A 225,434-nucleotide genomic window follows, 5' to 3' on the forward strand; every position below is an offset into this window, starting at 1 on the left:
CGCCAGCTCGTACGTCACCGGTGGCTCCGGCTGCCCGGTCAGTGTCACCGCCAGCGCGTCCGCCTGCTCGACGGCCCGAGTCGCCGCCGGCCGGTCGTCCGCCCAGAACCAGGCGTACGCCTCCCGCCGGCGCGCCCGCAACTCGTCCAGCGGCAGGTCGCCGAGCCGGTACGCCTCGGCGGCCGCGGCGAACCGCTCCGCGCCGGCCGCGTCCCGGTCCGCGTCGTAGAGGATGTCCCCGGCCTCCTCCAGCACCTGCGCCCGGTACGGGAGGTTGTCCGGACCATCGAGGTTGTCGGCCAACTGCTCCAGCAGGGCGAGGGCCGGTTTGATCTCGCCGAGCCCGGCGTACACGCCAGCCAGCAGGTGCCGGCACCGGTCCGCCTCGGCCTGGGCGCCGAGCCGGTCGAGACCCAGGACCGCCTCCTCGGCGACCTCGGCCGCCTCGCCGAGCCGACCCACCATCCGGTACGCGTTCGCCAACTCCCACCGCAGGAACGCGTCCCCCTCGTCGCCCCGCTCCACGCAGAGCGTCACCGCCTCGACGAAGTCGTCCACCGCGTCGGCGGCCCGGCCGGCCGCGAGCAACGCGCGGGCACGGGCAACGCGAACCGCCAACTCCGCTTCCGTCGGGGCCGACGCGAGCGCCTCGTCGCAGGCGGCCACCGCCTCGGCCGGGTCGTCCACCGTCCGGGCGTACGCCAGGGAGGCCGCGGTGACCAGCTCATCGACGCCGACGTCCCGGCCGATGCGGCGGGCCTCGGCGGCGGCGGCTCGCGCCTCGTCGAGACGTTCCGACTGCTCCAGCACGTGCGCCCGGTGCAGCGCGGCCCGGGCCGCCAGGTACGGGTCGCCACCCGCGTCGGCCGGCATCCGGTCCAGCGCCGCGAGCGCCTCGGCCCAGCGTTCCTGCTGGAGCAGCGCCAACGCCACCCGGTGGTGGGCGGCGGCCCGCTGCCGGGCGTCGCCGTCCCGGTCCAGCACCTCCGCTGCCTTCCGGACCAACGCCAACCCCTCGTCGGCGTCGTCGGAGCGGGCCAGCAGCACGCCGAGTCGCCCCGCGACCACCTGGGCAGACAGCTCGTCGCCCTCCGTCAGGTAGAGGTCCAGAGCCGCTCGGTTCGACTCGATCGCACCCGGCAGATCCTCCTCGTCGCCGCGCTCGGCCGCCCGCAACGCCATCCGCTGCGCGACGGTACGCGGGGGCAGGTCGGCTGCGCCGAACCGCTCGTCGTAGGCGGTCAACGCCGCCCGGAACATGGCCGGGTCGTGCCGACCCCAGCTCTGCTCGGCGAGGGCCAGAAGCTCGTCCGGCCCGGCGTCGGCAGGCACCGTCGGTGCGGGTGCCTCGGGCTTGCCGGGGCGCGTCGCGTTGCCGGCCGCTACCGGGCGCCCCTCGTGGTGGGACGTGGTCGGCTCGTCCCCGCCCCTCAGTGGCGGGCGACGACGGACGCTCGCGGACAGCGGCAGGTGCTCACCGCTCGGTCGTACGGCGAGCCGGCGGGCGATCCACTCCGACTGGTGGGTGGTGCCGTTGCGGGCGTCGAAACGCTCCGCCAACTCGGTGGCGGTCCGCGTCAGCTCGTCGGCGAGCACCGACGCCGACACCTCGCCGGCCGGTCGGCCCTCGGCGGCGCGGCGGTACACGGTCGCCACTCCGCCCTGACCGGCCTGGCGCATCGCGGCGGCGGCCGTGGCCGCGAAGTGCATCGCGGCGGCCGGCGACGGTGCCCGGTCCAGCCAGTCCAGGTGCCGCTCGACCAACTCCACCGCCCGCGCCTTGTTGCCGGTCACCGTGCAGAACTCGACGTGGTCGCCGATGTCCCACAGGTCGGCGAGGTTGCCGCGCAACCGGCGGTACGCCTCCCGGTGCGCGTCCCGCGCCGACTCGGCCCGCCCGGTCCGCAGGTACGGCAGGAGCAGCGCGGTGAGGATCGCCTGCGGCTGCTCGTTGCAGGTGAGCCGGCCGGCGAGCACCGGCTCGGCCAGCGCCACCGCCTCCGCGTCCCGCCCGGTGTCGGCGAGGTAGTTGACCTGGCTCGTCGGGTCACAGCCGGCGCAATCGGAGAGATCGTCGCGCGGCGTGGTCTGCCAGAGCCGGTACCAGTGCGCGGCCGCCTCGGCGTCACCCACGTGGTCGGCGACCCGGAACCGGTGCTTGTGGACGGTCTGCAGGCTGTGCCCACCGGCCCGGTAGCGGCGCTCCATGTCGTCCAGCACCGCGTACGTGCGGTCGAGGGGCACCTCCGGGAAGTTCAGCAACCCGGTGATCATGTATTTGAAGTGCCACAGCAGGTTGTGCGCGTGGCGTTGGTGATAGGGCTGCGGGTCACTGTCGAACTCGGACAGACACCAGGAGAAGGTCACGAAGGACTTCGCCGGCTCACCGCCGTAGACGTAACCGGTGGTGGCCTGCATCCGGGTGACGAAGGCCAGGTGCCGGTCGTCGGCGGCATCCACCCGGCGCAGCAACTGCTCGAACGCGGCGATCTGCCCCGCCCCGTACGGCATGTCGGAGATGCCGCGCAGCGCCCGCCAGAGATCCTCGTCGCTCATGCTCGCCCCTGTCCCGGTACGGCCCGGCCGAGCAGGCCGAGGAAGGAATCGTTCAGCAGCGCCGCATCGGCAGCGCGGATCGGATGGTGGCCGAGCAGCAGCGCCTGGCCGTACAGCGCCTCGACGGCGAGCCCCACCAGCTCCGGGTCGGCCAGCGCGGTGACCCGGCGGACCAACGGGTTGCGGTGGTTGAGCACCAGCTGCGGGCGGTCCGGCGGCGCGGTGGCGGCCAGCGCGTCGAGGACACCGCCCCACAGTTCGTCCGCTCGCTCCCGACTGGCCGCCAACTGGTCGTTGAACGCCGCCGACCTGCTCACCAGGTAGAGCGCGGGCAGCGACACCGGTTCGTACGCCCGGATCACCACCTCGCAGCCGGACCGTTCGACGGCCCGCTGCGCGGCGGCGAGGAACGGCCGCAGCGCCATCTCCACCTGCGGGTCGAGCGCGTCGAAGCGGGTGGTCAGGTCGCTCGGTTCCAGCCGTTCGATCAGCACCGAGCGGTCCACCGCCGGCAACCGCTCGATCAGCTCGGTGTCGTACGTGTAGCCGCCGTTGACCACCGCCAGGTCCTGCGCGGCGGCCACCGCGGCGAGCTGCCGGAACTCGTCCAGGCTCGCCGCGTACCGGAGCACGCCGTAGCGCTCCCGGAACTCGGCGAGGGTGAGCGTGCCGACGTTGGTGTCCATCGGCCACCACCTGTCGACCAGCTGGAGCATCTCGTCGTCGTGCAGCGCCAGTGCCTTCACCCCCAGGTGGTGCACCTGGAGGAACTCGGCCAGCCGGTGCGGGTCGTGCCGGGCCAGCCGGACCAGCCAGCCGCGTACCTGGTCGCCGAGCGCCTCCCGGGTCGTGGTCAGCAGGGTGTCCTCGTAGAGGGCTTCCCGGCTGGCGGTGGGGCGCAGCTCGGCAGCGTCCACCACGCAGTGCGCGAAGAAGGCCCAGTCCGGCAGCAACCCGTCGGCGTGTTCGGTGAGCAGCATCCGCTTGAGGTAGACCCGGTGCCCGGCACGGGCCGCCGGGTTCACCGGGGTGGGCAGGATGAAGGCGACACCGGTGAGCCCGGCCTCCGGCACGCTCAGGGGCAGCACGTCGAACGGGTCGATGCCGAGCGTCTCCCGGGCGTACGCGACAAGTGCCGCCCGGTCGACGGGCGCGCCGGGGGCGGTCGGCCAGGGCGGTTCGCCGGTGGTGGTGACCACGTCACCGACCCGGACGGTGACCGGCAGCAGTGACCCGAAGAGCCGGGCCAGGTCGGTGACGGTCGGGGTGGCGAACCACTGGTCGGCGTCGCGGCGGGGCACCAGCGTGACGGTGGTGCCCGGTTCGGCGCGGGAGGCTTCCGGTGGCGCCAGGCTCACCGCGTACCGGCCGTCGGCGTACCCGGTCCACCGCACCGTCGGGTGGTCGCCGTTGCGGGTGAACACCTGGATCTCGTCGGCGACCAGGAAGCAGGAGAGCAGGCCGATGCCGAACTGGCCGAGGAACTCGTGCCGGGAGAAGCCGAGTTCGTCCCTCTTGGAGCTGCGGCCGATGGTGGCCAGCAACTCGTGTACCTGCGCCTCGGTCAGGCCGATGCCGGTGTCGTGCACCCGCAGCGTGCCGTCACCGGTGGTCTCGGGTGTCTCGACGCGGACCAGGGCCGGCGCGTCCGGCTCGGTCGAGCGCCGCGCGGTGATCGCGTCTACCGCGTTCTGCAGCAGCTCGCGCACGTAGACCCGCGGACTGCCGTAGAGGTGGTGGCTGAGCAGGTCGACCACGCCACGGAGGTCGACCTGGAAGGTGTGGTCCACGTGCGTTCTCCCCCGGTCCCGACATGCCGGCGCCCACCGTACCGATGATCACCGACACGCGCGTCCCCCTTTCGCCCGGCGGCTTGACCCTCGACCCGGTCGAACCCGCACGGTCGCCGGATGACCTCCACAGCTCTGGGCCGGGACTTCCGGTTGCTCTGGTCCGCCGCCGTCTCGTCGCGGCTCGGGGACGCGCTGCGTACCCCCGCACTGGCCCTGCTGGCCGCGACGGTGACCCGCGATCCGCGGATCATCGCGGCGGTCACCGTGGCGGGTCAGTTGCCACCGCTGCTCTTCGGCCTGCTCGGCGGTGTGTACGCGGACCGCTGGGACCGCCGTCGGACGATGGCGGTGGTCGACGGGGTACGCGCCGCCGTGGTGGCGGCACTGGCGGTGGCGGTCGCCCTGCACCGGGCCGGCGTCTGGGTGGTGCTGGTGGCGGCGTTCCTCCTCGCCGCGTTGGGCACCCTGTTCGACTCCGCCTCGTTCGCTCTGCTTCCCGCGTTGGTGCCACCGGACGCGTTGCCCCGGGCGAACGGTCGACTCCAGGCGGGTTCCGCGGTCGCCGGGGGTTTCCTCGGGGCGCCGGCCGCCGGTGTCCTCTTCGCCGTCGCGCCAGCCCTTCCGTTCGCCCTCGACGCCGTCACCTTCGCCGTGGCCGCGCTGCTCGTGCTGGCCCTGACCCCGGCGCCGGTCGCGGGCACGCCGCCCTGGTCCGGGGTACGGCGCGGATCGGTGTGGCGTGAGATCGTCGAAGGCCTGCGCTGGTTGTACGCGCACCGGACACTGTGGCGGGTCACGGTGCTCACCTCCGCGAGCAATCTGGCGATCAGTGGGATCATGGCGGTGCTGGTGCTCTACGCGCTGGACGTGTTGCGGGTGCCGCCGGCCGGGTACGGGCTGTTCGCCGCCGCCGCCATCGTCGGTGGCGTGGTCGGGGCGCTCGGGGCCGGTCGGCTCGCCGCCCGACTCGGCACGGTCCCGGCGCTGGGCGTGGTGCTCGCCGCGGAGACCGTGGCGTTGACCGGGTTCGCGCTGGCCCGGCATCCGGTGCCGGGTGGTCTCGCGTTGGCCGTGTTCGCCGCCGGCACCGTGGCGTGGAACAGCCTGTGGGCGTCGTACGGGCAGCGGAACGTGCCGGCCGGGCTGCTCGGCCGGGTCGGGGCGGCCCAACGGATGGTCGGCCTGGTCACCGCGCCGGTCGGCGCGGCGCTCGCCGGGCTGGCCGCCGCCGCGTTCGGGACGGTGCCGGTGGTGGGCGCGGCCGCAGGCGTGTTCGCGCTGGTCACCGTCGCGGCGTGGCGGGCACTGCGGCCGGTGTCGCGGGCCTAGCTGGCCGGCCGGTCGCATCGGCTCAGCTCGGCGGCTGCCTCCCGGTGGGACAGCCCGGACAGACGCAGCGCGATCCGCCGACGGAACGGCGGCACCGCACCGATCAACCGGAGCAGCACGTCCCGGGCCGGCCGGCGGGCCGGGGAGACGGTGGCCAGCCGGGTCAGCCCGGCGGCGAAGCTCATCACGTCCTCGGCCATCGGCCGCTGCCGGGTGTTGTAGTCGTCGAGCAGCGTGTCCGGGCCGCCGTCGAACACGTCCGCCAGCGCGGTGCCGAGGGCGACCGCGTCGCAGATCCCGAGGTTCATGCCCTGCCCGCCGGCCGGGCTGTGCACGTGTCCGGCGTCCCCGGCCAGCAGCACCGACCCGGCTCGGAACGTCTCGGCGATCCGGTGGTGGACCCGGAACCGGGAGCCCCAGAGCACCTCGGTCACCCGGTCGGGTCTGCGTGCCGGGCCGCGTTCGTCGAGCAGCGCCTGGAGGTACGCCCGGTCCGGTGCGGGTGGGGCGTCCGCCACGGCGGCGACCAGTCGGACCACCCCGTCCGGCAGCGGCGCCCAGATCAACGGGCCGGGGCGGGCGAGGAAGAGGGCCGCCTCGTCGCGCGGCAGGACGCTTCGCACCCGTACGTCGGCGAGCACGAAGGACTCTTCGTCGCTCGGGCCGGTGAAGTCGATGCCGGTCAACTGCCGCACGGTGCTGTGCAGGCCGTCCGCGCCGACGACGAACCGGGCGCGCACCGGCTCCCCGTCGACCTGCGCGAGCACCCCGTCGCCGGTGTCGGTGAGCCCGGTCAGTCGACGCTGTCGTCGTACCTGGACGCCGAGGTCGGCGAGCTGCCCGGTGAGCACCGCCTCGGTCACCGACTGGGAGACCAGCAGCGCGTAGGGGTAGCGGGACGGCAGCTCGTGGAACGGCACCGACAGCAGCACCCGGTCGCGGTCGCGGACCGTGAAACGCGGCGTCCGCACCGCCTGGGCGATCAACGGCGCCGCCGCGCCGATCCGGTCCAGCACCTCCAGGGTGTACGCGTGCACGACCGCCGCGCGGGACGTCGTGGGCGGCTCGGCCAGCTGGTCCAGCAGTGTCACGTCGACTCCGCGCCGAGCCAGCGTCAGGGCGGTGGCGAGACCGGTAGGGCCGGCGCCCACCACCAGAACGTCGGTGCTCATGGACACCTCCAGACGATCGTTGCCAACACCTGTTGGCAAACACTTGTTGGCGACGTTAGAACCCTGCTGATTGCGTGTCAACACCTGTTGGCATACGGTCGTTGACATGACAGTGCCCGCTCCGCCGACCCAACCCCGCCGCTCGGACGCGACCCGGGCGGCGATCCTGCGAGCGGCCCGTGAACGATTCGCCGCAGACGGGTACGAGCGCGCCACGATCAGGGCCATCGCCGCCGACGCCCAGATCGACCCGTCGATGGTCATGCGCTACTACGGCAGCAAGGAGGGGCTCTTCGCGGCGGCGGCCGAGTTCGACCTACGCCTGCCCGACCTGACCCCCATCCCGCCCGAGCACCTCGGCGAGACGCTCGTCCGGCACTTCCTCAGCCGGTGGGACGGCGACGAGACCCTCGTGGCGCTGCTGCGGGCCGCCAGCACCAACCCCGGCGCCGCCGAACGGATGCGCGACATCTTCGCCAACCAGCTCACCACGGCGGTGGCCGCCTTCGGCACCGACCCGACGACGACCGCCCGCCGTGCGGGTCTGGTGGCCAGTCAGGTGCTCGGCCTCGCCTTCACCAGGTACGTCGTCCGTCTGCCGCCCATGGTGGACACGCCACCGGAGGACCTGGTCTCCTGGATCGCACCGACCCTTCAGCGCTACCTGACCGGAACACCGGGAAACTGACCCAACCCTTTTCCTCCCCCCGTGCGTCTGTCAGGTGACGCGCATCGGGACGGCCGGGAGGAGGGCGGATGGCACCGAAGGGTGACGACGGGCGCGACGGCTACCTCGCCTTCGTGGAGAGCCATCAACACCGACTGCTCCGCGCGGCGTACCTGATCTGCGGCAACCAACACCAGGCCGAGGACCTGCTCCAGGACGCGCTCCTGAAGCTCGCGCTGCGATGGGGCTCGGTCCGCAACGCCGACCCCTCCGCGTACGTGCGGGCCATCCTCTACCGCGACTCGGTGTCGTGGTGGCGACGTCGGCGGCGGGAGTGGCTCAGTGCCGCGCCACCGGACCAGGTGGCCCACGACCGGGACGGCGCACTACGGCTGACCCTGCACGACGCGCTGGGCCTGCTGCCACCTCGGCAACGGGCCGTGCTGGTGCTGCGCTACTACGAGGATCTGACCGAGGTCGCCACCGCCGAGGCGCTCGGGGTGACCGTCGGCACCGTCAAGAGCCAGTGTCACGCGGCGCTACGTCGACTCCGCGAGGTCGCACCGGACCTCGCCCGGGACACCCGAGGAAGCCAGGGCTCGGCCGACCTGGCCAGCGGTGCGGAGGTGAACCCGTGAACGAGCAGGACCTACGCCGACTGATGACCGTCAGCGTCGAGGACGTGCTGCCCAGCCGACCGGCCATCGCCGGATGGGAGCGGGCCCGCCGCACCCGGCGTACCCGAAAGGCCGTCGCGGCGGCGGCGCTGGCCGTGGCGCTCGTCGGCGGTGGCATGGTGGCCGCCCTGCGCTCGTCCGCCGATCGGCCGCCGGTCATTCCGGTGGCCCCGACCGTCGAACCCACCCACTCCGGCCCGGTCCAGCGGCCGCCCGACAACCTGACCTACCTACCCGACCCGTTGAACCGGCTCGGCAGCCCGGCGACGGTGCCGCTCTCCGAGCGACCGGTCCAGCGGGCCCGGGCGCTGTTCCAACCGGTCGACGAGGAGAACCGCGCCGACGGGCCGGTCCGGGTTCTCGGCGACGACGGTGTGGTGCGCAGTCTCGACGTGGTGACGTTGGCGCCCACCCGGGACGCGGGCGGCAACGAGGCGGTCGCCGTGAAGCCGGGAGTGCTGTCGCCGGACGGCCGGGCCGCCGCGTTCGCCCAGAACGACGAGTTGGTCCTGGTCGACCTCACCACGGCGGACGTCCGCCGGATACCGATTGAGGGATACCTGGAGTTGGTCGTGTGGGCGCATGACCGGGTGCTGGTCGGGGGCGACGACCGGACGTACGCGGTGGATCGGGTCACCGGGACCGCCACCATGATCGACGTGTCGACCTGGGTCGTGGCCGCACCCGACCCGGAGGCCGGCCGGGACGCCCCACTGGTCGAGATGATCGGTGAGCGGGACGCCCTGAAGCTGCGCACCAGGACGGCCCGCGAGGCACAGGTCCGTTCCGAACAGCCCGTCACCGGGGGCGCGCTGCCCTCGCCGTACGCGATCAACGAGTTCTACGGCCGGGGCTGGCTGCACGGCGAGCGGCTGGCCAGCGCGGCGTGGATCACCAGCGGTGAGATCGACGGCGCCGAGGGGGTGGCCGTGCTGGACGCACGGACCGGTGCCGTGTCCCATCTGCTCGACCTGGGCCGGGATCGGGCCAAGGGCTGCTGCGAGGTGCTGGGCTGGGACAACCAGGGCTCGGTTCTCCTCCGGCTGGAGCCGGCTGCCCTGGCCCGTTGGAACCCGGAGACCGGCGAGATCACCGGCATCGTCCGCGAGCTGCGCGGGGCGATGGCACTCGCCAGCTGACGGCCGCCCCCACGCGACCGGGGCAATCGCGTGGGGGCGGCCGTACGGCTTCAGGCGGCGAGGCCGCCGGGCTGGTCGCCCTTGACCACGGGTGCCCGGACCAGGTTGCCCCACTCGGTCCACGACCCGTCGTAGTTGCGCACCTGTGGGTAACCCAGCAGGTGCCGCAGTACGAACCAGGTGTGGCTGGACCGCTCACCGATCCGGCAGTACGCGATCACGTCGTCGGCCGGGCTGAGCCCGAGCTGGTCGGCGTAGATCGCGCGCAGCTCGTCGGCGGACTTGAAGGTGCCGTCGTCGTTGGCGGCCGACTTCCACGGCTTGCTCACCGCGCCGGGAATGTGCCCGCCCCGCAGCGCGCCCTCCTGCGGGTAGTCCGGCATGTGCAGCGTCTCGCCCGTGTACTCGCCCGGCGAACGGACGTCGACCAGCGGCCGGCCGGCGGCGATGTGCGCCATGACCTGCTCGCGGTACGCCCGCAGCGGCGCGTCGTCGCGCACCGGCACCGGGTAGTCGGCGCGCGGTCGGGTCGTCTTGTCACGGGTCACCTCGCGGCCCTCGGCGATCCACTTCTGCCGACCGCCGTCGAGCAGCCGCACGTCGGCGTGGCCGAAGAGCGAGAAGACCCAGAGGGCGTACGCGGCCCACCAGTTGAAGTTGTCGCCGTAGAACACGACGGTGTCGCCCCGGCCGATGCCCTTCGCGGCACACAGCTCGGCGAAGCTCTCGGCGTCCAGGTAGTCCCGGGTCACCTGGTCGTTCAACTCCAGGTGCCAGTCGACCTTCACGGCACCGGGAATGTGACCGGACTCGTAGAGCAGCACGTCCTCGTCGGACTCGACGACGACGAGGCCCTCGTCGCCCAGGTGCTCGGCCAGCCACTCGGTGGTGACCAGCCGTTGCGGGTCCGCGTACGACTGGAGGCGGGGATCGGGATCGCTCGGCACAGACATGATCCCCAACCTACGCCGCGACGTGGCCGCACGGCCCGCCATCGAGCATCGGGGGCGACACATGTGGCCAGGAACGCGTCCGGCCCACCACCCGAAAGGATGGCGGGCCGGACGGAACCGTCACACTGCGCGCAACCTAGTCGGCCACGCCGAAGTACCAGATGGTTGGCTCGGACTCGGTGCCGTTCTCCCTGATGCCGACGACCTGGAGCATCGTCCAGCCGGCCTCCGCCGGCACCCAGGTCACCGAGGCACTGCCATCCGCGTTGGCGTGCACGGTGCCGGGCTCCTCGTTGAAGAAGGAGTAGCGATAGCTGACCACGCCGGGCACGTGCGAGCTGAAGGTGAACACCCCGGGCACGCCCGGCCCACCGCTGTAGGTCCCTTCCTCGTACACGGTCGCGGAGATGGTCGGCGCGTTGCTCGCAGCCAAGAACTCGTAGGTGGTGACCGGAGACCGGTTGCCGACGGCATCCACGCTCCACACTTCGAGCCGGTTGGAAGCGACCCTGGGGGTCAGGGTCACCGTCGCCGAACCGCCGGGGTGATTGGCGGTCACGGTGCCAGGCGCACCGCCGTTGAGCTGGTAGACGAACCCGACCGTGTCCGCATCGCCTTGGGCGTCGAGGGTGAACTCACCCGGTATCGCCGGTGCCTGCGGACCGTCGACGGGAAAGTCGATCGAGGAGACTGTCGGTGCCGTGGCCGGGCCGTCGAAGTCGGTACGGAAGTAGCAGATCCCGCTCCACTCACTGGTGGCTCGGCTGTCCGCCGCGCGCACCTGCCAGGCGTACACCCGGCCGTTCTGGATGTCGTCGGTCCGGAACCGGCCCAGGGCCCGATCACCGTTGCGGCCGTAGTCGATCCGTTCCACCCGGGCGGCCGGCTCGTCGACCGGCCAGAGCGCGAACGTCGCGGTGAGCTGGTCCGTCCCACCGGTGTCGCTGAGGTCCTTGTCGTGCAGGACCGCCGACAGGTTCAGATCACGCCGCGGCACCACCTGGTACGGCTCCGCGACCGTGCAGTTCGTGCTGTTCACGGTCTGGAGATCGGTCGGTACACCCGGCGGGTAGTTGTGGTCGATGGAGAGGCCCACCTGGCTCGCGTACTTCCGGGCCAGCGTCGGGTCCTTCTCGACCGCCACCGGGAGCCGGAGCGAGAGGGTGAGCGTTGACTTGCCCTCGGCGAGGGCCTGACGCAACCCCTCCGTGGCGTCGAAATCGACGTAGGAAGCCGGGCACCCCGATTGCGCAGGCAGCAGGGTGGTGTCGATCCGCCCGAGGTCGACCGGCGGCTTCGCCCAACTGGAGCGCGAGGTGTACCCCTCGGTACGCCACAACTCCACCTCGGGGCGCTTGGCGCAGTCGCCCGCCCCGGTCTCCTTGGCGTTGAAGATGGCGGACTCGATGACCGCGCCGCGGTACGTGGTGATGTCGAAGGTGAAGTACGCCCGCGAGGTGTGCGGACGCCGCTTGCTGTCGAGCCAGGTACCGACCGACACGTCGCCGGCCTGATCCATGTTGATGGTCTTAGGGCGCTCGGAGTCCGTCCACGCCCAGGAGGTGTTCTTCTCGAAGCGCACGTCGTACGCGGCGGCCGGCGTAGCCGTCGAGACGACCACCAACCCGGCGGCCGCCAGGGTGGACAGTGCGGCGGCCAGCAGCTTTCTCCGGGTTGATCTGGACAGCGTCGTACCAGGTATGAGGGTCATCCCTCGTCCCACCTTTCCCCGTTGTCCCCGTACGTGATCGACGGGGGCACCGGAGAGTACCCAGCCGGAGCGACGTTCGACGATCCGATATCCGGCCCGAACCTGGAGCCGGTCGTCCTGTTTCGAGAATCAGTCGACGATGGGCCCGAGCAGCGGTCGCTTGGCCGTCACCGTGTCGCCGGACGACCGACCGGTGAGCCGCCGCTTCACCCACGGCGCGAGGTGCTGACCGGCCCACCGCAGGTCGGCGGCGCGGGCGGCCAGCCACGGTGACGGGGCCGGATGCGGTGGGACCATCAGCCACTCCTCGTCGCAACCCACCCCCAACGCGTTCAACACCTGCCCCGCGACCCGCCGGTGGCCGGCTGCGGAGAGGTGCAGCCGGTCGGTGCTCCAGAGCATCGGGTTGAGGAAGGTGTCGTCGGCGTACAGGTCGACCATGATCGCGCCGTGTCGCTCGGCGGTCTCACCGACAGCCTGGTTGAGCAACTGCACCCGGGGAGCGACGAGCCGCTGGCCGGGCAGCCGGGCCATCACGTCGGCGAACCGGAACAGCAGCACGTCCGCGCCACCCGAACGCAGTTGCCGCACCACATCGTCGAAGCGGGCGATCAGCGTGTCCGGGTCGAAGGTGCGACGCAGAACGTCGTTGCCGCCGGCCGCGAAACTGATCAGGTCGGGCTTCATCGCCACCGCTGCCGGCACCTGCTCGGCGACGACTCCGGGGAAGAGCCGGCCCCGGATGGCCAGGTTCGCGTACCGGAAGTCGGGGCCCGCCTCGGCGGCGAGCCGGGTCGCCACCAGGTCCGCCCAACCCCGGAAGGTGCCGTCCGGGTACGCGTCGTCCATACCCTCGGTGAAGCTGTCCCCGACCGCGACAAAACTGCGCCAGCGCACCCGCGCCCCCTTACGCCATTCGTTGCCTGCGGCGACAAGTCTGTCACCGGAGGCGTCACCGGCACCGCCCCGATCGGCGGACGTGGCGGACGTCATGGGCCGGCCGCGCGGCGCCACCGGTCCGGCGACCGGGATCGACAGGAGGGACTGGCCACCCCCGTGAGCGGCCGGTCCCTCGTCGTCACCGGTGGACGTCCACCGATTGGCTCAACCCAGCAGGCCGCCCCACGGCTGACCGGCCGGAACGGCAGCGTCGGCCTGCACCCGGCCGTCATCGCCGTAGCGGACCAACCGGTACGCCGGCGCGTCGTCCGCCGGGGTCGCGGTGTTGACCTGGACCACCAGGCCGCCATCGGCCAGGACGATCGCCTCGACCGCCTGGCCGTGGCCGGTCGGCTCGCTCCAGGCCCGCTTGAGCGGCGTCAGCTCGGTGGCCTTACCGCCGGCCGCGTCCACCCGGTAGGTGCGGAACCGCCAGCCGCATCCACACTCACCGGCGTTGGGCACGTGGGTGCTGATGACGAGGGACCGACCGTCGCGGGAGATACCGGCCACCCCGTCGATGACGAGGCCCTTCGGCACGCTCGGCGTGATCGAGCGTTCGGCACCCCGCTCGTCGCGGACGCGCACCGCCCGGTCGGTGAACTGGACGATCCACCCACCGGACACCGTCGGGCAGCTCGCCTGCCGGGTGGCGACCACCTTCCGGCCGGTGCCGTCGGCATTGACGGCGACGATGGTCCAGTCCTTCTCCCGGCCCAGGCCGAACAGCACCCGGTCGGAGTCGAGCCAGCCCGGGGCGCAGGTCTGCTGGCCCCGTGTCGGGATGGCGCGCTGCCTCGTACCGTCGAAATCGCTGATCACCAGCCGCTTGGCGGACGCCTCGACCCACGCGGCTCGTCGGCCGTCCGGCGCGACGGCGATCTGCCCGGCAGCCGTACCGTTGCCCGGACGGCCCTCACGCACCACCTGCCAGCTTCCATCCGACGTACGCCGCGAGATCCGTGCTGCAGCGTTCTTCTCCGCGCCGTGCTGCTGGGCGGTGTACCAGGTCAGCTGCGGCCACTGGGACGAGCCGACGGCCGGGGCCGCGGTGACGGGGGCCGCGTCGGACCCGGAACCACCCGTGCCGCCGACCGAGGTGTCACTGGTCGCGGGAACGGCACCGTCGTTTCCGGCGGGAGCGGACGCGCGGTCCGGCCCGGCGGAACCGCAGGCCGTGGCACCGAGCGTCAGGAACAGCAGGGCGGCCGTACCGACGAGGACGCGGGAACGACGGGCGGGCTGGGTGAACGGGCCGAGGTTCATGGTGGTACTCCTTCACGGAGTTCGTGACCGAGCGGGACACCACCCAAGACGAGCCCCTGGGCGTGGTGGGTTGCCGCCGCCGGACGCCGCTATCCGACAGTGAGATCCGGCCGCACCGGCAACCATTTCCGCAGGTGACCGACCGTGATCAACGACTGTGTGGGACCGGCGCGGAGACCGCGGAAGGGCGGGCCACCCGGAGGTGACCCGCCCTTCGCCGTGCCTGGCCGTCAGTTCACGACGGCCAGGATCTGCATGTCCTTCAGAGTCGCCGGCTCGGCGGTCTCGGAGACCTTCGTGCCGTCCTCGCCGACCAGCAGCACGGCGTACCCGCTGCCGGCCTTGACCCGCACGACCATCGACCCGTCGGCCTGGAAGTAGACCTGCCGCAACTCGCGCCCACCCAACGGCAACGTGACCTGCTTGCCGCTACGGGTGTCCAGCACCGCGCTGGCCTGGAGGAACCTGCCTACGTCCCGCTGGTCCTCGCTGCCCGGGTGGAAGCGGTACAGGGCGATGCGGTCGCCGCCCGGCGAGAGACTGGCGATGTGGCTGCTCCACCAGGTGCCGCTCGGGTCCAACCCCGGCACGTCGCGCTGCCGTTTGCCGTCGGCGTCGAACAGGGTCACACCGGCGCTGGTGTTCATCGCGACGGTTCCGCCGTCGTCCGACCAGAGGGCGTGGCACGCCGATGGCTCGGTGTCCCACCAGCGAACGGTCTTCTTCGCCGAACGGGTGTCCAGTACGCCGTACCGGCCGGGCTCACCCGTGGCCTTCGCCTCGCGGAACAGCAGGTGCCCGTTCGGCGACCAGACCGGGGTGACGCAGTTCCTCTCCACACCCGAGCGCATCGTCTCCTTGTCGCCGCCGTCGACGTCGGCGGTGAAGATGGTGGTCCTGCCCTCGCCGTCGTCCTCCATCCAGGCCACCCGGCGGCCGTCCGGCGAGACACTCACGTTGCCCACAGCCGCAATCTCGGGCAGCGAGAGGAGGCGCACCGTGTCCCCGCCCGGACGCCAGGACCGCAGGTTCGCGCTCTTCGCGTCGGTCACCGTGGCGGGCCCGTAGAAGAGCTTGCCGATCTTCGCCGTCGGCGTGTTCGGGCTGGATCCGCCATCGGGGGAGCCGGGTGCTCCGCTGGTGCTGGTGGACGGCGTCGAGCTGGGCGACTGCGTCGGCGTCGGGCTCGCCGTGACCGATGGGCTGTCGGCGGGCAGTGGGGGCGGGGACCGATCGGGCCGGACGGCGAAGGCGGTCCCGGCCGCCGCCGCGATCAGCACCAGAGCGGCGGCCGACGTGGCCACCGCCCGCTGGATACCGAGCCGTCGGGACGTACGCAAAGTCCGGTCCCGCAGATCGACCACGGTGACCTCCTCGGCCAGCTCGGTCAGATCGAGCCGGAGGCGCTGGTCGTTCATCGGGCGCTTCCTTCCAGGACGTACAGCTCGGCGAGTTCGGGCGCGACGACGCGCAGCTTGGCCAGTGACTTCGCCGTCTGGCTCTTCACGGTGCCCACGGTGACGCCGAGCAGATCGGCGGTCTCCACCTCGGTGCGGTCCTCGAAGAAGCGCAGCACCAGCACGGCCCGCTGTTTCGGGGAGAGCTTCGCCAGCGCGGCCCGGAGTGTGAGCCGCAGGCTGGTCTGCTGGGCGTGGTCCGGGCCCGAGTCGCCTCCGCGTGGCTCGGGCAGGTCGCCCGGCATCGACTCGGGTACCCGGCGACGCCGCCACCAGGAAACCTGTAGGTGGTACATGGTCTTGCGGGTGTACGCCTCGGCGTTGCCGCTGTGGTGCAGCCGGTTCCAGGACCGGTGTGTGCGGGCCAGAGCCGACTGGACGAGGTCCTCCGCCAGGTGCTGGTCACCGGTGAGCAGATAGGCCGAGCGCAGCAACGCCGGCGTGCGGGTACGGACGAACGAGTCGAACTCACTCAGTAGAGGGTCCACACGGGCCGATCCTTCGGGTAGTGAGCTGGGGGTGATGTGCTGCCTTCCCTGACGCGAGTCCCCGCGACGATGGTTGCCGCCCGCGACACCCAGCTTCACGTCACCGGAATCGCCCGGCACGTCCGAATCGGGTCGCCCGGCCGGCCGGCACAGCCCTAGGCTGCGCCCATGCTGCTACGCATGTCGACCCTGTTGCTGCGGACCCTGCGCGAGGATCCGGCCGACGCGGAGGTGCCGAGCCATCGGCTGCTGCTGCGTGCCGGCTACGTCCGTCGTGCCGCACCGGGCGGCTACACCTGGCTGCCGCTGGGCAAGCTGGTGCTGGACCGGATCACCGCTGTGGTCCGCGACGAGTTGGTCGCGATCGGCGACCAGGAGGTGCACTTCCCGGCGCTGCTGCCCGCCGAGCCGTACCGGACCAGCGGCCGGTGGACGGAGTACGGCGATCTTCTTTTCACCCTCGCCGACCGGCGCGGCGCCGAGCACCTGTTGGCACCCACCCACGAGGAGATGGCGGCGCTGCTGGTCAAGGACCTGTTCACGTCGTACCGGGACTTCCCGGTGACGCTGTTCCAGGTGCAGACGAAGTTCCGGGACGAGGCGCGACCCCGGGCCGGTGTGCTTCGCGGCCGGGAGTTCCTGATGAAGGACGCGTACTCCTTCGACCTGGACGAGGCGGGGCTGCGCGACGCGTACGCCCGGCATCGCGCGGCGTACCGGCGGATCTTCGACCGGTTGGGTCTGGACTACACGGTGGTGCACGCGATGTCCGGCGCGATGGGCGGCTCCGCGTCGGAGGAGTTCCTGGCGACGACACCCGTCGGCGAGGACACCTACGTCGGTTGCACCGCCTGCGACTACGCGGCGAACACCGAGGCGGTGGTCACCCGGGTGCCCGCCACCGACGATCCGGCCGCGCAGCCTCCCGCCGAGGCGCACGACACTCCGGAGACGCCCACGATCGCCAGCCTGGTGGGGTTGGCGAACGCCCGCCGCCTGGGCGGTCGGGACGGCTGGACCGCCGCCGACACGCTGAAGAACGTGGTGCTGTCCGTCCGTCAGCCGGGCACGGACCGGGCGGAGCCCCTGGTGATCGGGCTGCCCGGTGACCGGGAGGTCGACCTCAAGCGCGTCGAAGCCGCCCTGCACCCGGCCCAGGTCGCCGTCTTCGAGGAGTGGGCCGAGCATCCCGAGTTGGTGCGCGGCTACATCGGGCCGCAACTGCTCGACAAGCTGGGCGTCCGCTACCTGGTCGATCCTCGGGTGGTGGTCGGCTCGGCCTGGTTGACCGGGGCGAACGAGCCGGGTCGGCACGCGACCGACGTGGTCTGCGGGCGGGACTTCACGCCGGACGGCACGATCGAGGCGGCCGAGGTACGCGCCGGAGACCCCTGCCCGACCTGCGACGACGGTCAGCTGACCATCCGGCGGGGCATCGAGATCGGGCACATCTTCCAGCTCGGCCGCCGGTTCACCGACGCCTTCGCCGTCGACGTGCTCGGCCCCGCCGGCAAGCCGGTCCGGCCGACGATGGGCTGCTACGGCATCGGGGTCTCCCGGGCGGTGGCGGCGGTCGCCGAGCAGCACCACGACGACCGGGGTCTGGTGTGGCCGGCGGCGATCGCGCCGTGCGACGTACACCTGGTGGCCGCGGGTAAGGGCCCGCAGCTCGACGCGGCGCTGGAGCTCGGCGGACGTCTCGCTGCCGCCGGCCTGCGGGTGCTCGTCGACGACCGCACGCACGTCTCGGCCGGGGTCAAGTTCACCGACGCCGAGCTGATCGGCATCCCCCGGGCCGTCGTGGTCGGTCGCCGACTCGCCGACGGGTACGTCGAGCTGCGCGAGCGGGCCGGCGACGGGCGCTGCGAGGTACCGCTGGGAGGGTTGGTGGAGCGACTGGTCCACGAGGTGCGCCAGGAACGTGGAAACCTGGTGTAGCTGCCGCGTCACGGGGTAGTGCTGTCGGATCGGTGGACATGTCTTCGGAGGCTCTCGTGACCGAATACCGGGTCAGTGACGTGATGACCAAGCAGGTCGTGTATCTGCCGGCCGAAACCACCCTGGACGAGGCGGCCAGGGTGATGAAGGAGGCCGACATCGGTGACGTGGTGGTCACCGACGGGGCCAGCCTCGCCGGCATGCTCACCGACCGGGACATCGTGGTGCGGGCCGTGGCGGAGAACAGCTCCCCCGCGGCCACCACCATCGGCTCGATCGTCACCCGCGAGGTCGTCATGATCGAGCAGCACTGCACGGCGGGTGAGGCGGCGGCGCTCATGCGGGACCGGGGCATCCGGCGGGTGCTGGTCTGTGACAGCGATCGCAAGCTGGTCGGGATCGTCTCGCTCGGTGACCTGGCGATGCAGCTGGACCCCACCAGCGCGCTGAGCGAGATCAGCGAGCAGTCGCCAACGGTGTGACGAGCGGGCCGGCCCGTTCGGCTTGCTCGCGAGGGCTCCGCTCGGCGGCGGTAGCCTCGACGCATGGCTGACATGCCGGCCCGACTGGCCGAGATCGTCGACGAGTTCGCCGCCGCCCCGCGCGACCTGGTGTTGGAGATGCTCCTGGAGTACGCGGACGTCATCCCGGTGCTGCCGGAGGGCACCGTCGAGCGCGAGGGCATGGAGCAGGTGCCGGAGTGTCAGACGTCGTTCTTCCTGCGCGCCAAGGTCACCCCGGAGGGCACCGTGGCGACGATCTTCGACTGCCCGCCGGAGGCGCCCACCACGCGGGCGTTCGCCGGGATCCTCGCCGAAGGGCTGGCGGGGGCCAGCGCCGAGCAGGTACTGGCCGTGCCGGACGACCTCTACCAACGGATGGGTCTGTCGCAGGCGATCAGCCCGCTGCGGATCCGCGGCGGCACGGCGATCCTGGGTCGCCTCAAGCGGCAGATCCGGGAACAACTCGGCTGACCACGGGGTTTGCACCGATCATGGAGATCGAGATCTACGCGGACGTCATCTGCCCGTGGTGCTACATCGGCAAGCGCCGCCTGGACGAGGCCCTGGCCGGCTACGAGGGTGACGTCACGGTCCGCTACCGGCCGTTCCAGCTCGACCCGTCGCCGGTGCCCGAGCCCCTTCCGCTGGTGCAGGCGCTGGCCGGCAAGTTCGGTGGCCCGGAGCGCGCCCGGCAGATGGTCGACCACGTGACCCAGGTCGCGGCGGGTGACGGCCTCCGACTGGACTACGACCGCGCGGTGATCGCGAACACCTTCGACGCGCACCGGCTGGTCGCCTACGCCACCGATCACGGCCGGGCGGCCGAGATGGTGGAGGCGCTCTACCAGGCGCACTTCAACAACGGCGTCGACGTCGGCTCCCGGGAGGCGCTGGCCGCGCTGGCCGGCGACATCGGGCTGGACGCGGCCGACGCACGACGATTCCTCGACTCCGACGAGCGCGTCGCCGACGTCGAGGCCCAGCTGGCCACGGCACGGGACCTCGGCATCACCGGCGTGCCGATGTTCGTCCTGGCCGGGAAGTACGCGGTCTCCGGCGCACAGGAGGTGCAGACGCTGCTCGCCGCAATCGCCGAGGTCGAGCAGCGCGAGGCCGCAGCCCGCTGATCCAGCACAGCGCGCCCGGCATCGATGATCACGATGTTTCACGTGCAACAACATCGATGCCGGTCGCTGATCAGGCTGGCCTGGCCAGGCCTTCCACCACCTGAGCGCCGGGCAGCACGCCCAACGCCGGCCCCGGCAGTGCGATCTTGCTGTGCCGTACGCCGGAGCCGATGATCACGTGCGGGGTGGCGATGACCCGCGAGTCGACCAGGATCGGCCACTGCGCCGGCAGCCCGATCGGGGTGATGCCGCCGTACTCCATGCCGGTCAACTCGACCGCGTCGGCCATCGGCGCGAAGCTCGCCTTCCGCACGTCAAGCGTGCGGCGGGCGACCCCGTTCACATCGGCCCGGGTGGTGGCCAGGACGATGCAGGCCGCGTACCGCACCACGCCGTCGCGCTTGCCCGCCACCACGACGCAGTTGGCGGACACGTCCAGCCCCACCTCGTACGCCTCGCAGAACGCGGCCGTGTCGGCGAGGTCGGCGTCGATCGGCGCCACCAGCACGTCGTTGACGTCCACCGGGGCGTCGGCGGGCCACTGCGCGACGGCCTCCGCCACCGGCGGGGCGAGCAGGTCGAGGCGGGCGCGGGCCGGTTCGGTCTTCAGCGTTCCCATCACGGGTGCGATCCTCGCATCCGTGCTGCCGAACCGCCCGACGGCTCCCGGACCCTCCGGCGACACCACCGCCCCGGCGCTCAACTGCCGGCGAGGAACGCGTTGTCGCGCATGAAGGAGCGGTCACGGGCGGCCGCCAGCTCCTCCTCGCGCCGGGCGCGGGCCCGCTGCAACTCCAGGTCCTCCAACCCGTGGCGGACACCCAACCGGATCACGCCGTAGAGGAAGACGAAGCCGAAGACGTAGAGGATCACCGTGGTGACGACAACGAACATGGCGTCACGGTAAGACGAACGTGAACCGTTGTTGCTCTCATTTCCGGCCGGTTCCCCCATACGTGTCGGCCAGGTGATCGGCCCAGGTACGGACGCCCCGGGGCAGCGCCTCGGTGACGAGACCACCGGCACGCAACTCGCGACCGAGCCGACCGGGAATCCGCACCGGGAGCAGCGGTCGGCGCGAGCCTCGGGCCTCCCGCCACGCCCGAAACGCCTCGTCGAAGCGGAGCACCTGCGGCCCGCCGTACTCCTCGATGCCGCCCAACGGCCCGGCGACCAGCCGAGCCGCCAACCGCGCCGCCACCTCGCCCGGATCGACAGGTTGGGCCAGCACCGCCCGGTCCCCGATCACCGGTCCCAACCGCGAACTGGAGGTGAGCAGGTCGTCGAGGAACTGCGGGAACTGGGTGGCCCGCAGCACCGACCACGGCACCATTCCGGCCGCGACCACCTGCTCGGCGGAGAGCTTGTGCCGGTAGTACGGGATCGGCACCCGGTCCACCCCGACGATCGAGATGTAGACGAGGTGCCCCACACCGGCGGCACCGGCGGCCACCACGAGCCGCCGGGTGCCCAGCACGTCCACCTGGTAGGTCTGCCCGCCCTGCGGGGCGGACGCCAGGTGCAGCACGGCGTCCACCCCGGACACCGCCCCGTCCAGCCCGTCGCCGGTCACGAGGTCCGCCACCACCCACTCGACGTCCGAGCCGGTACGCGGCTGTCGGCTGGTGGCCCGGACCGTCACGCCGTCCTCGCGCAGCCGTGCGAGCACCGCGCGCCCGAGGCGTCCGCCCGCCCCGGTGACCAGAACCCTCATCTCGTCCTCCTGCTCCGGCCGCGAGCCGCGGCCCGTCTGATCGATGAGCCGTCGGCCCACGCGGTGTCGACGGCACAGGCAGCGCTCCCGTGACCGGGAGTGCGGCGGCTCACCCGGAACGGATCAGGTCCAGCACTGTCAACAGCGCGAAGAACGCGATCACGATCTCGTTGACGATCCAGGCGTGTCCCTCGGCCCACTCGCGCATCCGGGCCAGCGTCCGCGCCGCCCTGTCCCCGAGCAGCAGCAACGCCAGCAGGGGCAGGGCGAGTAGCAGCACGGTGAGCAGCACGAACGGCACCAGGTGCCACCACGGCAGGTTATGCCGGGCCACGCTCGCGCCGACGGCGGCCATGGTCAGATCGTCGGTAGGTGTCACCACGAAGAGCAACGCGCCCAGCCGCATCGCCTGACGGGGTTCGGCACGCTCGATGCCGCCCAGCCACCTCGGTGGCCCGGAGCGGTCACGCCGTACCCACACCACCACGGCCAGGCAGACCAGCAGCGCGAGAACCACCAGGTCGATGGCGGGTCCACGGTCGACCTTTCCGGCGACGGCGCTGGCGTCGGCGGCCAGGCCACCCACCCAACGGGTCAGCAGCCAGCTCACCGTCACTCCGGCCATGACCACCAGCCCGGCGCCGCCGAGGAAGCCCAGCGACGCCGCCCGGGGCCGGTTCGACGAAGCGAGGAACACCGCCACGACCAGTTGGGATCCGGCGACCATCACCACGGCGAGCGGCAGGATGGTCAGGAGGTTCATCGCCCGTCATCCTCCCGGCCCGACCGGGTCGGATGCGGCCGTTTCCCCGGATCACCCGAGCGGTCGGGTACTCCCGCCCACCACGACCCGGCCGGCCAGCAGCGCCCCGAGCAGCGCGAGGCCCGCCGCCACCACCAGAGTCAGCGTGTAACTCGCCGGGCCGGGCGCGCTACCCGCTGCCAGCACGGCCCCGGTCAGCGCCAGCACGGTCGCCGCGAAGAGCGAGTCGCCCAGTTGCAGCGACGAACTGTTGCGACCCTGTTCACCCGGGGCGGACAACTCCAGGGTGAGCACCGACAACGACGGGTAGAGCAGACCCATGCCGACACCGGCGACCGCCCAGCCCAGCACGGCGACGCCCACCGGCAGCTCCGGCCGAACGGCCAGCGCCACCGTGGCGGTGCCGACGGTGATGCAGGTCAACCCGGCGCGCGGCAGGCTGGCCCGGGAGGCCGGCACCGGAATCCGACCCTGCAACCAGGAGCCCACCGACCAGGCCAACGCCCCGACCGTGAGGACCAGACCGGCCGCGGTCGGCGAGAGGCCCCGCTCTCGGGAGAGCATCAACGGGATGACGACCTCGGCGCCCACGAACGCCGCCGACGCCAAACCACGCAACCCGACGACGGTCGGCAGACCCCGGGCCGCCCGGAGGAACCCGGCCGGCAACAGACGCGGGGCGCAGACCAGCAGACCGACCACCGCGACCATGATCAGCACCAGGGCGGAGACGCCGCGCTGCTGACCCCCGATGTGCAGCAGTGCGGCACTCACCGCGGCACCGAACGCCCAGGCGATCCGCACCGCCGCACCGGCCGGCGGACCGGTCGTCGTGCTCCGGCCCAGCGACCGGAGGCCCGGATGGATCAACAGGACCGCCGGCACGGCCACCGCCGGGACCGCCAGGAAGACCCACCGCCAGCCCAGGTACTGCACGATCAGGCCGGCGACCGCGGGCCCCACCAGCGACGGTACGACCCACGCCGCCGCGAACGCCGCGAAGATCTTCCGGTGCAGGTCCTGCGGGTACGCCTGCCCGACGATCACGTAGAGCGCCACCGAGAGCAGCCCGGAGCCGAAGCCCTGCACCGCCCGCCCGACGACCAGCGCACTCATCACGGGGGCGGTCCCGGCGATCAGCAACCCGACCACGAACCAGGCGACGCCATGCCACATCGGTCCACGAGGCCCCCGGGCGTCGCACCAGATGCCGGACACCACCATGGCCAGCACACCGGTGGCGAACGATCCTCCGAACGCGATCCCGTACAGCGCCAGCCCGTCCAGGCTCCGGGCGACGGTGGGCATCGCCGTACCGACAGCCAACGCCTCGAACGCGAGCAACGAGATCAACGCGACGCTGCCCACCGTCATCGCCCGCAGTTGAGGCGCGAACAGCCCCTGTGCTGCGGGTACGGCTGTGGCTGTTGGTGTGCTCGACATCCACCGAGGATGCGACCTCAACCCTGATTCATGTCAAACCCTGGTGATCCGGCTCTCTCAGGCGTCCTGCAACGCCTCCCCGACCCCGCGCACCAGGCCGGAAAAATGCTGGTCGGCCAGCAGGTGACCGGCGGTGATCACCAGGGCGATCGGCCACTCGATGACCTGGAGCGCGGCCAACACCCCGAGCCCGGCGTAGTAGACGACCTTGTCCGGTGGTGGCACCGCCACCTCGCCCAGCATCGGGAGCTCGACCCGTCGCTGGTACATCCTGACGTTCTCGCGCGAGCCGTTGAGGTGTCGTGTCAGCGTGCTCATTCCGGCCTCCCCGTGTCCGGTGATGTCGCCGGATTCCACACCCCACCCCGTCCATGCGCCAGCCGCGGCGGAAATTTCAGCCACTGAAGGGGCATAACGGACGGCAGGTCGGGAAGCCAGGCCGCCGGACGCGAGGCGGTGGGAGGACGAGATGGCCGGCGTGCCGCACCTGTTCGGCGAGGCGGCACGGACCGTCAACTCGGCCGCGACCCGGCTGGCCCGAACCGTGGGCCTGAGCCGTCGCCGGGTCTGGTCGCGACCGGGCCGACACCACATCGAGGTCCACGGCGTGTGCCAGGACGGCGGCAACCGGTTGGCGCGCCAGGTGGAGGACGCGCTGGAGCGGATGCCGGGAGTGGCCTGGGCCCGGGTCAACGCCCCGTCCGGCCGGGTGGTGGTCGCCGTCCAGAACCCCGAGCCGGCGATGCGCGACCTGATCGAGACGATCAGCCGGGTCGAGCAGACCTGCGACCACGAGCCCGACCCGGAGATCCCGCCGCCGCACCCACCGGAGGAGGGGCCCCGAACTCCGCGCACCCTCGGCGGGCTCGCCTCGGACGCGCTGGGCCTCACCATCTCGGCGGCCACCCGGATCCTGCCGTTCGCGCCGCTGCCCGGGGAGGTCTCCGGTCTGCTGGCCGCCGTGGATCTACAGCCGAAGGTGCACGAGTTCGTCGGCAAACGACTGCGCTCCGACCCACGCGCCGACATCCTGTTCCCCCTGGCCGAGGCGGTGGTGCAGGGCTTGACCGGTCGCTGGACCGGGATCGTCCTGGACGGTGCCCAGCGGGTGGTGCAGTGGGGCGAGGCGCGGGCCCAACTCTCCGCCTGGGAGCGCGCCGAGCCACGGCTGACCGGTGCCGCGGACCGTGCCACGGCCCGGTGGCCGGTGATCGACCGTCCCCGGCCGAAGCCGGACGGCCCCGTCGAGCGGTACATCAACAAGATGCTCGCCGCGGGCGCGGCGGCCGGAGCGGCGGCCATGCCGTTCGCCGGGCCCAAGCGGGCCACCGCGCTGGGCCTCGCCGCCCTGCCCAAGGCACCCGGCAGTGGACGCGAGGGGTACGCCGCCCAGCTCGGCTGGATGCTGGCCCGGCGTGGCGTGATCGCGATGGACCGCAGCGTGCTGCGGGAACTGGACCGGATCGACACGCTCGTGTTGGACGCGGCAGTGCTCGGCTCCGACCGGGGCGTACTGGCCGATCTGGCGCCGGCGACCGGAGCGGACGTCGACGAGGTGGCGGAGCGGGCCTTCGGGCTGTTCGACCCGGACCACCCGGCCGCGTCCCGCACGGCCGACGAGTGGCGGCTCGGACCGCTCGACCAGATGCCCGCCAACGGCGATGGGGACATCCCGGACGGCAACCGCCTGCGATCCGCCGGGGGTCAACTTCTCGGCCTGGCACACCGGGACCGGCTGGCCGCGCTGTTGCGGGTGGAACCGGAGCCCGCGCCCGGCGTCGACGGTCTGCCGGCCGCCGCCCGCAGGGCCGGTCTGCGGCTGGTCGTCGCGGGTGGGGACGAGCAGCGGTACGCCTTCGCCGACGCGCTGCTGCCGGGCGCTGACCGGTTGACCGAGTCGGTACGCGCGCTTCAGCGCGACGGCGCGGTGGTGATGGTGGTTTCCGCGGACCGGAAGGCGCTCGCCGCGTCCGACTGTGGTCTGGGGTTCACCACCGACCCGGAGGACCTGCCGCCGTGGGGCGCGCACCTGCTGGTCGGCGGCGACCTGCGGGTGGTGGCCCTGGTGATCGAGGCGACCGGGGTCGCCCGGCGCACGGCGAAGCAGAACATCCGGCTGTCCATGGCCGGCAGCGGTCTCGGGGCGCTCGGCGCGTTCACCGCCCCACCGACGCAGTTGCCGCACAAGGCGCTGGTCGCCGTCAACGGTGCTGCCGGGTTGGCCTTCGCGAACGGAGTCTGGCAGGCCCGCCGGCTGCACGACCAGTCGGGCACCCCGGCACCGGTCACGACCGCCTGGCATCTGATGCCCGTCAGTACCGTTCTCGACCATCTGCACAGCACCCCTGACGGTCTGACCGGCGCGGAGGCCCAGCGCCGGCACCACGGGTCGGCGGGTGACGGGGCCTCCGGGCCCGGATCCGGTGGTCTGCTGCGCGCCTTCGTGGAGGAGTTGTCCAACCCGTTGACCCCGGTGCTGGCCGCCGGTGCGGTGCTCTCCGCCTCCTTCGGGTCGCTCGTCGACGCCGCGCTGGTGGGCAGCGTCGTCGGTGGTTCCGCCCTGATCGGCGCGGTGCACGAACGGAACACGGAACGGTCGCTGGCGGAGTTGCTGTCCCGTTCGGCGGTGACGGCGCGGGTCCGTCGGGACGGTGCCGAGCAGGTGGTCGCCGCCGGAGACCTGGTCCTCGGGGACGTCATCACCCTCGAACCCGGCGACTCGGTGCCCGCCGACTGCCGGGTGCTCGAATCAGTGGGCCTGGAGGCCGACGAGTCCTCCCTGACCGGCGAGTCGTTGCCGGTCGCCAAGTCCAACCGGCCGGTGGTGGCCGCCGCGATCGCCGACCGTCACTCGATGCTGTACGAGGGGACGACGGTCGCCGCCGGACACGGCACCGCCGTGGTGGTGGCGACCGGATCGGACACCGAATCCGGCCGCAGCCTCGCGCTGGTCCGGCAGGCTCCGCCGACCAGCGGGGTGGAAGCCCGGCTCGGCTCGTTGACCAGCACCGCCATCCCGTTGGCCGCCGGCTCGGCGGTGGCGGTGGCGGGTGCGGGGCTGCTTCGGGGCGTACCCCTGGCGGAAACGGCGGCGACCGCCGCGAACCTCGCCGTGGCGTCGGTGCCGGAGGGGCTGCCGTTCCTGGTGAGTGCGGCGCAGCTGGCGGCTGCCCGACGTCTCGCCGAGCACGGCGCGTTGGTGCGCAACCCGCGCACCATCGAGGCGTTGGGTCGGGTGGACGTGCTCTGCTTCGACAAGACCGGCACGCTCACCGAGGGGCAGCTGCTGCTGGCCGGGGTCGGTGACAGTTCCGGTGACCGGTACGCCCCGGTGGACCGGTTGGACGACCGCCTCCAGTTGACGCTGGCTGCGGCGTTGCGGGCCACCCCCGCCGCGGCGAATCCGGAGGAGTTGGCGTTGCAGACGGACCGGGCGGTCCGGCGGGGTGCCGGGGAGGCCGGGGTGGTGGAGCAGACGGGCGCTCCCGGTTGGCGGGCGAACGGAGGGCTGCCGTTCGAGCCGTCCCGCGGCTACCACGCGAGCGTCGGCGAGACCGACGGTCGGCTGCTGTTGAGCGTCAAGGGTGCTCCGGAGACGGTGCTGCCGCGGTGTTCGGCGCGGCGCATGGACGGCACCCAGCAGCCGTTGGACGACGCCGGGCGCGCGGAGTTGGAGCGGATGCTCGCCGACCGGGCCGGGGCGGGCAACCGGATCCTGGCCGTCGCGGAATGTCCCGTGGACGACCCGAAGGTGACCGACTCCAACGTGCGAGGGCTGACCTTCGTGGGTTTCCTGGCCCTCGCGGACGGAGTCCGGGAGAGCGCTGCCCCGGCGGTGCGCCGGATCCGGCAGGCCGGCGTGCACACCATCATGATCACTGGTGATCATCCGGCCACCGCCGAGGCGATCGCCGCCACCATCAGCGAGCACGACGAGCAACGCGTGGTCACCGCCGGTGAACTCGACCAACTGGACGACGATGCGCTCGCCGACCGGCTGGCCAACACCGACGTGGTGGCCCGCTGCACCCCGGCGCACAAGGTGCGGATCATCCAGGCGTTGCAGAAGTGCGGACGAACCGTCGCGATGACCGGTGACGGTGCCAACGACGCTCCGGCGATCCGGCTGGCCGACGTCGGCATCGCCCTCGGTCAACGGGGCACCCCGGCGGCGCGTGCCGCCGCCGACCTGGTGGTCACCGACGACCGGTTGGAGACCATCATCGCGACCCTGGTGGAGGGGCGGGCGATGTGGTCGTCGGTGCGCCACGCGCTCAGCATCCTGGTCGGCGGCAACCTGGGCGAGATCGCGTTCAGCGTGCTCACCGCCGCGGCGACCGGTCGTTCCGCGCTGACCGGCCGACAACTGCTACTGGTCAACCTGCTCACCGACCTGGCACCGGCGCTGGCCATCGCGGTCCGGCCACCCGCGTCGGACCGCACCGACAGGCTGCTCCGGGAGGGCCCGGACATGGCGCTCGGGGAGAGCCTCACCAGGGAGATCGGATTGCGGGCGGCAGCCACCACGCTGGGCGCGACGACGGGTTGGACGTTGGCTCGGTACACCGGCCGTCGGCAGCGGGCCGGAACGGTCGCCCTGGTGTCGCTGGTCGGCACCCAGCTCGGCCAGACCGTCCTGGCCGGGGGCACCAGCCCGACCGTGCTGGCGTCGACGGCGGCGTCGCTGGGAGTGCTGGCCGTGGTGGTGCAGACGCCGGGGGTGAGCCAGTTCTTCGGTTGCACCCCGCTCGGGCCGGTCGGTTGGACCATCGGGGCCGGGTCGGCGCTCGGCGCCACCTTCGCCAACGGCGCGCTCACCAGGCTGATGGAACACCTGCCGGAAGCACGACCCGCCGCCGCCGCGTCCGTGCCCGAGACCGAGCACGCGGACTAACCACCCACACCGCAATGACGAACATCGTTGATCTCGCTGGCTAGCCTGACGGCATGCCGTCGTTCCTGGACAACGGGACTCGTCCGAAGGCCTGGCCGTCCCTCCCGTTGGCGCTGCTGCTGCCGTGCAGCCTGCTGGTCCTGATGGGCATCACCGATGACCGCAAGCCGCCCCCACCGGCAGGCGTACTGATGCCGGCGACAACAGTAGACGTGCACGGTGACAGGGGCTCGCTGCTCATCCATCCGCGGATCATGACAAGTGCGACGCACGACCCGACAGGCCTTTACCGCAGCGGCCTGGGGAGAGGCACTTCCCCTCTGATCGCCTTACCGGCCAGCTCCACGCGCTCCGCATGAAGCCGGCTGTCGTCCAGCGGATGGCCGGGCACGTTGATGCAGCGTTGGCCCGACAGGGCACTACACACTGGACACAGGAGAAAGAACCCGCTCGACGGCACCAGCTCCACACCCTGCGCCAGAGCGGATCTGCCAATCTTGACGATCGCCTCGTACAGGTCGTCGTCCTGATGCCGTGTAGCTGCGGCAGCCGCCTCGCGCATCCCGTCCCAGAACTGTTCGACCGAATTCGGCTCGTTCACGTCAATCCGCACGATCGCGGATCCCCGCGTCCGGTCCGCGTAAACGTCAGCACCCCACCGGGGCGCCAGTCGCTACTGTCGATGCGACAGAGCCCTCAGCATCGTCGACGTGGTCCGGATAACATCCCCCTGCTTTGATCTATCACGGGGAGGAAACATCTACATGCGGTGGAAGATCCCGGCTGGCGCCCTGATCGCGCTGGCCTTTCTGGTTCCGGCGGCACCGGCGGCCGCCCAGTTCGAATCGCCCGGGAAGGACGCGGCCTGTCAGACGGTCGAGCGCAAGGTGTACCAGGACGTCCGCAAGATCGTCGCCGTTGACCTGGACACCCCGACCGATCAGGAGATCCGGGTATTGACCGCCCAGCTCCTACACTGGGCCAAGGTCGACAAGTTGGCCGGTCTGCAGGACACCGTTGAGCAGCGACTGAAGGGCACCCCCGAGGAACTCCGGGCATTCCTCAAGAAGGGCGTGCCGAACGTCTGGACGACTGATCTGCGGATCAAGGTGAACCAGTCGATGACGGGCGCCGGCGTCAACGTGAAGAAGGCCGCACAGGTGACGCTCGACAACGGGTCCGCCGATGCCCTCCTGGCCTACCTCAATGACGGCGTGTACACCGCGCGCGAGCTCGACTGCGCGTCCCAGCCCACCCCGACGCCGAGCGCATCGCCCAGCGTCACGCCGAGCGCCACCCCCAGCACCACGCCGACCGGTGCCGCGACGCCTACCGCTTCCGCCAGCCTGGGTGCCGGTGGCGAGGGCGGTGGGCTGCCCAAGACCGGCGCCAACACCGCCATCGTGGCCAGCGTTGGCGCTGTGCTCCTGCTCCTCGGTGGCATCGGCTTCCTGATTGGGCGCCGACGCCGCTCCCGCTTCGTCGCGTAGCCCCACTCGACGCGCCCGGCTCGATGAAGCATCGAGCCGGGCGCGTCCTTGCGTGCCCTGACGGCGGCGACTGGTCACAGTTGGACAGGCCGCCGCTCGGCTGCCGCCTGCGACCGGCTGCGCACCCCACCCGCTGGACTTCCTGGCCGCACTCGACGCGGGACTCGCGGCCTGCGACGAGCCGTGAGCGGTGCAGCCGTCATTCCCCACGGCTGCTCGGGGCGTGCTTGCGTCGCTCGTCAAGCCGCCGCAACCTGCGGAGGTATTGCCCGGCGTAGGACCGCTGCGCATCGTCCAGCGCCTGCGCATCCGGGTCCGCGAACGCCTCGTGGTAGGCAACCTCGGCCGGGTCCTGGTCGTGCTCGATCAGCCGACCGAGCGCCTGGGCGTCGCGAGCCAGCGGCGCTCTGCTCGCCACCTCTTCGCGCCAGATGGCCCCGCTGCTGCCGCCGTCCTGCATCCGGCGATGGTAGACCTCAACCAGGGTCGACACCGTCGGTTCGGGAGAGCCCGGCGCCAACCCCGCCGGTACGCTGGTCCAGGATGGAACTCACCGCCGTACTGACGTCGATCCTTGTGGCCACCGTCATCATCTCGGGGCTCGGGGTTCTCTTCTTGATGGGTTATCCGTCGCGCTTCGGGGTGGCCGATCGAAGCGAAGCGGAGCGCGCGGCCATGCTTGCGTCCGACCGCCGACATCATCGGCTGGTCAACCGGGGAATGTCAGCAGTCATTTCGATCATCACCGGCGTGCTCGCTGTAGCCATCCTCGCCGGCCCGTCGGATAAGCAGTCAGGCGGGCTTCTCATGGCGGCACTGTCATTGGTCAGTGCTGCCGTGTTCGTGCTGCTCATTCGCCGGGATCGGAAGCGGCCTGGGGGTTAGCAGGAGCTCGCGGACGACTGGTGGTGTCGGCGGATCCCAGGTCAGCCTGTCCGTCGGCCAGCCCGCAGAAGGTGCAACGCGATGGTGCGCCAGCGGTGGAGCGGATCTCCTCGCCGGCGGTCTCCGACCCCAGGCGTGGCCGACCGGTGCCGGCCGAAGGTCGCCAGCAGAGCCGAGGCCGGGCCGCGTTGGTTGCACTACGCAACCAGAATCAACCGGGGAAGGTGCTGGTGGGCCGGGAGGTACCACCATGCGAACCACTTCGCCACGATCACCAGTGATCCGCTCCCGCTACGCCCGCGCCGATCGCACAGTGCCGCCACCACTACGAATGAGGCAACCGAGCCCCTCACCCCGCCGAGGGGCTAAAGCCCCGCGACGGACCGTGTACGGCCGTCATCCACTCGCTTCGGAACCACCGCGCGGCACGTCCAGCACCGCACCGCCCATCCGTCCGGCAATCCGACGGCTGCTTGGTCGAACCGGCGCCGGGTCCGGGCTACGCCGAGTGCTTGCCGCCGATCGCCGTGACGAGATGGTGAGTCAGTGGCGCGCCTACCGGGCCCAGATGTCAGGGGCCGCCATGCCGCCCAACAAGCTGGAATCAGGTCCATTGCAGGTCGACCACGTCCGCGACGGCGTCGCCCTGGTGGTCACCGATGTCCACGCGGTCTGGTGGCACGACAAGCTATCGCAGAGTAGCCGGCATCCATGACGCTTGGCTCGGTCCTGAGCCCAGCGGTGGAACGTGTCAACAGGGCGACCATCCGGCCACAAGATCATGACTGACCTGTGCCCGTTGATCTCGCGATGAGAATTCGCCTGATCAGAGGCGGTATTGGTGGAGCCCAGGGGACTCGAACCCCTAACCCCTGCCTTGCAAAGGCAGTGCTCTGCCAGTTGAGCTAGGGCCCCGTGCGTGGGCGTCGAATGCTCGTCGCCGGCCGGACGTCAGCGCAGGTCGGGCGCGGTGGTCGCCTCGTGCCACAGGGCACGCTCGTCGTTCGAGGCCTTGATCTTGTTGAACACGACGGCGGCCACGCCGACGACGCCAGCCACAATCAGCAGCTTCTTGAACATTGGGGCGACCCCTCGTGCTCGACTACCGTCGGACGACAATGCGGTGGGGCTAGATGGAATCGAACCATCGACCTCAGAGTTATCAGCTCTGCGCTCTAACCGACTGAGCTATAGCCCCGCGTTGCGACGAGCAAGATTAACCCATCCGCTCTGCCGGCCCCAAATCGGGGTCCGAACCTGCGAGCCGGGCCGTCGCCGCCTGCCAAAACCTACCCGATTACGGGACGCCGGAGCGACCGCATTTCGCGGTGCCCCGGCGCCCCGGTCGCTCAGTCCCGCTCGGCGAGGGTCAGCTCGATCCCACCGACCAGGTCGGCGCAGACGTTGTAGACGAACGCTCCCAGCGTGGCCAGCGCGGTGAACAACACCACGTTGACCAGGCCGATCAGCGCCGAACTGAGGATCACGCCCTTGGCGGTGATCTGGAAGCCGCTGGTGCTCTGCCCACCGCCGGCGTTCACCAGGTCACTCAGGCTCTCGTTGACGCTCTGGAACACGCCCATCGCGTCCAACGCCAGGTAGAGCACCGACGTGGCGACCACCACGACGATGAAGAGCACCACCGAGACGGCGAACGCGAACTTCATCACGGACCAGGGGTCGATCCGCTTCAGGTTCAGTCGGGCCCGGCGCGGCCCGCGGGAGGCGGCCGAGCTCACCGCGGTACGCGCAGCGCGTACCGCGTCACCGACCCGGGCTGCCCCGACGGCGGACGCGTTGCCGATGCCCGGGGGCAGACCACCACCGCTGGCCGGGCGGCCGGCAGCGGCGGTACGAGCGGTCTCGGGCTGCGTCATGCCCGGTGTGATCCGCGGCTGGGTGCCGGTCGACCCGGTCGACGCCGCCGGACCGGGCCGCACGGTGATCGGCTGGGTGGTCGCCGGACGGGCCGAAGACGCCGTCGCCGAACCCGAGGGGGTGGCGGCGGTGGACGACTTCGGCGCGTCGGTGCCGGAGGCTTCGGTCTTGTCGGCCGACCCAGCGTCCTCAGCGGGCGGCTCCGGCGGGGGTGTCATGCCTGGAGCCCTGGTGAATTTCGGGGCAGGCGCGTCGGCAGGGACCGTCGCCCGGCCCACGGCCGCGCGGCCGGTCGCTGGTGTGCCGCCTTTGGCGGCCTCCTCGTCGACCGGGTTGGCCGAGGTCCCCGTGTTCCCCGACTTCGCCTGTGTCTCCGTCATTCAACTAGTCCTGTTCGTCAGGCTCGTCGGCATTGCGAGCAATCGCCACGATAGTCACGCCGTCCGGGAGGTCCATCAGCTTGACCCCCATTGTGTTCCGGTCACGCGTACGGCGTACAGGCTTCACCGGAGTCCGAATGACACCACCATTGCTGGTGATCGCGAACAGCTCGTCGTCCGGATCGATCACCACCGCGCCGACCAGACCACCGCGCCGTTCGGTGATCTTCGCAGTCAACACGCCCTTACCTCCCCGGCCCTGCACCGGGTATTCCTCGATCGGGGTCCGCTTCGCGTATCCCCCGTTCGTGGCCACCAGAACGTCCAGACCCTCCCGGACGACCTCCATGGCGAGCAGGACGTCGTCGTCCGTGAAGCGCATGCCGATCACGCCCGAGGTGGCCCGGCCCATCGGCCGCAACGCCTCGTCCGAGGCGTTGAACCGGATCGCCTGCGCCTTCTTGGAGACCAGCAGCAGGTCGTTCTCCGGCGCGACCAACGCAGCACCGACCAGCTCGTCCTCATCGCGCAGGTTGATCGCGATGATGCCGCCGGAACGGTTGGAGTCGAACTCCTCGAGCCGCGTCTTCTTCACCAGGCCGTTCTTCGTGGCCAGTACCAGATAGGGGGCTACCTGGTAGTTCGGGATCTCAATGATCTGCGCTATCTGCTCGTCCGGTTGGAAGGCGAGCAGGTTGGCCACGTGTTGGCCCTTGGCTACCCTACTGGCCTCCGGCAACTCGTACGCCTTGGCCCGGTACACACGCCCCTTGTTCGTGAAGAACAAGATCCAGTCGTGGGTCGAGCATACGAAGAAGTGGCTGACGATGTCGTCCTGCCGCAGCGTAGCGCCACTGACGCCCTTGCCGCCGCGCCGCTGGGAGCGGTAGAGATCGACCTTGGTCCGCTTGGCGTACCCGGTGCGGGTGATCGTCACGACCACGTCCTCGCGCGCGATGAGGTCCTCCATCGAGACCTCGCCGTCGAACGGGATGATCTGCGTACGCCGATCGTCGCCCCACTTGGCGACGATCTCGCCCAGCTCCTCCGAGACGATCTTCCGCTGCCGCTCCGGCTTGGCGAGGATGTCCTTCAGGTCGGCGATCTCGATCTCAAGCTTGGCCAGGTCGTCGAGGATCCGCTGCCGCTCCAACGCGGCGAGACGACGCAGCTGCATGTCCAGGATCGCGGTCGCCTGGATCTCGTCGATGTCCAGCAGCCGGATCAGGCCCTGCCGCGCGTCCTCCACGGTCGGCGAACGCCGGATGAGCGCGATCACCTCGTCCAGGGCGTCCAGCGCCTTGGACAGACCCCGCAGGATGTGCGCCCGCTCCTCGGCCTTGCGGAGCCGGAACGCCGTCCGCCGGCGGATCACGTCGATCTGGTGCTCGACGTAGTAGCGGATGAACTGGGCCAGGTTGAGCGTGCGCGGCACCCCGTCGACAAGCGCCAGCATGTTGGCGCCGAAGGTCTCCTGGAGCTGGGTGTGCTTGTACAGGTTGTTCAGCACGACCTTCGCGACAGCGTCGCGCTTGAGCACCAGCACGATCCGCATACCGGTACGACCGGAGGACTCGTCGCGGATGTCGGCGATGCCGGCGAGCTTGCCCTCCTTGATCAGCTCAGCGATCCGCTCGGCGAGATTGTCCGGGTTGACCTGGTAGGGCAGCTCGCTGACGACCAGGCAGGGACGGCCTCGCTTGTCCTCCTCGACCTCCACCACGGCGCGCATCCGAATCGAGCCCCGACCCGTGCGGTAGGCGTCCTGGATCGCCGTCGTGCCGACGATCAGACCGTGGGTGGGGAAGTCCGGGCCCTTGACGATGCCGAGCAGCGCCTCGAGGGTGGTCTCCTCGTCCTCCTCCGGGTGCTCCAGGCACCACTGCACGGCCGCGCCGATCTCGCGCAGGTTGTGCGGCGGAATCTTGGTGGCCATGCCGACCGCGATGCCCTCGGAGCCGTTCACCAGCAGGTTGGGGATCCGCGACGGCAGGATCGTGGGCTCCTTGGCCCGGCCGTCGTAGTTGTCCTGCAGGTCGACGGTGTCCTCGTCGATGTCGCGCAGCATCTCCATGGCGAGCGGGTCGAGCTTGCATTCCGTATATCTCATGGCGGCAGCCGGATCATTACCCGGCGAGCCGAAGTTGCCGTTGCCGTCGACCAGCGGGTACCGCAGTGACCAGGGCTGCGCCATCCGGACCAGCGCGTCGTAGATCGCCGAGTCGCCGTGCGGGTGGAACTGGCCCATCACGTCGCCGACGACGCGGGAGCACTTCACGTAGCCGCGGTCCGGGCGGTAGCCGGAGTCGAACATCGCATAGAGGATCTTGCGGTGGACCGGCTTGAGCCCGTCCCGGACGTCCGGCAGCGCGCGCCCGACGATGACGCTCATCGCGTAGTCGAGGTAGGAGCGCTGCATCTCCACCTCGAGCCCGACCGGTTCGATCCGGTCGTGCGCGACCACCGCGGCGATGGCCTCGGCGGGGACCTCAGGCTCGTTCGGTGTGGACTCGGGAGAATCGGTCACTGTATACCCTTATCAGACTCAGAGTCGTTTTTATGCTGTGGATAACCGCTGTGGATACCGGCCAAGCTGTGGATAACTCTGTGGACCGCGCCGGATCGACCGGGCGTTGCCCAGCGGATCCGGCGCGGTCCGTCAGATATCCAGGAACCGGACGTCCTTGGCGTTGCGCTGGATGAACGACCGGCGCGCCTCGACGTCCTCACCCATCAGCACACTGAACAACTCGTCGGCGGTCGCCGCGTCGTCGAGAGTGACCTGACGCAGGGTACGCGTCGCCGGGTTCATCGTTGTTTCCCACAGCTCGGGATAGTTCATCTCGCCGAGGCCCTTGAAGCGCTGGATGTCGTCCGGCTTGGCGTTGGCCTTCTTCTGCTGGCGCAGCGCGATCAGCCCGTCCCGCTCACGGTCGGAGTACGCGTACTGCGCGTCGTCGCCCTTCTTGTTCCACTTGATCTTGTAGAGCGGTGGAGCGGCCAGGTAGACGTGCCCCAGCTCGACGAGCGGACGCATGAAGCGGAACAGCAGGGTGAGCAGCAGCGTCTGAATGTGCTGGCCGTCGACGTCCGCGTCGGCCATCAGCACGATCTTGTGGTACCGCAGCTTCTCGATGTCGAAGTCGTCGTGGATGCCGGTGCCCAGCGCGGTGATCAGCGCCTGGACCTCGTTGTTCTTCAGCACCCGGTCGATCCGGGCCTTCTCCACGTTGAGGATCTTGCCGCGGATCGGCAGGATCGCCTGGGTCCGCGGGTCGCGGCCCTGCTTGGCCGAGCCACCGGCCGAGTCGCCCTCGACGATGAACACCTCGGACTCGCGCGGGTCGGTGGACTGGCAGTCGGCCAGCTTGCCCGGCATCGAGCCGGACTCCAGCAGCGACTTGCGCCGGGCCAGCTTCCGCGCCTGCTGGGCGGCGATCCGGGCCCGGGCCGCCTGGGAGGCCTTCGTAATGATCATCTTGGCCTCGGCCGGGTTGCGGTCGAACCAGTCGACCAGCCACTCGTTGCAGACCCGCTGCACGAAGCTCTTCACCGGGGTGTTGCCGAGCTTGGTCTTCGTCTGTCCCTCGAACTGCGGGTTGGCCAACTTGACCGAGATGATCGCCGCGAGCCCCTCACGGATGTCCTCGCCGGAGAGCTTCTCGTCGCCCTTGAGCAGCTTCTTGTCGGTGCCGTACCGGTTGACCACGCTGGTCAGCGCGGACCGGAAGCCCTCCTCGTGGGTGCCGCCCTCGTGCGTGTTGATCGTGTTGGCGAACGTGTAGACCGACTCGCCGTACGACTCGTTCCACTGCATGGCGATCTCGACGGACATGCCCTCTTCCTCGGCGCCGAACTCGACCACCGTCTTGTGGATCGGGTTCTTCGAGGCGTTGAGGTGCCGGACGAAGTCGGAGATGCCGCCCTCGTAGTAGAAGGTGACCTCGCGCTGCCGGCCGTCCTCCTCCTCGGCGACCCGCTCGTCGAGCAGGTGGATGCGCAGGGCGCGGTTGAGGAAGGCCATCTCCTGGAGTCGCCGGTAGATGGTCTGGAAGTCGAAGTCGACGGTCTCGAACACGTCGGGGTCGGGCCAGAAGGACACCGCCGAGCCGCTGCGGTCGGTGGTCTCGCCCTTCTCCAGCGGGCTGGGCTTGGAGTTGGTGTACTGCTGCCGCCAGACGAACCCGGACTTGTGGATCTCCACCGCCATCCGGGTGGAGAGCGCGTTCACCACGGAGACGCCGACGCCGTGCAGACCGCCGGAGACCGCGTACGCCTTGCCGTCGAACTTGCCACCCGCGTGCAGCACGGTGAGTGCGACCTCGACACCCGGCTTCTTGAGCTTCGGGTGGAGGTCGACCGGGAAGCCACGGCCGTTGTCGGTGACCCGGACACCACCGTCGGCCAGCAGCACCACGTCGATGGTGTCGCAGTATCCGGCGAGCGCCTCGTCGACAGCGTTGTCCACAACCTCCCAGACGAGGTGGTGCAGACCGCGCTCGCCGGTGGACCCGATGTACATACCGGGCCGCTTGCGGACCGCCTCCAGCCCTTCGAGAACGGTGATCGACTCTGCGCCGTACTCCTGCTTTTCCTGCGCTGCCACCCTCGGCCACTTTCTCGCGTCAGCTGCGCCGGTGGGGCGCAGCGGGCGCGGGTTCGGCGGACAGGACGCGACGTCGGCGCGCGGACCGGTGCCGGAGACCTCCGGACAGCGGGTCGAACGCGCCGGTCGCCGCGGTTGCCCGCGGATCGCGATCGGCTCGACCCGACGTGGAGAATGAACCTGGGCCACCGGCCCCGTCCCCCGCACCGAGTCTTCGTCTCGCTGTCAATCCTACTGTGCCCGGGGGACAGAACCACCACTCGGCACCCTCAGAGAGGCGGCTGAGATGTCCATAGCCGGCAGAACCCCATCGCCCACGACTCCCCCCACACGCCAGGCTCGGATCGCACGCGCCGCCGCCGAGCGGGTTGACCCGCGCCCGGGCGGGTCGGGGGTCGCGGCCGGGGCGTCCGTGCCGTACGTTTGCGGCGCCCCGGAACCAGCCTTGATCTTTACGGCCTGGAACCGGGACGATCGACCCGATCGACCCGACACGTGCTCTCTAAGAGGTGACAGATGGGGCTGGACAACGTCGCGGTGCACTGGCCGCGGACCGGCCGCTTCTACGATCCGGTGGCGCCGGCCGAGTTCGTCGACTTCGGCGAGATCGTCGACCTGCCGCGAATCTCCGCGCCGACGGCTGCCCTGGCCGAGCTGATCGCGAAGACCGGCACCATCCGGGCGACCGCGTACACCGAGTTGGTGGACCTGCTCCTCGGCCTGGAAGGTGTGTTGTACGCCACAGACGCCGCCGCCGAGGACGAGGACCCGGTGATCGACCCGGACGGTTGTTCCTGGATCGCCGGCGGGATCGAGAGGTTCGTCGCGGGGCACCGCGCGTACGGCGAGGCGGTCACCTTCGAGTCGGTGAGCACCGTGCTGCGTTCCCTGCTCGGCGACGGCAGGCTGGCAGAGCAGCAGCTGCGATGGCTGGAGAGCCGGCTGGACGCGCTGCGCGACGAGCGCGGCGACCCGCCGCAGTGGAACTTCACCTGTGCCGAGCTGGGCGTGCTGGCGGCGTTCTACCGGCGCTGCGCGGAACGCGGCTTCGCCGTCTACGCCGACGCCTGACCCGCACCGGTCTCCTCGGCCGGTGCGCCGCCGGCCGGTCGGTTGGCCGCCGCGATCAGCTGGGTGAGCACCCCGTGCAGGTGTTGCAGGTCCTCGACGGGCAGCCCGAGGCGCTGCACGATCGCGGCCGGGATCAGCTCGGCCTGGCTGCGCAGCGCGGCACCGCTGGTGGTCAGGGTGACGGCGAGGCTGCGCTCGTCAACGGGATCGCGTTCCCGGCGCAGGTAGCCGGCCGCTTCGAGCCGCTTGAGCAGGGGTGACAGCGTGCCCGGATCAAGCTGCAACAGGCGGCTGAGGTCGCGGCCGGACAACGGTGCGTGCTGCCAGAGCGCCAACATGACCAGGTACTGCGGATGGGTGAGCCCCATCGGTTCCAGCAGTGGCCGGTAGACCGCCACCACGCTGCGCGCGGCCACCGAGAGGGCGAAGCAGACCTGCTGTTCCAGCGCCAACGGGTCGACGCCCTGCGGTCTCTCGCTCATCGGTTGCCCTCCCCACTCACGATGGCTATCGTACCAATCATTGGTACACCAACTATTGGCGTCCCAATCTTCAGCGGGACAGCGTGGGAGAGGGCGGCAGATGAGCGACGACGGCGCGGTCACCAGGGCTCCGGGCGAGGGCGGTCGACTCCTGAGCTGGGCCTTCCGCCACCTCGCCGGCCCGGCCGACGGTGTGCGGGGCGCGGTGCAGGGCGGCTCCGCCGAGGCCCGCGAGGCGTGGAAACGGGACCTGGCCGAACGCAAGCGCTACACCCGGGAGCAACGCGAACTCAAGCGGGCCGCCCGCGAGGCCAACCGACGGGGCTGAGGCTCGATCAGCCGTACGTGTCGCGGGGGCCCCGCCCGCGCACCCGGCGCGGCCCCTTCGACCACGACGGCGCGGCCGGTCCGTGGATGTGCAGCTTACGCACCACGTTGTGGCCGACCTCGCTGGCGATCTGCTTGAGCAGCGAGCCGGCCAGCAGCCGTAGCTGCGTGGCCCACGCCGTCGACCGCGCCTCCACGGTCAGCTCACCGTTCTCCAGCTTGACCGGGCGGCTGTTCTGGGCGACCTCCGCGCCGACGACCCGCTCCCAGGCACCGAACACGGTGGCCTCGGCCGCCGGCTGCTGCCAGCCACGCGCCTTCACCAACCGGTTCAGCACCGCGCCGAGCGGCTGCGGATCGCGGGGGTCGGGGCCCGGGCCGGAGTAGCCCCGCAACCGCCGCCCCGAGCCGCCGGCAGCGTCGCCACCCGCACCCCCGGGGGTACGCCGCGCGCGAGCCGCCGCCTGCCGCTTGGACAACGCCGCGTCGAGCACCGCCCGAGCCAACTCCGGCCCGGTGGCGGCCGCCGCCGGCTCACCGCCGGTCGACTCCCCCCCGGGGGTACGCGCACCCGCGGCGTCGCCTCCGCCCTGCTGCGGGCGGCTGGCGCCGGACTCATTCGACACGGCGTACCGTCCCTTCGCCCACCCGGTAGCGGCTGCCCCGCAGGGCTGCCGGCACGTCGTCGTCCACCGCGCAGGTGACCAACAGCTGACTCGCCCCGCCGACCAGCTCCGCGAGCCGCTCCCGGCGGCCGGTGTCCAACTCGGCGAAGACGTCGTCGAGCACCAGCACCGGCTCGATACCGTCGGCCCGCAGGAGGTCATAGCCGGCCAGCCGCAGCGCGAGCGCAAACGACCACGACTCGCCGTGGCTGGCGTACCCCTTGGCGGGTAGTGGTCCGAGGGCCAGCGCCAGTTCGTCGCGGTGCGGGCCGACCAGGGTGGTGCCCCGTTCGATCTCGGCGGAGCGGGACGCGGCCAGAGCAGCGGCCAGAGCCTCCGCCAACACCGCCCGGTCGGTGGTCGGCTCGGCCAGGTCGATCGAGGGGCGGTAGGTGATGCTGGCGGCGCCCCGGCCGGCTGCCACCGCGTCGTACGCCTTCGCGACGTGCGGGGTGAGCGCGGCGACGAGCTCCAGGCGGCCGGCGAGCAACTCCGCGCCGTGCTGGGCCAGGTGGGTGTCCCAGACGGCGAGGGTGCCCAGGTCGCCGCCCCGCGACCCGCCGGTCTTGCGGGCCAGGTACGCGGTGCGCAGCAGGGCGTTGCGCTGCTTGACCACCCGTTCGTAGTCGGCCCGTACACCCGCGTACCGGGGTTGGCGGCTGACCAGCAGGTCGTCCAGGTAGCGGCGGCGCTCGGCCGGATCGCCCCGGACCAGCTCCAGGTCCTCCGGGGCGAAGAGCACGAGTCGCAGGGCGCCGAGCACGTCCCGGGCCCGCCGCGCCGGCGACCGGCCCAGCCGGGCACGGTTGGCCTTGCCGGGCACGATCTCCAACTCGACCAGGAGTTCCCGCCCGTCGTGCGCCACCGCGCAACGGATCACCGCCGACGTGGCACCCATCCGCACGAGTGGCGCGTCGGTGGCGACCCGGTGCGAGTCCAGGGTCGCCACGTAACCCAACGCCTCGACGAGATTCGTCTTGCCGACCCCGTTGGCGCCGATCAGGACGTTCGCCCCCGGTTGGAGATCGACGGCCACCCGCTCGTACGAGCGGAAGTCGACCAGTTCCAACCGTTGGACGTACACCGGATGTCGATACCGCTCAGCGCTTGTGGACGGCGTGTCCGCCGAACTGCTGACGCAGCGCGGAGACGGCCTTCATGGCGGGCGAGTCGTCCTGTCGCGAGGCGAAGCGGGCGAACAGCGAAGCGGTGATCACATTCAGCGGGACGGCCAGCCGGACCGCCTCGTCGACAGTCCACCGACCCTCGCCGGTGTCCTCGGTGTAGCCGCTCAGGTCGGCCAGCTCCGGGTCCTCGTCGAGGGCGCGGTCCAGCAGGTCGAGCAGCCAGGAGCGGACGACGGTGCCCTCCCGCCAGGACTTGATGACGCCCGGCACGTTGGTCACCAGCTCGGAGGCCGCCATCAGCTCGTAGCCCTCGGCGTAGGCGTGCATCAGGCCGTACTCGATGCCGTTGTGCACCATCTTCGAGTAGTGCCCGGCGCCGACCGGCCCGGCGTGCACGAAGCCGAACTCGCCCTCCGGCTTGAGCGCGTCGAAGATCGGCATCAGCCGGTCCACGTGCTCCTGGGCGCCACCGACCATCAGCCCGTAGCCGTTCTGCCGACCCCAGACGCCGCCGGAGACGCCGACGTCGAGGTAGCCGATGCCCCGCTCGTTGAGCCGTTCCGCCCGGGGCGCGTCGTCGCTGAACCGAGAGTTGCCACCGTCGATGATGATGTCGCCCTCGCCGAGCACCGCGGCCAGCTCGTCGATGGTCGCGTCGGTGACGCCGGCGGGCACCATGACCCAGACCGCGCGCGGCGACTCGAGCTTCTCTGCCAGGCCCGCGATGGATGCGACGTCACTGATCTGCGCGTTGTGGTCGAATCCGACGACTTCGTGACCGGCGGCGCGCAACCTCTCCCGCATGTTGCCGCCCATACGGCCGAGTCCTACTAGGCCGAGCTGCATCTGGTGTACCTCCGTGGATCTTTTGTTGCTGGGCGCGATCAGCGAGAGACGCGGATCGGCATGATGAGGTACCGGTACCCGGGAATGACGTCGCCATCCTCGCCGGCGGGGGAGATCACGGCGGGCTTGAAGGCGTCGACGAACGACAGGACGGCCGTCTGGGATCCCAGGTTTGCCAGGCCGTCGATGAGGTACTGCGGGTTGAACCCGATGGTCAGCGCGTCACCGGTGAAGGTGGCCTCCATCGCCTCGCTGGCGCGGGCCTCCTCGGAACCACCGGCCTCCACCACCAGGCCGTCGGCGCTGAAGCTCAGCAGCACCGGAGTGGTGCGCTCGGCAACCAGCGCGACCCGCTTGACGACCTCGATCAGGGTGCTGACCGGCACCCGGGCCTCGGCGTTGTGGGTGGCGGGGAAGAGCGACCGGACCGGCGGGTAGTTGGCACCGTCGAGCAGGCGGCTGGTGGTGCGTCGGGTGCCACCCGCCAGGCCGACCATGCCCTCGCCCGCGGCGCCCTGGGCCAGGGCGAGAGTGACCTCGCCACCCAGCGGGCCGAGGGCCTTGGCGGTGTCGTTCAGGGTGCGGGCCGGCACCAGGGCGTTGATGCTCACGTCGGGGTCGTCCGGCCGCCACTGGATCTCACGCAGGGCCAACCGGTAGCGGTCGGTGGCGAGCATCGAGAGCGTGCTGCCGGAGAGCTCGACGCGGACGCCGGTCATCATCGGAAGGGTCTCGTCCCGGCCGGCCGCGATGGCCACCTGGGAGACCGCCGTGGCGAACGCGGCGGCGTCGACGGTGCCGGCGCTCTGCGGCATCTCGGGCAGTGCCGGGTAGTCCTCCACCGGCATGGTGGGAAGGGTGAACCGGGCGCTGCCGCAGACCAACTCGAGGTGCGCGCCGACCGCGGCGATGTCCACCGGCTTGGCCGGCAACGCCTTGGTGATCTCGGCGAGCAGGCGGCCGGAGACCAGGGCGGCGCCGTCGGCGTCCCCCTGCACCTCGACGGTCACCTGGCTGGAAACCTCGTAGTCGAAGCCGGAAACCCGCAGGTTGCCGTCGGTGACCCGGAGCATCACCCCGGCGAGCACCGGTACGGACGGCCGGTTGGGCAGGCTCTTCGCGGTCCACGCCACAGCCTCGGCGAGCGCGTCGCGCTCCACTCGGAACTTCATCAATGCCTCCGCGTCGACGTCAGCGACAACTCTCTCATGCCGACCGCTGCCTACCGTCCCGCCCGACCGTGCGGGTACCCATCGCACCTTAGGGCGCGGGGGTATCGGCTGTGCGCCCGACCCCACTGATCGTGTCGATGCTGACCGGTTGATCCGGCAGCGTTCGGCCCGATCCACAGAAAGCCCAACGGTGATGATTGGTTTTTGTTCTCTTAGAAGAGATAACTCATCGTCTTCATCGCACCTGTGCAAACTGTGGAAAAGCCAGGTCTGCGCAGCTCAGACAGGTTATCCACCGGTGATTTAGCTGTGGAGAACCGGGGGTACAACCTGCTCGTGTGTCCACAGCCCGCTCTCGTCCACCGGTTGTCCACCGTCGTCCACCGGTTGTCCACCGGTAATCCACCGACTTTCTCCCCAACCCTGTGGACGACGACGAAGATCACCATTGCCGTCATCCCCAGAACCTTCAACAGCTCGTACACAGGTCGACGGTCATCGGTGGATAACGTGTCGGTTGTCCCCAGGCGTCCACAGCCTCGTACACAGGGTTTCTCCACAGCCTGTGGGTAACCGTCGACGAACGGACCGTAGTTATCCACCGACGGTGGACAGCGAGCTGTGGACAACGAGTGGACGGCGAAGCGGTCACGGCCTCGATCCTGTGGCCTACACCATGTCGAGAGTCCACTCGGGAACCGAAAAAAGTACGCCCGGCCGGATCTCCGGCCGGGCGTGTCCCGGGTGGTGCGCCGTCCCGACGGCTGGCGTACGCCTCAGCTGTTCTGCTTGATCCGGTTGGTCAGCTCGGCGATCTGGTTGTAGAGCGAGCGGCGCTCCGCCATCTGCTGCCGGATCTTCCGGTCGGCGTGCATCACGGTGGTGTGGTCCCGACCGCCGAAGGCCTGCCCGATCCGGGGCAACGACAGCTCGGTCAACTCCCGACACAGGTACATGGCCACCTGCCGTGCGTTGACGAGCACGCGGGACCGGGACTGGCCCCGGAGGTCCTCCAGACTCACACCGAAGTAGTCAGCCGTCGACGCCATGATCTGGTCGGCGTTGATCTCCGGCCCGGCGCCGTCGGGCATGAAGTCCCGGAGCACCTCCTCGGCCAGGGACAGCTCGACTGTCGACCGGGTCAGGCTGGCGAACGCCGTCACCCGGATCAACGCCCCCTCCAGTTCCCGGATCGAGTTCGACACCCGGGAGGCGATGAACTCCAACACGTCCGGCGGGGCGTACATCCGCTCCTGCGCCGCCTTCTTCTGCAGGATCGCGATCCGGGTCTCCAGGTCCGGCGGCTGGATGTCGGCCAGCAGGCCCCACTCGAACCGGGTTCGCATCCGGTCCTCCAGGGTGGCGAGCTGGCGCGGCGACCGGTCGGAGGTGATCACGATCTGCTTGTTGGCGTTGTGCAGGGTGTTGAAGGTGTGGAAGAACTCCTCCTGGGTGCGCTCGCGGTTCTCCAGGAACTGGATGTCATCGATCAGGAGGATGTCGACGTCGCGGTAGCGCCGCTGGAACGCGCTGGTCTTGTCGTCCCGGAGCGAGTTGATGAAGTCGTTGGTGAATTCCTCGGTCGAGACGTACCGGACCGAGCGGGCGTTGCCGAGGGTCGTGGCGTAGTGCCCGATGGCGTGCAGCAGGTGCGTCTTACCCAGACCGGAGTGCCCGTAGATGAAGAGCGGGTTGTACGCCTTCGCCGGTGACTCCGCCACGGCCACGCTCGCCGCGTGCGCGAAACGGTTGGACGATCCGATGACGAACGTCTCGAACATGTACTTCGGGTTGAGCCGGTTACCACCGGTGTCCGCACCCGGCAGCCGGCGGTCGTCGCGACCACCAGTGCGGTGGTCGACGCCACTACGGCCCGGGCCGCTGTCCGTGCCGGTGTCCCGGGGAAGCGCCCGGATCACGTGCTGGTCGCGGGGAGACGCCGGTTCCTCCCGGTAGCGGGGCTCGTAGGGCCGGGTGTCCGGGCCCGGCGGGTCCAGGCGGGCGGCCTGCTCGTCGTAGCCACGGCGGTCGGGCCCGGGCCGGGGGGTACGCATCGGCTCCGCGAAGGCGGTGCTGAACAACGCCTCCTGCCCGTCTCTGCTGGCGGGGATCAGCCCCGGGCGGTGCGCGTCGACGGCCGGCGCGAGGGGCGGACCCGCGGGTGCGGGTGGCGCGGTCGGCCCGGGCGCGTGACTCGCGTGGGCCTGCTCGGGGATCATCGGGTCGGCGGACGGGCGAGCGCCCTGGTCGTCGAAGGGGTCGGCAGCCGGACCCTCGTCGAACGGCCCGGTCTCCGGAGCACTGCGGTAGACGGTGCCAGCCGGTCGGCCGGCGGCGTCCTCGGCGACCCGGACGGTGACCGCCACCTGGATCGGCCGACCCAGCCGGCGGGTGAGGGCCTCGGTGATCGCCGGACGGAGCCGAGACTCGATCACGTCGCGGGTGAAGGCGTCCGGGACGGAGAGAAGAGCGGTGTCCTCGACTATCGCCCGCAGCCGGGTCAGCCGGAGGTAGGCACGCTGCTGGGCGGAGATGATCTCGTCGGCGAGCTCGTCGGTCGCCGCTAACCACACTGCGGCAAGGTCGGTCGTACCGGCCACCGTCGTGCCACCCCCTCGCCTCTGCTCCCGGCCGCCGCTGTCTGCCAGCCGGCCGTCCCGGGCCCGCCGCGTTCGCGGGTGGAACAACACCCACCTGACGGTCGACCGGTGGTCATCCACAAGTTATCCACAGCCTGTGTACCGACCGATTGTGGCCTCCGCCGGACGCGGATGGGACCTGCCCCTGCCTGAACGGGCGCTGAAGCGGGTTCACCGTGCCGAACGATTCACTACCTGGTCCGGTCTTGCCTGTGCGACGACCGGAGCTTTCGACGCTCACCGCAATCGGGCACGGTAACAGCGTTGTCCCTGCGCCATCAACCGGCGACGCGGCGGGGGCCTTCTCGGCATCAGCGAAAACCACCCTTCGGCCTCGGGCGCGTCCCCTAAACCCCCGCCCGAGGTGTTTGACGGTCATTGCCCCCCTGCGTAGGCTGGAACGGCTGCTTTCTCGCCCTCTGCTAGGGTGATGGGTGCTTGCTGTCCACGGTCGCATCCCCGCACCGCCGAGGTCCCGCTCCGCCGGACAGCACCGATCGTGGGCCACCGTCGAGGTGGCCTGGACCACCACACGACCCCGGCGATTCCGTCGTACGGGGCGCGTACGAAAACGGAGAGCCTGACGTGAGCAAGCGCACCTACCAGCCGAACAACCGCCGGCGCGCGAAGACCCACGGCTTCCGGCTGCGCATGCGCACCCGTGCCGGCCGTGCCATCCTCTCGAGCCGTCGCGCCAAGGGTCGCACCACCCTGTCGGCCTGAGCCGACCGGGCCGGTCCAGGGGACGTGGGCAGTCGTGCTGGCCGCCGCACAGCGACTGCGGCGCAGCACTGACTTCGCCGCAGCGGTTCGTGGTGGCCGGCGCGCCGGGCGTGGCGCCGTCGTGGTCCACCTGACCATGCCGGTGACCGCCGACCCCAGCACACCTACCTCGCCGGAGCCGGTGCGGGACAACAGTGCGGAGCAGCTCTCCGTGCCGTCCCGTGCCGGCTTCGTCGTGTCCAAGGCCGTCGGCAACGCGGTGACCCGTAACCGGGTGCGGCGTCGACTGCGCGCGCTGGTCCGCGAACGGTTGATCGACCTGCCGCCCGGCAGCACCCTGGTCGTCCGGGCGCTCCCCGCAGCGGCGCAGGCGTCCTATTCTCGGCTCGCCACGGACCTGGACGCCGCCCTCGCGGTCGCCCGGTCACCCCGCGAGCGGCGGCCTCGATGAGCGACATCGGGCAGACCGGCGCACACCCGTCGACAACCGGTGCCAAGGTGCTGATCGCGCCCATCATCGCGTACCGTCGGTGGATAAGTCCGGCACTGCCGGCCCGCTGTCGGTTCTACCCGTCGTGCAGCGCGTACGCCCAGGAGGCGGTCGTGCGGCACGGCGCGCTCCGGGGAACCCTGCTGGCGGTCCGGCGGCTGTTGCGCTGCCACCCCTTTCACCCTGGTGGACATGACCCGGTACCGGAGCCGGGCGGCCGCCGCCGTGCTGATGTGACTGGAGCCCCGAATTGAGTCTCGACTGGATCTACTACGCGATTTCGTGGATCCTGCTGACCTGGCACTCTGCCTGGGACGCCATCGGGGTGCCCGTCGGCGCGGTGATCGGCACCAACTTCGCCTGGATCCTGGCGATCGTGTTCCTGGTGGTCACCGTCCGGGTGATCCTGTTCCCCGTCTTCGTCAAGCAGATCAAGTCGCAGCGGGCCATGCAGGCGCTCCAGCCCAAGGTCAAGGAGCTTCAGGAGAAGCACAAGGGTGACCGGGAGACGCTCCAGAAAGAAATGATGGAGCTGTACAAGAAGGAGAAGGCCAACCCGCTGATGGGTTGCCTTCCGATGTTCCTTCAGATTCCGGTCTTCCTCGGCCTCTTCCACGTGCTGCGCCGCCTCGACCCGGACAAGCAGAACAAGACGCTGTACGGCTGGACCGCCGACCAGTTCCAGAGCGCCTCGCAGGCGAAGCTCTTCACCGCCCCCATCGCCGGCAAGTTCGGCTCCACCGCCGACGAGCTGGCCAGCCTCGGCGCCAACGGCACCACCGTCAAGGTCATCGCGGGTGTCCTGGTCCTGGTCATGATCGCGACCACCTACCTGACCAGCCGTCAGATGATCCTCAAGACCGGCTGGGCCGAGGACCCGCAGCAGCGGATGATCCAGCGACTGATGCTCTACGGCATCCCCGCCTCGCTGCTGATCTCCGGCGCGATCTTCCCGATCGGCGTGATCATCTACTGGGTCACCAACAACCTCTTCACCCTGGGCCAGCAGCAGTGGGTGCTGCGGAAGTTCCCGCCGCCGGTGACGGCCAAGAAGACCACCGCCCCCGCCGCCAGCCGCAACCCCGTGCAACCCGCCAAGGCCGGTGGCCTGTTCGGTCGGGGCAAGACGGCTCCGCCGGCGCCGGTCAAGGCCGCCGCTCCCAAGGTCGCCGGGCCGAAGCCGGGCGCCAAGCCGACGAACAACCCGAAGAAGGGTCGCCCCGCCAAGCGGCAGGGCTGACCTGCGAAGGGCCGCCGCCGGTGATCCGACGGCGGCCCGTTCCGCACCGCGCAGCCGCCGCGTGGCCGGCGCCGGACGGAACCGACCGCGCGCTGCGCGGCCACGGGCGACACTGCCCGTACAGACGTGCCCGCGGGCACCGGCGACCTCCCGCCGGCCCCGGGAAACCAGTCGGACCCGACGGTCCGGCCGAGCGAGTACGGAGATGAGACCGTGACCGAGACCAGCATCCCCCGCACCGAGGAGCCAGTGGACGAGGAGGAGACCGCGACGCTCGCGGTGGACGGCGACGACACCGAGGCCGACGACACCGAGGCGGACGACGACACCGACACCGCCGCGTCCGGCGCCCGGTCGAAGAAGGCCGTCGGCGAGGGCGACCTGTTCCGGCAGAGCGAGATCGCGGCCGACTACGTCGAAGGGCTGCTCGACATCCTCGACTACGACGGTGACATCGATGAGCTGGTCGCCGCGGGTCGTCCCATGGTCGAGGTGGTCGGAGAGCGTCTGCAGAACCTGGTCGGTCAGCGCGGCGCCACCCTTGAGGCCCTCCAGGAGTTGACCCGCCTCGCCGTCTTCCGGCAGACCGGCACGCCGAGCCGTCTGCTGCTCGACGTCGGCGGCTACCGGGCGAACCGCCGCAAGGAACTCGCCGCCGTCGCCAAGAACGCCGTCGAGAAGGTCAAGGAGTACGGCGAGCCGGTGCGCCTGGAGGCGATGTCCGCGTTCGAGCGTAAGTGCGTGCACGACGTGGTCAACGCCATGTCCGGTGTGGTCAGCGAGTCCGAGGGTGTGGAGCCGAACCGGCGCATCGTCGTACGGCCGGCGGACTGACCGGGTGACCCACGACGACAACACGGCCGACGCCGTGTCCGGCCCGGGCGGTACGCCGCCCGGGCCGTCGCCTGTCCGACCGTCCACTCCGGACGCCGACTCTGCTGGATCCGGCACCGCGCCTTCACCGGAGGACGCGGCCCTGCCGCCCGAATTGGCGCCAGCCGCGCTCACCCTCTTCGGTGACCGTCTCGACCTGGCTGCCGCGTACGCCGAACTGCTGGTCACCGACGGGGTCGTCCGTGGTCTGATCGGTCCCCGGGAGGCGCCCCGCATCTGGGAGCGTCACCTGCTCAACTGCGCCGCGGTCGCCGAGCGCATTCGGTCCGGCGCGACGGTGCTCGACGTCGGATCCGGCGCCGGCCTTCCCGGGCTGGTGCTCGCCATCGCGCGGCCCGACCTCACCGTCACCCTGATCGAGCCGCTCGCCCGACGCACGTCCTTCCTGATCGAGGTCGTCGAGCAACTCGGCCTGGCGAAGTCGGTGCGTGTGTTCCGGGGGCGGGCCGACGAAGCGGCGACAGGGTCGAGCGGCCGGGACCCGATCAGCGGGGACGTGGTGACCGCCCGCGCCGTCGCCCCCCTCGATCGGCTGGCGGCCTGGAGCCTTCCCCTCGCTGTGCGGGGCGGCCGTCTGCTGGCACTGAAGGGGTCGTCTGCCGCTGCCGAGATTGAACAGCACGCCGAGGTGGTAACGCGGTTGGGTGGTGGCGAGTCGACCGTGCACCTCTGCGGCGTCGACGTGATCGATCCACCCACCACCGTCGTGGAGATCGTGCGCGAGCGGATGGTCGGCCCTCGTCCGGCGGCGAGCAAGCGTGACAGGGGCGGTCGCTCCCGCCGACGCTGACACTTCGCGCCATCGGGCTTCCGGCCGGTGGGTTGCCTCGTTGTACCGGTACGGATGGACGAGGAGATGAGAACCCGACGTGGACCGGCCGCGCCCGTCCGCCGTAGGCTGACCGCGCGTCGATAGTGTGGAGCGGTCGGTGGACGTCGTGGGTTTTCGACCGCTCCCGAGGGCCGCACGCTCCGGGGTTGCGGGCGCGGTGTGGCCAAGGTGACCGGGGCGCGGACCGACCATCCGAAGCGGGCAGGGATGACAGGTGCATGACGACGGCAGGTACGACGATCCACACGTGACCGGGACGACCAACGATCCCGTTTCACGTGAAACCGACTACCCGAGCTGGTCGCCCGGTGCGACCGGGCCAGCAAAAGGCGATCCGCCGACTTCACGTGACCACCGCCCCGGGCCGGAGAGCTCCACCACCCCGGAGCCCGCGAGCGTTCGCCGAACCTCGGAGGGTCTGAGTCGACCGGTCAACGCCGCCGACGTGCGGTCAAGCTCGGGGCGTCGCAACCGCGCGGCTGCGGTTCGGTTCGAGTCGGCGGTTCCGCACCAGGCCACCGCAGCGGCTGCTCCGGACACCACGTCGATGGTCACCGAAGCGCCGGTCGCTTCGACCGAGTCGCTGGCCGCCGTGGCCGCTGACCCCACGTACGTTTCACGTGAAACCCCGACGCGCGAAGAGGATGACCCACCGTTGGCTATGGAGGCGATGCGCGCCGTGCAGATCCTGAATCCCAGTGGCGAGGTGACCATGCCTCGACCGGACCGGACCCGGGTCATGTGCGTCGCCAACCAGAAGGGCGGCGTGGGTAAGACCACCACCACCGTCAACCTTGCGGTGGCGCTCGCCCTGCACGGCAACCGGGTGCTCGTGGTGGACCTTGATCCGCAGGGCAACGCCTCGACCGGGCTCAACGTCCCACACCACACCGGCATCCCGGACGTCTACGACTGCCTGATCAACAGCGTTCCGTTGGTGGAGGTGGCGCAGGCGGTGGAGGGCATTCCCAACCTGTGGTGCGTACCCGCGACCATCGACCTGGCCGGTGCGGAGATCGAGCTGGTCTCGGTGGTGGCGCGTGAGTCGCGGCTGGACCGGGCCATCGCCGCGTACCCCGGTCAGTTCGACTACGTCTTCATCGACTGCCCACCCTCGCTCGGCCTGCTCACGGTCAACGCCCTGGTGGCCGCGCAGGAGGTGCTGATTCCGATCCAGTGCGAGTACTACGCGCTGGAAGGGCTCAACCAGCTGATCAACAACATCAACCTGGTACGCCAGCACCTCAACCCGAAGCTCGACGTCTCCACGATCCTGCTGACCATGTACGACCGCCGCACGCGGCTGGCCGACGCCGTCGAGCAGGACGTCCGGAACCACTTTGGTGACAAGGTCCTCCAGGCGGTCATCCCCCGTAATGTCCGGGTCTCCGAGGCGCCGAGCTACGGCCAGTCGGTGATGACCTACGATCCCGGTTCGCGGGGAGCAACGAGCTACTTCGAGGCCGCCCAGGAGATCGCCGAGCGAGGCGTCAAGGAGCCGGTGGGCCGGAATGCGTAGTGCGGACGAGTCGCTGGGAGGCGTCGCATGAAAAACCGTCCTCGGGGCGGTCTGGGTAGGGGCCTCGGGGCACTGATCCCGACCGGACCGGCGCCGTATGCCGCCGGCACCGCGACGGCCGCTGAACCGGACAACGAGCAGGAGAGGGCAGCTGCCACAGCCACCGCTCCTGCGGTGACCGTCCGGGCACCGGTCCACGAACCGGAGCCCACTCTCAGTCCGGTACCGGGAGCACGCTTCGCCGAGATCCCGGTCGACGCGATCCTGCCCAACCCGAAGCAGCCCCGTCAGGTCTTCGACGAGGAGGCACTGGAAGAGCTCAAGACCTCGATCCAGGAGGTCGGCTTCCTTCAGCCCATCGTCGTCCGCCAGCTCGACGACGAGAAGTACGAACTCGTCATGGGTGAGCGGCGCTGGCGTGCCGCCCAGGCGGTGGGACGGGAGAACATTCCGGCGATCGTCCGGGACACCCGTGACGACGCCATGCTCCGCGACGCGCTGCTGGAGAACATCCACCGGGCCAACCTCAACCCTCTCGAAGAGGCCGCCGCCTACCAGCAACTGTTGGAGGAATTCGGGGCCACCCACGAGGAGTTGGCCCGCCGGATCGGCCGGAGTCGCCCACAGATCTCGAACACGATCCGGCTGCTCAACCTGCCGGCCCAGGTGCAGCGCCGGGTGGCAGCGGGGGTTCTGTCGGCCGGGCATGCCCGTGCACTGCTGAGCCTGGACGAGGCTGGGGCGCAGGAACAGTTGGCGTTGCGCATCGTGGCCGAGGGCCTGTCGGTCCGGGCGACCGAGGAGATCGTGGCGCTGACGCTGAACGACGGGTCCGCCAAGAGCCAAGCCGCGAAGCGCCGACCGAAGGCACACGCGCCGGCCCTGAACGATCTGGCCGACCGACTCTCCGACCGCTTCGACACCCGGGTGAAGGTGGACATCGGTCGGAGCAAGGGCAAGATCACGATCGAGTTCGCGACGGTGGACGACCTAGAGCGGATCGTCGGGATCATTGGCGTCCAGGAGGAGGGGGGCGAGGGCTGACTCCTCGCCCCCAACGGCGGCCGCGTTTCCCATCGGGGTGCGCGGCCGTTCCGCATTCCCTCGCCGTTCCACGTGAAACGGCCCCGTCGTTCTCGGCTGGTGGCCCGGCGGAAGGCGGACGGCGGGCGGTGAATGGCGGCTGGCGGGTGGCGGGTGGCGGGTGGTGAATGGCGGCTGGCAGCTGGCAGCTGGCGGGTGGCGGGTGGCGGGCGGCGCGTCTGCTAGGTCTCCCGTGGGCCCCGCGTCGAGGGCGCGTTTGTGTCTGACTGCCCGACGTAACCCAACTTGATCTGAATGCGCCGTGGATCGGCCAGACGCAGGCCCGGCCGGAGGGCACCGGTCGTCGGAGGCGCTGCGGCTGGCAGCGAGCGAGGCTGAGCCGAACCGCCTTCGCCTCCCGACGGAGAGCGCCGGGCGACGGTTCTGACTCGCGCGATTCTCCGGCTGTCGTTGCTGCGACTGAATGGGGGCGCTCGATGGACGGTCGATCGTGAGTAGCCCGACCGATCGTGAGCAGCCCGACGCCGTCGAATGCGCTGTTTCACGTGAAACGATGACTGTCGAGGGGGCGCAGGCGATGCGCGTTCCCAGCGGACGCGCTTGGGGCGTTCTGCGCACCGCTGAGCGGCCCGCTGCGGCCCGCAGGGCCGGTGGGGGTGGTTCTGGGTGACTGAGGCGTTCGGCGCGCATCTCGGTCCCGATGCGCGATCCGGCCGTCAGCCGGGTTGGTCCAGGTTGCGTCCAGGGAAGTGGTGTACGACTTGCCCGTGATGGGCGTGTTGCGTAGATGAGAGACGGCCATCGCGTCGATCCTTCAAGACGACCAAGTCAGAGAAGGAAGAGAGAACGCGATGGCCGCATCTGAGAGTGTGAACCCTGTTGACCTGCTGCGCGAGCAGATCGAGGGCGCGTCGCCGGACGTGTTGCAGGCGATGATCAAGACGTTCGTGCAGGCGGTGATGTCCGCGGAAGCGGACGCGATCTGTGGCGCCGGCTATGGGCAGCGCAGCGACGAGCGGGTCAACTCCCGCAACGGTTATCGGCCGAGAGAGTGGGACACCAGGGCCGGCACGATCGACCTGGCCATCCCGAAGCTGCGGCAGGGCAGTTACTTTCCGGACTGGTTGCTGACGCACCGCCGTCGGGCCGAACAGGCGTTGGTCTCCGTGGTGGCCACGAGTTACCTGCTCGGGGTGTCGACCCGCCGGGTGGAGAAGCTGGTGGAGCAACTCGGCGTCAAGCAGTTGTCGAAGTCGCAGGTGTCGGAGATGGCCACGCACCTGGACGCCCAGGTCGAGGCGTTTCGTAACCGGCCGCTGGACGCCGCGCATTACCCGTTCGTGTGGATGGACGCGTTGACGATGAAGGTCCGCGAGCATGGGCGGACGGTCAACGTCCACGCGCTGGTCGCGGTCGGGGTCAACGCCGACGGTCAACGCGAAGTCCTCGGCGTGGATGTCGCCTCGGATGAGGACGGCGCCGGCTGGTTGGCGTTCCTACGGTCGTTGACCGCCCGCGGCCTGTCCGGCGTTCAGCTGGTCATCTCCGATGCCCACCGCGGTGTTGTTGGCGCGATCGGCGCCGCCCTGCCCGGCGCCGCCTGGCAACGCTGCCGCACCCACTACCTGCGCAACCTGCTCACGAAGGTTCCGAAGTCGGCCCAGCCATGGATCGCCACCCTTGTCCGGACGATCTTCGACCAGCCCGACGCCGACGCTGTCCGAGCCCAGTTCGACCGGGTCGTCGCCACGATCGAGGCGAAGTTCCCGGCCGCAGCCGAGCACCTCGACGCCGCCCGCGACGACCTGCTCGCGTTCACCGGCTTCCCGCGTGAGATCTGGCGCCAAATCTGGTCGAACAATCCGCAGGAACGGCTGAACAAGGAGATCCGCCGGCGCACCGACGTCGTCGGGATCTTCCCGAACCGGGCGGCGATCATCCGCCTCGTCGGCGCCGTCCTCGCCGAGCAGACCGACGAATGGACCGAAGGACGCCGCTACATGGGCTTGGAACTTCTCGCCAAAGCCCGCCTCGTCATCGTCGAGCCGGACCAACACGACACCGACCACGCCGATCCCAGCCCGATCGCCGCCTAACATCAAAACCGGATCCCGCGATGGCCGTCTCTTACACCACCAGCGCGGACGTGACCTTGGTCCCATGGCGACTTTCGCATGGCCACCCCTGGCCCTGACTCGCTTCCCGGCCAGTCACGGTCTGTGTGCCCGCTCGGTCCCTGTGCCCGCTCGGTCCCTGTGCCCGCTCGGTCCCCGCGCCCGCTCGGTTCGCGTGCCCGCTCGGTCCCTGTGCCCGCTCGGTTCGCGTGCCCGGTCGGCACCTGCCCGGGTCGTGCGGTGGCGGGGAGTTCTCGACCGCGCAGGCATGATCGACTCGGGTTCGCCGAAGTCGGGGTATCGGAGGCACCGGGACACCCCGACTTCGCCGAACCCGTGTCGATCACGGCGGACAAAGCGGCGAGTCGGGCTACCGAAGGCGAGACCTCGCCGGCTTTTGACCTAGCACCGACCGCAACGCTGACCGGGACGCCGACGAGACGCGGACTGCTGTGCACGAGCCGTCCCGACCGGGGCGACTGTTGTAGGCCAGCGGCCGACGGCAGCGAGCGCGTCGCTGAGTCGGGCGTGCGTACAGCTATCCCGACCCTGTGGATAACGTGCCTGTGGGCTGCGTCCGCAAGACCTTCACAGCCCTGAGGCGGGCGTTTGGCCGATGATCGATTGAAGGACGGCCGTACGCGTCCAGGAACCACCGCGAAGACGAGAGACGCGCAGCACAGCACCGAAAAGAGGGTGTCGGCGGACAGTCGCGGCAGCCCTTCCTCGGAGGTCTGCGGACAACGACCGACAGGCGGAAAAGTTATCCACACCGGTTTTCCACAGGCGCCTCCGGTTTCACGTGAAACAGCGCGTGGGAGCGGGTGCATGCCTGTGGATGACGGCCCGTGTTCAGGATCTCGGCAGGCTGTGGATACCGGTCGACCAGAGGCCCATGACCCGGCGCGCCGGGTCGGCAACGGGTACCGATCTGCTCTGTCGAGATCGATCATTCAGGTAGGGACACCGGTGCCAGACTCGGTTAGGGTCAGCGTCGTGCACGACACCCCTCCCTCAGTGCCGGACTTCACCCAGTGGCCGTCGTTCCCCTTCGAGGGCGACCTCCACGTGAAGCAGCTCGATGATCCGGTCCCGGTCGAACCTCCCCGGAAGGGCGAGGGTCTCCGGGAATGCACCGCCTGCAACGCGCCCGACGACGCTTACATCTGGGTCGGGGAGCGGTGGCGGGTACGCGCCATGGATCGGCCGACCGGGCTGCCCATGGTCCTCATCCTGGAATCGCGGACTCACCTCGACCTCGGTGACCTGCCGAACCTGTTGGCTGCCGAGCTGGGCGTCATGACCGTACGTCTGGAGCGGGCCATCCGATCCCTCGACGGCGTGGCCCGGGTGCACGTCAACCGGTGGGGCGACGGCTCAGCGCACCTGCACATGTGGTTCCTCGCCCGCCCGTACGGCCGCCTTCAGCTGCGTGGCACCTTCCTGTCCCTCTGGGATTCGATCCTGCCGCCGATCTCCGAGGCCCAGTGGCGGGAGAACCTGGCGCTCGTCGCCGCCTGGCTCGCCGAGTTCGGTGGCCGCCCGCTCGCCGAACCACCCCGCATTCAGTGGCAGGCGCCGTCCAGCCTTATGGCGCAGTCGGCCGCTGCGGATGCCGCTGCCGCCGAGGCAGCCGCTGTCTCTGTCATCGAGGCAGCAGAGGAGATTCCCGAGCCGTCACCGGATGCCGCTGCCGACGTCGATGCGGCCCAGGGCGATACCGCGTCCACACCTGACGAGGTGTCACCCGGCGGGGTCGTCGCGGCCGGCTCCGCCGCACCACACAGCGATTCGACGGCTGGATCCGATGAGCCGGCATCAGCAGCCGACGAGACGTCGGGCGGCACCACCGCCGGCGCGTCGACGCCCGGCACCGCCACGTCGAGCAAGCAAGCCTCCGGTACGCCGACGCCGGCGATCGCCGGCACGGTGACGGCACCCGCCAACGCACGGTCGGTCCTCGACGACCGGGACGACGACGCCAGCGACGACGCCACGAAGGGCCACCAATAGCGGGGACATCACCCACGCAGAGGACGAGGTCCCCCAACGGCACCGGCCCAACGGCCACCCCGCCCGACGGGGCCACCCTGCCCGACGGGGCCACCCCGCCCAACGGAGCCACCCTGCCCGACGGGGCCACCCCACCCGACGGGGCCACTTCGGGCGGCGAACACAGCAGCATCAAGGACGCCGCGTTCCGCGGGGCCGACGGTCGGTGCGCCGGCACTAGAGGTCCCGCACCGCGACGTTTCGACGAACCGAACGAGGCCTTCGTCCCGGCGCGCGCAGCCGACCACAGGGCCGGCGGCGGCACGAGCATGCCCGGACCTGGCGGTCGGCACACGCGTCGCGCCGACCGACGCGGACGCCGCCCTCCGCCGCGCAGAGCAGGACACCGCGCAGAGCAGGACACCGAGCAGAGCAGGGACACCGCGCAGAGCAGGACACCGCGCAGAGCAGGACGCCGCGTCCCCGAGTAGATCAGGACGTAGGACGTTGCTGAGTAGGTCAGGACGCGGCGAGGCGTGCCGCTGCGCGACTCACCAGTGTGCCGAGGAGGCGCCCGAAGTCCAGCCCCGCCGCCTGCACGGCGAGCGGCAGCAGTGAGGTCTCGGTCATGCCCGGCGAGACGTTGACCTCCAGGACGTGTGGCTGGCCGGACGCGTCCACGATCACGTCGACGCGGGAGAGGTCCCGCAGGCCGAGTGCGGTGTGTGCGGCGAGAGCCACGTCGGAGACCGTGGCGGCCACCTCCGGGTCCAGCCGTGCCGGAGCGTGCCAGGTGGTGCGGCCGGCCGTGTAACGGGCCGCGTAGTCGTAGACACCGTTGCGCGGCACGATCTCCACCGGCGGCAGCGCCTGCGGACCGTCACCGAGGTCGACCACGGAGACCGCGACGTCCATGCCGGCTACGTACCGCTCCACCAGCGCTGTGGAGTCGTACGCGAAGCAGCCGACCATTGCGGCGGGCAGCGCCGCGGCGTCCCTGACCACCGCGCCTCCGAGCCCGGAGCCGCCCTGCGCCGGCTTCACCATGAGAGGGAGGCCCAGCCGGTCGACGATCCGGTCCAGTACGGCGACCGCGCCGAGTTCGGAGAAGCGGTCGTGTGGGAGTGCCACCCAGTCCGGGGTGGGGATGCCGGCTTCGCGGAGCACCGCCTTGGCGGAGGGTTTGTCCCAGGCGAGTCGGGAGGCTCGGGCGTCACAGCCGACGTACGGGATGTCGCAGAGGTCCAGGACTCCCCGCAGCGAGCCGTCCTCACCGGTGGCACCGTGCAGTGCGATCACGACGGCGTCCGGCGGGTCCGCGGCGAGCGCTGGTAGCAGCGCGACGTCGGCGTCCCGCATCTCGGCTTCCACACCGACGGCACGTAGCGCGTCGAGGACCCGGCGGCCGGAGCGTAGTGACACGTCCCGCTCATAGGAGAGCCCACCCGCGAGCACCACCACGCGCAGGTCGGGCGGGGCTGCGGAATCGGTCACGAGGAGGCGCTCAACGGCGGTCGTACCCATGCCGGCATCATGCCAAGTCGGGCCCTGGCACGTCGGAGCCGGCCCGGCCGCGTCGGCCGGCGGCACCACCCACGGCACCGAAGACCCGGCGCATCGCGATCTCCTGCTCCATGACGCCGGCCAGCCGGCGGACGCCTTCGCGGATCCGCTCCGGCGGCGGGAAGCTGAAGTTGAGGCGCATCGCGCCGGTGCCGGTGCCGTCGGCGTAGAAACCGGTGCCGGGCACGTAGGCGACCCGGGCGGCGATCGCGCGCGGCATCATGGCCTTGGAGTCGAGCCCGTCGGGCAGGGTGGCCCACACGAAGAGACCACCGGTCGGGGTGGTCCAGCTGGTGCCCTCGGGCATCAGGTCGGTCATCGCGTCGAGCAGGGCGTCCCGGCGTTCGCGGTAGACCTCGCGGTAGACCTTGAGTTGTTGCCGCCACGGCATCGTGCCGAGGTAGGTGGCGACGGCGGCCTGGGCATAACCACTCGGGCAGAGGATCTGCGCCTCGCTGGCGATGACCAGCTTGTCGCGGACCGCGTGCGGCGCGAGGATCCAACCGACCCGCAGCCCGGGGGCGAAGGTCTTGGAGAAGGTGCTGAGGTAGAACACGCCCTCCCGGCGGCGGGCCCGCAACGGTGCCGGGGCCTCACCCTCGAAACCCAGCTGACCGTACGGGTCGTCCTCGACGACGAGCAGGCCGGCGCGCTCGCAGATGTCGAGCACCCGTTCCCGGCGCTCCTCGCTGAGCGTCACGCCGGCCGGGTTCTGGTAGGTGGGGATCGTGTACAGGAACTTCACCCGGCGGCCGGCGCGCGCCAGGTCGGCGATGGCCGCCTCCAGCGCCTCGGGGATGAGCCCGTCCTCGTCCATCGGTACGTGCACGACCTGCGCCTGGGCGGCCTGGAACACTCCGAGCGCACCGACGTACGTCGGCCCCTCGGCGAGCACCACGTCACCCGGGTCGAGGAAGAGCCGTGCGACCAGGTCCAGGGCCTGCTGCCCGCCAACGGTGACCACGACGTCCTCCGGGGAGGCACCGCAGGCCGCGTCGATCCCGGAGAGCGCCATGACCTCGCAGATCCGCTCGCGCAGCTCGAGGGTGCCCTGACCGATGCCGTACTGGAGAGTGCTCACGCCGTGTTCGGAGCCGAGCCGGCCGAGCATCTCACCGACCGCGTCCAGCGGCAGTGCGGCGATGTACGGAGCCCCACCGGCGAGCGAGACGACCTCCGGGCGGCTGGCGACCGCGAACAGTGCTCGGATCTCCGAGGCGGTCATCCCGCGTACCCGCCGGGCGTACCGGTCGGTGTAGTCGTCGAGTGTCGTGCCGGTCATGACCTCACCTCGATCGCTGCTCGGGTGGCTCCCGCCCCGGGTACCCCACACGCCGGTGACCATGGCGGCGGGGCGCCGATTGTCGATCCTAGTCCGCCGGAGCCCCGCTGCCTGGGTGCCGAGACGGATCGACCACATGGCGGACCGTGCGCTGGACGTCCCCCGGTGTGGTGGGCATCTGCGCGTCCCCTCCCGCATCGCCGATCGGCGGCGTACGATCGCTCGTCGGGGGCAGGAAGGCGGCGCTGTCGTTCCATGCCGGTCTCACCACCGAGCCTATTGTGGGGATGCGCCATATGTCGCGACGTCTGGTCAGCCTGACCCTCGACACGCTTGAGGACCTTCCCAGCCCGTGCCGGCAGTGCGTCTACTGGGAGCTCGATCCGGTCTCCGCGGACCGGGCCTGCGCTGCGGGTGATCCGGGCCTGGAGAAGGAGGCGTGGGTCTCCCAGACGCTGTTGGAGTGGGGTTCCTGCGGCAAGCTCGCGTACGTCGACGGCATGCCGGCGGGCTTCGTCATGTACGCCCCGCCCGCCTACGTGCCCCGCTCGATGGCCTTTCCGACCTCACCGGTCTCGGCCGACGCGGCACTGTTGATGACCGCCAACGTGGTCGCCGCCTTCGCCGGGGGCGGCCTTGGTCGGATGCTGGTGCAGGGCGTCGCCCGGGATCTCACCAAGCGGGGGATCAAGGCCATCGAGGCGTTCGGTGACGCGAAGTTCGGCGACGCCGACGATCCGTCGGGTGGCTGCGTGGCGCCCGTCGACTTCTTCCTCTCGGTGGGGTTCAAGACCGTCCGTCCGCATCCGCGTTTCCCCCGGTTGCGTCTTGAGTTGCGCACCGCGCTGAGCTGGAAGTCGGATGTCGAGTACGCGCTGGAGAAGTTGCTCGGGTCGATGAGCCCGGAAACTCTGCTCCGGCCGGTTCGTCCCGCCCCGGCGACCCGTTCCACCAACGGCTGACGGTCGGCGCCACGGGTGCCCGACGATCAGTCGACCACCGTGCCGGCGGCCACGACGGCCCGCAGTTCGCTGACGTCGAGCGAGCCGGTCGGGACGTCCCGTTCGATCGGGTAGTACATCCGCTGCACCGCGGCAACGATCGCCTCCACCACACGGTCCCGGAACCGGGGGTCGACCAGTTGGGCGCGGTCCGTGGGTGAGGTGAGGTACCCGACCTCGACCCGCACGGCGGGCATCCGGGTCAGTCGCAGCAGCTCCCAGGTCTTGGCGTGGGTCCGGCAGTCCCGCAGTCCGGTCCGCGCGACGATCTCCCGCTGTACGAGCCCGGCGAGACGTTCACCGGTTGCCGAGGTCACCCCGTTGTCGGTGCCGTAGTGGTAGGTGGCGACACCCTCCGCGTCCGGGTTGGCGTGGCCGTCCAGGTGCAGCGAGATGAACACGTCGGCGCCGAGCGAGTTGGCCAGCAGAGCCCGGTCCGTGTCCGGCAGGCACCTGTCGGGCGACGGCCCTCTGGTGAGCTGCACCCGCACCCCGGACGCGGCGAGTCGCCCCTCCAGCCGGCTGGCCAGGTCGTGCACCAGGTCCGCCTCCGTCCAGCGCAGCGACCCGTCGGGTACCACCATCCCGGGGTCGGTGCCCCCGTGCCCGGGGTCGATGACCACTGTCTTGCCGACCAGCGCCGGCCCGGACTGCCGGATGGCGTCGGATTCGCGGAGCCACTGCGGGCGGCCACCGACGACCTTGCGGCCGATCCGGCGCAACGCGTTCATGGTGTGCGGGCCGCAGGATCCGTCGGGGGTGAGCCCGACCTCGCGCTGGAACTGCGCTACCGCCCGGGCCGTCCGGATGCCGTAGATGGAGTCGGCCCGGCCCACGTCGTACCCCATTTCCAGCAGCCGTTCCTGGAGCGACCGGACGTCCTCGCCGGTGAGCGGCTCGGGGACGGCGTGGTAGAGGGTGCGGGCGCCGAGCCGCCAGCGGGCGGCGTCCAGGGCACGCCAGGTCTCCGCACCGACCCGGCCGTCCACGCTGAGCCCACGGGACTGTTGGAACGCGCGGACCGCCCGCTCGGTGTCGAGGTCGAACTCGTCGGCGTGCGTCCCGGCGACGGGGAGAAGTTCGAGGCTGAGAAGGATGGTACGGATCTCCGTGACCGCGGGTCCTCGGTCACCGGGTCGGATCGGACGCACGCACGACCCCCTCTGCACGACGCTGGCTGGCCGGGCGGCCCCGGCTTGAGGCTATGCGCTCCGGGGCGGCGAGGTGGCGGGCCAGGAAAAACAGCCCAGGGGAACGACGAACCCCGCACCCGGCGGGCGGGTACGGGGTTCGGTCGGTGTCCTACTGGTCAGAGCGCCGACTGGATGAGCCGAACCAGCTCGCCCTTCGGCTTGGCGCCGGCGATCGACTGCACCGGCTGACCGTTCTTGAAGACGGTCAGCGTCGGAACCGACATCACGCGGTAGGCCCGTGCGGTCTCCGGGTTCTCGTCGATGTTGAGCTTGACGATGGTGACCTGGTCACCCATCTCGCCCGCGATCTCCTCGAGCAGCGGCGACACCTTGCGGCAGGGGCCGCACCACTCGGCCCAGAAGTCCACCAGAACCGGCTTGTCGGCCTGCAGCACGTCGGCGACGAAACTCTTGTCCGTGACCGCCTTGGTATTTCCCACTATGCCCCTCCTCCGGGATCTGTTCCTTGTTTCAGCCGAGCGTCGCGATGAACCGTTCGGCGTCGAGCGCGGCGGCACAGCCGGTGCCGGCCGCGGTGATCGCCTGACGGTAGGTGTGGTCGACCACGTCGCCGGCGGCGAAGACACCGGGCACGTTGGTGCGGGTGCTGGGGGCGTGGACCTTGACGTAGCCCTCGTCGTCCAGGTCGACCTGGTCGCGGAACAGCTCACTGCGCGGGTCGTGACCGATGGCGACGAAGACGCCGGTCACGTCCATCACCCTGGTCTCACCGGTGTGCACGTTGCGGACCCGTACGCCGGTGACCTTGCCGTCGTCGCCGAGGATCTCCTCGACGGTGCTGTTCCACTCGACCTTGATCTTCTCGTTGCTCAGCGCCCGATCAGCCATGATCTTGCTGGCCCGGAACGAGTCGCGGCGGTGGATGATGGTGACCGACTCGGCGAAGCGGGTGAGGAACGTGGCCTCCTCCATCGCCGAGTCACCGCCGCCGACGACCACGATGTGCTGGTTACGGAAGAAGAAGCCGTCACAGGTGGCGCACGCGGAGACACCGTGACCCAGGTATTCCTGCTCACCGGGCACGCCCAGCGGACGCCAGGCCGATCCGGTGGAGAGGATGACGGACTTGGCCCGGTAGGCGGTCTCGCCGACCCAGACGGTGCTCAGCGCGCCGGAGCCGACGTCGCCGGTGTCCACCAGCTCGACCCGGGTCACGTCGTCGGTGAGGAACTCGGCGCCGAACCGCTCGGCCTGCTTACGCATGTTGTCCATCAGCTCGGGGCCGAGGATGCCGTCGGCGAAGCCGGGGAAGTTTTCCACCTCGGTCGTGGTCATCAACGCACCACCGGACTGCACGCCCTCAATGATCAGCGGCTTCAGGTTGGCGCGCGAGGCGTAGACCGCCGCCGTGTAGCCAGCCGGCCCGGAGCCGATGATGATCAGGTTGCGGACCTCGTCCACTGCCGTCTCCCGAGTTGTGTGTGTTCGACGTCGGCGTGAGCACCGATGCCGATCCGAGTTGCCGACTCCTGGGTGGGGCCGACAGCTGACTTCCAGAACGTCATCGTACGAACCGGGGATTCCCGAGCCGGGCATCCGGTGGGTCAGGTCACGTGGGCGGTCATCGCGCCATCGACCGTGGATTCACCCTACCCGCGACGAATACCGGCTGTCCGAGCCGGACCCGGGCACCCCGCACTCCGGGCCACTCACCCAGGCCCAGCGGGCCCCGGTCGCGTCGGTGAAACGGATGACCAGTGCCGGCTCGCCCTGGAACCGGGCGTAGTCCAGCACGTCGACCACCAGCGGGCCGTTCCCGTGCTCCGTCGTCACGGTGGTCAGACAGGTCTTCAGTGCGGCCTCGCCGGTGAGTCGGGCCAGTTGGTCCAGCCCGTCACTCATGGGACGTCGACTCCCACCGGCGTCCACCTGCGGCTGGGTGCCGGACGTGTTCCCGGTCGCCCGGCTGGAGCTCGGCGCGCTCTGCATGGTGCCCTGTTCGTTGCCGAGGGTCTGTGGGGAGTAGTCCGTACCGCTGCGGAGTGGCGGCCCGGTGGTGCGGGCCGGGCCGGCCTCCGCGACGCCCTCGGGCGCGCTGGCCGGCCGGTCCACGGCGGCGGTGCCGCTCGTGTCCTGCGAGCTGCTCCTTGCCAGCTGGTTGAGGCCCAGCGTGACCGCCGCGATGGCGACCAGGACGGCGGCCACCGGCCTGCCGTGACGGACCGCCTCCCGCCAGCGTCGACCGGGGTCGGTGGACGCCCGGGTGGTACGGATGGGGAGCCGGCGACCAGCCCCGCCCTGGACCGGTACGGCAACCGGCGTTGCGGCCTCCCCGGCGCGCACTGTGCTCTCGCCGGACGTCGGCTCCGCGGTCGCCAGCGCGGCGGAGATGCGGTCGACGATCGCCGGCGGCATCTCCGGTGCCGGCTCGGCCCAGCGGGCCAGGCTCGCGCGGACCTCCGTCAACGCGGGTGCCAGCCGTGCGTACGCCTCGACCCAGGCCGGGTCCGTGGACACCAGTCGGGCGACTTCCTCCTGCTGCGGGGTGCCGTCCAACGCCCCGCCGAGGTAGTCGGCGAGGAGGTCGCCGTCGACCTCCCGGAACCCCTCGGCCGTCACGTGTCCTCCTGGTTGGCGTCCCGCCGGTACCGGCTCGACCTCGATCCGACGCCCTCCGCCGGGCCCGGGTTCCCCGGAGTGACGGTTGGCACGTCACCGGTCAGGCCGGCGAGGTCCGGCCGGGGCGAGGGTGCGGCGACCACGGCGGGGCGGAGGTGCCCGAGCAGCACCGCCAGCCGGGCCCGGCCCCGGGCACAGCGGCTCTTCACCGTCCCCTCGGCGACGTCGAGGATGCGGGCGACCTCGGCGACGGGGTAACCCTGGACGTCCACCAGCACCAGTGCGGCGCGTTGTTCGAGGGGCAGCGCGGCGAGCGCCTCGCGGACCACCAGCGCGGTGTCGTGGTCCGGGGCCGGGGCTGCCGGCTCGGGCCCGCCGGCGCCCGAGCCGTCCTCGGCGCGGTTGCCGTCGGGCAGCGGCACGGTGGGGTGCGCCTGCCGGCGACGGATCCGGTCGAGGCAGGCGTTCACCACGATGCGGTGCAGCCAGGTCGTGACCGCGGAGTCGCCCCGGAACCGCGCCGCGGCCCGGTGCGCGGACAGCAGCGCGTCCTGGAGAGCGTCGGCTGCCTCCTCGCGGTCCCCGAGGGTACGCAGGGCCACGGCCCAGAGCCGGTCGCGGTGCCGGCGGAACAGCTCGGCGAAGGCGTGCGGATCACCGTCGACGTGGGCACGCAGCAGCTCCAGATCGGTAGCTGCGGCGTGCCCGTCCATCACCACGTCCTGTGGAAGCAGTGCCAGGAGGAAGCCGTCCGGCTCACGACCCCTGGACCGTGATCTCCTGCACGCCCAGCTTGAAGCCGCCCTCGGACGGGGGCAGTTCGGTGATCCAGAACAGCAGGTACTGGTATTTCTTGTCGGCGTCGAACCCGTTGAACGCCATGGTCGTGCCGTCGTGGTCCTCGAAGGGCTGCCCGATGGGGTCCGTGTAGTTGGCGACCAGCTGCTTGTCGCCGTTCGAGTTCGACGGCGGGTTGGTCGTGCCGGACATGAGCTGGGCGGACGCGCCGGACGCCGAGAGCACGGCCTGCACCGACTTGACGCTGTGCGGCTCGCCGAGGTCGAGCCAGACCCCCATGCCCTTCTTGAGGTTGCCGAAGTTGGGCCGGTCCCGGTACGTCTCGGTCTCCCAGCCCTTGTCCTCGTCACCGTCGATGACCTTCTCGGCCCCGCCGACCTCGCTGCGGTTCTTGCTGTCCGGGTCGATGATCCGGACGTTCTTCACCGTCAGCTTGCGCACCTCGTTGGCGGCCGGGGTGGCCTCGCCGGCCGGTGCGCTGGACGTGGGGGCGGGAGGCTGGTTGGCCTGCGAGCTCTTGTCGCCGTCGTCGCCCAGGGTGCTGATCCCGATCAGGAGGCCGACCAGGGCGACCACCAGCAGACCGGCGATGCCCAGGGCGACCTTGCGCCCCCCGGCGGCGGCCAGAGGTGACGGCTCCTCCCCGGTCTCGGCGGCGAACCGCAACGGCCCGCTGTTGTCGAGGTAGTGCTCCTCCTCGGCCGGCACGTCCAGACGGGCCAGCTCGGCGGCGAGCACGTCGGAGGACGGCGGGGCGATCTGGGCGTCGAGCAGGTCCATGGTCAGGTCGTCCAGGTACGCGGGCACACCGGCCCGGACCTGGCGGGGTGCGGCGAGGACACCGGCGGCGTCCCGAACGGCGTCCGGGATGGCGGCACGGCCGTGGCCGGCGGTGGCGCCCCGCAGCGGTGCCTCCGCGTGCGGCCAGTAGCCGGTCAGGGCGAAGTAGAGGACGCCGCCGACCGCCCGGATGTCGTTCTCCTGGCTGTCGTCACCGTCGGTGCGGGCGTCCGCCAGGACGACGCGGCCCTCGTCACTGATCATGACGGTGCCGGGGTGGACGTTGCCGTGCACCATGCCGGTGGCGTGCACTGCGGCGAGCGCGCTCGCGACGGCGTTGCCGATCGCGGTGGCGCGGGCCGGGTCCAGTGGGCCGTCGGCCGTCAGGTCCCGCAGGGACTGCCCGTCCACCCACTCGCGGACCACGTACGCCCGGTCGGCCTCGTCGATCGCGTCGTAGACGCCGACCAGGTTCGGGTGGATGACCCGGCTGGCCGCGACGGCCGCCTGAAGCATCTCGGTGGCGGAGTCGCCGCCCGGGTAGCGCAGCACCACCGCGACGGGGCGGCGCAGGATGACGTCGACCCCGCGCCAGACCAGCCGACCCGCGCTGTCGTTGTTGATGTGCTCAACCAGTTCGTACCGCTCGGCGAGGACTTCACCGGCCGTGGGAGCACCGAAGGTCATGACCGGAGGAGCGCTTTCGTCCGCCTCCTGACCCTCGCCGACCTGGGTCACCCGTCCTCCCTCGGTGATCGTGTCGATGGATGGACCCGCACTGCTGGGCATGTGGCTTCCCGCTCTGCCGTTGAAGGAACCGGCCGACCGGTTTCGACGCGCAGCGTCGGTCCCTGCCGTACCCGTCGAGAGCGACCTTACCCGGGTTGCCCGTCTCCCCGACATGTCATCTTCCCGCCGTACCTGGCGGGTTCCCGGCAGTCGGAGAAGTCGTCCGGTTACGACCGTTGTCAGCCACGTTGCTGGCACATGTACTAGCTAATCTACGGCTTCACCGCAAGTGACCGACGGCGGGGCTGGCCTGGTGCGATGCTCCCAACAACCGAGCTGTTCCCGCCGATCGGTCGGCCACGCTCAGCCGTACGGTTGGTTATCCACAGCCCGATGCGGTGGTTGACCGGCGAATCGCGGAGTTATCCACAGGCGCATCCCCAGCCTGGTGATCCGCAGTGACGTTCCGTATGTGTGCCAACTTGTTGTGATCGGTTGCTGGCGATCAGCGACCGAGGCGACGGCGGACCATGCCGACCACCTCGGTGATCTCGCTGATCCGCAGCAGCATCGCCAGGCCCAGGTAGGTCCCGCCGATCACCGCTCCGCCGATCACCAGTTGGATGACGGCCTGGGCCCAGCTCGGCGTTTCGCCACCGGGCAGCAGGTTGATCACGAGCAGGCCGACCAGCGCGGCGCCGAGCGCGGCGACCAGGACCCGACCCAGGGTGCGCATGATGTGGCCCAGCCCGATCCGGCCGACCCGCGGACGGAGCAGCCAGGCGGAGCCGATCGCCGCCGCCAGGTACGAGACAGCGTTGCCGATCATCATCCCGGCCGCTGCGAAGTGGGCGGCGAACGCGGCGAACAGCACGATCTGCACGCCGATCCGCAGCGCCACGACCGGAATGTTGATCAACGCCGGGGTGCGGGTGTCCGGTAGGGCGTAGAAGGCGAAGGTGAAGAGCTGGCTGATCGCGAACGGCACCAGAGCGAGCGCGGCCAGCAGCAGCACCAGCGAGGTGTCGGCGGCGTTCTCGTCGCTGAACGCACCGTAGCGGAACAGCACCACCGCCAGCGGGGTGGCGAGCACGGCGTAGCAGACGGCGATCGGAGCGAGCACCGCGGAGACCGTCCGGGTGCCCCGGGACAGGTCGGCGGCCACGTCGGCGTAGCGGCCGTCGGCGGCGGCGGCGCTCATCCGAGGCATCAACGCGGTGATGATCGAGACGGCGATGATGCCGTGCGCCATCATCAGCAGCAGGAAGACGTTGTTGTAGATCAGGGCGCCGGCGTCCCCGTCGCCCGCCCGGTTGAGCAGGTTGAACAGCACGATCAGGCCGACCTGGCTGACCGCCACGTAGCAGAACATCCAGCCGCCGAGCCGGCCCAGCTCACGCAGGCCGAGCGCCCGGAAGTCGAAGCGGAGCTTCCACCGGAAGCCGACCTTGCGCAGCGCGGGCAGCAGGCCGGCGGCCTGGATCGCGACACCGAGCAGGGTGCCACCGCTGATCAGGAGGATCCGGCCGGTGGTCATCTCGTTCGGCTTCACGATCTCCGCACCGAAGATCGCGATGTAGAGGCCGGCGGTGGCGATCACCACGATGTTGTTGAGGATCGGCGCCCACATCGGGGCGGCGAAGTGACCCCGGGTGTTGAGTACCGCGCTGACCAGCGCGCTGAGCCCGGTGAAGAAGATCATCGGCAACATCAGGTACGACAGCTTGGTGACCAGCTCCGGGTATTCCGGTCCGCGGTTGTCGCTGGTGTAGAGCTGGGTCAGCCAACCCGCCGCCAGCACGGCCAGCAGGGCTGCGCCGGCCAGGGTCAGCACCGCGAGGGTCAACAACCGCTGGGCGTACGCCTGGCCGCCGTCGGTGTCGACCTTGCGCCGACGGACCAGCACCGGGATCAGCACGCTGGTGAGGATTCCGCCGAGGAGGAACTCGTAGACCATTCCGGGCAGGATCTGCGCGGTGGTGTAGGCGTCACCGACCAGCGCGCCACCGAGCGCGGCAGTCAGCACCAGGGTCCGCAGGAAGCCCGTACCCCGGCTGACCAGGCTGCCGATCGCCATCACCGCGCTGTTGGCCGCCGCGCTCGCCTCGGCCACCTGCTCCTGCGGCGGTGCTGTCGACTCCAGGGCCGGCTGGTTCAGCGGCTCGGCGGAGATGAAGGTGGCGCCGTCCCCCGGACGTACGCCGGCTCCGGGCCCGCCATCCTGCGCGGCGTTGGCGCTGCGGTAGAGCCCGCCGCTCATCTCCAGCCTCCCAGGGGTACGTCGGGTCGGACGACGACCCGCACGCCACAGACCATAGTCAACCCCCACCCGTTACCCGCGCCCGGCGGATCGGATCACACCCCGGCCCGATAAGCTGGCGATCCCATGTCCGAAGCCTCCGCTCCCCACGCCGCCGACCGCCGCGAACTCACCGCCGCGCAGCGCAACGCCGTCGCCGAACTGCTCCGGGTCTCCCCGGTCGCCGACGAGTTGGGCCGCCGCTTCGTCCGCGCCGGTCACGAGTTGCACCTGGTGGGTGGTTCGGTACGCGACGCGCTGCTCGGCCGACTCGGTGACGACCTCGACTTCTGCACCGACGCGCACCCGGACGAGACGCTCCGGATCCTCAAGGGCTGGGCCGAGTCGATCTGGGAGACCGGTCGCGAGTTCGGCACCATCGGCGCGCAGCGCGACGGTCTCCGGCTGGAGGTCACCACTTTCCGCGCGGAGTCGTACGACCAGGTCAGTCGCAACCCGGTGGTGGTCTACGGCACCAGCCTCGACGAGGACCTGAAGCGGCGGGACTTCACGATCAACGCGATGGCGGTCAGCCTGCCGGAGCACCGGTTCACCGATCCGCACGGCGGGTTGGACGATCTCTCGGCCAAGGTGATCCGTACCCCGAGCACCCCCGGTGAGTCGTTCGGCGACGACCCGTTGCGGATGCTGCGGGCGGCCCGGTTCGCTGCCCAACTGCGCTTCGCCGTACACCCGGACGTGCACCGGGCGATGACCGAGATGGCCGCCGACCTGGACCGGATCACCGCCGAGCGGATCCGTGACGAGTTCACCAAGCTGCTCTGCGGCGCCGACCCGATCACCGGTCTGCGGCTGCTCGTCGACACCGGGCTGGCCGAGCGGTTCCTGCCGGAGCTGACCGGGTTGAAGCTGGAGATCGACGAGCACGCGCAGCACAAGGACGTCTACGAGCACACCCTGACGGTCGTCTCGAACGCCGTCTCCCACGAGGACGACGGGTGTGACTTCGTCCTGCGGATGGCCGCCCTCCTGCACGACGTGGGTAAGCCGGCGACGAAGGCTGTCGGGTCCGACGGCCGGGTCAGCTTCCACCACCACGAGGTGGTCGGCGCGCGGTTGACCAAGGCCCGGATGAAGGCCATGCGGTACCCGAAGGAGATCACCGCGAAGGTGACCGCGCTGGTCGCGCTGCACCTGCGCTTCTACGGGTACGGGCGGGGTGAGTGGACCGACTCGGCGGTGCGCCGCTACGTGGCTGACGCCGGTGACCTGCTGCCCCGCCTGCACAAGCTGACCCGTTCGGACTGCACGACCCGTAACCGGCGTAAGGCCGCGCAGCTCGCTGCGGACTACGACGCGCTGGAGGACCGGATCGCCCGGATCGCGGCTGAGGAGGACCTGGCCCGTGTCCGCCCCGACCTGGACGGCAACGCGATCATGGAGTTGCTCGGCGTACCGCCGGGGCCGGTGGTGGGTCGGGCGTGGAAGCACCTCAAGGAACTGCGCCTCGAACACGGCCCGCTGGACCGCGACGCCGCCGAGGTGGAGCTGCTGCGCTGGGCCCGAGCCGAGGGCCTGGTCGACTAGCTCCAGCAGGCCGCCGCCTGGCCGTGACCGACTCGGTTTCACGGAAATCCGGGGTGTCCCGATCCCCAGGACACCCCGGATTCCGGTAACCCGAGTGGATCTGACAGGCGCCGCCCCCGAACCGGGAACGGCGCCCATCGCGTACGGCGTCAGCGGGTCTCGACGGCGGTCCCGTCCACGGCCGGGGTGCCCTTGCCGGTCGAGACGCCGTTGCCGCCGGGCGTCGACGCCGAGCCGAGCCGGGCCAGCAGGCCGGCCAGGTCGATCCCGGTCAGGTCACTGCCGAGCTGGAGCCCCTGGGCCACGTTGCCGGCCACCGACTTCGTCAGCGACGACGCGCCGTCGGTGGAGATGACGGTCATCTTGTCGATCGCGCCGATCGGTGCGCTGGCCGCCTCCACCACCTGCGGCAGCACCCTGACCAGCAGGTCCAGCACCGCCGCCTCGCCGTACGCGGCGAACGCCTCGGCCTTGCGCGCCATCGCGTCGGCCTCGGCCTCACCCTTGGCCAGGATGGCCGCCGCCTCGGCCTGACCCTCCCGCTCCACCGCCTCGGCGATGGCGGAACGCCGACGCTGCTCGGCCTCACCCTCCTTGGCGCCCTCAATCGCGTTCGCCTCGGCGAGCGCCGCACGTCGGGCCCGCTCGCCCTCACCGGTGAGTCGTGCCTGCTCGGCGGAGGCCTGCGCGGCGGCGATGACCGACTGTCGCTGGGCGTCCGCGTGCAGCACCGCCGCGTTGCGCGACGCCTCCGCCTCCTGCTCCACCTTGTACCGGGCCGCGTCGGCCGGCTTGCGTACCTCGGTGTCCAGTTGGCGCTGCTTGAGTTCGGCGTTGCGCTCGGCGACCTTCTGCTGCTCGGAGAGGATCGCCTGGTCCCGCTCGGCCTGGGCGAGCGGGCCGGCGGCGGCGGACTTCGCCTTCGCCGCGTCGATCTCGGCCTGGATGCCGGCCTGCTTGAGAGCCAGGTTCCGGTTCGCCTCGGCGATGGCCTCCTCGGCGAGCAGACGCTCCTGCTCGGCCTGCTGCCGGGCCCGCGCCTCGGCGATCGCCGCGTCCTTCAACACCCGGGCGGCCTCGGGCCGACCCAGGTCCTGCAGGTAGGAGCCCTCGGCGAGGATGTCCTGGAGCTGGAACGTGTCGAGCACCAGACCCTGGTTGGTCATCGAGTGCTCGGCCTCCTCGGCCACGGCGCTGGCGAACGCCGCCCGGTCCCGGATGACCTCCTCGACGGTGAGCCGACCGACGATCGAGCGGAGCGCGCCGGCCAGCACCTCCCGGGTGAAGTTGTCGATCTCGTCCTGTTGGTGCAGGAACCGCTGGGCGGCGGCCCGGATGGCGTCCTCGGTGCCGCCGACCTTGACGATCGCCACGCCGTGCAGGTCGGCGCGGATGCCCTGCTTGCTCACCGCGCCCCGGATGCCGACGTCGATCCGTCGGCTGGACAGGTCGAGCGACTGGAGTTTCTGCACCACCGGCAGCACGAAGACCGACGCGCCCAGCACGACCTTCTGCCCGGAGGTGTCGGTCGACCGTCCGCCGTCGGCGGTCTGCGTGGTGCGGCCTTTGCGACCGGTGACGATGAACGCCTCGTTCGGCCCGGCCACCTTGATCCGGGAGAGCACGAAGAGCACCAGGATGAGCGCGAGGAGGACCGCGCCGCCGATGGCGATGAGCAGGGCCATAAAGGGAGTCCCGTCTACGAGGGGTGAATCAGTAGGTCTCGACCTGCACGCTTGTCTCGCTGAGCGCCTGCACGACGAACACCTGGGCGCCGATCGGTATCGGCTGGTCCGCGCGGGCACTGAGCTTGACCGGTTGGCCGGCGAGGCGGATCCGGACCTCGCCGTACCCGTCGACCGGCACCGGGGTGACGACCAGGCCGAGCGCACCGACCAGATCGTCACGGGTGGGGGTGGGGTCCGTGCGCATGTTAGGCGCCGCCCGGCTCAGGCGGGACGCCAACCAGCCGGTGGGCACCGCCGCGAGCACGCCGCCGACCGCCGCGCCGACGACCATTCCCGGTGTACGCGCACCGAGCAGCTCGTTGACGATGGCACCGCCGAACCCGAACGCCCCGGCGAAGCCGGCGACCGTCTCGACCGAGATCGGCCCGTCCACGTCGGCGTGCCCGAACTGGAACAGCTCGGTGCCGAGCAGGGCGAGCGCGAGCACCCCGATGCCCGCCCCACCGATGATCAGAAAGATCAGCGTCCCCGTTGCCACGACCTGCACGGTATCGACGGCGCGCAACGTCGGGCGGTGCCGTTCGACGCGAAGAGGATCTTCCTTCGGTGTTGATCGAAAACGGGTCAGCGCCGGCCGGAGGCGATCCGGGTCGCCGAGGAGTGGCGTTCGGCCCGGCGCTGGTAGCCACCCCCGCAGCGGCGTCGGGGAGAATGGGTGGATGCGCTGGGCTGTGCTCGACTCACCCATCGGGGAGTTCTCCGTCGCCACCGACGGCACGAACGTCTGTGGCGCGGCCTTCGGCCGGGTCGAGGCAGCCGTCGACGAGCCCGGCGACGCGTTGTCCCAGCAGGCCGTGACCGAGCTGCGGGCGTACTTCGCCGGTGAGTTGACCGCGTTCACCGTCCCGGTGTCGATGCCGCGTGGCTCAGACTTCGAGCGCGCCGTTTGGCGGGAGATGACGCGGATCCCGTACGGCGAGACGCTGACGTACGGCGAGGTGGCGCGCCTGGTCGGCGACCCCGGGGCGGCGAGGGCGGTGGGAGTGGCGTGCAACCGCAACCCGGTCCCGGTGCTCGTGCCGTGTCACCGGATCGTCGGCGCGGGCGGCAAGCTGGTCGGCTTCGGTGGAGGCCTGCCGCGCAAGATCAAGTTGCTGGAGTTGGAAGCCGCTGTCGCCCTGCGGCACGCGTGGTCCTAGACCGGCTGGCCAATGTTTTCGGGTGACCGCCACCGGCGGCGATCCGACATCGCCAGCGGGCGCTCGCCTAGATCCACTCCAGTTCGGCGAAACGGCGGTATCCGCCTGGGGTCGGGGATACCCCGACCGAGCCGATCAAGCCTGCCGGCGTCACGACATCCGACGACGCCCACCCGGCGGCCTGCGACCGTTGCCGTCAGGCCTGGCCGACGCGCCGGAGATGAACACGTGACGATCGCTACACATTTCGAGGCAGGTGCCTCCGTACCTCGCTCTCCGCACCGGCGTTGGTCGAAACGCGAACGTGCTGGCTGCGGAGATGGAGGCAAGAGACGGTGTCGAGTCTGGTTGACGTACCCCCGGAAGAGCTATACAAAAACGGTATGGCCTTCACCCTGACGCTCAAGCCCGAGGTCGAGCAGCGCCTTCGGGAGCTGGCCGAGGCGGAACACCGCTCGATGCACAAGACGGTCGAGGTGGCGATCCAGGAATACCTCGAGCGTCAGGAGCGCAACGAGTGGACCCGCCAGGCCGCCCGGCGGGTCCTGGAGGAAGACGCCGAATTCTTCGAGATGTTGGGGGACCGGTGATTCAACCGTGGCCCGAGCCGGAAGACCTGTTGATCCTCTTGTCCGAGCACACGGGCCAGCACAGTCGGGTCAGGGACGGCGGCATCCTCACCGCTGCGGCGGTCCGCCCACATGCACGGATCCTGGGGCAGGCCGTCTACCCAACCGTGCTGGACAGGGCGGCGGCCTTGATGCACGGATTGATGATCTGGCGCCCACTCGACATGTGGAACGCGGGCCTCGCCTGGGCAGCGATGCGGATCTTCCTGATCCGTTGCGGGGTGACGCTACGCATGCCGGTCAAGGAGCGGATGGCGCTCACCGACGCGTTGGCCAGCGGTGAGATCGATTCGGTCGACGAGTTGGCGCTGCGGCTGTCTCCGTACCTGGAGATGAAGGCTTGAGACGCGGCGAGGGCCGGATCCGTTCGGATCCGGCCCTCGCCGATGCTGTTGGTGTTCAGCAGGTCAGCGCGGGACCTCACCGGCGATGAACTCCTCGACGGCCTGGTGGGCGTCGTGGTCGGCGTACTGCACCGGCGGGGACTTCATGAAGTACGACGAGGCCGACAGGATCGGGCCGCCGATCTTCCGGTCCAGCGCGATCTTCGCGGCGCGGACCGCGTCGATGATGACGCCGGCCGAGTTCGGGGAGTCCCACACCTCGAGCTTGAGCTCGGCGTTCAGCGGGGTGTCACCGAACGAGCGACCCTCCAGGCGGATGTACGCCCACTTGCGGTCGTCCAGCCACGGCACGTGGTCCGACGGGCCGATGTGCACGTCGCTCTTGCTCATCTCGTGCGGGATCTGCGAGGTGACCGACTGGGTCTTCGAGATCTTCTTCGAGACCAGCCGCTTGCGCTCCAGCATGTTCATGAAGTCCATGTTGCCGCCGAAGTTGAGCTGGTAGGTGCGCAGCAGCTCGACGCCCCGGTCCTCGAAGAGCTTTGCGAGGGCACGGTGCACGATGGTCGCGCCGACCTGGCTCTTGATGTCGTCACCGACGATCGGCAGGCCCGCGTCCTCGAACTTCTTGGCCCACTCGGGGTCGGAGGCGATGAAGACCGGCAGGGCGTTGACGAACGCGCAGCCGGCGTCGATCGCGGCCTGGGCGTAGAACTTGGCGGCCTGCTCGGAGCCGACCGGGAGGTAGCAGACGACGACGTCGACCTGCGCGTCGCGCAGCGCCTGCGCCACGTCGACCGGGGTGGCGTCGGACTCCTCGACGATCTCGCGGTAGTACTGGCCCAGACCGTCGAAGGTCGGGCCGCGCTGCACGGTGACGCCGGTCGGCGGTACGTCACAGAGCTTGATGGTGTTGTTCTCGCTGGCGACGATCGCCTCCGCGAGGTCCATGCCCACCTTCTTGGCGTCCACGTCGAACGCCGCGACGAACTCCACGGCGTTGACGTGGTAGTCGCCGAAGGCGACGTGCATGAGACCCGGGACGCGGTCGTTCGGGTTGGCGTTCCGGTAGTACTCGACGCCCTGAACCAGGGACGAGGCGCAGTTACCCACACCGACGATGGCGACGCGGACGGAGCCCATAGCGTCTGCCTCCTTCTTTTCTGTCACGGCCGCTCATTCCTGGTCTCTCCAGGCGGAGGCGGGCTGTTGTCTTCTCGTCGGCCGCCGGCTGTCCCGATGTTCGGGACCGTCGGGGCTCGGCCGGAGCGCTCGTTGGCGATGAGCTCCTCCAGCCAACGGACCTCGCGCTCACAGGCATCAAGACCGTGGCGCTGCAGTTCCAAGGTGTAAGCGTCGAGGCGCTCGGCCGCCCGGCCCAGCACGTCGCGAAGCCCTTCGCGACGCTCCTCGATCTTGCGGCGGCGACCCTCCAGAATGCGCAGGCGGGTCGCCTGGTCGGTCCGGGCGAAGAACGCGAAGTGCACCCCGAAGCCCGTGTCGTCGTACGTCTCGGGCCCCGCCTGTGCGATCAGCTGGGCGAAGCGTTCCTTGCCCTCCGCGGTGATTTTGTAGACCACCCGACCTCGTCGGCTGGTCAGCGCGGGAACCTCCTCGGCGGTGGCGGGCGTCTCGGCAGCTTCGGTGATCCATCCCGCCGCCTGCAACCTGCGCAGGGTCGGGTAGAGCGAGCCGTAGCTGATCGCCGCCCGGATGGCGCCGAGTTTGGCGGTCAACTCCTTGCGCAGCTCGTAGCCGTGCATCGGAGACTCCTGCAGGAGGCCGAGGATGGCGAACTCAAGCACTGGCCACCCTCTCTGTACCCTCCGATGGGACGTGGTAACCGCCGCGATGTATCGGACCGATACATCGCACGTTAGCGGGTCGCACCGGCCAGGGCAAACCCCCTCTCCGGGGTGTCATCGTCACGGATTGTGAGCATGGTCGCCTGCTCGGGCCGGACCGCGTACCCTTCTCCGCATGCGTACGCAGCGCCAGGTCGTCGACTACTCGCTCCAGAAGCGAGCAGTGCTGCGTGAGCTCCTGGCCGGCCGGGTCGGCACGTACGACGTCTGCGACGCATCGCCGTACCTGAAGAACGCCGCCCGCTTCCACGGTGAGCCGACCGACCGGCGCTGTCCGATCTGCCGGAGCGAGAATCTGACTCTCGTCCACTACATTTACGGCGACGAACTCAAGCAGTCCGCCGGGCAGGCCCGGACACTCACGGAGTTGCCCGTGCTGGCGATGACGCTGCGTGAGTTCCAGGTCTTCGTGGTGGAGGTGTGCCTCGGTTGTGACTGGAACCATCTCGTCGAGCAGTACCTGCTCGGCCGGGACGGTCTGGCCGGCGACAACGAGGGCATCGGCGAGCAGGATGTGGCGGCCGAAGGCGCAGGTCGGCGGAGGCGAGAGGCGCAACGGTGAGCGCAGCAGGTTGGACCGGCCCCGGGGCCGTAGACGAAACCCGGGACGGTCGACCGCTCGTTAGTCCGATTGGCCCGATTGATACTGCAAGTACCTCGGTGAGACGGCACCCCCGTGCCGTCTTCGCGGGTGAAGCAACTCACGGCAACCCGGTGGCGGCGCGGTCGCGCCCCACCGCGACCGGCAGGGTGTGAGGAATGAACTCGTACGGCGATCCCAGTTCTGCGCGCGGGCGGGCCCAGTACCCGGGCCCGGACGGTGACCCCGGACCCGGCGCGGCCAACGCGTACGGCCGATCCGGCGGTGACTCCCGCGCGGGTGGCTGGTCGGCCTCGGAGGGCGGCGCGGCAACTCCGGGCCGTGCCTCAGTGACACCGCGGCCCACCGGTGGACGGGCCACTGTCGGCGGATCCGCCTCGGTTCCGCCGCGTGGCACCGCTGCGGCGGCCGGTTCGGCAGCGGTGGGTTCGGCGACCCCGGGGCGCTCCGGGCGGGCGTCGGTGCCGGTGTCGCCGGCACCGGGTGCGGCCGCCGGACGCGCCGGCGCGGGCCGGGCCTCGGTGCCCGTGTCCCCGGCGCCCGGCGCGCCGGCGGGTCGGGCCGCTGTCGGTGCCGCCGCCGTCGGTGCGGCCTCGGTCGGCACCGCCTCGGCGGGCCGGGCCAGTGTCGGGTCCGCGTCGGTGGGTGGCCGTGCCGCCGTCGCGCGGGCGAGCGTCTCACCGGTCTCCGGTGGTCCAGGTGGTCCCGGTGGACCCAACGGGCCGGGGCGGAGCGGCCGGGGCGCGGGTGACCCGGGTGCCGCGGCGCGGGCGAAGAAGCGTAAGCGGATGAACCTGCTGATCGCCGCGTTCGCGGCCTTCATCATGCTCGCCGGCGTCGGGGTGGTCGGCTTCACCTACTACTCGACCAACGTGGTCATGCCCGACGAGCTGCCGCTGCCGCTGTCCACCACGGTCTACGCCAAGGACGGCAAGACCGCGCTGGCCAAGCTGGGCAGCGAGAACCGCACCTTCGTCACCATCAACCAGATCCCGAAGCACGTCCAGGACGCGGTGGCGGCAGCCGAGGACCGGAACTTCTACCGGCACTCGGGCGTCGACTACAAGGGCATCGTCCGGGCGGGTTGGAACAACATCTCCGGCGGCGACAAGCAGGGTGCCTCGACGATCACCCAGCAGTACGCCCGAAACGCGTTCGAGAACCTCCAGGACGACACGTACGGCCGGAAGGTGAAGGAGGCCATCCTCGCCTCCAAGCTGAACGACGCGTACAGCAAGCCGGAGATCATGCAGCACTACCTCAACGTGATCTACTTCGGCCGCGGTGCCTACGGCATCGAGGCCGCGGCGCAGACCTACTTCGGCAAGTCCGCGAAGGACCTCAGCGTGGGCGAGGGCGCGGTGCTCGCGGCGGTGATCAAGCAGCCGGTGGCGAGCGACACCCACCGAGGGTTCGACCCGGCGGTCAACCCGACCGACGCCAAGGCGCGGTGGGACTACGTGATCAGCGGCATGAAGAAGGAACGCTGGGTGGACGCCCCCGACCGGCCCGCGTCGCCCACCGAGTACCCCAAGGTGCTGCCGCCGAAGAAGGGCGGTAACGGGTTCGGTGTGGACAGCCCTCGGGGCAACGTCATCAACTACGTCCGTCAGGAGATGGACGCGATGGGCCTCTGCTCCGACTCCGGGGCGGAGGGCAAGGTGAGCTGCGTCGACGCGCTGCGCGACGGCGGCTACCGGATCACCACCACCATCGACCCGAAGCTGCAGGCCGCCGCCGAGAACACCGCGATGCAGTCGAAGAAGGGTTCCGAGCTCCACGACCAGCCGAAGAACCTGATGGCGGCTGTGGTGTCGATCGACCCGAAGAAGGGCCGGGTGCTCGCCTACTACGGCGGTGACAGCGGCGCCGACTTCGACTACGCCGGCAAGAACACCGACAAGAACGGTGACCTGACCGGTGGGCACCAGCCGGGCTCGTCGATGAAGGTCTACACCCTGGCCGCCGCTATCGAGGCAGGCATCTCGGTCAAGTCGCACTGGGACCCCACGCCGTACAAGCCCGAGGGCTCCAAGGTCGCGATCGGTAACGCCGGCCGCACCAACCTCAAGTGCGGCAAGTGGTGCACCCTCGAAGAGTCGACGATCCAGTCGTACAACGTGCCGTTCTACTGGGTCGCCGACACGATCGGCGCCGGCAAGGTGGTCGACATGGCCCGCAAGGCCGGCGTCACCACCATGTGGGGCGTCGACCCGCCGCAGGCCTTCGACCTGTCGAAGAAGGGCCCCAACCCGTTCGACAACTACACCGCCTTCGGCAAATACCCGATCACGGTGTTCGACCACGCCAACGCCATGGCGACGTTCGCCAACGACGGCAAGTACATCAAGGCCCACTTCGTCCTCAAGGTCGAGCAGCAGGAGAAGGACACCGGTAAGTGGAAGGTGGTCGGCAGCGAGCGCATCAAGCCCGAGCAGCGGATCCCCAAGAAGGTCACCGACGAGGTCACCGGCGTCCTGAAGCAGATCCCCGGGGCCGGGTCGAACAACATGTCGCTGGAGAGCGGCCGCCAGGCCGCCGCCAAGACCGGCACCTGGGAGTACGACAACAAGGACAACGCGCACGCCTGGACGGTCGGCTACACGCCGCAGAACGCCACAGCGGTGTGGGTGGGCAGTCGGGACCCGAGAAAGCCGCAGATCCGTCTCACCGGCGGCAAGGCCATCGGCGGCTCGACGCTCCCCGGCCCGATCTGGGAGAAGTTCATGAACGCCGCCCTCAAGGGCCAGGAGGAGATCCCCCTGCCCACCGTCACCGGCGACGGTGACGTCACCAAGGGCAACGGCAAGGAGCCGGCGCCGCCACCGCCGCCGACCAACCCGGGCGGTCCGCCGTGTGACCCGCTCACCGATCCGTTCTGCCCGCGCGGCGGTCTCCCCGGCGGCAACCCGGGAGGCAACCCCGGCGGGAACCCAGGTGGTAATCCCGGTGGACCCGGGGGCGGTGGTGGTGGCGGATTGCTGCCCAGCCTGCCACCGAACCGGGACTGACCCGAACTCTGCGCACACCGCCGCCGGCCGGACGACAAGTCCCGGCCGGCGGCGGGGTGTTTTCGTACCCGGGATCTCCGCGTTGGGACGGGACGGGCACCCCCGTCGTACGGCAGGATGCGTCTTCATGAGCACCCAGTCGACGCCCGGCATCGACGACGCCGGTACCACCGACCACCCGTCACGCTCCGACGGATTCGTCCGGGGCATGTCCAGCGCGATCGGCGGGCCGCTGGGCGACCACGCGACAGCGCTGGACCGACCGGCCGGCCACGAACGTCGCTTCTGGACCGCCGTCCGGATCGTGCTGGCGCTGACCTGCCTCACGCTCGCACTGCACTGGGTGCAGAAGTCGCCCTGTCAGGACGGCGCCTGGCAGAACAACGTCCAGTACACGCGGTTCTGCTACACCGACGTCCTGGCTCTTTACTACGCCGAAGGGCTCAACGAGGGCAAGGTGCCCTACCGCGACCACCCCGTCGAGTACCCGGTGCTGACCGGCTACTTCATGGGGGCCCTGGGCCTGCCGGTGCACGCCGTCGGTGTCGACGATCCGAGCATCAACCAGGGTCAGTGGTTCTACAACCTCAACGCACTGGTGCTGGGAGCACTCGCGGTGGCCACCGTGGCGGTGATCCTGTCCCTTCGTCGCCGACGACCCTGGGACGCCGCGTTGTTCGCGCTGGCCCCGGCGCTGGTGCTCACCGCCACCGTCAACTGGGACCTGCTCGCCATCGGGCTGGCCGCCTTCGGGCTGTTGGCCTGGGCCCGGAAACGGCCAGCGGTGGCAGGTGTGCTGCTCGGGCTCGCCGGTGCGGCGAAACTGTGGCCGCTGTTCCTCCTCGGGCCGATCCTCGTCCTGGCGTTGCGCGCCGACCGGATCCGCGCCGCGCTCGTCGCCACCGGTACGGCGATCGCCGCCGTGGTGCTGGTGAACCTGCCGGCCGCACGCGCGTACCCGGAGAACTGGGACCGCTTCTTCGAGTTGAACACCACCCGGCCCATCGACTGGGGCACGCTCTGGTACATCGGGCGGTACCTGGACGGCAAAATCGGCAACGACCCCGCTCAGCTCGGCCCGTTCGAGTGGCTGAACGCCAACATCCCCACGCTCAACACCGTCTCGTACGCGCTGTTCGGGCTGGCCTGCCTCGGTGTCGCCGTGCTGGCGCTGCGCGCGCCGCGCCGCCCGCGACTGGCGCAGCTCGCCTTCCTGGTGGTCGCGGCGTTCCTCATCTTCAGCAAGGTCTGGTCCCAGCAGTTCGTGCTGTGGCTGCTGCCGCTGGTGGTGCTCGCCCGTCCGAAGTGGGGTGCCTTCCTGGCCTGGCAGATCGCCGAGGTCTGCTACTTCGTCGCCTTCTACGGGGAACTGCTCGGGGCGGCGACCAGTCGCCCGGTCTTCCCGGAGGGGGTGTTCGTGCTGGCCTCGACCTTCCGGCTGACCACGGTGGTGGTGCTCTGCGTGCTGATCGTCAAGGAGATCCTGCACCCCGAGCGGGACGCGGTGCGGGCGACCTACCAGGACGACCCCGACGGTGGCGTGCTCGACGGCGCACCCGACGCCCCCTGGCTGGACCGCTGGCGCCTCCCCGCGAAAAGCGAACCCGCACGAGAGCCAGCAACCACCACCTGATCCCCAGACCGAACGCGGCCCGGACCACGTCAGGGTTTTCGGGGGAGCCTACCCGGCGCAGGGATCAAGCCTGACCGCCCGGAGCCGGGTGGGCTCCCCCGAAAACCCACCCGGCCAACCACGTTCAGAGCCGATACACCACAGCGTCACCGACGTCCTGCCGGCTGATGCCGAGCGATTCCACCGGCGTGTCGATGGTGATCTCCCACGGCGTGCCTTCCACCTGGCCACGCAGCAGCACCACAGTGCGCACACCGAGCGTGCGCAGGTAGTCGACGCTGGTCTGGTCGGGGAACGACTGGCTCACCCGACGAACGTCGTCGAGTTGACGCGGAGTGAAGCCGCTGCCGCCGTTGACCACGTCGGGGAAACCGCTCGTCGACCACAGCATCACGTGCTGGTCCAGACTCTGGTTGCTGGGCAGCACCAGCAGCGGCCCCTGCGCCGAACGCATCGCGGCCGGCTGGGTCGGCACCACCGGGTGTGGCGTGGTGTTCAGGCCCTCGACGGTCACCAGCAGCAACGGCAGCAGGGTGGCCATCCGCAGCCACGGCCCCGGCCACGACGGGATCCGCTGCGCGGTCAACTCACGGACCCGGTCGGTGAACGCGGTGACCGCGCCGGCCGCGAGCAGGCCGAGCAACAACGTGGTCCACAACATCAACCGACCGGGGGTACGCAACGCGCTCCAGCCCGGCACGTGCTCGAAGAGCGGCACGTAGGTGACGGCGCCGTCGAAGAAGCGGGTGCCCATCGCGAAGGCCATGGTCACCAGCACCCCGGCGAGCAGCAGCAGTCGGTGCCGCAGCCGCCACACCGAGAAGAACAACCCGCCCAGGGCCAGCGCGTACAGCACGAAGCCCGGCAGCAGGGTCATCTCCGGATGCCACGGCAGCGCGGCGCGAGCGCCCTCGTGCAGACCACCCCAGATCCGCGACTCGGCGGGCGCCGTCACGAAACCCGACGCCGGAGGCGAGAAGATGCTGATGTCGTCGATGGTCCGCTCGGCGTACGGGTGTAGCTCGGTCACCTTGAAGAACGGATACGCCATCAGCAGTCCCACGCTGGCGAAGAACAAGCCGCCGAGCACGTCGGCGACGAACAACCGACGACCGAACGGCACGGCCTGGCGGGTGCGCAGCCGCCGCACGTAGAAGAGGACGACCGCGACCAGCACCGCGCCGGCCAGGAAGTACGCGAACGGCAGCCCGATGCCGAAGCCGAGGCTGAGCTGCCAGGCCGCCACCAGCCAACCGGCGTAGACCCATCCGTCGTGCCGGCGTTCGGGCCGATAGCCGTGCCGTAACGACCAGCCGTGCCCGCGTGCCAACATCGCCAGCGCCAGCGGAATCCCGCCGTTGGAGATCACGTGCAGGTGCCCGGCCTGGGCCAGCAGCCACGGCGCGTACGTGTAGCTGACACCGGCGACGGCGGCCCCGATCCGACCAGCCCCGAGCTGACGGGCGAGCGCGTACGCGCCGAGCGTGGCGAGCGCGTGCGCCAGCACGAACATGATGTTGTAGCGCAGCAACGCGTCCTCGGGGCCGCTGCCGAGCATGCCGGCCGGGGCGTACCCGAGCAGGGTGTCGGAGAACGCGAAGCTCCACAGCTCGGGGAAGAACGTGTTGGACTGCCACAGACGCGCCGGGTCGGCCAGCAGGATGTGCCCGGACCAGGCCATCTGCCACGCCTGCAGGCTCGGGTCCCAGTAGTCCTGGGGAAGCGTGTAGCGGGGGTAGCGCAGGGTCGGCCAGGTCATCAGCACGGCCAGCGCCACCGAGCAGAGGGTGGCCAGGGTCCACTCGTGGATCAGGAAACGCCCGACGGCTCGGCCGGCCCGGGTGAGGACGGAGGGCCGCGGCTCCGGCGCGGAGGCGAACGCCTCCCAACGGTCCGTCACGACCGGCGTGGCCGCACCGTCGGTCTTCGAGTCACCGTCGGTCTTGCCCGCTCTCCCACCCTTACCTGCCCGACGCCACCACTTCGTCGTCGTCGGCGGCTTGGCGTCGGCCGCAGCACCCTGCGGAGGGCTGTCCTTGCCGTCCTTGGGCTCGGCGGCGTCCTCGCTCCCCTTGCCGTCCTTGGCCGGGGTGCCCTCCTTGCCGCCCTCGCTCGCCGTGCTGCCGTTGCTGTCCCGGCTACCCGTGGCCGGGGTGTCGTTGCCCTCGCCGTCCTTGGCCGGGGTGCCGCTCTTGCTGTCGTTGCTGTCGTTGCCGCTCTCGCCGCTCTTGTCGTCCTTGCCGGGGCCACTGCCGTTCGCGGGGATGCCGCCCTTGCCGGGGCCGCTGCCGTTCGCAGGGATGCCGTTCTTCGCGGGGACGCCGTTCTTGGCCGTGGTGCTGTCCGGGGCAGGGGCGGCCGCCGTGCGGTCGGTCTCCGCGGGGCTCTCGCCGGAGCGGGTGTCGGAGGAACGAGCTGGCTGGGCTGGGGCACCCGCCGCGGATGCGGCAGCAGGTCGGCTCTCGGCGTCCGAGTCGGCGGGGGTGGGCCGGGCCTTCCCGGTCCCGGGCTGTCCGCTGGTCATGCTGCCGGGCTCGCCGTCCTGAGCTGCTGACGGAGGAAGTCGATGTCGGCCGCCTGGCCTTCCACACCGCCCGGTGTCTCGACGACCACCGGTGCCCCGGCCGCCCGGATCACCGCGACGACCAGCTCCGGGTCGATCGTGCCGCCGTCGAGGTTGTCGTGCCGGTCCTGGCCGGAGTTGAACCCGCCCTTGGAGTTGTTGGCGTGCACCAGGTCGATCCGCCCGGTGATCGCCTTGACGCGGTCGACGAGGCCGAGCAGCTCCTCGCCACCCGCGTACGCGTGGCAGGTGTCCAGGCAGAAGCCGACCTCGTAGTCGCCCACGGCGTCCCAGAGCCGGGCGAGGGCGTCCAGTCGCCGGGCGCACGCGTTGTCACCGCCGGCGGTGTTCTCGATCAGGACCGGCACGCCGAAGCCACCGGAGTCGGCCGCGTACGCGAATGTCTTGCGCCAGTTGTCGAAGCCGACGGCCAGGTCGTCCCCGGCGTTGACGTGGCCGCCGTGGACGATCAGGCCCTTGGCCCCGATCGAGGTGGCCGCGTTGGCGTGCCCGAGCAGCAGCTTCCGGCTGGGGATCCGGATGCGGTTGTTGAGCGTGGCGACGTTGATGACGTACGGCGCGTGCACGTACAGGTCGACCTCGGCCGTGCGTAGCCGCTCGGCGTCCTCCCGCGGCTTGGGCGCCTTCCATCCCTGTGGATCGGCGAGGAAGAACTGCACGGTGTCGGCGGACCGGGCGGCCGCCTCCGCCAGCGGGTCGGTCGAATCGACGTGGGCTCCGATACGCATGCGAGCGAGCCTACGTCGCGACCCTGACCGGCGGGCGACGGCCGGGCGGTGTCGCGGGGCGGTCGCGTCACCGGCCGGACCGACGATCGTTGATGCGTGTGAACCGGCGACCAGTGCCCGGGGCCTCCGGCGGCGTGAATGTGCCGTCGCAGGCGACCGGTGGGTCGACGGCCGACAGCGAGGTCACCTCCGCCGTGCGGCCCGGCGCGGCGGAGGAGACCCCGCATCGCAGACGACTACCGATGAAAATCTCGGCAATTTGTGCTTTTCCCCCCGACAAGGTACGAGTGCTGTTGTATCGTCAGGTAACAACACGATAAAGCTCCGCGGGGCGTCTTCGGTCCAACCTCATCGGTGTGGTCGTTCCTCCCCAGGTCCCACCCAAGGAATGCGGACCAGACGCCTCGCGGCCTCGTAGACGGGGGTCCATCAACGGCCGGCAGGCGGCCGAACGGTGGACCCCCGTCGGCATGTCCGCGTGCGGACCCCACCACCCCGGGCATGATCGTTGAGACCGGGTATCCTGGTCAGGTTGTCCGCGTCCGGCCGGGTTCCCCCGGCGCGTGCGGACAGCGACACAAGACCTCCTGCCACGGAAGGACCGTGGCCGCTTAGCCCACAGGAGGTGAGCACGTCTTGCGTCATTACGAGATCATGGTGATCCTCGACCCCAGCCTCGAGGAACGCACCGTCGCCCCGTCGCTCGACACGTACCTGAACGTGATTCGGACCGCGGGTGGCTCGGTTGAGAAGACCGACGTGTGGGGCCGCCGGCGCCTCGCGTACGAGATCAACAAAAAGGCAGAGGGCATCTACGCCGTCGTCGACCTGCAGGCCACGCCTGCTGCGGTGGCCGAGCTGGACCGTCAGCTGCGACTCAACGAGTCCGTGCTGCGCACCAAGGTCCTCCGACCGGAAATGCGCTGAGCCTTCAACCCCCGGTTCGTCCGGATCAGCCTCCGCGACTCTGTCAGAGGGCTCTGGCAGCCTGTACGACGAGACGCTGAGTGCGCGAGGAGATGGTCATGGCAGGAGACACCACCATCACGGTCATCGGCAATCTGACCGATGACCCCGAGTTGCGGTTCACCCCCTCCGGGGCTGCGGTCGCCAAGTTCCGAGTCGCTTCGACGCCCCGTTTCATGGACAAGGCGTCGAACGAATGGAAGGACGGCGAGCCGCTGTTCCTCGCGTGCACCGTCTGGCGTCAGGCCGCCGAGCACGTCGCCGAGTCGCTGCAGCGCGGCGCCCGGGTGATCGTGTCGGGCCGGCTGCGTCAGCGGTCGTACGAGACCCGCGAGGGCGAGAAGCGCACCGTCATCGAGCTTGAGGTCGACGAGATCGGCCCGTCGCTGCGCTACGCCACGGCGAAGGTGCAGAAGATGTCCCGCTCCGGCGGCGGTGGCGGCGGCTTCGGTGGCGGTGGTGGTGGCAACCAGGGCGGCGGCGGAGGCAACTTCGACGACCCCTGGGCTTCGGCCGCTCCCTCTCCCGCGCGTGCCGGTTCGGGCGCCAATTATGACGAGGAGCCACCGTTCTAATGGCGCCGAGCGCCCGCGATCGCAAACCAGGAGCACGTGCAATGGCCAAGGCTGCGGCACTTCGCAAGCCGAAGAAGAAGGTGAACCCGCTCGACAAGGACGGGATCACCTATATCGATTACAAGGACACCGCGCTGCTGCGCAAGTTCATCTCCGACCGCGGCAAGATCCGCGCTCGACGGGTGACCGGCGTGACCTCGCAGCAGCAGCGGCAGATCGCCCGCGCGGTCAAGAACGCCCGTGAGATGGCGCTCCTGCCGTACACGGCCACCACCCGCTGAGAGGAGGCACCGATATGAAGATCATCCTGACTCAGGAAGTGTCCGGCCTCGGTGCCCCGGGCGACATCGTCGAGGTCAAGAACGGCTACGGCCGTAACTACCTGCTGCCGCAGGGCTTCGCGATCGCCTGGACCAAGGGCGCGGAAAAGCAGGTCACGGTCATCAAGCGGGCCCGTTCGGCCCGCGAGATCCGCGACCTCGACCACGCCAACGAGGTCAAGGCTCAGCTCGAGGGTCTCAAGGTCAACCTGAAGGTCCGCGCCGGCGACGGCGGACGGCTCTTCGGCTCGGTCACTCCGGCCGAGATCGTGGACGCCGTCAAGGCGGCCAGCGGCCCGGTCCTCGACCGTCGCCGGCTGGAGGTGCCCGGTCACATCAAGTCGACCGGCAGCTACCCGGTGAAGATCAAGCTGCACCCTGAGGTGACCGCGTCGTTCAACCTGAACGTCGTTCAGGGCTGACGTCCGCAACACCACAACGAGGGCCCGCACCGAGCAATCGGTGCGGGCCCTCGTGCGTACATCGTCAGTCGACCCCGTCGGGCCTGTGGGCACATCCGAGCCGGGCAGCCGTTACCCCGTAAGGCCTGTCTCATAAGAACTGGCCGGCCTGCGGCGGGCCCGAGCGACGCCCGGCGGCGTTTGGGTTTCGTCCGGATACCACACCGGTATCCGGACGAAACCGCGCCTTGCCGGATCCCCGCCCGGACTCCGCCTCGGCTCGACCGCCGTTATGAAACAGGCCTTGGGCCCGTCACCCGATCGGCTGGCCGGTCACCGCGCTGATCAGCACCGTGGACAGACCACCACCCACGACGGCGGCGGCGACGGCGATGGTCGCTGAGCGCCATGTCGTGCCCACCCGACGCAGCAGAGCCGCCACGACCAGACTGCTCACCAAGGCGAGACCGAAACGTGGTGAGCCGGCGAGAAGCGACTCCAACGCGCGTGACCGGGCCGAGTCACAGCCACCGCCACTGATGTCGGTCACACAACCGGCCGGTGCCTGACCGTCCAACGTCAACAGCCAGACGAAGATCAGCATCGCGGGCACCAGATAGCAGGCGGCCGTGTACAGCAACGGCCGGACCGAACCGCCCGGATCCGGATCGAGCAGATCGTCCTCGAGACGCCGAGAGAACGCGCCGGTGGCCGCGGACTCGACCCGCTGCCGCACCGACGCCGCCCCGACCACAGGTCGGTCCGCCCGACGACGGGACGCTTGACCCGTCGGCGCGGGCGCGCTACGTGGGCGCGGAGCGGTGTAGCCCACCACCGGAGACCTGGGCGCCGACGTCGTCGGATCCATCCACCGGGGGTCGTCATCGGCCAGCCGGGTGCCGGGCCAGAACCCCTCGTCCCGTGCCGGCCAACCCTCAGCGGTCACCGGTCGGTCGGAACGCGGTGCCAGCGTACGGTCCCACTGGTCGTCCTCGATCGCGGACCGTTCCCACTGACCGGTGCGGTCGGACCGCTCCCAACCACCGACGCTCTCCACCGCCGACCACTGCTCACTCAGATCCGCGCCGGCCGCCGACGGCCACGCGTGCACACCCGAGGCATCCCACGGGTCCACAGCTGGCGGATACGACGGCTCGGGCTCAGCCGGCCGGTCCGCCCCCCGAGCCCACGGGTCGGCCGCCGGACGCGACCAGGACTCCTCGGCCGCACGACGGCTGCGCCGGGTGGGGCGCTTCACCTCGGGCTCGGGTGCCGGCTCGGTCGGGGTGGACTCCACATCCCCGCCCGACCAGATCACCTGCGGACGGCGTGTGGACGCACGACGAGGACGGCGTTCCTCGACCGTGCCGGAGACCGGCTCGTCCTCTCCGCTGTCAGCGCGACGACGGCCCGCGTACCCCTGCTCCTGCGGACGGTCGAGGGTCCACTCCCGGGTGTGGTCCGAGTCGGGTGCGGCGCCGATCGCCGCCTGCTCGCGCCACCCGGTCTCGCCGGCCCGCCGCCGGCCGCTCGCCGACTCGGCCGACCGTCGGCCGGCACCCGACTCGGCCGACCGTCGGCCGGCACCCGACGTGGGCATCTCGCGTTCGTCCTCGTCCGGGGCCGCGTGGCGGCCACCGCCGTCGGCGTGCCGGACACCCGACTCCAGGGCCCACCGAGGCAGGTAGGCGTCGACGGGCTCGTCCTGGCCGCGGTCCAACGCACGCCGTCGGCTGGAGGTGCGGTAGCGCCCCTCCTCGTCGTACGGATCAACCGGAAGGGACGCCGCGCGCTCACTCCACGAGGCGGTCGGCGGGCTCTCGCGCGGGCTGCCATCCCCGCGCCCCCAGTCCCGGTAACTCACGGCCGGAGTGTGACCCTTCTGAACCCAAAGCGGAATCCGCTGTCCAGGTGTAGCCGTTCGCTGGAGATAGTACGGGACGATCGTGTCACAGAGCCGACCGAAATATCTTCCTCCACAGGCTGGGGAGCATGTTTTCGCAGTTCAGGCCGTTCTGAGGAAGAATTCCCCAACAGTTATCCACAGGCTGTGCACACTCCACGCACATGCTGTCCACCGGCATCCACAGGTTGTCCCGAGGCTCGTCCACCGGCCTTGTTGAGTCTCTGACCTCGGGGTCCGTATGGTTGGCCCTCGACCGCCGGTCTGATGGCCCCCGATCGGCCGGCCTGGTCGGACGGAAGCGTCGTACCCCAGCGGTAGAGCTGGGATCGGGTTCGGCGCAGTGGAGGGGGGACCCGTGTCGGTCACTGACGACATGCGGGCAGATTCACGCTCCGGCGGAGGCCAACCACCGGCGCAGCGGGACGGCCAGTTCGACAAGACCCCGCCGCAGGACGTGGCAGCCGAGCAGTGCGTCCTCGGCGGCATGCTGCTCTCCAAGGACGCCATCGCCGACGTCGTCGAGATCCTCAAGACCAACGACTTCTACCGGCCGGTGCACGCCACCATCTTCGACACCATCCTGGACATCTACGGTCGTGGTGAGCCGGCCGACCCGATCACCGTGGCCGCCGCCCTGACCGACTCCGGTGACCTGGCCCGCATCGGCGGCGCACCGTACCTGCACACCCTCATCGCCAGCGTGCCCACCGCCGCGAACGCTGCCTACTACGCGCGGATCGTCAGCGAACGGGCGGTGCTGCGCCGGCTGGTCGAGGCCGGCACCAAGATCGTGCAGCTGGGCTACGGCACCGCGAGCGGCGGCAGCCGCGACGTGGACGACATCGTGGACCTCGCCCAGCAGGCCGTCTACGACGTCACCGAACGCCGGGTCAGCGAGGACTTCGCGATCCTGGCCGACATGTTGCAGCCGACGCTGGACGAGATCGAGGCGGTGGGTGCGCAGGGCGGTGTGATGACCGGCGTGCCGACCGGCTTCAGCGACCTGGACCGGCTGCTCAACGGTCTGCACGCCGGCCAGTTGGTGATCGTCGCCGGCCGGCCTGGGTTGGGCAAGGCGCTCGCACTCGACACCCCACTGCCGACTCCGGACGGCTGGACCACGATGGGCGAGATCCGGGTGGGTGATCAACTGATGGCGGCTGACGGCAGTCCCACCACCGTCACGCACGCCTTCGACGTGATGCATGGCCGGCCCTGCTACGAAGTCGAGTTCTCCGACGGCACGGTCATCGTGGCGGACGCGGAGCACCTGTGGAAGACGACCACCCGAGCGAGCAGACGGCCGGGGCCGGCGCGGCAAAGCCGGCGCTGGTCCGAGTCGTCGATGGCCAACGTACGCGCGGCGCACGAGAGTCTCGGCGCCAAGGGCAACCAGCCCGTCACACTCTTTGACACGATCGCGCAGGTCGGCCCGGAGTTCCGGCCTTTCCTGCACACCGTCGCCCGCCAAGTCGGGTCGATCGGCCGGATCAGCCGCCCCGTCGTCCGAGACGGCAGGACGCGGAACTGGACGGCGCCCGGCTATCCGGCCGGACCTCTTCTGAGCGCACTTCTTGAGCGGACCGCACGGAAGAGCAACTCCGACAGCCAGGCCGACTACGGCGGTGTCGTCACCACTGCCGAGATCGCGGCCACACTCCGCACTGACACCGCCGATCGACGGCTGAACCACGCGGTACGGAACACCGCCCCCCTTCAGCTACCGGACCGGGAGCTGTTGGTTCCGCCGTACACATTGGGAGTCTGGCTCGGTGATGGGCACACCCACGCCAGCCGCTTCACCACTGCGGATCCGGAGATGGTCACGTACATCGAGGCGGACGGCTTCTCGGTGAGGCCCAGTGGACCGATGGTCTACACCATCCTCCTGGAGGCAGAGCCTGTCGCTCCGGGGATTGGCAACAAGAACCGTTCCTTTGTCGGGCTGCTGCGTACGATCGGGGTGGCAGGCGACAAGCACATCCCAAGCGCCTACCTGCGCGCCTCCGAGGCCCAGCGTCGCGCGTTGCTGGCCGGCCTGATGGACACCGACGGCACTGTCGGCCCTTCAGGCAACCTGCAATACACGTCGACCTCCAAGCGGCTGGCAGACGACGTGCGTGAGCTCGTGATAGGCCTCGGGTACCGCTGCACTGTCAACCGGAAGTCCGTACGCGGCCGCACCCCGGAATCGTCGATCGCCTACACGTTGAACTTCTCCACTCCGGGCCCTGTCTTCCGGCTGAAGCGGAAGCAGGATGCACACGCGGAACGGCGTCGAACCGTCTCCGACGCTCGGACGGCCTCCCGGTTCATCGTCGACGTCCGGCCGGTCCCCAGCGTGCCGGTGCGCTGCGTGACTGTCGACAACGAGGAGCACCTGTATCTGGCCAGCCGGGCCATGATCCCGACGCACAACAGCACAGCAAGCATGGACTTCGCGCGAAACGCTGCAATTCGGGCTAATCAGGCGGCGGCCATCTTCTCGCTGGAAATGAGCAAGGTCGAGATCGTCATGCGACTTCTCTCGGCCGAGGCGCGGGTGCCGCTGCACGTGCTGCGCAGTGGGCAGCTCTCCGACGACGACTGGACGAAGCTGGCCCGCTGCATGGGTGAGATCAGCGAAGCGCCGCTCTTCGTCGACGACACGCCGAGCATGAACCTGATGGAGATCCGGGCCAAGGCTCGGCGGCTCAAGCAGCGGCACGACCTCAAGATGATCGTGGTCGACTATCTCCAGCTGATGACCTCGCCGAAGCGCACCGAGAGTCGTCAGCAGGAGGTCGCGGACCTCTCCCGTGGACTCAAGCTGTTGGCCAAGGAGGTCGAGTGCCCGGTCATCGCGGTGAGTCAGCTGAACCGTGGCCCCGAGCAGCGCACCGACAAGCGACCCCAACTGTCCGATTTGCGCGAATCTGGGTCAATTGAGCAAGATGCCGACGTTGTCATCCTTCTGCACCGCGACGACTACTACGACAAGGAGTCGCCGCGCGCGGGCGAGGCGGATTTCATCGTTGCCAAGCATCGGAATGGCCCTACCGACACCGTGACCGTCGCCGCCCAGCTGCATCTGTCACGCTTCGTGGACATGGCCATCGGCTAGCTCATCCGAGCAGTGGAAACCAGCCCGCCGACTCGCCCAACTCCAGTCGGTCCCGGTCGGTGAGCGGCACCCGCCCGGTCGCCTTCAGCAGGTAGTCGTGGTCGCTCCAGGCGGCCGGGCGGACGGTGTCGTCGCTGAGCAGGCCGTCCATTGTGGCCACCGCGACGCGTGTCGCCAGTGGACCCGGGGGCGGCGCGTCGGGCAGGTCCACGATCAGGTCCAGGTGATGGACGACCGCCTCAGTCGTCAGGGTGGCGAGGAAGTCCGGTACGCGCAGCACGTGTCCCTGCGTGGTCACGTACCCCTGCGGGTTGCTCGACGCGGCGGCGCGGACCGCCGCAGGGGCGGTGTCCCGCCAGAGCCGGACGATTCCGGTCGGGCGGTCGAACGCGGCGGCCGAGCGGCGGACCCACCAGGCGTGCCCGGCGGCCTCGTCGTCACCACCGGGGAAGTCACGCCAGTAGCTGACGTCGTCGACGTCGGCGGGGCCGTCCACGGGGCTGGCCAGTGCGACGAGCGCACGCTGGGCGTCGCCGAGCACGTGCAGGAGCAGGTCCGCGACGAGCCAGCCGTGACAGCGGGTGGTCCGTTGCAGGCCGCCGTCACCCAGGGCGTCGACCACTGCGGTGATCCCGGCGTACGCCTGGGCCAACGCCTCGTCGGGTCGGATCGCGGTCATGCGAACCAGCCTGGCACGGCGAGTTCCACCCACCAACCATCGGCGGTGGGGGCGTTGTGCCCGGGTCGACACGTGGATCGACCCGGGCGCCAGGTCGGCTGTGCTCAGCCGAACATCTCGTCGAGGAAGCCCTTGCGCTTCTTCTGCCGGTAGTGGCCGTGGTAGCCGTGGTGCTGCTGCTGGTGGCCGTACGCCGGTGCCGGCGGGTAGCCGTGTGCGGGCGGGGGCGGCGGCGGGACAGCACCGTAGCCGGGCTGGTGGGGGGCCGGGGGCGGCGGAGGCGGCGGGTAACCGGCCGGCTGATGGGCGGGCTGCGCCGGCGTGCCGCCGCTCTGCTGGCGGCTCCAGTTGGCCTCCGCCTCGAAGAGCTTCTCCAGCTCACCGCGGTCCAGGAAGATGCCTCGGCACTCCCCGCACTGGTCGATGACGACTCCGCTGCGCTCGTACTGGCGCATTTCTCCGCGACACTTGGGACAGGTGAGACTACTCATCGCACGACGGTACCTGGTGGACCTATGCGGTTGCTGTGAGCGCCTCGGTGACTTCTTCATCGGAAACTTCGTGGAAGTCGTCGTAGTAGACGCTCACCGCACCGAAGTCCGGCGGACGTTGCGCGCAGATCACCTGGTCGGCCTCGGCGGCGACGAGTTCGTAGGCTTCCTGTGCGCCCACCGGGACGGCTACCACCACCCGGTTGGCGCCGAGTTGGCGTGCGACCTCCACGGCGGCGCGGGCGGTCGCGCCGGTGGCGAGACCGTCGTCGACGATCACCGCCGTCCCCCCGGTGAGGTCCAGTGGTGGGCGACCGCCCCGGTAGAGCCGTTCCCGGCGCTCCAGTTCGGCCTGCTCCCGTTGCCTGACCTCGGCGATGTCGTCGCTGCTGAGTCGGCTGGCCACCGCGTCGTTGAGGACCTGGACGCCGCCCGGTCCGAGCGCGCCGAAGGCGACCTCCCGGGCCCACGGCATTCCGAGCTTACGGACGACCAGCACGTCCAGCGGAGCGCCGAGGCGTTCGGCGACGACCCGGGCGACCGGTACGCCGCCACGGACGAGACCGAGGACGACGACGTCGGGTTCGCCGACGAGTGCGGTGAGCCGGTCGGAGAGCACCCGGCCGGCGTCGGCCCGGTCGCGGTAGGTCGTCATGCCTTCAGGTCTACGCCCTGATGCGGTTCCGCGCCGGGCAGTTACGCGGAAGTGGCCCGACCGGACAGGTGGCCGGGCATCGCTGTCGGTGGCGTGTCGGTGGGGCGGTGCAGGGCAGGTGCCCAGGTGAGCAGGGCGAGCGGGTACAGCAGGTAGCCGAAGCGGGTCGTGGGCATCAGGGCGATGGCGGCGAGTAGTCCGTACCCGCAGATGACGGCGGTGGCGACGGCGGTGCGGGGCGGGCGGCGGGCGAGCCGGACGGCGATGGCGACGCCCGCCGCGACCAGCAGCGCGGCGGCGATCAACCGGCCGGCGGGCAGCCCGGTGGCGATCAGGTAGCCGGGGAACGGGGACTGCGCGGGGCTGGTGACCAGGCCGTGGCCGAGGGGGAAGCGCAGCACGTTCTCGGTCAGCGCGTCGCGGTCGACGAGCATCGCGGGCAGGAGGGCGGCGACCGGCAGGCCGATCGCGCCGGCGGCGACGCGCGCGCCGGCGCGTCGGGTCAGACCCCAGACGATGAGGACCAGGGCGACCGGCCAGGCGAACAGCTTCAGCGCGCCGGCCAGCCCGACCGCGAGACCGGCCCGGCCGGGTCGGTCGGTGGCGGCGAGCGCGAGGGCCAGCAGGCAGAGCGCGAGTACGGGGAGGTCGTCGCCGCCGGTGGCGAGGGTGAGGGCGCAGATCGGCAGTACGGTGGCGGCCTGCACGCCGCGCAGCAGCGCGGCGTTGCGGCGGTGAGCGGTGCCGGTCTTGTCCGTGTCGGCAGGTGTCCCGCGCAGGGCGCCCACGGCCAGGGCGAGCGCCAGCGCGGTGCCCACCGCGAACCAGACTCGGGAGTCGGTCCACCAGGTGTCGACGAACGCTCGGGGTAGGCCGAACATCGCCATGCCGGGCTGGTACGGGGTGTAGCCCATCAGTTGGTCGCCCGGTGGCAGGGCGGCGATCGCGTCCGGTCCGAGGTACGGGGTGCCGTGTTCCAGGAGGCGCGCGCCGGCGTGCTCCACGACCAGCACCTCCTCCTGGGCCCGGTCGGTGCGCCCGCCGGCCCGCTCGATGCTCTGCCAGAGCAGAGGCAGCAGTGCGGTGCCCGCCCAGGCGAGACCGGTGACCGCCCAGCGGGCTGGCAGCCCGACCAGCGGCGAGGTGGGGGTGCGACGGCGCAGCAGCAGTTGGGCGGTCACCACCAGCGTCGCGACCAGGTAGCCGGCTGCGGCGATCGTGCCCCAGGCCCGGTGCGGCAGCAGGGTCGACGTGACTGCGGTGATCGCGGCGAAGACGGTCGACGCGGCGTAGAGAGCAAGGTCGAGGGCGAGTCCGCCGGCGGCGGTGTCGAACGTCCGCCAGTGCCAGCGACGGCGGCGGCGGGCGGTCGGGTCGTCGGCGATCACGGCGCAAGTCTGGCAGACCGGTCCGCTTCGGCACCGGGCCGAGCCGGTCGGATCCGGCGTTGCCGGACGCGGCCGGTCAGGCGGGCAGGTGCGGGAGGCGGTCGGTGCGGGAACGGCCGCCCTGGCGACGGTTCTGACTCAACCTGATCACCGCGCCGGCGTCGTGCAGGGGTGCGGCCAGGGCACCGGGTCGGCCGCCCGAGCCCCGCTGCATCGCTGCGAGCAGAGTGCCGGCCGGCATCGGCCGGGCGAAGAGGTGCCCCTGGCCGGCGACGCAGCCCAGCTCCCACAGGGCCCGCCGCTGCGGCTCGCTCTCCACCCCCTCGGCCACCACGTCCAGGTCGAGGCTGCGGCCCAGGTCGAGGGTGGAGCGGATGACGGCGGCGGCCTCCGCCGAGCTGTCCATCGTCGTGACGAAACTCCGGTCGATCTTCAGCTCGTGCACCGGGATCCGGGAGAGCAGGGAGAGGGACGAGTAACCGGTGCCGAAGTCGTCCAACGCCAGTCGGACACCCTCGTCGCGTAGCCGGCCGAGCACCCGGTCGACCACGTCGAGTTGGCTGAGCGTCAGTGTCTCGGTCAACTCCAGCACCAGCCGGTCCGGTGGTAGCTCGTGAGCGCGCAGGCGGGCCAGCACCGAGCCCGGGAACCGCGCGTCGAGGAGGCTGCGCGGCGACACGTTCACCGCTACCGGTACGTCGAAGCCGGCGTCCCGCCACCTGGCCGCGGCGATCAGCGCCTGGTCGAGGATCGCCTCGGCGAAGGCCGGCAGCAGGCCGGAACGCTCCACGGCCTCCAGGAAGCGCAGCGGGTCGATCATGCCGTGGGTGGGGTGGTGCCAGCGCGCCAGCGCCTCGGCGCTGGTCACCTCGCCGGTGCCCAGGTCGACGATCGGTTGGAAGTTGACGACGAACTCGTGGTCGGCGACCGCACGTGGCAGGTCGCCACCGAGGGTGAGGCGGCCCAGGTCGGCGGTGTCCCGCGTGGCGGCGTACGTGGCGGTCCTCTGCCCGGCCCGTTTGGCCTGGTACATGGCCACGTCGGCCCGGCGCAGCAGCTCGGCCATGCCACCGCTGGACGGGGCGACGGAGATTCCGCCGCTGGCCTCCACGCTGATCCGCATGCCGTCCAGCTCGAAGGGCTCATGCAGGGCGGCGAGCAGCGTCTCGGCCCGGTGCGCGGCCACCGCCGGTGCCGGAAGCCCTCGCAGGAGTACGGCGAACTCGTCGCCGCCGAGGCGGGCCACCAGGTCGGTGGGCTGGGCTGCGCCCCGCAAGCGGCCGGCGACCTGCACCAGCACCTGGTCGCCGGCGGCGTGCCCGAGGGTGTCGTTGACCTCCTTGAAGTGGTTGAGGTCGATCAGCACCAGCGCGGTCACCCCGTCGGCGTGCCGGGCGCTCAACTGCTCGGTGCCCTCGTCGAGGAGTTGCCGACGGTTGGCCAGGTCGGTCAGCGCGTCGTGTGCCGCCGCGTACGCGTGTTCGTTGGCGACCCGGGCGAGTTCGGCGTACGCCTGGGCGTTGCGCACGGCCGTGCAGAGCGCGGAGGCGAAGGTACGCAGGGTGTACCGCTCCCGCTCGGAGAGTTGCACCGGGCCGTGGAAGCGCAGTCGGAGGACGCCGATGTCGATGGTCCGGTCGTGTCCCTCCAGCGGGGTCGGGACGATCGTGCCGTCGACGGTGGTGGGCGTGCCGGTCGGGCCGTCGAAGGTGATGCCGCCGGTGCCGCCGCGTACGGTGCGACCACCGTCGCGCAGCTCGATCTCGACCTCGTCGGCGGAGAACAGCTCGGCGGCCTGGGTGACGGCGGTGGTGAGGACGGTGTCCAGGTCGACCACGTTGAGCGCGTCGGTGGTGCGGGCGAGCCGCTGCCACGCCTGCTGTTCGGTGCGGCCCCGGATGCGCGCGGCGTAGGCCAGGTGCAGGCTCAGGACCAGGGGCGGAACCGCGAGCATGAGGCGGGGGTCCAGTTGGAGGGTGAGCAGGGTCAGGGCGGCCACCACGAACCGGACGGCGTAGCCGGCCAGACGAAGGTCGAGGTTGCTTCGGAACTGGGACGCGATCCTGGTGCCGGAGGCGAGCGCGATCACCGGGATCGCCAGCAACTCGTCGAGGAAGGCAGCGAGAAGGTACGCCACCGCCAGGATCCCGACCAGTTTCGGGGCCTGCATGGCGGGCCAGGTCCAGTCGAGCAGCGCGAAGGTGATGCCGACGCCGGCCGCGACGAGGATGTTCTTGCCGACGCCGAAAGCCAGCTTGATGGCGGGCAGACGGGCTGAGGCGATAGTGATGCCGATGCAGGTGCAGAGCACCACCCAGGGAACTGGAGCGACGGCAGCCGCGATGACGATCGCCGCCTCGCTCCAACTGATCAGGTGCACCGTGGACCGGACACGCACTCGTGCCTTGACGAACGCACCCAGGGCGATCATGGCGGTCAGCGTCACGAGGGTCGCTCCGTCGGGTGTCGGAGCTTCGGCTGCGGGGAAGGTCAGCCTCAGAGAGGCGAGCGCGACGATCGTGGCGGCAACGACGAGGGGACCGACGAGCAGCCGTAGCCGTCGATCGGTCCCGTCATCGCGTCGGTGTGAAGAGGCCACGCAACTCCTGGATTACCTCGCCTGTCGTGCTCGCAACCATATCGCCGGGTGATGCAGAAGTCCTGCACCGATGTCAGCCCCACTCGTTTCCGCGCATTTCACCCACCCTCTCCTTCGTACGTCGCCGAGCTCTGTTGGAGTCGACTCTCTACGAATGGAGCTTAAATGGGGTTGGCCCTAGTTAGGGATGATAAATGTCGTTATCCTCAACATTAGTCAATCCTGTCCGCATAAGTAACATACGGTTTGCGTTCCAGTGCGGAGAGCGCTCAGATGCTCGCCTCCCGCAGCCGGCCCGTCGCGGAATGTCGCGAGCATGTCGACCCATTAGACCGCGTGCTCAGTGTGAGCCTTGAGGTGCCGCAACTCATCCGCCGATTCGGTCAACCGCGCACCGGCTCGGGCCGGGCATCCCCTTCACTGCGGCTCAGCTGCCCCTAGTTGGACTTTGCCCATCGTGGCACCTCCGGCGCATCTTCGAGACTAGGGGTGGAGGGGGTGGAGAATCGAATGCTCGGAGTCTTTCGCCCACCTCTCCCCAGCAAGTGGCAGCGACTGGGAACGCCGAGGCGGTGGGTGGTTCTTGCAGTGTTCGCATTGCATCTCGCCAGGCCGTCGCCGCCGATGCCGGGGTGTTCGCACCGGCCGTCCCGTGGAGGTCGGCCGGTGCCCGTAAGCTTCGTTGCGTGATCGGCTGAATACCCCGCTGAGCCAGGGGGACGGGTGGAGATTCAACTTCTGGGCGGTCTCTCGGTGCAACTGCCCGCTCGCAAGCTGCACCTCGGCACGCCTAAACAGCAGGCTGTCTTCGCGATGCTCGCCGTACAACCTGGTCAACTGGTGACATTGAACGACCTGGTCGACGAGTTGTGGCCGGACGGTCCACCACGCTCCGCGGTCGCCAATGTGCGGACGTACGCCGCCAATCTGCGTCGGACCTTCGAGACTTTCGCCTCCGGTCACGGCGTCATCGTCAGGCAACAAACCGGCTACCGGCTCACGCTTGGACCGGAGTCCGTTGATGTATTCCGCTTCGAGATGGAGCGCAGTGCGGGCCGGGAAGCCCTAATGGCCGGCCACGTGGACCGCGCCGGAGAACTGTTGCGTTCCGCCGTGGCTCGCTGGCGCGGAGCAATGCTCGCCGGCCTGCCGCTCGGACCAGTTCTCGGCGCACGGGTCGCGGCGGCCGAGGAGGAACGCCTGCTGGCCGTGGAACTCCTTGCCGACGTACACCTGAGGTCGGGGCGGGACGACCTGGCCATTCCGTTGATGCGGGAGGTCATCGCGCGGCATCCCCTCCGGGAGCCGGCGTACGCCCTGCTGATGCGCGCGCTGCACGAGCGTGGGGATCACGCAGGCGCACTGGTCGTCTACGACGCGCAACGATCTCACGACCACACCCCGCGAGCGACGCCGCGAAGCGCTGACCCGGCCGAACAGCGCTTATCGATTTCTTATCGACCGGCCCGGTAACTTACCGGCCGTATCGGCGAACGGGGGAGGCTCTGCTCGTGGGCAGAGCCGGTCCGTCGACACGCACCCGTCGACAGGTCACCCCAGCGACCTCGGCGGCGGGGCGGTGAGGGAGGAGCGGCGTCGGACTGGCGCGCCGTCAGCACCCGGTGTGGCGGTCGACGCGGCGCCGCTCCTTCTCCAGCGCCGTCGTACCGCACCGATAGGCTCACGACCGTGACCGAACCCGCGCAGCTCAGCCACGTCGACCGCGCCGGCGCGGCCCGCATGGTCGACGTCTCCGCCAAGGCGGTGACGGGCCGGTTGGCCGTCGCGGCCGGCCGTCTGCGGACCACGCCAGAGGTCATCGACCTGCTGCATCGCGACGGGTTGCCCAAGGGTGACGCGCTGGCGGTCGGTCGGCTGGCCGGCATCATGGGGGCGAAGCGCACGCCCGATCTGATCCCGCTGTGTCACCCGATCGCGCTGCACGGCGTCACTGTCGACCTCCGGTTGACCGCCGACACCGTGGAGATCACGGCCACGGCCCGCACCGCGGATCGCACCGGAGTGGAGATGGAGGCACTGACGGCGGTCGCCGTCGCCGGTCTCGCTCTGGTCGACATGGTCAAGGCGGTCGATCCGGCCGCCTCGGTGGAGGCGGTGCGGGTGCTGCGCAAGGAAGGCGGCAAGACCGGCGAGTGGGTTCGCCCGGAGGACCGGCCGTGATCCGGGCCCGGGTGATCGTGGCATCGAACCGAGCCTCGGCCGGCGTCTACGCCGACACCAGCGGGCCGCTGCTCGTCGCGGGCCTGCGCGAGTTGGGGTGCCAGGTCGACGAGCCGGTGGTGGTGCCCGACGGGGAGCCGGTCGGCGTCGCCCTGCGGGCCGCCCGAGCCGACGGTGTCGACGTGGTGGTGACCAGCGGTGGCACCGGGGTGACCCCGTCGGATCGGACGCCGGACGTGACCCGCGGTCTGCTGGATTACGAGATTCCCGGCATCGCCGAGGCGATCCGCGCGCACAGCCGCGACCGGGTGCCCACGTCGGTGCTGTCCCGAGGGCTGGCCGGGGTAGCCGGCCGGATGCTGGTGGTCAACCTGCCCGGCTCGACCGGCGGGGCCCGGGACGGCTTGGCCGTGCTCGGGCCGATCCTCGGGCACACCGTCGACCAGTTACGCGGCGGAGACCACTGAGGGGGGCCGCCGAGTTCATGGCGATGAGCACCTGGGTTGGTGGTGGTGCCCACCGATCGGTCCGTGCCAGGCCCGGGCGGGTGTCGGTCCGTGCCGATAGGCTCGGTCGGTGAGCACGGAAACCGCACCCACAGCGGATCGGGTCGCCGCACCCCCGCCGGCTGGCTGGGAGGAAGCGCGGTCGCGGGTCTACGCGGTCGGTCTCGCCGCCGCCCTGCCCGCCGTCGCCCGACCACTGGCCGACATCGACGGGTCCACCCTGGCCGAGCCGTTGACCACCCGCACCGACCTTCCGGCCTTTCCGACGTCCAGCGTCGACGGCTGGGCGGTGCGGGGCGCCGGCCCGTGGCGGGTCGTCGGTCGCGTGCTGGCGGGCAGCACCCCGGCGCCGCTCACCGAGGCCGACACCACAGTCGAGATCGCGACCGGAGCCATGGTGCCCGAGGGTGCCACAGCGGTTCTGCGCGTCGAGGAGTCCACGACCGCCGACGGCCTGGTGCGCGGCACTCCCCGGGAGACGCCGGAGTGGCGGCAGCCCGGTGAGGAGGCGTACGCCGGTGAGGAGTTGTTGCCGGCCGGCACGCCGGTCGACCCGGCGGTGATCGGTCTGGCGGCCTCCTGCGGGCACGACACGCTGCGGGTCCGGCGGGCACCGCGCGCCGCCCTCCTGGTCTTCGGCGACGAGCTGTTGACCGCTGGGCCGCCCGCGGCCGGTCGTGTCCGGGACGCGTTGGGTCCGGCGGTGCCCGCGTGGCTACGGCGCTACGGCTGCCAGGTCCGACAGTCGGACGTGGTGGGCCCGGTGGCCGATACCCTGCCCGCGCACGTGGCGGCCCTGCGGTCGGCATTGGCCAGCGCCGACCTGGTGTGCACCACCGGCGGCACGATGAACGGCCCGGTCGACCACCTGCACCCGACCCTGGAGGCGCTCGGCGCCGACTACGTGGTCAACACCGTCGCGGTCCGGCCGGGCTTCCCGATGTTGCTGGCCCGGCTGGCCGACCCCGACGGGCGGATCAGGTTCGTGGCCGGGCTGCCGGGCAACCCACAGTCCGCCATCGTCGCGCTGGTGTCGCTGGTCGCCCCGCTGCTCGCCGGCCTCCAGGGGCGCTCGATGCCCGTGCTGCCGCAGGCCACGCTGGCCGAGGCGGTGCCCGGCCGTGGTGATCACACCCATCTGGCGCTGGTGCGTCTGGACCGGGCCGCGGGCACCGCGTCTCCGGTGCGACACGTCGGGTCGGCGATGCTTCGTGGCCTGGCCGGCGCGGACGGCTTCGCCGTCATCCGGCCCGGCACCAGAGGCGAGCCGGGTGACCGTGTGCCGATCGTGCCGCTGCCGTTGCTGCCCGGGGAGCGTGCGTCATGACCGCGCCGGCGATCACCTTCGGTGAGGTCACCGACCAGCCGCTCGACCTTGCCACGCACGAGGCGGCGGTCGCCGACCGGCGGGCCGGCGCTGTGGTGTCCTTCCAGGGCGTGGTCCGCGACCACGACCACGGGCGCCAGGTCACCAGCCTGGAATACGAGGGACACCCGAGCGCCGCTCAGGTGCTGCGCGAGGTGGCCGCCGAGATCGCCGCGGAACCCGACGTTTACGCGGTGGCCGTCTCGCACCGGGTCGGCCCACTGGAGATCGGTGACGTGGCGCTTGTCGCCGCGGTGAGCACCGCGCACCGGGCGGCGGCCTTCGCCGCCTGCGCCCGGCTGGTCGACGAGGTCAAGGCGCGCCTGCCGATCTGGAAACGGCAGGTCTTCACCGACGGCACCGAGGAGTGGGTCAACTGCCCCTGACCGGGCTCACCGACGGCTGCCGAGTACCGCCGCCCTGGCGAGCCGGTCACCGTAGAACGCGGGCTCGGCACCGGGCCGCCAGGGCAGCGCGGCGACCAGCACGATCAACGCGACAGCGAGCGAGTTCTCCATCAGGGCCCCGAAGAGACCGTCCTGGTAGTGCGACATCTCCGGCAGCTGGTGCTCGTACGGCCAGATCGGGGAGATCAGGAACAGCAGGTAGAGCCCGATCGCGGCAGCGCCGTGACGGAGGCCGGTGAGGGTGGGATACCAGATCGGCGAGCGGAGCCCGTTGACCCCGGGCAGTCCGCCGAACACGGGCCCCTGGCCGGTGCGCTGCGGCATCGTGCGACTCGCCTCCCGGCGGCGCACGGCGGCGTCGGCCAGCACGATGATCGCCGGGATCACCCAGACCAGGTGATGCGTCCAGGAGATCGGGCTGATCACGTTCGCGGTCAGACCGACGAGCGTAAACGCGGTCAGCTCGTCACCGTCGGCACGGGAACTGGCCGCGCGGGACAGCCCCAGCGCCAGGATCAGCACCGAGAAGGCGAACCAGAGCAGCCCGGGGGTCTCGATCGAGTCGTACAGCCGGGCGAGCAGGCCGGCGAGTGACTGGTTGGGCGTCATGTCCGCCGCGCCGACCCGTTCGGTCTGCCAGAGCACGCTGCCGAAGTACGTCCGTGACTCGTCGCCGACGATCGCGAAGCTCGCCACCGTCACGCCGATCGTGGTGCCGATGGCGGTGGCCGCCACCCGCCACTGGCGGGTGATGAGCAGGTACGCGATGAACAGTGCCGGGGTGAGCTTGACCGCGGTGGCCAAGCCGATGCCGGCGCCGGCCCAGGCTCCGCCGTAGACGAAGCGCAGCAGCGGGCCGTCGGTGGCGGCGTAGTGGGTGCCTCGGCGGGAGCGCCAGCGGAGGCCGATCAGATCCGCCATGATCAGGGCGAACAGCAGGATGTTGACCTGGCCGTAGCCGAGGGTTTCCCGAGCCGGTTCGATGGCGACCGCGAGCGGCACCGCCAGGGCCACCGTGAACCACAGTGGCCACGCCAACCGGTCCACGATGGGGCGCAGCAACCCGGCTAGGACCAGCGCCAACGCGGCGATGCTGGCGGCGGCGTTGACCATGCCCGCCATGCCGATCGGCAACTGCGCCATCGGCAACATGACCAGGCCGGCGAACGGCGGGTAGGTGAAGCCCAGCGTGGTCCCGGGCGCGATGAACTCATAGAGCTCGTGTCCGCTCGCCCACCACACCACGGCACCGTGGTAGATCTTCATATCGAAGAAGTTGTACGGCCGCCCGAAGGTGCCGATGGCGAGCCATGCGGCGTAGGCGACGGCGGCCACGATGGCGCCCCGTACGACGTTCCTGCGATCGATCCCGCGCGTCACGCGTTGGATTGGGGCGAGGCGGTCCGCCCGTCTACCGACAGCCGTCGGCATGGCGTGGCCACCCCCGTACCAAGGTTGTCCTATCCGTCCAGGTCCTGCACGGAGCCTAGAACGGCGCCTCACGTCAGTGCCTCCCGCGTTATGCGACCGTGTCCGATCCCACACATGTTTTTGACATTTCCACCGCGTTAACGCCTACCGGGTGGTTCAGGTAATTCGCGGCCTTAGCGGGGGTGGGGGTGGCTCGGAGACGGATCGACGCAGTTCAGCCGGGGAGTCGGCGCGCGGTCGATGCGGACCGGACGGCGATCCGGGCCTCACGTCGGGCCGTACGGACGGCGCGTTGCACGGAACGTCGAGAGTGGCCGATGCGGTGACCCGTCCGCCACCGCAGACCGGGCTTGCCGCCGGTGTCGGCAGCGGCCAGCAGGAGACCGCCGAGGATGCCCAGGTTCTTCATGGCGTGGATCTGGTTGTTGTTCCTGGCGGTCGGGTCGTCGTTCTTCCAGAAGGGATGCCCGGCGACGGTGACCGGCACCAACGTGCCGGCGAGGACCAGAGCGGCAGGTCGACTGAAGCGGCCGGTGGCGAGCATCAACCCGGCACCGACCTGCACCGCGGCGTTGAGTCGGATCAACGCCTCCGTCTCGGTGGGAAAGCTCGGGTGAGCCTTCTTCAGAAGCGGTGCGACCTTCTCGGTCACCGGCTGGGCGGCCACCGCGAGCCGGCCCGGGTCGCGGAAGTTGCGGTAACCCTGGACCACGAAGATGCCGCTCAGCATGGCTCGGGCGAGGGAGCGTACGGGCGTCATGGATCAGTCATACCCCGTCTGGGCGGTTGCTACCCCGGCAACGGCCGGATCGGATCGGTGCCCGTGCACGTGCGCCACGCCGATTCGAGCGACAGTCACGGATGGACTGGCTGCGGCGGGTAACGTCGCGCGGGTGACCACGCTGCGGCTACGCCCCGAGGACCCGGCCGACGCCGGCTCGGTACGCCGCGTTCTGCGCGCTGCCTTCGCCCGTCCGGACGTGGCGACACCGCCGGAGGTGAGCCTCGTCGACGAGCTGCGCGGCACCGCCGCCTGGCTGCCGGAGCTGGCCATGGTCGCGGAGTACGGCGGTGAGGTGGTCGGTTACGCGCTGCTCACCCGGGTGCGTGTGCGGCCGGAGCGGGGTGCGGACGTTCCCGTCCTGGCACTCGGTCCGGTTGCGGTGGCACCGCACCGGCAGCGCGTCGGGCACGGCACGTCGGTCGTGCAGGCCGCGTTGGACGCCTCCACCGAGTTGGGTGAGCGGCTGGTCGTGGTGCTCGGCGACCCGGCGTTCTACCGCCGGTTCGGCTTCGGCCCGGCGGCGGAGCTGGGCCTGACCGGGCCGTGGGCTGGTCTCGGTGAGCCGTGGCAGGCGTTGGTGCTGCCACCGTCCACCAGCGAGGAGGGCCCCCCACCCCGCGGTGAGGTGCTCTTTCCGGCGCCCTGGTCCAAGGTCTGACCGCGTCGACGCGGTCGGTGACGGTCAGGCCGGTTGGGTGCGCAGGTGCCGGCGTCAGGCCGGTTGGGTGCGTAGGTACCGGCCGAAGTGCGGCACCGTGAAGGCGACAGTGCCCCGCTCACCGGAGTAGATCAGCCCCTTCTTGATGAGCGCGTCGCGGGCCGGGGACAGGCTGGCGGGCTTGCGGCCGAGTGCCCGGGCGATCTCGGCGGTGGGCACCGCGGCGTCCATGTCGTCGCGGACCACCGCTGAAGCGTCGCCCTCGACAGCGGACAACGTGGCCATCGCCCGCATGTATTCGCGCTCGGCGGGCGTGGCCCGCTCGAATCGGGAGCCGAAGAACCCGACCGCCAGTTCCGCCTCCGCCTCCGGTGCGGCGACCCGCACGTCGGCGGCGGTGATCGGCGAGCGCGGCGCGTGATCCCAGGTCGCCTTGCCGTACGCCTGGACGAAGTACGGATAGCCGCCGGACTTCTCGTAGAGCAGGTCGAGCGCCTTCTGTTCGTACTCGACCTCCTCGCGCTCGGCCGGCGCGCAGAGCGCCTGGTCGGCGGCGATCCGGTCGAGCCGGTCGATGCGCTGGTAGCGGAACAACCGCTCGGAGTACGACTTGGCGGCGCTGAGCACCGCCGGCAGGTGCGGTAGGCCGGCGCCGACCACGATCAGGGGTGCGCCGAGCTGGGACAGCTCGTGGCAGGCGGCGCAGAGCGCCGACACGTCCTCCGGGCCCAGGTCCTGCATCTCGTCGATGAAGACGGCGATGCCGGTGCCCACGTCACTGGCCACGGCGGCGGCGTCACTGAGCAGCTCGACCAGGTCGATCTCGATGTCGCCGGAGTCGGCCCGGCCGCTGGCCGCCGGCACGTCGATGCCGGGCTGCCACCGGTCGCGCAGTTTCGGGGCGGCGCCGGCCCGGCCGGTCGGGGCGGAGCGTTGGGCGAACGCCTTGAGGACGCCGAGGAAGGTGTCGATCCGGTCCGGTGCCCGGTGTCGGGGGGCGAGCTCCCGGACGGCCATGTGCAGGGCGGCGGCGACCGGGCGACGCAACGACTGGTCCGGCCGCGCCTCGATCTTGCCGCTGCCCCAGAGATGGTTGATGGCCTGGGACCGGAGGGTGTTGAGCAGGACCGTCTTGCCGACGCCCCGCAGCCCGGTGAGCATCAGGCTGCGCTCGGGGCGACCCCGTGCGATGCGTTCCAGCACGATGTCGAAGACGTCCAGCTCCCGCCCCCGCCCGGCGAGCTCGGGCGGACGCTGGCCGGCGCCCGGCGCGTACGGGTTGCGGACCGGATCCACGCATTGGAGAGTATCGGGCCATCTAGCTGCGGGGCTAGACATGGATAGATGGGGCTACCGGCGTGTCGAGGCCGTCGAGACAAAACTAGGGCTGTCTAGCTTGGACGCTAGACGGCCCTAGTTTTGCCAAGCGGCGGCTAGCGTTTCTTCAGGCAGAGGACGTAGTCGAACAGGTCGATCGAGTTGTCGTGCACATAGTTCGCTGTCGCCTGCGGCGCGAGCGTCTCGCACCGGTCCCCGTCGGTGGTCGCCGGGATCCGCAACAGCACCTGGTACGTGTTCGGGCCACACGGCACCTTGCGCAGCTCCGCGTCGTCCTCGGTGCCCTCGTTCACCACGCAGTCGCCCCGGGCGAACTCCTCGTCCGGGTCGGGAGGGCTCGGCAGGGCCGGCGTCGGTGCCGCGCTGGGCAGGACGGGCGGACGCACCGGCATGCTCACCGACGGCTTGGGCTCGACGTCCTTGGTGGCGTCCGCCACTCTCCAGATCGCCCAGCCGGCCAGGCCGAGGCACGGGCAGAGCAGGAGCAGCACCACCAGCGCGATGATGAGGGCGATCTTGCGGCCGTTGGTCTTCACCGGAGCGCCGGGCGGCATGCCGAAGCCGCCCGGAGGCGGCGGGCCCCACGGCGCGGACGGCTGACCCGGGACCGGCCCGGGCGGCGGGAACGGCCCAGGTGGCGGGAACGGCCCGGGCGGCGGGTAACCCGGACCCGAGGTCGGCGGCGGTGCCCACATCGGTTCGGTCGGAGGCTCCGGGTTGCTGGGCGGGGGTGCCCACATCGGGGCGGTGGGCGGTTCCGCTCCACTCGGTGGAGGGCCCCACTGCTGCCGGGTCGGGTCCTCGGCGGGCGGCGGCGGACCCCACTGCGGCAGTGTCGGATCGACCGGTGGCGGGCCGCCGGACCCCTCGGAAGGGCGCTGCTGACGGTCGTCCGGCTGGTCGGAGCCCGGTGGTCCGTAGGTCGTCATGTCATATCCCCGGGGTGGGTGGTCTCAGCGTTGTTTGAGGCAGAGGACGAAGTCGAGGGTGTCCAGCTCGCTGTCGAAGAAGTACCAGTTGGTGTACCCCTCGACCTTGCTGCACTTGGCCTCGGCGTCACGCTCGCCGCTGGTCGCGCCGTCGACCCGGCTCAGCACCTCGTACGTCTTCGCCGCGCAGCCGCTGATCAGCAGCTTGGGCTTGCCGCCCGCGGCACCGTCGTTGCGGACACACTGGCCGACCTTGGCGAACCGGGGATCGGCCGACGATTCCGGAGCGGCGCCGCTCGGGGCGGGCGCGGCGACGTCCGCGTCCGCACTCGGTTCACCGGCAACTGGTGAGTCGCTGGGTGCGGCCAAGGGTGCGGGATCGTCCTGCCCGCGGAGCAGCCAGAAGGCACCACCGGCGGCCACCACCAGCAGTACGACGGCCAGAACCGCGATCAGCGGCCCCCGACCGCGCCGGCCTGGCGCCGGAGCAGGATCGCCGCCGTACGGGGTCTCGTCCGGCCGGTACGGCTGCCCGTACGCCGGGATCGCCCCGTACGAGCCGCCGTAGGGCGGTGACCCCTGCTCACGCCCGTAGCGCCCCTCGGAGCCGCCCCCGTAGGAAGCGGGACCTGGGCCGTCGTAGGGTCCGGGTCTCCCCTGCGGGGCGCGCGGATACGACGGAACCGCAGGCGGGTACTGCTCGTTCGCGGGCGGATAAGGCTGCTGCATCGGCCGTCCGGGCGTCTCGTCGGGTCGTTGCCCACGCCACGGTCCCGGGTCGCCTCCGCCCGGTGGTCCGTAGTTCGTCATGCCGCCCTCCTGCACGAGTGGTGAGAGGCCGGCCACCAACACGCGACGCCGACTCCGACGTCACCGTAGCGTGGTCCACTGATGAGCTCACCTCCACCGAGCGCCGCAGCCCTCGCCGGCCGCCGCGCAGGCACCACACCGACCCTGATCTGGACCGCGTTGATCGTGGTCTACCTGCTCTGGGGATCCACCTATCTGGCCATCCGGATCACTGTGGAGACGCTGCCGCCGCTGCTGTCGGCAGCCCTGCGGTTCGCGGTGGCCGGGCTGATCCTGGCGGTGGTGCTGCGGCTGCGTCGAGGGCCCGGCGCGCTGCGGGTCGACCGCCGGCAACTCGGCTCGGCCGCGCTGGTCGGCGTACTCCTGCTCGCCGGCGGCAACGGCCTGGTGGTGCTCGCCGAGTCCGGGCCACCCGGGGTGGCGCTGCCCTCCGGCATCGCCGCGCTGCTGGTGGCGACAGTGCCGCTGCTGGTGGTGCTGTTGCGTTCGGCCACCGGCGACCGGCCCCCGCTCTGGACGTTCGCCGGGGTCACGGTCGGCTTCGCCGGTCTGGTGCTGCTGGTGCTGCCCGCCGGCAGTTCGGACGCGGTGCCGCTGGTGGGGGCGTTGACAGTGGTGGCGGCGGCGACCTCCTGGTCGTTCGGGTCGTTCCTGTCCGGACGCATCCGGATGCCCACCGACCCGTTCGTCGCGACGGTGTACGAGATGCTGGCCGGTGCCCTGGTGCTGGCCGTCGTCTCCGCCGGTCGGGGCGAGCTGAGCGACTTCCACCCGGCGCAGGTCAGCGCGCGCTCCTGGCTGGCGCTGGGCTACCTCATGGTGGCCGGCTCGCTGGTGGCCTTCACCGCGTACGTCTGGCTGCTGCACAACGCGCCCATCTCGTTGGTGTCGACGTACGCCTACGTCAACCCGGCGGTCGCGGTGGCGCTCGGTGCGCTGCTGGTCGCCGAGCCGATCACCCCGCAGGTGCTGCTCGGCGGAGCGGTCATCGTGGCCGGTGTCGCACTGGTGGTGAGCACGGAACGGCCGCGCCGGGCGAGCGCGGGATCACGATTGGGGACCTCGCCGGTGAGCGAGCGCCGGTAGCCTCCGGGCCATGTCGGCCGCTGCTCTGGTCGGGGTGGCGGTGCTCGGCGGGCTGGTCGGTGTCGTCGTACCCTCGCTGGCTCTGCGCTTCACCGACCCGCCGGCCCGACCGCGGCCTCGACGTGGTGCCTGGATCTGGCTCAGCCCGATGGTGTCGGCTGCGGTGTTCGGCGGGCTCGCCGTCGCACACGGTGACGAGCCCGCGTTACCGGTCTTCCTCATGGTGGCGGCGGTGGGGCTGGTGCTGGCCCGGGTCGACCTGGCCTGTCTGCGTCTGCCCGACCCGCTGGTCCTCGCCGCCGGGCTGCTGGCGCTCGCCGGCTTGACCGCCACGGCGCTGCTGGCCGACGAGCCGGCCCGACTGCTCGGCGCGTTGACCGGCGCGACGGTCGCGGGTGCGGCGCACGTGCTGCTGGCAGTGCTCCCCGGCTCCCGACTGGGCTTCGGAGACGTGAAACTCGCTGCCGCCCTCGGCCTGCCGCTCGGCTGGCTGGGTCGGGACGCCCTGCTGGTCGGGCTGTTCCTGCCGCACCTGCTCCACGGCACGCTGGTGGTCGGCCTGCTCGCCGCGCGCCGGGTCCGCCGGGACACCCTGTTGCCGCTCGGGCCGGCCCTGCTCGCGGGCGCCTGGCTCGCCGCCCTGCTCGGCTGACCAGCCCGCTGCTTTCACCCTCCGTAGCAGCCGTCCGGCAGCCCGCCTACGCGTCATGGTGCGGGCGAGGGTTCGTGCTGGCCGGCGTCACGGCTCGGACCGTCAGATCAGGCGGAGTTGACGGTCCTTGGGACGGCGTGGCTCCGTCTCGCCGAACCGCTCGAACAGGCCGGGGTCGATGACACCGAGGAACGGCGACGGAACGCAGTCCCGCTCCACGCCGTGCCGGGTACGCCGGGCGGCGTGGCTGACGTAGAGCCGGTCCTGGGCGCGGGTGAGGCCGACGAAGAAGAGCCGACGCTCCTCGGCGACCGCCTCCTCGTCGGGTGTCGAGCCGGGCCACCGCAGCGGCAGCAACCCGTCCTCGACACCGATCAGGAACACCACCGGAAACTCCAGGCCCTTCGCCGCGTGCAGGGTGAGCAGCGTGACCGCCTCCGCGCGCGGGTCGAGCGCGTCCACCTCCGCGCCGGTCGCCAACTGCGACAGGAACGCCTCCAGGTCGTCCCCGCAGCGGCGGGCCAGTGGGGTCAGCAGGTCCACGGCCGAACGGACGTCCTCGGGACGGACCGTGCCGCCGACGCCGTCGAGGGTGGGCACGGCGAACCGCTCCGCGACCACCTGGCCAGCCAGTCGCACCCGGGCGGCCAGCGGGCCGGCCAAACCGTCGGCGTGCCGCAACTCGCGGGCGATGGCCGCCACCCCGGGCCGGTCCCGCAGTCGGTCGTGGGACCGCTTCTGCACCGGGATGTTGGCCCTGGTCAGGGCGTCCACGACGGGTGCGGCCTGCGCGTCGGTGCGGTACAGCACGGCGATGTCGGAGAACGACAACGTCGTGGAGCGGCCGTCGATCCGGCCCGAGTCCAGCGAGCGGTGCGACAACCCGCCGACCAGTTCGTCGACGGTGCGGACCACGAAGTCGGTCTCCTCGGCGACGGACGCCGCCGGGAAGCGCCCGACCAGCGGGGCCTCCGGGTCGAGGCGGGCCGGGTCCAGTCGCCGGCCACTAACCAGCGAGGACGGCGCGATGGCCTGCACGGCGGCGGCCAGGATCGGCGCGGACGAGCGGTAGTTGCGGTTGAGTCGGACCAACCGGGCGTCCGTGAAGTCCTCGGAGAAGCGCAGGAAATAGCCGACGTCGGCACCCCGGAACGAATAGATCGCCTGGTCCGGGTCGCCGATCGCGCAGAGGTTGCCGTCCGCCGGGCTGAGCAGCCGCAGCAGCTCGTACTGCGTCTCGTCGACGTCCTGGTACTCGTCGACGAAGATCCACCGCCAGCGGTCCCGGTAGCGCTGCACCAGCCCACGATCGGCGCGCAACAACTCCACCGGCAGGCTCACCAGCTCGTCCAGGTCGACCAGGTCCTGCTTGCGCAGCAGCGCCGTGTAGCCGGCGCTGTCGTCACCGGCCTCCACCCGCGCCGCCGCCCGCTCGGCGTCGTCGGCGATCCGGAAGTCGCCCGGCAGACCCACGGCCGCGGCGTTCTCCCGAAGGATGGTCAACCCCAGGGCGTGGAACGTGCCGACGGTGACGTCCTCGGCGACCGGGCCGAGCAGGCCGTCGAGGCGGTGCCGCAGCTCCTCGGCGGCGCGACGGGTGAACGTGATCGCCAGACAGTGCTCCGGGAAGACGTTCAGCTCCGCGCAGAGGTACGCGATCCGGTGCGTGAGCGTCCGCGTCTTGCCGGTGCCCGGACCGGCGACGATGAGCAGCGGCCCGCCGGGGGCGGAGGCGGCCACCCGCTGCATCGCGTCCAGCCGGTCCAGCAGACCGGTGCCGACCTCCTCCATGCCGGACAGCATCGGCTCGAACGGCTCGTGCGGTGACGGTGGCGGCGCGATCGGTGGCGCGGGCGGCGGGGTCGGCTTGCGCTTCGGCTCGGCCTTGGCCGCCGCCGGGCGCTTGGCCGTCGCGCGGGCCGTCGGCTCCGAGGGACGTCGCTGCGCCGGCACGGGTACGTCGAACAGAGTCTCCTGTGCCGTGCCCGCGTGAGCGCCCAACTCCGCCGGGTCGAAGAGCGTGATCACCCCGTACTCGCCGTCGTAGCCCGGCACCCGACGTACCTCGCCCCGCCGCAACCGTCCGATGCCCTCCGCGAGGAGTTCCCCGCCGGTCTGGGCGATGTCGGTGAGCGGTGTGCTGGTCAGGATCTCCAACTCGGGGCCGAGCGTCGCCACCAACTCGTTGAGTCGCCCCTCGACCTTCTTCGACCGGGCGCCCACCTTGTTGATCTCACCGAGGATCTCGGCCAGCGGCACCAGGTGGGTGACGTCCCGGGCGCCCGCCGGCCGGTGCCCCTCCGGGCGGTCGGCCAGCTCCTCGACCCGGCTGAGGACGCCCACGGTGAGGGGTTTGCCGCACTCGGGGCAACGACCGCCGGCCTCGCGGGTGCGCTCCGGCGACCAGTTGACGCCGCACAGCCGGTGCCCGTCGGCGTGGTACTTGCCCTCCTCCGGAAAGAACTCGATGGTGCCGGCCAGGCCCGCGCCGGTCCGCAGCGCATCCCGGACGGCGAAGTAGGTGCGCTCGGCGGTCAGCACCGTCGCCTCCCGGCCCAGGGCCGGCGGGGAGTGCGCATCCGAGTTGGACACCAACTGGTAGCCGTCCAGACTGCCGACCCGCCAGTTCATCGCCGGATCGGACGAGAGCCCGGTCTCCACCGCGAAGATGTGCTCGGCCAGGTCGGCGTAGCAGTCCGCGATCGCGTCGAAGCCCGACTTGGAGCCCAGCGCGGAGAACCACGGCGTCCAGATGTGCGCCGGCACCAGGAAGCCGTCCGGGCTCGCCTCCAGGGTGATCTCCAGCAGGTCGCGGGAGTCCAGGCCGAGGATCGGTCGGCCGTCCGAGCCGAGGTTGCCGATCCGGCCGAGCGCGGTGTTGAACCGCGCTACCGCGTCCAGGTCGGGCAGGTAGATCAGGTGGTGCACCTTGCGGGTCCGGTCGTCCCGCTTGTAGATGGTGGAGATCTCCACGCTCAACATGAACCGGACCGGGTCCGCCTCGGCAGCGCTCGCCAGTCGGGGAGGCAGCCGGCGGGCGACGTCCCGTTCCGCGTCGGCGTCGAGCCGGTACAGCCCCGGCTCGGCGGGCCGAAGGGTCTCCCGCAGGTGGTCGTACCAGGCAGGGTGGGTGAAATCGCCGGTGCCGAGCAGACCGATGCCCTTACGGCGGGCCCACCACGCGAGATTCGGCGTGGTGAGGTCGCGGCTGCACGCGCGCGAGTATTTCGAATGGATGTGCAGGTCCGCGACGAATGGCGGTAGGCCACCGGGGGGTACGGCGCTGAACGGAGGCACGCCGCATCCTGTCACGCCCGCCGTGCGGGCCGCCTGCCGCCACGCGCGGACGTGACATCCGCTATGCCGAGCGCAGCTCGACCAGACTGATCTGCGGCTCGGCCCCGACCCGGACCGGCGGCCCCCAGAAGCCGGCGCCGTTGGTCACGTACACCTTGGTGCCGTCGACCTCGCCGAGGCCGCTGACCACCGGCTGTTCCAGCCGCACGGCCAGGTTGAACGGCACCATCTGGCCGCCGTGGGTGTGCCCGGACAGTTGCAGGTCGACGCCGTACCGGGCCGCCTGCACCGCAGCCAACGGCTGGTGGGCGAGCAGCACCACCGGCCGGCTCGGGTCGCGGTCACCGAGGGCGGCGGCGAAGTCCGGCCCGGCCGCGAGGCCGCTGCCTCCCGGCGCGTCCAGGTCGTTCACGCCGGCCACGTCGAGCACGCCGCCCCGGGCCTGAATCTCCTGGCGGCGGTTCTGCAACACCCGCAGGCCGAGCCGGTCGACCTCCTGGACCCACTCCTCGACGCCGGAGTAGTACTCGTGGTTGCCGGTGACGAAGAAGTTGCCGTACCGGGAGCGCAGGTCACGCAGCGGCGCGGCGGCCGGGCCGAGTTCGGCGACCGAGCCGTCGACCAGGTCGCCGACGACCGCGACGAGGTCCGCGTCGAGCCGGTTGATCGCGGCCACGATCCGCTCGGTGTGTGCCCGGCCGCGCAGGGGGCCGAGGTGGATGTCGGACACGGTCGCGATCCGCAGGCCGTCCATGCCGCGGGGGAGTTTGGCGAGCGGGATCTGCACCCGGTCCAGGCGCGGTGGGCCGAGGGCGGTGCGGACGCCGTACCCCACGGTGGCGGTGGCGGTGAGACCGGCGAAGATGGCCGCGCTACGGGCCAGCAGGAGCCGGCGCGCCGGGTCGTGGTCCGGTGCCGCGACGGCACCGGCGGCCGGCGGATCGGTGGGCCCGGCGGCACCGACCAGCACCGGCTCGGGCGCGGCGGCGGTCGGCTCGGCGGCGATCACCCGGCGGCGCAGCACCAGCCGGGTGACCAGCATCGGCACCTCGAGCACGACAAGCACCACGAGCAGGTAGAACATCAGCGCGAGCCACAGGTAGCCCGGCCAGGCGAGCCAGTAGAGCCCGGCCTGCGTCCCGGCGAGGGTGACCGGCACGAGCAGCGCCAGCACCAGGGCGGTGATCCCGCCGATCCGTCGCCACCGGCCCGGGGTGGTGGTGTCGCGAACCAGCCGCTTCCACAGGTAGAGGTGGATGAGGCCGGTGACCATGGCCAGGACGGCCACGAACCCCAGAACCGCCAACATGCGTGCGCCTCCCTCAGCCGCCCGCGAACGGGGGCAGAACATCGATCGTGGCCCCGGCCGGCAGGGGTGCCCGACGATCATGACAGGTCACGCCGTCCACGAGAAAACTCGCCACCCGCAGCACCGCGGCGAGCCGGTCGCCGTGACGCTGGGTCAACTCGGCGCTGAGGTCGTCGAGCGACCGACCGGCGGGCAGGACCTCCTCGGTGCGTCCTGCGGCAGCCCGGGCTCCCGCGAAGTAGCGGACGGTCAGGTGCGTCGGGTCCACGTCTCAGCCCCCGATCGCGGACATCGGCCGGGTCGGCTGGAGGAAGGTGGGATCGTCGATGCCGTGCCCGGCACGTTTGCCCCACATTGCGGTTCGCCAGCGCCGGGCCAACTCCTCGTCGTCCGCGCCACCGCGCAGCGCGGCGCGCAGGTCGGACTCCTCGGTCGCGAAGAGGCACGCACGTACCTGGCCGTCCGCGGTCAGCCGGGTGCGGTCGCAGTCCCCACAGAACGGGCGGGTGACGCTGGCGATCACACCGACCCGGGCGGGGCCGCCGTCGACCAACCAGGTCTCCGCCGGTGCCGCGCCGCGCTCGGCCGGGTCGGCGCTGAGATCGAAGGCGGTACGCAGGGAGGCCAGGATCTCCTCGGCCGTCACCATCGTGCTGCGGTCCCAGCCGTGCTGGGCGTCCAACGGCATCTGCTCGATGATCCGCAGTTGGTAGTCGTGGTCGAGAGCGAAGCGCAGCAGTGCCGGTGCCTCGTCCTCGTTGACACCACGCATCAGCACGGAGTTGATTTTCACGGGGCTGAGCCCAGCGGCCTTCGCCCCGGCGAGCCCGGCCAACACCGCGTCGAGGCGGGGCCGGCGGGTGAGCCGGTCGAACCGGCCCGGGTCCAGGGTGTCCAGTGAGACGTTCACCCGGTCGAGGCCGGCGGCCCGCAGCGCCGGGGCCAGCCGGTCCAGACCGATGCCGTTGGTGGTCAGCGACACCCGGGGGCGGGGCTGCAACGCGGCCACCGCGGTCACGATGCCGACCAGCCCCGGTCGGATCAGCGGCTCACCGCCGGTGAACCGCACCTCGGTCACGCCGAGCCGCTCGACGGCCACCCGGACCAGCCGGACGATCTCCTCGTCGGTCAGCAACTCGGGGCCGGCCAGCCAGGGCAGACCCTCGGCCGGCATGCAGTAGGTGCAGCGCAGGTTGCACTTGTCGGTGAGGGACACGCGCAGGTCCCGGGCGACGCGGCCGTACCGGTCGACGAGGACCCCGTCGGTCCCCGGGGCGACGCTCACCTGTCGACCGTAGCGCGCTCGGCCCGGCCCAGGGCGGCACGGGCGGTCTGGACCACCGCATCTCGGTAGCTGCCGCCGAACAGCGCGGTGTGCACGAGCAGCAGATGCAGTTGGTGCACCGGTAGCCGAGCCGGCCAGTTGTCCGGCAACGGCCAGGCCTCCTGGTAGGCGGCCAGCACCCGGTCCAGGTGCGGGATGCCGCCGAAGAGCGCGAGTTGGGCGAGATCCGTCTCCCGGTGCCCGCCGTGCGCCGCCGGGTCGACCAACCAGACCCGCTCGTCGGCCCCCCACAGCACGTTGCCCGGCCACAGGTCGCCGTGGACGCGCGCGGGCGGCTCGTCGCCGCCGAGCTCGCCGACCTGATCGATGACCTGCTCGACCAACGCGACGTCGGCGCTGGCCAGCGCGCCGACGTCGACCGAGCGTCGTAGATAGGGGAGGAGCCGTCGCTCGGCGAACCACGCCGACCAGGGCCCGTCGGTGGGGGTGTTGTCCTGTGGGAGCGAGCCGATGAAACCGGGCCAGGGCGCACCGAAGCCGGCCGACCCCGCCCGATGCAGGTCGGCCAACTCCCGGCCGAAGCGCTCGGCGGCCTCCGGCGTCGGCTCGCCGGGCTCGACCCAGTCGAGCGCCAGCAGGCTCGGCAATGCCACGATCACCTCGGGTACGGCGACAGCGCCGGCCTCCCGCAGCCACCGCAACCCGGCGGCCTCGGCGGCGAAGAAGCCCTCCGGTGCCGTCCGATCGGCGTTCTCGGGCCAGGACTTGGCGAAGACGGAATGACCGTCGTCCAGGGTGAGCCGGGCGGCGGCACAGATGTTTCCACCGGCGACCGGCGTCTCCCGGATGCGCTGGTGGGTCCGGAAGGTCGGCAGGTGTGCCGGGTGCGCGCGTAGGTACGCGAGGTCCATCAGCGCACGGTAACCGCTCCCCACGACACTGCCGCCCCGCCCGAGGCACTTCGACTCTCCTGCGGCACCAGTGGATGTGGTTCGAGCAGGGAAAACACGCTGAGTAACTGTGGATAAGCCGCGTGTCGTCCACAGGGGCGGCGACACCGGACCGGAGCGCCGCACGCTACCGACATGACAGCGACCGAACGCCCCCAGCTCACCGTCCGCTCCCCCGCCGACCTGATCGCCGCGGTGCCGTACCTGCTCGGGTTCCATCCCACCGACAGCGTGGTCGCCGTCGCGTTGCTCGGCCGGCAGATCATCTTCGCCGCCCGCGCCGACCTGCCCGACCCGTCGACCGATCCGGTCGAGCGGGCGCGGCATCTGGCCGGCGTGATCCGCAGGCAGGGTGCGGAGTCCGCCACGGTGGTCGGTTACGGGCCACCGGATCGGGTCACCCCGGCGGTGGACGCGGTGCGTGTCGCACTGGCCGCAGGTGGGACGGAGGTGCTCGACGCGTTGCGGGTGACCGAGGGCAGGTGGTGGTCCTACCTCTGCGTCGAGCCCGACTGTTGCCCGCCCGAGGGGCGGCGCTACGACCCGAGCGCCAACCCGGTGACCGCCTCGGCGGTCTTCGCGGGCCAGGTCGCCCTGCCTGATCGGGCCGCGCTCGTGGCCCAGGTGGCGCCGGTCGACGGGTCGGCCCGGGAGGCGGCACGTGCGGCCACCGCCCGCGCCGAGGTGCGAATGGCCGAGCTGATCGAGCAGGCGCCCGAGAGCGACCTGCTCGGCGGGCGGGCGCTGCGCTCGGCCGGGGTGGCGGCGGTTCGCGAGGCCCAGCGTCGGCAGCGGCGCGACGAGCGGCTCGACGACGACGAGGTGGCCTGGTTGAGCCTGCTGATGACCCACCTTCCGGTCCGCGACCACGCCTGGGAACGCACCGACGGTCGGGACCGGGACATCGCCCTCTGGACCGACGTCCTGCGCCGGGCCGAGCCGGAGCTGATCGCCGCACCGGGGGCGCTGCTGGCGTTCGCGGCCTGGCGCGCGGGGCAGGGGGCGCTGGCGGCGGTCGCGCTCGAACGCACGCTCAGCCTGCACCCGGACTACTCACTCGCCGTGTTGTTGGACGACCTTCTCCGGCGCGGCGTCCCCCCGTCCGAGCTGGACGGCTGGCCGTCGGTGGGCATGCCGGGGGTGATCCGCCCACGCCGGAGGAGTCGACGTGGTCGCCGCTGACAGGCTTGGTAATACCACCGGTGCTACCAGAATTGGTAAGCTGCCGGACATGACCGTGAAGCGCTCCGTGAGCCTCCCCGACGACGTCGCACAGTGGCTCGACCAGCAGCCCAACGTCTCGGCCGCGATCACCGCAGCGGTCCGGGTCCAGATGGCGCGTGGACACCTCGACGAGGTGCTGCGGCAGGCCGGCATCGAGGCGACCGAGGCGGGCAGGGCGCGGTGGCGCGAGCGGCTGTCCACACCCATCCCGGCGGAAGCGCTCGCCGAGGGCCGCCGGATGTTGGGACGCGCCGGATGAGCGGTCGGATCGCGGCCGTCTTCGACGCGTCGGCGTTGACGGCCTACCTCGAGGGCAACGTCTCGGTGGGGGAGTTGATGCTGGAGGTGGCCGATGAAGGTCGGCAGGTGGCTGTCCCGGCGACCTGTCTGTCGGTCGCCTTCGCGAGCGTCAGCGACGAGATCGATGCCGCGCTGCTGGCCCTGATGATGACCGCCCCGATGATCTGCCTGTTGCCGCTCGATGCCGAGGACGTGCAGGACACTGGCCGGCTGGCCCGCAGTGTGAGCGGAGACATCGCGTTAGGCCATGCCGCCCGTGCGGCACTCACACACGAGGCGCACTACGCGACGGCGCAACCGGTGGCGGCGGCGAAGGTGCTTCCCACCAACTGGAGCATTCTCGATCTGGCCTGAGGTGTGGGGGTGTTGGTGGCGCGTTCAGGCTTGATCGACTCGGTTTCCTGAACAACGGGGTGTCCCGGTCTCCAGGATGCCCCGATACCAACGAACCCGAGTGGATCAACGGTTGCCTCGTGCCAGGGTCAGCGCTGCGAGAGGCAGCGTGTGGCAGGGCGTGACCTAGGCGACCGGGCCGATCTCTCGGGCCAGCCGGACGAAACCCGCCCAGGCTTCCGGCCCGAAGGTCAGTGTGCCGCCGTCCCGGTCCTTGGTGTCGCGGACGAGCACGACGCCCGGCAGGTTGTCGGCCACCTCCACGCAGTTGCCACCGTTCGAACTGCTGCGGGTGCTCTTGCGCCAACGGGCGCCGCTCAGGTCATCCATGCTCGCGCTCTCATCAGGTCGATGGTCAGGTCTCGCGGTAGCGCTAACGACCTCACGCTATCCCAGACCGCCCACAGCGGAGCAACGTCATTACTGAGCCGTCCGGCCGCCTGATCGTCGAGGTATCCGACGTCGCCGCCATCCGGTGTGCTGGCAATGACGAACGGCCCGGCCTGGCCCGGATGGAAGCCAGCCGTCAGGGGGAGGACGTGGATCATCACAGCCGGCCGTTCGGCGAGCAGCATCAGGTGATCGAGCTGGTCGGCCATGATGTCGGGCCTCCCTCGGCGCAGCGCGGCCTCGTCGATGACGAAGACGGTCAACGGCGGCCGAGGTCGGTCGAACACGGCGGCCTGCCGACGCAGGCGGGTCTCCACGTGCGCTTCAAGGTCGTCGTCGGCCCAGAGCCCGCTGCTCAGCACGGCCCGCGCGTACGCCTCGATCTGCAGGAGACCGGGCAACACGGCGGATTCGTACCACCGCAACCCCACGGCCTCGCGCTCGATGTCCGTCCAGGGCCGGAACCACGCCGGCTCGCGCCGCTTGTACAGGTCGGGCCAGAGGTCCTCCTCGTCGCGGCCCAGGACCTCGGCGACCTGTTGCCGTCCGGCCAGATCGCCCAGTCGACGCGGCAGGAACCAGCGCAGGCTCGCCGATGAACGACGACGCGGAACACCCTCTGCTTAAGCCGGCGTGGCGCTGCCGCACTTGCGGAATCGCGTGGCCCTGCTCGGTCGCGAAACGTCGCCTGCTCGGTCGGTACCGCGGTCGACCCGACGAACTGGTCGAGCACCTGAAAGCACTGCAAACCGAAGCGACCGGAGACCTGACCAAGCTGTATGGCGGCAAGACCCCCAATGGCCTGACCGAACGCTTCATCGGCTGGGTCAAGGCTCGATGACCCACCCACTCCCGCCCCGGGCGCTGATCCCTCGTCCCCCGAGGTCGATCGCCCGGGGCGGGCCCGCCCAGCGGCGGTATCCGTCGAAGGATGTACGCGTTGCTCCTGTCCACGGCCGACGCGGCAGGGCCGTCGCCCCCGGAGAATGATCTCGTGAGCCCCGAATTGCTGCTGTCGCTGGTCGGGCTGGCGCTGATCGACAGCACCAGCATCGGCACCCTGTTCATCCCGGTCTGGTTGCTGCTCGCCCCCGGGCCGGTCAACGCCCGACGGATCCTGGGCTATCTCGCCACGGTCGCGGGTTTCTACCTGGGGGTGGGGCTGCTGCTGGTCTTCGGTGGCAGCACGCTCGCGGACGCGCTGGGCGGTGCGCTGGACAACCGCGGGGTGTTCTGGGCGCAACTCGTCCTCGGCGTCGGCATGCTGGCGCTCAGCTTCCGCTACGACGGCAAACGGCGTCCGCGTACCGGTGGTGTGCTGCGGTGGCGGGACCGGGCCACCGCCGGCGACTCCTCGGTCCGGTGGCTGGTCGGGCTCGCCCTGCTCGCCGCGCTCGCCGAGGTGGCGACCATGCTGCCGTACCTCGGTGCGGTGGGGTTGCTGGCCACCTCCGGAGTCGGTTCGGCGACCGTGGTGGCGTTGCTCGCCGGATACTGCCTGGTCATGGTGCTGCCGGCGGTGCTCCTGCTGGGTGCCAGGGTGGCCCGCCCGGCGATGGTGGAGCCGGTGCTCGCCCGGCTCAACAACTGGATCGTGAACAAGGCGGGCAGCGCGTTGGGCTGGATCCTCGGCATCGCCGGCTTCCTGATCGCCCGCGACGCCGCCTTCCGACTCGGCCTGTTCGACCTGCTCGATCGCTGAGCGTCAGGCCGGCTGCTCCACCGTGATCCGGTGTGGCCCGGCGTAGACGTTCATCGTCCGGCCGCGCAGGAAACCGACCAGTGTCATCCCCGCCTCGTCGGCCAGTTCGACGGCGAGGGTGCTCGGGGCGGACACCGCGGCCAGCAGCGGCAGCCCCGCCATCCACGCCTTCTGGGTCAGCTCGAAGCTGGCCCGCCCGGAGACCAGCAGCAGGTGCCCGGCCAGTGGGAGGCGTCGTTCCCGGACCGCCCAGCCGATCACCTTGTCCACGGCGTTGTGCCGGCCCACGTCCTCCCGGAGCACCACCAGCTCACCGTCGTGGGTGAACAGCCCCGCCGCGTGGAGTCCACCGGTCCGGTCGAAGCCGCGCTGGGCGGCGCGGAGCCGGTCGGGCAGTTCGGTGAGGAGCGTCGCCGAGACACTGAGTGGATCCGCCGCGACCGGAAACAGGGACCGGGTGCGTACCGCGTCGATGCTCGCCTTGCCGCAGACCCCGCAGGAACTCGTCGTGTAGAAGTTCCGGGACGGGTCGGTGGTCGGTGCCGGCACGCCGGGCGCGAGCACCACATCCACCACGTTGTACGTGTTCGGCGTCTCCGCGCCCGCGCAGAGCTGGGCGGTCGACACGTCGTCCGTCGACCGGATCAGCCCTTCCGTCAGCAGGAACCCGATGGCCAGGTCGAGGTCGTCACCGGGGGTGCGCATGGTGACGGCGAGCGGCCGTCGGCGACCGGGACCGGCCGCGCCCACGCGGATCTCCAGCGGCTCCTCGACGGCGAGCGTGTCCGGACGACGGACGGATCCACGTCCGGCGGTCACCGCTTCCAGGTCGATTCGGAGTACGCCCCGCCGATCAGTTGCCCGTCCCATCCCGCCATCCTCCCCCTCGGGCCGGGACGCGCGCACGGCCACCGTGCATCGGACACCGGGTTACCGTGGCCGGATGGGGACGTACGCCGCTGTGGTGCTCGCGGGTGGGGCGGCCCGCCGGATGGGCGGCGTGGACAAGCCCGCGGTCCCGGTCGGGGGCCGACCGATGCGTGACCGGGTGCTGGCTGCCGTTGCCGACGCCACCCCACGGGTGCTGGTCGGTCCGGTCGATGCCGTGCCGAACGGGGTGTGGGTCGTTCGGGAGGACCCGCCCGGAGGCGGCCCGGTCGCCGCGGCGGCGGCCGGGTTGGCGGTGCTCGACCCGGATACGACGCTGGTCGCGTTGCTCGCCGCGGACCTGCCGCTGCTGACGCGTTCCGCGATCGGCGAGTTGCTGGACCAGCTCGGCCGGGTCGATCCGCAGCCCGACGGGGCCTGCTTCGTCGACGGCGACGGGCGGCGGCAGTCCCTCTGCGGCGTGTGGCGGGTCCCCGCGTTGCGGGCCGGGCTGGACCGGTTGGCGGCCGAGCGGGGTGGCAGCCTGTCCGGCGCCCCGGTCCGGGCGTTGCTGGCCGGGCTTGTGACACGGGAGGTGCCCTGGTCCGGCGACGGCCCGCCGCCGTGGTTCGACTGCGACACTGACGAGGACGTACGCCGGGCGGAGGAGTGGGCGCGATGACGGTGATGGACGACTGGGTCACGGCGGCGTGCGCCGAGTTGGAGCTGGACCCTTCCGGGGTGCCCGTGCCGGCGGTGCTGGATCTGGCCCGCGACGTCGCCCACCAGGTGCTGCGGCCGGGAGCGCCGGTCACCGCGTACCTGCTCGGTGTGGCCGTCGGACGGGGCGCGGACCCGGCGGACGCCGCGGCCCGGCTCAGCGCGCTGGCCGGCACCTGGCCGGTCGAGATGGGCGCCGAACCGGCGGACCCGACGGCCCCCTGACCGCCGTTGTCCGATCCCGGTCCGGGCTGATTCGACGCACGGGTGGCGTGGGTAGGGTGATCGTGACGGACGGAGGCGATCATGACGGCTGACCACCCCTCGGCCTCGGACGGTGAGCTGCCCGGTAGCGCGGCGGAGTCGATCCTGCTCGACGAGCCCAGCACCACCGACCTGCGGGCGAAGGTGACCGAGGCGTGGCGGGAGTTCGCCCGCGCGCTCGCCGTACGACTGCGGGACCTTCCGGTGGGCGCGCACCTCGACGTGACGCTGGATCCCACCGCCTCCGGCACCGGAGACGCCGTCTACTCGATCAGCGTCGACGTGGGCGGCGACGGCGCGCTGTCCGCCCGCGCGGTCGGCAACGCCACGCTGCCGGCGGGCTACCGGCTGGACCGGGGCGCGGTTGCGGACATGATCGCGCTCGGCTGGTCGCCGCCCGGGGTGGTCGCCGGCTCCGGCGGGTCCTTCGGGCTGGACGCCACGACGGCCGAGTCGACCCGGGTCGCCGCGCTGCTCTCCCGCACGCTGCGGGACGTCTACGGCGCCCCGCACCCGGCCTTCCTCGTCTACCTGGTGCACGACGCCGACGGCGAGCCGTTGGCGGTGGACGCGCTGGGCACGGCGCGCAGCGAGTTCGGTCCGGACGCCGATGTCGAGGCCGACCTGGAGGAGGCGCTGGCCGAGGCCGCAGCCGCGCAGGCCGAGCGGGACGACGTGCTCGACCTGGCGGACCGGGTCCGTACCGTGGTTTCCACGATGTTGAAGTCGGACACCGACCGGTTGCAGGTCGACTCGGACGGCGACATCAACATCCGGGCCGGTTCGGCGATGGTCTTCGTGCGGGTACGGGACAACCCACCCCTGGTGGACGTCTTCTCCCCGATCCTCACCGAGGTCGAGCCGACCGAGCGGCTCTACGTGAAGCTCTCCGAGTTGACCAATCGGATGCCGATCGGCCGGCTCTACTGCGCCGACGACACGGTCTGGGCGTCCATCCCGGTCTTCGGCCGCAATTTCCAGGCCACCCATCTGATGCTCGCGGTGCAGGTGATGACCGGTCTCGCCGACGAGTTGGACGATCGTCTGCACGGCGAGTTCGGCGGCAAGCGGTTCTTCGGCGAGGGCGACAAGCCGGTTCGGCGCGACGACTCGGAGCACCGCACCGGGATGTATCTCTAAAGCCTGTCCAGCAGGGTCTTGCCGACCCCGTCCCGCGTGCGCCGTGGCGGCCTCCGCCGACACCGGGGACCACTCGCCACCCGACGTGAGGTCACGCTCCGGTGGAGGGGCCCACACCCGGTGACTCGACCAGCCGGGAGAGCACGATGGTGCTGCGGGTAGATGTCACGAAGGACTCGGCCCGCAGCCGTTCCAGTGCCGCCTCCAGGTGGGCGATGTCGGCGGCGCGCAGGTGGACGAGCGCGTCCGCCTCGCCGGAGACCGTGTAGGCGCCGACCACCTCGGGGTGCCGGCGGGTGGCCACGCCGATCTGTGCGGGGGTGGTCCGACCGGCGCAGAACAGCTCGACGAAGGCCTCCGTGGTCCACCCGACGGCGGCCGGATCGACCACCGCCGTGAATCCCCTGATCACGCCGGTGGCCCGTAGTCGGTCGACGCGACGCTTGACGGCCGGGGCGGAGAGTGAGACCCGGGTGCCGATGTCGGCGTACGACGCACGGGCGTCGGCGACGAGTAACGCAATGATCCGCTGGTCGACCGCGTCTATCTGCAACGTTCCGCCTCTGGGAAGCAACGGTTGTGGCTGTTACCAAAGTTCTACGGTACCTACTCTTGGTGACCGTGAACCAGCAGCGATTCCCGCGAAAGCGGACATATCTCATGTGCTCGCCGGAGCATTTCACGGTCGAGTACGCGATCAACCCGTGGATGGACGTGACCACCCCGATCGATCGGGACCTGGCCGTCAAACAGTGGGACCGGCTGCGCGAGACGCTGGTCGGCCTCGGCCACGAGGTGCACCTGCTCACGCCCGAGTACGGCCTGCCCGACATGGTCTACGCCGCCAACGGCGCCTTCACTGTCGACGGCAGCGTGTACGGCGCACGGTTCAAGCACGAGCAGCGGGCCGCCGAGGCCGCCGCCCACCACGCCTTCTACGAGTCGCAGGGCTGGCGGTTCGTCGCGCCGAGCGAGACCAACGAGGGCGAGGGCGACTTCGCGTACGTGCCGGAGGCACACGGCGGGCTCATCCTGGCCGGGCACGGCTTCCGGACCGAGATCCCGGCGCACGCCGAGGCGCAGGAGGCGTTGGGTCGGCCGGTGGTGTCGCTGCGCCTGATCGACCCGCGCTTCTACCACCTCGACGTGGCGCTCGCGGCCATCGACGACTCGAACGTCGTCTACTTCCCGGGCGCGTTCTCCGCGGCCAGCCAGCGGGTGCTCACCCAACTCTTCCCGGACGCGGTGATCGCCGACGACGAGGACGCGATGGCCTTCGGGCTCAACCTGGTCAGCGACGGCGCCAACGTGGTGCTCAACAGCGAGGCGACCCGCCTCGCCGGCAAGCTGAAGGCCGCCGGCTACACCCCGGTTCCGGTCGAGCTGGCCGAGTTGAAGAAGGGCGGCGGCAGCGTGAAGTGCTGCATCGCCGAACTGCGGCACTGACCCGCACGCCAGGCCCGCACGTCAGGGCCGGTACGCCAGGGCCCGCACGTCAGGGGCCGGCCTCCCGAACGGGAGACCGGCCCCTGACCTCGTCGTGGTGGGTGCTCAGCCCAGCGTGGCCAGCTCGTTGATCAGCACGTTCGACATGACCTGACCGTCGCGCTGCACCTCTCGCAGGTACCACTTCTGCTGCGGGGTACGCGGCTGGTTGAACTGCCAGATGCCGCGCGGGCTGTCGATCTGGCCGATCTTGCCCAGGGCCAGGTTGACGTCCTTCGGCGTGGGCTTGCCGCCGGTCAGCTGGATGGCCTGGTCGAGCACCTGCGCCGCGTCGTACGACGCCATCGCGTAGGTGGTGGGCGTGACCTGGTGCTTCTTGCGGTAGGCGGAGGCGAAGACCCGGTTGGACGTGTTGTTCAGGTCGGCCGAGTAGTTGAGCGCGGTCTGGATGCCCAGCGCGTTTTCCTTCAGGTTCTCCAGCACGGTGCCCTCGGTGAGGAAGCCGGGCGCGTAGATGGGCCCGGAGTACTTCTCCCGAAGCTGCTTGATGAACTCCACGGCGGCCGCCCCGGCGAAGAAGCAGAAGACGGCGGTGGGCTTCTTGGCCAGCGCCTTGCTGATGTCCGACGCGTACGTGGTCTTCCCCGGGTTGGCGGTGGCGCTCGTGTAGGTCACCGGGTCGCTGATCCGCGGGTCGGTAGCGCCGAACTCCTGCTTGAAGCCGCGCACCACGTCCGGGCTGCCGACGTTCTCCGGCATGATGATCGCGACCCGGCCGTTCGCCGGCAACTGGTCGCGCAGGTAGCGACCCAGCGCGCGACCGGCCTCGTCCAGCACGTACGACGTCCGCCAGATGTAGAAGACGCTCTGCAGGCTGCTCGGTGAGGCGTTCGAGCCGATCAGCGGGACGCGCGCCTCCTCGACGGTGTCCCGGATGCCGACCATCACCGCCGAGTTGACCACGCCGGTGAGCGCCAGCACGCCCTGCTTGAGCAGGCCCTCGACGGCGGCCTTGCCGGTCTTCGCGGTGTCGCCCTCGTCGGCGGTCAGCAACTCGACCGGGTGGCCACCCAACTTCTGGTCGTGCAGGTCCAGGAAGATCTGGAAGCCGTTGGTGATGTCCTCGCCGATGCTCTTGAAGCCGCCGCCCTGGGGCGTGATCAGCCCGATCTTGACCGGGCCCCGGTCGGCGGTCGGCTGGGCCTCGGTGTCCGAGCCACATCCGGCGACGAACCCGGTGGTACCGAGCGCGGCCAACAGTTGGAGCGCCCGCCTGCGATTCATCTGGGACACCGAGTTCCTTCCAGGAAGCATTGCAGGGCCGAACACCGCCCCTCCGGCGTTCTACCTGCTCCGCGACGCTGCGTCAATGGCTAGTGATCATCGTGCAGGGACCGCAACATAACGAGAACCTGAGGCCACGCTGGCGACTCGGGATCGATCAGCCCGAAATGCTCGCATCCGGGCAGTTCAACAAGGGAGATATCGGATCCTGCGGCACGCGCTGCTGTGACGAAGTCGCGGCTCATCTCCGCGGGAACCTGTTGATCCTCGGAGCCGTGCATCACTACTGTGCGTGTCTGGATGGGTACCAATCCTCGTGGATCGGCTGCCGCGTAGCGGTCCGGGACCTCCGTCGGGCCGCCGCCGAGCAACGCGGCCACCGCGCCCCCGTCCAGGTCCCGCCGGTACGCCTCGCCCAGGTCGGCCACCGGGGCCAGGGCGAGCACCCCGGCCACCGTCGCCGGGGCGGTGGCCGCCACGTACATCGCCAGGTGGCCGCCGGCGGAGTGCCCGAGCAGCACCGGTGCGGCCCGGCTCACCCGGCCGGGAAGCGCCTCGGCCGCCAGCGCGGGCAGCTCTGCCACTCCGGTCAGCACGTCGGTCAACGTGCCCGGCCAGCCGCCTCCCGGCTGCCCGGTGCGCCGGTACTCGACCTGCGCCACCGGGTAACCGGCGGCGGCGAGGGCAGCGGCCAGCGGGCCGGTGTGCTGGCGGTCGTACTCGGCCCGCCAGAAACCGCCGTGCACCACGACGACCAGCGGCCGCGCCGGGCCGTCCCCTGCCGGGCGGCGGAGGTCGGCCACCTGATCCGGGTGGTCGCCGTACGCCACGGTCCGGTCGGGTTTCGGCGCGGGCCGGGTCAACACGGCACGCGGGTCGGCAGGCATGGCGCGACGGTATCGCGCCCCGGCCGGGTGGTTCGGCCCCGGGAGTAGGTCCCGGGCGGCATGGTTCGCAACCGCTGGGTAAAGATGGACCCCATGACCGACGCGCGCTCCGCTGGACAAGACGACGAGCTCGGCCCCGACGACTCCGGCCACTCCGGCACCGTTGTGGTGGTCGGCCCGGACGGCCGGCCGATCGGCACGATGCAGACCGACGAGGGGCAGGGCGAGGACCCGGCCCGCCTGGTCGAGCAGCCGGCCAAGGTGATGCGGATCGGCAGCATGATCAAGCAGTTGCTGGAGGAGGTGAAGGCCGCTCCTCTCGACGACGCCAGCCGCAACCGGATGCGGGAGATCCACGAGCGGTCGATCGTCGAGCTGAAGGATGGCCTCGCCCCGGAGCTCCGCGACGAGCTGGAGCGCATCTCGCTGCCCTTCACCGAGGACAAGGCCCCCAGCGAGGGTGAGCTGCGGATCGCGCACGCCCAGCTCGTCGGTTGGCTGGAGGGCCTGTTCCACGGCATCCAGGCGGCCCTGGTGGCCCAGCAGATGGCCGCCCGGGTGCAGCTGGAGCAGATGCGCGGCGGCCGTCAGGCCCTGCCCAGCGGCCCCGGCGGAATGGTCCCCGGGATGCCGCCCGGCATCGGCCAGCCGGGCGGCGGCGAGGGCCACAGCACCGGTCAGTACCTCTGACCGGCTCAGCCCACCCCGAAGACCTTTTCCAGGTACGCCGCCACGCCGTCCTCGGAGTTCGTCGACGTCACCTCGTCGGCGACCGCCAGGACGGCGCGGTGCGCGTTGGCGACCGCCACGCCACGCCCGGCCCAGGTGAGCATCGGCACGTCGTTGGGCATGTCGCCGAAGGCCACCACGTCGGCCGCGCTCACCCCGATCTGTTCGCAGTACCAGGCCAGGCCGGCCGCCTTGGTCACCCCGGCCGCGGAGATCTCCACCAGGCCGGACGACGACGAGTGCGTGGCCTCGGCCAGGCCCGCGACCGCGGTGGCGATCAACTCGGCGAAGGCGTCCGGGTCCTGTTCACCGGCCCGGGCGAGGAGCTTCACCGCCGGCACGGAGAGCAGTTCCTCCGGCGTCTCGATCGCCCGGATGCCGTCCGGGTCCACATCCCAGCGCAGCGGATAGTGCGCCTCGTGCCGCATCTGGCGGCTGTCCAGGATCTCCACGGCGAAGCTGATGCCGGGCACCTCGGCGCGTAGCCGTCGAGCCACCTCGGCGAGGTGCTGCGGCGCGAGCGGGTCGGCCCGCAACACCTCGTCGTCGAACGGGTCGTAGACCACGGCACCGTTGGCGCAGACCGCCGGTAGCGGCTCGGCCAGTTGGTCGTACACCATCTTCAGCCAGCGGACCGGACGGCCGGTGACCAGGACGACCGGCGTGCCGCGCGCGGAGATGCGCGCGAGCACGTCGGCGGTGCGCGGGCTGACGGTGTGGTCGTCGCGGATCAGCGTGCCGTCGATGTCGGTGGCGATCAGGCGGGGTGTCTCTCCCATCACCGGGACAGTAGCCGGTCGAGATATACCGCCACCCCGTCGTCGTCGTTGCGCAAGGTCACCTCGTCGGCGGCGGCGCGGACGTCCGGGTGCGCGTTCGCCACCGCCACCCGCGCCCAGCCGGCCCACTCGAACATCGGCAGGTCGTTGGGCATGTCACCGAAGACCAGCACGTCGGCCGGGTCGACACCGAGGGTCTGCGCCACCACCGTCAGCCCGCTCGCCTTGTCCACCCCGGGCGGGCAGATCTCGATGAAGCCCAGCCCGGCCTGGGTGAGCGTGGCGACCTGGGGTGGGACGATCCGGCGGGCCACCGCCAGCAGCTCGTCCACGTGGTGGTCGGCGGTCCGGGCGAACGCCTTGATCACGTCGCAGGAGAGGCACTCCGCGCGGCTGCGCGCCTCGAACCGGTCCTGGTAGGGCCAGCTCTCGTGGTAGTCACCCCAGAGGGGCGCGTCGTGCTCGTCGGATGCCTCGACCATGACCGTCAGCGGGCCGACAGCGGCCTCCAGGTCGGCGAGCAGCCGGGCCAGCACCTCGGCGGGCAGCCGCTCGTCGCGCAGCACCAGCGGGCCCGACGGGTCGCTCTGGTCGACCACCCGGCCGCCGCCGGCCATCACCAGGAAGTCGGCGGCGCGGATGTCGTTGCGGGTCAGCTCGGTCAGCCGAGGGCCGCGACCGGTCGCGCCAACCACCGGAATCCCGGCGGCCCGCACCCGGTCGAGCACCCCATGGGTGTACGCGGAGACGGTGTCGTCGCTGCGGACCAGCGTCCCGTCGAGGTCGGTCGCGATCAGCTTGGGCAGTCCCGGGCGGGTCATCGTTCCTCCTTCGCCCGCCGCCGTCGCAGCCTGCCGTGCGGTCGGGAGAGCCGAGGCCCGGCGTGACGGCGGGCAGCAACCGTACCTCGCGGAACAGGTCGCATCCATGGCTTCCAGGCGAATCGGACGTCAACACCGGCAGACGTCCGGCCATCCGGCGCAGGGGTGCGGTGGTCCTACCCGTGGATCGATGATCCGCAGCCGGGTCAGCGGCACAGGTGGGGGTCAGGCCGGGTTGTCGGGGCGGGCGAAAGGAGTGGCGGGAGTGACGGTCAGGTCGGCCGGGGCGGGGAGGCCCTCGTCGACCGGGTCGTGGTGCCGGCGGCGCCACCCCCGTGCCGCCGAGCCGTCCCCTGCCCGGTCGTCGGTCGACGGTGCGGGCGTGGTGTTCGACGCCAGCCGCAGCGCCGCGCCGAGCAGCACACAGGTGGCGAACGCCATCACCAGGCCACGACCGTATTCGGTCCGGAAGCCGTCCTGCTCCGAGTAGAAGAAGAGCCGCTGACCGGAGTCGTCGAGAGCGGCCGCCGCGGCGACCAGCAACGCCAGCAGGGCGCCGGCCAGGGTAAGACCGGCCAGCCGGGCGTTCGACCGCACGGCTGGCGTGCCGCGCAGCGCGAGCGCCACAGTGCAGACCAGGACGAGGAGCCCGAGCAGGTAGGCCACACCGAACCCGCCGACCTCGGACACCCCGGCGGGCACCCTCATCGTGGCGTTTCCGTCCGGCCCACGGTTCGGAAGGCTCAGCACCAACCACTCGCCGACCATCGAGGCGACCCCGGCCACCGCGCCCAGACCGGCCAGCAGCAGGGGTAGCCGAGGATCCTGCACGAACCCGGCCGGCGACCACCCGAACCGGCGGCGCGGAGGCGGGTCGTCCTCGGCACCCCATTCGATGACAGCCGGACCGTCGGACCGGTCGCCCTGTCGTGGGATCGGTAGCTCCTCGGCCATCGGCCATCCTTCCGCCGGTCACGGATGTGGGTCGAATCATGGCACAGCCAGCGGTGCGTGACCGGGATCGCACGGCGCGCGTCCGTGCCGCTCGGTCGCCCGGCGGTCACCTTTCCGCTAGCGTTCTTCCCATGCCTATCCGTACCGCTTCAGCACAATGGCAGGGCAATCTCACCGAGGGTGCCGGCACGGTCCGCACCGGTAAGGGTGGCCTGTCGGGCAACTACTCCTTCAAGTCGCGCTTCGAGGAGGGTGAGGGCACCAACCCGGAGGAGCTGATCGCCGCCGCGCACGCGGGCTGCTTCTCGATGGCGTTCTCGAAGGCCCTCGCCGACGCCGGCTCGACGCCCACCTCGGTCGAGACCACCGCCAAGGTCCACCTGGACAAGACCGACGCCGGGATGACCGTGACCCGCATCGACCTGGAGACCGTCGGCCAGGTCCCGGGCATCGACGACGCGGAGTTCCAGAAGCTCGCCGAGGCCGCCAAGGCCAACTGCCCGATCTCCCGCCTGCTCTCGCCCGGTGCCGAGATCACCCTCGACGCGCGCCTGGCCTCCTGAGCCGGTCGACCCACAACCGCTCGGCCACGGAGAGAGTCTCCGCCCACCTCGGGCGGTCACTCTCTCCGTGACCTGCGGTGCCGGTCGGCGGCACCGCTGACCCGGCGGGCCGGGCCCCACATCGGGCACAATGGGTGGGGTGCCGGTGGAGATGACCCGCGAGCGCTTCGAGGAGTTGGTCGGCGAGGCCCTCGACGAGGTGCCCGAAGAGCTGCTCGGCCTGATGAACAACGTGGTGATCCTCGTCGAGGACGACCCGCCGCCGGGCGAGCACGACCTGCTCGGCCTCTACGAGGGCCATGCCCTCACCAGCCGTGGCTGGGACTACTCCGGCGTGCTGCCGGACCGGATCTTCATCTACCGACATCCGATCCTGCGGATCTGCGACAACGACGACGATGTCGTCGACGAGGTGGCGGTGACGGTGGTCCACGAGATCGCCCACCACTTCGGCATCGACGACGAACGGCTGCACGCACTCGGCTGGGGCTGAGTTCCGGGTCGGCGGTCGCCGCGTCATCCCTGCCGTGGTTGCCCCCTTCACCTACCGTCGGTGCAGCGACCGCGAACCCTGTCAGGAGGCACCTTTCATGCGCAGCGAGCTGTTCTCCTCGGAGAACCTGGAGAAGGAGTCCGCGCAGCCCGGCATGCGGCTGCAGAACTCCAAGATGTTGAAGATCGAGCTCAACGGCGAGGCGATGGCCCGGGTCGGCTCGATGGTCGCCTACCAGGGGAACGTGCAGTTCCAGGCGCTGGGCTCGGGCGGGCTCGGCAAGTTCCTCAAGCAGAAGCTCACCGGCGAGGGTGTCCCGCTGATGAAGGTCTCCGGCCAGGGGGACGTCTTCCTCGCCGAGTTGGCCAAGGACGTGCACGTCATCGACCTGGAGCCGGGTGACGCCCTCTCCATCAACGGCTCCAGCGTGCTCGCCTTCGACTCGACCCTCCAGTACGACATCAGGATGGTCGGCGGCGCCGGGATGGCCTCCTCGTCGGGCCTGTTCAACTGCGTGTTCAGCGGCCACGGACGGATCGCCATCACCACCAAGGGCACTCCGGTGGTGCTCAACGTGGACGCTCCGACGTACGTGGACCCGCAGGCCGCGGTGTGCTGGTCGGCCAACCTCCAGACCGGCTACCACCGGGCCGAGCAACTGGGCCTCGGCACGCTGCTGGGTCGACGCACCGGTGAGTCGTTCACGATGAGCTTCGCCGGCCAGGGCTTCGTGGTGGTGCAGCCGTCCGAGGAGCCGCCGGTCATGGGCAGCGGCCAACAGCAGCAGGAGGGCGGTCTGCTCGGCGGGCTGCTGAGCTGACCGACGAGGCGGGGGCGCTCCCCGGGTTCGGGGGGCGCCCGGCCCGATCAGGTCAACTCGCCGGTGCGCAGCCGAGCCAGCCAGGCCGCCGCGTCCGCGTAGTCGACGTCGGAGAGGCCCGCCGGCGCGGGCACCGGCCGTTCGCCCGCCGTCTCGGCCCAGCGGTGCCGGGGGTACGACCCCAGGAAGCGGACGTCGGCGCAGACCCGACGCAGCCCCTGCAACGCCTCGCCCAGGCGTACGTCGGCCACGTGGCCGGTGCAGTCGAGGAAGAAGACGTACCGGCCCAGGGCCTCGCCGGTCGGGCGGGACTCGATCCGGGTCAGGTTGACCCCGCGCACGGCCAGCTCCATGAGCACCGACAGCAGGGCGCCGACCCGGTCGTGGGCGATGTAGACAGCGAGCGAGGTGAGGTCGTCGCCGGTGGGCGGCGGAGGCGGCCCCGGCCGGGACACCAGCGCGAAACGGGTCACCGCGTCGGGATGGTCGGCGATCTTGTCGGCGAGGACCGCGAGCCGGTGCCGGGTCGCCCCGATCGGCGCGCAGATCGCCGCGTCATACTCGCCGGACCCGGCGCCGGCGGCAGCCGCGCCGTTGGAGAGCACGTCGACCACCACGCTGTCGGGCAGGTGGTCTCGCAGCCAGCCCCGACACTGGGTGGACGCCTGCGGGTGGGCCGCCACGGTGCGGATCGAGGTCAACGAGGTGCCGGGTCGGGCGCCGAGCACGAACTCCACCGGCAGGATCACCTCCCGGGTGATCACCAGCGGCTCGCCCTCGGCCATCTCGTCCAGGGTGACGCCCACCGCGCCGCCGATCGAGTTCTCCAACGGCACCAGAGCGGCGTCGGCATCCCCGGCCCGGACACTGTCCAGTGCCTCCCCGACGCTGCGGGCGGGCGTACGGGTGCCGCGCTCGGCGGCGGGCACGGAGCGCAGGGCCTGCTCGGCGAAGGTCCCCTCCGGCCCGAGGTAGACGAAACGTGTCGGCGGTGTTCCCGGCATGCCGATCAGCCTACGCACCCGGCCGGGTGGCCGGACCGGCCTCACAGGCCAGGGCGCGGATTCCGGGCGGCCCGGCGGCGCGTACCTCGATGGTGCAGACGTCAGTGCCGGCGGTGACCAGCGTCGGTGCGCTCGGCTGGCCCCGGGTGACCACCTGGAGTTCCTCGTGCCCGGTCACCTCCAGCACGGTGAACTGCCAGTCGGCGGCGCAGAGTGGGCCGGTGCGGACCTGGACCCGGACGTTGGCCGGGAGCACGCCCGCCCGGCCACGGAGCAACTGCACGACCCGCTGCCCGGTGGGCCCGTTCCGGCAGGCCGTCGCGACCGCCCCGGCGTCGGCGGAGGGCGTGATCGCGGCGCTTGGCGGTGCGGTCACCGGCGGGGTGGTGGGGGCGATGCTCGGGCCGGGCGTCGGCGGAGCCCCGCTGCCGGTGGGCATGGCGGTGGGGGTCCGCACCCCGGGAGGGGCACCACAGCCGGACAGTGCGGCGGCGGCCAACACCGCGAGCGTGACCGCGATGGTCCGGGCGGCTGGGCGACTGGCCGTCCGGCCGCGTGGGACGTGGATCGTCGCCTGCGACGGGGGAGACGCGGGGCGGGGCGGGGTGAACGGCACGGGCCGGTCCTCGTGGACATCGGAGAATTCGTCACGGCCGGGGTGGCCGAGCCCATCGTAGGGTGAGCGGCCTTCCGGGTGAAGCTCAGCCGGTGACGCGGTGCCCGGCGCGCTGGAGCGCGGCGATGCCCTCGGTCAGCCTGACGGCCGGCACCAACAGGTAGTCGGTGTCGAAGGTGGAGAACGTGACCACGCTGACCCGCGCCTCGGCCAGCGGGTCGACGAGCGCGGCCAGGCTGCCGGTGCCGCTCAGCTCCATCGGCGCGGTGACCCGTAGACAGCGCCAGACGGTCTCCACCACGGCCTGCGCGGGAGCCCGGTCGGTCGGACAGATCACGGAGATCCCGTCGGAGGTCCAGCTCACCGTGACGACGTCGGTGTCACGAAGGTCGTTCGACATCGCATCCGGCACTGGGGTGCCGGCGGCCAGCCGGCACACAGCGTATTCCCCGGGCAGTAGAGCGATATCGAGCATGAGGGCACCTTACGGCCTGCGCGGGGGCTCGCCCGGGGAACGCCGCGTGCGGCGAACGACACACTCCGCCGCAGGTCAGACCTCGGAGAAGAAGGTGAGCGAGCCTGCGACGGCGCCATCGGTGAGGACCGGAGTCGAGATCGCGTCGACCGTCGCGTCGGAGCTGTTTGCCGAAGCGGCCTGCACTCGGAGTAACCCACGAGCGAGTCGACCGGACGAGAGCGCCAGCAGGGGCGGGATCTTGTCGATCTCGGCCTCGGTCAGCACGCCCCGGTTGGCGGTGAAGTCGAGCAGGCGCAGACCCCCGTCGAGCAGCGGTCGCCCGATCAGACCGCCGGGCTCGCCCAGACAGAGCAGTTCGCAGCCGGCCGTGGAGATCGCCACCACCCTCGTGTCGGCGTCGATCAACAGGCACGGCTCATCGGCCCGGGACACCGTCGAGGACCATTGGCCGACGTTGCCGGACTCCGGCTCTGTCGACGCTCGGGCCGCCGGCACGAACGCTTCCGAGAGCGAAAGTTCGACGTGGGCCACCGCGCCTCCTATGTGCACCGATCGACTGTCCACGCTAGCGGGTCGCCGACGGAATCACCGAGCGCACCGGGTCACCGGGCCGCGCAGGCTGAACCGACGCGACTGGTGACGGCGCGGAGACCGGTGAGGTGGACGGGGGGACCGGAGCCGCGTGGCGTCGCCGGTGACGTTACCGGCGGTGGGCCGGCTTGTCAGCGGCCGTTCGGCCCTCGTCGTACCACCGGTAGTCGGCGGTTGGACGGTACGTGCCGTTCAACCAGGTGCTGGGGTGCTGCGCGACCCGGGACAGCTTCTCGGCCGTGGCCGGGCTGATCCGGCTGCCACCAGCGACGAGGAGCCGGTCCAGCTCCCGGTGGGTGGCCATCAGGCAGTCCTTCGGAAGGCCGTAGACACTGATGACGCCGGAGCCGACGAAGGTCAGCACCGGCGTCACCGGGACGGGCAGCCCCACCGCGTCGGAGAGGGCCTTGCTGGCCCGCTTGGCGTCGCGGCGGGATTCGGCCACGTACGGTGGCCTCTTGCCGTTGATCTGCACGACGTCGCCGGCGACGAGCACCCTCGCGCGGCCGTGGTCGGCGATGGTCACGGCGAAGAGGCCGCTCGGGCCGATGGCGAGGAACCCGGCGCGGTCGTCCTGACCGCGGTCGAGGACGTCCGTCACGTCTGTGCGTGGCCACTCGATGACGTGCCAGGCGGGGCCGAGGTGGTCGAGCTGGCCCAGTGCCCGCGCCCCGGCCGCCTCCAGGCGACGTGCGCCCCGCTCAGCCCGACGTCGACGGGCCCATTCGAGGGGTGTCGGACGGACTGGTTCGAGAACCCCCGGCGACTCGACGCGGGGGTGTGGCACCGCGACGGGCGGCAGTGCCCGAGCGGACGGTACGGCTCGTCGTGCGGGAAAGACAGTCATCGTCGACCTCCGGCAAAAGGTCCCTCGAAGTTATGTCCTCACTACCCTACGTTGTCACTCCCGGTGTTCGGCAAGCCGGAGCGCCGGAATGACTGTGGATGAATGCCATATTCATCCACAGTTCTTTTGTCGGATGCCGCCAAACCCTGCCCTACGCTGCGGGAGTGACCCACTACGTCGACAGCGAAGTCGGCCGGCTCGGCACCGTACTGCTGCACCGGCCCGGCCCCGAACTGGCCCGGCTCACCCCGCGCAACAACGACTCGCTCCTGTTCGACGCGATCCCCTGGGTCGGACGCGCCCAGGAGGAGCACGACGCGTTCGCCGCCGCCCTGCGCGAGCGCGGGGTCGAGGTGCTCTACCTGGCCACCCTGCTGGCCGAGACCCTCGCCGTGGCGGACGCCCGCGCCGAGCTCACCGAACAGGTGCTGCGTTCCCGGCGACTCGGCGACACCCTGCGGGCCCGCGTGGCGGACCACCTCTCCTACCTGGACCCGGCGGCCCTGGCCGACGTGCTCACCGCCGGGCTGGCCCACGAGGAGCTGCGGATCAGCTCGGAGCGGCCGGGCGGGCTGGTCTACACCCTGATGAACAGGCATGACTTCGTCATCGACCCGTTGCCCAACCTGTTGTTCACCCGCGACTCGTCGCTCTGGATCGGCGATCGGGTCGGCGTCACCAGTCTGGCCATGCCCGCCCGTCGCCGCGAGACCACCCTGACCGACGCCATCTACCGTCACCACCCACGCTTCGCCGGCACCCAGTTCGTCTACCGCCCGAACCTCGAACACCTGGAGGGCGGCGACGTGCTGCTGCTCGCGCCCGGGGTGCTGGCGGTGGGCGTGGGCGAGCGGACCACGCCCGCCGGCGCCGAACGCCTCGGCCGGCAGGTGTTCGCCGCCGGCCTGGCCCACACCATCCTGGTGGTGCCGATCGCGCAGAAACGCGCCACCATGCACCTCGACACCGTCTGCACGATGGTCGACGTGGACGCCGTCCTGATGTACCCCAACATCGCGAGCGCGCTGTCCGCGTACACGGTCATCGCCGGGGCGGACGGTGCGGACCCGCGGGTGGACGGGCCGGCGCCGTTCCTGCGTGCCGCCGCCGACGCGATGGACCTCGACGTGCTCCGGGTCATCGACACCGGGCTGGACCCGGTCACCGCGGAACGCGAGCAGTGGGACGACGGCAACAACACCCTCGCCCTGGCGCCCCGGCTCTGTGTGGGCTACGAGCGCAACACCGAGACCAACGCCCAGTTGGAGCGGGCCGGCATCGAGGTGATCCCGATCGCCGGCTCCGAGTTGGGCTCCGGCCGGGGCGGCCCGCGCTGCATGTCCTGCCCGATCACCCGCGAGCCGCTGCGGGGAAGGGCGCCCTCGTCGTGATGGCGCCCTTCCCGCGGCTCAGCGCAGGGTGAGCTGGCGGCCGAGCAGACCCTGGCGGGCGCGCCGGCCGGCGGCGTCCAGCGGGCCGTCGGCGGCCAACGCCTCCGCGTAGCGCTTGGCGAACTGCGCCACCGGGTCCTCCCATTCCGCCGCGGGAGTCTCCTCCGGCAGGTCCCACACCGGGACCAGACGGCCGTGCGCGCGGAACATGCCGGCGAACTTGGTCTGCTCGCCGAGGGTCAGCGAGCCGGCCGCGCCAAGACGGGCCAACGCGTCCAGAGCGGCGTCCTCGTCGTCCGGCAACACCCAGCGCACGTGCGCCTTGTCCGGGACCTGGCACCAGTACGCGGCCTTCGCCGCGGTCATCCGTACCGTCGGGTAGATGGCCGCGTTCGCCCGCTCCAGGGACGCCTGGACGGTCGGGTCGTCGCCGGCCCCGGGGTCGAGCCAGAACTCGAAACCCTCGTGCATGCTGATGTCCAGTGGACCGTCCACGAGGATGTCCTGCAGGCGTGGGCCGGGGCCGGGCAGCGGCGGAACGGACACCTGGCCGCCCGGCTCGGTCCGCAGCGCGCAGAGCAGCGCGTCGGCCAGGTCCCGGGAGACGTCGCCGGACTGCTGGTGGCGCTGAAGACCGATGAGCACCCGGCCGTCCGGCTTGGTGATCGCCGGCGCGGCCATCGGCAGCACCGTGGCGAGCGTCGCCGACCGGTCGCCGAACTCCTCGACCAGGGCGGGTGCCAGTCGCAGCGGCGCGGAGGCCGCCGGCACCAGTTCGCGTAGGGCGATCCACTCGGGCTCGTCGACCAACCCGTCGAACGGACGCGGCACGAAGATGTCCCGCACCTTGTCCTTGCGGAGGGCGGTGTCGGTCGTGGTGCGCTGGCTCTTTCGACGCTTGCTCACGGCGTCACAGCCTAGAGGCCCGACCGGGTCGCCGTGGGCCGGACCCACCCAACCTCAGCCCGTCGATCAGCGAAGTCGCCACCACCCGGGGCGGTGACCTCGCAGCCCGGAGGCTCAGCCCGCCGACACCAGGTCGGGTCGGGGCGCCGGCACCGGATCGAACTCCGCCCAGACACGCTGGCCCATTCCGTCCCGCTCGACCCCCCAGCGGGTCGACAGACCGGCCACGATGTGCAGCCCACGGCCGTCCGCCGCGTCGGGGCCGGCCGTCCGGATCCGTGGCCCGGTGCTCGCGCCACCGTCGGTGACCCGCAACTCGATCAGCGCGCCCTCGGCCGAGGGCCGTAGCCGCCACGCGACCCGGATGACTCCGCCGGGCAGCGGCCGAGCGTGCCGCACCGCGTTGCCCACCAGCTCCGCGAGCACCGCGATGAGATCCGCGAGGAGCATCGAGGGTACGACGTCCGCCAGCTCGTCAGAGAGCCGGTGCCGGGCCAGCCGTGCCCCGGCCGGATGGTGGGGAACCACCACGCACCACGCCCGATCCGTCACTGCCGCTGCCACCGTCGCCTCCACGTCGCGCCACCTCGGTCAACAGCGGGGTAACCGCACCTCTGCGACCGTACCGCCGCCGGCCCTCGGACGTAGGGATACCCATCCATTCTGTTGTTCAACGATCCGGCGGACCAGATAGAGGCCGAGCCCTGCCCCCGGATAGCCGCGTCGGTCGCCGGACTCGCCCTGCCAGAACCTGTCGAACGCGCGCTCCACGTGCTCCGGTCGGATGCCGATGCCCTGGTCGCTGACCCGGAACGCCACCAGTTGACCGTCGACCGACGCGGTGACCTCGATCGGGGAGTCCGGTGCGGAGTACTTGCCGGCGTTGGTCGTCAACTCGGTCAACACCGTGGCCAGGCTGGGCCGGTGACCGAGCGCCTTGGGAAGGTCGTTCGGGAGGAGGAGCACCAGCCGCCGGCGCAACTCCGCCGGCAGGTCGACGACGGCGCAGCGCAACGCCTCGCCGAGGTCGAACGGCGTCGCGGGCTCGTCTCCGGGCCCCGCCTCGGCCGCCGAGGAGAGGAGACGGTCGACCAGTCGGGCCAGTTCGTTGGCCCGCTGCCCGATCACCCGGGCGGCCTGCCGGCGGTCCACCTCGGTCAGTGACTCCCAGTGGTCGGTGAGCGTGTCCGCGTACCCCTTGATCACGGTGACCGGCGTCCGCAGCTCGTGGCTGGTCACGGCGACGAACAGATCCCGGTCGTGGTCGCGTTGCTGCTGGTCGGTGATGTCGCGGAAGGTGACCACCCGGAGCGTGCCCGGGCCGGGCAGCTCGCCGGAGGTGATCCGCAGCCAGCGGCCGTCCGGCATCCGGTGATCCCGCACCTGACCGGAGGGCGGCAGCGGGAACGGCAGGGGGCGGCTCAGTGCCTGCTCGGCCGACCGGCCGGTGACCTGGGCGGCGGCCGGGTTCCACAGTCGGACGTGCCCGTCCCGGTCGACGACGGCCAGCCCGTCGGCGAGCGCCGCCACGACCGGGCCGTCACCGTGCACCGGCAGGCCGCTCTGGTCGCCGTACATGTGCGCGACGCAGGACGCCAGGTAGGCGACCACCCCCTGCTGCTCGATGTCCGGTTCGTCGTCACCCGGGTAGAGCGCGTGCAGGCTGCCCACCGTGTGGCCGCCGATCTCGGCCCGGGCGACCACCATCCAGCGCAGTTCGCTGCCGCTCAACTCGGCGGCCAGTTTGCCGTTGAGGTGCCCCACCCGCACCTGGCGTGCTCGTGGCCCGGCGAGCAGGCAAACGGTGTCCGGATCGTCGACGGCCAGTGGCCGGCCGAGGGCCCACTCCGCGGCACCGGTCGCGGAGATCACGCGACCGCCGGTCGGGCCGAACTCGACGAACGCCATACCTGTCGCACCGAGAGCGGGCTGGGCCACCCGGAGAAGCTGGGTGAGGACCGGCAGGCCCGCGTCCCCAGAATTGATCATCTCGATCACGACGGTGTGGCCGCCGAGGAGAGCGGGAAAATCGATACGCTCCGGCATGTGCCGAGTCTGCCCGGTCGACCTGGATTTGGGCACCCCCGCCGGCTCAGCGGCCCAACCGGGCGAGGGTGTGTGCCGGCCGGTCCGTGATGATCCCGTCCACCCCGGCGGACAGCACCAGCTCCAGGTCGGTCGGTTCGTTGACCGTCCAGACGTACACCTGGTTGCCGGCCGCGCGCAGTGCGGGCAGCAGTTGGGGCCGGCCCCGGACCAGACCGATGCCCGGCCCGGCGATCCGGGTACCGAACGGGAGCCGCCCCAACCGCAGCCACCGGGGCACCACCTCCAGCAACAGCACTGTGGGCAGCGTCGGGGCCAGCTCGCGGACCCGGCGGACCGCCAGCGGTGAGAACGACATGACGGTGACCTGCACCGGGTCGTCCGGTGTCGGGTCGGCCAGCCCGTACCGGCGCAGCATGGCGACCAGTCGTCGTTCCACGTTCGAGCCGTAGCGGGAAGGGTGCTTCGTCTCCACCAGCAGCCGGACCGGTCGCCCGGCGTCGAGCACGGCGTCCAGCAGCCGGGCCAGGGTCAGCAACCGGGTGTGCGAATCGTCCGGCGGCAGGTCGCCGCCCGGTGCGCTGCCCGGATGCCACGAGCCGAAGTCCAGCGCGTCCAGCTCGGCGAGGGTACGCGCGCTGACCAGACCGCGACCGTTGCTGGTGCGGTCGAGTCGCCGGTCGTGTACGCAGACCAGGTGCCCGTCCCGGGTCAGCCGGACGTCGCACTCCAGCCCGTCGGCGCCCTCGTCGAGGGCGCGCAGGTATGCGGCGAGGGTGTGCTCGGGCAGGTCGAACGAGGCGCCGCGGTGCGCGAAGACCAGTGGGCCGCCCATTCCGTCCGCCCTCAGATGACCTGGCCGGGCTGCCCGTTCGCGTCGACCACCGGGCGACCGACCGCAGCCCACTGGCGCATCCCACCGTCGGCGTTACGCACCTGCCCCCAGCCGTTGTTGACCAGGTAGGCGACGACCTGGGCCGAGCGCCCGCCGGAGCGGCAGATGACCGCCACGTCCCGGTCGGTGGGCACCTCGGCCAACCTCGCCGGCAGCTCCATCATCGGCAGGTGGTGGGCTGTCGGAGCGTGGCCTGCGGCCCACTCGTCGGCCTCCCGCACATCCAGCAGGTAGGTCTCGTCGTCGATCTCGGTCACGGGCACGGTGGGAACCTGGGGTCCGAACACAGGAAGCAACACTAGATCCTCGTCGGCCGGTTCGGCACCGACCGGGCCGTCGCCACCGTCACAACCGGGTCACCCAGCGCGGGTTGGCCTGCGCCCAGGCCGGCACCCGAGTGCCCCGAACCGCCTCGAAGAGCCCGTTGCCCCCGTTGTCCAGTACCACGTAGGAGACCTCGTCGATGGTCTGTGGTGACGACGGAACCTGGACGCCGCGCATCCCGTCGGGCGGCAGCGCGCGCAGCGCGAGGAGCAGGTCCTCCAGGGGTACGCCGTTGGTGTCGACGGTCAACGACCCGCCGACCGCGCGCAGCACCTGGTCGAACTTGACCGGGTTGCTGCGCAGGTCCGCTCTGCCGGCGCTGTCCAGCATCGCCCGGAGCAGTTGTTGCTGGTGGTGCTGCCGGTCGTAGTCGCCACCGGGCAGGTCGTAGCGTTGCCGTACGTAGTCCAGCGCCTGCGCCCCGTCCATGCGCTGACAGCCGGTGGGGAAGACCCGGTTGGTGTGGATCGAGCGGACCTCGGTGTCCACGCACATGTCCACCCCGCCGAGCAGGTCGATGACCTTGCGGAAGCCGGAGAAGTCGATCAGCGCGGCACCGTCGAACCGGATGCCGGTGAGCCGGTGCAGGGTGGCGGAGAGGAGTCGGGCGCCGGCCTGCCCGCCGCCGCCGTGCTCGTACGCCGCATTGATCTTGTCCTGGCCGCCGCCGAAGCCGTTCCCGGGCGGGATGGCGACCAGCAGGTCCCGGGGGATGGAGACCAGGTACGCCTCCCGCTGCCCGGCGGGTACGTGCACGATCAGGATGGTGTCGGAGCGTTGGTCCGGCCCACTGTCACCGGGGCGGCGGTCGGAGCCGACCAGGAGGTAGTTGAGGGGCCCGTCCAGGTCGGTGCGGTCGGTGCGGGCGTCGGCGTCGAGCAGTTGCTCCTTGGTCACCGTGCGGTCGTACCGGTTGCTCAGTGTCGTGAGCCCGACCAGGGCGAGCCCGGCCAGCAGGACGAGGGCCAGGCCGATGCCGAGCATGATCCGCGAACCCCGGGCGCGGCGCGCTCGGGCGGGCGGGGCCGTTCCGGCCCGGCCCGCCGTGTTCCGCCCCCACCTGGACGTGACCGCCTCCCCGCAGCCGCACGTGAAACCTGCTCACGTCGAGGCTACGGGCGGTGACGACGCCGTCGCTGGCTTTCCGCGACTCCCGGTCGTCACTTGCGGGTGGAGATCACCTCGGGGTGGGTGAAGACGAACTCGGCGAGTTTGTCCTGCTTGACGGCCTGGAACATCGCCATCGTCTCTTCACTCAGACCCTCGGTGTTGTTGCCGTTGGCGTGGAAGGTGCCGCCGTTGGTCTTGAGCATGGTCAGCTCGTTCGCGGTGACCCCGCGCATGGTGAAGATGAAGTTCTCGATCGCCACGCCGCCGGTGTCCAGCACGAACGCCTTGCCGGCCGCCTTGATCAGCTGGTTCATCTTGCCCGGGTTGGTCAACATCCCGCCGTCGGTGGCCTTCTTGGCCATCGCCTTGATCAGCTGCTGCTGGTTGGCCTGCCGGTCGTAGTCGCCGTTCTTGAGGGACTTGCGCTGCCGGGAGTAGTCGAGCGCGGCCCACCCCTCCATCTCCTGGCAACCCTTCTTGTGCACCACCGGGGTCCGCGGCTTGCCGGTCTTCTTGGCGTCCGCGTTCCACATCGGCTTGCCGTCGACGTACGACATGTGCAGCGACTTGACCTCCTGGCTGACGCAGATGCGCACCGTGCCCAGGGTGTCGATGACGTTCTTGAAACCGCCGAAGTTGATGATCGCCGCGCCGTCGAAGCTGATCCCGGTGAGCCGCTTGATGGTCTGCGCCATCAGCTGCGCGCCACCCTCCCAGCCACCACCGTTGGCGGCACCGGCCTGGAAAGCGCCATTGATCTTTCCGGTGCCGCCGGCGTAGCCGCTCTTCTTGAACGGAGGGATCTGCGCCTCGGTGTCCCGAGGGATCGAGATCAGGTACGCCTGGTCATGGGTGGCGGGGATGTGCAGGATGATGATGCTGTCCGAGCGCACGTCGTCGGCCGCCCAGCGCTCCCGGGCGTCCACGCCGAGCAGCAGCATGTCGATCGGCCCGTCGAGGCTCGCCCCGCCCTCGGCGTCGGACTTGCCGGCGTCGCCCAGCAGGTTACGTTGCGCGATGTCCCCGGTTGCCTGGCCGATCAGCACCTTGCCGCCGACGATGCCCACGCCGCTGCCGAGCATCAGCACCGCCCCGAACACCAACGTCAGCCGGGCCCACAGAGGGTCCTTGCGTTTGGTCCGCTTCTTCGCCGACCCGCCGCCACCGGCAGGGCCGCCACCGCCGACGCCGGGCGGCCGAGCACCCGGCCCGCTGCCCGAGGGGCGTGCCTGCACGGGTATGGCTGCGGCAGCACGGCCGCTGGGCGCGGCGGACCCGGGGGACGAAGGGCGACGACTGGCCTGAACCGGCATGCGTGCTCCAGCTCGTGATCAGGAGGGGGCGGCACCACTGTACGGACATCAATTCGACTTTGCGAGTTCAGCTCGGGTCAATCCGGACGTCAACTTGCCTGGACTCGGTCGATCGTCGCCACTGGATGAGCCGAACGGCGGGCAGGCCGTCAGCCGCGGGTCCGCCGCCCCGGTCAGCCGCCGTCGTTGCTCTTCGGCGGGTTGGCCTTGACCCAGTCCGCCATCGTGTCGGCCGACATGGCCCGGTACATGGCGAGCGCCTTCTCCCGGTCCGAGACCACCACCGACTCGCCGTTGATCGTGTCGCTGCCCGAGTTCGGGCTGGTCACGAAGGTGAGATTCTCACCGCGCAGGTTGCGGAACTGCAGCGCCATGTCTGTAACCGAGAAACCCTGGTCCACGGTTACGGCCTTGGTCACCGACTGGAGGAAATCGTTGAGCTTCTTCGGGTTCGCCAGCGTGCCGCTGCTCGCCGCCTTGTCCATCAGCGCCCGCAGGAACTCCTGCTGGTGCCGCATCCGGGCGAAGTCCCCGTCCGGGAACTGCTTACGCTGCCGGATCCAGTCCAGCGCCTCCGCGCCGTCCATGTGGTTCGTGCCCTTGGTGAACGTCCGGTAGGGCTTGTGGATCGAGGTGACGGTCCGTTCCACCTTCAGGTCCACCCCGCCGAGAGCGTCGGTGACCTCCTTGAACCCGCCGAAGTCGATCGCCATCACGTGGTCGATCCGAACGTCGCTGAAGCACTCCACGGTGCGTACCGCCAGCGGGAGACCGCCGAACGCGAACGCTGCGTTGATCTTCGCGCGGCTGCCGGAGTCGCAGGCCGCGCCCGCGCTCTCCGGGATCGGCACGTACAGGTCGCGCGGGATGGAGACCAGGTAGGCCTCCTGGTGGTCGGCCGGAATGTGCATCACGATGATCGTGTCGGCACGCCACTGGCTCTTCGTGTCGACCGGGGCGTCCGGGTCCCGTGAGTCGCTGCCGACCAGCAGGATGTTCAGCGCGCCGTCGACGGCCTTGACCGGGCGGCCACCGGTGATCTCCGCGAACGGGTCGGTGCGCGCCAGGTCGCCGTTGAGGTTGCGGGCGTAGAGCCAGGCCCCGACGCCGCCGAGCAACGCCAGCACCAGCACCGCGACCCCCGCCACGAGGGCGATCCGGCCCCAGCGTGGGCGTGGGCCACGCCGCCCCGACCCACCGGCGCCGCCGGGGCCGCCGGGGCCTCTCGGCCCTGCCGGGCCGCCCGACCTGGGCCCCTCCTCGTCGTACGACGGGTAGAAGCGTGCCTCGGTGGGACGGGCGCGCCCGGAGGCGCCCCGATCGGGGCCGGGCACCGACGCGCGCCCGGCGCTGCGGTGCAGGGACGGATACGGGACGCCGGCAGACGAAGTCGCGGACATGTAACTCAGGGTACGTAGCGGGAGCCAGTGCCGCCTTCAGGCGACACTCAGCGGCAGGCGGTACGCAACGAACCGGCTACCCTAGCCGCGCCCGGAAGTACTCGATCGTGCGTCGCAGGCCGTCTTCGGGCGCAACCGTCGGCTCGTAACCCAGTAGTTCGCGGGCCAGTGTGAGATCGGGGCGACGCATCTCCGGATCGTCCGAGCTGCGCGTGACGTAGATCACCTCGGAGTTGCTGCCGGAGAGCGACACGATCAACTCGGCGAGTTGCCGCATCGACAACTCGTGCTCGGTGCCGCAGTTGACCGGACCCGTCTCGGTCGAGTCGAGCAGCAGCAGGATGCCGCGCACCAGGTCCTCGACGAAGCAGATCGAGCGGGTCTGGTTGCCGGTGCCGTGCACGGTGATCGGCTCACCGCGCAGCGCCTGGGAGACGAACGTGGGGATGGCGCGGCCGTCGTCCGGGCGCATCCGGGGGCCGTACGTGTTGAAGATCCGGACGATCGCCGCGTCGAGGCCGCGGTAGCGGTGGTACGCCATCGTCGCGGCCTCGGAGAAGCGCTTCGCCTCGTCGTAGACGCTGCGGACCCCGATCGGGTTGACGTTGCCCCAGTAGGTCTCCCGCTGCGGGTGCTCCTTCGGGTCCCCGTACGCCTCGGAGGTGGAGGCCATCAGGAACCGGGCACCGTCGGCGACCGCGCGCTCCAGCAGGTGCAGGGTGCCCACCGAGCCGACCCGGAGGATCTCCACCGGCAGGTGGGCGAAGTCGGTGGGGCTGGCCGGCGAGGCCATGTGCAGGATCGCGTCGAAACGCTCGGCCATCGCCGGGTGGTGCGTCGGCAGGCCGTCGGAGATGTCCGCCTCGACGAGCGTGAAGGTGGGCCGGTCCAGCAGGTGGGCCACGTTCTCCTTCGAGCCGGTCACGAAGTTGTCCAGCGCCACCACCGTGCAACCGCGACCGATCAGGACGTCCACCAGGTGTGACGGGACGAAGCCGGCTCCACCGGTGACGAGGACGCGGTGACCGGACCCGAAGCGCTCAACAACCTTCATGCCGATCAGCCTACCGACCACGGATACGGCGACGGGCTCTCGCCGACGCCAGGCGTCGGCGAGAGCCCGTCCAGAGCGTCAGTGGGCGCCCGAGCCGGTGAGGGCGCGCACCTCCAGCTCCGCGTACTTGTCCTCGTCGTGCTCCTTGGAGATGACGGTGCCGATCCACCCGCACAGGAAGCCGAACGGGATGGACAGGATGCCCGGGTTGGACAACGGGAACCACTGCCAGTCGTGGTCCGGGAACATCGAGGTCGCGGCGCCGGAGACCACTGGCGAGAAGAACACCAGCAGCACGGCCGAGAGCAGACCGCCGTAGATCGCCCACACCGCGCCGGAGGTGTTGAACCGCCGCCAGAACAGGCTGTAGAGGATCGCCGGCAGGTTGCCCGAGGCGGCGACCGCGAAGGCGAGTGCCACCAGGAACGCCACGTTGAGGTTCTGCGCGTAGATCGACAAGGCGATCGACACCGCGCCGATGACCAGGGCGGAGATCCGGGCGACCCGCACCTCCTGCCGCTCCGACGCCTCACCCTTCTTCAACACGTTGGCGTAGAAGTCGTGCGCCAGGCTGGACGACGAGGCCAGCGTCAACCCGGCGACCACCGCGAGGATGGTGGCGAAGGCGACCGCCGCGATGATCGCCAGCATGGCCGCCCCGCCCAGTTCGCCGCCGAAGAAGCTGATGCCCAACGCTTCGGCCAACTGCGGCGCGGCGGTGTTGCCGGCCTTGTCCTGCGCGGTGATCGCCTGGCTGCCGACCAGCGCCGCCGCACCGAAGCCGAGGGCCAGGGTGAGCAGGTAGAAGGTGCCGATGATGCCGATCGCCCAGAGCACGCTCTTACGGGCCGCCTTGGCGGTGGGCACCGTGTAGAAGCGGATCAGGATGTGCGGCAGGCCGGCGGTGCCGAGCACCAGGGCGATGCCCAGGGACAGCAGGTCCACCTTGTTGTAGAAGGTCTGCGTCGAGTTGCCGGCGACCTCGACGCCGTACCGCAACCCGGGTTCGAGGAACGCGCTGCCCTTGCCGGATGCGGCGGCCGCCTGGCCGAGCAGCTCCGACAGGTTGAAGTTGAACTTCGCCAGCACCAGGATGGTCATCAGGAGCGCGCCGCCCATGAGCAGGAACGCCTTGACGATCTGCACGTAGGTGGTGCCCTTCATGCCACCCACGGTGACGTAGATGATCATCAGGGTGCCGACCATGATGATGGTGGCCACCTTCGCGGTGTCCGCGTCCATGCCGAGGAAGGTCGTCCCCGGCCGGATGCCGAGCAGCAGCGCGACCAGCGCGCCGGCACCCACCATCTGCGCCAGCAGGTAGAAGATCGACACCGTGATGGTGGAGACCGCCGCCGCCGTACGCACCGGACGCTGACGCATCCGGAAGGCCAGCACGTCCGCCATCGTGTACCGGCCGGAGTTGCGCAGCAGCTCGGCGACCAGCAGCAGGGCCACCAGCCAGGCGACCAGGAAGCCGATCGAGTACAGGAAGCCGTCGTAGCCGTAGAGGGCGATGATGCCGGCGATACCGAGGAACGAGGCGGCCGACATGTAGTCGCCGCCGATCGCCATGCCGTTCTGGAAGCCGGAGAAGGACCGGCCGCCCGCGTAGAAGTCGGTGGCCGTCTTGGTCTGCCGGCTGGCCCAGATCGTGATGGCCAGGGTCACCGCCACGAAGACCAGGAAGAGTGTGATGGTCAGGTTGCGGGCGGTGTGGTTGCCCGCCTCCGCCGCCAGGAACGTCTCAACCGCGTGGACCGTGCTCATGGGTCACCTCCCCGATCTCGGCGCGGATCCGGTCCGCGATGGGGTCGATCTTCCGATCCGCGTACCGGGAGTAGAACCAGGCGATCAGGAACGTGGAGACGAACTGGAGCAGGCCGAAGACCAGCGCGACGTTGATGTTGCTGCCGAACAGCTTCGTGCCCATGAAGTCCCGGGCGTACGCGGAGAGAATGACGTAGAGCGCATACCACAGGAAGAACGCGACGGTCATCGGGAAGACGAAGCCGCGCAGCGCACGCCGCAGCCCGGCGAACTCGTCCGACCGTTGTACGGTCAGGTACTTGTCCGACTGGGAAGCGGCCGAAGCGGGTGTGTCCGTGGACATCTGTGGATCACCACCTTCACAGGCGTCAGAGGAGTTTCGCGCACGGTAAAGAGCGCGCTCCCTGACGGGGAAGGCCGAGATCGACGCCGGTCGTCGAGTGCGCCGAGCGGTTGCCTGGCTGCGCCGAGTGACCCAGGTCACTCCGGTGACCGGTCGGTCCGGACGACCCGACCGTTCAGCCCGGTAGCTCGTGGTACCGACCGCGGTAGTGCAGCAGCGGAGCGGCCTCCCCGGTCAGGTCGACAGCCTCGATGGTGGCCTCCACCAGCAGGCCCCAGCCGTACTCCCGGGCGGTGTCCAGCCGGCACCCGGCCCACCCGCCGGCATCCGCGGGGACCGGCCCGTACGGTGTCTCGATCCAGGTGCCGGCGGCGAAGAGGCCGCCCGGAGCGGGAAACAGACCGGCGAACCGGTCGGCGAGCTGCCGGTGCGGTGGACCGAGCGGCGTGACCGTGAACCGACCCGCCTCCTCCGCCGCCGCCCAGAAGTCGGACTCCGGGTCGATCAGCCCGACCAGTCGATCCGGCTCCCCCTCGGCGACCAGCGTGGACGACACCGTCAGGCCGGCCGGGCCGGGAGCCGTCCAGAGGGTCACCGGTGCGGCGAGCCGGCCGCGCAGCCGGCGTACCGGTGACCGTTGCCCGGTCGGCACCGCGAACGGATCGGTGTGGTGGATCTCGGCACCCGGCTCATGATTCACGTGAAACATTGTGCCGCCCCTGGCCCTCGCCCAACCCAGGAAGCGCTCGTGCAGATCGGCGGGGCGCCCGTTGAGCCGGGCGAGCTGATCCCCGGCCTCCGCCATGAGGGCGCCCAGGTAGACCAGCAGCCCCACCCGGTCACCCCGGTATTCGGCGAGCAACGCCAGCCGCGCCGGCTGGCACGGCCAGAGCGCGCCGCAGCCACGACACCGCCAGAGTGGCCGCATCGGCAGGTGCGGCCGGCTCACCACCGACCTCCGTCCGGCCGGGTTGGCGGTGTCGGGACCGGCCCACCCTTCCCGACGGTCGGAGGGCATCTCCTCTCTGCGTGATATGACTCAGAGGCATATCTATGACTCCGAGTCATATCGCTTGTGGTGCCATGGCGGCCGCGGTGCTCCGGGGCATTGCACATCACCACCGACCGCCGTTCGCGCGCCAGGTCTGCGCCGGGGTCAGCCAACCGGCCCGGCCCGGTCGCGGCATGGCCACCGTCGGCCCGACCGCCCACGCAGGCGGCCGAGCGGGCACGCCCGGCGATCCCTCCGCGCCCGGCACCGCCGTCGGTTCTGCCGGCTTCCTCCTCCGGTACGACCACCGCGACCCGTTCCTGCCCCGGATGAACCCGAACATGGCTGACTCCTCCTGCTCGACGAGGGCCGCCCCGGCCGGGGGATGACCGGGGCGGCCCGAACGCAGGACCCGATCGCCGGGACGTCGCCTCCACCGGCCGGGCCGCGTGCCCTCCACCCTGGACGGAAGGGCGCGGACACGGGAGGATTCCAGGGCTTACTACACAGTGCAGTCGCGTACTTACCGGAGAGGTAAGGATGAACGTCGAAATGTGGGTACGGGCGTTGAAGGCCGCCCGGGCCGGTGCCGAGGTGTCCCAGGAGGCGTTGGCGACCGCCACGAGGTGGAGTCCCTCCACGGTGGCGGCCATCGAGACCGGCCGACGCCGACCGACCATGGAGTTCGCGGTCGCCGCCGACGAAGCCCTGGCAACCGGCGGCCTCCTCGCGGAACTGTTGAGGGCCGCCGATCAGCAGCGGTTACCGACCTGGTTCGTCCCGTGGCGCGCCCATGAGGAGCAGGCGATCCGGCTCTGCGAATTCGAGCCGTGCCTCATTCCGGGGCTCCTGCAAACCGAGGCCTATGCCCGAGCGGTCATTTCCGCTGGTGGCCTGAACCCGACCAAGGTGGTGGACGAGTTGGTCGCGGTTCGGATGGATCGACAGCAGGTGTGGCAGCGGGCGGAGTCGCCGCAATGCGTCTTCGTCCTGGACGAGACGGCTCTACGCCGCCCGGTCGGCGGCCCGGCGGTACTGGACGCACAACTCGGTCGGCTGATGGAACTCGCCGTCCTGCCGAGCGTCAGACTGCACGTCGTGCCACTCGACGCGGGAGCACACGTCGGATTGACCGGCGGCTTTCTACTCGCCGAACTGCCCGACGGGGAACGGGTCACCTATGTCGAGGACGTCGCTCGTGGACACGTCATCGACGACCCAGACGTCGTGCGCCTGATTGGCCGGAAATGGGATAGCCTGCTCGGCGAAGCACTCTCCACCGGCGCCTCGCTGGATCTGATCCGGAAGCTGAAGGTGACACCATGACTATTCTTCAACCCCGGTGGCGGACGTCGACCAGGTCTGGCGACACGGGCGGTGCCTGCGTCGAGGTGGCGGACAACCTGCCCGGCATGGTGCTGGTTCGGGACAGCAAGGATCGCTCCGGTCCGGTCCTCACCTTCGCTCCGGCCGCGTGGCGCGGCTTCGTCGTCGATGCTGCCCAGGCGGCGGGTCGCCGCGCCGGTTAGCGGCGCGGCGTGATCGTGGCCAGCAACTCGGGCAGCCGACGGTCCAACACGTCGCCGGCCAGGTACGCGCCCAGCAGCGCCGCGCCCGACCCGTATGCCGTGCCGACCGGCAGGGCCAGCCAGAGCCAGGCGTCCCCGAGCAGCGCGGCGGCCACCACCATCGGCACCGCCGCGACCGCCGACACGAGCATGGTCACCAGGGTGAGCAGCCCCTTCGTGAGGCCCGCGCCGCTGTTCATCGCGAACGGGTTGCTCGTCTCCGGCAGCGAGTACGCCCCGAGCACCGAGACGAAGCTGTTCACCGCCAGCCCCGCGCCGTAGGTGGCGACCAGGCTGCCGAACGTGAGCCCGATCCAACCCGGTCGACTGAGCAGCACCGACAGCACCACTGACACGAACGCCAGCATCGGCAGCACGTACAGCGAGAAGGCGGTCATCCGCGCCCGCAGTTCCACCCGACCGGGCACCCCGGCCACCACGTTCGCGGCGTACGCGCTGCCGTCGAAGCCGAACTGGTTGGCCAGGGTGGCGGCGGCGAGCACACCCACGAGAACCATAGAGATGCTGACCACGACCGGTGAGCTGTCGCTGGCAGCCGCCGTCAACCCCCCGCCCTCCATGGCCGCGAAGTCCCCGCCCGTGACGTTGACGAACACGGGCACGAAGATGCCGACCACCGCGATCGTGATCAGGTTGGCCCGGCGGCGGGCGTCCCGCCACCAGTACCGGGCCTCCCGGGCGACCAGCGCGCCGAAGCGGTCCCGGCGGGCCCAGCCGGTGGCACGGGGGAACAGTTGGGCGACGGCCCCACCGGCCGCGCCGCGCCGCGTGGGGGCCTTGCCGGCGCTCGCCGCGCCCACCATGGCCGATTCGAGCGACCGGGACCACCAGGCCAGCAGGGCGCCGAGCGCCACCACCGTGATCAGCAGTTTCACCGGTGCCGCCCACACCCGTCCCTGGGCCACGTCGATGCCGGCCGTCCACGGTGCGCCGAGCGGCGTCCAGCCGATCACTGTCGCCGCGCCGGTCAGCCGGGTCCAGTCCGTCTCCTGCAGCGCGGCGAGACCGAAGATCTGCAACGGGCCGAGAAGTGCGGCGACCACGGCCAGCAGCACGGCCGCCAGGTCCCGGACCCGCCGCGACCGCAGCATCGTGGCGAACGCGCTGGTCACCGCCCGGCTGGCGGCCACGCAGAGCAGCAGCCCCGCGACCACACCGACCACGGCCACCAACCCCGCCGACCAGCCGCCCAGCGACCAGGAGGTGAGCACCAGCCCGAACGTCGCGACCAGCACCGCCAACACCGGAACGCTGAGCAGAGCCGCCGCGAACAGGCCGGTCACCAACGTGCGGCGCGACAACGGCAGCAGCGCGAACCGGGCCGGGTCCAGTGTCTCGTCCACACCGAAGAAGACCAGTGGCAGGAGCAGCCAGCCGAGGACCAGCAGGCCCCCGCCCGCCGCACCGACCAGCACCGCGTACCGGCCGTCGCCGGTCAGGCCGGGCAGGGCGAAGAGGAAGAAGCCGCTGACGGCGAACCAGAGCCCGAGCAGCGCGCCACCGATGAACAGTGCGATCCGCCAGCCCTGACCCCGGAAGCTGTTGCCCATCACCCGCAGCTTCAGCCGCACGAAGTGCCGGGCGGAGACCGTGCGTACGGGCGCGGTGGGCCCGGCGTCCGTCCTCACCGCGACAGCCACGACAGCTCCTCGCCCGTAGCAGTGCGCCCGCCGACCACCTCGACGAACACCTGCTCCAGCGAGCGGTCACCGCGGACCTCGCCGATCGTCCCGACCCGTTTGATGGTGCCGGCGGCCAGGATCGCCACGTGCGAGCAGAGCCGCTCGACGACCTCCATCACGTGACTGGAGAAGACCACGGTGCCTCCGCCGGCCGCGTACCTGCTGAGAATGTCGCGAATCAGCGCGGCGGACACCGGGTCGACCGCCTCGAACGGTTCGTCCAGCACCAGCACTCGGGGGCCGTGCAGCAACGCGCAGGCCAGGCCGATCTTCTTCTTCATGCCCGCCGAGTAGTCCACCACCAACGTCCGGCCGGCGTCGCCGAGCGCCAGCACGTCCATCAGCTCCGCGGCCCGCTGGTCGACCACCGCCGGGTCCATCCCCCGCAACAACCCGTTGTACGCGAGCAGCTCCGCCCCGGTCAGCCGGTCGAACAGGCGTACCCCGTCGGGCATCACGCCCAACAGCCGCTTCGCGGCGACCGGGTCCTGCCAGATGTCCTGCCCGAGCACCTGGGCCGAACCGGCGTCCGGCCGCAACAGCCCGACCGCCATCGACAGGGTGGTGGTCTTGCCGGCGCCGTTCGGACCGAGCAGCCCGTAGAAGGAGCCGGCGGGAACGTCCAGGTCGACGCCGGCCACCGCGATCGTGCCGTCGAACCGCTTGGCCAGGCCACGCAAGGCGAGCGCGGGGTGCTCAACAGTCATGCGTCGACGCTATCCGGCGACTGCCAGTTCCGCCGTCCGGCGGCCGGCGGACCGGGATCATCCTGAGGTCGTAGATGTCGGCGGGTACTTCTGAAGTAGTATTGATGTCGTGTCGATGCCCTCGGAGTCCGTGTCGTTTTCGGAGCTGCTGCGCCAGCCCTCCGAGACGGCGGACCGGCTCTCTCGCGCTCGCGCGGTACGGCTGCGCCGCAGGGACGCCGCTGACCTTGTGCTGATGTCCGCTGACCGAGCGGCAGCGGAGGGTGAGGTGGTGGATCTGACCACGCGGCTACTCGCCAGCGTCGCCCGCCGGGACCCGACCCTGGTGCGTGAGTCATTGCCTACCGTGCTGCCGTGGGTGCGCTTTCTCCCAGCGAAGGATCTCGAGCAGATGGCTGGCGAGTTTGTCGCGACGGCGGAGGCTGCCGCCGCGATCGGTAATACTGCGGCGATCTCACAGTTGCTTACCGAGTGGCGGCACACTGCCGAAATTCACGCGGACCCTGACCTCCACCGGATTCTGGCCGAGCCGAGCTCCGATGACTTCGGGCCGGTGGCGTGCCCGTCTGGCGAGTGAACGCCAAGCGAGGCGACCGTGCGGCGCCACCGCCGCGCCTGGGCGGCTACAGTCTGCGATTCGCCACGAACGATGCGGCCAAGGGTTGGGAAGATCTGTGTCGGCAGGCCGCCGCCAACACGCGCGCTGCGTTCGACGCCATCGAAGCCAACCCTTGTCCCTCCCCGCCAACCACCAGACAACACCCCCTCAAGGGCGCTCTCGCTACTGCCGGGCACAACGGGAAGACGCTGCCGCAGTGGCAGTACGAGGTCACCGCAGGCGGTCGCATCTGGTACCTCCCCGACCACGACACCCGTACCTGCTGGATCAAACACGCCGGCACCGGCCATCCCAAGATCACCGACTAGGTCCTCTGTCCATAGGCGTTGGTGACCGGGTATGCCTGTATATCGCCCAGGTGATCTACATGCCCAGACGGAGTCCCTCCGGGACGTTGTAGACCCCTGACGACGGCACCAGCGGTTGATCAGTTCCAGATGGCTGACCCGGAGTGGATCACAGTGGTCAGAGTCCGTGGAACGGGTGCTGACGACCGTTCTCGCGCTCCCACTCGATCACGGCACGCGTACGGTCCGGGTCCTCGGCGAGCAGCCGCCAGTACTGGGCCACGACCCGGCGGACTTCCGGAAGGGGGTAGTGGGCTTTGAGCACATCCCGCCAGAGATTCTGCAGGTCAACGCCCCCGGAGCTGAGCTCCGCAGCCCAGGCATTGCCCTCCCAGCTCTCGCTCTCCTTCCGCCCAGCCGAAATGTCCTCCAGATCGGCCAACAGGTCGAGGCAGAGCTCATGCACCACCTGGATGTCGTCTGTCAACCACATACCGAGGCAGGCAAGCCGCCGGTCCGTGGAGCGGTACTCCGCGACTCGCTCCTTCGACCAGTGGAACTCGATGCTCACGGAGTGCCTCCAGGAAGAGTGGGGAAACCGTGGGCGAGGTTATCGGTCTCCGGATCGTAGAAGCCTTTCAGATGGACACCGTTGAACTTGCCCGACCACCGTCCAGTTTCTGGGTCCTTCACGACATCGGGCGAGTGGAACCCCCGGGTGATCGCGTTGTCGACGTCCTCAGGTGTCCAGTGGTCAGGGAAGAAGGTGCTACCGCCGCGCTTCTCCCGCCATTCACCGTTGCGCCGGTTCAACATCGCAACCCTGGCGTTGTAGACGCCGGTGCGGTTATCCCGCTTCGTCACCTTGATGACCTTTGCGCCCGGTGGGTCGATGCCGCCAGGGCGGTGGTGCCAACCTGAGGCTCGCCCGTCCCGTTCGCCCAGCAGAGTGTGCCGGAGACGCTCCGGCGTCATGCCGTCCGTTCGCTGCCCACGTCGCGCTCGCCCGCGCTGTTTGCGCAGGTGGGACAGAGCAGCCCGGATGAACTTTCCGCGGGCTCGCTTACCCATCGAGGAGCGCGCCGATCACCTCGTCGATCAGCAGGCCGACGATCTCACGGGTGATCATCTGGAAGATCGGGATCTCCGCGAGGGTGGCGCCGAACGTGGCAGCTGCGGTCGCCACCGCCTGCGCGATCTGGACGCCGAGAATCACCAACTGAACGATGACCTGGATCTTCAACGCCAGCACGATGGCTCCGACGATCATCAGCCCGGTGCCGGCGAGGGTTGCCGCCAGCGCGCCGTCCTCCAGGACCCGCACCGGGCCGTCCTGCTCGGTCCAGTACCGCTGGAAGGCATCGATGTCGGCACCGGTGTTGCTCGCCGCGACCGGCTGGGCCGCCTGTGCCGCCTCCGCGGTCAACGTCTGCAGGGTGCCGCTGAAGGCCAGCCAGCGCTGGCCCATCTCGACCAGGGCCGTCTCGTCCGCCTGCGGCCAGTCGTACCCGATCATGCTGAGGAAGGTGGCCAGCTCGCCCGGCAGTTGCAGTCCCATGTCAGCTCACCCCAACTGCTGGCCGAGCCCGGCCAGGCGCTCCGCGACGGCTCGCTCGTCCTCGTCGATCAGGTGCGCCATCCGGTTGAGGTCGACGCCGACCACGCCGAGTTCCTCGATCGCGGACTCGAAGCACTCGGCGGCGTACGCGGTCACCTCTTCGCAGGCGGCGCCGATCAGGCTGCCGATGTCGTCGCCGCCCCAGGGAGCGCCGAATCCCTGGAGGTCGGCCAGGAACGTGCGCAGCTCGGTGAGGAAACGGTCGGAGACGTCCTGCAGGTTGGTGCCGGCGTCGCGTAGCCCGTCCGGGTCGACGACCCGGGCCATCTCAGGGCCGCCTGCCGGAGGAGAGCCGTGCCTGGACGTCGCCGAGAGTGTCGATGATCCCCTGCAACTGCGGCACCGCGCTGCGCTGCACCTCGCGCAGTTGCTCCAGCAACGCCGTCGTGTCCGGTGCGCCAGCGACGCCGGCCAGGGCCCCACGGAGGTCCGTCAGGGCGGAGTTGGTGGCCGCACGAACGTGCTCGGCGAGGATCTCCGAGGGCTCTCGCATCAATCGGGGGTCGATCCAGACCGATTCGATCTGTCCACCCGGGATCGCCACTACCCGGACCATGCCGTCGGCAGCCTCCCCGGTGCCCTGCACGACCGGCGCCGCTTCCGCCGCGCTGCCTGCGTCGCTGCGGCCAAGTGTCGACAGCAGCTCAGAGATCGTTCTATTCACATCCGAGGGGTACGCCACGAACGCAGTGTAGTAATTCCCTCACCGGGCCTCAGCCCCGGAACGGCACCCGAAGGTCACTGCATGCGGAGGGCTTCGGGGGTGTGCAGGCGGAGCATGGTGGCCGCGACATCGGCGGGTGCCCGTCGCCGGGTCGCCATCGACACCGCGACCATCACTGTGAACGCCAGCGGCACCGTCCAGGCGGCCGGTTGCGTGGTGAGCGTGGCCGGCCAGCCGGACAACGGCGGACCGAGCACGGTGACCAGCACCGCCCCGATCGCCGCCCCGCCGCCGACCAGCACCCCGGCGGCGGCACCCAGGTCGGTCAGGCCGCGCCACCAGATGCCGAGCACCAGCAGTGGGCAGAAACTCGACGCGGCTACCGCGAAGGCCAACCCGACCACCTGCGACACGTCCATCCCGGAGACGTGCAGCGCCAACACCGTCGGCACCGCTCCGGCGATCACCGTGGCCAGCCGGAAGCCGCGTACCGAGCCTCGGCCGAGCACATCCGTCGAGATCACCCCGGCGACGCTGGTCAGCAGCCCGGACGAGGTGGAGAGGAACGCCGCGAACGCGCCCGCCGAGACCAGCGCGGCGAGCAGCCGGCCAACCGTCCCGTCACCGAGGGCCGCGCCGGGCAGCAACACCACCACCGCGTCGGTCTGCCCGCTGACCAGCAACTGCGGGGTGTAGATCCGGCCGAGCACCCCGTACAGGGTGGGGAGCAGATAGAAGGCACCGACCAGGGCCAGCACCACCAGTGTGGTCCGACGTGCCGCCGCACCGTCCGGGTTCGTGTAGAAGCGGACCAGCACGTGCGGCAGGCCCATGGTGCCCAGGAACGTGGCGAGGATCAGCGAGTACGTGGCGAAGAGCCCTCGGTCGTCGTCCCCAGCGGCGCTGGGCAGCAGCCAGTCGTTCGCCTCGGTGGCCACCCCGGACACCTCCGGCACCGGGTCGCCGGCCGCGAAGGTCAGCTCGTCGCCGGGGCGTACCTCCCGGATGTCGCCGTCGGGCAGGGTGAGGGTCGCGCGGTGCTCGACCACGACGGTGGTCGCGGCCCGGAACGTCGGCCCGTCGGGCGGAGTCACCGCCGGGCGACCGTCGGCCTGCCACTGCAGGGCCAGGAAGATGACGGGTACGGCGAGCGCGGTCAGCTTGAGCCAGTACTGGAACGCCTGCACGAAGGTGATCGCCCGCATGCCGCCCAGCGCCACGTTCGCGGTGACCACGGCGGCCACGAGCAGGGCACCGAGTGGGTACGGGGAGCCGGCCACCGTGGCCAGGGTGAGCCCGGCCCCCTGGAGCTGCGGCACCAGGTACAGCCAACCGATGAAGATCACGAAGGCGGTGGCCAGGATCCGTAGCCGGCGTGATCCCAGCCGTAGCTCGCAGAAGTCGGGCAGGGTGAACGCGCCGGACCGGCGCAGCGGTGCCGCCACGAAGAGCAGCAGGGCCAGGTACCCGGCGGCGAATCCGACCGGGTACCAGAGCACGTCAACGCCGTACTTGAGGACCAGCCCGGCGATGCCGAGGAAGCTCGCCGCCGACAGGTACTCCCCGCCGATAGCGGCGGCGTTCCACGTCGGGCTGATCACCCGCGACGCGACCAGGAAGTCGGACGTGGTCCGGGCCAACCGGAGCCCGTAGAAGCCGATCCCGACGGTGACCAGGGTGACCGCCACGATGGCCGGCACCACGAAATCGTTGCCCACCTCAGTGCTCCGGCCGTTGCACCAGGTCGGTGAAGTCCTGCTCGTTGCGTTCGGCCAGCCGCACGTACGCCCAGCCCACCCCGATCAGGAACGGGAACGAGGCCACGCCGAGCAGCAGCCACGGCAGGTTGACACCGGCGACGGTGGTCCGGCCGAGCGAGGGCGCGATGGCGAACAACCACGGCAACCCGCCCAACCCGATGACCACCACCAGTGAGATCCGCAGCGCCAACGCGAGTTGGGCCCGGACCAGGCCGCGGACCAGCGCCTCACCGACCTGGGTCTGCTGGGCCAACTCGGCGCGGGTCCGCTCGGCGCGGGTGTCCTGCCTGGTGATCTCGGCCAGCACGATCCGGGCCCGCCGGGGCGGCGGTACCGCACCGCCCGACCCCACGTCAGGGATTTGCTCGGCCACCCCGGCAGTCTCGCCCGCCGTGCGCGATTGTCAAGCGCTGGCGCTCACCAGGATCCGGTGCCGGGGCAGTCCACAGGCGTGGGCACCGGAACCGAGGCGAGTTCGCGTCGCGCCCGTTCCCGGCCGAGGTTCGTCTCCCAGACCCCGTCCCGGGGCAACTCGGCGGCGATCTGCCCCAGCGCGCAGACACGTACCGGCTCGGGCAACCGGACCAGTGCCGGTACGGCGTCCGCCGACAGCCCGGACAGGTAGTCGACGTCCAGTCGGCCGGTCTGCAGGTACCGGTCGACGTTGCGCTCGGCGATCAACCGGTCCGGGTTGACCAGGGCCAGGCCGAGCAGCGCCAGCACCGCCGTGCCGATCACCAACCGGGGCAGCCAGTCCGCCCGCAGGCGCACCACAGCCACTCCGACCAGTACGAAGAGCAGCCCGAGCCACAGTTCGACGGTCGCCACGACGAGCCGTAGCCGGGTGGCGCCGTACGCGTCGGCGTAGACCTGCATCCGGTAGAGCGCCGAGGCGACGATCACCAGGAGGGTGAGCGCGGTGACGGCGAGCAGTTGCCAGAACCCGCCGGCGGCTCTTCCTCGACCACCAGTACCCGACGTTGCGTCATGGGTCCTGACTGTAGGGAGCGGCCGTGGAGATCAGTGGGTGGCGTTGTGAATAACCTGTGGAGAACCCCTCACGCCTGTGGACAACTTCGGGATCACCCCGCTGACGTGTGGCAACTCCCGAGGCTCGTTGTGGACGACCTCCACCCGGAACCTTTTCCTCCGCCCAGGAGTGGGACAGATGAGAGAGGGGGTGACGGTGTCCGACAGGGATGTGATCTCCGAGCTGTACGGCAGCTGCTTCCGGCGCCTGGTGGTCCAGCTCTATGCAATGACCGGAGACCTGAACGAGGCGCAGGAGGCGGTTCAGGAGGCGTTCACCCGGGCTCTGGTGAAGCCCGGTCGGTTCACCGGCCTCGACAATCCGGAGGCGTGGCTGCGTCGGGTCGCGGTGAATGTCGCTCGCAGTCGCCATCGCCGACGTCGTGTGCTGACGGGGCTGCTGCGTCGGATCGGTCCTCCGCCGGCGGTCGCCGACCGCGCACCGGAGCACCTGGCGCTGCTGGCTGCCCTACGCGGCCTTCCCGAGGGACAGCGGCACGCATTGGCCCTGCACTACCTGGTCGACCTGCCGATCGGTGAGGTGGCGGCGACACTCGGCGTTTCGCCGGGCACGGTGAAGTCCCGGCTGTCTCGGGGCCGCCAGGCGCTGGCGGCGCTCCTCACCGACGCAGAGATCGGCGAGGGCGTGACCATCGGGAGGATCGATGTCCCATCATGAGTTCACTGGCTTCGACGTCGACACCGTCGCCGACGCGGTCCGTCAGCCACCTCTGGACCATCTGCGGTCGGCAGCGCGGGCCCGCCGCCGACGGCGGGCCGGCGGAATGGCTCTGGTGCTGGTTGTCGCCCTGGCCGGCGTGGCGGTGTCGCCACTGTTCGGCAACACCGGCCAGGGTGGGTGGACGGGCCCGGACCAGCCGCCGGTCAAGCCGGACCACGGCGGCGAGTTCTTCCTGACCGGGCCGGAGTCGGCCGTCGTGGCAGGTGTGTGGGACGCCGACGAGGGTTGCTTCACGGTGCGATTCCGACAGACCGACGACGGCGGGCGGAGCTGGACCGGTGACGAGACGACCCGCTACCGCACCACCCGGTGCGGAAAGGACGGACAGGGAAATCCGCTGAGCAACCCGGAGTTCTCGGTGCTCAGTCAGCGCTCCTACCTGGTCCGCGACGGCGACCGGCTTCGGCTCTCCACCGACTACGGCCGCACCTGGGCCGACGCCGAGCGGGCCATGGTGACGGTGCGGTCCTTCCCGGCGAGCGCGCAGCCGGTCTTCTGCCAGTGGGGCCGGGGCTGTGGGGCGCTCCGTGAACCGTTGGCGGTCTCGTCGACGGGGACGGTGTACCGGCTGGAAGGCAAGCAGCCGTCGCCGTACCCGCCCGCCAGCATCTATCCGAGTGCGGACGGCACTATCTGGGTGACCTACTGGCCGGGTGACATCGGCGTCATGGTGGTCGCACGGAGCGTCGACCGAGGAGCCACCTGGAACACCTGGCAGCCGCCCGTGGGAGCCAACGTGATCGCGGTGGCCGGGGTCAGCGCGCAGGAGGCGTACCTGTTGATCGCGCCGCCCCCACCGCCCGGCGCCCAGCCCATGGAGGTCGAGGGCACGTCGCAGCTGTTGCGTACCACGGACGGCGGGCGGACCTGGGCGGACATGGGCACCGACCTGCCCAACTCGGTGGAGACCCGGTTCCTCGTCGTCGGCTCGGACGGGACCCTGCTGCTCGTCGAGGCGGGGAACATGCAGCCCTCCGGCAACAGGTCCACTGCCATGATCGGCCTGGATGGCGGACGACACTTCAAGAAGATGCGCGAGTACGAGCGACGCGACGGGAGCGTCGGTGCCGCGCCCGGACACGCCTGGCTCTATGGCCGGGACGACATGACGGTTGGCGGTGCGGACCACGTGCAGTTGACCGCCGACGGCACCTCCTGGACGCACTTTCCACTCCCGGACTGAGCGCCGTCGGGCGTGCGACGGGGCCGGTGGACTGCCGCCGGCCCCGTCTGCACGACACCGATCGTGACGGTCACTCCAGGCCGACGCGCTCCGGTCGGGCCGAGGCGGAGCCGAGCCAGGTGTGCGGGTTGCCGTACCAGCACCAGCCCAACTTCGGCGCCCCCTGGCTGATCCAGAGCGCCGGCACCCGCTTGTCGCCGCAGCGGGAACCGACGAGCGAGAAGCACCTGTTGCTGGCCAGCGCGGCCGGGTGCAGCGTGACGAACGCCAGCCCTTCGTCGATGGTGAGCGGCAGCCGACCCTGGGCGGTGATTCCCTCCATCGCGGTGGCCGGGGCCAGGTTGCGGAACTCCTCGCCCCGGTCGACGTCGAAGAGCAGGTACGCGGGCCCGGCCGGCACCTCCAACTCCTTGATCGGGTCGAAGCGCGGCAGGTCGTCCTCGGCGTAGTTGCGGTCGAGGACGCCGGGCTTGCGCTTGCCGGTCAGCGTGGTGAGCCCCAGGCGTTCCGGCACTCCGACCAGGTCCCGGGTGACCACCAGCAGGAACGGCACCCGCGCGTCGGTGGGGGCGGGCAGTCCGGCGGCGCCGTCGACCGCCCTGGTCCGCAGGGGCGCGACCAGGTTCCGGAACGCGGTCTCGGGCAGCCCGGCCAGGGCCGGGTAGCCGAGGTGCACCAGATGGTCGACCTGACGATCGAACTCGGTCTCGGCGTCGAACGGGGTCATGGTCACGGCGGCCTCCCGGAAGTCGTACGGTCTAGCGTACAACGTACGGTAGGCGTTGCTTCATTCCCGGGTCAGCGATTCCAGTCCTGCTTCGCGGCCCTGACCAGCTTGTCCTTCAGCTCCCGGGTGTGCCGCCGGCTCACCGGCAGCTCGGTCGAGTCGATCACCACGACATAGCCGGAGTTGACCAGACGCAACTCCGCGATCAACTTCAACTGCACCAGGTACGACCGGTGCACCCGGACGAAACCGGCGTCGGCCCAGCGTTCCGCCAACGTGGCCAGCGAGACACGCACCAGGTGTGACCCCTCCGCGGTGTGCAACCGGGCGTAGTCCCCCTGCGCCTCCACCCACCGCACCGCCGATCGGGGCAGCATCCGCGTGGTGCCCGCCAACTCGATGGGGATCGTCGGGTCCTCCTCGGCGCGGGCCAGCGCCGCCGGGTGCGACGGCACCACCCGCGAACCGATCACCCGGCGCAGGGACTCGGCCAACCGGTCGGCGCGGACGGGTTTGCGGACGTAGTCGGTGGCACCCAGGTCGAAGGCGTCCACCGCGCCGTCGTCGTACGCGGTGACGAACACGATCGCCGGCGGCCGGGCGAAGCGGCGCAGCACCCGGGCCAACTCCATCCCGTCCAACCCGGGCATCCGGATGTCCAGGAAGACCACGTCCACGTCACCGTCGCGGAGCAACCGCAACGCCTCCGTCGCGTCACCGGCGGTGAGCAGCCGGGCCACCCGGGGGTCCGCCCGAAGGTGGTACGCCAACTCGTCGAGCGCGGGCGGTTCGTCGTCCACCGCCAGCACCCGGAGGAAACCCGACGCGTTCACCGCGGTCGTTCCGGTTCGCTCGCTCACGACCCTGCCCGTACACCCGGGTGGAACTTCGGCACCCGCATGCTCACCTTCGTACCCGAGCCCAACCCGGTCTCGACGACCAGGCCGAACCGGTCCCCGAAGACCGACCGGAGCCGCTCGTCGACGTTGGAGAGACCGACGTGCTGGCCCGGGTCGTCGCCCGGGTCACCGGTGCCCCGGGCCAGCTCGGCGATGCCGGCGGTCAACGTGGTCGGATCCATTCCCACTCCGTCGTCCTCCACCGTGATGTGGCATTCGGCGCCCGCGTCCCGGGCCTCGATGCTCACCATGCCCGTGCCCGGCTTACGGGACAAGCCGTGGCGGACCGCGTTCTCCACCAAGGGCTGGAGGCAGAGGAACGGCAGCGTCACCGGCAGCACCTCCGGGGCGATCTGCAACCGCACCTGCAACCGGTCACCGAACCGGGCCCGCTCGATGGTCAGGTAACGGTCGATGGAGCGCAACTCCTCGGCAAGGGTGGTGAACTCGCCGTGCGCCCGGAAGGAGTACCTGGTGAACTCCGCGAACTCCAGGATCAGCTCCCGGGCCCGCTCCGGATCGGTGCGGACGAACGAGCCGATCGCGGTCAGCGCGTTGTAGATGAAGTGCGGGCTGATCTGCGCCCGCAACGCCCGGATCTCGGCGCGGGCCAGCCGCTCCCGGGACGAGTCCAGCTCGGCCAGGGCGAGCTGGTTACCGGCCCAGTGCGCCGTCTCCAGGGTGGCCTGCACCAGCCCTGGCGGTGGTGGGCTGTCGGCGACGGCCACCAGCGCGCCGACCACCCGACCGTCGGCCCCCTGCAACGGCGCGACCACCGCCCCGCGGATCGGGCAGTCCACCCGGTCGCAGTGCAACTCCTGCTCCCCGAGCACCGTCGAGCGGCCGGTGTGCACCGTCCGCTCGGCCGCCGCGAGCAGCTGCTCGCCGTGGTGCGTGCCGCGGCCGTCGAGGGCCAGCAGCCGGTCGGTGTCGGCGATCGCCAGCCCGACCGCGCCCACCAGAGCCCGCAGATGGCGTACGGCCTTCGCGGCACCCGCCTCGCTCAGCCCCGCACGCAGCGGCTCGGCCGCCAGACCCGCGGTGTGCAGCACCTCGTAGGTGGCCCGCTGGGTGGCGGTGGCGATGCCACGGCGGGCGCGCAGTCGCAGCACCGCCAACAGGGCCGCCGTCAAAGCGGTGACGAGCGACACGACGCCGACCACGGCGGAGAGGTTGGCACCCACGCAGCGATCCTCGCCCCTGCGAGCCGGCCCGCCAAGCCCCAGGCCTATCGCGTACGGCAGGTTGAGGTCCGGGACCCGGACGGGAGAGGGTGGCGGCGTGGCAAGCGCAGGTCCCTGGGCCATACGACGCCGAGAGATACGGCAGGAACGGCCCCCAACTGGGGGCCGTTTTTTTGCCCTTGCCCTGATTGCCGTTGGTCACCTTATCGCTACCGTACGACGGGTCCTGATGCGAGGTGGCCACCGGCTGCGCGACACCGGTGGCTCGAAGCCCTCGAAACGGGTGCTAGTACGCGCCCTTGCGGGCGAGCACCACCCCGACGGTGCGCCACAGGATGCTGAGGTCGTACGCCAACGACCAGTTGTCGACGTAGTAGAGGTCCAGGCGGACCGACTCGTCCCAGGACAGGTCGGAGCGGCCGGAGACCTGCCACAGGCCGGTCATGCCGGGTCGGACCAGCAGGCGGCGGCGTACGTCACCCAGGAAGTCGCCGTCGTCGGCCGGCAACGGGCGGGGCCCCACCAGCGACATCTCACCCCAGAGCACGTTGATCAGCTGCGGCAGCTCGTCCAGCGACGAGGCCCGCAGGAAGCCGCCGACCGGGAAGACCCGGGGGTCCTGCTTCATCTTGAACAACATGCCGTCGGTCTCGTTGCGATCGACCAGGCTGGCCAGCCGATCCTCGGCGTCGACGTACATGGTCCGGAACTTCCACACCCGGAACGTGCGCCCCTCGTGCCCCACCCGAGGCTGGCGGAAGAACACCGGCCCCCGGTCGGAAATCTTGATCGCCACGGCGATCACCACGAAGAGCGGGATCAGCAGCAGCAGGCCGAGGCCGGCGGCGACCCGGTCCATCAGGTTCTTGGCCAGCAGCGCGGGACCGGAGAGGGTCGGCTCCTCGACGTGCAGCAGCGGCAGGCCCTCGATCGGCCGGATGTGCACCCGGGGCCCGGCGATGTCGGTCAGCTGCGGCGCGACGACCAAGTCGACCCCGGAGCCCTCCAACTGCCAGGCCAGCCGGCGCAGCTCGCCCGGCTCGGCGCTGGCCGACCCGCAGACGGCGATGGTGTCCCCGCCGACCTCGCGGACCAGGGCCAGGACGTCCCGGCCGGCGTACACCGGAACCGGGGTCGGCATTCCCCTAGCCGCCGCGTAGCCGTCGGTGATGTGGATGGCGACGGGCACCAGCCCGGCGGCCGGGCTGCGGGTGACCGCCGCGTAGACCTCCAGGCACTCCGGCAGGGTGCCGACCAGCACCATCCGGTGGGCGGCCTGGCCGGCCCGACGCCGGATGTAGTGCAGCGCCCAGCGGGCCACGAACCGGCCCCACAGGATCAACAGCAGGGCGCCGAGCAGGGCCGTGCCGACCGTCCACCGGGACAACGCGGTCTTGGTGGCGAAGGCGAGGAACGAGACGCTCGCGGCCACCGTCACCGCGGCCCGGATCACCCGCTTGAACTCGTCCGGGCCGAGCCCCAGGTAGCGCCGGTCGTACGCCCGGTTGCTCCAGAGGATCACCACCCAGCCGAGCGGAAGCAGCAGGTAGGAGACGGTGTGGAACCAGGTCGGGTCCTGGTTGGTGCCGGTGAACCCGGAGGCGGCCTGGTCGAACAGCTGGATCGCGATCCAGCTGGCGAACGCCGCCGCGCCGAAGTCGAGCAGCAGCAGGATCGCGATGTAGGGGCGGTGCCAACGGGAGACACGGCGTCGAGCCCTGGTCCACGCCGACCGAGGGACGCCGTTGTGTGACGGCGGCGTCGGCGGCTGGATCTCGAAGCTGTCGACGTGCCGCACGAGTCTGCTCCGGCCTTCGTTGGTTACCGGGCGCTGGAGGCTTGCCGTCACCTCACCCATGTCCTCCCGCATGACACGGGCCGCTCACTCGGCGTGAGGGCCCGGGTCGCCCACCGTCCCAGTCTCCCACGCGGGCTCCGACCGGTCGCCGCCCCGAGGGAGATTGGCGACCGATGGTGCCGGCGGGATCTGGCCGGCTCCGCACCATTTCAGAAGCCGGGGACCGGGCCACTATACCGATGGATGCGCGCGTGGCGAGAACGGCGGACCGGAGCTTCCGCTCAGGAAGGCCGATTCCGCTCCGTAGTCGCCACGTGGAGTTACTCACCGTACGAGACGGGACAACCGTCGGTCAGCGAGGGGTTTTCCGCCGGTCTGACAGGTTGGGCAGTATTGCAAGCTCGAATCGGCGAACGACACCTCCCGCACGGTGTCCCCGCACACCGGGCAGGGCAGCCCGGTGCGGGCGTGCACCTTCAATCCGGAACGCTTCTCGCCCTTCAGCTCCGCCGCCCGCTGACCCAGGGACCGCTCGACCGCGTCGCCGAGCACCTGCCGGGTGGCCGCGTGCAGGGTGGCGATCTGGGCGTCGGTGAGCCGGTCGGTGATCGCGAAGGGGGACAGCTTCGCGGCGTGCAGGATCTCGTCGGAGTACGCGTTGCCCACCCCGGACAGCACCGACTGGTCGGTCAGCACCCCCTTGACCTGCCCCCGCCGGCTCCGCAACCGCTCTGCGAAGGTGGGCAGGTCCGCAGCGAGCGCGTCCGGGCCCAGTTTGGCCACCCCGGGCACCTCCGCTACCTCGGTGACCAGGTACGCGGCCAGCTTCTTCTGGGTGCCGGCCTCGGTGAGGTCGAAGCCGGAACCGTCGTCCAGGCGTACCCGCAGCGCGATCGGACCCTTGCCGGGGCGCAGCGGAGTGGTGGCCGGGAACGCCTCCCGGTAGTGCAGCCAGCCCGCCCGGGCCAGGTGCACCACGAGGTGCAGGTCACCCTCGAACAGCACGTCGAGGAACTTGCCGTGCCGGCTGGCATCGACCACCGCCCGACCGGCGACGGCGGTCGGTGCCGGTTCGTACGTCTTCAGGGCGCTGATCGCGGCGATCTCCAGCCGGTCGACACGCCGCCCCACCGCGCGCTGCCGCAGGTAACCCGCGAGCGCCTCAACCTCCGGTAGTTCGGGCACCAGCCAACGGTAGCCTTCTTTCCCGTGAGAATCGTGGTGGCGCACAACCGGTACCGGGAAGCACAGCCCTCGGGCGAGAACATCATCGTCGACTCGGAGATCGCCCAGCTCACCGCCGCAGGCGTCGAGGTGCTGCCGTTCATCCGCAGTTCGGACGAGATCCCGTCGATGTCGAAGGCGGCGAAGGCGCTGCTGCCGATCTCGCCGATCTGGGCTCCGCGCGCCCAGCACGACCTGAGCCGACTGCTCACCGAGCACCGACCGGACGTCCTGCACCTGCACAACCCGTACCCCCTGCTGTCGCCCTGGGTGGTGCGGACCGCGCACCGGCACGGCGTGCCGGTCGTGCAGACGGTGCACAACTACCGGCAGGTCTGCTCCTCGGGGATCTACTTCCGCGACGGGGTGATCTGCCAGGACTGCAAGGGCCGGGCGCTGGGGGTGCCGGCGATCAAGCACCGCTGCTACCGCGATTCGGCGGCCCAGAGCGCCCTGATGGCGACCACCCTGGCCGTGCACCGCGGCACCTGGCGTTCGGTGGACCGGTACGTCGCGCTCACCTCGGCGATCGCCGACCACCTCCGCGACTACGGCATGCCGGACGAACGCATCGTGGTCAAGCCGAACTCGGTGCCCGACCCGGGCCAGCCGTCGCCGCTCGGTGACGGGTTCCTCTACATGGCCCGGCTCTCTCCGGAGAAGGGCCTTGACCTGCTGCTGGACGCCTGGCGTCGGCACCCGGTGGGTGCGCTGGGCACGCTGCGCGTGGCTGGCGACGGCGAGCTGCGTCCGCTCGTGGAGTCCGCCGCCGCCGAGCGATCCGACGTGGTCTACCTCGGTCAGATCGACCGGGCCGGGGTGCGGGCAGCGGTCGAGGCGAGCGCTGTGGTGATCGCCGCCTCGATGTGGCACGACGTGCTACCGACCGTGATCCTTGAGGCGTTGGCCAGTGGTCGGCCGGTTCTCGGCACGGCGCTCGGCGGGATTCCGTACCTGGTCGGGGCCGACGCCCCGCACGAGCCCGCCGGCACCGGCCCGGCCGAGAACGCCTCCGCCGTCGCCTCGCCGGTCGCGTCGGAGGTCGCCTCGCCGGCTGCTCCCCGGATAGCCGGTGGCGGGTCGGCGATGCCGGCCGGGATCGGTCTCGGCGACGCTGGCTGGGTCGTCGCCCCGGAGCCGGCCGCGCTGGCCGCCGCCCTGCCGGTCGCCCGGGCCGGCGCGCCCGCGTTGGCAGTGGGCGCTCGGGCCCGCTACGAGCGCACCTTCCACCCGGACGTGGTCACCAAGCAGCTCATCGACATCTACGCGGGCGTGGCCCGCACGGCCGCCCGCGCCTGACGACCCCGTCCCGCGCGGCCCCGGTGCCGGGTGGCCGTACCTGGTCGAGATCGCGCTCGATCCAGGATCTGGTGGTCTCGCGGCGGCGAGGAGACCGCTACTTCCTGGATCGAGCGCGATCTTGGGCTGGCGTGCGTCGCCTCAAGGCGGAGCGGGTGGGCGCAGCGATCCACCCCGAAAGATCCACGCGACATCGGGGATGTCGGGGTTTTCCAGGCGCTGGAAGCGGCAACATCGGCGACGTTGCGCGGATCTTGCGGGCAGAGCGAGCGCGGGGCGGCGAGGGCGCGACGCGGGTCAGCGCAGGGAGGCGCGGGCGGAGAAGGCGATGCTCGCCAGCAGGAAGCCGCCGTTGACGATGGTGAACGCGACCATCACCCAGAGGACCAGAGCGGGTGCCACAGCCAGCACCAGGGCGGCCACGAAGACCACCGCGCCGTAGTCACGGACCAGCTTCACCAGGCGGACCGGCAGGGAGGTCGAGGTGACCATGCTGGCCGCGTTCGGGCCGGACTGCATCACCGACGTCACCAGGTTGACCATCCAGGTGCCCGCGAAGGTCGCCACCAGCCAGGTCGGGGTGGACGGCTCCTGTGCCACAGCGGTGGCGGCCAGTGCGGCGACCAGCGCGATCTGCGCGGCGACGTCGCAGAGGATGTCGATCCGGGCACCCGCCGGGCTGCCCTGGCCGGTCACCCGGGCGAGCTGCCCGTCGGCGCAGTCCAGGGAGTACGCCACCTGCCAGCCGATCAGGGCGAGCAGGCCGACCACCCAGGCCGGTACGTCTCCGTCGGCGACCGGGCCGGCGAGTGCCACCACGGTGACCGAGGTGGCCAGCCCGAGCACCAGGTTGGCGAGGGTCAACGCGGTCGGGCGCAGCCCGAGTCGCTGGGCGACCAGCGCGAAGACGGCACCCAGCCACTGGCTGATCGACTCGCTGAACAGGCCGCCGCCCCGGTTCACCCGGTGGAAGTCGGCGACGGTGGGACGGGGGTCAGCCAAGCTGGTCGCGGATTGCACCGGCGTAGTCTGCCAGCCGCTCCCGCGTCTCGGTAGGCGACAGCGCCAGGTGTTCGAGGATGGTGTACCGGTCCGGTCGGGTGCGCGGCGCGAACTGCACGGCCTCGACGAACTGGTCGTCGGTGAGCGCCACCTCGGCGGGGAGCCGGGGCAGCCCGTGCCGGGTCAGACAGGCCGACATCTCCCCGAAGCGGCGCAGATCCCCGCGCAGCCAGGTGCAGAACAGCGCGCCCAGCCCGGCCAGCTCGCCGTGCGAGGCGGTGCCGGGGAAGAGCGAGTCGACCGCGTGCATGATCTCGTGGCAGCCGCCGCTGCACGGGCGGCTGGTGCCGTCGACAGCCATCGCCAGGCCGCTGGAGATCAGCGCCTCGGCCAGCACGGTGACGAACGCGTCGTCCGTCATGTCGCCCGGATGGTTGAGCACCGCCTCGGCGCCGGCTCGCGAGAGCGAGGCCGCCAGCCCGTCGACCGGCTCACCGCGTACCTGGCGGGACAGGTCCCAGTCGGCCAGCGCGCTGATGTTGCTGACCACGTCACCGATGCCGGCCCGGTTGTGCCGGTCCGGGCCGCTCTCCACGAAGTCCAGGTCGACGATCACCGCGATCGGGATGTGCACCCCGTAGGAGCCCTTGATCCCGTCGGTGATCAGGCTGGCCACCGGGGAGGCGATTCCGTCGTTGGCGAGGCTGGTCGCCACCGACACCATCGGCAGCCCTCGACGGGTGGCCGCGTACTTGGCCACGTCGATGGTCTTGCCGCCGCCGATGCCCACGACCGCGTCGTACGACCGGGCGCGGAGCTTGCCGCCGAGGTCGTCGGCGGCGTCCAACGTGCCCCCGGTGACGGTGAACACGTCGGCGGTCCGCAGTGACGGCCGGATCAGCTCCGCGATCTGGGCACCCTGGCCGGGGCCGACCACCACGGCGACGTCACCGCCGGAGGAGATCCGCCCGTCGGCCAGGATCGTGGCCAGGTCGGCGACAGCCCCACGCCGTACGTCGATGTGCAGCGGGGTGAGGACGCTCCGTGCTAGTAGCGGCACGCGATCTCCCGCGCGCGGGCCAGGTCGGCGTGGTTGTCGACCTCGACCCACGGGACGTCACCGATCGGTGCGGCCCGCACCTCCCCGCCCCGGTCGGCGAACTCCTGGTAGCCGTCCTCGTAGTAGAGGTTCGGGTCCCGTCGCCAGGTCGCCTCCAACGCGTCGGCGAGGGCGTCGGCGACCTGCGGCTCGATCAGCGTGGCGCCGATGTACTCCCCGTACGCCTCGCCCGGGTCCATGATCTTGGTGATCCGGGTGAGCTGGCCGGCGGCGTCGAAGGTGGTCTTCATCTCCTCCTCGGCCAGCGGCTTGAGGGTGTCCACCGCGAGCAGGATGCCCGGTCCGCGTTCGGCGAGCAGGGTCTTCTCCACGCTCACCGGGTGCACGGTGTCCCCGTTGACCAGCAGGACCCCGCGCGCGAAGTGCTCCCGGGCCAGCCAGAGCGAGTAGGCGTTGTTCCACTCCTCGGCCTTGTCGTTGTGCACCAGGGTGATCGTGACCCCGTACTTCTTCTCCAGCTCCGCCTGGCGGGACACGACCGCGTCCGCCGCGTAGCCGACCACGATCACGATGTCGGTGAGCCCGACCTCGGCGAGGTTGCCCAGCGCGATGTCGAGGATCGTGGTCTCGCCGTCCACCGGCACCAACGCCTTCGGCAGGGTGTCGGTGTACGGACGCAGCCGGCGTCCCGCTCCGGCCGCGAGCACCATTCCGATCATCGCGACATCCTCCCTCGTCCTGCTGCCCGTCATCGGTGGAGGATAGCGCCGGTCGGTCGGCCCGCTCTGGTCAACCGGTCAGCCGGGTAACGCCGCGAGGTCGGCGAGCAGGGTCAGTCGCTCCTCCGCCCCGAGGGTGGCGTACGGGCCGGCGGCCCTCCGGTCGGTCTCCAGCTCGATGGCGGTCCGTTCGGGACCGGCCGGCAGGGTGGCGATGCTGGCTGCGGTGTGCCCGGCGGCGGCCCAGGCGGCGGCGTGCGCGTCGGCCCGGTGGTAGCGCAGCGTGCCGAGCCGGTTGAGCAGCAGCACGCCCGACGGGGTGCCGTCCGGCTCGTACGGGGGCGCCATCGCGGTGAAGGCGGAGCCTCCGTCGTCGCCCTCCTCGTCGGCCAGCACCAGGGCGTACGACAGCAGCCGGCCGAGCGCCGCCACCATCCGGGACACCCGCTCGTCGTGTCCGGCCCACAGTTCCTCGGTGACGTCGGCGTGCACCTGGTACAGCTCGCCGAGGAAGGCCGCTCCGCGCTCGCTGGCGGAGAGCGTGCCGTCCGCGGTGCGCTGGAGCATCCCGTACGCCACCTGTTTGTCCACCGCCCGGCGGCAGGCGACCGGGTCCTGGTACCGGGTGACAGCGGCGAACCCCGGCCCGTCGACCCGGCCGCCGGGTGCGGCCAGCCGGGTGCGCAGGTCGACCAGGAATCCGGTCGCGGCGGTCCCGCCGTACCGCTGGGCCAGAACCGCGCCGCCACCGTCGCGACCGGCCAGCATGCCGGCCCGGAAGACCCGGTCCACGGCCGGCGCGAGCAACCCGGCGATCCGGTGTGGGGCCAGCTCGACGCTGTTCACGGACCTGTCGAACGCAGCGCGGCGAAACCCTCGTCCGCGATGCGCCGGATCAGCCCGTCGTTGACGTCGCGGTGCTCGTCCAGGACGGACAGCTCGTGTTCGGCGAGCCAGCGGTACTCGGTGTGCTTGCCGGCCTCCAGCCTCGGGTGGTCGAGGTCGCCGTCGACGCGGACCAGGAAGTCGTACTCGATCCGGGTGAGGCCGTCGTCGCCCACGTAGGTGTACTCGCCCACCTGGTCGAGGACGTGTGAGAGGAACCAGCCGGTCTCCTCGGTGATCTCCCGGCGGAGAGCTGCGTCGATGTCCTCGCCGGGTTCCACGTGGCCGCCGACGATGTCCCAACAGTTGGGGAAGAGGCGTCGGTGCGGTGAGCGTCGCTGGAAGAAGATGCGGCTGTCGTGGTCGACGATCAACGCGCCGGCGCAGCGCAGGGGCTCGGTGGACACCATCCGACAGTAGCGAGCGTTCCGGTTGTGCCATGGTGCGGCCTTGTCCCGGAAACATCCACGGACGACCATGTTCCTACCGGATGCCACCGTCCCAAGGGAGTGATGTGTGATGCAGGTACGGGATGCCATGTCCAGCCAGGTTCTCGTCGTCGGCCCGGAGCACACGCTCCGCCAGGCGGCCCGGATGATGTCGGCCCGCGGTGTGGGGTCGGCGGTCGTGATCGACCCGGATTCCGAGGGCGTCGGGATCATGACCGAACGCGATGTGTTGAAGGCTGTCGGCGCGGGCCTGGACTGTGACGTGGAACGCACCGGAGCCCACCTGACCTGGGACGTGGTCTACGCCGGGCCGGAGTGGACGGTGGCCGAGGCCGCTGCGGCGATGGCCCGGGGCGGGTTCCGGCATCTGGTGGTGCTGGACGGTCGGGAGGTCGCCGGCGCGATCTCGGTTCGGGACATCATGCGGGTGTGGGCGGAGAGTCGGGCGGTCGCGACGACCTGACAGGGTCAGGTGTGGCCGGTCGGATCGACGGGTAAGCATCCCCTGCGGGCGCGGAGAGACCGCCACCCGCAAGGGGAGGGCCCGATGCGTGACGCGGAGCGCCTGGTCGAGCAGCAGTACGCGATGCTCCTGCGTCGGGATGTGGCCCGTCTGCCGGATCTCTACGCCCCGGAGGCGTTCTATTCCATGCCGGGCGTGACGGTCCGACCGATCGAGCTGCCCGCACTCCTGCGTACCTGGACCGGCGCCTTTCCGGACCTGCGGGTCGACGTGCTGGGCGCGGTCCGCACCGGCGGTGGCGCCGCCGTCGAGCTGCGCCTGACCGGCACCCACACCGGCACGCTGCACTCGCCGTACGGCACTGTCGCGCCGACCGGCCGGGCGGTGAGCTGGGAGGTGGCCGACGTGGTCCGGGCCCGCAAGGGTCGGATCACCGCCTGGCGTTCCTACTTCGACTGGAGCCACCTGCTCGATGCGCTCGGCGTGCAGTTTGACGGGCTTTCCCGGGCTGCGCACCACGACGCGCTCGCCCTTCCGGTCTGAGTTGTCGCCGACCGGTGGAGTCGGGTCACCCGTCCCGGTGGCTCAGGATGCGGACATCGCCGTGCCGTCGGCGCGTCCCCCGTCGCCGCCCGTACGCTCAACATCCATGACCGCCGAGCAGTTGATCTCCTTTGCCCGTGGGGCTCCCTCGCTGGACATCGTCGATGTCGAGGGGCTCAAGGCCGCCGCCGTCCGCGCCTTCGACGCCGACCCCGCGGGGGTGACGGCGTACGGCACCTCCGTCGGTTACGTTCCGCTGCGAAAGTGGATCGCCGAGAAGCACGGGGTCGAGACCAATCAGGTGCTGGTCACCAACGGGTCGCTCCAGGCCGACGCGTTCCTCTTCGACCACCTGGTCCGCCCCGGCGACGCGGTGGTGGTGGAACGCCCGACGTACGACCGGACGCTGCTCAACCTTCAGCGGATGGGCGGTGAGCTGCACGGCATCTCCGTCCAGCCGGACGGCCTCGACACGGCCGAGCTGCGCAAGCTGCTGGAGTCCGGGGTCCGGCCCCGGCTCGCGCACGTGATCCCGAACTACCAGAACCCGGCCGGCATGACGCTCTCCCTGGAGAAGCGTCGGGAGTTGCTCGACCTGGCCGCCGAGTACGGGTTCACCATCTTCGAGGACGACCCGTACGCGGACATCCGCTTCCGTGGCGAGGCGCTGCCGTCGATGCTCTCGCTGGACACCCGCAACGTGGTGGTGCACGCGTCGAGCTTCACCAAGACGGTCTGCCCGGGGGTCCGGGTCGGATACCTGGTCGGTCCGGCGGACCTGATCGCCGACATCGCCAAGAACGCGACGAGTCTCTACATCTCGCCGGGGATGGTGTCGCAGGCGATCGTGCACCAGTTCTGCGTCTCCGGTGACATCGACCGCTCCATCGAGACGGTACGCGCGGCGTTGGGTGAGCGGGCCCGGGTGCTCGCCGAGTCGTTGCGCCGGCACCTGCCGCAGGCGCGGTTCGTGGAGCCCGACGGCGGCTACTTCCTCTGGGTGGAGTTCCCGGAGGACGTGCTCGTCGACCGGCTCGCTCCGGCTGCCGCCGAGCGTGGGGTCGCCGTGGTCAAGGGCAGCGACTTCGTGCTGGACGGCGGGCGGCACGCCCTCCGACTGGCCTTCTCGGCGGTGACCGCCGATCGGATCGACGAGGGGGTCCGTCGTCTCGCGGACGCCGTCGAGGCCGTCCGCAGCTGAACGAACTGTCAGGTTCCTGACAGAACGACGATGCCGGCCGTCCCGGGGCTCCCGCCGGGGCGGCTGGCGGCCCACAATGCTGCGAGCGTCATTCGTGTTACGTCGCGGAGATCTCCGCCCGACCCTCCCCCGGGCCAGCCACGACCAGGATGACGCGGCAGCACCACCTCCCGCCCCCACGGGTGTCGGGTGGGCCGTGTCGTCCCCGCACACCCCCCGATGCGGCCCGGCCCACCCGGCACCACCCCCACGCGACCGCCGTCACACGTTCACTCGACCGCGGTCGGCGTAGCCTGCAAGCCGCAGCCGAGCGCGGGAGGTGACGCGATGACGGATCGGACAGAGCGGGACCGGACGGCACCGTCGACCACCGGTCGGGTGTTGCGACCCCGGGCGTGGCCCTCCCCGGTCCGGGCGATGACCCGGATCCTGTACACCGACGGCGCCCCACCGGCACCGACCCCCACCGGCGCCGGTCGCAGCTCGGTGGTCGACTGCGCGCTCTACGTCGACGGCAAGCGGCAACCCGGCGACTGGACGTACGCGGAGGCGCTGACCGCGGCCCGCCGCGAGGAGCACGGCTTCGTCTGGCTCGGTCTGCACCAGCCGGAGCTGGCCGAGATGACCGCCATCGCGGAGACCTACGGCCTGCACGAGCTCGCCGTCGAGGACGCCGTCAAAGCCGAGCAGCGTCCCAAGCTGGAGCGGTTCGGCGAGGTCGTCTTCCTGGTGCTGCGTACCGCCAGGTATTGCGAGCACGCCGAGCTGACCGAGAACTCCGAGGTCGTGGAGACCGGCCAGGTGATGCTCTTCATCGGCCCGAACTTCGTGATCAGCGTCCGGCACGGCGACGCCTGCCGGCTCGCCCCGATCCGCGCCGACCTGGAGACCAAGCAGGATCTGCTGCTGCACGGCCCGTGGGCGGTGGCGTACGGGGTGACCGACCGGGTGGTGGACCTCTACCTGGAGGTGGCCGAGCAGATCGAGGACGACCTGGACGTGCTGGAGGCCGAGGTCTTCGACCGGCACGGCCACGGGCGGATCCAGCGGATCTACCAGATGAAGCGGGAGCTGGTGGAGTTCAAGCGGGCGGTGGTGCCGTTGCAGCGACCGCTGATGACGCTGACCTCGCAGGTCAACCGGGACGTGCCGAAGGAGGTCCGCCGTTACTTCCGGGACGTGCAGGACCACCTCAGCCGCACCGTGGAGCAGGTGAACTCCTACGACGACCTGCTGAACTCGATCCTCCAGGCGCGGTTGGCGCAGGTCACCGTCGACCAGAACAACGACATGCGCAAGATCGCCGCGTGGGCGGCCATCGCCGCGGTCTGGACCTCCATCGCCGGTGTCGAGGGCATGAACTTCGACAACATGCCCGAGCTGAAGATGACGTACGGCTATCCGGTGGCCCTGGCCCTGATGCTCGGCGTCTCGCTGGCCCTCTACCGCTGGTTCCGCCGCAACGGCTGGCTCTAGACGGGCGGCGACAGCGCCTGCGGGCGGCCGCGCCTGCCGGGCCGGCACGGTGATCCACTCGGCTTTCCGGAGATCGGGGTGTCCAGGTCTGTGGGATGCCGCGACGTCACGAAAGACGAGTGGATCTTGCGGATGCGCCGCGCCGCGCGCCGCGCGCCGAGAGCTGAACGCCGCGCGCCGAGAGCCGCGCGCCGCGCGCCGAGAGCTGAACGCCGCGCGCCGAGAGCCGCACGCCGCGCGCCGAGAGCTGAACGCCGCGCGCCGAGAGCCGCACGCCGCGCGCCGAGAGCTGAACGCCGCGCGCCGAGAGCCGCGCGCCGCGCGCCGAGAGCTGAACGCCGCGCGCCGAGAGCCGCGCGCCGAGACCTGAGGACCGCGCGCCGTTCGACGCGGAAGCGCCGACGCGCGGAGTGATCCGCGCGCCGGCGCCCGATGCTCTGCCGCTGTGGTCAGCGCCGCCCGTTGGTGCGGGCCGTGTCCTTGCCCAGGGCCTTGGTGAGGTCGTCGGTCGGCCGACCGGAGACGTCGGTGGCACCCTCGGCGACCGACGGGACCTTGTCGGTCGGGCGGATGCCGGTCTGCTTCGCCGGGCTGGTGGTGCTGGCGCTGGCACCGCCGGCCACCGCCGAGCTGCCCGCGCCGGTCATCCCCGCCGCGCCGGCCATGGCGGACCCGTCGCTGCCCTTGGCGGCGGACGGCGTACGCACCTCGATCGAGTCGACCTCGTCGCGCATCGGCTCCAGGGTGCGGGTCGGGTCGTACTCGGCCCACTCCTGCTGCTCCCGTCGACGGCGGAGCGCGACCGCGCCGGCCAGACCGGCGACGGCACCCGCCGCCAACAGGCCGGTCATCATCGAGCCGCGACGGCGCGGCTGCTTCTTCTTACCGGTGATCCGCATGGTCTTGGACTTGGCCTTCCTGGTCAGCGGCCCTGCCTGCGCGGCGCCGTCACGGGCCGCCGCCGCCAGCGGCGCCAGCGTGGTGAGTGTCGTCCCCCAGCCGGTCGACGCGCGGTCGCGCACCTTCGCGGCGGTCGGTGCCACGTAGCTCCGGGCTACCTGGACCCGCGGGCCGACGGTCGCGCCAGCGCCCTTGGCGGCGTGGTTGGCTGCCTGCATCAGGTGGCTGATGCTCTGGTTCAGCTCGGCCTTCGCCAGCTGCCCCTGGGACTTGCGCCGCCCGAATCCAAACACGGTCCTACCTCCTGGGAGTTGTTCCTTCGTCATCCTCCACCTTCGGATGCCTCCGCGATGCCAGATCGGGCACATGGGAGGATCCGCATGGAACTGACCAACGAGTGAGGAGTACCCGTGGCCGAGGCTGTCTACGCCACCTTGCACACCAACGCTGGCCCGATCCGGCTGGAGCTCTTCCCGAACCACGCTCCGAAGACGGTCCGCAACTTCATCGACCTGGCCGAGGGCAACCGGGAGTACACCGACCCGCGCACCGGCCAGCCGGGCAGCGGGCCGTACTACGACGGCACCATCTCGCACCGGGTGATCAGCGGGTTCATGGTCCAGATGGGCGACCCGACCGGCACCGGTCGGGGTGGGCCGGGTTACAAGTTCGCCGACGAGTTCCACCCGGAGCTGCGCTTCGACCGGCCCTACCTGCTGGCGATGGCGAACGCCGGACCGGGCACCAACGGTTCGCAGTTCTTCATCACCGTGTCGCCGACGCCGCACCTGAACAACCGGCACACGATCTTCGGGCAGGTCGCCGACGAGCAGTCGGTGAAGGTCGTCGACTCGATCGCGAACACCCCGACCGGCCCGAGCGACCGTCCGCTGCAGGACGTCGTCATCGAGCGGGTCGAGATCGAGCGGTCTGCTGCCTGAGCGACCGGCGAGGTACCTTTGCTCGCATGATTGAGCGCTCCGGAGCACCGCACCGTCCGGCGTCGGTGGTTCGCGCGGCGGTGGACGGCGGGTCGACCCGGTGAGCGAGTCGCCGCCGACCACCCCGGTCTGCTACCGGCATCCCGGCCGGGAGACCTACGTCCGGTGCACCCGCTGCGACCGGCCGATCTGCCCGGAGTGCATGCGGGAGGCGTCGGTCGGGCACCAGTGCCCGGAGTGCGTCAACGAGGGCCGTCGCAGTGTCCGGCCGGCGCGTACCGCCTTCGGTGGCGGTGCGGCCGGTCGGCACGGCTATGTCACCAAGGCCCTGATCGCCGTGAACGTGCTGCTCATGCTGCTGTCCATCGCCTCAGACCGGGGTGGGGACGCGGCGGTGGGCGGTTCCGGCTTCGGCGGCCTGATGGGTGGCAGCACCCCGCTGACCAACTGGGGGTCGGTGCTCGGGCTGGCGGTCTTCCCCGACGGCACCCTCGGTGGCATCGCGGACGGCCAGTGGTACCGGCTGATCACCGCGATGTTCCTGCACTACGGCGTGATTCACCTGCTGCTCAACATGTGGGCGCTGTGGGTGCTCGGCCGGTCGTTGGAGGCCAACCTCGGGCCGCTGCGCTTCGGCGCGCTCTACCTGATCGGGGGGCTCGGCGGCAACGTGGCCGCGTACCTCTTCAGCGCTCAGAACTCGGCCACCGCCGGGGCGTCCACCGCCGTCTTCGGCCTCTTCGCCGCGCTGATCATCATCGAGCGGAAGATGGGCCGGGACATCTCCCAGGTGATCCCGATCCTGGTGATCAACCTGGTGTTCACCCTGACCGTGCCGGGCATCTCCATCCCCGGGCACCTGGGCGGCCTGGTGGTCGGTGCGCTGATGGCACTGGTGCTCGCCTACGCGCCGCGCGGTCGGCGCACGCTCGTCCAGGTCGTCGGCGCAGCGGTCATCCTGCTGGTCCTGGTCGGCCTGGTCCTCGTCCGTACCGCCTATCTGCTCGGCTGACCGATCAGGGGTTCGGGCGGGCGGCGTGCAGCTCGGCGGCCACCTCCTCCGGGTTGGTGCCCAGGTCGAACCGGCCGAAGAGGTGCAGCGACTCGCCGGTGTCGATCTCCAGGACCTCGGACGTCAGCCCCAACCGCGGTCGACGGTCCACGGTGATCGCCTCGATGGTCGGCCAGGGCAGCAGCCGGTGACCGGCGAACCCCCGGACGACGGTGAGTCCGTTCGGATCGACGGCCAACCGGACGGGTGCGACCAGGTCGCGTACCGCCCAGACGACCAGGACGGCCGCGGTCAGAATGGCCAGCACCAGCCGGACCGCGTCGCCGTCGGCGAAGAGCAACCCGAGTGCGGTCAGCAGAACGGCACCGGCGAGTTTCGCCGCGGGCAGGGTCGACGGCACCCGCCACTGCCGGGGTCCGGTGATGTCATCCACCCGCCCAGCATGCCAGCGACCTCCCCACCGCCGTCGATCATGGAATCGTGGTGGGGGAAAGATTCCACTTTGCACCGTATGTGGGGCACCACAACTCCTTGATCGACCCGCGGAGAGGGTGGGGTGGCGGCCCACCGCGTCGGCGTTAGGATCGGGGCAGCCCAAGTTACCGGGGAGTAAACATGAGTGACGCGGTCATCGTCGGCGCGGTGCGTACCCCGGTCGGGCGGCGTAGGGGCAGCCTCGCCGGCGTCCACCCGGTCGATCTCTCGGCGCACGTGCTGCGCGCCCTCGCCGAGCGCACCGGGATCGACCCGGCCCAGGTCGACGACGTCTTCTGGGGCTGCGTGTCCCAGGTCGGCGAACAGTCGTGGAACATCGCCCGCAACGGCGTGCTCGCCGCCGGCTGGCCCGAGACGGTGCCCGGCACGACACTGGACCGGCAGTGTGGCTCCAGCCAGCAGGCTCTGCACTTCGCGGCCGCCACTGTGCTCTCCGGCCAGGCCGATCTGGTGGTCGCCGGTGGCGTCGAGTCGATGACCCGGGTTCCGATGGGCTCCAGCGTGGCCGACGGAATGCCGTTCAGCGACCAGCTCCGGGACCGGTACCGGGGTGTCGAGGGCTTCGCCGACGACGCGCCGCTGCCGTTCAACCAGGGTGTCGGGGCCGAGCTGATCGCCCAGCGGTGGCGGCTCACGCGTACGCGGCTCGACGAGTTCGCGCTGTCCAGCCACGAGAAGGCGGCCGCCGCCCAGGACGCCGGGGCGTTCGACCCGGAGCTGACGCCGGTGCCGCTCGGCGACGGCGGCACCTTCGCCGCCGACGAGGGCATCCGCCGGGACACGACGGTGGACAAACTCGCTGAACTCGCCACCCCGTTCCGCCCCGACGGCGTGGTGACCGCCGGGTCCGCGTCCCAGATCTCCGACGGTGCCGCGGCTCTCGCGGTGACCACCTCCGAGTGGGCGAGCCGGCACGGCCTGCGGCCCCTGGCCCGGATCCACACCGCCGTGGTCGCCGCCGACGACCCGGTCACCATGCTCACCGCGCCCATCCCGGCCACCGCGAAGGCGCTGCGCCGCGCGGGGCTGGGCATCGAGGAGATCGGGGTGTACGAGGTGAACGAGGCGTTCGCCCCGGTCCCGCTGGCCTGGTTGGCGGAGACCGAGGCGGACCCGCAGCGGTTGAACCCCCGTGGAGGGGCGATCGCCCTCGGCCACCCGCTCGGCGGCTCCGGCGCCCGGATCATGACCACCATGCTCCAGCACATGCGGGACAACGGGATCCGCTACGGCCTGCAGACCATGTGCGAGGGCGGCGGCATGGCCAACGCCACCATCGTCGAGCTGATCTGACACCTGCCGGAAAAGGCGTCGCCCCGGCCCGACCGGGCCGCCTAGGGTGCCCAGCGTGACGACGACGTCTGCTGAGCGCACCCCTGACTGGTCCGACGAGCGGTGGCAGGTGCGGGCCCGCTCCTGGGTGGACGCGCACCTGAGCCGCGCCGGCCGACGGGTGACCGGGTTGGTGGAGCCTCGGGTACGTCCGTGGTCACTGGTATGGCGGGTGCCCACCGACGACGGTCCGGTCTGGTTCAAGGCCAACAACCCGGGCACCGTGCACGAGGCGGTTCTGGTCGAGACGCTCGCCGAGCTGACACCCGACCGGGTGCTGACCCCGATCGCCGTGGACCGGAGGCAGGGCTGGTCGTTGCTGCCCGACGGTGGGGAGTCGTTGCGCGACGTGCTGGGGCGCGACCCCGACCTGTCGCACTGGGAGCGAGCGCTCCCCGGGTACGCGGCACTGCAACTGGCGAGCGCGCCGCGCGCCGACGAGTTGGTCGCCCTGGGCGTGCCGGACCACCGCCCGGAGGTGCTCGCCGGCCTCCTCGCCGAGCTGCTCGACGATCACGGGTCGCTGCTGACCGGTGCCGAGGGCGGGCTCAGCCAGGACATGTACGAGCGGTTGCGGGCGGAGCTGCCGTCGTACGCCGAGCGGTGCCGCCGGCTCGCCGACATCGGGATTCCGGCCACCGTGCAACACGACGACCTGCACGACGGCAACGTTTTCGCGGGCCCGGACGGATACCGCTACTTCGACTGGGGCGACGCGTCGGTGGCGCACCCGTTCGGCACGCTGCTGGTGACCCTGCGGTCCATTCGGTACGCCGACAAGCCGGCGGCCGACGACACCCGATTGGCCCGGTTGCGGGACGCCTACCTGGAGGCGTGGACCGGCCGGTACGACCGTCGGACCCTCGTCGAGGCCGCCGACCTCGCGATCCAACTGGGGCCGGTGAGCCGCTCGCTCTCCTGGCGGCGGGCCTTGGACACGCCGGACGAGTCGCGTGCCGAGTACGCCGACGCGGTTCCCGGCTGGTTGGAGGAGCTCTTCGCCGCTGACCCGTTGTAGCCGGAATCCTGACCACGATCCGTCGGAGTCGGAAGTCGGACACCCTGTGCGTCCCGGTGTCGTGGAACTTCCAAAAATCCGCCGTGACCCACGTCACCCCGTCGGGGGCGTCGTTGGGCAGGTCATGGACGTCTTTTCCCGAACGTTCCTCCCGGCCGCCGCCGAGGCTGGCCTGGCTGTGCAGACCGTGAGCCGGCACATGCCGGTCTTCCGGCGCTGCGTCGGCTCCGGTGACGCGACCATCCTGGTCACCCGATGCAGCCGCCCCGACCGTCCGGTCACCGGCGACTACCTGCTGCTGCTCACCCACCGTCGACTGGTGGTGACCCAGCAGACCCGACTCCTGCACCGACTGCGTCTGCACCTCAACACCGAGTTGCGGGAACTGAGCAACGTGACCTGGAGCCCGGACCCGCGACTGCAGTGCGTCGAGGTGGCGGCCACGGCGATCGACGGGATCCGCGAACGGTTCCTCATCCGTACCAGCCACCCGAAGCGGGTGTGGCAGCTCGACGCGCTGCTCAACCACGCGTTCCGGACCCGTCTGCGGGTGCCCCGCGAGCGTGTCGTCGCCACGATCAGCGACACGCCGGCCGCCGCCCGGCCCAGCGCGTTCCGCCCGGCCCCGGTCAGCTGACCAGCTCTCACCGGGCTCCTTGCGCCGCTCTTACCTGACCCGAACACGCACCGATCGCGCCGGCTCGCCGGGTCGGCAATCATGGTCCGGTGACCGTCGAACCGCCGCACCGCGGGCTCGTCCTCGTGGTCGAGGACGAGCCGGCCATCGCCGACCTGGTCCGGCTGTATCTCACCCGGGACGGGTTCGGCGTCCACCTGGAACGCGACGGTGTGGCCGGTCTGAGCGCCGCCCGCCGGCTACGCCCGGTGGCCTGCGTTCTGGACATCGCGCTGCCGGGCCTGCCCGGCACCGAGATCTGTCGTGAGCTGCGCGAGGCCGGTGACTGGACACCGGTCATCTTCCTCACCGCCCGCGATGACGAGGTCGATCGGATCGTCGGCCTGGAGTTGGGCGCCGACGACTACGTGACCAAGCCGTTCAGCCCTCGGGAGTTGGTCGCCCGGGTGCGTGCCGTGCTGCGCCGTTCCGCCGGCGGCCCGGAGGGCGCGGAGCGGCCGCGCGTCGTCGGGCCGGTGACGCTCGACCCGGCACGCCGGACGGTCAGCGTCGGGGGCGCACCGGTGCAGCTCACCTCCACCGAGTTCGACCTGCTGGCCCACCTGATGGCCCGACCCGGCCGGGTCTTCACCCGGGAGGAGTTGCTGGCCGGGGTCTGGGGGTACGCCGCCCACGCCGGTACCCGCACCGTGGACGTGCACGTCGCCCAGGTCCGGGCGAAGCTCGGTCCGGCCAGCGTGATCCGCACCCACCGCGGCGTCGGGTACGCGGTCGATGCCTGACCGTCCCGGGCGCGTCGGATCGCCGACCATGACCCTGCCGGTGGTCGGCGCCAACCCGTCGGCCGCACCTCGGCGTGGCCGCCTCGGTCGTACGCTGACCGCCCGGGCGGTGCTCGTCACGTGCGCGGTGGCACTGGTGTCGGTGCTGGTCACCGCGATCGTGGCGGTGCCGTTGGCGATCCGGGGAGCGGAGCGACGAGATCAGGACGCGCTCGCCGCCCAGGCCCGGCTCGCCGCCGAGGTGCTACGGACCCGACTGGACCGGGGGCGCAGCACCGACGAGGAGCGGCTCATCCAACAACTGCGCAACCAGGGCATCGATGCGTACCTGATCCGGCGCGGGACGGTCGACCGACCGGGCCTGCCGCAGCGGGTGGTGCAGCGGATCGCGCAGGGCCGCAACGTGTCGGTCCGGCGCGTCGTCAACGGGAAGCGGGCCCTGGTCGAGGGTCGGGCGCTGCCCAACGGCAACGGCGTGGTGCTGTCCCGTCCGTCGTCGGTCGGGCTCTGGGCCCAGGTGCTGCGCAGCCTCTGGTTGCCGCTCCTGGCCGGGCTGGCCGCCGGTGTGGCGGCCGGTCTGCTGCTGGCCCGCCGGTTGGCCCGGCCGATCCGGGTCGCGGCCACCGCCGCCGCCCGGCTGCGCGCCGGGGACCGCGCCGTCCGGGTGCCGGTCGAACCACCGGACGAGGTCGCCGACCTGGCCGAGGCGTTGAACGGCCTGGCCGCCGCGCTGGCCACCAGCGAGGGACGGCAGCGGGAGTTCCTGCTGTCCGTCTCGCACGAGCTGCGCACCCCGCTGACCGCGATCCGGGGGTACGCCGAGGCGCTCGCCGACGGCGTGCTCGGCGCGGACGACACCGTCGACACCGGTCGGACGATGCTGGTCGAGGCCCAGCACCTGGACCGGCTGATCGGGGATCTGCTGGCGCTGGCCCGGTTGGAGGCCGCCGACTTTCCCCTCGAACCGGTGCCGGTGGACCTCACCCGGTTGGCGGTGGACGCGGAACCGGCCTGGTCCGGCCGGTGTGCGGCGGTCGGGGTGCCGTTCCGGTTGGAGACACCCGGTCGACAGGTGCCCGCGTACACCGATCCGGGTCGGATCCGTCAGGTGCTGGACGGGTTGCTGGAGAACGCGCTGCGGGTCGTACCCCCGGGGTCGCCAGTGGTGCTCGCGGTCCGGCCGGCGGGGGCGGACCCGGCCGCCGGCGGTGTGCTGGAGGTCCGTGACGGCGGGCCCGGCTTCACCGACGACGACCTGGCGGTGGCGTTCGAGCGCGGTGCGCTGCACGAGCGGTACCGGGGGGTGCGCAAGGTGGGCAGCGGACTGGGGCTGGCGTTGGCCGCCGGCCTGGTCCGGCGACTGGGCGGGGAGATCACCGCTGGGCACGCGCCGGAGGGCGGTGCCGCCTTCACGGTCCGGCTGCCCGGTGATCCTTACCTGACCCGAACATCGGCCTGACGCTCCGCTCGTCGTTCCCGGGGAGGCTGAGGGCTCCACTGACCGAGAGGGAACGTCATGTCACGTTGGGGATTCGCCACCGGCACCACCGCCCTGTTGGCGGCGGTCGCGCTCGGTCTCAGCGGCTGCGGCGCGGCCGAGGTGGCCGGCCAGCCCGCCCGGGAGGCGGCCGTCGAGGTCGCCGCCGCCATGGGCGTCGAGGGGCAGGCGCTGACCGCGATGGGCTTCGACGCCGACGACCTGGACGTGCAGACCGTCGCCGCACCGGCCACCCCGACGCCCGGAGCCTCCCCCACCGCCCGGGAGGAGGCCCGGGAGAAGCGCGGCGAGGAGTGGCGCAAGCGCCGGCAGGCCCGCGTGCTGCTGCGCAGGAACACCCTGCACGGCGAGGCGGTGGTGAAGACCAAGGACGGCGGTACGCAGACAGTGGCCGTGCAGCGCGGCGAGGTGACCGCGATCGACGGCGGCTCGATGACCGTCAAGTCCACCGACGGCTTCACCATGACCTGGACCTTCGGCGAGGACCTGCGGGTGGTCGAGCGACGCGCCACAGTGCAGCCGAGCGAGGTGAAGGTCGGCGCGACGCTCGGCGTCGCCGGCGCGAAGGACGGCGACAAGGGCGTGGCGCGGCTCGTGCTCATCCCCCGCACCAGGTGAGCGACCGGGGCCCCGGCCGACGCCGGGGCCCCGATCCTCGTCAGTACACGCGCGACCCGATGAAGTCGTCGTGACCGTAACCGACCGGGTTGGCGGCGGTACGGGCCTCGAACGACCACTGCTGCCGGGCGCTGCTTCCGCAGTTCGCCAACCGCAGGCGTGGGCTGCCCAGCAACGGGTTGTCGAACGCCACGCACAGGTTGCTCGCGGCGGCCGGCTTGATCTGGTTGCCGGAGAAGACGAACTGCTGCGCTCCGGTGCCGTTGCAGTCGTAGATGTTGACCGCGGTGCCGGCGGTCATCGAGCTGTTGGCGACGTCCAGGCAGCGATCGTGGGACAGCTCCGAGTGCAGCGAACGCCGGGCCGAGTCGTACCAGAAGCCCTGGTTACGCCCACCGTGACAGGAGTACGGCTGCTGCACGGTCCCGTTGCGGGAGTCGTATCCCTTTCCGTCGACGCAGGTGCCGGTGGCCAGGTTGCGCAGCTGCCGGAAGTCCAGCAGGCCCGGGTGGAGCACGCCGCTGCCGGTGCTCGCCGGGTCGACGCAGCTGGCCCGGGCCTGACCGGAGTTCCAGAACTGGGTGATGCACTGGGCGAACATGCCGTGCCCACGGGCGTTGGGGTGGAACGACTGACGGGCGGCGTTCTCGTTCCAGATGCCGACCTCGATGTAGAGGCCGCGTACCGAGGTGTTGTCGGTGCACACCTCGTGCCCGTGGAAGAGCCGGCTGGCGTCCAGGTAGCGGGTGCCGGTGTTCGCGGCGGCCGAGCGCAGCGCCGACTCGAACATCGGCACCGCCTTGTTGCGGGCGAACGCCGCGTCGGCCAGGTAGAGCAGGCAGCCGCCGGAGTACCAGCCCGGGAAGTTCGGGTTGTCCTCCACGTCCGGGCTGCCCGGGCTCGGGTACGACATCAGCACCAGCTCGTAGTCCGACCGCAGGTAGCCGGCCTTCGTCATGGTCTGCCGGATGTCGTTGAGCGCGGATTCGACGGCCCGCCGGCTGCCGTCGGTGCGGATCGTCCACTGGTCGGTGTAGGTGGGGTAGCAGGGCCCCTGGAAGAAGACCCGACGAACGGCGCAGTCGGTGGCGACCGGACCGAACTGGATGGTGCCGTCACCGTTCGCGCCGACCACCACCCAGATCAGCTTCACGTGCGTGTTGCGCGCCTTGATGCCCAGGTAGTCGCCCTGGTTCAGCTCGTTGTGCTGGGTCGGGCCGCCGGCGATGAGGTTCCACGGCGTGGCACCGGAGCAGGCGATGTTGTACTGCGCGTCCGACGCGATGCCGGTGCGGAACACCGCCTGGTCGTACGAGCGGTCGCACCAGTTGCCGTCCTGGTGGGTGCCGGGGACGTAGTTGCCGACCCCCTCACCGGAGATCTCGCTGTCGCCCATGGTGACCAGCGCGGTGCGGCGTTGTTCGATCGGACGGATCGCCGGGCTGCCGTAGAGGGCGGTGGCCTCGGCGGCCCGGATTGCTTCGAGGTTGGCGGGGAGTGGTTGGACGGTGGGACGGTCGGCGGCGGTGGCGGGGGTGGCCGGTCCGGCGAGCATCGGTAGGACGAGAGCGGCGACGGCGACGGCGACGGTGATGGCCCGTCGTCGGGTCGCGCGTTCGGGCCTGGCGGGGATTGCAGGCATCGACGCACTCCTTTCGGCTCAGTCGCGGGACGTCGACTGAGTTACCAGACGGTAACGTGCAGATCCATAGATGTGAATGCACCTCGGATCCTTCCGCGCCGACTGCCGAACCGCCCGGACCGGACTAACCGGACCCCCCGCCCCCGCCCCACCCGTTACCTTTTTGATCGTCCCCAGCCGGGGACCCTCGGTCGCCCGGCCCGGTATGACTTCCTGCCCCTGTCGTAGGCATGATCCGGGGGGTGTTGTCGCCGGGTCGGGTGGCGTCGGCGGACCGCTGATAGGGACACGGCCACCCGTGTTGGGGTAGGTCTCTTCGTAACGTGGCTGCCGGCAGTCCGACGCCCTGACTGCGGCCGAGGCCACGGTGCGTTGCGTGGAGGCGGGTCTGGTGCACGAGGGATATGGCGTCTTCCTGGGCTTGGACGTCGGTAAGGGTGATCACCACGCGGTCGGGTTGGCTCCGGACGGCAAGCGGCTGCACGACGCGGCGTTGCCGAACACCGAGGTCCGGCTGCGGCAGCTGTTCGACAAGCTCGCCCGTCACGGCCGGGTCCTGGTGGTGGTCGACCAGCCCGCCTCGATCGGCGCCTTGCCGGTCGCGGTGGCTCGGGCGTGCGGGCATCAGGTGGCCTACCTGCCTGGCCTGGCGATGCGGCGCATCGCTGACCTGCATCCCGGTTCGGCGAAGACCGACGCCCGCGACGCCTACGTCATCGCCGACGCCGCCCGCACCCTGCCGCACACGCTGCGGCGGGTCGACACCGGCGACGAGGCTCTGGCCGAGCTGGAAGTCCTGGTCGGCTTCGACGACGACCTCGCTGGCGAAGCCACCCGGGTGTCCAACCGGATCCGTGGTCTCCTGACGCAGATCCACCCTGCCCTGGAACGAGTCCTCGGCCCGAAAGCGCAGCACAAGGCCGTGCTGGAGCTGCTGTCGCGCTGCGGCGGACCGGCTGGTCTGCGCAAGGCCGGCCGCCGCAAACTGCTCTCGATTGCTGCCGTCCACGCGCCGCGCATGGGTGAACGCCTGGTCGAACAGATCATGACCGCACTCGACGAGCAGACCGTCACCGTCCCCGGCACCCACGCAGCCGAGACGATCCTGCCTCGCCTCGCCGACAGCCTCCGCGACACCCTTCGGCAACGCGACCAGGTCGCCAAAGAAGTCGAGAGGATCCTTGATGCGCACCCTCTTGCCCCGGTCCTGACCTCGATGCCCGGCATCGGCGTCAGGACCGCCGCCCGGATCCTGCTCGAAGTCGGCGACGGCAGCAGCTTCGCCACGCCTGGCCACCTCGCCGCCTACGCCGGCCTCGCCCCCGTCACCCGACGATCGGGCAGCAGCATCCGCGGCGAGCACCCACCCCGAGGCGGCAACAAGAACCTCAAACGAGCGTTCTTCCTTGCCGCGTTCGCGTCTCTGGCTGACCCCGTCAGCCGCGCCTACTACGACCGCAAACGCGCCGAGGGCAAACGCCACAACGCCGCCCTCATCTGCCTCGCCCGACGCCGCTGCGACGTCCTGTTCGCCATGCTCCGCGACAAGATCCCCTACCAACCACGCCCGACCAGCCCCGTCCCCGCTTGACGAAACCCATAGGGACACCCCCCGGCGATCATGGAGTTGTGGTGCCCGTTCGGCACACCAATGGGCGATTGGTGCCCCACCACAACTCCTTGATCGACACGCGAGGGCGGGGTGTGGCCGGCGCGTACGGCAGCCCGGCGGGCTCTACCGGCCCGGCGGCAGGGCGTAGCCGACGTAGCCGCGGAACTCCAACCGCCAGCCGGCCGGAACCACCTTCGTGCAGGCCGGGCGACTGCCGGTGCAGACGATCGCGTCGACCGAGGACGGGTCGGCCGGCGGTCGTTCAGGAAGCACCGACTGCAACGCCACCAGATCGGGAGAACTCCCGTCCGGCTGCCGCAGCAGCAGCCACCACGGGTACTCCCAGTTGTCGTTCTGCTGCACCAACCCGACCCGTCGGGCATTGCTGTCGCGTACCGCCGCCGCGGCCCAACGGAACTCGTCGGCCCACTGCGGGCGGCGCAGGAACCGGGTGTCCCAGTCCGAGGTGGTGAAGACCGAACCGGAGCCGACCAGGCGGCGTGGGAAGCCGTACGACAACGCGAGCACCCCGGCCAGCGCCGAGGTCGCCAGCACGGTGACCACCGCCAGGGTAGCCACCGACCGGCGTGCCGATTGTGCGCCACGTCGACGGAGCAGCGCGTCGACCCAGAGCCCGGCCAGTGGGACTGCCAGCACCACCGCGTAGAGGATCAGCCGGTTGCCCCACGGCTGCCACTTGATCATCGAGGTGTGCAGCAGGACGGCGGCCAGGACCACCACCGCGTACGCGCGCAGCGGCCCGGTCTGCTCGGGATGGATCCGGCGCGGACGGGCGAGCGCGACGACAGCACCGATCAGCGCCAGTGCCCCGGTCAGGGGGAACGCCACCCGGTCCTCGTCCGGGTACCAGGCCGGCTCCGGAAAGATCTCCCGACCGAAGGTGATCGCCCGGTCCTGTGGGTCGACGCCGATCACACCCGCGCCGCCGATGATCACCTCGGCGCCGGCTCGCCGCAGCGGCGCCAGCGGTGTGTCGAACGCGGTGTGCCCGATCCGCAGGGCGTTGACCAAGATCGACTGCGGGTCGTGCCGTTCCATCGGGATCGACTCGCGCAGCCGCGGTGGGCCCAGCGGATGCCCGAACTCGGCGGTCACCCGGGCCAGGAACGGGCCGACCACCACTGCCGCGACCAGCAGGATCAGCACCGAACCGCCGACCGTGCGGACCACCCCGCCGACCGCCCGAGGCCGTCGAACCGCGCCGGTCTCTGCCGCGCTCGCGGCCAGGGTGAGTCGGAGCTGCGCCAACCCCCAGAGCACCAGGAGCGGGCCGACCGCGATCAGGCCGCTGGTCTTGGTCACCGCCGTCAGGCCGGTGGCCGCCCCCAACCCGAGCAGCGTGCCCCAGCCGGTACGCCGGCGCAGCCCGTCCAGCACCAGGGTCGCGACGCAGGTGACCCACGCCGCGCAGACCAGGTCGGTCTGCGTGCTGGTCGCCTGGAGCACCACCATCGGCGTGGTCGCCAGCACGAACGCGGTGAGCAGTTGGGCCCTCCGGCCGCCGCCGAGCTGCGCGGTGATCCGTGCGGCCACCAGCAGACAGAGCACTCCGGCCGCCCACTGCACCAGGTTGTACAGGTGGTCCCCGCCGGTGAGGAGGCGGAGGTGCAGCAGCAGGTACTCGGCGCCGGGCGGGATGGTCACCTGCCGATGGATGGCGGTGGGCCAGAAGCCCAGGTCGCCCTGGCCGACCCAGTGCTCCACCTTGGGCAGGTGGTACGTCTGCGAGTCGAAGTTGTTCGGCTCGGCGAGCAGCGCGACCAGCAGCTCCACCAGGACCAGACCGGCGATCGTGCCGCCGAGCAGCCGTTCGCCGCGTCCGGCGCTGCGCCAGGCGTCGACCGCCACGGCGAGCAGGCCGGAGGGCGCCCGAGTGGTCTGCGCCGGCGGCGGGTCGGACCTGATGGGGGCGGGCTCCACGGTCGCGTCGGACGTGTCCGGGCTGGCGCCGGACACTCCGGCGCCCACCGGCACCGGTCGTGGGGTGGCGGCGGGGGGAGGCGCTGGTCGGCTCGACCGTCGCCGCAGGCCGGCGGCTGCCGCGGCAACGACCAGGAAGAGCAGCCAGGCGGTGACGAAGGCCGGCCGGTTCAGCGCGTGCATTGCGCCGAGAAGCTCGACGACGAGTACCGCGTACACCCCGGTCAGCAGCGCGGAGCGCACCACGGCGAGTCGCAGCGGTGCGACCGCATCGACCGCACGCGACCTCAGCGCGACGGTGAGTAGGAGCACCGAGGCGGCGGGAACCACCGCGAGCAGGGATCCGGCAGCCGACATGGCGGGAAGTAAACACCATCCGCCTGAACCCGCCACGCCGACGGCCCGACGGTGGCGGCACGCGGTGGGCCAACCAGCCAGGCTAGGCTATGCCCGACGTATTGTCGCCACCGTGGAGATTCCCGTGAAGCTCTCGATCCTCATGCCGGTCTACAACGAGGAAGAACGCATCGCGGATGCCCTCAAGCAGGCGTTGGCGGTTGACTATCCCTGCGAGATCGAGTTGGTCGTGGTCGACGACGGCAGCCGGGACGGCACCGGCGAGGTCCTCGGCCGCGCCGACGACGCCCGACTGCGGGTCATCACCCACCAGCGCAACGCCGGCAAGGGTGCGGCCATCAAGACGGCTGTCGACAGCGCGGAGGGTGACTACATGGTCATCCTCGACGCCGACCTGGAGTACGACCCGCAGGACATCCCCAAGCTGCTCGACCCGGTGCTCGACGGGCGGGCCACGGTGGTCTACGGCAATCGCACGTTCGGCAGCCACAGCGCCTACAGCTTCTGGTACGTGATGGGCAACAAGGGCGTCACGATGGCGGCGAACGTCCTGTTCAACTCGTACATCGGTGACCTGGAGACCTGCTTCAAGCTGATGCCGGTGGCGCTCTACCGGTCGCTCGAGGTGCGCTCGCGCGGCTTCGGCATGGAGGCCGAGGTGACCGGCAAGCTGCTGCGTCGCCGCATCCGCCCGTACGAGGTGCCGATCAGCTACCGGGCACGTGGCCGGGAAGAGGGCAAGAAGATCACCTGGAAGGACGGGGTCGAGGCGATCTGGATCCTCGGGCGTGAGCGCGCCCGCCGACGCCCGGCCCCCGCGTCCCGCTGACCGACGCTGGGTCTTTCGAGCGGGCTAACCTTTAGTTGAAGCGCACTTCAACTAAAGGACCTGGTGATGCCGGATTCGTTGACGATCGGTGAGCTGTCGGTCCGCTCCGGCGTGGCACCCTCGGCGCTGCGCTACTACGAACGACTCGGGCTGATCCGCGCCGACCGGACCGGTGGCAACCAACGCCGCTACGCCCGCGCCGAGTTGCGACGGGTGGCCTTCATCCGGATCTCCCAGCAGGTCGGCGTCTCGCTCGACGAGATCCGGGCGGCGCTCGACTCGCTTCCCGAAGGCCGTACCCCCAGCCCACAGGACTGGGCGCAGCTCTCCGCGAGCTGGCGGAGCCGGTTGGACGAGAAGATCAGACTGCTCGCCGAACTCCGCGACAACCTGGACGGCTGCATCGGCTGTGGGTGCCTCTCCCTGCAACGCTGCGTGCTCTACAACCCGGGCGACGCGCTGGCCGGCGAGGGCCCCGGCGCGCGCCTGATGCTGCCCCGACCGGCCGACACGCCTCCCGCCGTCACCCCAGGGTGAGCAGCACCTTGCCGAAGTGGTCGTTCGACTCGACGAGCCGGTGCGCCTCCGCCGCCTCGGTCATCGGCAGCCGCCGGTCGACGATCGGTCGGACCGTGCCCGCCTCGATCAACGGCCACACCTCGTCCCGTACGCCCTGGACGATCTCCGCCTTCTCCGCGAGGGGCCGGGAGCGCAACGCCGTCGCGGCGACGCTCGCCCGCTTGGTCAGCAACGCGCCGAGATCCAGCTCGGCCTTGCGCCCACCCTGCATGCCGATCACCACCAGCCGCCCGCCGGTGGCCAGCGCCGAGACGTTCCGCTCCAGGTACGACGCGCCCATGATGTCCAGGACGACGTCGACGCCGCGACCGTCGGTGGCCCGCCGGACCTCCTCCACGAAGTCCTGCTCCTGGTAGTCGATCGTGTGCGACGCGCCCAGCTCACGCAGCCGGGAGTGCTTGGCCGCCCGGGCGGTGGTCAGGACGGTGGCGCCCAAGGCGGCCCCGAGCTGGATCGCGAAGGTGCCGATCCCACTGCCCCCACCGTGCACGAGCAGAGTGTCACCCGCGCCGAGCCGGCCCACCCTGACCAGGTTCGACCAGACCGTGCACGCCACCTCGGGCAGCGCCCCGGCGTCGACCGGGTCGCAGGCCGGCACCGGCAGCAACTGCCCGGCGGGCACCGCCACCCGCTCCGCGTACCCGCCGCCGGCCAGCAGCGCGCAGACCTGCTGCCCGACCGCCCACCCGGCGACGTCCGCGCCGACCTCTGTGATGACCCCGGAACATTCCAATCCGGGGTACGCGGACGCGCCCGGCGGCGGCGGATAGTTCCCCTGCCGTTGCAGCAGGTCAGCGCGGTTGACCCCGCTGGCCCGAACATCAACGATCACCTCGTCCGGGCCCGGCTCCGGGTCGGGCACCTCGGCCCAGATGAGCGCTTCGGGTCCACCGGGCTGTGGAATGGTGATGGCTCGCATGGGCCCAGTCTTCCCGATCTTCCCGGCCGGCGCAGGCGCACCGTCGGGCCCACTGTGGACAGGTCGAAGCTCCTGTTCCGCGCACCGGGGAGGGACGCCGGGCCGTCCGGACCGAGCCGTGGCAGACTATGCGTGGCCGTACGCCCGCGGGTGGCGGCCCAGGAGGGTTCGCCTAGTGGCCGATGGCGCTGGTCTTGAAAACCGGTAAGGCAGCGATGTCTTCGTGGGTTCGAATCCCACACCCTCCGCTCCTGCTCCGGGCTGGCGTTGCCGCTGCTCGACACGCCACCAGTGGGTGAACGGCTCCGCTACGGGAGAGCGTTGGCCGGTGTCGTCGCCATTGTGCGGTGGCCTGCGGCGCTGACCGCTGCCGCACCGCTGCTGATGAGGATCGCCACCACGGCGACGATGCCACCGAGCCCGGGACCGGGCATGACCGCAGGGACCACTCCATCGAACAGGGCCGACGCTTCGTCGTAGGTGAGCGCGAGGAGGAGCGTCGATCCGATGGCGACCACACTCAGCGCGGCGGTGGCTGCCAGGGTGAGCGCCGGTCGGGCGGTCCGACCGAGTACGGCCCAGGCGACGCAGGCGTGCAGCGCCAGAACACTGCCCACATACCCACCCCAGCCGGGGAATCTGGTGAGCGGCACGGTGATGTCGCCGTAGTGGGCCCACGGAAGTGCCGTGGCGGAGAGCAGGCTCCCCGCAGCTCCGACGACGGCAGCGGCGAGGGCAACGCTCCTCGTCATGGCTCGACCTCCTTGACGCCCGCGCGGAGGGCGCTCCGGCCCGCCCCGCCCACCAGTCTGGTTGGTGCCAGGTGCGGAGCAGGACGCCGACCGGGGTCAATGTTAAGGCGTGACGACTCGGGTTGCGCCGACGTCAGATCATCCCGACTGGTCGTCCCGGAGGGGTTGCGGCGTCCCGCGCCCCGGTCACTCCGGCAGGTCCGCGCGCCGCCGCTCGTCGCGGATCGTCTCCTCGGCCAGTCGCTCGACTGCTCGTCGGCGTTCGTCGGCGATGGCCCGTGCGTCCCGGCGGCGGAACGCGGTGAGGACAGCTACCGCGAAGTCCCGCCAGATGCCGGCCACGATGTCCCCCTGAGGAACGCTGCCCGAACTCCACCGTAGCTCCGGAAAACCACGGTGCCGCTCGTCGGAAGGGACAACGCGGGGTAAGAAGAGGCTGGTATCTCCGCACACCGGAAGGATTCGTCCCGATGACCCTGGAACGACCGATTGCCCCGGACCCGTACGAGCTGCTGCCGACGCTGCCCTCGTTCACGCTGACGAGCGACGACGTGCAGAACGGCGAGCCGATGGACGCGCGGCACGCGCACGGCAGCACCGGGGGCGAGAACGTCTCGCCGCAGCTGACCTGGTCGGATTTCCCCGCCGAGACGAAGAGCTTCGCGGTGACCTGTTACGACCCCGACGCACCGACCGGCAGCGGCTTCTGGCACTGGGTGCTGGTGAACGTGCCGGTCAGCGTCACCCAGCTGCCCACCGGGGCCGGTGGCGCGGCGGGCGCCGACCTCGGTGGCGCGTTCTCGGTCCGCAACGACTACGGCGAGCAGGGGTACGGCGGGGCTGCGCCGCCGGCCGGTGACCGCCCGCACCGGTACGTCTTCGCGGTGCACGCCGTGGACGTCGAGCGCCTGGATCTGACTCCGGACGCCAGCCCCGCCTACGTGGGCTTCAACCTCACGTTCCACACGCTGGCGAGAGCGGTGATCCGCCCGACGTACCAGATCAAGGAGTAACGCCCCCGACTCGTCGATCATGGAGTTGTGGTGGGTGTCAAACCACCCGAAAAGGGAATGAACCTGGCACCACATTTCCATGATCGACCGGGCCGGGGTGGGCCGGGCCGGGGTGGGGTGGGGTGTTAGGCGGGGACGCGGGCTACTGCGAAGACGGACTGGCCGAACGGGGGGCGGACGAGCTGCTCGGCGGCCTTGGTGGCGGGCAGGACGACGGTGTCGTACACCTTGACCATCGGGCCTTCCTTCGGCATCAGCCGGAAGACCTTGGTCGCCATGAAGTAGCCGATCAACCCCAACGCGTTGGCGTAGTGGATCTTCTCGACGGTCAGGCCGGCCTCGGTCATCGCCGCCCGTAGGGTCTTCTTCGTGTAGCGGCGGACGTGCCCGGTGGCGATGTCGGCCGGGCTCATCGCGAACTGGAACGCCGGCACGATGATGATCACTGCGCCGCCGGGTCGGACCAGGTCGCGCATGCTGCTGAGCGCGCCGACGTGGTCCTCGATGTGCTCCAGGACGTTGTACGAGACGGCGGCGCTGTAGTCGCCCCGGTCGTTGTGCGGCAGCAGCATCTGCCGGACGCTGATGTTCGGCCGTTCGGCGAGGCGCTCCTTGAGCTGCACCAGCCGGTCCGGGTCGGCCTCGGTGGCAGTGAATCGCGGCAGCCGCTCCGACCACTCCAGCGCGTAGTCACCGAGGCCGCTGCCGATCTCGATGGGGTCGTCGCCGAGGTACGGCACCGCCAACTCGATGAACCAGCGACGGTGGTTGACAGCCGTCGCCAGGCCTTCCAGCACCTCGGACTGCACGCGCTGATCCCCAGTGATTTCTGCCATGCGTCGATTCCTCACGATATGAACTCGACCCGTGCCTGGACCGACAGAGTGAATCATCCGCTGGGACGGCAGAAGAATCGGGGCATCGGGGGTGGCCGAATTGTGGTCGGGGGGTGGGTTCGTGATCGGCGGTCGGCGAACCCGGCACATAGTACGGCAGTACCCCGAAACATGTCACGGCAGCGTCAGCCCGTGACTATCCTATGAATTGTCATGACTACTCCCGAATCGGACGCGCCCGGCGACGGCGACGGCCCGGCCGACGCGTCGGTGGAGGAGCCTTCGGCTGATGCCCGGCGGCCACGCCGGGGGAAGGTGGCCGACCTGGTTGCCGTGCTGAGCTTCGTGGTGCTCGGCTTCTGGGTGACGTGTCGACTCTGGCTCGACCCCGGCGGCGCGGTGCGGGACAACGAGTCCGATCAGTCGCAGTTCGAATGGATGATGGCGCACGGTGCGCGAGTAATCACGCATTTCGCCTACCCGTTCCATTCGGATCAGATGAACGTCCCGGACGGCGTCAATTTGATGGCGAACACGTCCGTATTATCCATTTCGTTGCCATTCACGCCTATCACCCTGCTGTTCGGGCCTCGGGCGTCATTCCTGGTCTTTCTCACCGCCGGCATGATTGCCACGGCGAGCGCCTGGTACTTCCTGCTCTCCCGGGTCCTGATCGGCAGCCGCGGGCCTGCCTGGCTGGGTGCCGGCTTCTGCGCGTTCGCGCCCGCCATGGTGTCGCACGCCAACGGGCATCCGAACATCGTGTCGCAGTTCGTCGTCCCGTTGATCATCTGGCGCACGCTCCGTCTCGGCGACCCGGGCCGTTGGCTGCGCAACGGCGTCCTCCTCGGGCTCGTGATCGTCTGGCAGGCCTTCCTCAACCTGGAGATCCTGCTGATGACCGCGATCGGGCTCGGCGTGGTCATCGCCGTGCTCGCCCTCGGCCGCGCCGATCTCCGCGCACGGACCCGGCCCTTCCTCGCCGGTCTCGCCGTCGCGGCCGGGGTCGCCGGGCTGCTGCTGGCGTACCCCCTGTACGTGCAGTTCTTCGGTCCGGGCGCGTACTCCGGGCTGTCCCGCCTGATCCGCGGCTACTCCAGCGACCTCGCCTCGTTCGTCGCGTACTCCAGGGAGTCACTCGCCGGCAGTCCACGCACCGCCGCGGGCCTGGCCAAGAACCCGACCGAGGAGAACAGCTTCTTCGGCTGGGCGCTGGTCGTGCTGGTGATCGCCCTGGTCTGGTGGTTGCGCCGCTCGGTCGTCGTGCTCGCGTTGGCCGGGCTCGCGCTGCTCTTCGCGGTGCTCTCGCTGGGCCGCGAGGTCCGTTTCGACAACAGGGGGACGGGTGTGCCGGGCCCCTGGGCGGCGCTGGAGAACCTGCCCATCCTGCACTCGGTGGTGCCGACCCGGTGGGCACTGGCGATCACCCCGATCATCGGGCTGCTGCTCGCCTACGGCGCCGAACGCGCCCGCGAGCTGGCCGACTCGCACCCGGCCGCGCGGGGACAGATCCGCTTCGTCACCGCCACAGTGCTCGTGATGGCCCTGCTCCCGATCGTGCCGACCCCGCTGCCCGTGGCCCATCTCGACCCGGTTCCCGCCTTTGTGACCAGTGGGGCGTGGCGTCCATACGTGACTGGTGGGCGCAGTGTGGTGGCCCTGCCGTTGCCGGACAGCACCTACGCGGAGCCGCTGCGCTGGGCCGCGACGACCCGGCTGGACATGCCACTGGCCCGCGGCTATTTCCTCGGGCCGGACACCCGGCCCAGCGCCCAGCCACCCAGGGTCGCGCTGTTCGGGGCGACGCCACGTCCCACCAGCAGCTTCTTCGCCACCATCCGCCGCACCGGGGCGGTGCCACCGATCACCCCGCAGAGCCGGGTCCGAGCGGTCGACGACCTGCGGTTCTGGCGGGCGGGAGTGGTCATCCTCGGCCCACACGAGCACGAGGAGGCGCTGCGTCGGGGCATGACCGAACTGACCGGCATCCAGCCGGTCTTCACCGGCGGGGTGTGGGTGTGGGACGTCCGGCCGTTGACTGACTGAGGCTCAGCGGACGCAGCAGCCCTGGCAGACCTTCGGGCGGGGGAGGGTGAAGGCGAGGCAGCAGGTGCGCCGCTGCACCGTCGGCTCACCGGTCGGACCGGGCACCAGCTCGATCAGGTCGCTCAGATCGAGGGCGCCGAGCAGGGTGTCGATGCTCTGCACCGTCGAGCCGGGCAGGCCGTCGGCAGCCCGGAGGATGCCGTGCGCGATGCCGGAGGCGACCGAGCCGAGCAGCGTCCGGGTGCCGACCCGGACCTCCGACTGGATCGCGGTGATGAGCGGCGCCAGGTGAGAGTCGAGCAGGGAGGCGCGCAGCGCGGTCAGCAGCTCGGCCTCGTCGGCGACGACCCGCACCTCCGGCAGGCCGGCGAGCGCCAGCGGGTCGCTCGGCAGCACCGCCACGGTGATCCCACGGCGCAGACCCAGGGTGAGCAGCTGCCGGTGGTCCTGGAAGTGGATCAACACGTCGGCCGGGTCGAACAGCGGCACCCGCCGGGCCGAGGCCCAGCCGAGCACGACCGGCAGCGCGGTCCAGTAGCTGTACGACTTCCAGGCCAACGCCGCGCAGGCGTGCGGGGTGCCACCCCAGCGGGTGGCAGCGCCGTTCAGCAGCTCCGGCAGCCGGCTGCCATCGATCAGGGTGGTGGCGGGTGACCAGCCGAACTCGTCGTCGACCAGGAGCCCCGGGGCGAGGCCCGGAAGATTGTCGGTGCCGAACATGGCGCGCAGCGCCGCGGTGACGGGGGCGAGTGGCGTGGCGGTCACATCCCGCACCGGCAGCACCGCTGTCACCTGAGATCCCCCGTCCGCATGGCCGAGGAATACACGCCCCGGCGGACGACCACCGTCGTCCTGAGCTAAGGCTAGCCTAACCACGCCCTCGGGTCTAAGGGAAGCCTCACCTTGGTCACATCGGGAGGCCCAGGTCACGCCGGTTGCCCGGTGGGAGGAGCGCCCCCACCTCGCTACTACCCGCCGGTTCCGCAGGAAAACGCTGCCGCAGGATCGATGTCTATCGGTGAATTGTCAATCAGAGTGTCGACAAGATGCCAGATGCGTGTGCGCTCGGGCACGGAACGTGAAACTTATATCCCCCGGCCACGAGGAAGCCGATGACGACCTCACCCCTCGAACGGGCTGCCGACTCCTTCGCGGCCGAGCTCGCCCGGCAACGGACCGGGCGAGGGCTGTCCAAGAAACAACTGGCCGTCCTGATGGGGTTCGACCCCTCGTACGTCAGCCACGTCGAGGGACGCCGGCACCGGCCGACCGAGGACTTCGCCCGCCGCGCCGAGGCCGTCCTGGAGGCCAGCGGCGCGATCTGGCAGCGCTTCCGGGAGTACGACGACCTCCGCCACGCCCGCACGGGCAACCCGCCCCGTGAGCCGTACGCGCCCGGGCAGTGGCTGCCACCGGGCACCGGCCTCGTCGTGGAGCGGGAACTCGCCACCCTCACCCACACCGACGACGGCTACCGGTGCGTGATCCACCGCGAGTTGTACAACGCCGGCACCGAGCCGGTCACCCGATACCTGGTCCGGGTCGCCGTCGACCGCTACCCGAACGACCCCGGCCGCTCCAACCGGCACCACCGGGAACACCCGCTCACCTTCGCCGAACTGCAACTACAGGCCCGCCGCGACGACGGCGGCGGCGAACCGGAGCCGATGCACTGGCGTGCCAAACACGACCGGGACGCCTTCAAGGAGATCTGGCTGCTCTTCGAGAACGGGGAGCGGCGGTTCCCGCTCTACCCGGGAGACCGGGCCACCATCGAGTACGCGTACAGCGTCGGTCACGAGAAGTGGGGCCCCTGGTTCCAGCGGGCGGTCCGGCTGCCCACCCGGCAGCTCGCCGTACGCCTCGATCTGCCCGCGCCGCTCGACCCGCAGGTCTGGGGCGTGGAAACCTCCCTCTCCGCGGAGGAGGGCCCCCTGCGGACGGCACCGCAACGGCACGACGAGGGCGACCGGGCGATCTACGACTGGCAGACCGACGACCCGCCGCTGAACGCCCGCTACCGGATGCAGTGGCGTTTCCGGTCCCGACCGGAGACGGAACCCGACAGCGGCCCCGGCGGTGCCCGGGTGCGGCCCAGCGACCGGATGCGCGGTCTCGGCATCGTGCAACGCGGCGACGACCTGCTCCGCCAACACGTCCGCCCGTTCGACCTGCCCGTCGAGGAACCCGTCGCCCGGGACCTGGTCGACCGGCTCACCGCGGCCCTGGCCCGGCTCGACGAACTGCACCCGTTCAGCAAGGGGGTGGGGGTTGCCGCACCACAACTCGGCGTCGGTCGGGCGGCGGCCGTGGTCCGGCCCCCGGACCGCTCGGCGGAGCCGGTGGTGCTGCTCAACCCCCGGGTGGTCGACGCCGGCCCGGACACCGACGAGCAGTACGAGGGCTGCCTCTCCTTCTTCGACCACCGGGGTCTGGTGCCTCGACCGCTCCGGCTCGACGTGGAGCACGCCCAGTGGGACGGCAGCCGGGTCATCACGTCGTTCGAGTTCGGCATGGCCCGGCTGGTGGCTCACGAGATCGATCACCTGGAGGGCCGGCTCTACGTCGACCGGATGGCACCCGGCGTGCCGTTGGTGCCGGTGGAGGAATACCGCGAGACCGGGCACCCCTGGCGCTACTGACCGGTGGGGACCGGGGCGCGTGCCCCAGGGGGCAGGGGCACGCGCCCCGGTGTGGGGGGAGGAACGTCTAGAGGTCACCGAAGGTGTCGTAGCGGATGTGCGGCGGCGGCACCTCGTCCGCGGCGAGCACCCGCAGCGTGGAGCGGACCATCCGGGCCGAGCCGGAGACGTAGCAGTCGTGCGTCGTCCACGGGCCGTACCGGGCCACCACGTCCGGGATGTCGCCCTGCTCCCCGTCGAAGTCCGGCTCCTCGCTGCACGCCGGCGTGACCGACAACCACGGGTGCACGGCCACCAGTTCCTCCAACCCGGCCAGGCCGTACAGGTCCGCCGCCTGCCGGGCGCCGTAGAAGACGTGCACCCAACGGGTCCGGTTGTAGGTGGCCAACTCCTCGACGAGTGCCTTGATCGGTGCCAGGCCGACCCCGCCGGCCACGCACAGGACGTCCCGTTCGGAGTTGCGGTCCAGGGTCATCGACCCCATCGGCGCCGCCACGCGGAGCAGCTCACCCGGCCGGACGCGACGCACCAGCGCGCCGGACAGCCAACCGGCACCGGGCGACCGAACGTGGAACTCCAGCAGGTTCTCGTCGTTCGGGGCGTTCGCGATCGAGTAGTTCCGCCACACCCGGGGGTGGTGGCGCGGAGCCTCCAGGCTCACGTACTGCCCGGCCTGCCACCGCAGCGGATGCTGCAGCGCCCGACAGGTCAGCACGGCGGTGTCCGGGCCGTACCGCTCGTGGGTCAGCACCTCGGCGTGCCAGAACGGCGGGTCGTCGTCGGCCTTCGCGCCGGCCACCATCAGGGCGGTGATCGCCGCGTACGCCTCCCGCCACGCCTGGTCGTACTCAAGGTTCCAGCCGTCGCCGGCGGTGCTGCGAAGGGCGTCCAGCAAGGCGACTCCCATGGTCGCGTAGTGCGAGTCGTCGACGTGGTACTTGCGGTGGTCGCGGCCCAGCGCCCGCAGGAACTCGTCGAAGCTCTCCGGGTCGTCGACAGTGTGGATCGCCGTGATGATCGCTTCCAGCAGGCGGTCGCCCTGGCCGGTCATCTGCACCGGGAAGAGGTGCCGCAGGGCGGGGTCGAGCAGGAACAGCCGGGCGTAGAAGTGCCCGCTCAGCCGGACCCGGTCGTCCTCGACCAGGGCCCAGCTCTCCTTCAGCAACCGCGCGAGGTTGTCCACGGGGTGCTCCTTCTCCTGACGGCAGCGGATCGGGCACCCATAGAATCTCCACGGAGAGTGTCGACCGGTCGCACAGAATGTGCGATCGGCTCATGCTGGCCGGTCGGCCGTGTCACGGGCGCCACCCGTCGGGCAGAGTGGTGCGGTGACCGTTGAGCTGTCCCGCCCGGTGTCCCGCCGACTGCTCGGCACCGAGACGTTGCTGGTCCTCGGCCTGTCCCTCGGCCAGTCCGCCGTCTACGCGGTCGTCTCGATCATCGCGAAGCTGACCGCTGACGGCCCGCTCTCCAAGCAGACCGCCTCGCTGAACACCTCGGCGTCGTCCCGACCCTGGCTGGACCTCACCTACCAACTCCTCGGCATCGTGTTCGCGCTGCTGCCGGTGCTGCTCGCCGTACACCTGCTCAGCCGGGACCCCGGCGACCCGGCGCGGACCCTCGGCCTGGACGGCCGGCGGCCCGGTCAGGACCTGGCCCGGGGTGCCGGCCTGGCGGCGCTGATCGGCCTGCCCGGGTTGGCGCTGTTCTGGGTGGCTGCCCAGTTGGGGGTCAACGCCACGCTGGTGCCGGCCGCGCTGCCGGACCTCTGGTGGACGGCCCCGGTGCTGATCCTCGCCGCCGTGCAGAACGCCGTGCTGGAGGAGGTGATCGTGGTCGGCTACCTGGTCACCCGGCTACGACAGCTCCACTGGCGGCTGGCGGCGATCATCGCGGCCAGCGCGCTGCTGCGGGGCTCCTACCACCTCTACCAGGGCTTCGGCGCGTTCGTCGGCAACGCGGTGATGGGCGTCGTGTTCAGCCTCTTCTACCTGCGCACCCGCCGGGTGATGCCGTTGATCGTCGCGCACACGCTGCTCGACGTGTTCGCCTTCGTCGGCTACGCGTTGCTTCCCCGGGAGTGGTTCGACTGGCTCTGACCGGTCGGCCGCTTCTGGCTGGTCAGCGTCGCGTGGGCCGGTAGACGGCCGCCGCGCGGGCGGCGAGCCGGTCGGCCGCCGCCGCGTCGCCCAGCGCCGCCGCGAGCATCGCCGCGCCCGGCAACAGGCGTGCCACCAGCCGCAACGCCACCCAGCCGCCGGCCTGTGCGGTGAGTGGGGCGGCCAACCGCCAGGCGGCCTCCGCCGCCCGGGGCCAGCCTCCCTCGACGGGGTCGGACGCCTCCTGCGCGGCCGCCAGTGCCGCCTCGGCGCTCGCCGAGTCCGGGTGGACCTGGGTGAGCACCAGCAACTCGACGGCCCGGTCGGGATGCGCCGGATCCCTCCCGTACGCGGCGGCCAGGTGCAGCACCAGATTCGCGTGCGTCCACAACACGGACGTCAGCTCCGCCACCGGCGCGAACAGGCCGGCCAGCGCCGCCGCCGCCCCGCCCGCGCCCGCCGAGCGGACGAACCGCCGGGTGGCCAACCGGGCCAGGCCGTCCGCCGACGCGTCCGGATACCGGTTCCGCAGCCGCGCGGCCCACTCGGCCGCGCCGGGCCCGAGCGCCCGCACCGCGGCAAGAGCCAACAGCTCCGGCGCGAACCCCGGGTGGTCGAGCACGCGCGTGGCCACCGCCCGCAGGTCCGCTTCCGGGGTACGCCCCGAAGCCGGCACCGCCTGCTGCTCGGCGGGAGGTTCCGGTGCCGGGTGCTGCTCGACCACGGGTGCCGGGCTGGCCTTCTTCGGCGTGGCGCTCTTCCGGGGGGCCACCGCCCGCTTGGCGGGGGTCGCGGGGCGCCTGGTCGGTGCCGGTGTGGGCGGCGTCACCTCGGTGGCCGCCTCCGTCGCCTTCCTGGTGGCTGCCTTGCGGACAGGGGTGGTCCGGGCCTTCGGCGCCTGGTTCTTCGGTGCCTGGACCTCGGACGCCTGGTCCTCCGACGCCTGAGCCTTCGGTGTCCGGGCCTTGGGTGTCCGGGCCTTGGGTGTCGCGTCGCCGTCCGGCTCGGCGCTCGGCGGTGTCGGCTGCTCCGCGGTCACCTCGGCGCTCGGTGGTGTCGGCGTCTCGGCGTTCGCGTCGCTGGCCGTGGCGGAGGCGTCGCTGGTCGGCGTGCTCGGAGCGCGCCTCGGCCGCGGAGGTAGGGCGCGGTCCGGCTCCGGTGGCTGAAAGAGCACCGGTGGGGCAGCCTTCGCCCGTCGAGGACGCTGGCTCGTCGGGGCGGCGGCCGGCGGTGTCGTCTCCGCGGACGGCTCAGCGGGCGGGGCGGGCTGCTCGGCGGCGACCGGCGGCGTGAAGGTGGCTCGTGGGGAGCGTCGACGCGCCCTCTCAGCAGGCTCTCGACGGGTCGGCTCGCTCGGCGGCTGCTCCTGCATATCGATGGAGCGTAGTCCTGATCACCCCGTCGCACAGCGCGAAAACACGGGGGCGGGCGGACCCGGTGGGCGTACCCCGGAAGTCGTTTTGCTCCCGGTGGGTGGTGACCTGTATCCTCGGGCGCGGTGGTCTGAGGATCACCAGGGAGACTTCGCCTAGTCTGGTCTATGGCGCCGCACTGCTAATGCGGTTGGGGTCTTAAAGCCCCTCCCGGGTTCGAATCCCGGAGTCTCCGCGCGAAAGCCGGGTGTGTATGCTGGCTGAGCACGAGCGCCCGTAGCTCAATGGATAGAGCATCTGACTACGGATCAGAAGGTTAGGGGTTCGAGTCCCTTCGGGCGCACAAACGATCAAGGCCGTGACCTGTGGAGACAGGGTCACGGCCTTTTTCTTTTCCCGCTTTCGGTCAACGCTGCGTGGATCTCGCACCTGATGGTCACGGTAGATCTGACCTTGCCCGGCAAGTGCACACCACGGGCGGGCGAGATTCGGCGCGATAGGTGGCTGCGGGTTGTCGTAGGCGATCCGGATCAGCCGGGGGCGGCACCGAAGGTGGGCCGTCGCGAGGTGTTCTCCGCGGGCCGAGACGCTGCCTTTCGGCCGGTCCGGCCCGCGGGCCCGGGGCGGGCCCGCAAGGCCGTGGCCGACGAGTCAGTCGCGCTGCTTGGCGGGCATGTGCAGCGGGACTCCGAATCGGTTGAAGGCGTTCATCAGGGCGACTTGGACGACCAGGGCGCCGAGTTCCTCGTCGCTCATGATGTCGCGGACGCCGGCCCAGATCTCGTCGCTGACGCCGTGTTCGGTGAGCTTGGTCGCGGCCTCGGCGTACTCGAGTGCCGCCCGCTCGGCCGGGGTGAACAGCGCCGATTCACGCCACGCGCTGAGCTGGAGGATGCGGTCGAGTTTCTCGCCCATGTCCAGGGCGTCGTGGCTGTGCAGGTCGATGCAGTGCACGCAGTGGTTGAGCTGGGAGACGCGCAGCTTGATCAGTTCACGCAGGGTGGGATCGAGTGGCGAGGTGAGGATGGCCTGGTCGGCGGCGTACAGCGCTTTGGCCGCCTTGGGTGCGGCTGTCCGCAGGTCGAGGCGGGGCTGGCCGGTGTGCGCTGGCGTGGTCATGGGTTTCTCCTTGGTGCGGGTCGGTGGTCAAGCGTGGATTGTGGATCTAGGCGGCCTGCGCGGCGGACCAGTCTTCGAAGGTCGTCCGGCCGATGCGCATGACCTCACCTCTCATTGCGGATAACTTTTGTCCGTGATTATATCCGGATATTTCTTGTCCGAGTCAAGTAGGGTGTGACGGTGAAGATGTCTGGTGGGGTCGAGTGGGGGCTGCACTGCTGCGTCGTGCTCAGCGCGGCCGACGAGCCCGTCGTGGCGGCCAAGCTCGCCGACCTGCACGACGTATCGCCCACCTACCTGGCCAAACAGCTCCAACTGCTGTCGCGGGCCGGCCTCGTGCGTGCAGCGCCGGGGCAGTCGGGCGGCTATCTGCTTACCCGGCCTGCGACCGAGATCACGGTGCTCGACGTCGTCGAAGCGATCGACGGATCACAGCCGGCGTTCCGGTGCACCGAAGTGCGCCGGCGTGGACCGATGGCCATCCCCCCGGAGCGGTGTGACACGCCGTGCCCGATCGCGCAGGTCATGGATTCCGCCGACCGGGCCTGGCGCGAATCCCTGCGCGCGGTCACCATCGGCGCGCTTGCCGCCACTGTCACCGCCACCACACCCCGCGAACTGCTCGACAGCGCCCGCGCCTGGCTCTCCGCTTAGTGTCACCCTGAGAGAAAGCCTGCCTGAATAGCCGCACCAGCGCTGGTCGCGTTCCACAAGTAACCGCAGTCCGCAGCGCGTGACATCGCCAGCACCCCGCGTTGCGGTTATGGAGTACTGTCTATCGCGGCCGTCTTTCCGGGGGTGCGCGGATGGGTTCTGACGCCGACGAGAGCACCCCGACACCGCCCGCGGTGCGCAACCAGATCACCGATGGCACCGTCTACGGTTCCGTGGTTCAGGCCGGCACGTTCAACGGACAGATCCATCACCATTACTCGAACGATCGTCGGCCGCTCGACCTGCTCGCACTCCGGCTGTGGCTCGACCGCGTCGCTGAGGACTACCGCGTGCTGGTCGCGAAGACCCAGGACCCGGCCGGCGCCGTACACCTTCGGCAGGTGGACCTGGTGCGGGCCGGGCTGGCCCCGGACGCCGACACGGGTGCCCGGGGGCGAGGCGGTCCGTCGGAGAATGAGCGGCACCGGGACGTGATCCGCCGCCTCGTCGTGGCCGGCATCGTCAGCTACCTTGCCCGGCCCGGTCCGGCCCCGGACGAGCCGTTGCCCGAGCAGATCCTCCTCGACCTGATCGTCTTCTCGCTGTGGCCGGTGGTGACCGCCAGAAAGTTGCCGCCGGATTGGCAGGGCGACCTGGCGCAGATGACCTCGACCCGTCTCGCGGCGCTCGTCGAACGTGAGCGGGACAAACGTCAGCCTGTCGCCGAGACGTTCGCACGTGCCGTGGCCAACCGGTCGTTCTCCCCGGCCATGGTCACGCTGTTCGACGACCTCGCCGATCCCCAGCGCGGCGGCGGGCTGCTGACGGCCATGGCGGTCGCGGGTGGCCTGCCCGCCCCACCGACCGGACGGCGGGAGGGCAAGCGCGTCGCGGCCTGGATGCTTGCCGTCGCGGGTGGTACCGCGCTGGCCACGACGTTGACGAATCCCCACTCCGGTTACGTACGGATCCTCGGTGAGGTGGCCGGTGGTCTGCCCATCGCGCCGCACGAGCCGGTGCGCCCGGCGGACCTGGCGCAGCTCGTGGACTGGTTGCTCAACTGATGGACACCTCGGCCGGCCTGCTGGTCGACGCGGCGCTGCTCACGTTGAAGGTCATTTCCGTCGGTACCACCGGCCTGTACCTCGCCACTCTGGGCAATCCCGCGGAGTTGCGGGGAGCGGCGTGGATCATCCGTTACCTGAATGCGGCGCCTCCGACCGCGATTTTCCGGTGGCGGTCCGATCAGGGGTACGAGGTCGTCGTCTACAACGCCGCCACCGACGCGGAGGACGTGAAGCCCGCGCTGTTCAAGCCGGCCAGGTGGTCGCCGACGTACCTGCTGTGGCCGAAGAGGCGCCCGCAGCCCAGGAAAGTCATGGTGCGTGCCGCGCTGCACGCGTTCGTCCTGCGGCTGATCTTGTTCTTCTGTTTCTTTCTCGGTTCGTTCTGTCTGCTCGGCTGGCTGGCCGTCACGGAAAGCCCGCGCTGGCTCGCCGCGATGGCGGTCCTGGCCGTCGACCAGTGGGCCTTCGCCCACAGCGACATGTACTTCGTGTGGCACAGGTGGTGGCTCTTCGCGGTGGTCGGCGCGGGAGTGTGGGTCTACCTCCAGGGCGGCACGTCCGAGACGATAGCGGTGTGCGGCGTCGGCGTTCTGGTCGTGCTCACCATCCTCGGCCGATCGTATTTCGCCAGGAACTGGCGGTTCCACCAGATGCGTGAGCTACAGGTCGGCCCATTCGACCCGAGTCGTCGGCGGAGGCTGAAGTGAGTAGGAGTCGGTGGTGGGCGGCGGGTGCCGGTCTCAGCGTGTTGCTGATCGGCTTGGGCGTCTTCCTGGTGCGCGTCGGGCTGGAGGACGCCAACCAGTGGGCCAGCGTGTTCGGACTGTTCTTGAACATCGCAGGCTTCGGGGTAGCCGTCCTCGGCGCGGTGCAGGCGCGGCGCGCGGCCACGCGAGCGTCTGCGCCGGTGGGTGGAGGCGACGACACGACGAACCGAATCCACGGCGGGAAGTTCACCGGCGCGGTAACCCAGGGACGCGACATCTACGCGAGTGTGGATGTGCCGTCACCGACGCTGCCCGAGGCCGGGCGCGCGCCGGAGACCGGTTCGGTGTCCAACCACATCGAGGGGGGCACCTTCGGCGGCCCGGTGATCCAGGGCCGGGACGTCGTTCTTCCCCCACCTGCCGACCGCCGAACTGATCCATCCTGAGCGCGCAGGCCAGCCAGGAGTGTTCCCGCCGTTCCCGTTGCCGCTGGACCTGCGGTCAGGATTTGTCGGCGACGAACGTGCCGCGCCCGGTGAAGGTGACGACGAGCCCTCGCTCCCGTAGGAGCCGCACCGCCGAACGGACGGTGCCGCGAGCCACGCCGTACTCCTGCTGCAAGGTGGCTTCGCTCGGAAGCGGCTGCCTCGGCTTGAGCTTTCCGCTCTCGATCTGCTTGGCGAGGAGATCCGCGAGCTGGATGTAGAAGGGGACCGGGCTCATCTCGTCAACCATGATCGACACGATATGGATGCGCTGAACGAGCTAGGCGGAGGGTACAGGCAGCCTGCCCTGGCCGGGCTGGACAGGATGGACAGGCTGGCCTACCTTGGTTGATGAGTCCGCAGCACTCGTAGGAGGCGTGCCGTGAAGCTCTCCCCGTGGCCTTTCCGCAATGGCCTTCTGCCCGAGGGGCGGGTGCGGTGAGCATTCCGTTCGTCGTGGAGCTGTCCTGGACGGTGCTCGACTACCACCGGGTGCAGAGGTGCAGCCGCTGCCACCCGGACGGCTGGTGCCCGCGGGTCGCCGTAGCCCGAGCGCGGATCCTGGCCTGGCGGCGGGCGGTGTGTCGTGCCCCCATTCGAGAGTGGTGACCTCCTGCACATCACCCGAGCGGCGAGCGTGCAGTTCTCCCGGCCGTTCCACTTCCGCCTTATCCGCGTTTTGGCGGACCGTGTCACGTACGACGGTTGGGCCTGGATCGAGGGGTACGAGCTCGACGCGCGGGGCGAGGCGGTGGCCCGGCGGGAACTCTTCGTCCAGCCGTCCGGCCTCCGGATGCTCTCCCGTCATCCCGCAGGCGGCCGCAGGCAGCGGTGAGCCGGCGACCGGGTACGCCCGTACCCGGGCCGACGCGGCCTGGCCTGAGGCCGGACACCCGCCGTCCGCGCCCGGTCGCGCTGGTCACCGGGGGTCGCCCTCCGTCGCGCCGGACCTGTCCATGACGGTACGGGTGAAGGGGCGCGGGAGTGCCGTTCGGAGGTGCCGTCCCTCGTGTAGGCGGCAGGGGTTAGTCCGCCGGGGCGACGCGTCGGATCCGCCGCACGTCGGTGATCGTGATACCGACCAGCACGGCCGCGCTGGCGATCATGGTCAGTACCGGCGCCAGCATGGTCAGCACCGGCGTCGCGGCGAGCAGCAGCGCCAGCCAGGCCAAGCGGGTGGGCGGTAGCTGGTTGAGGAGTACGTACTCCGAGCCCATCCGTCCGAGCACGAACAGGACCGGCCCGCCGGCGATGAGGAGGACCCAGCTCCACGGGGTGGCGCCGTGCGGGTCGTGGAGCACGAGATCCACGCCGCCGGAGGTGGCGATGACACCGGTCACCACGCAGGTGTAGACGTACGGGGCCAGCTCCACCGACGCCTGCGGACGCCGGTGCGCCGACCGGTCCACGAGCTTGTTGCTCTGCAACGCGTAGATCTGCCAGAACAGCAGCGCGGTGACGAGCGCGGTGAGGAACGCGACGGCACGCGCCGGGGTGTATGTGGCGCGGCTGAACCTCAACGTGGACATCAGCGCCAGTTCGCCGAGAGCGAGAGTGGCGATCTGCTGGTAGCGCTCCCCGAAGTGCACGCTCAACCGGCTGTAGTGATCGGTGGGTATTCGGCCCCGTAGGGGCGTCGGATAGCGCAGCGCGGCGGCCAGGTAGTCGACAGCGATCGCGCCGGCCCACAGACCGGTACGCCAGGCCGGCCCGGCGAGCCCGCCGGCGAGCCACAGGATCCCGGAGAGGCCGAACCAGAAGAGGAACCGTTGCTCCCTGGCGTGTGCGCGCTGTGGGCGCAGCGCGACGATCAGCAGGAGCCCTCGGAGCAGATGGATGCCGACGTACGCGCCGGCGAAGAGCAGCCCGCGCCCGCCGTAGGCGGCCGGTACGGCGACCGTCATCAGGGCCACGCCGAACACCGTGCCGGTGACCACCCCCTGGAGCGCCCGGAGTTGGGGGTCGTAGAACTCGGTGGCGTTCACCGTCGTCGACCAGGTCCACCAGGCGGCCAACAGCAGGATGAAGGTCTGTCCCAGCCCGCCCCAGCTGGGATTCCTGGCGAACTGCATGGAGAGCTGCGCGAACATGGCGACGTAGAAGACGTCGAAGAACAGCTCCAGGAGCGTGGCGCGATTCGACGATCCGGGGTTACGTCGCGGCCCGGTCGGGTCTCTGCTCGTCATCGGTTCGCCGTTCCCGCCGCGCCTGCTGCCGACGCTCGCCTGTCAGGTCGAGGCGACCCCGAGATGACGCCGTGACAGTCACGGTCGAGGGCTGGCCGCACACGGCGATCAACGAGCGAGCTTGCCCGGAAGTTGCCCGCCGGACGAGCGGGGGGTGGTGGCCTGCGGGTGTTCGACGCGGTGCGATCACGTCGCGCCCGGCGCGGTGGCAGTCATCGATGTTCCCAGCACATTACGTCTTGACGAACGACATGTTATCGCTCACAGTCGATGCCTAAGGACGACGAGATGCTGGCTTCCCGGGCAAGCCCTGCTTCGTCGATCTCGAATCAGGCGTGCGTTGGGGCATCCAGGCGTCTTGTTAACGCTAACGCTGGGATGTCTGGTCCCGGCCACGCGTCGCGGTGGGCCCAGCTCCGGGCAGGCCGTTCGGCTCTTGGTCATTTGAGGAGGATCATGTCTGCCCTAGATAGGTCTCCGTCGATCGCGCCGCCCGCGCGGCGGCGCTCGTGGCTGCCCCGGCTTCTCGCCGCCGGCGCGGCGGCGGTGCTGGCCGGTGGTGTCGCCGTGGCGGTGGTGCAGTCACCCGCCGCGGCCGCGACCGTCGACACGAGCGCGTGGTACGTGTTGGTGAACCGCAACAGCGGTAAGGCCCTGGATGTGTACAACCTGGCCACGAACGACGGTGCCCGGATCACCCAGTGGACCCGGAACAACGGCAACCAGCAGCAGTGGCAGTTCGTGGATTCCGGTGGTGGTTACTACCGGTTGAAGTCGCGGTTGTCGAGCAAGGTGCTCGACGTGTACCAGCGGTCGACGGCCAACGGTGCGGCGGTCGTGCAGTGGTCCGACAACAACGGGACCAACCAGCAGTTCCGGTTGGCCGACTCGGACGGCGGCTACGTCCGGTTGATCAACCGGAACAGCAACAGGGTGATGGAGGTGCAGGGCGCCTCGACCGCCGACGGCGGGAACATCGTGCAGTACGACGACTGGAACGGCGCCAACCAGCAGTGGCAGCTCGTCCGCGTCGACGGGGGCACCCCGCCCACCACCACGCCGCCGCCGACCGGCACCTGTGACCTCCCCTCGTCGTACCGGTGGTCGTCCACGGGCGCGCTGGCGCAGCCGAGGTCCGGTTGGGTGTCGCTGAAGGACTTCACCGTCGCGCCGTACAACGGCCAGCAGCTCGTCTACGCCACCACGCACGACTTCGGGTCGAGCTGGGGTTCGATGAACTTCGGGCTCTTCAGCAACTACAACCAGATGGGCTCGGCCAGCCAGAACGCGATGAACTCGGGAACCGTCGCCCCGTCGCTGTTCTACTTCGCGCCGCGCAACATCTGGGTGCTGGCCTACCAGTGGGGTGGCCCGGCGTTCTCGTACCGGACCTCCAGCGACCCGACCAACCCGAACGGCTGGTCGTCGCCGCAGACGCTGTTCAGCGGCAGCATCTCCAACTCCAACACCGGCCCGATCGACCAGGCGGTCATCGGTGACGACCAGAACATGTACCTGTTCTTCGCCGGTGACAACGGCCGGATCTACCGGGCGAGCATGCCGATCGGGAACTTCCCGGGCAGCTTCGGCTCCAACTACCAGACGATCATGACCGACACCACGAACAACCTCTTCGAGGCGGTGCAGGTCTACAAGCTCCAGGGCCTGAACAAGTACCTGATGATCGTCGAGGCGATCGGTTCGCAGGGCCGCTACTTCCGCAGCTTCACGGCCACCAGCCTGGGTGGTTCGTGGACGCCGCAGGCCACGTCCGAGAGCAACCCGTTCGCGGGCAAGGCCAACAGTGGCGCCACCTGGACCAACGACATCAGCCACGGTGAGCTGCTGCGGACCAGCGCGGACCAGACGATGACCGTCAACGCCTGCAACCTGCAACTGCTCTACCAGGGCCGTTCGCCCAACTCCAACGGCGTCGACTACGGGCTGCTGCCGTACCGGCCGGGTCTGCTGACCCTGCAACGCTGAGCCGGGTCTGCTGACCCTGCGACGCTGATCCATGGAAGGGGGCCCGCGACGGACGATTCCGTCGCGGGCCCACCCATGAGGAACGACCAGTTGGGCGGGCCGCCGCCACCCGATCGTCACCCCCGGTGGATTAGCGATCGTGGATAGAATCGGGCCGTGGCTCGTGAATACGACACCCAGCTCATCGAGTCGGTCGCGGTCCGCCGTGCCCGAATGCGTGAGCTGCTGCTGTGGGGCAGGCAGCGTCGCGTCCGGGCCACCGGTGACGGGTTCCGCTGGTTGCGGATCGGGCTCGTGTTGGCGGCCGTGGCCTGCGCGGGGTGTGTCGGCTGGTCCTTCCTCAAGGGCGTGATCGCCGACCAGCAGAAGGCCCGCAACCCACCACCGGCCCAGTCGGAGGGGCCGCGATGACCCAGACGCAGCCCTCCGCCGGCGCAGGCCAACTCAGCCGGGTGACCCTGGCCGGGGTGCGTCGTCGTATCGACCTCGTGCTGCCGGCCGACGAGCCGCTGGGCCTGCTGCTGCCCGAGATCGTCGTCATGGTCGGGCACCAGCCGGTGGACGATTCCCGGGGCTACCAGATCAGCACCCTCGACGGCACAGTGCTCGATCCGGCCGGCAGCCTGCGACAAGCGGCCGTTCCCGATGGGGCGATGCTGCGGGTCGACCCGATCTCCGAAGCGCCGCCGGCGGCGATCGTGCACGACGTCGCCGACGAGGTCGGCGACGACCTCGCCCGGCGGCACGGCCGATGGGGGCTCGCCCCACGAATGTGGACCGCCACCGCCGTCTGCCTGGTCGCCGCCGGCCTGGCGGCGGTGCTCGCCGCCCCGCAACTCGGGCCCGTGGCGGTCAGCGTGGTCGGGGGCGTCGTCGCGCTGACCGGCCTCCTCGTCGGGCTGGTGGGCAGGCGGGCCGTCGGGATCGCGGCCCTGCTCAGCGGTGCCGCGATGACGATGACCATGGTGCCCGGGCTGACGAGCGGGGGCACCCTGCGCTGGGCGCTCTGGGCCATCGGCGTCGGCTGCATCGTCATCGGCGTGGGCGCGGTGACGGGCAACCGCCGTGCTGGCGTCCTCGGCGGTGGCACGCTGCTGACCCTGGTGGCCGGTTGGGGCGTACCCCTGGCGTTCGCCGTGCCCGCCGAGCGCGTCGCGGCGGTGCTGACGGTCGTGTCCGTGGGAATGCTGGGGTTGCTGCCCCGGATCGCGATGATCGCGTCCGGGCTCACCCGCCTCGACGACAGACGGAGCAACGACGAGTTGGTCAGCCGCGTCGCGGTGGTGGCCGCAGTCGACTCCGCGCATCGTGGGCTGGCCGTGGCGACGCTGGCGACGGCGACGTCGGCGGCCCTCGGCGGCCTGGTCCTGGCCGCCGCAGCGGGCCCCTGGGTCCTGGTGTTGGCCGCACTGGTGGCCGCCGCTCTGCTGCTGCGGATGCGGGCGTTCCCGCTGACCGTCGAGGTGGTGGGGCTGGTGGCTGCCGCGCTGGTGATCGCGGGCGGCCTGCTGACGCGCTGGGCACGGGACGCGCCCGGCGTGTGGTGGGGCCCGGCGCTCGTGGCGCTGGCCTTCTGCGCGGTGACCCTCGTGATCCTGGCCTACCGGCCGCCGCCGCACGCTCTGGCCCGAGCCCGGCAATACGCCGACCGCGTCGAGGCGCTGACCGTGATGGCACTGGTCCCCGTCGCGGTCGGGGTGTTCGGGCTCTACTCGCGACTACTCGACACGTTCTGATTGAGGCGGTGGCATGAGTGCTCCACCGGTTCCCGGGCCGACCCATTCCGGGGGGCACGGACCGCACCCACCACAGCGGCGGGTGACGGGAGGCTCGACCACCCCCGCAGCGGCTCCCCGCCCGTCGTCGGCGCCGGCCCGACCGGCTCCGACACCTCGGACGCCCGGGGAACCGGCGAGGTCGGAGGCGGACGACCTGTCCCTCGTGCGGCGCATCCTCCCCGGCGACCCGGCACTGCGGCGACTGTGGCGCACCGCCAGCCGCATGTTCACCAGTGGCCGGGCAACCCGGGAACTCGCCGACCTCGCGGCCGAGGTGCAGGTGCCGGTGCACACCGGCCGGCGCATCGCGGTGGCCTCGGTGCACGGTGGGGCGGGAAAGACCACGGTGGCCGCGGTGTTGGCGTCGGTCTTCGCGACGCGACGAGCGGATCCGGTGCTCGTCGCCGACGCCGACCCGTACGAAGGGTCGCTGACCTGGCGACTCGGCGCGCCCGGCGAGCCGCCTCTGGAACGGCTGGCGCCCCACCTGGTCGCCGCTCGGGGCGGCGACCTCCGCGCTCTCGAGCCGCTCCTTCCGCGTACCGGAACGGGTTTGTGGGTGTTGCCGAGCGGCACCTCGAACCCGACGCTGTGCAGCGAGGTGACGCGGGCGCTGTCGCGGCTCTTCGCTGTCGCCGTCGTCGACTGCCCGCCCGGTCTGGAGTCCCGCACCGCGGCGGCGGCCATGGCCGACGCCCACTCGGTGGTGCTCGTCGCCGCGGGCACACCGGACGGGGTCCGGGCCACCTACCAGGCGCTGCGCCGGATCGTCGACGGCGGGTACGGGGCGTGGCTGGCCCGGGTGGTGGTCGTCCTGAGCACCAGCAACCCCGACGGGCGCACCGCGCTCCTCGGCGAGGCTGCCCGCGAGCTGATCGAAGACACCGGCGTACCGGTGGTGGTGTTGCCCTACGACCGTCACCTGGCGGGCGGCGCGCTCATCATGCCGTCGCGGCTCGGCGAGGCGACGCTCGTCGAGGCGACCCGCGCGGCCGGCCTCGCGCTGGCCACGGCCCGGCGGATGTGACCGGAGGACGCCCCGATGTCGACGCGTATGGTGCACCGCCCGACCCGGGCCGCAAGGCCGATCTCCACAATGGAACCAGTGGTGCTGGACGCGCCACCGCAGCTCCCCGACGGCCGATCCGCGGTGGGGCTCCAGGCGCTGCTGCCGATGGCCGGCGCGGGCGTGGCGATGAGCATGATGATGTTCCTGCGCGGCTCCGGTTTCGCGGCGTTGGGCGCGGTCGTCATGGTCGTCGCGCTGGCCGCAGCCGGGGCGATGTACCTCACCCAGCTCGGTAAGGCCGGTCGGCAGCGCCGGGTGCAGCGCGAGCGGTACCAGGACTACCTGGAAGAGCTACGCGAGCAGCTCCGCGAGGACGAGCAGCGGCTCCAGGAGCAGGCGACGGTGCTGGACCCGCCGGTCAGCCGGCTGCTCGACGTGATCCGCAGCCCGGCGCGCCTGTGGGAGCGTCGTCGCGCGGACATCGACTTCCTGCGGGTACGGGTGGGCATGGGCGCGCTACCCGTGCGGCCGATCCAACTGCGTGAGCAGAGCACCCCGACCAACCCGCTCGACCCCTTCATGCGGCACGAGGCGCAGTCGCTGATGCGCCGATTCGAACTGACGCCGGGGCTGCCGCTCCGGGTCGACCTGGACTGCGCCGGCGATGTCAGCGTGATCTCGCCGGACCGGCACGAGGTGGTGGCCCTCGCCAGCGCCATCCTCGTCCAGGTCGCCGCGTTCCACGCCCCGGACGACGTGACGCTCGCCATCGTCACCACGCCGGAACGGGCGATGAGCTGGCAGTGGGCGCGTTGGCTGCCGCACCTGCTCGACCGGTCCTCGATCGGTCCGAGCGGTCCGACGCCACTGCTGGTCACCGCACCCGAGACGCTCGCCGAGCTCCTCGCCGGGGATCTGGAGGAGCGGGCCACGAGCGCGCTCAAGTCCTTCCGCCACAACGCCGGACGGGCCGAGGCCCGTACGCGGTCGCGGCTGTTGGTCATCGACGACGCCCACGGCCAGGTCGCCCGCGCGCTGGCGAGCCCCGACCAGTTCGTGGGCCTCGGCAGCCTCGGTGTCACAGTGGTCCACCTGCTCGCCGACCGGCTGCACGAGCCCGGTGACATCTCCCGGCGGATCACCATCGACGGCGGTTCGCTCGTCCTGGAGGATCTCACCGCGTCGCCGCCGACCACACTCGTCGGCACCGTCGACGAGGTGCCGGTGCCACTGGTGGAGGGCCTCGCGCGGGGGATCGCACCGCTGCGACTGTCGGCCGACTCGTACGACGACGGCACCGGCACGCCGCCGGCCGACTTCCAGGACCTGCTGGGGTTGTCCGATCCCACGAACCTGGACCTGGCCACACTGTGGCGGCCCAGGGGCGAGCGGGACTTCCTGCGCGTACCGATCGGTGTCGACCCGGTGGGACGCCCGGTGTTGCTCGACCTGAAGGAATCCGCGCAGCTCGGCATGGGCCCGCACGGGCTGTGCGTCGGCGCCACCGGGTCGGGCAAGAGCGAGTTGCTGCGGACGCTCGTCCTCGCCCTGGCGGCGAGCCACCCGCCCGAACGGTTGGCGATGGTGCTCGTCGACTACAAGGGTGGGGCGACGTTCGCACCGTTCGCGGAGATGCCGCACGTCTCCGGCCTGATCACCAACCTCGTCGCCGACGCCGCGCTGGTGGAACGGATGTACACGAGCCTCGACGGTGAGGTGCAGCGCCGCCAGCAGTTGCTCGCCGACGCGGGCAAGGTCACCGACATCGTCGAGTACCACCTGCTGCGCGCGGTGCAGGGCGAGCGCAGCACCCTGCCCCCGCTGCCGCACCTGCTCGTGCTCATCGACGAGTTCGGCGAGCTGCTCGCCGCGAAGTCGGAGTTCATCGACCTGTTCCTCCGGATCGGGCGGATCGGCCGGTCCATCGGGGTGCACCTGCTGCTGTCGAGCCAGCGGGTCGAACAGGGCAAGATGCGCGGCCTGGAAAACTACCTGGCCTACCGTCTCGGGTTGCGCACCCTCACCGAGATGGAGTCGCGCACCGTCCTCGACACCGTCGACGCGTTCCAGCTGCCGCCCCTGCCCGGGAACGGGTACCTGAAGGTCGACGTCTCGATCTACCAGCGGTTCAAAGCCGCCTACGTGTCCGGCCCGCTCACCGACGGCGCCGACGCCGAACTCGCCCCGATCGTCGGCCCGATGGCGAAGCCGATGCCGGTGTTCGGCACCGTCCGCCGGGACACCGACGACGACGTCCCCGAGGAGCCGAAGGCGACCAGACGCACCACCGGCCCGACGTTGCTCTCGACGGTGGTCGAGCAGATGGCCACGAGCGACCAGCGCGTCCAGGCGATCTGGCTGCCGCCGTTGCCGCCCGCCCTCACCCTCGACCAGGTGGCCGACGGGATCCGCAGCACCCCCGAAGGGCTCCGGCTGGACATCGCCGGGCAGTCCGGGACCGGCCTGCGGGTACCACTCGGACGCCTCGACGACCCGGCCCGTCAGTGGCAGGGTCCCTGGCTGGTCGACCTGGGCAGCAGCGGTGGCAACGCACTCGTGCTCGGTGGCCCCGGCACCGGCAAGACGACAGCGCTGCGCACCCTGGCGCTGGGGCTGGCCACCACCCACCGTCCGACCGACGTCGGCATCTACGGCATCGACCTGCTGGGCAACGGGCTGGCGGGCCTGGTCGGGTTGCCCCACGTCGGCGGCGTCGCCAGCCGCGAGGACCGGGAGCGCATCCGCCGCACCGTCGACGAGGTGCACGCCATGCTCGCGCAACGCCAACGGATCTACACCCAGCACCAGTTCGACACCATCGACGACCTCCGGGCCGCCGACGAACACGTACGCGCGGAGGTCGGCTGTGTCGACGTGGTGCTGCTGATCGACGGGTACGGCCAGCTCAACACCGAGTTCGAGAGCCTCGAACCCAAGGTGCACGACCTGCTCGCCCGAGGCGGCCGCTACGGCATCCACGTGGTCGGCACCGCCCGGCGGTGGAACGAGGTTCGCGCCGCCCAGCAGGTTGCCTTCGCCAACCGCATCGAGCTGCGGCTCACCGAGCCCGCCGAGTCCAGCATCGACGGCAGGCTGGCCCGGGGCATCCCGTCGGACCAGGCTGGTCGGGCGCTGACCAGCGGCAAGCTGTTCGCCCAGATCGCTCTACCGCGCCTCGACGGCCAGCCGGATCCAGCCAACGCCGGCCTGGTAGCAGCGGCCGAATCGGTACGGGGATCGTGGTCGGGGCCACTGCCGCCACCCGTGCGGGTGCTCCCGGCGGTGCTCCCGCTGGCCGACCTCGCCGACACGCCCGCCGGGCACGGGGTGGTGCCCTTCGGCCGGTTCGAGAGCGACTTCACCCCCGCCGTGCTCGACCTCTTCGGTCAGGACCAGCACTTCTTCGTCCTCGGCGATCCCCGTACCGGTAAGACGAACCTGTTGCGGCTCGTGGCCGAGGAGTTGATGGGGCAGTACTCACCCGACGACCTGGTGTTCGCCGTGTTCGATCCCCGTCGAGGGCTGGCCGACGTGGTGCCGGACGCCTACTGCGGCGGCTACGCCACCAACGCGACGCTCGCCCAGCAGCTGTCGGCAGCGGTGTGCGAGGAACTCGCGAAGAGGCAGCCCTCCGATTCGGCGCGGTCGCGGATCGTGCTGCTCATCGACGACTACGACATCCTCGCCGCGTCGGCCAGCCAACCGCTCGGCGCGTTCGTCCCCTATGTGGCGGCCGCGCGCGACACCGGGCTGCACGTCGTGATGACACGTCGGGTGGCCGGCGCCTCGCGCGGCCTGTTCGAGCCGTTCCCGCTGGCCGTGCGCGAGGCCGGTTGTCTGAGCCTGCTCATGTCCGGTGACCGCACGGAGGGGCAACTGTTCACCGGGGTCCGGCCGACGGTCCTGCCGGTGGGGCGCGGGCAGCTCATCCGCCCAGGCCACCCCCCACGCATGACGCAGACCGCATACCTCGGCGAGACCAAGGAGCACTGATGACGTACGACACGGTGGCCCTGTGCCGCTCCGAGCCCGACGCCGCCACGATGATCGGCGCCCTGGTCACTGCCGGTTCCGACCTCAAGATGGACACCGTCGACTCTGCCGGTTTGGTGCAGTTGTTCGACAGTGCCGACGGTCGGTTGTTGCTGACCGTCGAGACCGCGCGCCTGGTGCAGGTGCACGGGGAGGCGGAACGGTTGCTCGGTGTCACGCTCGACGACTCCTTCGGCGACAGGGTCTGGTGGGTGGAGAGCCGGGCACCGGGCGGTGACCCGCGGGCCGCCGACGTGGCCCGCCGCTTCACCACAGCACTGGTATCGACAACGGGAGGACTGACATGGGTGGACCGATGACCGGCGTGACCGACACGATCACCGACCGAGCCGTCGTCCTGCACCAGAACCGTGCGGTGGTCGGCCTCTCGCCGTGGCTCGCCGAAGCGGCCGTCGACGCGGTCCGCAACGGGTTGCTGCTCCAACTCGTCACACCGGCCGACGGCTCGATCACGTACCCGCTCGAAGTGATGCTGGCGCAGGCACAGGGGCAGTGGGTGGTGCGCGCCGGCGACCAGTACCGCGACGGGCTCACCGGGTTGCCCCTGCACTGGGACGGCCGACTCTTCTCGGCGTCCAACGGGTCGTCCACCGGTGGTCCGCTGCCGACCGCCGTACCCTGGTCCGGCGGTCTGGAGATCCAGATCGTCACGCTGCACCCGGCCACCGAGGCCCTGGACCTCGGCGCCAGCACCGAGGCCGCCGTACGCGCCCTCACCGGCAACGATCCGGTCGGGTGGGGCGTCGCCGAGCCGGTCACCGAGCGGTGGTCGCGCCGCGAGCTCACCACGTTCTGCCGTACGCGGGCACCGGCACCATCCAGCGTGGCGATCGTCGGCGGGGAGCGACGTTCGGCGCTGCTCGGGGTCCTGACTGTCGAGCGGGTCGACGTCGGCGTCCGCGAACAGCTCAGACTCGCCGGCCCTCCGCTCTCGGAGGTCGACGAGGAGACGGTCGAGGCGCTCGCCGAGACGTTGGCGACAACGGTGCGCAGCATGATCGTGACCGTGCACCCGGGCCGATCCGGCGGGCTGCGGTCCAGCACGCCGAGCCTGCCCGCACTGCCGTTGGGCATCCTGGTGGGCCGCCAGGAACAGGCGCTCGACTCCGAGCCGGAGGTGGTTCCGGGCCGGGCGCTCGGCCGGGGCGCGCGCCGCGCGTGGTGGTACAGGGTCGACAGAGGGCCGGGCGCCCCGTACGAGAACCTCACCGCCGTGTTGCGCAGGTACGGCCTGAGCACCGCCGGCCAGGGCGCCGGCTGACCGACTAGATCGGTTCGCCGGGCGGCAGTGACCCCTGCCGCTCGGCACCGGGCGTTCAACCCTGCGCGACGTAGCTTTCGATCGGCGTGCCGTCCTCGGCCCAGCGCTGGCAGTTCAGCATCCTGCCCTGGTCGTCGAACTGCACCCGGTTGGCAGGGTTGCCGTTGCGGTGCCACTCCTCATGGACGCCGACAGCCGTACCGTAGCGCGCGCTGCCCTCGGCCCTGCGCTCGCCGCTCGGATACCACTCGGCGGACGGACCGTCCTCAATACCTTTGAAGTAGGTCGTCACGGCGATGATCTGACCCTGCGGCGAGCGCTCGACGACCTCGCCGGTGAACAGCTCGCCCTGGTAGGTCACCCGAAGGTCGGTTTCGGTCTCGACCTCGTCGTACTCGACTCGCACAGTGCTTGCTCCGGGATGATCAGGGCCCATGACGATGCGGTGCTCGATCCCGGGAAGCAGCCCGCCGACCCCGACGGCGCGCTGTTCCCCGACTAGATCGGTTCGGGTGCGCGGTCGATGAACGAGCTGACACTCTCCGCCTCGGCACGGGTCTTCTCGTGCAGGCCCGGCTCGTTGGCCAGGCGATCGAAGTAGCCCTTCTCGTCGGGGCCGCCGAGATCGAGGATCGTCGGAATGGTGATGATCGTCAGGCGCCACTGCAGACGAGGAGTCGCCTCCTTCAGCAGGTCGACCACCCGGGCTCGTTCCGACTCGTCCAGGTGTTCGGGCCCGACCTGGCGGAGCCACCGGACCAGGCTCTCGGTCGCCCCCTGGAGGATGAAGAAGGCCCAGGACCGACCGACGCGGTCGACGACCTCGTCCGGCGGTGTTGTCCAGGTCGCGTCGAAGACGTCCTCCGCGTCCAGGTACGCCTCAGCCCAGTCACGGACCTTCTCGGGCGTGACGTCGGCGAGGGTCGGCATCGACTGCTTGAGCCTCGCGTACAGGATGAACCAGTAGTCGTCGAAGAACGCCCGGGGAAGACCCCAGTCGGTCTCGTCGCCGTATCGGTCCTTGACGTCCACCAGGTAGGCGAGACACAACTCCAACGCCCGTACGGCCTCAGCCCGCTGCTGCGGGTCGGGCGGCAGCTCGCGCGTCGCCCTGCCACGCTCGACGGGATCCGCCAACCGCCATGGAACTGGCAGAGCGGCCAGCAACTCGGGGGCAACCCAGGGACCGGTCACAGGAAATCAACTCCGTAGGGCCTGAGGAAGTCACGCGCCGCGTCGAGGTTCGGCAGGTGCTCGGCGAACCAGGCACCGGGCTTGCGCATCGGATGTGCCGGATCGACCGCGGCCCGCTCCACGGCCTGGTGCAGTGCGGTCAACTGCTCCCCCGACAAGGTACGCCCGCCGAACGTGATCGGTACGTTCTGGGCGGCGAGCCGTTCGATCGCCATCTGCGGCGGGTCGTTGCCGGTGCGGCTGAAGAGCCCTGTCCAACCGTCGTCGGTGCCGACCCGGATGCTCACCTCCCGTCCTGGCGCACCGTCACGCCAGTCGAGCATGCGCTCCAACTGGGCGGGGTCCGATCGGAACTTGTTCGCGACGGTCTGGGCGTTGGCCTTGACCTCGACCACGTGCACGTTGCCGTCGGCGGTCTGGTAGACCAGATCGGCTTCGGGGATGCGGCCGGTGTCGACGACCGTACCGTTGCCGAGGTTGACCCGTTCGCCGGCGACGACGTTCAGACCGATCTTGCTGCCCGGTGCCAGATCCCCGCTCTGGAGCACCTCGTTGGCGGCGCGCAACTCCGTCGCCGCGCCATCGAAGGCGGAGCGGTCACCGTTCAGGTTGTCGAGCATGTCCCGGAAGATGTCCGCCTGCCTGTCGACACCGCCCGCCAGCCGCCCGGAGTCCTGAAGGTCCATGAAGTCGCGGGCGGCCTGGTTGGCCATGCCGTCCGGCAGGTCGGTGCGGGCGAGCAGGTTCTCCACCTGTGCTCTCGCCGCAGGACCGAGCCGATCGGCCTGGTCGAGCAATCGCTGCTGCTCGTTCGGGGTGAGGTCCCGGCCCCGATCTGGGTTGACTCCGTCCGGCCCGTTCGCATCGGGTGTGTTGCCCTCGGGCACGTTCCCGCCCGGGGTGTTGCCGGGGGTGGTGTCGCCCGGGGTGGTGTCGCCCGGCGTGTTGCCAGGGGTGGTGTCGCCCGGGGTGGTGTCGCCCGGCGTGTTGCCAGGGGTGGTGTCGCCCGGCGTGTTGCCGGGAGTGCTGTCGTCCGGCAGGTTGCCCGGCGGCGTGTTGTTGTCCGGCGCATTGCCAGAGGGCGTGTTGCCCTCCGGCACGTTCCCACCCGGGGTGTTGCCGGGGGTGTCGTTCGGGACGTTGCCCGGGGTGGTGTCGTTCGGGACGTTGCCCGGCGGCGTGTTGTTGTCCGGGACATTCCCGGAAGGCGTGTTGTCGTCCGGCAGGTTCGTCGCTGGCGGGTTGTCGTCCGGAACGTTCCTGACGGGTGGGGTGTCCCCCGGGACGTTGGTGCCGGGGCCGGGGTTGTTGCCTCCGGGGCCGTTGCCGCCGTCCATGTTCATCTGATTGCCGCCGCGCTCGTTCGGCATCTCGACGTCGAAGCCGCGGGTGGTGGGTACGTCGCCCGCGATCGCGGGCACCAGCCCGAGCTGCGGAATCTGGATGTCGAACTTCTTGGCGAAGTTGATGGCGACCTCACCCACGGTGGGGAGGTTGTCGAGCCAGTTGCCGGCGCGGACCAGTCCGGCGCTGATGCGGGCGGCGGTCGCGCTGCCCCGGATGCTGTTGACGGCAGCGCCCGCGCCGCGCAGACCGGAGGCGGCGCCCTTGGTGCCGACCACGGCGGAGACGACGTTGAATACGGCGAGGCCACCGGCCCTCGACTTGTCCTCACCCCACATGTCGTAGGCGATGATGGTCTTACCCGCGTTGAGCAGGAGGTTGCCGGCTTCGCGTTTCTCCATGAACGGCATGCCGACGGTCTGGTCGATCACGATGGTGACCGGGTTGATGTAGATGGAGACCGCCCACACGAACTTGCCGAGACCCAGCCAGGACTGACCGGCGGTGCCCCAGCTCCACTCGCCGGTGGTGGGGTCGCGGCCGATCAGCGCACCGAGGTCTCCGAGCATGGTGACGAAGCCCTCGCCGATGCCACCGAAGAACGCGCCGACGTCACCGAGGAAGCCCCGGTCGTGTTCCTCGGTGCTGCCCCAGGGCAGCGCCCCGTCCTCACCCGCCGCGGCGTTCAGGGTGTTGGCGTCGAAGCCGTACTCGCCGTCTTCGACTGTGCCGTCGGCGTTGTCGGCCCGGTACTGGCGGCCACCGTAGAGGGCGTTGATGGTGTTGGCGCACTTGCGTTGCGCTTCGAAGAAGGCGGCGACCTGCGTGTTGACCGCGGAGATCAACCCGTTGTGCTTGTCGACCTTGCCTTCGTCCTCGCGCCAGTCCTCGTCGCCGTTGGTGGAGGCGACGAACTGTTCGGCTTGACCCTTGAGTGCGGCGAGCTGGGCCTTGATCTCCTTGACCTCGCTGGCGTACGTGGCCAGGGCGGTGCCGACGGCCTGGACGTCCTCGCCGACCGACGCTGACACGGTGCGGATGGGGCCGGAGGCGGCGAACAACTGTGCCGCCTCCGGCGCCTTGTAGACCGCAGCCAGCCCCTGCCAGGTGGTGTCGACCGCCTGGCCGGTGTTGGCGAAGTCGACGCCGGTCGTCTTGATCGTTTGTGCGTGGGTGGCCAACAACTCCATGTTGCCCGGGATCTGCGGAATCTCACCCGGATTGATCATCGTGGCACCGCCTGACGGCCCGGGCCCGGCATCGTGGTCGACGGGTCGGGGGCCGCCGAGGCGCTGCGCTGCGCGTTTGCTGCCATGTCCAGGTCACCCTGGACATAGGCGTTCGTCGCCTGTGCCGCCGCATTCATACACGCCCCCGTGCGAGTGAACACGAACTCAAGGTCCTTACGGATCGACTCCACGAAGCCCTGAAGCGCCTGCCCGACGATCTCCGAACTCGACTGGACGGCAGAACCCTCCAGCGCCGAATTGAAGCTCTTCATCTGCCCCTCGAACGGGGCAGCTGCGGCATGCGTGCGATTCAGGACGTCACGCACTCCACCGGGGGAGATATCCCAGGCGCTCACGCTAGTGCTCCCTCGTCAACACTGGTAAGTAGAAGCCCGGCTCAGCCGATGGACTGCACCGCCGTGCGCGCCTTGGCCAACGTGGTCGTCGCCGTGTCGTCGTTCTTCACCATGGTGGTCTTGACCAGATCGATGATCGTGCGCACCTCGGTCGCGGCGCGGTTCCACCGATCCTCGACCGTCCGGTACTCCTCCGAGACACCGTCGGCCTGGAAGTCCGCCATCGCCGCCGAGACGTCGGCGCTGCGCTGCGAGATCACCGCCTCCAGCCGGGCGATGATCCCGGCGAGGTCACCCTGAACCTGCTGCGAGGTGCTCACGTCAAAACTGCGTCGGTCCGTGCTCATAACCTGCCCACTCCCCCGGGATCAGCGGCTGCTCGAGAACCTGGCGGCGT

Annotated in this window: 220 protein-coding genes, 5 tRNA genes and 1 pseudogene (2 of these 226 only partly in view); 100 read left to right on the forward strand and 126 right to left on the reverse strand. The window is 70.9% G+C overall.

Annotated features, from left to right (window positions below):
• Positions 1-2,556 carry the 5' portion of a hypothetical protein gene (locus tag GA0070612_RS05895; protein ID WP_088987002.1) on the reverse strand. The gene continues 333 nt to the left of window position 1, outside the view, so only the first 2,556 of its 2,889 coding nucleotides appear in the window; the start codon lies at positions 2,554-2,556; its stop codon lies off the left edge, out of view.
• Positions 2,553-4,346 (reverse strand): HSP90 family protein, encoded by a 1,794-nt coding sequence (locus tag GA0070612_RS05900; RefSeq protein WP_088987003.1) that lies wholly within the window; start codon positions 4,344-4,346, stop codon positions 2,553-2,555. The genes GA0070612_RS05895 and GA0070612_RS05900 overlap by 4 nt, the downstream gene beginning before the upstream one ends.
• 120 nt (positions 4,347-4,466) lie before the next feature.
• On the opposite strand from GA0070612_RS05900, the gene GA0070612_RS05905 reads away from it, so the two are divergent.
• Positions 4,467-5,678, forward strand: coding sequence for an MFS transporter (locus GA0070612_RS05905; protein ID WP_088987004.1), 1,212 nt, complete (start codon positions 4,467-4,469; stop codon positions 5,676-5,678).
• On the opposite strand, the gene GA0070612_RS05910 is transcribed toward GA0070612_RS05905, so the two are convergent.
• On the reverse strand, positions 5,675-6,850 hold the full coding sequence (locus tag GA0070612_RS05910) for an FAD-dependent oxidoreductase (protein WP_088987005.1): 1,176 nt from the start codon (positions 6,848-6,850) through the stop codon (positions 5,675-5,677). The two genes, GA0070612_RS05905 and GA0070612_RS05910, sit on opposite strands and share 4 nt — an antisense overlap.
• Positions 6,851-6,956: 106 nt before the next feature.
• Between GA0070612_RS05910 and GA0070612_RS05915 the strand changes: the two genes are divergently transcribed.
• The 3 genes from GA0070612_RS05915 to GA0070612_RS05925 all read left to right on the forward strand — a co-directional run bounded on the left by GA0070612_RS05915 (position 6,957) and on the right by GA0070612_RS05925 (position 9,333).
• Positions 6,957-7,538 (forward strand): TetR/AcrR family transcriptional regulator, encoded by a 582-nt coding sequence (locus GA0070612_RS05915; protein WP_088987006.1) that lies wholly within the window; start codon positions 6,957-6,959, stop codon positions 7,536-7,538.
• Between the two features lie 68 nt (positions 7,539-7,606).
• Complete coding sequence (locus tag GA0070612_RS05920; RefSeq protein ID WP_088987007.1) at positions 7,607-8,155, forward strand: SigE family RNA polymerase sigma factor; 549 nt, start codon at positions 7,607-7,609, stop codon at positions 8,153-8,155.
• Complete coding sequence (locus GA0070612_RS05925; protein ID WP_088987008.1) at positions 8,152-9,333, forward strand: hypothetical protein; 1,182 nt, start codon at positions 8,152-8,154, stop codon at positions 9,331-9,333. The genes GA0070612_RS05920 and GA0070612_RS05925 overlap by 4 nt, the downstream gene beginning before the upstream one ends.
• Positions 9,334-9,383: 50 nt before the next feature.
• Here GA0070612_RS05925 and GA0070612_RS05930 read toward each other — a convergent pair whose 3' ends face one another.
• The 6 genes from GA0070612_RS05930 to GA0070612_RS05955 all read right to left on the reverse strand — a co-directional run bounded on the left by GA0070612_RS05930 (position 9,384) and on the right by GA0070612_RS05955 (position 16,147).
• On the reverse strand, positions 9,384-10,286 hold the full coding sequence (locus GA0070612_RS05930; protein WP_088987009.1) for a sulfurtransferase: 903 nt from the start codon (positions 10,284-10,286) through the stop codon (positions 9,384-9,386).
• Positions 10,287-10,422: 136 nt separating this feature from the next.
• Positions 10,423-11,997 carry a hypothetical protein gene (locus GA0070612_RS05935; RefSeq protein ID WP_157742429.1) on the reverse strand — a complete coding sequence of 525 codons (1,575 nt, stop codon included), beginning with the start codon at positions 11,995-11,997 and terminating at the stop codon, positions 10,423-10,425.
• Positions 11,998-12,126: 129 nt separating this feature from the next.
• Complete coding sequence (locus GA0070612_RS05940; protein WP_088987011.1) at positions 12,127-12,894, reverse strand: SGNH/GDSL hydrolase family protein; 768 nt, start codon at positions 12,892-12,894, stop codon at positions 12,127-12,129.
• Between the two features lie 207 nt (positions 12,895-13,101).
• Positions 13,102-14,202, reverse strand: a complete 1,101-nt coding sequence (locus GA0070612_RS05945) for a TolB-like translocation protein (protein ID WP_088987012.1) — start codon at positions 14,200-14,202, stop codon at positions 13,102-13,104.
• Positions 14,203-14,432: 230 nt separating this feature from the next.
• Positions 14,433-15,620 carry a TolB family protein gene (locus GA0070612_RS05950; protein ID WP_088987013.1) on the reverse strand — a complete coding sequence of 396 codons (1,188 nt, stop codon included), beginning with the start codon at positions 15,618-15,620 and terminating at the stop codon, positions 14,433-14,435.
• Positions 15,617-16,147 (reverse strand): SigE family RNA polymerase sigma factor, encoded by a 531-nt coding sequence (locus tag GA0070612_RS05955; RefSeq protein WP_088987014.1) that lies wholly within the window; start codon positions 16,145-16,147, stop codon positions 15,617-15,619. Before GA0070612_RS05955 ends, GA0070612_RS05950 begins: the two co-directional genes overlap by 4 nt.
• Positions 16,148-16,315: 168 nt before the next feature.
• Here GA0070612_RS05955 and GA0070612_RS05960 point away from each other — a divergent pair, with 168 nt between their 5' ends.
• The 4 genes from GA0070612_RS05960 (at position 16,316) to GA0070612_RS05975 (ending at position 19,715) form a co-directional block, all read left to right on the forward strand.
• Positions 16,316-18,085, forward strand: coding sequence for a proline--tRNA ligase (locus GA0070612_RS05960; protein WP_088987015.1), 1,770 nt, complete (start codon positions 16,316-16,318; stop codon positions 18,083-18,085).
• A gap of 56 nt (positions 18,086-18,141) precedes the next feature.
• The gene (locus GA0070612_RS05965; RefSeq protein ID WP_197699410.1) at positions 18,142-18,567 is read left to right on the forward strand and encodes a CBS domain-containing protein; all 426 of its coding nucleotides are present in this window, start codon (positions 18,142-18,144) and stop codon (positions 18,565-18,567) included.
• Between the two features lie 63 nt (positions 18,568-18,630).
• Positions 18,631-19,059, forward strand: a complete 429-nt coding sequence (locus GA0070612_RS05970; RefSeq protein WP_088987017.1) for a SufE family protein — start codon at positions 18,631-18,633, stop codon at positions 19,057-19,059.
• 20 nt (positions 19,060-19,079) lie between these two features.
• The gene (locus GA0070612_RS05975) at positions 19,080-19,715 is read left to right on the forward strand and encodes a DsbA family oxidoreductase (RefSeq protein ID WP_088987018.1); all 636 of its coding nucleotides are present in this window, start codon (positions 19,080-19,082) and stop codon (positions 19,713-19,715) included.
• 70 nt (positions 19,716-19,785) lie between these two features.
• Here the strand turns inward: GA0070612_RS05975 and GA0070612_RS05980 are convergent, their stop codons facing one another.
• The 6 genes from GA0070612_RS05980 to GA0070612_RS06005 form a co-directional block, all read right to left on the reverse strand.
• Entirely contained in the window at positions 19,786-20,334 is a 549-nt protein-coding gene (locus GA0070612_RS05980) for a YbaK/EbsC family protein (protein ID WP_088987019.1), read from the reverse strand.
• 80 nt (positions 20,335-20,414) lie between these two features.
• Positions 20,415-20,609 (reverse strand): hypothetical protein, encoded by a 195-nt coding sequence (locus GA0070612_RS05985; protein WP_088987020.1) that lies wholly within the window; start codon positions 20,607-20,609, stop codon positions 20,415-20,417.
• Between the two features lie 37 nt (positions 20,610-20,646).
• Complete coding sequence (locus GA0070612_RS05990; RefSeq protein WP_088991296.1) at positions 20,647-21,429, reverse strand: SDR family oxidoreductase; 783 nt, start codon at positions 21,427-21,429, stop codon at positions 20,647-20,649.
• 109 nt (positions 21,430-21,538) lie between these two features.
• A complete protein-coding gene (locus GA0070612_RS05995) occupies positions 21,539-22,192 on the reverse strand; it encodes a GAP family protein (RefSeq protein ID WP_088987021.1) in 654 nt (217 codons plus the stop codon).
• Positions 22,193-22,243: 51 nt separating this feature from the next.
• Positions 22,244-23,635: an MFS transporter gene (locus tag GA0070612_RS06000; RefSeq protein ID WP_088987022.1), complete on the reverse strand. Its 1,392-nt coding sequence runs from the start codon at positions 23,633-23,635 to the stop codon at positions 22,244-22,246.
• 57 nt (positions 23,636-23,692) lie between these two features.
• Positions 23,693-23,953 (reverse strand): hypothetical protein, encoded by a 261-nt coding sequence (locus GA0070612_RS06005; RefSeq protein WP_088991297.1) that lies wholly within the window; start codon positions 23,951-23,953, stop codon positions 23,693-23,695.
• 151 nt (positions 23,954-24,104) lie between these two features.
• Between GA0070612_RS06005 and GA0070612_RS06010 the strand changes: the two genes are divergently transcribed.
• On the forward strand, positions 24,105-28,529 hold the full coding sequence (locus GA0070612_RS06010) for a cation-translocating P-type ATPase (protein ID WP_088987023.1): 4,425 nt from the start codon (positions 24,105-24,107) through the stop codon (positions 28,527-28,529).
• 286 nt (positions 28,530-28,815) lie between these two features.
• Here GA0070612_RS06010 and GA0070612_RS06015 read toward each other — a convergent pair whose 3' ends face one another.
• A complete protein-coding gene (locus GA0070612_RS06015) occupies positions 28,816-29,142 on the reverse strand; it encodes a zinc finger domain-containing protein (RefSeq protein WP_088987024.1) in 327 nt (108 codons plus the stop codon).
• Positions 29,143-29,293: 151 nt separating this feature from the next.
• Here GA0070612_RS06015 and GA0070612_RS06020 point away from each other — a divergent pair, with 151 nt between their 5' ends.
• On the forward strand, positions 29,294-30,019 hold the full coding sequence (locus GA0070612_RS06020) for an LPXTG cell wall anchor domain-containing protein (RefSeq protein ID WP_088987025.1): 726 nt from the start codon (positions 29,294-29,296) through the stop codon (positions 30,017-30,019).
• 199 nt (positions 30,020-30,218) lie between these two features.
• Here the strand turns inward: GA0070612_RS06020 and GA0070612_RS06025 are convergent, their stop codons facing one another.
• Positions 30,219-30,479, reverse strand: coding sequence for a hypothetical protein (locus GA0070612_RS06025; RefSeq protein ID WP_088991298.1), 261 nt, complete (start codon positions 30,477-30,479; stop codon positions 30,219-30,221).
• A gap of 83 nt (positions 30,480-30,562) precedes the next feature.
• Between GA0070612_RS06025 and GA0070612_RS06030 the strand changes: the two genes are divergently transcribed.
• A complete protein-coding gene (locus GA0070612_RS06030) occupies positions 30,563-30,904 on the forward strand; it encodes a hypothetical protein (protein ID WP_088987026.1) in 342 nt (113 codons plus the stop codon).
• 839 nt (positions 30,905-31,743) lie between these two features.
• On the opposite strand, the gene GA0070612_RS06040 is transcribed toward GA0070612_RS06030, so the two are convergent.
• The 6 genes from GA0070612_RS06040 to gyrB all read right to left on the reverse strand — a co-directional run bounded on the left by GA0070612_RS06040 (position 31,744) and on the right by gyrB (position 37,768).
• Positions 31,744-31,819: transfer RNA gene (locus GA0070612_RS06040), tRNA-Ala, on the reverse strand.
• Positions 31,820-31,855: 36 nt separating this feature from the next.
• Positions 31,856-31,984: a DLW-39 family protein gene (locus tag GA0070612_RS32410; RefSeq protein ID WP_231924476.1), complete on the reverse strand. Its 129-nt coding sequence runs from the start codon at positions 31,982-31,984 to the stop codon at positions 31,856-31,858.
• 44 nt (positions 31,985-32,028) lie between these two features.
• A tRNA-Ile gene (locus tag GA0070612_RS06045) sits at positions 32,029-32,102 on the reverse strand.
• Between the two features lie 151 nt (positions 32,103-32,253).
• Positions 32,254-33,162: a DUF3566 domain-containing protein gene (locus GA0070612_RS06050; RefSeq protein WP_088987028.1), complete on the reverse strand. Its 909-nt coding sequence runs from the start codon at positions 33,160-33,162 to the stop codon at positions 32,254-32,256.
• Between the two features lie 4 nt (positions 33,163-33,166).
• Positions 33,167-35,689: a DNA gyrase subunit A gene (gene gyrA / locus GA0070612_RS06055; RefSeq protein WP_088987029.1), complete on the reverse strand. Its 2,523-nt coding sequence runs from the start codon at positions 35,687-35,689 to the stop codon at positions 33,167-33,169.
• A gap of 132 nt (positions 35,690-35,821) precedes the next feature.
• Positions 35,822-37,768: a DNA topoisomerase (ATP-hydrolyzing) subunit B gene (gyrB, locus tag GA0070612_RS06060; protein WP_088987030.1), complete on the reverse strand. Its 1,947-nt coding sequence runs from the start codon at positions 37,766-37,768 to the stop codon at positions 35,822-35,824.
• A gap of 516 nt (positions 37,769-38,284) precedes the next feature.
• Here gyrB and GA0070612_RS06065 point away from each other — a divergent pair.
• Positions 38,285-38,839 carry a hypothetical protein gene (locus GA0070612_RS06065; protein ID WP_088987031.1) on the forward strand — a complete coding sequence of 185 codons (555 nt, stop codon included), beginning with the start codon at positions 38,285-38,287 and terminating at the stop codon, positions 38,837-38,839.
• On the opposite strand, the gene GA0070612_RS06070 is transcribed toward GA0070612_RS06065, so the two are convergent.
• Entirely contained in the window at positions 38,824-39,321 is a 498-nt protein-coding gene (locus GA0070612_RS06070; RefSeq protein WP_088987032.1) for a MarR family winged helix-turn-helix transcriptional regulator, read from the reverse strand. The genes GA0070612_RS06065 and GA0070612_RS06070 overlap by 16 nt on opposite strands.
• Before the next feature lie 100 nt (positions 39,322-39,421).
• On the opposite strand from GA0070612_RS06070, the gene GA0070612_RS06075 reads away from it, so the two are divergent.
• Complete coding sequence (locus GA0070612_RS06075; RefSeq protein WP_088987033.1) at positions 39,422-39,649, forward strand: hypothetical protein; 228 nt, start codon at positions 39,422-39,424, stop codon at positions 39,647-39,649.
• A 7-nt stretch (positions 39,650-39,656) separates the two neighbouring features.
• Here the strand turns inward: GA0070612_RS06075 and GA0070612_RS06080 are convergent, their stop codons facing one another.
• The 5 genes from GA0070612_RS06080 to dnaA all read right to left on the reverse strand — a co-directional run bounded on the left by GA0070612_RS06080 (position 39,657) and on the right by dnaA (position 46,178).
• Positions 39,657-40,274 carry a DUF721 domain-containing protein gene (locus tag GA0070612_RS06080; protein WP_088987034.1) on the reverse strand — a complete coding sequence of 206 codons (618 nt, stop codon included), beginning with the start codon at positions 40,272-40,274 and terminating at the stop codon, positions 39,657-39,659.
• The gene (gene recF / locus GA0070612_RS06085) at positions 40,264-41,397 is read right to left on the reverse strand and encodes a DNA replication/repair protein RecF (RefSeq protein ID WP_088987035.1); all 1,134 of its coding nucleotides are present in this window, start codon (positions 41,395-41,397) and stop codon (positions 40,264-40,266) included. The genes GA0070612_RS06080 and recF overlap by 11 nt, the downstream gene beginning before the upstream one ends.
• A 16-nt stretch (positions 41,398-41,413) precedes the next feature.
• On the reverse strand, positions 41,414-42,286 hold the full coding sequence (gene gnd / locus GA0070612_RS06090; RefSeq protein WP_088987036.1) for a phosphogluconate dehydrogenase (NAD(+)-dependent, decarboxylating): 873 nt from the start codon (positions 42,284-42,286) through the stop codon (positions 41,414-41,416).
• A gap of 38 nt (positions 42,287-42,324) precedes the next feature.
• Entirely contained in the window at positions 42,325-43,458 is a 1,134-nt protein-coding gene (gene dnaN, locus GA0070612_RS06095) for a DNA polymerase III subunit beta (RefSeq protein ID WP_088987037.1), read from the reverse strand.
• Positions 43,459-44,234: 776 nt separating this feature from the next.
• Positions 44,235-46,178 carry a chromosomal replication initiator protein DnaA gene (gene dnaA, locus GA0070612_RS06100; protein ID WP_408630534.1) on the reverse strand — a complete coding sequence of 648 codons (1,944 nt, stop codon included), beginning with the start codon at positions 46,176-46,178 and terminating at the stop codon, positions 44,235-44,237.
• Between the two features lie 504 nt (positions 46,179-46,682).
• On the opposite strand from dnaA, the gene rpmH reads away from it, so the two are divergent.
• The 10 genes from rpmH to GA0070612_RS06155 all read left to right on the forward strand — a co-directional run bounded on the left by rpmH (position 46,683) and on the right by GA0070612_RS06155 (position 56,966).
• Complete coding sequence (rpmH, locus tag GA0070612_RS06105; RefSeq protein WP_007453904.1) at positions 46,683-46,820, forward strand: 50S ribosomal protein L34; 138 nt, start codon at positions 46,683-46,685, stop codon at positions 46,818-46,820.
• Between the two features lie 34 nt (positions 46,821-46,854).
• A complete protein-coding gene (gene rnpA / locus GA0070612_RS06110; RefSeq protein WP_088987039.1) occupies positions 46,855-47,271 on the forward strand; it encodes a ribonuclease P protein component in 417 nt (138 codons plus the stop codon).
• A complete protein-coding gene (gene yidD, locus GA0070612_RS06115; RefSeq protein WP_088987040.1) occupies positions 47,268-47,564 on the forward strand; it encodes a membrane protein insertion efficiency factor YidD in 297 nt (98 codons plus the stop codon). The genes rnpA and yidD overlap by 4 nt, the downstream gene beginning before the upstream one ends.
• On the forward strand, positions 47,561-48,550 hold the full coding sequence (gene yidC, locus GA0070612_RS06120) for a membrane protein insertase YidC (RefSeq protein WP_088987041.1): 990 nt from the start codon (positions 47,561-47,563) through the stop codon (positions 48,548-48,550). The genes yidD and yidC overlap by 4 nt, the downstream gene beginning before the upstream one ends.
• A 213-nt stretch (positions 48,551-48,763) precedes the next feature.
• Complete coding sequence (locus tag GA0070612_RS06125; protein ID WP_157742430.1) at positions 48,764-49,384, forward strand: Jag family protein; 621 nt, start codon at positions 48,764-48,766, stop codon at positions 49,382-49,384.
• Positions 49,385-49,526: 142 nt separating this feature from the next.
• Positions 49,527-50,234, forward strand: a complete 708-nt coding sequence (gene rsmG / locus GA0070612_RS06130) for a 16S rRNA (guanine(527)-N(7))-methyltransferase RsmG (RefSeq protein WP_231924597.1) — start codon at positions 49,527-49,529, stop codon at positions 50,232-50,234.
• Positions 50,235-50,490: 256 nt separating this feature from the next.
• Entirely contained in the window at positions 50,491-51,795 is a 1,305-nt protein-coding gene (locus GA0070612_RS31785; protein ID WP_088987044.1) for a ParA family protein, read from the forward strand.
• A 27-nt stretch (positions 51,796-51,822) separates the two neighbouring features.
• Positions 51,823-52,839, forward strand: coding sequence for a ParB/RepB/Spo0J family partition protein (locus GA0070612_RS06140; RefSeq protein ID WP_088987045.1), 1,017 nt, complete (start codon positions 51,823-51,825; stop codon positions 52,837-52,839).
• Between the two features lie 851 nt (positions 52,840-53,690).
• The gene (locus GA0070612_RS06150; RefSeq protein WP_088986557.1) at positions 53,691-54,935 is read left to right on the forward strand and encodes an IS256 family transposase; all 1,245 of its coding nucleotides are present in this window, start codon (positions 53,691-53,693) and stop codon (positions 54,933-54,935) included.
• Positions 54,936-55,970: 1,035 nt separating this feature from the next.
• Complete coding sequence (locus tag GA0070612_RS06155; protein WP_231924598.1) at positions 55,971-56,966, forward strand: prolipoprotein diacylglyceryl transferase; 996 nt, start codon at positions 55,971-55,973, stop codon at positions 56,964-56,966.
• 498 nt (positions 56,967-57,464) lie between these two features.
• Here the strand turns inward: GA0070612_RS06155 and GA0070612_RS06160 are convergent, their stop codons facing one another.
• Together GA0070612_RS06160 and GA0070612_RS06165 are read right to left on the reverse strand one after the other, a co-directional pair.
• The gene (locus tag GA0070612_RS06160) at positions 57,465-58,469 is read right to left on the reverse strand and encodes a D-alanine--D-alanine ligase family protein (RefSeq protein ID WP_088987046.1); all 1,005 of its coding nucleotides are present in this window, start codon (positions 58,467-58,469) and stop codon (positions 57,465-57,467) included.
• A 7-nt stretch (positions 58,470-58,476) separates the two neighbouring features.
• Positions 58,477-59,790, reverse strand: a complete 1,314-nt coding sequence (locus GA0070612_RS06165; RefSeq protein WP_088991299.1) for an aminotransferase-like domain-containing protein — start codon at positions 59,788-59,790, stop codon at positions 58,477-58,479.
• Positions 59,791-60,086: 296 nt separating this feature from the next.
• On the opposite strand from GA0070612_RS06165, the gene GA0070612_RS06170 reads away from it, so the two are divergent.
• Complete coding sequence (locus GA0070612_RS06170) at positions 60,087-60,752, forward strand: GNAT family N-acetyltransferase (RefSeq protein ID WP_088987047.1); 666 nt, start codon at positions 60,087-60,089, stop codon at positions 60,750-60,752.
• Positions 60,753-60,778: 26 nt separating this feature from the next.
• On the opposite strand, the gene GA0070612_RS06175 is transcribed toward GA0070612_RS06170, so the two are convergent.
• The 7 genes from GA0070612_RS06175 to murJ all read right to left on the reverse strand — a co-directional run bounded on the left by GA0070612_RS06175 (position 60,779) and on the right by murJ (position 69,131).
• Positions 60,779-61,942 (reverse strand): N-acetylmuramoyl-L-alanine amidase, encoded by a 1,164-nt coding sequence (locus GA0070612_RS06175; RefSeq protein WP_088987048.1) that lies wholly within the window; start codon positions 61,940-61,942, stop codon positions 60,779-60,781.
• Between the two features lie 158 nt (positions 61,943-62,100).
• The gene (gene trxA / locus GA0070612_RS06180; protein WP_088987049.1) at positions 62,101-62,424 is read right to left on the reverse strand and encodes a thioredoxin; all 324 of its coding nucleotides are present in this window, start codon (positions 62,422-62,424) and stop codon (positions 62,101-62,103) included.
• A 31-nt stretch (positions 62,425-62,455) separates the two neighbouring features.
• The gene (gene trxB, locus GA0070612_RS06185; protein ID WP_088987050.1) at positions 62,456-63,406 is read right to left on the reverse strand and encodes a thioredoxin-disulfide reductase; all 951 of its coding nucleotides are present in this window, start codon (positions 63,404-63,406) and stop codon (positions 62,456-62,458) included.
• 183 nt (positions 63,407-63,589) lie between these two features.
• Complete coding sequence (locus GA0070612_RS06190; protein ID WP_088987051.1) at positions 63,590-64,564, reverse strand: hypothetical protein; 975 nt, start codon at positions 64,562-64,564, stop codon at positions 63,590-63,592.
• Entirely contained in the window at positions 64,561-65,277 is a 717-nt protein-coding gene (gene sigM, locus GA0070612_RS06195) for an RNA polymerase sigma factor SigM (RefSeq protein ID WP_088987052.1), read from the reverse strand. The genes GA0070612_RS06190 and sigM overlap by 4 nt, the downstream gene beginning before the upstream one ends.
• 43 nt (positions 65,278-65,320) lie before the next feature.
• Positions 65,321-66,931 carry a protein kinase family protein gene (locus GA0070612_RS06200; RefSeq protein ID WP_088987053.1) on the reverse strand — a complete coding sequence of 537 codons (1,611 nt, stop codon included), beginning with the start codon at positions 66,929-66,931 and terminating at the stop codon, positions 65,321-65,323.
• 445 nt (positions 66,932-67,376) lie between these two features.
• Complete coding sequence (gene murJ / locus GA0070612_RS06205; protein WP_088987054.1) at positions 67,377-69,131, reverse strand: murein biosynthesis integral membrane protein MurJ; 1,755 nt, start codon at positions 69,129-69,131, stop codon at positions 67,377-67,379.
• 126 nt (positions 69,132-69,257) lie between these two features.
• On the opposite strand from murJ, the gene GA0070612_RS06210 reads away from it, so the two are divergent.
• Positions 69,258-70,718, forward strand: a complete 1,461-nt coding sequence (locus tag GA0070612_RS06210; RefSeq protein ID WP_088987055.1) for a CCA tRNA nucleotidyltransferase — start codon at positions 69,258-69,260, stop codon at positions 70,716-70,718.
• Positions 70,719-70,867: 149 nt separating this feature from the next.
• Here GA0070612_RS06210 and GA0070612_RS06215 read toward each other — a convergent pair whose 3' ends face one another.
• Complete coding sequence (locus GA0070612_RS06215; RefSeq protein WP_088987056.1) at positions 70,868-72,403, reverse strand: flotillin family protein; 1,536 nt, start codon at positions 72,401-72,403, stop codon at positions 70,868-70,870.
• Positions 72,404-72,431: 28 nt separating this feature from the next.
• Complete coding sequence (locus tag GA0070612_RS06220) at positions 72,432-72,953, reverse strand: hypothetical protein (protein WP_231924478.1); 522 nt, start codon at positions 72,951-72,953, stop codon at positions 72,432-72,434.
• A gap of 172 nt (positions 72,954-73,125) precedes the next feature.
• Between GA0070612_RS06220 and GA0070612_RS06225 the strand changes: the two genes are divergently transcribed.
• From GA0070612_RS06225 to GA0070612_RS31325, 3 genes are all read left to right on the forward strand, one after another.
• Positions 73,126-73,605: a methylated-DNA--[protein]-cysteine S-methyltransferase gene (locus GA0070612_RS06225; RefSeq protein ID WP_088987058.1), complete on the forward strand. Its 480-nt coding sequence runs from the start codon at positions 73,126-73,128 to the stop codon at positions 73,603-73,605.
• Positions 73,606-73,988: 383 nt separating this feature from the next.
• A complete protein-coding gene (locus GA0070612_RS06230) occupies positions 73,989-74,195 on the forward strand; it encodes a ribbon-helix-helix protein, CopG family (protein ID WP_088987059.1) in 207 nt (68 codons plus the stop codon).
• Between the two features lie 182 nt (positions 74,196-74,377).
• Positions 74,378-74,578, forward strand: coding sequence for a hypothetical protein (locus tag GA0070612_RS31325; protein WP_157742431.1), 201 nt, complete (start codon positions 74,378-74,380; stop codon positions 74,576-74,578).
• A 63-nt stretch (positions 74,579-74,641) separates the two neighbouring features.
• Here the strand turns inward: GA0070612_RS31325 and GA0070612_RS06240 are convergent, their stop codons facing one another.
• Positions 74,642-75,721: an inositol-3-phosphate synthase gene (locus GA0070612_RS06240; RefSeq protein WP_088987061.1), complete on the reverse strand. Its 1,080-nt coding sequence runs from the start codon at positions 75,719-75,721 to the stop codon at positions 74,642-74,644.
• A gap of 23 nt (positions 75,722-75,744) precedes the next feature.
• Positions 75,745-76,383 carry a PadR family transcriptional regulator gene (locus tag GA0070612_RS06245; protein ID WP_030331823.1) on the reverse strand — a complete coding sequence of 213 codons (639 nt, stop codon included), beginning with the start codon at positions 76,381-76,383 and terminating at the stop codon, positions 75,745-75,747.
• A 175-nt stretch (positions 76,384-76,558) separates the two neighbouring features.
• Between GA0070612_RS06245 and GA0070612_RS06250 the strand changes: the two genes are divergently transcribed.
• The 3 genes from GA0070612_RS06250 (at position 76,559) to GA0070612_RS06260 (ending at position 81,688) form a co-directional block, all read left to right on the forward strand.
• Positions 76,559-77,005 carry a DUF5318 domain-containing protein gene (locus GA0070612_RS06250; RefSeq protein WP_088987062.1) on the forward strand — a complete coding sequence of 149 codons (447 nt, stop codon included), beginning with the start codon at positions 76,559-76,561 and terminating at the stop codon, positions 77,003-77,005.
• Positions 77,006-77,202: 197 nt separating this feature from the next.
• Positions 77,203-80,055, forward strand: coding sequence for a transglycosylase domain-containing protein (locus GA0070612_RS06255; RefSeq protein ID WP_088987063.1), 2,853 nt, complete (start codon positions 77,203-77,205; stop codon positions 80,053-80,055).
• A 127-nt stretch (positions 80,056-80,182) separates the two neighbouring features.
• Complete coding sequence (locus GA0070612_RS06260) at positions 80,183-81,688, forward strand: glycosyltransferase family 87 protein (protein ID WP_088987064.1); 1,506 nt, start codon at positions 80,183-80,185, stop codon at positions 81,686-81,688.
• A 124-nt stretch (positions 81,689-81,812) separates the two neighbouring features.
• Here the strand turns inward: GA0070612_RS06260 and GA0070612_RS06265 are convergent, their stop codons facing one another.
• Positions 81,813-84,212, reverse strand: a complete 2,400-nt coding sequence (locus tag GA0070612_RS06265) for a hypothetical protein (protein WP_231924481.1) — start codon at positions 84,210-84,212, stop codon at positions 81,813-81,815.
• Positions 84,209-85,000, reverse strand: a complete 792-nt coding sequence (locus GA0070612_RS06270; protein ID WP_088987065.1) for a deoxyribonuclease IV — start codon at positions 84,998-85,000, stop codon at positions 84,209-84,211. The genes GA0070612_RS06265 and GA0070612_RS06270 overlap by 4 nt, the downstream gene beginning before the upstream one ends.
• 636 nt (positions 85,001-85,636) lie before the next feature.
• Here GA0070612_RS06270 and rpsF point away from each other — a divergent pair.
• From rpsF to rplI, 4 genes are all read left to right on the forward strand, one after another.
• A complete protein-coding gene (gene rpsF / locus GA0070612_RS06275) occupies positions 85,637-85,927 on the forward strand; it encodes a 30S ribosomal protein S6 (RefSeq protein ID WP_036411437.1) in 291 nt (96 codons plus the stop codon).
• An 80-nt stretch (positions 85,928-86,007) separates the two neighbouring features.
• Entirely contained in the window at positions 86,008-86,541 is a 534-nt protein-coding gene (locus tag GA0070612_RS06280) for a single-stranded DNA-binding protein (RefSeq protein ID WP_197699314.1), read from the forward strand.
• A gap of 41 nt (positions 86,542-86,582) precedes the next feature.
• Positions 86,583-86,822, forward strand: coding sequence for a 30S ribosomal protein S18 (gene rpsR, locus GA0070612_RS06285; protein WP_013289355.1), 240 nt, complete (start codon positions 86,583-86,585; stop codon positions 86,820-86,822).
• Between the two features lie 14 nt (positions 86,823-86,836).
• Positions 86,837-87,283 carry a 50S ribosomal protein L9 gene (gene rplI, locus GA0070612_RS06290; protein WP_088987066.1) on the forward strand — a complete coding sequence of 149 codons (447 nt, stop codon included), beginning with the start codon at positions 86,837-86,839 and terminating at the stop codon, positions 87,281-87,283.
• Positions 87,284-87,575: 292 nt separating this feature from the next.
• Here rplI and GA0070612_RS06295 read toward each other — a convergent pair whose 3' ends face one another.
• On the reverse strand, positions 87,576-89,126 hold the full coding sequence (locus tag GA0070612_RS06295; RefSeq protein ID WP_088987067.1) for a hypothetical protein: 1,551 nt from the start codon (positions 89,124-89,126) through the stop codon (positions 87,576-87,578).
• A gap of 382 nt (positions 89,127-89,508) precedes the next feature.
• Here GA0070612_RS06295 and dnaB point away from each other — a divergent pair, with 382 nt between their 5' ends.
• The gene (gene dnaB / locus GA0070612_RS06300) at positions 89,509-92,271 is read left to right on the forward strand and encodes a replicative DNA helicase (protein WP_231924482.1); all 2,763 of its coding nucleotides are present in this window, start codon (positions 89,509-89,511) and stop codon (positions 92,269-92,271) included.
• A 1-nt stretch (position 92,272) separates the two neighbouring features.
• On the opposite strand, the gene GA0070612_RS06305 is transcribed toward dnaB, so the two are convergent.
• The 5 genes from GA0070612_RS06305 to GA0070612_RS06325 all read right to left on the reverse strand — a co-directional run bounded on the left by GA0070612_RS06305 (position 92,273) and on the right by GA0070612_RS06325 (position 98,083).
• Positions 92,273-92,950: a maleylpyruvate isomerase N-terminal domain-containing protein gene (locus tag GA0070612_RS06305; protein ID WP_088987069.1), complete on the reverse strand. Its 678-nt coding sequence runs from the start codon at positions 92,948-92,950 to the stop codon at positions 92,273-92,275.
• Positions 92,951-93,054: 104 nt separating this feature from the next.
• On the reverse strand, positions 93,055-93,441 hold the full coding sequence (locus GA0070612_RS06310; RefSeq protein WP_088987070.1) for a TFIIB-type zinc ribbon-containing protein: 387 nt from the start codon (positions 93,439-93,441) through the stop codon (positions 93,055-93,057).
• 22 nt (positions 93,442-93,463) lie between these two features.
• Positions 93,464-94,096 (reverse strand): phosphoribosyltransferase, encoded by a 633-nt coding sequence (locus GA0070612_RS06315; RefSeq protein WP_088987071.1) that lies wholly within the window; start codon positions 94,094-94,096, stop codon positions 93,464-93,466.
• A gap of 41 nt (positions 94,097-94,137) precedes the next feature.
• The gene (locus tag GA0070612_RS06320; RefSeq protein WP_197699315.1) at positions 94,138-95,484 is read right to left on the reverse strand and encodes a glycosyltransferase 87 family protein; all 1,347 of its coding nucleotides are present in this window, start codon (positions 95,482-95,484) and stop codon (positions 94,138-94,140) included.
• Positions 95,485-95,560: 76 nt separating this feature from the next.
• Positions 95,561-98,083 (reverse strand): putative bifunctional diguanylate cyclase/phosphodiesterase, encoded by a 2,523-nt coding sequence (locus GA0070612_RS06325; protein WP_167393603.1) that lies wholly within the window; start codon positions 98,081-98,083, stop codon positions 95,561-95,563.
• A 723-nt stretch (positions 98,084-98,806) separates the two neighbouring features.
• On the opposite strand from GA0070612_RS06325, the gene GA0070612_RS06330 reads away from it, so the two are divergent.
• The 5 genes from GA0070612_RS06330 to GA0070612_RS06350 all read left to right on the forward strand — a co-directional run bounded on the left by GA0070612_RS06330 (position 98,807) and on the right by GA0070612_RS06350 (position 102,522).
• On the forward strand, positions 98,807-99,556 hold the full coding sequence (locus GA0070612_RS06330) for an AfsR/SARP family transcriptional regulator (protein WP_088987072.1): 750 nt from the start codon (positions 98,807-98,809) through the stop codon (positions 99,554-99,556).
• 216 nt (positions 99,557-99,772) lie between these two features.
• Positions 99,773-100,264 (forward strand): cyclic pyranopterin monophosphate synthase MoaC, encoded by a 492-nt coding sequence (gene moaC / locus GA0070612_RS06335; RefSeq protein ID WP_088987073.1) that lies wholly within the window; start codon positions 99,773-99,775, stop codon positions 100,262-100,264.
• Entirely contained in the window at positions 100,261-100,731 is a 471-nt protein-coding gene (locus GA0070612_RS06340; RefSeq protein WP_088987074.1) for a MogA/MoaB family molybdenum cofactor biosynthesis protein, read from the forward strand. The genes moaC and GA0070612_RS06340 overlap by 4 nt, the downstream gene beginning before the upstream one ends.
• A 109-nt stretch (positions 100,732-100,840) precedes the next feature.
• A complete protein-coding gene (locus GA0070612_RS06345) occupies positions 100,841-102,097 on the forward strand; it encodes a molybdopterin molybdotransferase MoeA (RefSeq protein WP_088987075.1) in 1,257 nt (418 codons plus the stop codon).
• Positions 102,094-102,522, forward strand: a complete 429-nt coding sequence (locus GA0070612_RS06350) for a molybdenum cofactor biosynthesis protein MoaE (protein WP_088987076.1) — start codon at positions 102,094-102,096, stop codon at positions 102,520-102,522. Before GA0070612_RS06345 ends, GA0070612_RS06350 begins: the two co-directional genes overlap by 4 nt.
• 6 nt (positions 102,523-102,528) lie before the next feature.
• Here the strand turns inward: GA0070612_RS06350 and GA0070612_RS06355 are convergent, their stop codons facing one another.
• Together GA0070612_RS06355 and GA0070612_RS06360 are read right to left on the reverse strand one after the other, a co-directional pair.
• On the reverse strand, positions 102,529-103,974 hold the full coding sequence (locus GA0070612_RS06355) for a glycosyltransferase 87 family protein (protein ID WP_088987077.1): 1,446 nt from the start codon (positions 103,972-103,974) through the stop codon (positions 102,529-102,531).
• Between the two features lie 214 nt (positions 103,975-104,188).
• Positions 104,189-104,734: a DoxX family protein gene (locus GA0070612_RS06360; protein ID WP_088987078.1), complete on the reverse strand. Its 546-nt coding sequence runs from the start codon at positions 104,732-104,734 to the stop codon at positions 104,189-104,191.
• Positions 104,735-104,867: 133 nt separating this feature from the next.
• Here GA0070612_RS06360 and GA0070612_RS06365 point away from each other — a divergent pair, with 133 nt between their 5' ends.
• Positions 104,868-105,416, forward strand: coding sequence for a GNAT family N-acetyltransferase (locus GA0070612_RS06365; protein WP_088987079.1), 549 nt, complete (start codon positions 104,868-104,870; stop codon positions 105,414-105,416).
• Positions 105,417-105,470: 54 nt separating this feature from the next.
• On the opposite strand, the gene GA0070612_RS06370 is transcribed toward GA0070612_RS06365, so the two are convergent.
• The 3 genes from GA0070612_RS06370 to GA0070612_RS06380 all read right to left on the reverse strand — a co-directional run bounded on the left by GA0070612_RS06370 (position 105,471) and on the right by GA0070612_RS06380 (position 108,229).
• Positions 105,471-106,712, reverse strand: a complete 1,242-nt coding sequence (locus tag GA0070612_RS06370) for an ATP-binding protein (protein WP_088987080.1) — start codon at positions 106,710-106,712, stop codon at positions 105,471-105,473.
• 137 nt (positions 106,713-106,849) lie between these two features.
• Entirely contained in the window at positions 106,850-107,308 is a 459-nt protein-coding gene (locus tag GA0070612_RS32905; RefSeq protein WP_088987081.1) for an LppU/SCO3897 family protein, read from the reverse strand.
• A gap of 399 nt (positions 107,309-107,707) precedes the next feature.
• The gene (locus GA0070612_RS06380) at positions 107,708-108,229 is read right to left on the reverse strand and encodes an LppU/SCO3897 family protein (protein ID WP_088991303.1); all 522 of its coding nucleotides are present in this window, start codon (positions 108,227-108,229) and stop codon (positions 107,708-107,710) included.
• A gap of 345 nt (positions 108,230-108,574) precedes the next feature.
• On the opposite strand from GA0070612_RS06380, the gene GA0070612_RS06385 reads away from it, so the two are divergent.
• A complete protein-coding gene (locus GA0070612_RS06385) occupies positions 108,575-109,579 on the forward strand; it encodes an EamA family transporter (protein WP_197699317.1) in 1,005 nt (334 codons plus the stop codon).
• A 10-nt stretch (positions 109,580-109,589) separates the two neighbouring features.
• Positions 109,590-110,231 (forward strand): A24 family peptidase, encoded by a 642-nt coding sequence (locus tag GA0070612_RS06390; RefSeq protein WP_088987082.1) that lies wholly within the window; start codon positions 109,590-109,592, stop codon positions 110,229-110,231.
• Positions 110,232-110,333: 102 nt separating this feature from the next.
• Here GA0070612_RS06390 and GA0070612_RS06395 read toward each other — a convergent pair whose 3' ends face one another.
• From GA0070612_RS06395 to GA0070612_RS06415, 5 genes are all read right to left on the reverse strand, one after another.
• Positions 110,334-113,528, reverse strand: coding sequence for a UvrD-helicase domain-containing protein (locus GA0070612_RS06395; RefSeq protein ID WP_088987083.1), 3,195 nt, complete (start codon positions 113,526-113,528; stop codon positions 110,334-110,336).
• A gap of 61 nt (positions 113,529-113,589) precedes the next feature.
• On the reverse strand, positions 113,590-114,837 hold the full coding sequence (locus tag GA0070612_RS06400) for a metallophosphoesterase (RefSeq protein WP_088987084.1): 1,248 nt from the start codon (positions 114,835-114,837) through the stop codon (positions 113,590-113,592).
• Between the two features lie 13 nt (positions 114,838-114,850).
• Positions 114,851-115,105, reverse strand: coding sequence for a MoaD/ThiS family protein (locus tag GA0070612_RS06405; RefSeq protein WP_088987085.1), 255 nt, complete (start codon positions 115,103-115,105; stop codon positions 114,851-114,853).
• Between the two features lie 3 nt (positions 115,106-115,108).
• Complete coding sequence (moaA, locus tag GA0070612_RS06410) at positions 115,109-116,122, reverse strand: GTP 3',8-cyclase MoaA (protein ID WP_088987086.1); 1,014 nt, start codon at positions 116,120-116,122, stop codon at positions 115,109-115,111.
• Positions 116,119-117,033, reverse strand: a complete 915-nt coding sequence (locus GA0070612_RS06415) for a fructosamine kinase family protein (protein WP_088991305.1) — start codon at positions 117,031-117,033, stop codon at positions 116,119-116,121. Before GA0070612_RS06415 ends, moaA begins: the two co-directional genes overlap by 4 nt.
• 174 nt (positions 117,034-117,207) lie before the next feature.
• On the opposite strand from GA0070612_RS06415, the gene GA0070612_RS06420 reads away from it, so the two are divergent.
• The 3 genes from GA0070612_RS06420 to GA0070612_RS06430 are packed head-to-tail and all read left to right on the forward strand — an operon-like array spanning position 117,208 to position 118,950.
• Entirely contained in the window at positions 117,208-118,254 is a 1,047-nt protein-coding gene (locus GA0070612_RS06420; protein WP_088987087.1) for a DUF4192 domain-containing protein, read from the forward strand.
• 49 nt (positions 118,255-118,303) lie between these two features.
• Complete coding sequence (locus GA0070612_RS06425; protein WP_088987088.1) at positions 118,304-118,555, forward strand: hypothetical protein; 252 nt, start codon at positions 118,304-118,306, stop codon at positions 118,553-118,555.
• Positions 118,552-118,950 carry a hypothetical protein gene (locus tag GA0070612_RS06430; RefSeq protein ID WP_088987089.1) on the forward strand — a complete coding sequence of 133 codons (399 nt, stop codon included), beginning with the start codon at positions 118,552-118,554 and terminating at the stop codon, positions 118,948-118,950. Before GA0070612_RS06425 ends, GA0070612_RS06430 begins: the two co-directional genes overlap by 4 nt.
• A gap of 165 nt (positions 118,951-119,115) precedes the next feature.
• On the opposite strand, the gene GA0070612_RS06435 is transcribed toward GA0070612_RS06430, so the two are convergent.
• Both GA0070612_RS06435 and GA0070612_RS06440 read right to left on the reverse strand, forming a co-directional pair.
• Positions 119,116-119,319, reverse strand: coding sequence for a DUF397 domain-containing protein (locus GA0070612_RS06435; RefSeq protein WP_088987090.1), 204 nt, complete (start codon positions 119,317-119,319; stop codon positions 119,116-119,118).
• Positions 119,307-119,963 (reverse strand): annotated as a pseudogene (locus tag GA0070612_RS06440) (DUF5753 domain-containing protein); the annotation flags it as partial. The gene GA0070612_RS06435 and the pseudogene GA0070612_RS06440, both read right to left, overlap by 13 nt.
• Positions 119,964-119,974: 11 nt before the next feature.
• On the opposite strand from GA0070612_RS06440, the gene GA0070612_RS06445 reads away from it, so the two are divergent.
• Positions 119,975-120,220, forward strand: a complete 246-nt coding sequence (locus GA0070612_RS06445) for a flavin reductase (protein ID WP_088987091.1) — start codon at positions 119,975-119,977, stop codon at positions 120,218-120,220.
• A gap of 153 nt (positions 120,221-120,373) precedes the next feature.
• A complete protein-coding gene (locus tag GA0070612_RS06450; RefSeq protein ID WP_088987092.1) occupies positions 120,374-121,081 on the forward strand; it encodes a GAP family protein in 708 nt (235 codons plus the stop codon).
• A gap of 3 nt (positions 121,082-121,084) precedes the next feature.
• Here GA0070612_RS06450 and fdhD read toward each other — a convergent pair whose 3' ends face one another.
• Positions 121,085-121,951 (reverse strand): formate dehydrogenase accessory sulfurtransferase FdhD, encoded by an 867-nt coding sequence (gene fdhD / locus GA0070612_RS06455; protein WP_088987093.1) that lies wholly within the window; start codon positions 121,949-121,951, stop codon positions 121,085-121,087.
• Between the two features lie 73 nt (positions 121,952-122,024).
• Between fdhD and mobA the strand changes: the two genes are divergently transcribed.
• From mobA to GA0070612_RS06470, 3 genes are all read left to right on the forward strand, one after another.
• Complete coding sequence (gene mobA / locus GA0070612_RS06460; RefSeq protein WP_088987094.1) at positions 122,025-122,630, forward strand: molybdenum cofactor guanylyltransferase; 606 nt, start codon at positions 122,025-122,027, stop codon at positions 122,628-122,630.
• Positions 122,627-122,893, forward strand: coding sequence for a DUF6457 domain-containing protein (locus tag GA0070612_RS06465; protein WP_088991306.1), 267 nt, complete (start codon positions 122,627-122,629; stop codon positions 122,891-122,893). The genes mobA and GA0070612_RS06465 overlap by 4 nt, the downstream gene beginning before the upstream one ends.
• Positions 122,894-122,974: 81 nt before the next feature.
• The gene (locus GA0070612_RS06470; protein WP_088987095.1) at positions 122,975-124,072 is read left to right on the forward strand and encodes a T3SS (YopN, CesT) and YbjN peptide-binding chaperone 1; all 1,098 of its coding nucleotides are present in this window, start codon (positions 122,975-122,977) and stop codon (positions 124,070-124,072) included.
• A 91-nt stretch (positions 124,073-124,163) separates the two neighbouring features.
• Here GA0070612_RS06470 and GA0070612_RS06475 read toward each other — a convergent pair whose 3' ends face one another.
• The gene (locus tag GA0070612_RS06475; RefSeq protein ID WP_088987096.1) at positions 124,164-124,625 is read right to left on the reverse strand and encodes an Lrp/AsnC family transcriptional regulator; all 462 of its coding nucleotides are present in this window, start codon (positions 124,623-124,625) and stop codon (positions 124,164-124,166) included.
• Between the two features lie 107 nt (positions 124,626-124,732).
• Between GA0070612_RS06475 and ddaH the strand changes: the two genes are divergently transcribed.
• A complete protein-coding gene (gene ddaH / locus GA0070612_RS06480; protein ID WP_088987097.1) occupies positions 124,733-125,518 on the forward strand; it encodes a dimethylargininase in 786 nt (261 codons plus the stop codon).
• A 105-nt stretch (positions 125,519-125,623) separates the two neighbouring features.
• On the opposite strand, the gene GA0070612_RS06485 is transcribed toward ddaH, so the two are convergent.
• Positions 125,624-126,811 carry an ABC transporter substrate-binding protein gene (locus GA0070612_RS06485; protein WP_088987098.1) on the reverse strand — a complete coding sequence of 396 codons (1,188 nt, stop codon included), beginning with the start codon at positions 126,809-126,811 and terminating at the stop codon, positions 125,624-125,626.
• An 80-nt stretch (positions 126,812-126,891) separates the two neighbouring features.
• Entirely contained in the window at positions 126,892-127,689 is a 798-nt protein-coding gene (locus GA0070612_RS06490) for an alpha/beta hydrolase family protein (protein ID WP_088987099.1), read from the reverse strand.
• Between the two features lie 84 nt (positions 127,690-127,773).
• Between GA0070612_RS06490 and GA0070612_RS06495 the strand changes: the two genes are divergently transcribed.
• Positions 127,774-128,379, forward strand: coding sequence for a bacterial proteasome activator family protein (locus GA0070612_RS06495; RefSeq protein WP_088987100.1), 606 nt, complete (start codon positions 127,774-127,776; stop codon positions 128,377-128,379).
• Between the two features lie 5 nt (positions 128,380-128,384).
• On the opposite strand, the gene GA0070612_RS06500 is transcribed toward GA0070612_RS06495, so the two are convergent.
• The 3 genes from GA0070612_RS06500 to GA0070612_RS06510 all read right to left on the reverse strand — a co-directional run bounded on the left by GA0070612_RS06500 (position 128,385) and on the right by GA0070612_RS06510 (position 130,972).
• Positions 128,385-129,197: an HAD family hydrolase gene (locus GA0070612_RS06500; protein WP_088987101.1), complete on the reverse strand. Its 813-nt coding sequence runs from the start codon at positions 129,195-129,197 to the stop codon at positions 128,385-128,387.
• Positions 129,197-130,018: an HAD family hydrolase gene (locus tag GA0070612_RS06505; protein WP_088987102.1), complete on the reverse strand. Its 822-nt coding sequence runs from the start codon at positions 130,016-130,018 to the stop codon at positions 129,197-129,199. The genes GA0070612_RS06500 and GA0070612_RS06505 overlap by 1 nt, the downstream gene beginning before the upstream one ends.
• A 225-nt stretch (positions 130,019-130,243) precedes the next feature.
• Positions 130,244-130,972, reverse strand: a complete 729-nt coding sequence (locus tag GA0070612_RS06510) for a hypothetical protein (protein WP_088987103.1) — start codon at positions 130,970-130,972, stop codon at positions 130,244-130,246.
• A 131-nt stretch (positions 130,973-131,103) separates the two neighbouring features.
• On the opposite strand from GA0070612_RS06510, the gene GA0070612_RS06515 reads away from it, so the two are divergent.
• The 3 genes from GA0070612_RS06515 (at position 131,104) to GA0070612_RS06525 (ending at position 132,848) form a co-directional block, all read left to right on the forward strand.
• The gene (locus tag GA0070612_RS06515) at positions 131,104-131,535 is read left to right on the forward strand and encodes an OsmC family protein (RefSeq protein ID WP_088987104.1); all 432 of its coding nucleotides are present in this window, start codon (positions 131,104-131,106) and stop codon (positions 131,533-131,535) included.
• A 145-nt stretch (positions 131,536-131,680) separates the two neighbouring features.
• Positions 131,681-132,028 (forward strand): metallopeptidase family protein, encoded by a 348-nt coding sequence (locus GA0070612_RS06520; RefSeq protein ID WP_197699411.1) that lies wholly within the window; start codon positions 131,681-131,683, stop codon positions 132,026-132,028.
• Between the two features lie 97 nt (positions 132,029-132,125).
• A complete protein-coding gene (locus tag GA0070612_RS06525; protein WP_088987105.1) occupies positions 132,126-132,848 on the forward strand; it encodes an AIM24 family protein in 723 nt (240 codons plus the stop codon).
• A gap of 47 nt (positions 132,849-132,895) precedes the next feature.
• On the opposite strand, the gene pheA is transcribed toward GA0070612_RS06525, so the two are convergent.
• From pheA to GA0070612_RS06550, 5 genes are all read right to left on the reverse strand, one after another.
• Complete coding sequence (gene pheA / locus GA0070612_RS06530; RefSeq protein ID WP_088991308.1) at positions 132,896-133,852, reverse strand: prephenate dehydratase; 957 nt, start codon at positions 133,850-133,852, stop codon at positions 132,896-132,898.
• 10 nt (positions 133,853-133,862) lie between these two features.
• Positions 133,863-134,372, reverse strand: a complete 510-nt coding sequence (locus GA0070612_RS06535) for a hypothetical protein (RefSeq protein WP_088991309.1) — start codon at positions 134,370-134,372, stop codon at positions 133,863-133,865.
• A gap of 181 nt (positions 134,373-134,553) precedes the next feature.
• Positions 134,554-134,943, reverse strand: a complete 390-nt coding sequence (locus tag GA0070612_RS06540; RefSeq protein ID WP_088987106.1) for an ACT domain-containing protein — start codon at positions 134,941-134,943, stop codon at positions 134,554-134,556.
• 75 nt (positions 134,944-135,018) lie between these two features.
• A complete protein-coding gene (locus GA0070612_RS06545; protein WP_088987107.1) occupies positions 135,019-135,477 on the reverse strand; it encodes a hypothetical protein in 459 nt (152 codons plus the stop codon).
• Between the two features lie 169 nt (positions 135,478-135,646).
• A complete protein-coding gene (locus GA0070612_RS06550) occupies positions 135,647-136,384 on the reverse strand; it encodes a hypothetical protein (RefSeq protein ID WP_088987108.1) in 738 nt (245 codons plus the stop codon).
• 164 nt (positions 136,385-136,548) lie between these two features.
• Between GA0070612_RS06550 and GA0070612_RS06555 the strand changes: the two genes are divergently transcribed.
• Complete coding sequence (locus tag GA0070612_RS06555) at positions 136,549-137,775, forward strand: arginine deiminase (RefSeq protein ID WP_088987109.1); 1,227 nt, start codon at positions 136,549-136,551, stop codon at positions 137,773-137,775.
• 18 nt (positions 137,776-137,793) lie between these two features.
• Here GA0070612_RS06555 and GA0070612_RS06560 read toward each other — a convergent pair whose 3' ends face one another.
• The 12 genes from GA0070612_RS06560 to GA0070612_RS06615 form a co-directional block, all read right to left on the reverse strand.
• Positions 137,794-138,681, reverse strand: a complete 888-nt coding sequence (locus tag GA0070612_RS06560) for a DUF5926 family protein (protein ID WP_088991310.1) — start codon at positions 138,679-138,681, stop codon at positions 137,794-137,796.
• A 114-nt stretch (positions 138,682-138,795) separates the two neighbouring features.
• Positions 138,796-139,212, reverse strand: a complete 417-nt coding sequence (locus GA0070612_RS06565) for an ATP-binding protein (protein WP_088987110.1) — start codon at positions 139,210-139,212, stop codon at positions 138,796-138,798.
• A gap of 60 nt (positions 139,213-139,272) precedes the next feature.
• On the reverse strand, positions 139,273-140,727 hold the full coding sequence (locus tag GA0070612_RS06570) for a PAS domain-containing sensor histidine kinase (protein ID WP_088987111.1): 1,455 nt from the start codon (positions 140,725-140,727) through the stop codon (positions 139,273-139,275).
• A gap of 46 nt (positions 140,728-140,773) precedes the next feature.
• Positions 140,774-141,562, reverse strand: coding sequence for a glycerophosphodiester phosphodiesterase (locus tag GA0070612_RS06575; RefSeq protein WP_088987112.1), 789 nt, complete (start codon positions 141,560-141,562; stop codon positions 140,774-140,776).
• Positions 141,563-141,573: 11 nt separating this feature from the next.
• Entirely contained in the window at positions 141,574-141,909 is a 336-nt protein-coding gene (locus tag GA0070612_RS06580; RefSeq protein ID WP_088987113.1) for a rhodanese-like domain-containing protein, read from the reverse strand.
• A gap of 58 nt (positions 141,910-141,967) precedes the next feature.
• A complete protein-coding gene (locus GA0070612_RS06585; RefSeq protein ID WP_088987114.1) occupies positions 141,968-142,930 on the reverse strand; it encodes an LCP family protein in 963 nt (320 codons plus the stop codon).
• A 176-nt stretch (positions 142,931-143,106) separates the two neighbouring features.
• A complete protein-coding gene (locus GA0070612_RS06590; RefSeq protein ID WP_088987115.1) occupies positions 143,107-144,369 on the reverse strand; it encodes an LCP family protein in 1,263 nt (420 codons plus the stop codon).
• A gap of 173 nt (positions 144,370-144,542) precedes the next feature.
• The gene (locus GA0070612_RS06595) at positions 144,543-145,769 is read right to left on the reverse strand and encodes an LCP family protein (protein WP_088987116.1); all 1,227 of its coding nucleotides are present in this window, start codon (positions 145,767-145,769) and stop codon (positions 144,543-144,545) included.
• Between the two features lie 76 nt (positions 145,770-145,845).
• Positions 145,846-146,823: an NAD-dependent epimerase/dehydratase family protein gene (locus tag GA0070612_RS06600; RefSeq protein ID WP_088991311.1), complete on the reverse strand. Its 978-nt coding sequence runs from the start codon at positions 146,821-146,823 to the stop codon at positions 145,846-145,848.
• 78 nt (positions 146,824-146,901) lie between these two features.
• Positions 146,902-148,593, reverse strand: coding sequence for a solute symporter family protein (locus GA0070612_RS06605; protein WP_088987117.1), 1,692 nt, complete (start codon positions 148,591-148,593; stop codon positions 146,902-146,904).
• Positions 148,571-148,936, reverse strand: coding sequence for a DUF485 domain-containing protein (locus GA0070612_RS06610; protein ID WP_088987118.1), 366 nt, complete (start codon positions 148,934-148,936; stop codon positions 148,571-148,573). Before GA0070612_RS06610 ends, GA0070612_RS06605 begins: the two co-directional genes overlap by 23 nt.
• A gap of 175 nt (positions 148,937-149,111) precedes the next feature.
• Positions 149,112-149,864, reverse strand: a complete 753-nt coding sequence (locus GA0070612_RS06615) for a flavin reductase family protein (RefSeq protein WP_088991312.1) — start codon at positions 149,862-149,864, stop codon at positions 149,112-149,114.
• 603 nt (positions 149,865-150,467) lie between these two features.
• On the opposite strand from GA0070612_RS06615, the gene GA0070612_RS06620 reads away from it, so the two are divergent.
• Together GA0070612_RS06620 and GA0070612_RS06625 are read left to right on the forward strand one after the other, a co-directional pair.
• Positions 150,468-151,253, forward strand: coding sequence for a helix-turn-helix domain-containing protein (locus GA0070612_RS06620; RefSeq protein ID WP_088987119.1), 786 nt, complete (start codon positions 150,468-150,470; stop codon positions 151,251-151,253).
• Positions 151,250-151,456 (forward strand): DUF397 domain-containing protein, encoded by a 207-nt coding sequence (locus GA0070612_RS06625; RefSeq protein ID WP_088987120.1) that lies wholly within the window; start codon positions 151,250-151,252, stop codon positions 151,454-151,456. Before GA0070612_RS06620 ends, GA0070612_RS06625 begins: the two co-directional genes overlap by 4 nt.
• Here the strand turns inward: GA0070612_RS06625 and GA0070612_RS06630 are convergent.
• Together GA0070612_RS06630 and GA0070612_RS06635 are read right to left on the reverse strand one after the other, a co-directional pair.
• The gene (locus GA0070612_RS06630; RefSeq protein WP_088987121.1) at positions 151,453-153,156 is read right to left on the reverse strand and encodes an ABC transporter permease; all 1,704 of its coding nucleotides are present in this window, start codon (positions 153,154-153,156) and stop codon (positions 151,453-151,455) included. The two genes, GA0070612_RS06625 and GA0070612_RS06630, sit on opposite strands and share 4 nt — an antisense overlap.
• A complete protein-coding gene (locus GA0070612_RS06635) occupies positions 153,141-153,905 on the reverse strand; it encodes an ABC transporter ATP-binding protein (RefSeq protein WP_088987122.1) in 765 nt (254 codons plus the stop codon). The genes GA0070612_RS06630 and GA0070612_RS06635 overlap by 16 nt, the downstream gene beginning before the upstream one ends.
• A gap of 115 nt (positions 153,906-154,020) precedes the next feature.
• Between GA0070612_RS06635 and GA0070612_RS06640 the strand changes: the two genes are divergently transcribed.
• Complete coding sequence (locus GA0070612_RS06640; protein WP_088991313.1) at positions 154,021-154,482, forward strand: hypothetical protein; 462 nt, start codon at positions 154,021-154,023, stop codon at positions 154,480-154,482.
• Positions 154,479-154,832: a hypothetical protein gene (locus GA0070612_RS06645; protein ID WP_088987123.1), complete on the forward strand. Its 354-nt coding sequence runs from the start codon at positions 154,479-154,481 to the stop codon at positions 154,830-154,832. The genes GA0070612_RS06640 and GA0070612_RS06645 overlap by 4 nt, the downstream gene beginning before the upstream one ends.
• 157 nt (positions 154,833-154,989) lie before the next feature.
• Here GA0070612_RS06645 and GA0070612_RS06650 read toward each other — a convergent pair whose 3' ends face one another.
• The 8 genes from GA0070612_RS06650 to GA0070612_RS06685 are packed head-to-tail and all read right to left on the reverse strand — an operon-like array spanning position 154,990 to position 159,786.
• Positions 154,990-155,382, reverse strand: coding sequence for a hypothetical protein (locus GA0070612_RS06650; protein WP_088987124.1), 393 nt, complete (start codon positions 155,380-155,382; stop codon positions 154,990-154,992).
• Positions 155,379-155,882, reverse strand: a complete 504-nt coding sequence (locus GA0070612_RS06655) for an EndoU domain-containing protein (RefSeq protein ID WP_088987125.1) — start codon at positions 155,880-155,882, stop codon at positions 155,379-155,381. The genes GA0070612_RS06650 and GA0070612_RS06655 overlap by 4 nt, the downstream gene beginning before the upstream one ends.
• Positions 155,875-156,369 carry a WXG100-like domain-containing protein gene (locus GA0070612_RS06660; RefSeq protein ID WP_088987126.1) on the reverse strand — a complete coding sequence of 165 codons (495 nt, stop codon included), beginning with the start codon at positions 156,367-156,369 and terminating at the stop codon, positions 155,875-155,877. Before GA0070612_RS06660 ends, GA0070612_RS06655 begins: the two co-directional genes overlap by 8 nt.
• A 6-nt stretch (positions 156,370-156,375) precedes the next feature.
• Positions 156,376-156,696, reverse strand: coding sequence for a hypothetical protein (locus tag GA0070612_RS06665; RefSeq protein WP_088987127.1), 321 nt, complete (start codon positions 156,694-156,696; stop codon positions 156,376-156,378).
• A 1-nt stretch (position 156,697) separates the two neighbouring features.
• On the reverse strand, positions 156,698-157,111 hold the full coding sequence (locus GA0070612_RS06670; protein ID WP_088987128.1) for a YbaB/EbfC family nucleoid-associated protein: 414 nt from the start codon (positions 157,109-157,111) through the stop codon (positions 156,698-156,700).
• 56 nt (positions 157,112-157,167) lie between these two features.
• Positions 157,168-158,811, reverse strand: a complete 1,644-nt coding sequence (locus GA0070612_RS06675; RefSeq protein ID WP_088987129.1) for a sodium/solute symporter — start codon at positions 158,809-158,811, stop codon at positions 157,168-157,170.
• A 1-nt stretch (position 158,812) separates the two neighbouring features.
• The gene (locus GA0070612_RS06680) at positions 158,813-159,226 is read right to left on the reverse strand and encodes a DUF485 domain-containing protein (RefSeq protein ID WP_231924485.1); all 414 of its coding nucleotides are present in this window, start codon (positions 159,224-159,226) and stop codon (positions 158,813-158,815) included.
• 44 nt (positions 159,227-159,270) lie between these two features.
• Entirely contained in the window at positions 159,271-159,786 is a 516-nt protein-coding gene (locus tag GA0070612_RS06685; protein WP_269458288.1) for a DUF4153 domain-containing protein, read from the reverse strand.
• Between the two features lie 253 nt (positions 159,787-160,039).
• Here GA0070612_RS06685 and GA0070612_RS06690 point away from each other — a divergent pair, with 253 nt between their 5' ends.
• Positions 160,040-160,561, forward strand: coding sequence for an RNA polymerase sigma factor (locus GA0070612_RS06690; RefSeq protein WP_231924487.1), 522 nt, complete (start codon positions 160,040-160,042; stop codon positions 160,559-160,561).
• Positions 160,548-161,807, forward strand: a complete 1,260-nt coding sequence (locus GA0070612_RS06695; RefSeq protein WP_088987131.1) for a WD40/YVTN/BNR-like repeat-containing protein — start codon at positions 160,548-160,550, stop codon at positions 161,805-161,807. Before GA0070612_RS06690 ends, GA0070612_RS06695 begins: the two co-directional genes overlap by 14 nt.
• A 70-nt stretch (positions 161,808-161,877) precedes the next feature.
• On the opposite strand, the gene GA0070612_RS06700 is transcribed toward GA0070612_RS06695, so the two are convergent.
• The 5 genes from GA0070612_RS06700 to GA0070612_RS06720 all read right to left on the reverse strand — a co-directional run bounded on the left by GA0070612_RS06700 (position 161,878) and on the right by GA0070612_RS06720 (position 167,600).
• Entirely contained in the window at positions 161,878-162,534 is a 657-nt protein-coding gene (locus GA0070612_RS06700) for a DUF5701 family protein (RefSeq protein WP_088991315.1), read from the reverse strand.
• Positions 162,535-162,605: 71 nt separating this feature from the next.
• The gene (locus tag GA0070612_RS06705; protein ID WP_088987132.1) at positions 162,606-163,367 is read right to left on the reverse strand and encodes a LytR/AlgR family response regulator transcription factor; all 762 of its coding nucleotides are present in this window, start codon (positions 163,365-163,367) and stop codon (positions 162,606-162,608) included.
• Positions 163,368-163,390: 23 nt separating this feature from the next.
• On the reverse strand, positions 163,391-164,617 hold the full coding sequence (locus GA0070612_RS06710; RefSeq protein WP_088987133.1) for a sensor histidine kinase: 1,227 nt from the start codon (positions 164,615-164,617) through the stop codon (positions 163,391-163,393).
• A 286-nt stretch (positions 164,618-164,903) separates the two neighbouring features.
• A complete protein-coding gene (locus tag GA0070612_RS06715) occupies positions 164,904-166,475 on the reverse strand; it encodes a sugar transferase (protein WP_167393696.1) in 1,572 nt (523 codons plus the stop codon).
• Positions 166,476-166,739: 264 nt separating this feature from the next.
• Entirely contained in the window at positions 166,740-167,600 is an 861-nt protein-coding gene (locus tag GA0070612_RS06720) for an Fpg/Nei family DNA glycosylase (protein WP_088987135.1), read from the reverse strand.
• A gap of 24 nt (positions 167,601-167,624) precedes the next feature.
• Between GA0070612_RS06720 and GA0070612_RS06725 the strand changes: the two genes are divergently transcribed.
• Entirely contained in the window at positions 167,625-168,938 is a 1,314-nt protein-coding gene (locus tag GA0070612_RS06725) for a glycosyltransferase family 4 protein (protein ID WP_088987136.1), read from the forward strand.
• Between the two features lie 297 nt (positions 168,939-169,235).
• Here the strand turns inward: GA0070612_RS06725 and GA0070612_RS06730 are convergent, their stop codons facing one another.
• The 5 genes from GA0070612_RS06730 to GA0070612_RS06750 all read right to left on the reverse strand — a co-directional run bounded on the left by GA0070612_RS06730 (position 169,236) and on the right by GA0070612_RS06750 (position 173,014).
• The gene (locus GA0070612_RS06730) at positions 169,236-169,958 is read right to left on the reverse strand and encodes a CDP-alcohol phosphatidyltransferase family protein (RefSeq protein ID WP_088987137.1); all 723 of its coding nucleotides are present in this window, start codon (positions 169,956-169,958) and stop codon (positions 169,236-169,238) included.
• Complete coding sequence (locus tag GA0070612_RS06735; RefSeq protein ID WP_088987138.1) at positions 169,933-171,000, reverse strand: iron-containing alcohol dehydrogenase family protein; 1,068 nt, start codon at positions 170,998-171,000, stop codon at positions 169,933-169,935. Before GA0070612_RS06735 ends, GA0070612_RS06730 begins: the two co-directional genes overlap by 26 nt.
• The gene (locus GA0070612_RS06740; protein ID WP_088987139.1) at positions 170,988-171,719 is read right to left on the reverse strand and encodes a phosphocholine cytidylyltransferase family protein; all 732 of its coding nucleotides are present in this window, start codon (positions 171,717-171,719) and stop codon (positions 170,988-170,990) included. Before GA0070612_RS06740 ends, GA0070612_RS06735 begins: the two co-directional genes overlap by 13 nt.
• 78 nt (positions 171,720-171,797) lie before the next feature.
• Positions 171,798-172,565 carry a hypothetical protein gene (locus GA0070612_RS06745; protein WP_088987140.1) on the reverse strand — a complete coding sequence of 256 codons (768 nt, stop codon included), beginning with the start codon at positions 172,563-172,565 and terminating at the stop codon, positions 171,798-171,800.
• Positions 172,562-173,014: an NUDIX domain-containing protein gene (locus GA0070612_RS06750; RefSeq protein ID WP_231924488.1), complete on the reverse strand. Its 453-nt coding sequence runs from the start codon at positions 173,012-173,014 to the stop codon at positions 172,562-172,564. Before GA0070612_RS06750 ends, GA0070612_RS06745 begins: the two co-directional genes overlap by 4 nt.
• Before the next feature lie 109 nt (positions 173,015-173,123).
• Between GA0070612_RS06750 and GA0070612_RS06755 the strand changes: the two genes are divergently transcribed.
• From GA0070612_RS06755 to corA, 4 genes are all read left to right on the forward strand, one after another.
• The gene (locus GA0070612_RS06755) at positions 173,124-173,516 is read left to right on the forward strand and encodes a CBS domain-containing protein (protein ID WP_088987142.1); all 393 of its coding nucleotides are present in this window, start codon (positions 173,124-173,126) and stop codon (positions 173,514-173,516) included.
• A gap of 84 nt (positions 173,517-173,600) precedes the next feature.
• Positions 173,601-174,059, forward strand: coding sequence for an ester cyclase (locus tag GA0070612_RS06760; protein WP_088987143.1), 459 nt, complete (start codon positions 173,601-173,603; stop codon positions 174,057-174,059).
• Positions 174,060-174,165: 106 nt separating this feature from the next.
• Positions 174,166-175,260, forward strand: a complete 1,095-nt coding sequence (locus tag GA0070612_RS06765; protein ID WP_088987144.1) for an aminotransferase-like domain-containing protein — start codon at positions 174,166-174,168, stop codon at positions 175,258-175,260.
• Positions 175,261-175,587: 327 nt separating this feature from the next.
• Positions 175,588-176,736, forward strand: coding sequence for a magnesium/cobalt transporter CorA (corA, locus tag GA0070612_RS06770; protein WP_088987145.1), 1,149 nt, complete (start codon positions 175,588-175,590; stop codon positions 176,734-176,736).
• 449 nt (positions 176,737-177,185) lie between these two features.
• Here corA and GA0070612_RS06780 read toward each other — a convergent pair whose 3' ends face one another.
• Positions 177,186-177,962, reverse strand: a complete 777-nt coding sequence (locus tag GA0070612_RS06780) for a hypothetical protein (protein ID WP_088987146.1) — start codon at positions 177,960-177,962, stop codon at positions 177,186-177,188.
• An 84-nt stretch (positions 177,963-178,046) separates the two neighbouring features.
• Between GA0070612_RS06780 and GA0070612_RS06785 the strand changes: the two genes are divergently transcribed.
• Together GA0070612_RS06785 and GA0070612_RS06790 are read left to right on the forward strand one after the other, a co-directional pair.
• On the forward strand, positions 178,047-178,577 hold the full coding sequence (locus tag GA0070612_RS06785) for a peptidylprolyl isomerase (protein ID WP_088987147.1): 531 nt from the start codon (positions 178,047-178,049) through the stop codon (positions 178,575-178,577).
• A gap of 100 nt (positions 178,578-178,677) precedes the next feature.
• On the forward strand, positions 178,678-179,589 hold the full coding sequence (locus tag GA0070612_RS06790; protein WP_088987148.1) for a rhomboid family intramembrane serine protease: 912 nt from the start codon (positions 178,678-178,680) through the stop codon (positions 179,587-179,589).
• Between the two features lie 4 nt (positions 179,590-179,593).
• Here the strand turns inward: GA0070612_RS06790 and GA0070612_RS06795 are convergent, their stop codons facing one another.
• A complete protein-coding gene (locus tag GA0070612_RS06795) occupies positions 179,594-180,022 on the reverse strand; it encodes a PH domain-containing protein (RefSeq protein ID WP_088987149.1) in 429 nt (142 codons plus the stop codon).
• 182 nt (positions 180,023-180,204) lie between these two features.
• Between GA0070612_RS06795 and GA0070612_RS06800 the strand changes: the two genes are divergently transcribed.
• From GA0070612_RS06800 to GA0070612_RS06825, 6 genes are all read left to right on the forward strand, one after another.
• Positions 180,205-181,377 (forward strand): thiolase family protein, encoded by a 1,173-nt coding sequence (locus tag GA0070612_RS06800; RefSeq protein WP_088987150.1) that lies wholly within the window; start codon positions 180,205-180,207, stop codon positions 181,375-181,377.
• 55 nt (positions 181,378-181,432) lie between these two features.
• The gene (locus GA0070612_RS06805; protein WP_088987151.1) at positions 181,433-182,434 is read left to right on the forward strand and encodes an aminoglycoside phosphotransferase family protein; all 1,002 of its coding nucleotides are present in this window, start codon (positions 181,433-181,435) and stop codon (positions 182,432-182,434) included.
• 124 nt (positions 182,435-182,558) lie between these two features.
• Positions 182,559-183,071 (forward strand): hypothetical protein, encoded by a 513-nt coding sequence (locus GA0070612_RS06810; protein ID WP_088987152.1) that lies wholly within the window; start codon positions 182,559-182,561, stop codon positions 183,069-183,071.
• An 89-nt stretch (positions 183,072-183,160) separates the two neighbouring features.
• Positions 183,161-183,853, forward strand: coding sequence for a response regulator transcription factor (locus tag GA0070612_RS06815; protein WP_088987153.1), 693 nt, complete (start codon positions 183,161-183,163; stop codon positions 183,851-183,853).
• Positions 183,846-185,312 (forward strand): sensor histidine kinase, encoded by a 1,467-nt coding sequence (locus tag GA0070612_RS06820; RefSeq protein WP_088987154.1) that lies wholly within the window; start codon positions 183,846-183,848, stop codon positions 185,310-185,312. The genes GA0070612_RS06815 and GA0070612_RS06820 overlap by 8 nt, the downstream gene beginning before the upstream one ends.
• Before the next feature lie 57 nt (positions 185,313-185,369).
• Positions 185,370-185,969, forward strand: a complete 600-nt coding sequence (locus GA0070612_RS06825) for a hypothetical protein (RefSeq protein WP_088987155.1) — start codon at positions 185,370-185,372, stop codon at positions 185,967-185,969.
• A gap of 40 nt (positions 185,970-186,009) precedes the next feature.
• Here the strand turns inward: GA0070612_RS06825 and GA0070612_RS06830 are convergent, their stop codons facing one another.
• Positions 186,010-187,611 (reverse strand): ricin-type beta-trefoil lectin domain protein, encoded by a 1,602-nt coding sequence (locus GA0070612_RS06830; protein WP_088987156.1) that lies wholly within the window; start codon positions 187,609-187,611, stop codon positions 186,010-186,012.
• A gap of 391 nt (positions 187,612-188,002) precedes the next feature.
• Between GA0070612_RS06830 and GA0070612_RS06835 the strand changes: the two genes are divergently transcribed.
• Entirely contained in the window at positions 188,003-189,202 is a 1,200-nt protein-coding gene (locus tag GA0070612_RS06835) for an IS110 family RNA-guided transposase (protein ID WP_157742657.1), read from the forward strand.
• 144 nt (positions 189,203-189,346) lie between these two features.
• On the opposite strand, the gene GA0070612_RS06840 is transcribed toward GA0070612_RS06835, so the two are convergent.
• On the reverse strand, positions 189,347-191,521 hold the full coding sequence (locus GA0070612_RS06840) for a glycosyltransferase family 39 protein (protein WP_088987157.1): 2,175 nt from the start codon (positions 191,519-191,521) through the stop codon (positions 189,347-189,349).
• 124 nt (positions 191,522-191,645) lie between these two features.
• Here GA0070612_RS06840 and GA0070612_RS06845 point away from each other — a divergent pair, with 124 nt between their 5' ends.
• Both GA0070612_RS06845 and soxR read left to right on the forward strand, forming a co-directional pair.
• Entirely contained in the window at positions 191,646-192,350 is a 705-nt protein-coding gene (locus tag GA0070612_RS06845; protein ID WP_088987158.1) for a glycosyltransferase family 2 protein, read from the forward strand.
• Between the two features lie 66 nt (positions 192,351-192,416).
• Positions 192,417-192,887 (forward strand): redox-sensitive transcriptional activator SoxR, encoded by a 471-nt coding sequence (gene soxR / locus GA0070612_RS06850; protein ID WP_088987159.1) that lies wholly within the window; start codon positions 192,417-192,419, stop codon positions 192,885-192,887.
• Here soxR and GA0070612_RS06855 read toward each other — a convergent pair.
• On the reverse strand, positions 192,874-193,848 hold the full coding sequence (locus tag GA0070612_RS06855) for an NAD(P)H-quinone oxidoreductase (RefSeq protein WP_088987160.1): 975 nt from the start codon (positions 193,846-193,848) through the stop codon (positions 192,874-192,876). The genes soxR and GA0070612_RS06855 overlap by 14 nt on opposite strands.
• Positions 193,849-194,009: 161 nt before the next feature.
• Here GA0070612_RS06855 and GA0070612_RS06860 point away from each other — a divergent pair.
• A tRNA-Ser gene (locus tag GA0070612_RS06860) sits at positions 194,010-194,096 on the forward strand.
• A 60-nt stretch (positions 194,097-194,156) separates the two neighbouring features.
• Here the strand turns inward: GA0070612_RS06860 and GA0070612_RS06865 are convergent.
• Together GA0070612_RS06865 and GA0070612_RS31330 are read right to left on the reverse strand one after the other, a co-directional pair.
• Positions 194,157-194,600 carry a hypothetical protein gene (locus GA0070612_RS06865; RefSeq protein WP_157742433.1) on the reverse strand — a complete coding sequence of 148 codons (444 nt, stop codon included), beginning with the start codon at positions 194,598-194,600 and terminating at the stop codon, positions 194,157-194,159.
• 186 nt (positions 194,601-194,786) lie between these two features.
• Positions 194,787-194,942: a hypothetical protein gene (locus GA0070612_RS31330; RefSeq protein ID WP_157742434.1), complete on the reverse strand. Its 156-nt coding sequence runs from the start codon at positions 194,940-194,942 to the stop codon at positions 194,787-194,789.
• Positions 194,943-195,070: 128 nt separating this feature from the next.
• Here GA0070612_RS31330 and GA0070612_RS06870 point away from each other — a divergent pair, with 128 nt between their 5' ends.
• Complete coding sequence (locus GA0070612_RS06870) at positions 195,071-195,613, forward strand: YbhB/YbcL family Raf kinase inhibitor-like protein (protein ID WP_088987162.1); 543 nt, start codon at positions 195,071-195,073, stop codon at positions 195,611-195,613.
• Positions 195,614-195,738: 125 nt separating this feature from the next.
• On the opposite strand, the gene GA0070612_RS06875 is transcribed toward GA0070612_RS06870, so the two are convergent.
• On the reverse strand, positions 195,739-196,449 hold the full coding sequence (locus tag GA0070612_RS06875) for a class I SAM-dependent methyltransferase (protein ID WP_088987163.1): 711 nt from the start codon (positions 196,447-196,449) through the stop codon (positions 195,739-195,741).
• Between the two features lie 213 nt (positions 196,450-196,662).
• Between GA0070612_RS06875 and GA0070612_RS06880 the strand changes: the two genes are divergently transcribed.
• On the forward strand, positions 196,663-198,495 hold the full coding sequence (locus tag GA0070612_RS06880; protein ID WP_231924489.1) for a hypothetical protein: 1,833 nt from the start codon (positions 196,663-196,665) through the stop codon (positions 198,493-198,495).
• Between the two features lie 3 nt (positions 198,496-198,498).
• Here GA0070612_RS06880 and GA0070612_RS06885 read toward each other — a convergent pair whose 3' ends face one another.
• Complete coding sequence (locus tag GA0070612_RS06885; protein WP_197699412.1) at positions 198,499-199,215, reverse strand: hypothetical protein; 717 nt, start codon at positions 199,213-199,215, stop codon at positions 198,499-198,501.
• 392 nt (positions 199,216-199,607) lie between these two features.
• Between GA0070612_RS06885 and GA0070612_RS06890 the strand changes: the two genes are divergently transcribed.
• A complete protein-coding gene (locus tag GA0070612_RS06890) occupies positions 199,608-201,137 on the forward strand; it encodes a peptide deformylase (RefSeq protein ID WP_088987164.1) in 1,530 nt (509 codons plus the stop codon).
• A 67-nt stretch (positions 201,138-201,204) separates the two neighbouring features.
• On the opposite strand, the gene GA0070612_RS06895 is transcribed toward GA0070612_RS06890, so the two are convergent.
• Complete coding sequence (locus tag GA0070612_RS06895; RefSeq protein ID WP_088987165.1) at positions 201,205-202,320, reverse strand: globin domain-containing protein; 1,116 nt, start codon at positions 202,318-202,320, stop codon at positions 201,205-201,207.
• Positions 202,321-202,465: 145 nt separating this feature from the next.
• Here GA0070612_RS06895 and GA0070612_RS06900 point away from each other — a divergent pair, with 145 nt between their 5' ends.
• Positions 202,466-203,236 (forward strand): CPBP family intramembrane glutamic endopeptidase, encoded by a 771-nt coding sequence (locus tag GA0070612_RS06900; protein ID WP_088987166.1) that lies wholly within the window; start codon positions 202,466-202,468, stop codon positions 203,234-203,236.
• A gap of 22 nt (positions 203,237-203,258) precedes the next feature.
• On the opposite strand, the gene GA0070612_RS32425 is transcribed toward GA0070612_RS06900, so the two are convergent.
• Positions 203,259-204,608: a hypothetical protein gene (locus GA0070612_RS32425; protein ID WP_231924490.1), complete on the reverse strand. Its 1,350-nt coding sequence runs from the start codon at positions 204,606-204,608 to the stop codon at positions 203,259-203,261.
• A 145-nt stretch (positions 204,609-204,753) separates the two neighbouring features.
• Between GA0070612_RS32425 and GA0070612_RS06910 the strand changes: the two genes are divergently transcribed.
• A tRNA-Ser gene (locus GA0070612_RS06910) sits at positions 204,754-204,844 on the forward strand.
• 35 nt (positions 204,845-204,879) lie between these two features.
• A tRNA-Arg gene (locus tag GA0070612_RS06915) sits at positions 204,880-204,952 on the forward strand.
• Positions 204,953-205,260: 308 nt separating this feature from the next.
• On the opposite strand, the gene GA0070612_RS06920 is transcribed toward GA0070612_RS06915, so the two are convergent.
• Positions 205,261-205,728 carry a carboxymuconolactone decarboxylase family protein gene (locus GA0070612_RS06920; RefSeq protein ID WP_088987167.1) on the reverse strand — a complete coding sequence of 156 codons (468 nt, stop codon included), beginning with the start codon at positions 205,726-205,728 and terminating at the stop codon, positions 205,261-205,263.
• A gap of 186 nt (positions 205,729-205,914) precedes the next feature.
• On the opposite strand from GA0070612_RS06920, the gene GA0070612_RS06925 reads away from it, so the two are divergent.
• The 4 genes from GA0070612_RS06925 (at position 205,915) to GA0070612_RS06940 (ending at position 208,602) form a co-directional block, all read left to right on the forward strand.
• The gene (locus GA0070612_RS06925; protein WP_088991320.1) at positions 205,915-206,382 is read left to right on the forward strand and encodes an RrF2 family transcriptional regulator; all 468 of its coding nucleotides are present in this window, start codon (positions 205,915-205,917) and stop codon (positions 206,380-206,382) included.
• 152 nt (positions 206,383-206,534) lie between these two features.
• Complete coding sequence (locus GA0070612_RS06930) at positions 206,535-207,446, forward strand: hypothetical protein (RefSeq protein WP_088987168.1); 912 nt, start codon at positions 206,535-206,537, stop codon at positions 207,444-207,446.
• Positions 207,446-208,156 carry a hypothetical protein gene (locus GA0070612_RS06935; RefSeq protein ID WP_088987169.1) on the forward strand — a complete coding sequence of 237 codons (711 nt, stop codon included), beginning with the start codon at positions 207,446-207,448 and terminating at the stop codon, positions 208,154-208,156. The genes GA0070612_RS06930 and GA0070612_RS06935 overlap by 1 nt, the downstream gene beginning before the upstream one ends.
• Before the next feature lie 38 nt (positions 208,157-208,194).
• Positions 208,195-208,602, forward strand: coding sequence for a hypothetical protein (locus GA0070612_RS06940; protein ID WP_088987170.1), 408 nt, complete (start codon positions 208,195-208,197; stop codon positions 208,600-208,602).
• A gap of 55 nt (positions 208,603-208,657) precedes the next feature.
• Here GA0070612_RS06940 and GA0070612_RS06945 read toward each other — a convergent pair whose 3' ends face one another.
• Complete coding sequence (locus GA0070612_RS06945) at positions 208,658-208,891, reverse strand: GntR family transcriptional regulator (protein ID WP_088991321.1); 234 nt, start codon at positions 208,889-208,891, stop codon at positions 208,658-208,660.
• 188 nt (positions 208,892-209,079) lie between these two features.
• Here GA0070612_RS06945 and GA0070612_RS31335 point away from each other — a divergent pair, with 188 nt between their 5' ends.
• Both GA0070612_RS31335 and GA0070612_RS06950 read left to right on the forward strand, forming a co-directional pair.
• Entirely contained in the window at positions 209,080-209,250 is a 171-nt protein-coding gene (locus tag GA0070612_RS31335) for a hypothetical protein (protein WP_157742435.1), read from the forward strand.
• Complete coding sequence (locus GA0070612_RS06950; RefSeq protein WP_088987171.1) at positions 209,228-209,476, forward strand: hypothetical protein; 249 nt, start codon at positions 209,228-209,230, stop codon at positions 209,474-209,476. The genes GA0070612_RS31335 and GA0070612_RS06950 overlap by 23 nt, the downstream gene beginning before the upstream one ends.
• A gap of 190 nt (positions 209,477-209,666) precedes the next feature.
• Here GA0070612_RS06950 and GA0070612_RS06955 read toward each other — a convergent pair whose 3' ends face one another.
• Entirely contained in the window at positions 209,667-210,827 is a 1,161-nt protein-coding gene (locus tag GA0070612_RS06955) for a low temperature requirement protein A (protein WP_088987172.1), read from the reverse strand.
• Positions 210,828-211,283: 456 nt separating this feature from the next.
• On the opposite strand from GA0070612_RS06955, the gene GA0070612_RS06960 reads away from it, so the two are divergent.
• The 7 genes from GA0070612_RS06960 to GA0070612_RS06990 all read left to right on the forward strand — a co-directional run bounded on the left by GA0070612_RS06960 (position 211,284) and on the right by GA0070612_RS06990 (position 220,914).
• Positions 211,284-212,813 (forward strand): non-reducing end alpha-L-arabinofuranosidase family hydrolase, encoded by a 1,530-nt coding sequence (locus GA0070612_RS06960; RefSeq protein WP_088987173.1) that lies wholly within the window; start codon positions 211,284-211,286, stop codon positions 212,811-212,813.
• A gap of 156 nt (positions 212,814-212,969) precedes the next feature.
• Positions 212,970-213,224 carry a hypothetical protein gene (locus tag GA0070612_RS06965; RefSeq protein ID WP_088987174.1) on the forward strand — a complete coding sequence of 85 codons (255 nt, stop codon included), beginning with the start codon at positions 212,970-212,972 and terminating at the stop codon, positions 213,222-213,224.
• Entirely contained in the window at positions 213,221-214,549 is a 1,329-nt protein-coding gene (eccD, locus tag GA0070612_RS06970; RefSeq protein ID WP_088987175.1) for a type VII secretion integral membrane protein EccD, read from the forward strand. The genes GA0070612_RS06965 and eccD overlap by 4 nt, the downstream gene beginning before the upstream one ends.
• Before the next feature lie 205 nt (positions 214,550-214,754).
• Complete coding sequence (locus tag GA0070612_RS06975) at positions 214,755-215,618, forward strand: MinD/ParA family ATP-binding protein (RefSeq protein ID WP_197699319.1); 864 nt, start codon at positions 214,755-214,757, stop codon at positions 215,616-215,618.
• Between the two features lie 15 nt (positions 215,619-215,633).
• Positions 215,634-219,593, forward strand: coding sequence for a type VII secretion protein EccCa (gene eccCa / locus GA0070612_RS06980; protein WP_088987176.1), 3,960 nt, complete (start codon positions 215,634-215,636; stop codon positions 219,591-219,593).
• Entirely contained in the window at positions 219,593-219,952 is a 360-nt protein-coding gene (locus tag GA0070612_RS06985; RefSeq protein WP_088987177.1) for a hypothetical protein, read from the forward strand. Before eccCa ends, GA0070612_RS06985 begins: the two co-directional genes overlap by 1 nt.
• Positions 219,949-220,914 (forward strand): DUF6177 family protein, encoded by a 966-nt coding sequence (locus GA0070612_RS06990; protein WP_197699320.1) that lies wholly within the window; start codon positions 219,949-219,951, stop codon positions 220,912-220,914. Before GA0070612_RS06985 ends, GA0070612_RS06990 begins: the two co-directional genes overlap by 4 nt.
• Before the next feature lie 55 nt (positions 220,915-220,969).
• Here GA0070612_RS06990 and GA0070612_RS06995 read toward each other — a convergent pair whose 3' ends face one another.
• The 6 genes from GA0070612_RS06995 to GA0070612_RS07020 all read right to left on the reverse strand — a co-directional run.
• Positions 220,970-221,320, reverse strand: coding sequence for a toxin-antitoxin system YwqK family antitoxin (locus GA0070612_RS06995; RefSeq protein ID WP_088987179.1), 351 nt, complete (start codon positions 221,318-221,320; stop codon positions 220,970-220,972).
• Positions 221,321-221,412: 92 nt separating this feature from the next.
• Complete coding sequence (locus GA0070612_RS07000) at positions 221,413-222,108, reverse strand: hypothetical protein (RefSeq protein ID WP_088987180.1); 696 nt, start codon at positions 222,106-222,108, stop codon at positions 221,413-221,415.
• Positions 222,105-224,681: a hypothetical protein gene (locus GA0070612_RS07005; RefSeq protein WP_088987181.1), complete on the reverse strand. Its 2,577-nt coding sequence runs from the start codon at positions 224,679-224,681 to the stop codon at positions 222,105-222,107. The genes GA0070612_RS07000 and GA0070612_RS07005 overlap by 4 nt, the downstream gene beginning before the upstream one ends.
• The gene (locus GA0070612_RS07010; RefSeq protein WP_088987182.1) at positions 224,678-225,037 is read right to left on the reverse strand and encodes a DUF6507 family protein; all 360 of its coding nucleotides are present in this window, start codon (positions 225,035-225,037) and stop codon (positions 224,678-224,680) included. Before GA0070612_RS07010 ends, GA0070612_RS07005 begins: the two co-directional genes overlap by 4 nt.
• Positions 225,038-225,078: 41 nt before the next feature.
• Positions 225,079-225,384: a pore-forming ESAT-6 family protein gene (locus GA0070612_RS07015; protein ID WP_088987183.1), complete on the reverse strand. Its 306-nt coding sequence runs from the start codon at positions 225,382-225,384 to the stop codon at positions 225,079-225,081.
• A 21-nt stretch (positions 225,385-225,405) separates the two neighbouring features.
• A protein-coding gene (locus GA0070612_RS07020; protein ID WP_088987184.1) for a hypothetical protein crosses the window boundary here: on the reverse strand, positions 225,406-225,434 show its 3' portion. It continues 307 nt past the right edge of the window; 29 of the gene's 336 nt are visible here — the last part of the coding sequence; its start codon lies off the right edge, out of view; its stop codon occupies positions 225,406-225,408.

This window comes from Micromonospora chokoriensis, from assembly GCF_900091505.1.
Classification (GTDB): domain Bacteria; phylum Actinomycetota; class Actinomycetes; order Mycobacteriales; family Micromonosporaceae; genus Micromonospora; species Micromonospora chokoriensis.

Excerpts from the sequence above, each read along its gene's own strand:
- GA0070612_RS05905 (WP_088987004.1), top strand. The coding sequence starts at position 4,467 with ATGACCTCCACAGCTCTGGGCCGGGACTTCCGGTTGCTCTGGTCCGCC.
- GA0070612_RS05910 (WP_088987005.1), bottom strand. The coding sequence starts at position 6,850 with ATGAGCACCGACGTTCTGGTGGTGGGCGCCGGCCCTACCGGTCTCGCC.
- GA0070612_RS05915 (WP_088987006.1), top strand. The coding sequence starts at position 6,957 with ATGACAGTGCCCGCTCCGCCGACCCAACCCCGCCGCTCGGACGCGACC.
- GA0070612_RS05920 (WP_088987007.1), top strand. The coding sequence starts at position 7,607 with ATGGCACCGAAGGGTGACGACGGGCGCGACGGCTACCTCGCCTTCGTG.
- GA0070612_RS05930 (WP_088987009.1), bottom strand. The coding sequence starts at position 10,286 with ATGTCTGTGCCGAGCGATCCCGATCCCCGCCTCCAGTCGTACGCGGAC.
- GA0070612_RS05935 (WP_157742429.1), bottom strand. The coding sequence starts at position 11,997 with ATGACCCTCATACCTGGTACGACGCTGTCCAGATCAACCCGGAGAAAG.
- GA0070612_RS05945 (WP_088987012.1), bottom strand. The coding sequence starts at position 14,202 with ATGAACCTCGGCCCGTTCACCCAGCCCGCCCGTCGTTCCCGCGTCCTC.
- GA0070612_RS05950 (WP_088987013.1), bottom strand. The coding sequence starts at position 15,620 with ATGAACGACCAGCGCCTCCGGCTCGATCTGACCGAGCTGGCCGAGGAG.
- GA0070612_RS05960 (WP_088987015.1), top strand. The coding sequence starts at position 16,316 with ATGCTGCTACGCATGTCGACCCTGTTGCTGCGGACCCTGCGCGAGGAT.
- GA0070612_RS05970 (WP_088987017.1), top strand. The coding sequence starts at position 18,631 with ATGGCTGACATGCCGGCCCGACTGGCCGAGATCGTCGACGAGTTCGCC.
- GA0070612_RS05975 (WP_088987018.1), top strand. The coding sequence starts at position 19,080 with ATGGAGATCGAGATCTACGCGGACGTCATCTGCCCGTGGTGCTACATC.
- GA0070612_RS05980 (WP_088987019.1), bottom strand. The coding sequence starts at position 20,334 with ATGGGAACGCTGAAGACCGAACCGGCCCGCGCCCGCCTCGACCTGCTC.
- GA0070612_RS05985 (WP_088987020.1), bottom strand. The coding sequence starts at position 20,609 with ATGTTCGTTGTCGTCACCACGGTGATCCTCTACGTCTTCGGCTTCGTC.
- GA0070612_RS05990 (WP_088991296.1), bottom strand. The coding sequence starts at position 21,429 with ATGAGGGTTCTGGTCACCGGGGCGGGCGGACGCCTCGGGCGCGCGGTG.
- GA0070612_RS05995 (WP_088987021.1), bottom strand. The coding sequence starts at position 22,192 with ATGAACCTCCTGACCATCCTGCCGCTCGCCGTGGTGATGGTCGCCGGA.
- GA0070612_RS06000 (WP_088987022.1), bottom strand. The coding sequence starts at position 23,635 with ATGTCGAGCACACCAACAGCCACAGCCGTACCCGCAGCACAGGGGCTG.
- GA0070612_RS06005 (WP_088991297.1), bottom strand. The coding sequence starts at position 23,953 with ATGAGCACGCTGACACGACACCTCAACGGCTCGCGCGAGAACGTCAGG.
- GA0070612_RS06010 (WP_088987023.1), top strand. The coding sequence starts at position 24,105 with ATGGCCGGCGTGCCGCACCTGTTCGGCGAGGCGGCACGGACCGTCAAC.
- GA0070612_RS06020 (WP_088987025.1), top strand. The coding sequence starts at position 29,294 with ATGCGGTGGAAGATCCCGGCTGGCGCCCTGATCGCGCTGGCCTTTCTG.
- GA0070612_RS06025 (WP_088991298.1), bottom strand. The coding sequence starts at position 30,479 with ATGCAGGACGGCGGCAGCAGCGGGGCCATCTGGCGCGAAGAGGTGGCG.
- GA0070612_RS06030 (WP_088987026.1), top strand. The coding sequence starts at position 30,563 with ATGGAACTCACCGCCGTACTGACGTCGATCCTTGTGGCCACCGTCATC.
- GA0070612_RS32410 (WP_231924476.1), bottom strand. The coding sequence starts at position 31,984 with ATGTTCAAGAAGCTGCTGATTGTGGCTGGCGTCGTCGGCGTGGCCGCC.
- GA0070612_RS06050 (WP_088987028.1), bottom strand. The coding sequence starts at position 33,162 with ATGACGGAGACACAGGCGAAGTCGGGGAACACGGGGACCTCGGCCAAC.
- GA0070612_RS06065 (WP_088987031.1), top strand. The coding sequence starts at position 38,285 with ATGGGGCTGGACAACGTCGCGGTGCACTGGCCGCGGACCGGCCGCTTC.
- GA0070612_RS06070 (WP_088987032.1), bottom strand. The coding sequence starts at position 39,321 with ATGAGCGAGAGACCGCAGGGCGTCGACCCGTTGGCGCTGGAACAGCAG.
- GA0070612_RS06075 (WP_088987033.1), top strand. The coding sequence starts at position 39,422 with ATGAGCGACGACGGCGCGGTCACCAGGGCTCCGGGCGAGGGCGGTCGA.
- gnd (WP_088987036.1), bottom strand. The coding sequence starts at position 42,286 with ATGCAGCTCGGCCTAGTAGGACTCGGCCGTATGGGCGGCAACATGCGG.
- dnaN (WP_088987037.1), bottom strand. The coding sequence starts at position 43,458 with ATGAAGTTCCGAGTGGAGCGCGACGCGCTCGCCGAGGCTGTGGCGTGG.
- yidD (WP_088987040.1), top strand. The coding sequence starts at position 47,268 with ATGAGCGACATCGGGCAGACCGGCGCACACCCGTCGACAACCGGTGCC.
- GA0070612_RS06140 (WP_088987045.1), top strand. The coding sequence starts at position 51,823 with ATGAAAAACCGTCCTCGGGGCGGTCTGGGTAGGGGCCTCGGGGCACTG.
- GA0070612_RS06150 (WP_088986557.1), top strand. The coding sequence starts at position 53,691 with ATGGCCGCATCTGAGAGTGTGAACCCTGTTGACCTGCTGCGCGAGCAG.
- GA0070612_RS06160 (WP_088987046.1), bottom strand. The coding sequence starts at position 58,469 with ATGGGTACGACCGCCGTTGAGCGCCTCCTCGTGACCGATTCCGCAGCC.
- GA0070612_RS06165 (WP_088991299.1), bottom strand. The coding sequence starts at position 59,790 with ATGACCGGCACGACACTCGACGACTACACCGACCGGTACGCCCGGCGG.
- GA0070612_RS06170 (WP_088987047.1), top strand. The coding sequence starts at position 60,087 with ATGTCGCGACGTCTGGTCAGCCTGACCCTCGACACGCTTGAGGACCTT.
- sigM (WP_088987052.1), bottom strand. The coding sequence starts at position 65,277 with ATGGACGGGCACGCCGCAGCTACCGATCTGGAGCTGCTGCGTGCCCAC.
- GA0070612_RS06200 (WP_088987053.1), bottom strand. The coding sequence starts at position 66,931 with ATGCCCAGCAGTGCGGGTCCATCCATCGACACGATCACCGAGGGAGGA.
- murJ (WP_088987054.1), bottom strand. The coding sequence starts at position 69,131 with ATGAGCGGCGGGCTCTACCGCAGCGCCAACGCCGCGCAGGATGGCGGG.
- GA0070612_RS06210 (WP_088987055.1), top strand. The coding sequence starts at position 69,258 with ATGTCCGAAGCCTCCGCTCCCCACGCCGCCGACCGCCGCGAACTCACC.
- GA0070612_RS06215 (WP_088987056.1), bottom strand. The coding sequence starts at position 72,403 with ATGGCCCTGCTCATCGCCATCGGCGGCGCGGTCCTCCTCGCGCTCATC.
- GA0070612_RS06225 (WP_088987058.1), top strand. The coding sequence starts at position 73,126 with ATGCGCTGGGCTGTGCTCGACTCACCCATCGGGGAGTTCTCCGTCGCC.
- GA0070612_RS06230 (WP_088987059.1), top strand. The coding sequence starts at position 73,989 with ATGGCCTTCACCCTGACGCTCAAGCCCGAGGTCGAGCAGCGCCTTCGG.
- GA0070612_RS31325 (WP_157742431.1), top strand. The coding sequence starts at position 74,378 with ATGATCTGGCGCCCACTCGACATGTGGAACGCGGGCCTCGCCTGGGCA.
- GA0070612_RS06240 (WP_088987061.1), bottom strand. The coding sequence starts at position 75,721 with ATGGGCTCCGTCCGCGTCGCCATCGTCGGTGTGGGTAACTGCGCCTCG.
- GA0070612_RS06250 (WP_088987062.1), top strand. The coding sequence starts at position 76,559 with ATGCGTACGCAGCGCCAGGTCGTCGACTACTCGCTCCAGAAGCGAGCA.
- GA0070612_RS06255 (WP_088987063.1), top strand. The coding sequence starts at position 77,203 with ATGAACTCGTACGGCGATCCCAGTTCTGCGCGCGGGCGGGCCCAGTAC.
- GA0070612_RS06260 (WP_088987064.1), top strand. The coding sequence starts at position 80,183 with ATGAGCACCCAGTCGACGCCCGGCATCGACGACGCCGGTACCACCGAC.
- GA0070612_RS06265 (WP_231924481.1), bottom strand. The coding sequence starts at position 84,212 with ATGACCAGCGGACAGCCCGGGACCGGGAAGGCCCGGCCCACCCCCGCC.
- GA0070612_RS06270 (WP_088987065.1), bottom strand. The coding sequence starts at position 85,000 with ATGCGTATCGGAGCCCACGTCGATTCGACCGACCCGCTGGCGGAGGCG.
- rpsR (WP_013289355.1), top strand. The coding sequence starts at position 86,583 with ATGGCCAAGGCTGCGGCACTTCGCAAGCCGAAGAAGAAGGTGAACCCG.
- rplI (WP_088987066.1), top strand. The coding sequence starts at position 86,837 with ATGAAGATCATCCTGACTCAGGAAGTGTCCGGCCTCGGTGCCCCGGGC.
- GA0070612_RS06305 (WP_088987069.1), bottom strand. The coding sequence starts at position 92,950 with ATGACCGCGATCCGACCCGACGAGGCGTTGGCCCAGGCGTACGCCGGG.
- GA0070612_RS06310 (WP_088987070.1), bottom strand. The coding sequence starts at position 93,441 with ATGAGTAGTCTCACCTGTCCCAAGTGTCGCGGAGAAATGCGCCAGTAC.
- GA0070612_RS06315 (WP_088987071.1), bottom strand. The coding sequence starts at position 94,096 with ATGACGACCTACCGCGACCGGGCCGACGCCGGCCGGGTGCTCTCCGAC.
- GA0070612_RS06350 (WP_088987076.1), top strand. The coding sequence starts at position 102,094 with ATGACCGCGCCGGCGATCACCTTCGGTGAGGTCACCGACCAGCCGCTC.
- GA0070612_RS06355 (WP_088987077.1), bottom strand. The coding sequence starts at position 103,974 with ATGCCGACGGCTGTCGGTAGACGGGCGGACCGCCTCGCCCCAATCCAA.
- GA0070612_RS06360 (WP_088987078.1), bottom strand. The coding sequence starts at position 104,734 with ATGACGCCCGTACGCTCCCTCGCCCGAGCCATGCTGAGCGGCATCTTC.
- GA0070612_RS32905 (WP_088987081.1), bottom strand. The coding sequence starts at position 107,308 with ATGCCGCCCGGCGCTCCGGTGAAGACCAACGGCCGCAAGATCGCCCTC.
- GA0070612_RS06385 (WP_197699317.1), top strand. The coding sequence starts at position 108,575 with ATGAGCTCACCTCCACCGAGCGCCGCAGCCCTCGCCGGCCGCCGCGCA.
- GA0070612_RS06390 (WP_088987082.1), top strand. The coding sequence starts at position 109,590 with ATGTCGGCCGCTGCTCTGGTCGGGGTGGCGGTGCTCGGCGGGCTGGTC.
- GA0070612_RS06400 (WP_088987084.1), bottom strand. The coding sequence starts at position 114,837 with ATGTTGGCGGTTCTGGGGTTCGTGGCCGTCCTGGCCATGGTCACCGGC.
- GA0070612_RS06415 (WP_088991305.1), bottom strand. The coding sequence starts at position 117,033 with ATGGACCTCGCGTACCTACGCGCGCACCCGGCACACCTGCCGACCTTC.
- GA0070612_RS06420 (WP_088987087.1), top strand. The coding sequence starts at position 117,208 with ATGACAGCGACCGAACGCCCCCAGCTCACCGTCCGCTCCCCCGCCGAC.
- GA0070612_RS06425 (WP_088987088.1), top strand. The coding sequence starts at position 118,304 with ATGACCGTGAAGCGCTCCGTGAGCCTCCCCGACGACGTCGCACAGTGG.
- GA0070612_RS06430 (WP_088987089.1), top strand. The coding sequence starts at position 118,552 with ATGAGCGGTCGGATCGCGGCCGTCTTCGACGCGTCGGCGTTGACGGCC.
- GA0070612_RS06435 (WP_088987090.1), bottom strand. The coding sequence starts at position 119,319 with ATGGATGACCTGAGCGGCGCCCGTTGGCGCAAGAGCACCCGCAGCAGT.
- GA0070612_RS06445 (WP_088987091.1), top strand. The coding sequence starts at position 119,975 with ATGAACGACGACGCGGAACACCCTCTGCTTAAGCCGGCGTGGCGCTGC.
- fdhD (WP_088987093.1), bottom strand. The coding sequence starts at position 121,951 with ATGGGACGGGCAACTGATCGGCGGGGCGTACTCCGAATCGACCTGGAA.
- mobA (WP_088987094.1), top strand. The coding sequence starts at position 122,025 with ATGGGGACGTACGCCGCTGTGGTGCTCGCGGGTGGGGCGGCCCGCCGG.
- GA0070612_RS06465 (WP_088991306.1), top strand. The coding sequence starts at position 122,627 with ATGACGGTGATGGACGACTGGGTCACGGCGGCGTGCGCCGAGTTGGAG.
- GA0070612_RS06470 (WP_088987095.1), top strand. The coding sequence starts at position 122,975 with ATGACGGCTGACCACCCCTCGGCCTCGGACGGTGAGCTGCCCGGTAGC.
- ddaH (WP_088987097.1), top strand. The coding sequence starts at position 124,733 with ATGTGCTCGCCGGAGCATTTCACGGTCGAGTACGCGATCAACCCGTGG.
- GA0070612_RS06490 (WP_088987099.1), bottom strand. The coding sequence starts at position 127,689 with ATGCCTGCCGACCCGCGTGCCGTGTTGACCCGGCCCGCGCCGAAACCC.
- GA0070612_RS06495 (WP_088987100.1), top strand. The coding sequence starts at position 127,774 with ATGGACCCCATGACCGACGCGCGCTCCGCTGGACAAGACGACGAGCTC.
- GA0070612_RS06500 (WP_088987101.1), bottom strand. The coding sequence starts at position 129,197 with ATGGGAGAGACACCCCGCCTGATCGCCACCGACATCGACGGCACGCTG.
- GA0070612_RS06505 (WP_088987102.1), bottom strand. The coding sequence starts at position 130,018 with ATGACCCGCCCGGGACTGCCCAAGCTGATCGCGACCGACCTCGACGGG.
- GA0070612_RS06510 (WP_088987103.1), bottom strand. The coding sequence starts at position 130,972 with ATGGCCGAGGAGCTACCGATCCCACGACAGGGCGACCGGTCCGACGGT.
- GA0070612_RS06515 (WP_088987104.1), top strand. The coding sequence starts at position 131,104 with ATGCCTATCCGTACCGCTTCAGCACAATGGCAGGGCAATCTCACCGAG.
- GA0070612_RS06525 (WP_088987105.1), top strand. The coding sequence starts at position 132,126 with ATGCGCAGCGAGCTGTTCTCCTCGGAGAACCTGGAGAAGGAGTCCGCG.
- pheA (WP_088991308.1), bottom strand. The coding sequence starts at position 133,852 with ATGCCGGGAACACCGCCGACACGTTTCGTCTACCTCGGGCCGGAGGGG.
- GA0070612_RS06540 (WP_088987106.1), bottom strand. The coding sequence starts at position 134,943 with ATGCTCGATATCGCTCTACTGCCCGGGGAATACGCTGTGTGCCGGCTG.
- GA0070612_RS06550 (WP_088987108.1), bottom strand. The coding sequence starts at position 136,384 with ATGACTGTCTTTCCCGCACGACGAGCCGTACCGTCCGCTCGGGCACTG.
- GA0070612_RS06570 (WP_088987111.1), bottom strand. The coding sequence starts at position 140,727 with ATGCCGGAGCGTATCGATTTTCCCGCTCTCCTCGGCGGCCACACCGTC.
- GA0070612_RS06575 (WP_088987112.1), bottom strand. The coding sequence starts at position 141,562 with ATGGGCGGCCCACTGGTCTTCGCGCACCGCGGCGCCTCGTTCGACCTG.
- GA0070612_RS06585 (WP_088987114.1), bottom strand. The coding sequence starts at position 142,930 with ATGCTCGGCATCGGCCTGGCCCTCGTCCTGCTGGCCGGGCTCGCCCTG.
- GA0070612_RS06590 (WP_088987115.1), bottom strand. The coding sequence starts at position 144,369 with ATGCCGGTTCAGGCCAGTCGTCGCCCTTCGTCCCCCGGGTCCGCCGCG.
- GA0070612_RS06595 (WP_088987116.1), bottom strand. The coding sequence starts at position 145,769 with ATGTCCGCGACTTCGTCTGCCGGCGTCCCGTATCCGTCCCTGCACCGC.
- GA0070612_RS06600 (WP_088991311.1), bottom strand. The coding sequence starts at position 146,823 with ATGAAGGTTGTTGAGCGCTTCGGGTCCGGTCACCGCGTCCTCGTCACC.
- GA0070612_RS06605 (WP_088987117.1), bottom strand. The coding sequence starts at position 148,593 with ATGAGCACGGTCCACGCGGTTGAGACGTTCCTGGCGGCGGAGGCGGGC.
- GA0070612_RS06610 (WP_088987118.1), bottom strand. The coding sequence starts at position 148,936 with ATGTCCACGGACACACCCGCTTCGGCCGCTTCCCAGTCGGACAAGTAC.
- GA0070612_RS06615 (WP_088991312.1), bottom strand. The coding sequence starts at position 149,864 with ATGCGGCCACTCTGGCGGTGTCGTGGCTGCGGCGCGCTCTGGCCGTGC.
- GA0070612_RS06620 (WP_088987119.1), top strand. The coding sequence starts at position 150,468 with ATGAACGTCGAAATGTGGGTACGGGCGTTGAAGGCCGCCCGGGCCGGT.
- GA0070612_RS06625 (WP_088987120.1), top strand. The coding sequence starts at position 151,250 with ATGACTATTCTTCAACCCCGGTGGCGGACGTCGACCAGGTCTGGCGAC.
- GA0070612_RS06635 (WP_088987122.1), bottom strand. The coding sequence starts at position 153,905 with ATGACTGTTGAGCACCCCGCGCTCGCCTTGCGTGGCCTGGCCAAGCGG.
- GA0070612_RS06640 (WP_088991313.1), top strand. The coding sequence starts at position 154,021 with ATGCCCTCGGAGTCCGTGTCGTTTTCGGAGCTGCTGCGCCAGCCCTCC.
- GA0070612_RS06655 (WP_088987125.1), bottom strand. The coding sequence starts at position 155,882 with ATGGGTAAGCGAGCCCGCGGAAAGTTCATCCGGGCTGCTCTGTCCCAC.
- GA0070612_RS06660 (WP_088987126.1), bottom strand. The coding sequence starts at position 156,369 with ATGGGACTGCAACTGCCGGGCGAGCTGGCCACCTTCCTCAGCATGATC.
- GA0070612_RS06665 (WP_088987127.1), bottom strand. The coding sequence starts at position 156,696 with ATGGCCCGGGTCGTCGACCCGGACGGGCTACGCGACGCCGGCACCAAC.
- GA0070612_RS06695 (WP_088987131.1), top strand. The coding sequence starts at position 160,548 with ATGTCCCATCATGAGTTCACTGGCTTCGACGTCGACACCGTCGCCGAC.
- GA0070612_RS06700 (WP_088991315.1), bottom strand. The coding sequence starts at position 162,534 with ATGACCCCGTTCGACGCCGAGACCGAGTTCGATCGTCAGGTCGACCAT.
- GA0070612_RS06715 (WP_167393696.1), bottom strand. The coding sequence starts at position 166,475 with ATGGGTGAGGTGACGGCAAGCCTCCAGCGCCCGGTAACCAACGAAGGC.
- GA0070612_RS06740 (WP_088987139.1), bottom strand. The coding sequence starts at position 171,719 with ATGATCGGAATGGTGCTCGCGGCCGGAGCGGGACGCCGGCTGCGTCCG.
- GA0070612_RS06750 (WP_231924488.1), bottom strand. The coding sequence starts at position 173,014 with ATGGTGTCCACCGAGCCCCTGCGCTGCGCCGGCGCGTTGATCGTCGAC.
- GA0070612_RS06755 (WP_088987142.1), top strand. The coding sequence starts at position 173,124 with ATGCAGGTACGGGATGCCATGTCCAGCCAGGTTCTCGTCGTCGGCCCG.
- GA0070612_RS06760 (WP_088987143.1), top strand. The coding sequence starts at position 173,601 with ATGCGTGACGCGGAGCGCCTGGTCGAGCAGCAGTACGCGATGCTCCTG.
- GA0070612_RS06765 (WP_088987144.1), top strand. The coding sequence starts at position 174,166 with ATGACCGCCGAGCAGTTGATCTCCTTTGCCCGTGGGGCTCCCTCGCTG.
- corA (WP_088987145.1), top strand. The coding sequence starts at position 175,588 with ATGACGGATCGGACAGAGCGGGACCGGACGGCACCGTCGACCACCGGT.
- GA0070612_RS06780 (WP_088987146.1), bottom strand. The coding sequence starts at position 177,962 with ATGACGAAGGAACAACTCCCAGGAGGTAGGACCGTGTTTGGATTCGGG.
- GA0070612_RS06800 (WP_088987150.1), top strand. The coding sequence starts at position 180,205 with ATGAGTGACGCGGTCATCGTCGGCGCGGTGCGTACCCCGGTCGGGCGG.
- GA0070612_RS06810 (WP_088987152.1), top strand. The coding sequence starts at position 182,559 with ATGGACGTCTTTTCCCGAACGTTCCTCCCGGCCGCCGCCGAGGCTGGC.
- GA0070612_RS06820 (WP_088987154.1), top strand. The coding sequence starts at position 183,846 with ATGCCTGACCGTCCCGGGCGCGTCGGATCGCCGACCATGACCCTGCCG.
- GA0070612_RS06825 (WP_088987155.1), top strand. The coding sequence starts at position 185,370 with ATGTCACGTTGGGGATTCGCCACCGGCACCACCGCCCTGTTGGCGGCG.
- GA0070612_RS06830 (WP_088987156.1), bottom strand. The coding sequence starts at position 187,611 with ATGCCTGCAATCCCCGCCAGGCCCGAACGCGCGACCCGACGACGGGCC.
- GA0070612_RS06840 (WP_088987157.1), bottom strand. The coding sequence starts at position 191,521 with ATGTCGGCTGCCGGATCCCTGCTCGCGGTGGTTCCCGCCGCCTCGGTG.
- soxR (WP_088987159.1), top strand. The coding sequence starts at position 192,417 with ATGCCGGATTCGTTGACGATCGGTGAGCTGTCGGTCCGCTCCGGCGTG.
- GA0070612_RS06855 (WP_088987160.1), bottom strand. The coding sequence starts at position 193,848 with ATGCGAGCCATCACCATTCCACAGCCCGGTGGACCCGAAGCGCTCATC.
- GA0070612_RS06865 (WP_157742433.1), bottom strand. The coding sequence starts at position 194,600 with ATGACGAGGAGCGTTGCCCTCGCCGCTGCCGTCGTCGGAGCTGCGGGG.
- GA0070612_RS06870 (WP_088987162.1), top strand. The coding sequence starts at position 195,071 with ATGACCCTGGAACGACCGATTGCCCCGGACCCGTACGAGCTGCTGCCG.
- GA0070612_RS06875 (WP_088987163.1), bottom strand. The coding sequence starts at position 196,449 with ATGGCAGAAATCACTGGGGATCAGCGCGTGCAGTCCGAGGTGCTGGAA.
- GA0070612_RS06880 (WP_231924489.1), top strand. The coding sequence starts at position 196,663 with ATGACTACTCCCGAATCGGACGCGCCCGGCGACGGCGACGGCCCGGCC.
- GA0070612_RS06885 (WP_197699412.1), bottom strand. The coding sequence starts at position 199,215 with ATGTTCGGCACCGACAATCTTCCGGGCCTCGCCCCGGGGCTCCTGGTC.
- GA0070612_RS06890 (WP_088987164.1), top strand. The coding sequence starts at position 199,608 with ATGACGACCTCACCCCTCGAACGGGCTGCCGACTCCTTCGCGGCCGAG.
- GA0070612_RS32425 (WP_231924490.1), bottom strand. The coding sequence starts at position 204,608 with ATGCAGGAGCAGCCGCCGAGCGAGCCGACCCGTCGAGAGCCTGCTGAG.
- GA0070612_RS06920 (WP_088987167.1), bottom strand. The coding sequence starts at position 205,728 with ATGACCACGCCAGCGCACACCGGCCAGCCCCGCCTCGACCTGCGGACA.
- GA0070612_RS06925 (WP_088991320.1), top strand. The coding sequence starts at position 205,915 with ATGTCTGGTGGGGTCGAGTGGGGGCTGCACTGCTGCGTCGTGCTCAGC.
- GA0070612_RS06930 (WP_088987168.1), top strand. The coding sequence starts at position 206,535 with ATGGGTTCTGACGCCGACGAGAGCACCCCGACACCGCCCGCGGTGCGC.
- GA0070612_RS06935 (WP_088987169.1), top strand. The coding sequence starts at position 207,446 with ATGGACACCTCGGCCGGCCTGCTGGTCGACGCGGCGCTGCTCACGTTG.
- GA0070612_RS06945 (WP_088991321.1), bottom strand. The coding sequence starts at position 208,891 with ATGGTTGACGAGATGAGCCCGGTCCCCTTCTACATCCAGCTCGCGGAT.
- GA0070612_RS06955 (WP_088987172.1), bottom strand. The coding sequence starts at position 210,827 with ATGACGAGCAGAGACCCGACCGGGCCGCGACGTAACCCCGGATCGTCG.
- GA0070612_RS06960 (WP_088987173.1), top strand. The coding sequence starts at position 211,284 with ATGTCTGCCCTAGATAGGTCTCCGTCGATCGCGCCGCCCGCGCGGCGG.
- eccD (WP_088987175.1), top strand. The coding sequence starts at position 213,221 with ATGACCCAGACGCAGCCCTCCGCCGGCGCAGGCCAACTCAGCCGGGTG.
- eccCa (WP_088987176.1), top strand. The coding sequence starts at position 215,634 with ATGTCGACGCGTATGGTGCACCGCCCGACCCGGGCCGCAAGGCCGATC.
- GA0070612_RS06985 (WP_088987177.1), top strand. The coding sequence starts at position 219,593 with ATGACGTACGACACGGTGGCCCTGTGCCGCTCCGAGCCCGACGCCGCC.
- GA0070612_RS06990 (WP_197699320.1), top strand. The coding sequence starts at position 219,949 with ATGACCGGCGTGACCGACACGATCACCGACCGAGCCGTCGTCCTGCAC.
- GA0070612_RS07005 (WP_088987181.1), bottom strand. The coding sequence starts at position 224,681 with ATGATCAATCCGGGTGAGATTCCGCAGATCCCGGGCAACATGGAGTTG.
- GA0070612_RS07015 (WP_088987183.1), bottom strand. The coding sequence starts at position 225,384 with ATGAGCACGGACCGACGCAGTTTTGACGTGAGCACCTCGCAGCAGGTT.